Raw genomic sequence first — 222,947 nt, 5'->3', positions numbered from 1 at the left:
AGGGTAGCAGCGGGAGCAAGAGCGACACAGGCCGTCGAGGCCACGGCCCAACGCCCCGCGGTCGGCCGTATCCTTCCACCCGTGGCAGGGTGCTGCCACCCTGCAGTGGGAGTTGAACGATGGATGACACCGAGTTCTCCACAGAGCGGCTGCTCGAGCAGGCATCGGGCAACCAGAGTGCAATCTTCCTCATGGGCGTGCGGTGGGCGCGCGAGCGGGATGGGTCCGTAGACGCCTGGGCCAACTTCGTCGGGAGCCAGTTCGCAGAGGGCTGGTCGAGCCTCCGTGACGGCGGTGCTCTGAAGGTCGCTCGGATGGCAGGGCTCAACTTCGCCAGCTCCGCTGATTCGAAGTTCATCGGCCTCGAAGGCGATGCATCGCGTGCGGAAGCGGTCATCGAGGGGCCGGACGCCGAATGGCTCAAGGAGTCCGGCGTTTCGCTCGAGGACAACGATCGGGCGAACGAGCTGATATTCGCCCGCATCGCCGAATACCTTGGGCTGTTGTTCGAGTCGCATCGAGATGAGGCGGGTCTTCACCTCGTCTTCTCCGAGGCGTTGGCCAGCCTCGCAGGGCATCGCGAACTCTGACGAAGCTGGGCTGGCTGTTGTCATTGTGATCTCGCCGCAATCGCGGCCTCGCCTCGTCTTGCGATGCGATCAGGTCGCCTCGGCCGATGGACCCCAGTGCCAGGTGTCCTCGAAGGCCAGCAGCTGGGCATCGGTGGCATTGCCCGACTCGTCGCGGAAGATGACGTTGTCGTCGCGATTCGAGTTGAAGGGCGGGTCGAGGTAGACCAGGTCGACGGCGGCATCGGGCAGGTAGCGACGCAGGATGTCGAGGTTGTCGCCGTAGTAGAGGACGTCGGTCTGCATCGAGCTCTGGCCCCTCCGTCGGGAAGCGTAACAGGCGGAAATTCGTTGACATCTGGGTGAGCCGCCGGTAGGGTCACCCAAAGCGCTTTGTACGCTTCGCTGGAGGGCAGGAGTCGTGATGGAGTCAACGGGTCGGGGCGTCAGTCTCTACACGCGCCAGGCGACTGGCCTGGTCCGCGAGATCGGCATGAGCAGCAATCTCGCGCTCAACATCTCGTTCATCTCGCTGCCGCTGGCGGTGCTGGTGGCGACCCAGGCTCCCTACGCGTTTCCCGGGTCGAATTTGATCGGGATCGTGATCATCACGGCGCTGCTGTGCATCATCCCGACCCTGCTCTACGGCTCGCTGTCGCAGGCGATGCCGCGCTCGGGTGGCGACTACGTGTTCGTTAGTCGGATCATTCATCCGATCATCGGCTTCGTCGCGAACTTCAGCGTGACCATGTGGTTCCAGCTCGTGATCGCCTACTTCGGCGCGCTGCTGGCTCCATTCGGCCTGTCGGCCGCGCTGTCGACGATGGGTGCCGCAACGGGGAATGCGACCCTCACGGAATGGGCCACGACCGTCACTGCGAAGGAGTGGCAGTTCGCAACGGGCGCGATCGTGCTGATTTTCACCGCGGCGCTCATGAGCCTCGACCTGCGCCGTTCGATGAGGGTCTTCCAATGGATCTTCTGGCTCTCGCTGGTGGGCGTGGCGATCGCCGCGCTGCTGACCCTGATCAACGGCCGTGATGCCTTCGAGGCCGCGGTGACGAAGTTCGGTGGGGACTACAACCAGATGATCGCCGACGCCAAGGCAGCCGGGTTCACGGGCGCGGTGTCCGGAATCGACTGGAACGCCACGATTGCGGCCACGCCGCTGGCGTTCGCCAGCTTCGGCTACGCAATCGTCACCACGTATGCCGGTGGCGAGGTGCGCTCAGCGCGGACCGTCATGCTCAAGGGGCTGCTCTGGGCGCTGGGCATCAGCGCGGTCATCGTGCTGATCATGCTGGCCCTCTCGGCCCGCACATTCGGGCAGGAGTGGCTCGGGTCGGCGACGTTCCTGGCGAACGAGGTGCCGGACAAGTACCTGCTGCCGTCGTACCCCTTCTACTTCTTCTTCGCCGCGATGCTGACCGACAACAGCATCCTGATCGCAATCATGTCGGTGAGCTTCGTGCTTGCCTTCTTCGCGGCGCTGCCGCCCACCTTCCTGATCGCCACCCGCAGCCTGTTCGCGTGGTCCTTCGACCGGATCCTGCCGGACAAGGTCAGTGAGGTGAACGACCGCACCCATTCGCCGGTCTGGGCGAACATGATCGTGCTGGTCATCACGCTCGTCTTCCTGGCGCTGATCGTCTACGGCCCGGGCGAGTTCCTGACGCTGCTGTTCACGGCGGGTGCCGCGGAGATCATGACCTTCATCATCGTGGCGATCGCGGCAGCGGTCTTCCCGTACCGGCGACGTGACCTGTGGGAGTCCTCGCCCATCAACCAGCGCTTCATGGGCGTGCCGCGCATCACGCTGATCGGCGTGGCGGCGGTGATCGTTTACTTCATCTTCCTGATCCCGCTGCTCACCAACGACACGCTGGGTGCCAACGCTCCAGTCGGGCTGTGGGCCACGGCGATCCTCTTCGCCCTGCCGTTCGTGATCTATGCGGTCAGCTACATGTTGAACAAGAGCCGAGGCGTGGACCTCGGCCTGGCCTTCGAGTCGCTGCCACCCGAGTAGTCGGACCGTGGAGACCGTCGAGCGCAGGATCCTGTGGGTCAATCCTGTCGGCACGCCTGCGTTCGACGCGGACACGCTTGAGCTGATCGAGGAGGTGCGGCGTCCGGGCTTTACACCCGACGTCCGCAGCCTGGAGCACGGGCCGCCGCACCTCGAGTACCACACCTACGAGCACGAGGCCGCTGGGCCGATGCTCGCGCTGATGCGCGAGGCGGACGAGGCCGGCTACGACGCGGCCGTCATCGGCTGCTTCTATGACGGCGGGCTGCGCGAGGCGCGCGAGCTGTGTCGCATGCCGATCGTCGGCATGGAGGAGGCGGCCCTGGCGTACGCGGCGACCATGGGGCACAAGTTCAGCATCATCGTGGGACGGCGAAAATGGATCCCGAAGATGGCCGACAACCTCATCCTCTATGGGCACGAACGCCGGCTTGCCTCGCTTCGCTCGGTCGAGATGGGGATCCCGGAGGTCCTGGCCGATCCCGAAGGCTTCTTCGACGCGTGCATCCGCGAGGCGCGGCTGGCCGTGGCAGAGGACGGTGCCGAGGTGGTCGTCCTGTCGGAGATGGCCACGCCGGCCTTCTGGCGACGCGTTCGCGACGAGGTGCCATTCCCGATCGTCGATCCCGCGGTGGCCTGTTGGAAGTTCGCAGAAATGGCCGCCGACCTGTACCGGACGGTCGGGTACAGCCACTCCAAGGTGGGGGGCCACGAGGCGCCGCCGCCGCCGATCACCCTCGGTCGATGACGGTGGCGGGCGGCTCGGCGCTGGATGCGGCGGTGGCGGCTCGCAATTGGCAGCTGCTGGACGAGGCACTTCGCATCATTGACCGCTGCCGGGGAATGGGGGTCGAGGCGCGCCTGATCGGCGGCCTCGCGATCCTTCACCATGACGCCAAGCTGCGCGAACGCGGCGGCTCGCGGGCGATCAACGATATCGACCTGATGGTGCCCACGGGGACGCATCGGCTTCTGTCGCTGCTCCTGATCCAGGCCGGCTACACGCCGGAAGAGCGCTTCAACGCGCTCAACGGCCATCGGCGCATGGTCTTTCACGGCTCGGACTGGGACATTGACGTGCTGGTCGGCATCTTTGAGATGTGCCACCGGATCGACATGTCGAGCCGATTCGCGCTCGACTACCCGACCCTGCCAGCCACCGACCTGCTCCTGACCAAGCTCCAGATCGTGAAGCTGAATGCGAAGGACGCTGGTGACACGGTCGACCTGCTGCGCGCTCATGGGATGGGGGAGGGGCCTGGTGACCACATCGACCTGGCGCGATTGCGGGCGCTGGTGCGCGACGACTGGGGGCTGTGGCGAACCATCACCGGAACCGTCGACACCATCATCGCCACCGATCCATCCGCCGATGTGACCGAGCGCCTGCGCGTGCTCCTTGCTGCGCTGCGTGACGCGCCCAAGTCCGCCCGCTGGAAGCTGCGGGCGCGGGTCGGTGACCGGGTGCAGTGGTACGTGCTGCCTGACGAGGTGAACCAGTGACCTATTCGATTGTGGCCGCCGGTCCCGCCGCCGGTGAGGTGGGTGTGGCCGTCCAGTCCAAGTTCCTGGCGGTGGGGTCGATCGTGCCGTGGGCGGCGGCGGATGCCGGGGCTGTGGCCACCCAAGCGCTCGCCAACGTGACGATTGGGCCGCGGGGGCTTGCCCTGATGCGCGGCGGCACGGCACCGGCCGACTGCGTCGAGGCGCTCCTCGCCGGCGACGGCCTGCGCGAGCAGCGGCAATTCGGATTGGTGGCTCCCGACGGGCGCGCAGCCTCGTTCACCGGCAGCGAGTGCTTCGACCATGCCTCATCGATCGTTGGTGATGGATTCGCGGCGCAGGGCAACATCCTCGCCGCGCGCGCCGTGGTGGAGGGGCTCGTCGCCGGCTTCGGGGAGACCGCAGGGCAGCCCCTGGCCGATCGGCTGCTGCGGGCGCTCGAGCGCGCCCAGGAGGCCGGTGGCGACCGCCGCGGTCAGGAGTCGGCCGCCCTGTTGGTGGTTCGAGCCGGCGGCGGCTACGGGGGGAACCACGACCGGATGCTGGACCTGCGCGCCGACGACCACGCCACCCCCATCGCCGAGCTGCAGCGCCTGCTGGCGCTCCACCGGCTCTACTTCGACCGACCCGATCCTGCCCAGGCGCTGCCCATCGACGGAGCGCTGCGAGACGAGCTGCGCTCGGTGCTAGTGCGACGAGGCTTCGACCCCGACGCCGATTGGCGCAACGCGCTGTTCGGCTACTTCGGCTGGGAGAACCTCGAGGAGCGCTGGCTCGACGAACATCGGCTCGATCCTGCCGTCCTGGCCTACATCCGTGAGCACGAAGGGGACCGATCATGACGACGATCCGCAGCGAGATCGAGCTCGACGACTTCCTGCGCGGGACAAACTTCTTCTCTGCCAGCGGCGGTGGGGTGCCGGATGTCCAGCGGGAGCTGCTGCTTGATGACATGGCGCGCGGCGTGGAGCTGTCATGGACCCCGCTCGACGAGATGGATCCCGATGCGCTGATCTGCACCGCCTGCTTCTCAGGCTCGATCGCGCCGGAGACGTTCGAGGCCAGCGAGGAGGCTGACCTGATCGCCGGGTCGGACCGCATCCGCCGCCCGATGGTTGAGTCGGTGCGGGCGCTCGAAGCAGAGCTCGGCCGGAAGATCGGTGGGATCTGCTCGATCGAAATCGGCGGGATCAACACCTCAGCAGTGCTCGACGCGGCTGCCAACCTGGGGATCGGCATGGTCGACGGCGACTATGCCGGGAGGGCGATCCCTGAGCTGCACGCCACGACGCCACACCTGTTCGGCGTCCCGGTCCTGCCCTGGGCATCGGTCGACGAGTACGGCAACTCGATCGTGATTCGCAAGGCAGCCTCGAATGCGTTCGCCGAGCGCATCGGCAAGCACCTGGCGCTGGCCTCGTTCGGCTTGATCGGCTGCGCGCTGGTGGCCCTGCCGGTCAGCGAGGTGCGACGCATCTACGTGCCGGGCACCATCACCGAAAGCCTGGCCGTGGGCCGCGCGATCCGGGAGGCCCGGGAGGCGGGGAGCGACCCGGTCGTGGCCGCGGCCCGCACGCTGGATGGCTGGGTCCTGTTTCGCGGGACCATCGTCGAGCGCGAGTGGCGCAACACCGGGTACCTCGAGGGGACCCACGTGGTCGAGGGTGAGGGCACGTTTGGCGGGCATCGCCTCAAGATCTGGTTCAAGAACGAGAACCACCTCACCTGGCTCGACGGGGCGGACTACATAGCCAGCCCGGACCTGATCGAGGTCTGCGACGCGACCACCGCCGAGCCCCTTGTCAACACCTACGTCAAGGAAGGGGACCGGATCGCGGTCGTCGCTGCACGACGCCGAGAGGTATGGAACAGCGAGGCGGGCCTGGCGACGCTGGGGCCGGCGCACTTCGGCTGGCGCGAGTTCACCTTCCGGCCGATCGAGTCGATGGCGGGAGAACGAGCATGAGCGTCGCAGCCTTCGACCCCGAGCACGCCATCTCGCCGGGCGAGTTTCGCGAACGCCAGGATCGAGCGCGCGCCGCGGCGGCGGAGCAGGGCTTCGACGGGATCGTGGTCTGGTCGCGCGGCGGTGGGCCGGTCGACATGTCGGCCGACGTTGTGTACCTGGCCAACCACTACAGCCAGCAGCCGTACATGGCCGATCACGCGGGAATCGGTCGCGCCCGCTCCCACGGTGTGCTGGTGCTGCCGGTGCATGGTCCGAGCATCCTGGTGATCGACGTCCCGTGGTGGCGGTCCGATCTGGCAGTCGCGGATGAGGTGCGGACCGGGAACGATGTGGTCGCCAAGGCGGCCGACGCGATGCGGTCTGCGGGTCTCGATGGGCGCCGCGTCGGGCTCGTGGGCGCCAGCCACATGACCGCGGCCGCGTACCTCGGCTTCGCCGCGGCCCTTCCGGCGGTTGACCTCGTCCGCGCCGATGACCTGGTCGAGCGCCTCCGGATCTACAAGACCCAGGCTGAGGTGGTGGCCATGCGCGCCGCGATCGCGCTGGGCGACGAGGCGGTCAAGGCCGCAATGGAGGCCGCCGTGGTGGGTGCCACGGAGGCGGACTGTGCGGCCGAGGCGGCAGCGGTGGTGGCCCGGGGCGGCGGCGTCCTGTACGACGCTGCCTGCGCCTCCGGCGTCCAGGCCCACAACTTCACCTGGGCCCGGATGCCTTCCTCCTCGCTGCGTCCGCTGGAGCGCGGCGACATGTTCCACATGGACTGCTACGGCGCGCTGGCCGGCTACTTCTGGGATTTCGGTCGCACACGCGTGGCCGGCGATGACCCGACCCCGCAGCAGCGGGACCTGGTCGAGGCCTCCATCGGCCTGGTTGACGCGGTCTGTGCGGCGATCCGCCCCGGCGTCACCGCGGCCCAGGTCTATGCGGTGGGGGAGCGCTTCATGGCCGAATCCGCCGTGATCGCCGGCATCCCGGTCGAGGCGGCCGACACGGAGGGCTTTCCGGCGGTCGGCCACGGCATCGGCCTGGGTTGGGAGGCACCCTGGCTGACGCCCAACGACCACACCGTCTTGGTGCCGGGGATGACGATCGCGGTGGAGACGCTGATCGGCCATTCCTCCATGGGCGGCGGCTTCTTCGAGGAGAACGGGGTGGTCACCGAGACCGGCTTCGAGGTGCTGACCACCGCTCGGCGGACGTGGTGGTGAGCGACGAGGATGCCGTCCTCGCGGTCCTGGATCAGTTCCGCCGCGGCTGGGAGGCCCTCGACGCCGACGCCGTGCTGGCCTGCTTCGCGAGGGATCCCCAGATCGTCGTGATCGGCACCGATGAGGGGGAGTACTGGCGCGGCTTCGACGCACTGGTCGCGCCGTTCCGAAGCATGGTCGGCGCCTTCACCGATCCGGTGTATGACTGGGACAGTCCGCCCCAGATCCACGTGGACGGAGACATCGCCTGGGCCGATGGCCGACTCGACACGAGCTTGACCGCGGACGGCGAGCGGCTCGCCGTCAGCATGCGGACCAGCTGGGTCCTGCGCCGAGGCGCACGCTGGGAGATCGTCCAGGCGCACTTCTCGGTTGCCCCTGCCGCTCCGGTTGCGGCTTACTAGGGCCGATGTTCTCGCGAACCCCCGCGGGCGAGACCCGCATCTTCTTCTGCGCCGACATCCACGGCTCGGAGCGGTGCTTCCGGAAGTGGCTGAACGCGGCCCGCAGCTACCGCTGCGACTCGCTGGTCTTCGGCGGCGACCTGGCGGGCAAGATCCTGCAGCCGATCGTCGACACCGGCGCCGGGCACTACCAGACCGAGATGTACGGCCAGCAGCTGGTTGCCGATGCGCCGGCCGAGCTCCAGGCGATCACCGACCGCATCCGCAACGCGGGACGCTACGAGGTGATCGTCACGCGGGACGAGAAGGAGTCGCTGGACGCCTCACCGGAGCTGGTGCGGGAGACATTCGTGCGGGTGGCCCGCGAGAGTGCGACTCGCTGGCTGGAGCTCGCCGACGAGCGGCTGCGGGAGGTCGGCATCCCGGCGTTCATGATGTTGGGTAACGACGACTTCGTCGAGATGCAGGACGTCTTCGCCGGGTCGGAGCGCGTCACCAATCCGGAGGACCGCGTCGTAGAGCTGCCCGGCGGCTACGAGATGATCTCACTGGGTTACTCCAACCCCACGCCATGGAGCTCGCCGCGCGAGCTGAGCGAACCTGACCTCGCGACCCGATTGGAGGCGATGGCGTCCCGCTTGCAGGATCCGGGAAAGAGCATCTTCAACCTCCACGTGCCGCCGCAGGGGACCCACCTGGACCAGGCGGCGCTGCTGGATGAGACCTTCACCCCAATCGTCAGCGGCGGGCGCGTGCAGATGGGAAACGTGGGCAGCTCGTCGGTCCGCAGCCTGATCGAGCACTACCAGCCGATGCTCAGCCTCCACGGGCATATCCACGAGTCCCATGGCATGTCGAAGATCGGGCGGACGATGTCCATCAATCCCGGCAGCGAATACGTCGACGGCATCCTCAAGGGCGCGATCGTGACCCTCGACCCGCAGAAAGGGGTCAAGGGCTGGCAGCTGGTCCAGGGTTGATCCGCGTCGTCGATTCGCGGACGATGAGCCGGGTCTCGACGACGACGTTGAGCGGTCGCGCCGGCGTTGCACTGTCGGCCAGGATGCGCTGCACCACGCCGATCGCCTGGGCACCAAGTTCGGCCGCCCGGGGGTCGATGGTCGTCAACGGGGGATGCGCATTGCGCGACAGGACCGTGTCGCCCTCACCCACGATCCCCAGCTCGTCTGGCACCGAGATGCCGAGCTCCTCTGCCGCTCCAAGCACGCCGATCGCCTGCCGGTCCACGGCGGCGATGATCGCGTCGGGCCGGCCGGATCGGGTGAGCAGCGTCACCGCCGCGTCGTAGCCAGCCCGCTCACTGAGGTCCTCGGCGCGGGCCACAAGCTGCTCAAGGCCGGCCTCCTCCATCCGCGCCCGGTAGCCCGCTTCCAGGTCGGCGATGTAGGAGTAGCGCTCGTGGCCGAGGGAGAGCAGGGCGGGACGGCGATAGTCCTGCGCAGCCAGGTGGTCGAGGACGCGCCCGATCGCAACGCCCGTGTCATTGTCGACCCAGTGGGTTCGGGTGCGGCCGAGGTAGCGTCCCACCGTGACGACGGGCACGTTGTATCGGCGCAGCAACGGGAGCACGTCATTGCTGCTGCTCGGATCGACCAGGATCGCCGCGTCCAGCCTCTGCGTATCGAGGAGCGACTCGAGCGGGAAGTCGCTTGACCGATGGGCCGGGAGCAGCACGAACGAGTAGCCGTCGTGTGTCGCAGCCGCGGACAGCGAGCCGAGCAGCTCGGGGAAGTAGGGGTTCAGGAGCAGGTGCTCGCCCTCCATCGGAAATTGGAGGCCGAGCGCCATCGTCCGCCCGGTGGCCAAGCCGCGCGCGGCCACCGTGGGTCGGTACGCCAGGCGTCTGGCGGCGTCGAGCACCGCTTGCCGCGTCTTGGCGGCCACTGGTCGCTTGCCCGACAGCACGTGCGAGACGGTCGTGATGCTGACCCGTGCCTCGCGGGCCACATCGGCGATGCGCGCGGGTCGCGGTCCGGACGAGCTGCGCACCCTACCTCCGATTCCCATGGATCAGCCCCGAGACAATAGCCCTCGCCTCAGGTCGTGGTGTCCCAGGTGATGGTGCGGTCGGGGATGAACCGCAGCAACACGTGGCTGCCGAGCTGCATCGCGCGGCCGGCGTCCGAGGCTCGCTCCTCCGGCGAGAGGTATCGGTCATGGATGCGGCGAACCGTGATCATCACATTGTCGAGGGGCTCATCCACGATCTCGACCCGCCCACGCATCACGACTGCACGCATCGCGAGGCCACTCACCGCCTCATCGATCGTGAGCGCCGCGTGCGGGTTGCGCCGGAGAACGCGGTAGTTCGCGAAGGTGGGGCTGGTCTCCATCCAGACGTCACTGCCATCCCACCAGAACCACATCGGCAGGACGCGGGGACGATCGCCGTCGCTCGTCCCCAGGCGGGCGATAAGGGGGCGCTCCAGGAAGCGATCCATCGCCTCTTTGCTCATGGGCGGTCCATCGGCCGTGCTTGGATCCTTCGCGGAATGTCGTGTCACGCTCGCGTCACTCGTGCCAGGTGTCCTCGAAGGCCAGCAGCCGGGCGTTGGTGGCGAGGTCGGTCATCGGTCCAGGAGGCTGAAGATCTGATCGGCCACGGCCTGCGGTTGGCTGTTGAAGATCTCGTGCTCGCCACTCAATTCGATCTGGCTGGCGACCGGGCTCGTAGTAGAGGACGTTGGTCTCCATCTCGGGTCGATAGGCATCGAGCCGGAGGGCTCCTATCCTTCGCCTCCGGGTGGACGGTAGGTGATCGACGAGGCCTTTTGGAGGGCTGCGAGCGTCTCCTCAACCGTCAGCAGGACCGTCGTCTGGAGGGAGCTCAGGGCCCCGCCACCACTGATAGCAATCGCCGTGGCTGCCATCGAGACGTTATCTGGAGCCTCCCACAGGTTGTAGCCATCGTGATCCCCGAAGGCGTACCAGAAGCCGTGCAGCTTGCCGCCGACCGATTCGATGTACTTCGTGGCTGCCGCCCGGCGGTCCTCCGGGTTCTTCATGAGCTTCGCCCAGGTAACTGGCGTGTAGCTGAACCGTGTCAGGTAAAACGGCATCGGTCTTCCTCCATAGCTTTCATCTCACTGATTGTCGAAGGTGGCATGGGGCAGGTAGCGACGCAGGATGTCGAGGTGTCGCCGTAGAGGACGTTGGTCTGCATCGAACCCCCCGCGAGTAAATGGTCAGGGTGGGGAGAGGGTAGCAGTGGGGGCAATTGCCGAGGGCTTTCGCTACCAGTGCCGGCGTACGATGGCCTTTGCGATGGTCCCGCTCCGTATTCGCGCCGCGGCTTTGCTCCTTGGCCTGTTCGGCATCGGCCTCTTCATTTACACGGTGATGCTGACCATCCCGCTCATCAGTGATCCCGATCCGATGCTTGGCCTGGAGCTGATCGTCTCGGCGATCTTGGTTCTCGGCGCCTTTGGTGCGATCGTGGGGGCTATTGGGCTATTCCGCTCATCCAGCTGGGCACGATCTCTCGCGATCGGCGTAGCGCTCCTGCTGATCCTCGTTGCGGCCGTCGTCATCGTGCCAAGCCTCGGCACCGTTGGGTCCTTCGGCCCTCCGATCATCGACCCACTGTTCTGGGTATTGGGAGCCGTCGGCCTGGTGCTGCTGGCCCTGGTGGCGAAGCCCTATCGGCCAGGCTAAGGAGGACCGGTCACTCGCCCCGCCGGGGCGCCCCGCCTGCCCAGCGTCGAATCCAATGATCGTCTGGGATGTACCGGAAAAGAATGGATCCCGTCTCGCCATCGGCCTCGGATGACATCAACTGGAGCGCAAGCGTCTCCACGGACGACAGGGTGAATGCAAGCACCGCCATCAGGAACAGTGGCTGGCTATATCGGCCGACCAGGAATGCTTGGATGAGGAAAAGGTACAGGAACAGGCCGCCCACCTTCGAGAGGTAGAGGTGGAGGTTGCCCAGTCTCCTGTACTTGACCAGGCCCACCGTCAAGGACGCGAGGTACGTCCCGAGCGCAAGCGCGGAGGCGACGAGGTTGTCCGTGATGATCTCCGGCATCAGCAGGAGCACCCACCCGATGGACGAGAGCTGAACCGCTTGATCCGCAATCGAGTCGAACTTGCTCCCGAAGTCCGATGTCAGGCCCAGTCTTCGCGCCGCCATTCCGTCGAAGGCGTCCGTGATCAGCGCGGCCATAAGACCGGCGCCGACGTAGACCCGTGCCTCAAGCAAGGCAAAGACCCATATCAGGGGCACGACGAGCAACCGAATCGCAGTCAGTTGATTCGGCAGCGTCCGTAGGTGACCGATAACACTGGACTTCTCGCCGGACTGTCGGTCAACTCCAAGGGGCGGCATTGCCCGGCTCATCGCGGAAGATGACGTTGGAGTCGCGATTGGAGTCGAAGGGCGCATTGAGGTAGACCAGGTCGACGGCGGCATCGGGCAGGTAGCGACGCAGGATGTCGAGGTTGTCGCCGTAGTAGAGGACGTTGGTCTGCATCGGCTCAGCCATCTTTCGCCTCCTCCGCCGTCATCCCCAGAAGCCGTCGTGAACCGCGCGTGCTTCGTCCAGCAGCGCCGGCCCTTCCACCCGCACTGAGCGCTGGCCTCGGGCGAACACCTCGCGGCTCGGCAATGCGAGCGTCGGGCTAGCCGCGTTGCTGCCAGTCATGCGGCGCAACTCGTCCTCGCCCAGCGCAAACACCACCCGACCGATCCCGGCCCAGTAGATGGCGCCCGCACACATCGCGCAGGGCTCGGTGCTGGAGAAGAGCGTGCACTCCGAGAGGTAGTCGGGGTCAAAGCGGCGTCCGGCTGTACGTACGAGGTTGATCTCTGCGTGCGCAGTCGGATCGCCATCGCTGGTAACTGTGTTCTCCGCCTCCGCGACCAGCTCGCCCGCGGCGTCGACGAGCAGGGCGCCAAACGGATGATTGCCGTTGGCGCGCGCACGATGGGCAATCGCGATCGCACGTCTCAGATGGTCCGTATCGATGCTCGTCATGGCCAGCCGCGTCCCCTTCACTGCGCGAGGGAGATCGCAGCCGCAGCCCAGGCGTGCGTCGCCTCGGCCGATGGACCCCAGTGCCAGGTGTCCTCGAAGGCCAGCAGCTGGGCATCGGTGGCATTGCCCGACTCGTCGCGGAAGATGACGTTGTCGTCGCGATTCGAGTTGAAGGGCGGGTCGAGGTAGACCAGGTCGACGGCGGCATCGGGCAGGTAGCGACGCAGGATGTCCAGGTTGTCGCCGTAGTAGCGGACGTTGGTGGCAAGGTCAGGCACTGAGGTCTATTTGTTGCTGAATATCCCACAACCGTTCGGCTGTCACGGTGTGCGGCGCGCGTCATCGCCCCTCGTCGCGGTGCGGACGACCGGCGGGACCCAATCGTCGACGTGGACGAAGCGGTCGAACGATCCGCGCTGGCGCTCGACCACCGCGCGGAGCGAGGACCGGTGGAACTTCACGTGGGTGAAGTCCTCGAACAGGATGTAGTACGGCTCGTTGTCTTCACTCTGGAACTGCTGGCCGGTGAGGGCCGCCCGATGGGTCCGGGCGAACTCGTCGACGGCATCGCCGAGCACGACCCCGACGTGCTCGAGCCCCATCTTGTAGACGCGCTGGTGGACCGGCGGGATCAGCTCGATCAGCTCGACGGTCACGTGCGGCTCCACGTGCAGGGGCTCGCGCAGCAGGATCATCGAGATCGGCCGCCCGTTCCAGACGCCCTCCAGGTTCGCCGCGGCGTGGCGCTCGAGCAGGCCGCGGACGTGGAGGTACTGGTCGTACTCGGGGACGCGGTAGGCCAGGTGGCTCAGCGAATACGGCGAGATGTCGATTCCGCGCGCGCGCAGCCGGTCCTTCTGGCCGGCGAAGAATGCCTGGTAGTCGCCGAGGACGTCCGCGATCGGGTCGGTCACCTGCTCTCCAGCGTTCGGCGCAGCCTTTCGGTCCTTGGGAATTGGCCATCGTTCCGGTAGCGACGCAGGATGTCGAGGTTGTCGGCGTAGTAGAGGACGTTGGTGGCGAGGTCGGGCATGAGTCCAAGGCTAGCATTGAGGCCCGCAGACGGACAGGGGAGGTGAGGTTGTGGCGAAGTTCGAGTCCGTGGACGCGTACATCGCGTCGTTCCCGCCGGACGTCCGGCTGAAGATCGAGTCCGTACGCCAGGCGATTCGCAGGGCGGTGCCGGGCTCAGAGGAGGCGATTAGCTACGACATCGCGGCGTTCAGGCTCCACGGCCGCGGCTACTTGGGCTTGGCCGGCTGGAAGCGCCACATCAGCATCTATCCGATACCCCGCGCCGACGAGGAGCTCGATCGCGAGCTGACGGCCCACAAGTCCGGAAAGGGAACCCTCCAGTTCCCGCTGAGCAAGCCTATCCCCCTGGGGCTCGTGGGCAAGGTCGCGGCACTGCTTGCCGCCCAGCGCGCCGGCTCATCGCGGGCCGACGCCGACAGGTCGGCGCCAATCGGCTGACGGGGCCGTATACGCGGCGTAGGTGATGACCGTTCGGAAGCCAAGGCGCTCGTAGATCGGACGCCCCATCTCGCTCGCCTGGAGCGCCGCAACGTCGCAGCCCGCGAGCGTACCGTCGGCGACGATGCGAGCGGTCATGGCCGCGGCGTACCCGCGTCGGCGGGCCGAGGCGATGGCGGCGATGCTGTAGACACCGATGGTCCTTCCGGAGCGCCAGCCCAGCCCGGAGACGACGGGGTCCCCGTCCGCGTAGCCCACGTAGACGACGCAGCCGGGCCGGTCGAGGAGGTTCGCGCACACGGTTCCCTGGGCGACCGCAGAATCTGCGCCGAAGCCGGCTGTCGCTGTCTGGCGGTGGGCGTCGATGCCCGCCGCGTCGGTTACCCGTTGAATCCCGAGCTCCGGGACGGCTTGCTTCGCGATGGCGTCGCGGTCGATCGGGAACGCGACCATGCCGGGAGTCGCCGTCTGGGGCGGCTCAGGCTCGAGTCCCGCCTGGATCAGCGTCGGGATGAACCGATCATCAATGCCGTGTCGCAGGCGAACGACGAAGTCGATGCCCTCCGCGCGCGCCTGGATCACGGCGTCCAGCATGGCGGCCGCTGTCGCGTGCTCGTCTTCGATCAGGATCTGGTTGAACCAGTTCATCGGCAGGCCGGTCATGAGCGTGAGCACCCCGCCGGTGCGGGCCACCGTGGTTCGAGCGCCACAACTCGCAACGCCGGTCAGGTACGCGATCCAGTTCTCGTGCTCCAGGGTGGCGAGCTCCCGGTGGGTCAACTGCCGCATCCTGGTTCATCGGTCCCTTGCCATCTCGTACGGCCTGCCGAAGAACCACACCTCCATGAAGGGAAGCGTCAGGTGCCAGGTGATGACGGCGCCCTTGGGGAGCGAAGCCATGTCGCCGACACGCAGTTCCAGGGTCGGCCCACCCTGGATTTCGATACGTGCGCTGCCCTCGAGGATCAGCACTGTCACTCGTTCCGGCAGGCTGTAGGGCTCAAGATCCGCCTTGTCCCGGAAGCGCGACATGCCCACATAGGCTGTCTCGTCCTCGACCAAGACGTGCATCTCACCACCGACCTCCGGGTCGGGTTGCCACTCGTTGGTCGTGACGTTCGACACGAAGACCCCGGGATGGAGCTCCATCGGACGCCCTCCTTCTGCGGGGACCCTACAACTTGTCGTCGCGCCTCGAGTTGAAACGCGGGTCGAGGTAGACCAGGTCGACGGCGGCATCGGGCAGGTAGCGACGCAGGATGTCGAGGTTGTCGCCGTAGTAGAGGAGGTTGGTGGCGAGGTCGGTCATCGGTCCTCCGCGAGGTTTGGCTCAGGTGGGCGCCGGAGCCTGATGAGAGGGTAGCAGCGCGGGCAAGAACAGGGCGGTGTCAGCGCGTGTGCGCTAGGCTCTTGTCATGGCACCCGCAATTGATCCGAAGTCCGTGAGCCGTGCCGCGTTGGTCGCCTTCGCGCGCCGGCATGGGGTGCTATTCCTTGCCGTCTTCGGGTCCGCGGCGCGCGGCGAGCTGAAGGCGACAAGTGATGTCGACGTGATGATGGACCTGACCGCGGACTCACACGCGGGCCTCTTCGAGCAGGTCCGCATGGCATTCGAGCTCGAAGCCCTGTTCGGACGGCGGGTGGATCTGGTGACGCGAGCAAGCCTGAAACCCCGAGTGCGCGCAACCGTCGATCGCGAGGCCGTGGTCCTCTATGAGGCGTGACGACGAGCGCCTGATCGACGTCCGCGACGCCGCCCGCGCGGCCCGTCGGTTCATCAAGAACCGCACTGCTGATGACGTGGCCACCGACGAACTACTTGCCGCGGCCCTGATTCAGAAGATCACCGTCATCGGCGAGGCCGCAGGCAGAGTGTCGGAAGCGCGCCAGATAGAACTGGCACAACTTCCGTGGCGCGAGATGATCGGGATGAGGAACCTTGTCACGCACGACTACTGGCAAGTTGATCCCGCGATCCTGTGGCGAACGGTCACCCGCGACCTGCCCAAACTTCTCAAGCAGCTGAACGCGATCGGTCTACCCGAAGCCTAGTCAGTACGGACAGTCAGGTCACGAGTGCCAGGTGTCCTCGAAGGCCAGCAGCTGGGCATCGGTGGCATTGCCCGACTCGTCGCGGAAGATGACGTTGTCGTCGCGGTTCGAGTTGAAGGGCGGGTCGAGGTAGACCAGGTCGACGGCGGCATCAGGCAGGTAGCGACGCAGGATGTCCAGGTTGTCGCCGTAGGAGAGGACGTTGGTGGCGAGGTTGCCCCTGGCATTACCGAGGCCATGGAAGAAGGGACATCGCAGATCGCCGCCGGGAAGGCAACTCGCCTTAGCGCCATGCGGGCCAAGAAAGACCGTGGCCGCGGCTGAGGTCATCCTCAGCGAGAACGCGCGGCGTGTATTCGCCAGGTCAAGAGGAAAGACCCGATAGGCGTTAGAAGCTGCGCTCAAGCGCCTTGAGGACGACCCTGCCTGGGACGGTCAGCTGCGGTTCATCGCGCCGGCTGGGTCGCGATGGCACGGGTACATCTGTGACGTCTCGGCTCGGCCGTACCTGATCGTGTATCGCGTCGTCGATGGTGGCGCAGCCGTCGAGGTGCCCGTCGCGCTGTCTAATCGTCGCGGATGGCCCAGGACCAGGACTGCTTGTAAATGCGGACGATGAGGTTCGTCTCCGAGTCCAAGACACCATCCATGGAGCCCAGTTCGTTCATGAGGAAATCCGCCAGGTCCTGGTTGGTGCGGACGACGACCTCGACGACGAGGTCGACACGTCCCGTGCTTGCGCCCACGTACCTGACCTGGGGGAGGTCGCTCAGGCGGCGCGCGACCGTGTCGAGCTTGGCCCGCTTGACCTTCAGGCCAATGATGACCGGGGTCTCGTAGCCGACGTCGAAGGGATCGACAGTCGCGACCACCTGGATGATCCTGTCGCCCAGCAGGCGACGAAGCTTGCGTCGCGCGGTCTGCTCGGTCACCCGCACAGCCCGGGCGAGAGCGGTGACCGTCAGCCGCCCGTCTTCCTGCAGGAGCTCGACCATGCGTCGCTCCGTGGCGTCGAGGTGGTGCCGCGCGGGCCGGGTCTGTTGGGTCACGGAAGTGGCTTCCTCGCTGTTGACTGATTCCCATAGAATGTGTCCTGCCGATTATCCGATATCGTCAATATCGGCCCGGCGGAGAGAGGGATTCAGGAGATGACCACTGCTGCGCAGGGGCAGCCTGCCCCGGGCGTCATCGAGTATCACCACATCGACTACATCCCCAAGACGGAACGGCACGGCAAGGTCCGCGACCAGTTCACCCTGTGGTTCCTCGCCAACGCCGAGTTGGCGACCCTGGCCGTGGGATTCATCGGTATCAGCCTGGGCCTGAACCTGTTCTGGACCCTGGTGGCCATCATCCTGGGCGAGGTCTTTGGCACATTCTTCATGGCCTTCCACGCCGTCCAGGGACCCCGGATGGGGATTCCGCAGATGCTGCAGTCACGTCCCCAATTCGGATTCCTCGGGGCGCTGATCCCGCAGGCCATCGCCGTGTTTCTCTTCGTTGGGTTCAACATCTTCAACACCATCATCGGCGGCACCGCTCTGGCGACCGTGTCCGGGCTGCCACTCGAGGCATCGGTCGTCATCATGGCCGTCGTGGCGTTCGGCCTGACCATGGTCGGCTACGACTGGATCCACTTCGCCCAGAAGTGGGGGACGTACATCTTCCTCGTCGTGTTCGGCATCTTCACCGTCACCGTCCTGTTCCAGGGGCGGTTGCCCGCCGAGCACACGGTCATGGGCGAGTTCCAGCTCACGCCGTTCCTCGTCGTCCTCGGAGCCGTGGCGTCCTACCAGGTCTCGCAGGCTCCGTACGTGTCGGACTTCTCCCGTTACCTGGAGCCGGGTTCGACGTCGCGGGCCACGTTCCTGTGGACCTACTTCGGCTCGGCGCTCGGGTCGTTCTGGATGATCGCCCTGGGCGCGCTGCTGCTGGCCCTCTTCCCCGATGCCGCGACGGTGGGCTCCATCGTTCTCGGCGGCGACCTGCTGTTCGAGGGCTTCGGCACGTTCGCCCTGGCCATCGCTCTGATCGGGATGGTGACGGTCATTGCCCTGAACATGTACTCCGGCCACCTGTCAGGGCTGTCGGTCGTGGACGCGGTGGTCCGGGTCAAGGCCGGGCGCGGCGTGCGGTTGGTGGCGGTGGCGGTCATCGGCGTCCTCGGCACCGGCGGCAGTCTTCTGCTGCCCGAGGACTTCCTGACGAGCTACGGAAACTTCCTGTTCCTGATCCTGTACTTCCTCACGCCGTGGACCGCGGTCAACCTGGTCGACTTCTACGTCGTCCGGAAAGGGAACTACGCGATCCTGGAGATCTTCAAGCCGAACGGCATCTACGGCTCGTGGAACGCCCGCGGCCTGATCGCCTACTTCGTCGGCTTTGTGGCAATGGTCCCGTTCTTCAGCACCGCGCTCTACACGGGGCCGGTGGCCGATGCCATCGGCGGCGCCGACATATCGGTCTTCGTCGGCTTGCCGGTAGCCGGGATCCTGTACTGGATCCTCACCCGCAACATCGACCTGACCGAGGAGCAGCGGCTGACCGAGGCCGAGGCGTCCGAGCTCGAGGCGAGCGGCGAGGCGGCCATGCACGAGGCCGAGACGTACTGAGGGGGCAGGTGCGACGGCTCGGCACCTTCTCGATCGTCGGCCGCTGTGAGCGAACCGGCCAGTTGGGCGTGGCCGTCTCCACCGCGGACGTCGGGGCCGGGCGCCTGGTGACGTGGGCGCGCTCGGGAGTCGGCGCGGTGGCCACCCAGTCGTGGCCGAGCCTCTACCTCGCCATCGACGCCCTCCGCCTGATGGAAGGCGGGGCGTCCGCGTCGGAGGCGCTGGCTGCGGTGCTTCGCGACGACCCGGGGCGCAGCGTCCGCCAGCTGGGGGTCGTGGATGCCCACGGCGGAAGCGCGTCATTCTCCGGCGACGAGTGTACGACCTGGTACGGCGAGATCAGCGGGCCGAACTTCGCAGCCCAGGGCAACATGTTGCTCCGCGGCGACACGGTAACGGCCCTGGCCGACTCGTTCCGCTCCACCGAGGGAACCGATCTCGACCTCGCCGAGCGACTGATGCGTGCTCTCGAGGCGGGACAGGCGGGTGGCGGGGACAAGCGGGGCCGGCAGTGCGCGGCACTGCTGGTCGTGGACCGCGAGGAGTACCCGCTGTGGGACCTGCGCGTCGACGAGCACCCCCAGCCGGTGGCCGAGTTGCGCCGGGTCGCCGAAGTGGCTCGCCTGGACCTGTTGCCGTTCGTCGAGGGCCTCCCGAACCGGGCCAACCCGCTGGGCAGCCTGAGCGATGAGTTCATCGAAATGAACCTGCTGCCCCCGCCGCAGCGCCCGGGCGGCGGGGGATCGGGGCCACCCGATGGCTGAGTCTTCGGGTCCGATGTACACAGCGCCGCGCCCGCCACGGGACATCCCGCATCTGCTGGTGCCCGAGAAGCGGAAGATCTCCCATTGGAACGACCGCAACGAGATCCGGGTCAACAACTGGATCGAGGTCTGGGATTGGGCCTCGCCGCTCGACGTTGGGATGATCACGGTTCCGTTCAGCAAGACCTCGATCCTCCCCAACGGGGCCTACGCGGCGCCGAACGCCCTGCGTGAGGCGTGGGCCATCTTCACGACATTCACGCCCGACTACGACGTGGACATCTCGACGCTGCGTGTGCGCGAGCTGGGCGACGTGTCGACGCCGATCATCGACCTGGTGGCGGGACTCGAGAACATTCAGGAGTGCCTTCAGGCGCTCATGAGCCAGCCCGAGGCGTTCTTCCCGCTGATCATCGGCGGCGATCACGCCATCACCACGCCAGCCGTCCGGGCGTACTGCGGCGCCCACCCCGACCAGCAGGTGGGCCTCATTCACTTCGATGCCCACAACGACGTGCGCGTCATGGACCACGGGCCGACCAACGGCACGCCGATACGGGGCATTCTCGAGTCGGGGGTCAAGGTCCGCGGCGAGAACCTCGTCCAGTTCGGGATCCACGGGTTCATGAACGCCAGCTACTACAAGCGCTGGGTCGAGGGACAGGGCGGGACGATCTACACCGCCCGGGCCATCCGCAAGGCCGGCATCGAGGCCATGGTCGCCTCCGCCCTCGAGGTTGCCGGCAAGGGGACCGATGCGATCTACGCCACCGTCGATATCGACGTCCTCGAGCTGGGGTACGCGCCCGGCACCGCGGCCGCCACCGCCGACGGGCTCCATCCGGTCGACCTCCTGGAGGCCCTGTTCATGCTGGGCCGCGATCCGCGGGTGGCGGCCATTGACTTCGTCGAGCTGGACCCGAATCGGGACGTCGCCGAGATCACCACCCGCACCTTCGGCTCGGCCATCCTGACCTTCCTGGCCGGGCTGTTCATGCGACTTCACGACGGCTGGCGAGGATATGACCCAACCCCCATCGTCGACTGACGCGCGGCTCACGCGAGAGGGGACCGTCCCGGTTCCGGGTGGATCGGTCCGCTACTGGGTCTACGGGGAAGGCGGGATCCCGCTCCTGTGCCTGCATGGCGGTCCGGGCATGGCCCACGACTACCTCGACACTCTGGCCGACCTGTCGGACCAGCGCGCGGTCGTCTTCTACGATCAGCTGGGCTGCGGCGCGTCCGATCGGCCAGATGACCCTTCGCTGTGGACGATGGATAGGTTCGTGGCCGAGGTGGCCGCGGTCTGCGACGCGCTCGAATTGGGCCAGATCCACCTGTTCGGGAACTCCTGGGGCGGGTGGCTGGCGATGCAGTACACCCTCGATCGCCGGCCGGACCTCGCCAGCCTGACAATCAGCAGTTCCCCACCGTCCGTGCCTCGTGTCGTTGCTGAAATGGGTGAACTCCGCCTCCGGCTACCGGCGGACGTCGAGCGGGTCATCGCCGACCACGAAGCGCGGAGGGTCTTCGACTGTCCGGAGTACACCGCCGCAATCATGGTCTTCTACAAGCGGCACCTCTGTCGGCTCGACCCATGGCCGCCTTCGGTAGAGCGGTCCATGGGCCCGGCCTTCGGTGCCGGCCCTTACCTCACGATGTGGGGGCCGAGCGAGTTCGGTCCGGTGACTGGGAACCTGAACGGCTGGGACATCACCAGCCGGCTGGACGAGCTCGACATGCCGGTCCTGCTGACCGTCGGGCGCCACGACGAGATGTGGCCCGCCCACATGGAGGACATGCGAGGAAGAATCCCGCATGCGGAGCTAGCCGTGTTTGAGCACAGTTCACACATGGCGTTCGTGGAGGAGCGGGACGCCTACATTGCGGCCATGCGTCGGTTCTTTGATCGGGTGGAGGGGGCTCACGGATGACGTCGCCGGCGCCCACCATCCACGTGGACCGCGCCCATGCTCGATGCCTCGTGCGGGCGGATCACGTCGGCCTCCACAGCCGATGACCCGTTGGTCAGGTAGGCGTAGGTCGCCTCGGCCGATGGATCCCAGTGCCACGTGTCCTCGAAGGCCAGCAGCTGGGCGTCGGTCCCCCGCGCGTGGGCGGACGGGTATCAGTTTCGGAAGCCTACCACCAGCTGAGACGATGACCGGCTAGAGGCGCTCTTCGACCGCGGTCAGGTCGCCTCCGGCGTTGCCGGTGTTGACGGTCCCGGCAGGCTCGATCAGGAGAACTTCCAGGCCGTCGCTAGCACGCGGGCGATGCGCGATTCCCTTCGGCACGACGAACAGCTCACCGGGGCCGAGCTCAACGTCGCCGTCCCTCATCTGGATGACCAGCCGGCCCCTGAGGACCAGGAAGAACTCGTCGGTCTCAGCGTGCTCGTGCCACACGAACTCACCGTCGGCCTTGGCGACCTGGATGTCGTAGTCATTGAGGCGGGCGACGATCTTGGGGCTCCAGAGGTCATCGAATAGCGAGAGCTTCTCGTCGAGGTTGACCTTGTTCATGGAATCTCCTGAATAGGGTCAGAGCTTCCAGTAGTCGCCGGTAAGGCCCATCGCCGCCCAATGGGCGAGCAGGACCTCCTTCGACGGCCTGGCATAGTCGAGGGCGAACTTCGTGGCGTAGATCGGCCCGCTGAGCGAGTGGATCTGGTCGGCTGTCAGCGAGGCGGCCTGATCGGGCCCTGCGCACAGGTCGGAGGCGTCGCGATGCTCGGGGGAGGCGAAGAAGACCATCGTGTTCGAGCAAGTGGTGACGATGTCCCCCCACCACTCCGTCGGGCGGAGGGCGAGGTAGACGAGCGATTCCACCGGATCGACGCGGGTCGCGCGCCCGCCCTGCAGCTCGATGCGGATCGGCACGGCGCAGTGATGGCAGAACGAGTCGACCCGCACGCCCTCATCGAGCATGGCGTGGAAGGCGATCGCGTCCCAGGCGCAGTTGGCGAAGTAGGAACGGCCGCCTACCGTCACCCGGAACGGCGTCGCGATGGCGGAGAACGGAAAGGCCATCAGGATGCGGTCGGTCCCCGGGACGAGCGCGATGTGGCGGGCAGCCGCGAGGTCGCGGAGCGCGTCCTTCGCGTCGGCCCGTGAGAGCGAGAAGCGGGCCATGACCTGCTCCACGACAGGAGGGGCGGCGTGCTCGAGGAAGTGCTCGAAGATGAAGAGCCGCACATTTGGCTGAAGCATCTCAGCCTTCAACGCCGACCGTCCTCGAAGGCCAGCAGCTGGGCATCGGGCAGGTAGCGACGCAGGATGTCGAGGTTGTCGCCGTAGTAGAGGACGTTGGTGGCAAGCTCGGTCATCGGTCTCCCGCAAGTGGTGGCTCAGGTGGGCGCCCGAGTCTGGGAGAGGGTAGCAGCGCGGGTTAGCGAGGCATAGGATGCCGAGCGTGACGGATGCAGCCACTCCCGCTCGCCCGAACGCTGACCTGATTCGGATGTACTGGGCGGACTGCTGGAACGAGCGGCGAGTCGAGCGGCTGAGGGAGGTCTTCCACGACGAGTACCTCCATGGCCGCACGAGCCTTACGCCGGCGGATCACGCCGAGATCGTCCGCGAGACGGTGGCCTCGTTCCCGGATCTTCATGTTCGAATCGACGATCTGGAAGATCTGGGCGAGACCGTGATCACCCGCACGCGATTCATCGGGACGCACCTGGGCGTGATCTTCGGGCTGCCAGCCACCGGCCGGGCCATCGATGCGCCGTCGCTCGACGTGTTCTTCTTCCGTGGCGGTCGTGTGGCTCGCCTCTGGCACCTATTCGACCACTTGCCGATCGTAAGAGGCATTGGCGCCGAGGTCCGTATCGGCGACGCGGTGGCCGAGTTCGGCTGACGCGTGGTCGCGCTTGAAGACGGTCGGCCCTACGCCGGAGCCCCAGAGAAGCCGAGCTGAGTCAGCATCCCCAGCTGATCGACGACGCCCCAGTGCTCGACCACCTTGCCGTCGGCGAAGCGGATGATGTGGATCTCCGACCAGGTCGCCTCCTTGCCTGATGCGGGCATACCCTGAAAATCGCCGCGCATGGTTCCGTGTGCCGTGAATCGCTGGGCCACACGATCTCCATCGGCGACCTCGTCTTCGAGCGTGTAGTGAAGGTCCGGAAAGGCCCCCCGAAACATGGTCCAGAAACCCTTGGCCGCCTCTGTCGTCCCCGGCACGCCCGGCGGGACGGAGTGATCGACGAAGTTCGGGCCGTAGAGTTCGTTCAATACAGCGACGTTTCCGCCATTCGCGACCTCATCCAGGAACCGACGGGTGATGGCCTTGTTCTCTTCCATTGTCATGACGCGCGCTCCTAAGGCTGCTATCTCCGTATCGGGACTTCCATGTACTCCGTTGTGGACCGCAGCGCAATGGAGTTATCCACAAGTCGCGCGCCAAGCGGCGACCGCTGCGCAAGATCCCACCGCTGTAGGATCATCGGCGAGATGCTGCGAATCACGGGTGTCACAACCCTCGAGGACTACTGGCTCCGGCCGGCCGGCACCAGGCCTGTGGTCGCCTAGGCGAGGTTCCATATCCCGGTACGATCTGGTCGTGCCCCGGTCAGTTTCTCAATGAGCCCCAGACCAGAGAGCCGCACGCGCCCGTGCAATGTCCTGGTCATCGGGACCGGCGGGGCCGGCCTCAGAGCTGCAATTGCGGCCCGCCAGGCCGGTGTCGACGTGGTGGTCATCGGCAAGCGGAGCCGCCTTGATGCCCATACCGTGCTCGCCGCCGGCGGGATCAACGCGGCGCTTGGCACCGTCGACCCCGAGGACTCATGGCAGCAGCATTTCGCCGACACCGTGCGCGAGGGCTATTCCCTCAGCGATCCACGCGTTGTCGAGATCATGGCCAGCGAGGCGCCGGCGGCCATCAATGAGCTGGCGGCCTGGGGCTGCCCCTTCGCGCGGACCGCCGACGGCCAGCTTGACCAGCGCTACTTCGGCGCCCACACGTATCGGCGCACCTGCTACGCCGGGGACTACACCGGGCGAGCCGTTCTGTCCACCCTGGCCGACCAGGTACAAAGGCTGGATATCCCGGTGATCGAAGACCAGTACGTCTCACGGCTGCTGATTGCGGAAGGCGAGTGTTTCGGCGCGCTGGCATTCGATCTGCACACCGGGGATCGCACCGTCTTTGAGGCCGACGCGGTCGTCCTGTGCGGGGGCGGGCATACGCGCATCTGGCGTCGCAGCTCTTCGCGGCGCGACGAGAACTACGGCGAGGGCATGTGGCTTGCCTCCCAGGCCGGGGCACGCCTGATGGACATGGAGCTCGTCCAGTTCCACCCCACCGGAATGCTGGTGCCGGAGGAGGTCGCCGGCACCCTGGTCACCGAGGCCGTGCGCGGCGAGGGCGGCCGGCTGTACAACGCCCAGGGCGAGCGCTTCATGGAACGCTACGACCCCGAGCGGATGGAGCTGAGCAGCCGCGACCGCATCGCCCTGGCCAACTACACCGAGATCAAGGAGCGGCGGGGCGGCCCCAACGGCGGCGTCTTCCTGGACGTGACCCACCTCGGCAAGGACGTGATCCTGGAAAAGCTGCCACGCATGTACCGCCAGTTCGTGGAATATCAGATGCTCGACATCGCTAAAGAGCCGATGGAGGTCGCTCCCACGGCGCACTACTCGATGGGCGGCATCGTTGTCGATCCGCCGAGCCATGCCACGGACGTGACTGGACTCTATGCCGCGGGCGAGTGCACCGCGGGACTGCACGGCGCCAACCGGCTGGGTGGCAACTCGCTGGTGGAGACACTCGTGTTCGGCCGTCGCGCCGGTGAGGCAGCGGCACGATTTTCACGGGAGCGCGAATCGCAGATTCGGTCCAAACCAGTCGTCGACGAGGCACACGCCGACCTTGACAGCCTGGTCCACCACGGCGCCGAGCTCAGCCGGGCGCTGCAGCGGGCAGTCCGCAACGTCATGTGGGAGCGCTGCGGCGTGGTGCGCAATGCCAGCGACATGCAGCAGGCGCTCAGGATGCTGGACGAGGTCCGCTCGGCGCTCCCGAGCGTCGACGTGCGCCCCAGCGAGGAGGGGTGGAGCGACCTCGCCCAGGTCCTGGACGTCCAGGCGATGCTGGGCACTGCCGAAGCCACCCTGCGCGGGGCGATTGCCCGCGAGGAGAGCCGTGGTGCGCACAACCGCTCGGACTTCCCGGAGCTGGATCCGGCGATGGAGGTCAATTTCATCGTCGGGCGTGACGGCGACGCCCGGATGACACTGCAACCCGTACCCGTTCCGGCGGTTCCCTTGGAGCTTGCTCCGTGGCTCGCCAGGGCTGGTGATATCGACCCGGCGGGGAAGCTTCTCGAATAACGCAGGTCGGGTACTTCATCGAGCCGTAGCGGCACCGCACTACGCGAGCGGCTTCACCACCATGATGAAGACCAGCGCGGCAATGAGAACCATGAGCGTCCAAGTGCCGGCTCGTGCGATGGGATCACCGATAACCGTGCGGAGGCCTTCCGACGCGGCATTATCCGGGCTGTTCGCGGCGGCGGCGGCGAGCCGCCCGACCCATGGATCGGTGATGAGGATGCCGACCAGCATCGCGCCGACGAAGGCGACGTAGGCGAGGATCAGCCACGGCGCCAGCAGGTCAAGGTGCCCCGTCAGCGCAGCGACAATCCCGAAGGCAACCCCCGCCAGAAAGAGAATGGTGGAGACGTTCCCGAGGGGGCGTACTCGGCTCACGGTGACGCGGATAGCGCCAACGTCGTGAGTTACGGCCACGCGCCGCAAGACGATCTCCCCGCTGACCGCGAGCGCGACGGCGAAGAACATGGAGGCGATATGGAGGAATTTGAACGCGACGAAGGGATCCATCAGTGGACTCGCTCTCTGCTGTCCGTGGTTGAGGGCGGGACGTCGCTACGCCCTTCAATGAAACGCGCGACCTGCCCGGCGGCCCGGGTCGCGTCCATACCAGCGTCCCGCAGGGAACGCCATGCATCGGTTGTCGTGATCGCCGCGAGCAATGCGACAGTCGCGGGATTCGGATCGGGACCGAGCGCGGCGGCCGCCAGCTGGCGGTGATGCAGGGCGACATCGGTCAGCCATGCATCGACCTGCGGCATCCGGCGGCGGTCGATCTCGAGGTGGTCCCAGCCGGGACCGAGGAGCTCCCACCATTCGAACATTGCCCGGGCCATCGCGCGGATGCGCTCTGCCCGATCCCCGGCACCGACAAGGACGGCCTCGCTCGGCATGGGGGCAAGCTGGTCACTGAGCTCACCACATGCCCCGATGAGCTCATCCATCCGCGGAAAGTGGTGGAGCACGGTTGCTGGCGCTACGCTCGCGCGACCGGCGATGTCGCGTACGCTCGTGCCGGTGATGCCCTGCTCGTCGTGGAGTGACAGGGTCGCCTTTACGATCCGGTTTCGGGTCGCCTCAGCTGTCTCCGCCCGCTTGCCGAGGCGATAACTCCGTCGCCTCGCTTTTTCATTAAACATATCGTTCGCCGAATATTACACGGTCCGGACAGAGACGGGTGGAGAACATTGGCCCATCGGCCTGGTCATCGGTCCGACTTGGTCTCCGACCTAGAAGCCAGCCCCGCCAGAATCGTCAGAAACATAGGAAAACCTATGTTTCTGTTTGACGCCCGGCACGAGCGCACCTAGCGTTGCGCCGTCTGCTCCCCAATCTGCCGGACAATGAGGATACCTTCGCTTGCCTCCTGTCCTTCCCGGCCCGGGCGAAAGGCCTGCACGCCGCGGCACGCAGCTCGACCGCCTGGTCGTTGCCAGTGCCACGGTCCGCGACGTCGACACCGGAGCCCGAGAACTGTTGGCAGCCGTCCTCGAGGAGCGCAGCGGTGGGTCCGTCGAGCAGGTGCTCCTCCACACGTGCCATCGGGTGGAGCTGATCGCACTCGCCGGGGCTGACGCGGAGATGGCTGATCTCCCGCACGCGATGCGGCAGTACGCTGGCTTGGCTGCCGTCGAGCGGGTGATGCTTGTCGCGGGAGGGCTCGACTCCGCAGTCATCGCCGAGGAGCAGATCCTCGGACAGGTGCGAGACGCATATGCGTCCGCGCTCGAACGCGGCCAGACCGGACCGGTCGTGAATGAGCTGCTGCGCCGAGCGATTCGCTTCGGAAGGCGGGTGCGGTCCTTCGCGCAACCGATCGGCGACCGCTCGCTGGCGGACCGGGCGGCGCGCTGGGTCGAGGCACGCGTGGCGCCACCGTCCGGGCGTCCACTCCAGGCGCTTGTCGTCGGCACCGGCGAGATGGCGCGTACCCTCGCGACGCATTTCGCCGCCGGTGGCGCGTGCGTCACGGTGGCATCCCGAAGCGCAGAGCGGGCCGATCGTGTCATCGCCGCACTGGCCCATGCCGAGCGCCATGATGCGGCACTCATCTCGGACGCCCTCGCCGGTCCGCTGCTGCACGACATCGTGGTGATCGCGGTGCGCGGTGGAGTGACGCGCCTCGAGGGCCGCCACCTGGATGGTCGCGCTCCCCTGGTGGTGGATCTCTCGTCGCCGGCCAGCGTGGCCCCGGAGGCAGCTGCCCGACTCGGAGACCTCCTGCTCGATCTCGACCGACTGGGTGTTGCAGACGAGGCCCGGCGGCTCTCGCCGAAGGTGGAACGTCGTCTGCGGATCGAGGCGCAGGCCGAGGCGCGCGCATTCGCGGCTTGGCTCGAGGTGCGTGGCAGCGGCGACGGCATCGCCATGTTGCGGGCCCTCGCCGACAATGTCAGGCGGCGGCACCTCGCGCGTCTGCGCCTGAGGAGCAGCCTGGACGATGAGCAGGCGGCCGCTGTCGAGGCGATGACTGCCGCGATGTTGGGCGAGCTGCTCCACGCGCCCACGCTCCGCCTGCGAAACGATCCCGAGGCTGCCGCACGGGTCAGACAGGTGTTCGGGATCGAGTGATGACCACCACAACGACCCTTCGAGTCGGCACCCGCGGCAGCCGCCTGGCTCTCGCCCAGGCACGAGTCGCCGCAACCGCCCTGGTGAACGCACCGGGTATCGGCTGGGTGGAGCTTGTCGAGATCCGCACCAAGGGTGACGCCATCAGCGAGCGGCGACCCGCCGGGCACCTTGTCGTCGGCGATGGGCAATTCACTGGAGAGCTGGAAGAGGCGCTGCTCGAGGACAGGATCGATGTCGCGGTGCATTCGCTGAAGGATCTGCCGACGGCCCCCAATCCGGCCCTCAGGCTCGGCGCGATCCTGGAACGCGGCGATCCCCGGGACTGCCTGTTGAGCCGCCACACGGGAGGTCTCGACGGCCTCCCGTTCGGGGCGAGAATCGGGACCAGCAGCGTGCGCCGCGCGGCACAGCTGGCGGCGGCCAGGGCCGACGTCGTGGCGCGTCCGATCCGTGGGAACGTGGATACCCGCCTGCAGCGCCTCGAGGCCGGCGAGTACGACGCGCTGCTCCTCGCCGCGGCGGGGCTCGACCGGCTGGGAATCCCCGTCAGCGATGACGATCGGCTGCCGCTGGATCTCATGCTTCCGGCGCCCGGTCAGGGGGCACTGGCCCTCCAGGTGCGAGCCGGTGACGTGCCGGTGGTGGTTTCCCTTGATCATGAACCGACCCGCGTTGCGGTCCAGGTTGAGCGCGCCCTGCTGCGGGCGCTCGGCGGCGGCTGTCTGGCCCCGCTCGGTGCGCTCGCCGAGGCGGTGGACGGCCAGCTCCGACTGCGCGCGGCGTACGAGGGTCGGCGTGGCTTTACTCGCGTAGACCTGAGTGGCCCGGCAGGCCGCCCCGCCGAGGTGGTCGCGGCGGCAGCGGCACGCATCAGGGAGGCAACCGCTTGACCACCCTGCTCGTGACGCGACCCGCCGGGCAGGCTGCCGAGCTTGTCTCGTTGCTGGCGGAGCGCGGCATCAACTCCATCAGCGTGCCCACGGTTGAGATTGACCCCGCTGCACCTGGTGGCGCGCTCGACGACGCGATCCAATCCCTGGACGGCGCCGCCTGGCTGGTCATCACCAGCGTCAATGGAGCCGCCGCACTGCTTGAGCGCCTGGCGGCGCTTCGCCGCTCGCTGCCGGCTGGCGTACGCGTGGCCGCGGTGGGTGCTGCGACAGCATCGGCATTGGAGGCCGGCGGCGTCCCGGTCGATCATGTGCCGTCCCGCTACCGAACCGTGGCCATCGCGGAGGGGCTTGGGGATGTGACGGGCAGGCGCGTGGTCCTGGCTCGCGCTGATGCGGCGACGCGCGACCTGCGTGACGCTCTGCTCGAGCGCGGGGCACTCGTCGAGGACGTTGTCGCCTATCGGACGGTGGAGGGACCGGCCGCGTCGCGGGACAGCGTTCGCGCGGCACTGGCGCAAGAGCTCGACGGGGTGATCTTCACCAGCGGCTCGACCGTGCGCGGTCTGCATGCTCTCCTCTCGCCGCCTGAGGCGCTGCGCGCCACCGCCCTGCCGGCCTACTGCATCGGTCCAGTGACCGCCGCAGTTGCGCGCCGGGCGGGTTATGCGGTCCCGGTGGTCGCCGGCCGGCACATGGTCGCCGACCTGGCGGAGGCCATTCAGACCCACCTCAGTAAGGAGATCCCGTGAGCCTCAGCCTCGAGACCGGCGACGCGCTGCAGATTGCAATGCGCGGCCGGCGGCTGCGCCGCACGCCGGCGTTGCGTGGCCTGGTCCGAGAGACCCGCCTGCATCCGCAGGTGCTCGTTCAGCCGCTCTTCATCCAGGCCGGCGCCTCGGGTCGTGAGCCGATCAATGCTATGCCCGGGCAGGACCGCCTGGGGCTTGCCGCCCTGCCTGAGGAGGCGGCGCGCCTGCGAGCCGCCAGCGTCAGATCGGTGCTGCTGTTCGGCCTGCCGTCGAGCAAGGATGCCACTGGCTCGGGCGCCTGGGCGCCTGACGGGATCGTCCAGGAGGGAATCCGCGTGCTGAAGGCAGCGGACCGCGAACTGGTGATCATCGCCGACGTGTGCCTGTGCGAGTACACCAGCCATGGCCACTGCGGAGTCCTGGCAGGGAGCGGCGAGGACGCAACCGTCGACAACGACGCGTCGCTGGAGATGTTGGCTCGCACCGCCGTGTCGCTGGCCGAGGCAGGGGCCGATATCGTGGCGCCCAGCGCGATGATGGACGGCCAGGTGGCCGCTCTCCGCACGGCGCTCGACGAGGCGGGACACGGTCAGACGGCGATCCTGGCCTACGCGGCCAAGCACGCCTCCGCCTTCTACGGCCCGTTCCGCGAAGCCGCCGACTCGGCTCCCGCGTTCGGCGACCGGCGCAGCTACCAGATGGACCCGGCCAACGGGCGCGAGGCGCTCCGCGAGATCGATGCGGACGTGGCCGAAGGGGCCGACATGGTCATGATCAAGCCGGCGCTGCCGTCGCTGGACCTGGTGGCTGCCGCGCGCGCCCGGACCAATGTCCCGATCGCCGCGTACCAGGTGAGCGGCGAGTACGCCGCCATCTGCGCCGCCGCCGCCAACGGATGGCTCGACCGGCGGGCGGCCGCGCTCGAGAGCCTGGTGGCCATCGCGCGCGCCGGCGCCGACATCATCGTCACCTACTTCGCCGTTGAGGCGGCCGGCTGGCTGCGCGACGAGGCCAGGCGATGAGCGACGAACGCTTCGTGCATGCCTGGCTGCTGCGCCTGGATCCAGCGTGGCGACGTCAGGCGGCGACCGAGCGCGAGGCGGAGATCGCCGCGTTCTGTGCGGCCGCCGAACGCTCACAGGCGCGCGTGATGCAGCACGCCTACTCGACCATCGGCCTGCGGGCGGAGGGCGACCTGCTGCTGTGGCGCATGGCCGACCGGATCGAGGAGATCGAGGAGACGGCGGCGGACCTGCTGGCCAGCGGCATCGGTCGCTGGATGACGCCGGCCATCTCGATGATCGGGCTGACGCGGCCGAGCCAGTACGTGAAGCGGCCGAGCAGCCAGGAGCAGAGCCTCTTCTCCGGGGAGCGGTCGCGGTACCTGGTCGTCTACCCGTTCGTGAAAAGCGTCGATTGGTACCTGACGCCGGCCGAGGAGCGGCAGGAGGTGATGAAGGGCCACATGCGGGTCGGACATCGGTTCCCGCAGGTGCGCCAGCTGCTCGCCTACTCGTTCGGCCTCGACGACCAGGAGTTCATCGTGGCCTACGAGACCGATGAGCTGGTCGCCTTTCAGGACCTGGTCCGCGAGCTGCGCGAGACGGAGAGCCGCCGCTCCACGGTGCGCGACACGCCGATCATCACCGGCATCCACCGGCCGCTTGGCGAGATCCTCCGGCAGCTGTCGGGGAGTGCCACATGAGCGTGGCTGCCTCGACCTCACGATCTGCCGAGCTGATGGCTCGCGCTGAGCGGCTCTTTCCGGGCGGCGTCAATTCGCCGGTGCGCGCCTTCCGCGCGGTTGGCGGCGTTCCGCGAGTGATCGAGCGTGCATCCGGCGCACGCCTGTGGGACGTGGACGGCAACGAGCTGATCGACTACATCGGCTCCTGGGGACCCATGATCCTGGGGCACGCGCATCCCGCGGTGATTGCCGCCGTGATGGAGGCCGCCGCTCGGGGCACGTCCTTCGGGGCGCCGAACCCCGGCGAGGTGGCGCTGGCCGACGAGATCGTGGCGGCCATGCCGTCGATCGAGCAGCTGCGCTTCGTGAACAGCGGCACCGAGGCGGCCATGTCGGCCGTGCGGCTGGCGCGGGCGTTCACCGGCCGGGACCGGATCATCAAGATGGCTGGCGGGTACCACGGGCATGCCGACGCCCTGCTGGTGCGTGCCGGGTCCGGTGCCACCGGGCTGCCCGCCAGCGCTGGGGTGACCGCGGGCGCTGCGGCGGACACCCTGGTGGTCGATTACAACGACCTCGAGGCGGCCGCCGCACTGCTCAGGCGCGGGGACGTGGCGGCGGTGATCGTGGAGCCCGTCGCGGCCAACATGGGCGTGGTCTTGCCCGACCCGGGCTATCTCGAGGGGCTTCGCCGCCTGACCGCCCGGCACGGGACGCTGCTCATCTTCGACGAGGTGATCACCGGCTTCCGGGTGGCTCGTGGCGGTGCCCAGGATCTGTACCGGGTTCGGCCGGACCTCACCATCCTGGGCAAGATAATCGGAGGTGGGCTGCCGGTGGGCGCTTACGGTGGATCAACCGAGATCATGGGACTGGTAGCTCCTCTCGGGCCTCTCTACCAGGCGGGCACCCTGTCGGGCAATCCGTTGGCCATGGCCGCCGGGTTGGCGACGCTGCGGGAGCTCACGCCATCGGTCTATGAGCAGTTGGAGGAGGCTGGCGCCGTGCTGGAGGCAGGCCTGGCGGAGGCTGCGGCCGACGCCGGCGTGGCGGCGCGTCTGGAGCGCGCCGGCTCGCTGCTCACCCTCTTCTTCGACGACGACGCACGCTTTGCGCGCTTCTTCCATGCCATGCTCGAGGCGGGGGTGATGCTGCCGCCCTCCCAGCACGAGGCCTGGTTCCTCTCCGCCGCGCACGGACGCGGCGAGCTCGATGCGACGCTGGACGCGGCCGGTCGCGCACTCGCAGGGCTCGGAGCATCGGATGCTTGACGTGCCCACCAAGCGCATGACCGGCGAGGCCCGGTTCCTGGCGGCCCTGCGCCACGAGCAGCCCGACGCCACGCCGGTCTGGTTCATGCGCCAGGCGGGACGCGCGCTGGCCGACTACCGCAGGCTGCGAGAGCGTTACCCGATCCTGACCCTCGCCAAGACGCCTGAGCTCTGCGCCGAGGTCACCCTGATGCCGGTTCGCACCTTCGGCGTCGATGCGGCGGTTCTGTTCGCGGACATCATGCTGCCCCTGGAGCCGATGGGCGTCTCGCTCGAGATCCAGCCCGACCTGGGCCCGATCATCCACAACCCGGTCCGCTCCGCGGCCGACGTGGACCGGCTGCGGCTGATCGAGCCGGCCGAGGAGGTCGGGTTCGTGATGGAGGCGATCCGACTGGTGCGCGGCGAGCTCGCGGGGAAGCAGGCGGTGATCGGCTTCTCCGGTTCCCCCTTCACGCTGGCCTGCTACCTGATCGAGGGGCGGCCGTCGCGCGACTACGCCATCGCCAAGGCCTTCATGTACCGCGAGCCGGGCGCCTGGCATGCGCTGATGGAGAAGCTCGCCGAGGTGGTCATCCGCTATCTCAACGCGCAGGTGGCCGCCGGGGCGCAGGTGGTGCAGCTCTTCGACTCCTGGGTTGGCGCCCTCTCGCCGGCCGACTACGTGATCTACGTTCAGCCGCACGTGGCGCGCATCTTCGCGGCCGTGCGCGGCGCACCCACCATCCACTTCGGGACCGGGACGGCCGCGCTGCTGGAGCTGATGGCGGAAGCGGGCGGCGACGTGATCGGCGTTGATGCGCGCCAGTCGCTCGACGTTGCCTGGGGCCGGATCGGTCTCGAACGGGGCATCCAGGGCAACCTGGACGCCACCCGGCTGCTGGCCGGGTGGGATGCCACGCGGGATGGGGCGCTGGATGTGCTGCGCCGCGCAGCGAATAGACCGGGGCACATCTTCAACCTGGGCCATGGCGTCCTGCCCGACACCGATCCCGCCCTGCTCACCCGCCTGGTCGAGTTCGTGCACACGGAGAGCGCCCGATGAAGCCGCACGCGCGGCGGTTGGGCGTCCTGTTGATGACCTACGGCTCGCCGGACGACCTCGATGACATGCCGCGCTACCTCACGGCCGTGCGCGGCGGGCGACCCGTCGCGCCGGAGGTGGTCACCGAGTTCCGGCGGCGCTACGACGCGATCGGCGGGTCGCCGCTGATTCCCATCACCCAGGCACAGGCGGCCGCCGTCGAGAAAGGGCTGCGCGGGGACGGCGTTGACGCACGCGCCGTCGCCGGGATGCGCTTCTCCGAGCCAACCATCGCCGCCGGACTTGGCGCGCTGGCGGAGGCCGGCTGCGGCGAGGTGGTGGGCATCATCATGAGCCCGCAGTTCTCCGGCATGCTGATGAGCGGGTACGAGCGCGCTCTCAATGATGCAGCCTCGGCGCTGGGCTCGGATGCGCCCCGGGTTCGCCTGGCGCCGCCGTGGTATCGAAACGAGCGCTTCGTCGAGGCAGTCGCCAGGCGCATTGATCAGGGGCTCGGTCGGCTGCCGGCCGCCGAGCGGGATCGCGCGCCGGTGCTGCTGACCGCCCACTCGCTGCCGCGTCGCGTGGCGGAGATGGAGCCGCGGTACCTGGACCAGCTTCGCGAGACGGCCGAGATGGTCGCCGGGCGGGCGGGGCTACCGCCGGATCGGTGGCACTTCTGCTGGCAGTCGGCTGGGCATGAACCGGGGGAATGGATGAAACCTGATTTCGCTGATCTGCTGCCTCAGCTACGCGATGCCGGTCATCGGTCTGTCCTGGTCGCCCCCATCCAGTTCCTGTCCGATCACCTGGAGGTGCTGTACGACATCGACATCGGCGCACGAGCGCAGGCCGATGAGGCGGGCATGGCCTTTGCCCGCATCGAGTCGCTGAACGTCATGTCGGAGCTAGTGGCGGCGTTGGGTCAGGTCGCCCAAGACGCGATCCTGGCGGAGATCTCTGCGTAGGTCGCCTCGGCCGATGCGTGCCAGGGCGAGTCGGGGTAGACCAGGTCGACGGCGGCATCGGGCAAATTCCGCCACAAAGTGCCCCCCGCCCCGAGCCTCGCTCTCGCCTTCCACCTCGGAAGCATCGCGATGGTCTACCTGCTGGTCGCGGCCTTGGGCGGGCACGCTGACGCAGGCCCCGTCCTCGCATGCATTGCTGTCCCGCGCCTCACGATCCTTCTTCCTCTTTCGCCGAGCGGTCTCGGCTTTCAGGAGGCGGCACTGTCAGTTCTGTTCTTGCAGATTGGCCTCACAGCCGAGATGGCGCTTGCAACAGCCCTCCTGAATCGTCTGGCTCTCGTGGGGACGATGGCGCTTGGCGCGGCGCTCATCGTCTCGGGACGGACCGGTACACGGGGCAGCAACGAAGGGACTCAGCAAGGCTTTCGGGCGAGCGCGTCGAGGTAGCCCGGCGGGATTCCCGGCCGTCACGCTGCGTCCGGGCGCCGCCTCCGGCTCGAGCGTAGTAGGGATTACAACCAAGCGTTGGGTTCGCCACATTTGCAGGCGTAGGATGAGCCTTGCGATGGTTCCCCTCCTGATGCTCTCGCCAGTCGTGAAGCCTGTTGGGCGGGCTGGGTCCCTGTGACAGACAGGAGCCGATGAGGAAGCGGATGTCACGATTTGCCAGCAGCATCCCCATTGCCGCGACGCCGGCCGAGGTCTGGGAGGTCCTGGTCGACGTCGAGGGTTGGCCGGCCTGGGCATCGCAGTTCAAGCGCCTCGAGCGACTCGATGCTGCTCCGCTGGCGCTCGGCAGCCGCGTGCGGGTGCGGCCGAAGGGGATGCTGGCGTCGAACTGGCGGGTAACCGAATACGACGAGGGGCGCTCCTTCACATGGGAGTCGTCGCTTGCCCCCGGCCTGCTCGTTACCGGCGGGCACGTCCTGTCGCCCGATGGCGCTGGCACATGGGGCGGAATTCTGGCTCGAGGCCACTGGCGCCTTGGGCGGGCTCCTGGCCCCTCTATTGCGACGGACGGTCTTCAGGCGCAACACCCGCAGCGCAGCTGAGGGTTCGAAGCGGCACTTGGAAGCCAGCCGAGGGCCCTGACCTCGGCGAGACAGGATCGATTCAGCGAATCTCGTGGGCGACCGGGTTGACAGGTTGGGGCGCGCTGCCGATTGCTTGGAGGAGGTAATCCGATGCGAGTTGGACTGATGGCCGAGAACCCGCTGGAGAGCGCTGTGCTGGCCTCCGGCCTGGTGCCCGTGGCCATGCTCGAGGCCTACAGCCCGGCCTACGCTCGGGCCATCACGACCGCCACGCGGCTCGGGATCTTTGAGGCACTCAGCACCGTCCCGCGCTCAGCGATGGCAGTCGCCGAGGTCTGCGAGACCGATCTGCGGGGCACGGAGAAGCTGCTCAATCTGCTGGTGACGATGAAGTACGTTGCCTATCGCGGTGGCACGTACCGGCTGGCCCGTCATACGAGGCGCTGGTTGCTGGCCGAGGCCCCTGGGTCGATCCGCGACGTGATCCTGATGAAGGAGCTCGAGTGGCGCTGGATCGACCAGCTGGACTCGTTCGTGCGCGACGGCCAACCGCTCGACGTCCACGGGACGATGTCCAAAGAGGACTGGGGTGCTTATCAGCGTGGAATGCGGGCTCAAGCCAATGTGCTTGCGCCGTTCCTCGCGCGGCGGGTCCCGGTGCCGGCGGGCGCGACCGAGATGCTGGACATCGGCGGTTCACACGGCTATTTCTCGGTGGTTCTCTGCAGACGGCACGCCGGGCTCCGAGCGACGGTGCTCGACCTGCCCGCGGCTGTCGAGCACGCCGCGCCGCTCCTGGAAAAGGAGGGGATGGGGGATCGGGTTGTGATGCGAGCCGGCGACGCGCTCAATGACGATCTGGGTGAGGCTGTCTTCGACCTGATTCTGATGTTCAGCCTCGTGCACCACTTTGATGACGCGACCAACCGCCTTCTCGCGCGCCGAGCCGCCCAGGCCCTGCGCCCAGGTGGGTACCTGGTCATCGGTGACGCGCTTCGCCCGAGTTCGCCCGGCAGGGGAGGCCAGCAGGGTGCCTTCTTCGACCTCTACTTCGCGTTGACCAGCGAATCGGGGATCTGGACCTTCGACGAGATGCGGTCGTGGCAGGTCGACGCTGGACTGGTGCCGCGCAAGTCGATATCACTGGTTCCGGGTGGAGGATTTGGCCTGCAGGTCGCCGAGCGCGTTCCGTCCTGATCTCGGCCGGTGGATTATCCGTCCTGGTCCTCGGAGGCCGTCACACGGCGGTCACGAGCCGGTGATATGGTCCCGCCGCCATGGCTGCCGTGCTCGTCGTCGATGACGACCCCAAGATCCGCGAGCTGCTGCGCCTGTACATCGCGCGCGACGGCCACCAGGTGGTGTTCGCCGCCGATGGCGTTGAAGCGCTCGCCGCCGCCAAAGAGCACACTCCCGACCTGATCCTCCTGGACGTCATGTTGCCCAGGATCGACGGGCTGGAGGTCTGCCGCCGGCTGCGGGAGGAGAGCGACGTCCCGATCATGCTCCTCACCGCCCGGAGCGGCGATTCCGACAAGGTCATCGGTCTCGATCTGGGGGCCGATGACTATGTTGTCAAACCGTTCAGCCCTCGCGAGCTGATGGCCCGCATTCGTGCCCACCTGCGCCGGCGGCGCACGCCGGCGGTCGATCAGCCGGTTCTGACCGCGGATGGCTTGGTGGTCGACCCAAATAGCGTGGAGGTGCAACTCGACGGCGCTCCGGTCGACATGACGAACTTCGAATTCCGCCTTCTCCACGCCCTCATGAGCCGGGCGGGCCGCGTCTTTGCGCGAGACGAGCTGATCGAGGCGATCCACGCCGCCGACGATCCGGGAATCCTGGATCGGACGATCGACGTTCACGTGGGGCGCCTCCGACGCAAGCTGGGCGACAGCGCGGCACACCCGCGCTACGTAGCCACAGTTCGCAGCGTCGGCTACAAGTTCGTTTCCGCGGTCGAACGCCAGAACGGCAGCTGATCGATGCGCAGCCTGAGCGCGCGCCTCGTGGTCCTGTTCGTGCTTCTCTCGCTGCTGGTGGCGACGGTGATCGTCGGCGTGGTCATCCAGTTCAGTACCGAACAGGTCATGCACCTGCTGATGGAGGGCGTGTCTACGCCCGCGGAGGCGCAGGCAATGTTCAACCAGTACGTCGTGCAGGTCATGCTGATCGGCGCCGTGGCGGGGATCGTACTGGGCAGCCTGGCCGCCTGGTGGCTGGTCCGTCGCCTGATGCGGCCGCTGGCACAGCTGACCGGCGCCTCGCGGTCGATTGCGCGGGGCGATCTCGGCGCCCGTGTGCCCGAACCGCCCGACCCGGAGCTGCGCCGCCTGGCAGAATCGTTCAACCGCATGGCGGCGACCCTGGAACGGACCGAGGGTCAGAGGCGGGCGCTGGTCGAGGATGTTGCACACGAGCTGCGCACCCCGCTGACCAGCCTTCGCGGCTACACCGAGGCGCTGGCAGACCAGGTCGTGGAGCCGACCCCGGAGATGCTTCGGACCGTGCACGAGGAGATCGAGCGCCTGACGCGACTGGTCGACGGGCTCGATCAGCTGGCGCGCGGCGGGGGTGGTGACCGTCCACCGGGAAACGAGGCGCTGGACCTGGCTGCGATGGTCAGGCGCGCGCTCGAGCTCGCGTCGCCGGAGCTGACGCAGCGCCACATCCGGGTCGCATTCGATGAGCCGGTGGCGGTTCCACGCGTGGATGGCGATGGCGATGGCATCGGCCAGGTGATCACCAACCTCGTGCAGAACGCCGCACGCTACACCGATGACGGCGGCCGGATCACGGTGCGGCTGGGCGCCGAGCGTGAGGCGGTGCGCTGCTCGATCGAGAACACCGGCGTCGGGATCCCGGCCGACGAGCTGCCGCTGATCTGGGAGCGTCTCCATCGGGTGGACCGATCGCGCGCGAGAGCCAGTGGAGGGGCGGGCATCGGGCTCGCGATCGCGCGGCAGATCGTGGAAGCGCACGGTGGGCAGGTTGGTGCGTCGTCGGCAGACGGCCTGTCCCAGATCTGGTTCACCCTGCCGACCGGGAACCATACGACCTGACGACCGCCAATTTCACGTTCCCGATATCCGAGCGTCATCAAGCCGTCACGCGCCCGGCCGACCCTACCCTCGACGGCCGGAGACGCCGGCCCCAATCCGAGGTCCGAGATGCGACGAGTTCTCCTCATGCTTTCCCTCCTTGCGGCGCTCAGCCTGGCGCTGGTTGCGCCCGTCGGCGCCCGCACGTTCGGGACGATCTATGCCGAGGGCGACGCCTTCCGCACCTTCGGCAACCCCGCCCACGTCGAGCCGGGCACGGGCACTGACCCCATCATCCATTTCAGCAACTTCGACCAGCTAGATGTGGCGCAATACGCGCCCGGAAAAGGCTCGCACGGCGGGCGCTGGATGGTCTGGGTGGCGACCTGGGTGGACCCGGGTGAGGCCTTCCTGCTCACCGACTTCGACGATGTGATGGAGCTGGTCGATGCCGATGAGATCACGCTGCAGCGCATGCCCGACGCAGACTTCCGATGCCCGATTCTGCCGAACGCCTGAGCGTCCGGGATCCTGTGTGGCCGGCCCCCGAGGGCCGGCCACTCCGTTAGCGGACGGCCTCCAGGAACTTTCGGGTTCGCTCCTCGCGCGGGTTGCCGAAGAACTCGTCGGGTGGGGCGTCCTCGATGATGCGCCCCTCGTCCATCATCACCACGCGCCCGGCCACGTCCTTTGCGAAGCCGATCTCGTGGGTGACCACGATCATGGTCATCCCCTCGCGGGCCAGCTCCTCCATCACCGTCAGCACCTCGCCGACCAGCTCGGGGTCGAGGGCCGACGTCGGTTCGTCGAAGAGCATCACCTTCGGATGCATGACCAGCGCGCGGGCGATGGCCACGCGCTGCTGCTGTCCGCCCGACAGCTCGGAGGGGTAGAAGCTGGCTCGCTGGCCGAGCCCGACCCGTTCGAGCATGACGTTGGCCGTGGCTCGTGCATCCGTATCTGACTTGCCCAGCACGACAGTCAGGCCGAGCATCACATTGCCCAGCGCCGTGAGGTGGGGGAACAGGTTGAAGCGCTGGAAGACCATGCCGATGTCGGTTCGCTGGCGCGCGAGCATGCGCTCCGGCAGAGTGACGTAGCGGCCACGCGATTCGCGGACCCCCACGCGGGCGCCCTCGAGGTGAACCTCCCCGCGGTCGATCGGCTCCAACAGCCCGAGACAGCGCAGGAATGTGCTCTTGCCGGAGCCGGATGGACCGAGGATCGCCTTCACATCGCCGCGATGCACCCCGAGCGAGACGCCCTGCAGCACCTCATTCGAGCCGTATCGCTTCCAGACGTCGCGCGCCTCGATGACGTATTCGGTCGCGGGCGTGGCGGCGAGCTCCTGGAGGACCGCCTCGTCGAGGATCTGCCCGGTCATCGGCCGATCGCGCGTATGAGCGACCTGGGGGTGCGGGCGCGCGACGTCCACTGGTAGCGACGCTCGAGCCACGACTGGCCGACCATGAAGATGCTGACCAGCACCAGGTAGTAGAGGGCCGCCGCCAGGTACCACTCGGCGAAGCGGAACGAGGAGGAGACGGCAGCCTGCGTGTTCGTCATCAGCTCACGCAGCGAGGTGACGCTGGCAAGGCTTGTGATCTTGAGCAGGGTGATGAAGTCGTTGGCCATGGCGGGGATCGCGACCCGGGTGAGCTGGGGCGCAACCACCTTGCTGAATACCTTGAAGGGCGGCATGCCGAGGGCGCGAGCCGCAAGCCTCTGCCCATCGTCCACCGCCAGCAGGCCGCCGCGAAGGATCTCAGCCGCATACGCCGCTTCGTTGAACGCCAGCGTTATGGTCGCTGCCAGGAACGGTGTGAACCACGGCTCCCTCAGCGCAGGAAATAGCTGCGGCAGCGCCTGCCACACGATGAAGAGCTGGATCAGTGTGGGGATGCCCCGGAAGATCCAGATGTAGGTCCACGACAGCGCCCGCAGGACCCGCAGCCGGCTGTCACGCAGGACGGCCACCACCAGCCCGATGACCAGGCCCAGCGCAAAGGCGACGACGGTCAGGGCGATGGTGATCTGGACGCCCTGAATCAGCGAGTTGGAGGTGAGCGCCTCCAAGAAGATCGGCCCTTGGAAGTCCACGCTTGCCTCACTCGATCTTCAGTTCGCCGCCGGGGGGACGCTTATTCGATCTTGTCGAGGGTGGCCGGATCCAGGTTGTACTTCTCGGCGATCTCCGCCAGCGTGCCGTCATCCTTCAGCGCCCGCAGGGCCGCTGCGATGGCGTCACCGATGTCTTCGTGCTCCTTCTGGCGGTAAATCCCGTAGGTCTTGTCCTGGGACGCGACGAAGGCGACCTCGTACTTGTCCGGGTTCCGGTTCATCCAGTCGGCGACCGCCTCCTGGGTCTCCCAGATCGCGACCGCGCGGCCAAGGACGATCTGCTGGAACTCGTCGGCGACCTTGGCGTATCCCTGGATCTCGATCTTCGGATTCCCCGCATCGGTGCAGGCCTTGCTCGCCTCGGCCGAGACCGTCTCGACCAGGCCGCCGGTCTGGATCGCGACCGTCTTGCCGCACAGGTCGTCCAGCGTCTCGATGCCCTCCGGGTTGCCCTTCACCACCATCACGACGTGACCGGTGGCCATGTACGGGGTGGCGTCCGCAACGGCGAGGCGCTCGTCGGAGATGAAGAGGCCTGACCACACGATGTCGCAGCGCCCAGCGGTGAGGTCCGGGATGAGCGCGTCGAACGCGGTGTTGCGAATGGTGATCTCCAGGCCGAGCTTCTCGGCGACCGCCTTGGCAGCATCGACGTCAAAGCCGATGGCCGCGTTCGGATCGGTCACGTCGGAGGTCTCGAAGTACTCGAGCGGCGGGTATTCGATGTCGACGCAGTCAACCAGCTCCCCGGCGGTGATCAGGCTGGTGGGAGCCGGGATGGTGGAGGCCGATGCCGCGGCGCTTGCGGCCTCGCTGGCCGCCTCGCTCGGGCTTCCCGAGCCGGCCGGCGTGCACGCCGCCACGAGGATCGCTGCGATTGCCACGGCCAGGAACGAACTTCTGCGGACGATCACCTTCTGCCTCCTGAAGCTCCTCGTCTCGTCGAAATGCCGAGTGGGGTTTGTACCACGCTGGGGATGTCGGTACAAGGGACGTACCATGCCGGCGTGAACGCTCCCGACGCGGCAGCGACCGTCTACACCAACGGGCGGATCCTGACCTCCGACCCCGGGCGACCCTCCGCCGCCGCGGTGGGGGTTCGTGAGGGCAGGATCGCGGCGGTCGGTGCGGAGGCGGAGGTTCGGTCGCAGGTGGGGGCCGCTGCGACGACCATCGACCTCGGCGGCCGCACCATGGTTCCCGGCTTCATCGACGCGCACAACCACATGGCCTGCACCGCCGAGACCTTTTTTGCCGTCGACGCCAGTCCTCGATCGGCTGGCTCCATCGCCGACCTGGTCGCCTCGATCAACGTGGCCGCGCAGCGGACGCCGCCCGGCTCATGGATCCGTGGCTTCGGGATGGACTGGACGCGGTTTGCCGACGGCCGGAAGCCCACCCGCCGGGACCTCGACGAGGCTGGCGAGGAGCACCCGGTGGTGATCCTTCACGTCTCCGGGCACTACGTCCTGGTCAACTCTCGAGCGCTGGCGGATGCCGGACTGACCGATGCCGCCGCGGATCCGGAGGGCGGATCGCTGGAGCGCGACGAATCCGGGCGGCTCACCGGGCTGCTGCTCGATTCAGCCACCAACCTGGTGCTGCAGACCTCGGTCGACATCTGCGGGCACGGGCCCAACATCCACACCGCAGTCGAGACCGATGAGCTGGCCCGCATGATCGGCGAGGCATCGCGGCGCTACCTGGCGGCGGGACTGACGACCATCTGCGATCCGCAGGTCACCTCGCGCGAGATGCAGGCATATCAGCTGGCGCGCAGCAGGGGCGACCTGCCCATTCGGACGGTGATGCTGCCGCTGTCCCACCAGCTCGACGAGTACCTGGCCATCGGTCTGGTTGGCCCGATGGGAGACGACCGCCTGCGCATCGGCGCTATGAAGTTCTACACCGATGGCGCCATCACCGGCGGCACCGCCATGTTCAGCCAGCCGATGGGTTCACGCGGCCAGTACCCCGGCTCGCTCTACCACCAGCCGGCGGAGCTGGCTGACCTGCTGAAGCGGGCCGCCGGCGCCGGCTGGCAGCTGGCCATCCACACGATGGGCGACCGCGCCATGGGGATCATGCTCGATGCCGTCGAGGCGGCCATGGCCGCCTCACCGGACAGCGACATTCGGCACCGCATCGAGCACTCGACCTGGCCGACCCCTGATCAGCTCGCCCGCATCGCGCGGCTGGGGATGGTGCCCGTCACGCAGCCCGGCTCGATTGCCGAGCTCGGCGACATCTGGCACGACCACCTGGGCGAGCGCGTTCACCGATCCATGCCACTGCGAGACCAGCTGGAGCTGGGGATCCGTCCCGCGATCAGCAGCGACGCCTTTGTGCAGAGCTACCGGCCGCTCGACACCATCGCGGCCGCGATGCACCGGGTCACGCCCAATGGCGTGCGCATCGGGCCGGACCAGGAGCTGACGGTCGAGGAGGCCCTCGCCGCGCACACCATCAACGCGGCGCGGGCGCTCCACCTGGAGGATCGGATCGGCTCGATCGAGGTGGGCAAGCTGGCCGATTTCGCGGTGCTGGATGGCGACCCGCTCGCTACGCCGGCCGAGGCCATTCGTGGCATCCCGATCTGGATGACGGTCGTCGGCGGAGAGGTCCTGCACTCAGCTGCATGAAACGGTTGACGTCCCCAGGCATGGGTGCCACCATTCAACCGTGAGTGACACCAACGTGCTATCGGTGGGACCCAAGGGCCGGGTCGTGATTCCCGTGGAGATCCGGCGGCGTCTCGGCCTGGAAGAGGGAAGCCAGCTCGTAGCTGTGGTCGAAGGGGACGGCGTGCTCCTGCTCCCGCGAGCGGCCGTCAAGCAGCGGCTGCGGGGAATGTTCGCCGATCTTGGGACGAGCATGGCGGAGGACCTGTTGCGCGATCGGCGCGCTGCCGCCGCTGAGGAGTCGCGGACGCGGTGAGCGCGGTGATCGACGCGTCGGTCGTGCTGGCCTGGTTCCAGGACGAGCATGGCAGCGATATCGCGGAGCGGCACATCATGGAGGGGATCATCGGCGCCGCCAATTGGTCCGAGGTGTTGCAGAAGGCACGACAGCATGGAGCACAGCCCGGGCTCGTCGCTCGCCTGCTCACGTCGTTCGGCCTCGAAGTCGTTGACGTGACCGCGGAGGACGCCGAGCGTGCGGCTGATCTATGGGAGTTCGGGTCGACGTTCTCCCTCGCCGATCGGCTGTGCCTGGCCCTTGGGCTGAGGCTCGACCTCACTGTGGTGACGACCGATTCTGTGTGGCGATCCATTGCACATGGTCCCCGGGTGCTCCTCGTTCGCTGAGCTCCTCAGAGCTTCCAGAAGTCGCCGGTGAGGCCCATCGCCGCCCAGTGGGCGAGCAGCACGTCCTTCGATGGCCTCGTGTAGTCGAGCGAGAACTTCGTGGAATAGCTTGGCACGCTGAGGGTGTTGACCTGGTCGGGCGTCAACGAAGCGGACTGATCGGCTCCTGCGCAGAGGTCGGACGCATCGCGGTGCTCGGGGGAGACGAAGAAGACCATGGTGTTGCCGCAGGTGGTCGTGATGTCGTCCCACCACTCGGTCGGAGGGCGTGCGAAATAGACAAGCGATTCGGGTGGATCGACACGCGACGCGCGGCCGTGCAACAGCTCGATTTCAAACGGTGTCGCGCAGTGGTGGCAGAAGGACTCGACCCGGACCTCGTCGCCCAGCATGGCGTGGAAGGCGATGGCGTCCCAGGCACAGTTGGCGAAGTACGAGCGGCCGCGAACCGTGGTCCTGAATGGCGTCGCGATGGCCGAGAACGGAAAGGCCATCAGGATCCGGGCCGTTCCTTTGACGAGCGCGATGTGATGGGCCGCTTCGAGGTCCTTCAGCATCTCGGTGGCGGCGGCTCGGGAGAGTGAGAACTCGGTCATGACCTGCTCCACCACCGGCGGGGCGGCATGGTCGAGGAAGTGCTCGAAGATGAAGAGCCGCACACGCTGCTGGAGGTCGGGGTCGTTGTCGGTCATCGCGCGGCAATGAGAATAGCCGCCGCGCCTGGTACGGGCTCTAAGCCTCTCGCTTCAGGTGGGGGATGAGGTGGGCCATCGTGGGGAGCACGAGCCTGGCACCGGCGGTCCGTAGCTGGTCCGGACTCATTGCGGAGCCGGCGGTGATGCCGAGGTCGGGGTGAGGCTTCGCCAGCTTGACGGTAGCCCCATCCGCGATGAGAGGCGGCTGGTTGCGATGGAGCGCGGCGACCGACCGGCCGACCTGCTCGCGGCGGCTCGAGGTCGCGATCGCCCAGTGGATCTTCAGCTCGTCCAGCGCATCGAGGAATTCCGTGGCGCCGGGCAGGGGCTGAGGGGCGACGTTGAGCTCGGAGTAGATGGCGCCGGAGCGGGCGTCGATCCGCTCCGCGCGTTCGTCGTCGACCTCCTCACCTGCCGCCGCACCTACGATCCGGGCCAGCTGGCGCCCGTCGGAGCCGATGAGCTCGGCGACGAGGGATCGATCGGCTGGGATGCCCTTTTCCTCGAACGTTTGCAGCCAGGCGTCGATGCGCGTGTGCACCGTGTCGACAAGGGTCCCGTCCAGGTCGAGGACAACCCCCTCAGGCTTGTGAAGGTGCGCAGTCATAGGGCACATGGGCCCGTTGATACCACGCGGCGGGGGAATGCACCGCCGCACGCATGGAGTCGAGCGGGATCCCCGGCTGAATCCAGGTCACCGAGGAGACCTGCCGGCTGTTGGCAGGGCGCTATCCGTTCCAGCGCCGCGAGGGGGTAGAGGTGAAGGGCAGGGGAATGATGTCACCTGGATGCTGGACCCGGCTCGCATGCAGGACGAGGATGTCCGGCGCGCCCGGTCTCGCGCGTTAGCTGGGTGATCCGCACCATCAGGAGCACCGATGGAGGCGATCCCCATTCGAGTCGCGCAGACGGTCGAGCCGGGCCTCGAGACCGATGACGACCGGAGTAAGGTAGGGTCATGTCGTTTGTCCGCACGGACGGTGAGATCAGCGCCGTGTACCGGCAGCTGGCGACGGTGCCGGACCTCGTCGGGCCAACCGCCTCGATGACCTTCCTCGCTCCCGGCTCCCTGACACGTCGCCAGTTCGGGATCTTCCGGCGGGACATGCAGCCGCACGCCGGCGGGCCCGATGCGCACGTCCATCGGACCTTCTCCGAATCGTTCTACATCCTTGAAGGACGCGTCCGGATGTACGACGGTCGCGCCTGGATCGAGGCCAAGTCCGGCGACTTCCTGTACGTGCCCAAGGGAGGGATTCACGCCTTCAAGGCCGATTCGGACGAGCCTGCCTCCATGCTCATCCTGTTCGCGCCCGGCAAGGCTCGCGAGCGTTATTTCAGGGAGACCGAGGAGATCCGCACTTCGGGTCGAAAGCTGACTGACCGGCAGTGGACGGAGCTCTACGCGCGGCACGACCAGTACATGGTCTAGCTGCGACTTGGGCCCACGCCCCGCAGGAATTTGCGGACTTCGGCAATGAATCGGTCCGGCGCCTCGACGTTGCTCATGTGGCCGACGCCCGGCATGACCACCAGGCTGGACTCCGGAATGGACGCGTGCAGGTCACGCGCCACGGTCAGCGGGGCGCGCACATCCCGGTCGCCGTACAGCAGCAACGTCGGCACGTCGATGCGCGGCAGCACATCCCGCAGATCGGCTTCGGCGAGCGCGCGCGCCATGGTCCGGAATCCGGCCGGATGGAGTTGCGACATGATCGATGCCAGGCTGTCGACCGTCTCGGGCGCCGCCGATTCCGACAGCATCGTGGGAATGAGCGTGCGGACGAACTCGTCCGGGGGCAGGTCCGCCATGGGCAAGGTCAGCTGCAGCCGTTGATCGGCAACGTCGCGCGAAAGTGAGCCGGTCCAGCCGGCGTAGGCCGAGGCCAGCACCAACGTCCGCGGGATGGCGGGATGCCGGCGGAACAGTTCGAGAGCGAGGGCGCCGCCAAACGACAGACCGATGAAGTGGGCAGGCCCGAGGTCCAGCACCTCGACGAATCCGGCGAGGCAATCGGCGTAGTCGGCCATGCGGAACGATTCGGGTGGGTCCGCCGACTTCCCACTACCAGGGCCGTCCCAGGCCACGACGGTGAAGTGGTCGGACAAGCCCTCGATCTCGCTGGCCCACTCCCGACTGTCGCCCACGAATCCGTGCAACAGGAGCAGCAGGGGGCCATCGCCCTCTCGCCGATACGCGATGCGCAGCCCGTCAATCTTGAGCTGTTCCATGCTTGATCAGCGCACGAGGATCTTCCAGAAGGAATCCTTCTTGGTGATCTGGCCGTCGCGGAAGGTCCACAGATCGCAGCCTCGGACCTCGATCCGCTCGCCGTCGGTTGTCGTGCCCCGCAAGGTCCACTCCGACGCGCCGCGGTTCCCGACGACGAAGTGCTCGTCGTCGCCGTAGTGCAGCTCGGGCAGACCGGCGAATCGGGCTGCAAGCCCTTCACGTACCCGTTCCTTGCCCTCGAACCTGGTCCCCCAGGGATCCGGGCCGCGGGGCGACTCGAAGACCGCGTCATCGGTGAAGTAGGTCATGACCGCATCGAGGTCGCGCGTGTTGAAGACTGCGGTGAACTCCCTGAGCAGGTCGGCGCTGGGATCACGACTCATCTGCAGCGGCCTCCTTCGCGCTTGGCGTCACCTCGGCGGCGACCTTCAGCACAACGTTTCCCGTCTTCTGCTCAGTCTCGACGTACCGGGTTGCCTCGACCACGTCCTCGAGCGGGTAGGTGCGATCGATGACCGCGCGGTATTTGCCTGCCTCGATGAGCCCCTTGAAGAGGAGTAGGTCGTCCTTCCTGTACCGGGCGATCCCCATCTTCAGCTTCTTGTCAGTCAATCGCGTGGCCAACAGAAGCAGGGGTACGTGCCACAGGAAGCCCAGGTCCGTTTCGATGAAGGTTCCGCCGGCCTTCAGCGATCGCCTGGACCGCCTGAACGAGTGCTTGCCCACGCTGTCGAAGATGACGTCGTATCGCTTGCCGTTCCTGGTGAAGTCATCCTTGGTGTAGTCGATGACCTCATCGGCTCCGAGCGATCGCACGAGCTCGATGTTCTTGGTGGTGCACACGGCGGTGACTCTTGCACCAAAGGCTCTGGCCAGCTGCACGGCTGCGGTCCCTACGGACCCCGAGGCCCCGTAGACGAGGACGCTCCTCCCGGCTAGGGATCCGCCTTTCTCAAGGCAGACCAACGCGAGGCTCGCCCCATCAAAGACCGCCGCGGCCTCTTCGAAGCTCATCGCCGCTGGCTTGTGCGCCAACGGAGCGCTCTCCGCGATGCAGAGGTACTCGGCGTGCGCGCCGGAGCCGTTGCCGCCGAAGACCTGGTCGCCGACCCTGAACTCGGTGACGGCACGGCCGACCGCCTCGACCTCGCCGGCGAACTCCATGCCGAGGATCTTGTTCTTCGGCCGAAGCGGGCCTGTGAAGAAGCGGCTGATGAATACGTCGGCGCTGCGGAGGCCGGCGTCGGTCCGATTGACGGTCGTGGCGTGCACCTTGACGAGAACCTCGTCGTCCTTGGGCACCGGCCGCTCGACCTCCTCGAGTCGGAGGACCTCCGGAGGCCCGTATCGGTCGTGGACGACCGCCCTCATCGGTTCACGTCCTCTGCGTACCGTCCTCGAACGTGGAGACTGCCCGTGGATTCTGGTGGATGGCCGTCTGCCGCAGGAAATCGCTGCCGGTGTTCACGAAGGAGTGCCAGGCATCGGGCAGGACGATGACCATGTCGCCGGCCTGGGCGTCGATGTTGGTGCCCTCGACCTCGTACCTGCCCTGGCCGTCATGAAGGACGAAGATCTCGGCATGCGGATGCCGATGTCGCCTGGGGCCGCTGCCCGGGGCGACCTGGGCGTGCATGACCGAGGTGACGAGGCCGTAATCGGAGCCTGAGAGAAGGCGCAGCTCGCCACCTTCGTGCGTCACCTTCTCGCCGAGCAGTTCAAGCTCGAGGTGGGGCACATGCCGGGCTCGGATGGGATCGGTCAAGGTCACTCCAGCTTGCCTCACGGATATTATGCTTCGCGTCCCAGCGGTCCAGACAGAGGCGCGCCCCTAGACTGAACGACCGATGGAGCAGTTCGAGGCGGTGATCGTCGGCGGCGGACAGGCTGGGCTCGCGGTGAGTCACCAGCTCAGGCAGCTTGGCGTGGAGCACGTCGTGCTGGAGCGGGGGCGCATCGGGCAGACGTGGCGCGATCGATGGGACAGCTTCTGCCTCGTCTCGCCGAACTGGTGCATCCAGCTCCCGGGTCGACCGTACGCCGGCGACGATCCCGACGGGTACCTGCCACGCGACGAGATCGTCTCCCACCTGGAGGGATACCGAGGGGCGTTCGCGCTTCCCGTCCGGGAAGGCGTGGCCGCCTTCTCGGTTGAGCTGGGCGCCGGTGGATTTCGCCTTCGAACCACGACGGGAGATCTCCAGGCTCGATCGCTCGTGCTTGCCACCGGTGCCTACCAGCGTCCCTACCGGCCGCCGGCGGCCGAGACCTTGCCGACCGATCTGCTGCAGATCGACGTGGACGACTACCGCAATGAGGCCTCACTCCCGCCCGGGCGCATCCTGGTGATCGGCGGTGGCCAGTCGGGGTGCCAGATCGCCGAGGAGCTGCACGACGCGGGCCGCGACGGGTTGACGGCCGCGACATCTTCCACTGGTTCGTCGACACCGGCTTCATGGCGCACACGGTTGATTCGCTGCCGACTCCCGCGGCGCGGCTGGCCGCGAACCCCCTGGCCACCGGCCATGGCGGTGGCCACGACCTCGACCTGCGAATTCTCCGCGGCAAGGGCGTCACCCTGGTCGGCCACTTCCTGGGCACGTCGAACCACGAGGCGCGCTTCGCCGCCGACCTTGGGGAGAGCATCGCCTGGGGAGACGAGCGCCACGGACAGATCATGGATGGCATCCGGAAGGCGGCGGCCGATCTTGGCTATCCCGACCCGGAGATCGACGAGCCGGAGCCGTTCGACCCGGAGTCACCCGAGCGCGTGTCGCTTGAGGGCTTCGGCGCCGCCATCTTCGCCGGGGGATTCCGTCCCGCCTATCAGTCGTGGCTGCCGTGGCCGGAGGCGTTCGACGAGATGGGATTCCCGATCCAGCAGGACGGGGCGAGCACTGTCGTCAACGGCCTGTACTTCGTTGGCGTCCACTGGATGCGACAGCGCCAGTCGGCGCTGCTGCTCGGCGTGGGCGAGGACGCGGCGATCGTCGCGCGAGCAATCAGCGAGAGAGGTTAGGCAATGGAGTGAGTAGATGGCCTTTGACATGAGCCTGGTCCAGCGCGGGGCCCGCCTGCGCCAGACGCCGTTCTACGAGGCCGAGCAGGCCTACGGCCCACGCGGCTACACCGTCTACAACCATATGCTCTTCCCGATCAACTTCGACGACTTCGAGGCCGAGTACTGGCACCTGCTGCGCCACGTCACGCTGTGGGACGTGGCCGTCGAGCGACAGCTCGAGGTGCAGGGCCGCGATGGCTTCCGCTTTGCCCAGCTACTGACCCCGCGCGACCTGTCGAAGTGCAAGGTGGGCCAGGGCAAGTACGTCCTTATCACGGCGCCCGACGGGGGGATCGTCAACGACCCGGTCATGCTGCGGCTGGGGGAGAACCACTTCTGGTTCGCGCTCGCCAGCTCGGACGCGCTGCTGTACGCGATCGGCCTTGCCGCCGATCTTGGGTGGGACGTCCAGCTCTCCGAGCCCGATGTCTCTCCGCTCCAGATCCAGGGCCCGCGCTCCCGAGAGGTCGTCCAGGCGCTCTTCGGCGACGAGATCCGCTCGCTGAAGTACTACTGGTTCCGCGAGCTGGAGCTCGATGGAATCCCCCTGATCGTGACGCGCACCGGGTGGACCGCCGAAGTGGGGTACGAGGTCTACCTGCGTGACGGCAGTCACGGGACTGCGCTCTGGGAACGGATCATGGAGGCGGGCCGCCCGTTCCAGATCAAGCCCACCGGGCCGGTCGACATCCGGCGGGTGGAGGGCGGCATCCTCAACTGGGGTGCCGACATGACGATCGAGAACAACGCCTTCGAGGTGGGCCTCGAGCGGCTCTGCAACCTGGACGGCCCATTCGAGTTCCAGGGCAAGTCAGCCCTGCGCCGGATCCGCGACGAGGGTGTCAGCCGCCGCCTGGTGGGCGTCGAGATCGGCGGGGAGAAGCTGGACATGAACTTCACGAAATGGCCGGTCCATGCCAACGGTGGGCATGTTGGATCAGTGACGACGGCCCTCTGGTCACCGCGGCTGGAGAAGAACATCGGGTACGCCTGGCTGCCGGTCGAGCTGGCGGGGGTCGGTTCCTCGGTCACGGTGGACTGCCCGAATGGCAATCGCGAGGCGACGGTCGTCGCCATGCCGTTCATCGACCCGATGAAGGAGATCCCCAAGGCCTGACGCGTCTATGCCGCGAAGAATGCGGCGAGGACGGGGGCCAGCACGGGCGGCTTCACGATGTGGGTCTGCCCCGCGAGCGTTTCATGTTGCGCGTGCGGGAGCAGCTCGACGAGCGCCTTGACCCCGTTTCGCATCGAGGCCGGGCTCTTGCCGACCAAGGACGTGACGATCCTGATCCTCACCGGCCAGGACCTGTCGGCCGCCGACCGCGAGCGGTTGAACGGGAAGGTGGCCGAGGTCGTGCGCAAGGGGGTCGATCCTCGTCCCGCCTTCGCGCAATGGCTGCGGCGCGCATCAGCCGCCGCGCGGAGGCGAAGCCTCGGAGCGCTGACGCCCTAGGAACCGGGGAGACTGGCCAGGAGCGCCTCGAGCCGGGCGTAGGTTTCGGTGGCGCCGCGCTCTGCGCCGGAGGTCACGATGTTGTCGCGCTGCTCGGTGGTGTCGAAGAGCGAGGTGACGGTCAGCCGCGTGCGCTCGCCGAGATCCTCGAAGGTGATCGTCTCGACGTGAGTCGAGCCCATTCCCTCGATCTCGAAGGTCTGCACGATCCTCTCCGGTGGGGTGACTTGGCGGTACGTGCCCCTGAAAGCTGCGTCGTACCCGTTCGGGTAATGGGCCACGAATCGCCAGCTGCCGCCGGTCCGCACGTCCATCTCCTCGACAACAGTCTCCGCGCCCCACCACTGCGGGATGAGGGCCGGCTCGGTGTATGCGGCGAAGACCCGGTCTCGCGGGGCGTTGAAGACCCGCTCGATGCGGAGCTCGCGATCCGACGGCAGGGTGAGCGTCACGGGCTGCGCCTGCGGCTGTGCGCTGGTCATGAGGTCGTTCCTTTCTTGCGTTCGACGAGTTCACCGAATCGGTCGAGGCGCTGGCCCAGCGCGCGCCGATAGGTCTCGATCCAGGTCTGCAGGTCATCGAGCCGGCGCGGACCGATGGTGCAGCGCCGGCTGCGCCCCACCTTCTCGGTCGTCACCAGCCCCGCGCCCTCGAGGATCCGCACGTGCTTCTTCATCCCGGTGAGCGAGATGCCGAACGGCTCGGCCAGGCCGGAGATCGTGGCGCTCTCGCGCCCGAGGCGCTCAAGGACCGCGCGGCGGGTGGGGTCGGCGAGCGCGGCGATGGTCTGGTCGAGGTGCGGATACTGAACCATGAAGTTCAGTATTGCACGGCCACCTGGCGGCGCGCAAGCCTAGAATCGGGTCACACACCTCAGAGGTTCCATCATGTCCAAGATCGCCCCTTGCCTTTGGTTCGACGGACAAGCAGAGGAGGCCGCTCAGTTCTACACGTCGATCCTGCCCGACAGCCGGATCGAGAAGGTTCAGCGCGCGCCCGCCGACAACCCGAGCACCGATGAGGGGGCGGTGCTGACCGTCGACTTCACGCTCGCCGGTCAGCAGTTCATCGGCCTCAACGGTGGGCCCGAATTTGCCTTTAACGAGGCCATCTCGTTCAGCATCGATTGTGCCGACCAGGCCGAGGTCGACCGGCTGTGGGACGCGCTGGTCGAGGGTGGCGGCGAACACAGCGTCTGCGGCTGGCTGAAGGACCGCTACGGCGTGTCGTGGCAGGTCATCCCGCGCCAGCTCCCGGAGCTCCTCGGTGGCCCCGATCGCGGGGGAGCGGCGCGCGCCATGAAGGCCATGCTGGAGATGACCAAGATCGACGTCGCCAAGCTGCGCGAGGCGTACGAGGGCGTCCCAGTCGAGGCCTGACCGATGCCGCGAGCGCTGATCTTCGACCTGGACGGAACGCTGATCGACACCGTCTACGCGCACGTCTTCGCCTGGCAGCGGGCGCTGGCGGAGGCGGGACTGCCGATCGAGGGCTGGCGCATCCATCGGCGCATCGGGATGAGCGGCGGCCTGTTCACGCGCGCCGTGGCCCGCGAGCTGGGCCGTCCCCTGAGCGACGCGGAGGTCGAAGAGATCCAGCGCCGCCACGGCGAGCTCTTCCGCGAGCTCGTCCCGGAGCGCCGTCCGCTGCCCGGCGCGGTGGACCTGCTGGCGCACCTGCGCGAGGTCGGCGTGCCGTTCGGGATCGCGACCTCGGGACGCCGCCCGGAGATCGACGCGTCGCTCGAGATTCTCGGCGTAGGGGCCGATGTGGTCGTGGTGGAGCGCGGCGACGTCCTGCGCGCCAAGCCGGAGCCTGACCTGTTCCTGGCCTGCCAGGAGCGCATGGGGGTCGAGATCCGCGACGTGACGGTCGTCGGTGACGCGGTCTGGGACTTGCTCGCCGCCCGCCGCGCCGGGATGCTGTCGGTGGGGCTGTTGACCGGTGGCTACGGCGAGGACGAGCTGGGGCGCGCGGGTGCGTTCCGCGTCTACCGCGATCCGGCGGAGCTGAACGCCTCGCTCGACGAGCTGGGGATCGTCCCATAGGCGAGCTGGAGGTCACGCTTCGTCCGTGGGGGCCTGGTGACCGCGCGCTCGTCGACCGAGTGATGGGCGATCCGCGCATGACCGAGCACCTCGGCGGCCCGGAGTCGCCGGAGAAGCTCGCTGAGCGCCAGGCACGCTACGAGCGCATCCATGAAACTGGCACGGGCGGGATGTTCGTGATCTGCGCCGGTACCGAGGATGGGGGGGTGGGGTCGGTCGGCTATTGGGAGCACGCCTGGCGCGGCGACACGGTATGGGAGATCGGCTGGAGCGTGGTCCCCGAGTGGCAGCGGCGCGGGATCGCGACCCGCGCGGTGGGCCTCCTGCTGGAGCGGATTGCCGACGCCGGACTGGATCGGGCGATCCTGGCCTACCCGGCGGTCGACAACGGGGCCTCCAACGCCGTCTGCCGCAAGGCTGGCATGACGCTCATCGGCGAGGCCGTGGTCGAGTTCCCTCCCGGCAATCCGTTCCGGGCCAACGAGTGGGCGCTTCAGCCAGCGTCCACCAGCAGCTGATTGACCGCAGCTCCCAGGTGGGCGGTGGCTTCCTCCAGGGTCTCGGGGGGATGCATGCTGAAGGCAAGCCGGAGCGCACCTGGCACCGCCCCATCGTCCAGGAAGAAGCGATGGCCGGGCAGGAACGCCATCCCGCGGGCCGCCGCGACGGGCAGCAGCCTGTCGGCCGTGACTCCCGCCGGCAGCTCGACCCAGACGAAGTAGCCACCCCCCGGGCGTGACCACGCGGCAGTATCGGGAAGGTGGGCGCTGAGGCCGGCCAGCAGCCGATCCCGCTGCGCCCGATATGCGGAGCGGAAGCGCTCGACCTGCCGAACGTAGTCGCCGCTGGCGGCGTATTCGGCGAGCACGGTGGCTGCGAAATGGTTCATCCCGCCTCCCGAATCGAGCAGGCCGCCGGTCGCCATGCGGGTTGCGATCTCGGCGGAGGCGGTCACGTAGCCGAGGCGCAGGCCCGGGGCCACCGACTTCGCAAAGCTGCCGATGCGCACCACCGATCCGGCGCCGTCCAGCGCCCAGAGCGACGGCGGTGACGGGCCGTCGTAGGAGAGCTCGCGATAGGTGTCGTCCTCGGCGATGAGGAGGCCCTCCTGTGCGGCGAAGGCCACGAGCGCGTTCCGTCGCTCGAGCGAGACCTTGCGGCCTGTCGGGTTATGGAAGGTCGGGATCGTGTACAGGAGTCGCGGGTGCTCGCCGGCGCGGCGCAGGCGCGCGACTACCTCGGCCAGCTCATCGAGCACAACGCCGTCGGCGTCGGAGGGCACGGCCTGGAGCCGAACCGGGTGATCGGCCAGGATGCTGATCGCCAGGTGGTAGGTCGGGACGTCGAGCAGCACGGTGTCGCCGGCAGACAGCAGCAGTGTGGCCACCAGGTCGAGCCCCTGGGAGGCACCGCTGGTGATCACCACCTCGGCCGGGCTGGGGGCACGCGCATCGGTCTCGGCCAGGCGGTCGCAGATGAAGTCGATCAACGGCGGGGAGCCCGCCGTGGCGCCGTACTCGAGGATATCCGACCCGTGGCGATCCATCGCGCGTCGTGTCGCGGCCGCGAGCTCCTGAACCGGCAGCAGCGTTGGGTCAGGATGTCCCCAGGCGAGGTCGATGACGCCCGGCGTCGCCTCGTACTGGGTCAGAGAAACGCTGCGGCGTTCCATCACCTCGGCGCGGGTCCAACGTGGAGGCTCACCACCTCGGTGAGCTCCTGCTTCCCCTTGAGCTCGAGCCGCTTTTGCTCCAGACCGGTCTCCAGACCTGCGGCTGCGGCAGCCTCGGTGGTCACCAGCACCTCGCCGGCACGTGCGGCCGTGGCCAGGCGCGCGGTGATGTTCACGTTGTCGCCCAGGACGGTCAGCTCCGTGCGCGGGCCTTCGCCGACCGAGCCAAACCCAGGCCGGGCCAGTGTGGACACCGGCGCCGATCGGCACCCATGGACCGTCCGCGTACTCGTGACCGGTGGCTTTCAATAGCGCCATGGCCGCCTCGACGGCCCGGGCCGCGTGCCGCTCGCCGGTCAGCAGGGGATAGAACATGGCGACCAGCTCATCGCCGGCGAACTTGTCGACGCTGCCGTCGTGATCGAAGACGACCTTCGATGCCGTGGAATAGAAGCGGTTCATCAGGTCGCGAAACTGCGCTGAGGTCATCCTCTCGGCCAGGGCCGTGGAGCCACTTACGTCCGCGAATAGGAGGCTGACCTCGATCTCGGCGCCGCCGTGATGCTTGGCCACGAAGGAGAAGCAGGAGTCGCACATATTCGGGCTCTGCCGGGATGGCCGCTTGCCGAGGACCCGCATCAGCGGGGCGCCGAAGCCGGCGAACGGAGCCGCGCAGATCGAGCAGCGCGGCTCGTGCGGGATCCGCTTGAATACGCGCCGGGCCTGTCGCTCAAATGGTGAACCGTGGGTAAGGTAGTCGCGCCAGAACTCGCTGTCCATCCGATCCGGCGGCGGCGTGCTCGCACTCATTGCGGGCAAGATTGACCATCGATGATGACCAGGTCAACCGCGCTCGTCGCGAGTACCATGCCCGCCGACGTGGATACGACCCATACTCCCCTCCAGGCCGACCTGGTCGCCATGCTCCATGCCCTGCGGGACGCGGAGCAGGATCTCTTCGCTATGGTCCCGCCTGGTGCGCGCGAGACCGCGGGCACGTTCGGCGACTGGTCGCCGAAGGACGTGCTGGCCCACCTTGGTGCATGGCGTGCCATCGAGGCGCGGCGGCTGGAGGCGCGGGCGGTGGGCGATGGGACCCTCCCGACCGACGACCCGGCACTGGATGAGCCGATCGACGAGTCGAATGCCAGGCTCCAAGAGCGCCATCGAGATCTGAGCTGGGAGGCGGTCGCCGCCGAGGCGGGTGTGAGCTTCGACGCCCTCATCGCGGCCGTCGAGCGCAGCTCAACCGACGTGCTGTGCGAGTGCGACGACGGTTCGGTCGCCGGGATCGGCGCGAACGGAGTCAACCACGCCGTCGGCCACTTGCCGGAGATCGCGGACCTGGTCGGCGGCCGCGCCCAGTTTGACGCGTTCGCCCGCGAGGTCGAGACGGTCCTTCGCGCCGGCCACGTCCCGCCGCACGACTCCGGCGTGATCCTCTACAACATCGCCTGCGCCCGCGCGCTCTCCGGCGAGCTGGATGACGCACGCCGCCTGCTGACAGCGGCCTTCGCCCGTCGTCACGACCTGGCTGACCTGGCCAGGGACGATCCGGACCTGGCCGCCCTCAGCGGCGAGCTGCCCACCATCGGCAGCCGCGGCGAGCCAACCTCCTAGCGCGCCACCTTCTCGGTCACATCCACCTCGTCGTAGATGTGGAGCTGGTTGGTGAAGATCCAGTTGCGATCCGGCAGGAGCGGCAAGTCGAGGCCGAAGTACGCGTGGAAGATGGCGCGGAACTGGTTCACCGGCGTGATGGACTCGTAGAGTCCGGCCTCCTGCGGGGTCTTCCCCGGCAGGTAGAAGGCGCTCAGGATCCCGAACTTCTCCTCGAGCTCGTCCGGCGTGGCGGTGGTCCAGTCGAACGCCCCCTCGTTGCGTGCGTAGCGAATGGGGAATGGCCCCTCGTCAGCCTGGATGATCACGATCGGCCGGTCCTCGGCCGGAACAGATAGGAGCGAGTCGAGCCACTCCAGCACCTTTGCGTTAACAAACCGCATCTGGTCGACGTAGTTCACTTCACGCGGGCGTTCCTTCTCCTCCTCGGCCGACACGAAGCTGCCATCGGCGTGAAAGACGAATGGATCGTGCGGCAGCGCGAAATGGGCGTGCACGAATTTCGGACCACCGAGCGAGGAGGCGCGGTTCAGCGAATCCCACTGGTAGCGGGACTGGTTCCATCGGTTCCGGCGCCAATCGAATGGTGACTCCGGCCCGAGGTCCTGGAGAGCGCTGAGCATCGTCCAGCCGGTGAGCACATCGAGGAATTCCGAGGAAAGCTCGTCGTACACGTAGTTGATCTCAGCTGACGGGTGCTGCTTGGTCGGGCCCCAGTACGTGCCCAGGTGGATGAACCGGTACCCGGCACTGCCCAGGTAGTGCTGCACCTGGAAGGGCCTCTTCAGGTCCCTGTAGAGCGGTCCCCAGTCACGATCGTCCTTTGCCCGTTCGCGTAGCTCCGCGAAATCCAGGTACTCCAGGTTGCGCGACGAGTCGAGGCTGAGGGCCGTCTTGAGGTAGTTCGCTGTGGCGTGCTCAGCGATGTAGAAGCCACGCGCCCGCAGCTCATCCAGGAACGGCGAGTTGTCGTAGTCGAAGAACTTGTCGATGACGTTGCCGGACCCGTATCGGTCCAGGATGACCCAGTAGACGTCCGGAAGGCGCTCGCCCGGAGCCGGCGCGGGGCTCATGGTCAGGCCAGGACCTGTCACGGCGGCGGCTGAGCGCACATTCATGAAGAAGGCGCCGATGAGCACGAGGTTGAAGCCGAGCACAACGACGCCGATGGCATTCAACGGCAGGGTCAAGTGTTGCACCCATTCGCCGAGGCGCCAGACGAACGAGACCCCGATGACGGCCAGCAGGACCCACGCGCCCACGAGGACCCACGGTCCGAGAAGCATCTCCTGGAGCCATTGCCACGCCATGCCGTAGGTGAAGAAGAGAGCCACGCACAGCGTTCCGATCAGGGCGGCCGCCGCCCAGCTGCGGGTCAAGGCGCGAAAGGCGAGAACCACCAGCAAGGTGATGCCCAGCGACAGGCCGAGCGGCAGCAGGATCTCGAACGGTGAGATCGCCTCCTGCACGTTCTGCGCATAGAGATAGACGACCGGAAAAGCGGCCGCCAGATACGGGTACAGGGGAAGCGTCGCGATGCGACGCGGCCAGGTGGGGAAGCTCACGTACGGTCAGCGTAACAGGGGCCGGGGCTCAATCAGATCGGCAGCGCAAAGACCTCGAGACCCTCCACCCAGGTGGCGAGCACCTTCGCCTCGCCGATGGGACCCGCGCCGAAATCGCGCAGGTTCCGGTCGAGGAGCGCAAGGTCGGCGAGCTTGCCGACCTCGAGCGAGCCGGTCTCGGCATCCAGGTGGTTGACGTACGCCGAGCCGATGGTGAAGGCGGCCAACGCCTGGTCCAGGCTGAGGCGCTCATCGGGGAGGAACGGACTTCCGTCACGCGCGCCGAAGTCGACCCGCGTCATGGCCACTTCGATCTCTTGCATCGGGTTGGCGCTCGTGACGGGCCAGTCGCTGCCTGCCGCCAGGCGCGCGCCGTGCTTCATGAGGTTTGCGAAGGGGTATTGCCAGGTCGTGCGCTCGGGTCCCAGGAACGGGATCGTGCGCTGGTCCATGGTTGGCTCGTGGCAGGCCCAGATGGGCTGCATGTTGGCGGTCGCGCCCAGGGCCGCAAAACGGGGAAGGTCAGTCGGGTGAATGAGCTGGATGTGCGCGATGTGATGCCGCTGATCCGACGGCCCGTTGGCCTGGCGCGCCGCTTCGATGGCGTCGAGTGCGCTGCGCACCGCCGCGTCGCCGATGGCGTGCAGATGCACCTGCAGCCCCGCGCGGTCCAGGGCGATCACGGCCTCGCGCAGGGCCTCCGGCGGAACGAGCGCCATGCCCCGGTTATCGGTCGCCTGGCCGCGTTCGTCCAGGTATGGGTCGAGCATCGCGGCGGTGAGCCCCTCGATCACGCCGTCGACCCAGATCTTCACGGTTGCGGCGCGAAGCCGGCCATTGCCAGCCGACACGGACTGCTCCACAAACCCCTCGACCTGCTCCAGGCCACGACGCGGATCCCAGAAGAGGGCCGCCACCACGCGTGCCTGGAGGCTGCCCGCCCCGGCCGCCGCGCGATACGCCTCCAGCTGTCGCGCACAGGCGCCGGAGTCATAGACCGATGCGTCCTGCCAGGCGGTGATCCCCAGGGCGTGGAGGCGTCGCTGAACCGACGCCAGCGCGGTCGCATGCTCCTCCGCGCTCAGCGGTGGCACCAGCTCCTCCACCAGTGATTCCGCCCCCTCGCGCAGTGTCCCGCTTGGCGAGCCGTCAGGATCCCTGACGATTGCCCCTCCCACGGGGTCCGGCGTCGCCACCGAGATCCCCGCCAGGTCGAGCGCCCGTGAGTTGACCCAGGCCGAGTGGCCGTCGCGGCTCCACAGGAATGCCGGACGGTCGGGGACAAGCGCATCCAGGTCTGTTCGTCGAGGCGCCGCATCGGGGAAGTCGGTGACGGACCAGCCTGCCCCGACGATCCACGCGCGTTCGGGGTGCCGCGCCGCATAAGCGCGGATGGCATCGTCGAACTGGTCCGCACTGAGCTCGCTGAGGTCGCACTGCATGACGGTCAGCTCGCCCTGAAGGGGGTGGATGTGAGCATCCTGGAAGCCGGGGAGGAGTGTCTCGCCGTCCAGGCGAATGACCCGCGTGGCGGCGCCGATGAGCTGCTCGACGTCGGCCCTCCCGCCCACCGCGCTGATCCGCCCGTCGGTGACGGCCAGCGCATCGGGCGCCCGACCTGCAACAGGCGTCATCGGCTCGACGGTCGCACCCAGCAGGACGAGGTCGGCGGCCGGCATATCCTCAGCGGCTCATCTCGACGATCAGCACCGAGCGCGAATCGTCCTCGTGCTCGACCAGGATCGAGATCCTGATGACCGAGGGATCAGCCTCCGTGGGCGGAGCCCCGATCGGGTCGGCCCCCTCCGGCGGCGCCTGGAGCGCCTGGTACTCGCGCAGGATCTCCAGGACCTGGCGGCCGGTCACTCCATGCAGGGGATCCCGATCCTTGAACACGAATCCCCACACGTTGGCGATGGCGCCGGTGAGGCCGATGGCGGTCAGCAGCACGCGCACGGCATCCGAGGCAAGGACGTCGCGAACGAAGCCAAAGACCTCGAACAGGATGTCGGCCGATCCCGGAGCCGCGTCCACGAAGGCGAGACCGCCCTCCTGCGGCGGTCGCACCCTGGCGCTCCCGTCCGTCTGGAGGTCGACGGCGGCGCGACGCACCTCGCGGTCCAGCTCGGCGATCCGCCAGCCGATCTGGGACGCGGAGACATACTCCGTGTGCCACGCGACGTGCACGCTGCGAACGCCACGTTCTCGGGCGATCTGATGGAAATCGGCCTGGGTCTGCTCCTCGGTCATCGGTGCAGAAACTCTAGCATCGGGCTCGGACAGCTCGGCCGTCCCGTACTCTTCAGGGTGATGGCGGACCGGTGATGTGCGCTCAGCGTAAATCTGGGGCAAGAGCCCAGCGTGTTGGACCCAGGTTGGCTCTTGCGTACGCCGGGCGTAAGCGCACGCGCCGCCAAGCCATTCGCGGGGAGCATAGAAACGCACCGATGACCGGCTTCCGGTGCCGTGTCATTCGTCGTCGGAATGAGGCGTCACGGGAAGGAAGCTTCCGGCGCGATTTCATGCGCGGAGCGAATATTTGTGCTGCGAGCGTCGCGTGGGTTGAGGCGCGCAGCTATCCGAAGATCGAGAGCGGGCAGTGGGCGGTCACGATCCAGTTCGGCGCGTCGACGATCTCGCTGATCTTCAGGTCGCAGCCCACGCTGCAGAGCAGGTAGGCGTCGATCGAATCGAGACCGTGCTCGCGGCCGAGGTAGTCGATCATGCGCCGCACCGCGTCCCGCGCCGCGGTCATCAGGTCGGGGCCCACGCCATCGGTGGCGTAGTACGCACCGGTGTTGGTCCCTCGTGCCAGCGGACCCGGGGTCAGGAACTCTGGGGCGGTGACATGCAGGTCCTTGCGCACCGACAGGCGCACGCGCGCCCGCATCGGAGTCTCGATGGCCGTGCCGCACACCTCGCCGTCGCCCTGGGCCGCATGCCCGTCGCCCAGCGAGAAGCGGCCGCCGGGCGCAAAGACGGGGAGGTAGAGCTTCGTCCCCGCCGTCAGGTGACGGGTGTCCATGTTGCCGCCGAACACGTCCGGTGGGATCGTCGAATGGGCTCCATCCGTCGGCGGCGCGACCCCCAGCTCCCCGCAGAATGGGGCGAGCGGGATGTGCACGCCGGGCAGGAACTCCGCCATCCCCTCGGCCAGGCGGGTGATGCGCAGGGCGGGCTCGGTGAAGTCTTCCGCCAGCAGCCCGAAGCCGGGGATGTTCGCCGTCCAGCCCCAGTCCGCGGGCACGAACTCGAGCAGCTCGATCTCCAGCGTATCGCCCGGCTCGGCGCCCTCGACGGCGATCGGTCCATTGACCTGGTCGACCCGGGAGAAGTCGAGATTGGCGAGGTCGGCGACGGTCGAATCCCTGGTGATCTGGCCGCCGGACGCATCCAGGGCGTCGATCTCCACGACATCGCCACTGGCGACGGTCGCGATCGGCTCGATCGAGCGGTCCCAGGCCAGGTGGAACTGGTCACGACGGATGTGCACGGACGGCTGGGGTATGTCCATCGCCGCGATGTTAATCCCGAACCGCGCGATCCAGGCGGTAGGATCAGGCCGAACCACGGGGACTGGCGCACAGGAGCCACCCATGTACACCGTCGATGACGAGACCTTCGTGCAGGCGAGGGCGATCCTCTCCGCGCTGGCCCGGGAGGTGGAGGCCCAGCAGGCGTCGGGGTCGAGGCAACCGGTCGATCTCCAGGACCTGGTCAGGCGGTCGACCACCGACGATCTCCCGCCGCATGGTGAGGCGGACTATCTCCACTCCATCGCCGACCGGCTCGAGCGGAGCTTCCCGATCAGCGATCTGTTCCCGCGCAGACGCCGTGCCCGCAGCTCGTAGCCGAGGTCCCGGTTGCGCACATGGAAGCTGACGAGGCGGAGCGCATCTTCGACGAGTTCGCCGAGGCGTATCGAGACTGGTGGGGCCCGATCATCGCTCCGGCAGCGCTCCAGGTCCTCGACGACGTCGAGGTGCCGCGGGGAGACCCCTCACCCTTCGATCTGCTGGACCTCGGCACCGGGACGGGCGTCCTCGCGGTGGCTGCCCTCGAGCGCTGGCCGGGCGTTCGGGTCGTCGGCATCGATCCGTCGGGTCACATGCTCGAGCTGGCGGTCGAGGCCGCCAGGCGGCGCTCGCCAATGCTCGCGCCCCGCCTCAGAACGGTCGTCGCGAGCGCCGACCGGATGCCCCTGGCGGACGGCAGCGTCGACGTCACAACCTCGTCCTTCGTGATCCAGCTCGTACCGAATCGAGCGCAAGCGCTGCGCGAGGTGCTCCGTGTCCTGCGCCCGGGCGGCAGGTTCGCGTGCCTGACCTGGCGGGAGGACGACCTCCGATTCGTCCCGGACGAGGCCTTCTCCGATGCGCTCGACGAGCTGCAGATCATCCCGCCACCCGACGATCGAGATGTCCACCCTTACACGTCCGCCTCGGCCTCGGCCGCGGAGTTCCGCCGCGCAGGGTTCCGCGAGGTGCACGCCCGGGATGTCTGGCTGGAGCATCGGTTCACCCCCGAGAGCTACCTGGACCTGCTCGAACACTGGATTGATCGGGAGGTCTTTGCGGGCCTGGATGGCGCGTCACGGGGTCAGCTGCGGGCGGTCGCGCTGCGGATGATGGGCGAGCTGCGGCCGGATGCCTTCGTCTGGCGACGGCCGCTGGTGCGGGTAGTGGGCCGGCGACCGTCCAGCGGAGGGCCGATTCGGTAGCGCGGACTATCATCCTGCTGTGGGCGACAGGGTGAGCGACAAGCAGGCGAGATCGCGGGATCTTGAGGGGGAGGCGGAGGCCTGGCAGCGACTCCATGCGCTGATGTACCGGATCACGCCGGAGATGGCGGAGGTGCCGGGCTACTTCCGTGAGGGCTGGACCGCCAAGGACGCGGTGGCGCACCTCGGGACCTGGATGGCAGAGGGCGCGCAGATGCTGCGCCGGATCGCGGCCGGCACGTACCGTGAGGGTGAGCTGGACGTGGACGCCGAGAACGAGCGGTTCCTTGCCGCCATGCGCGACATCCCGCTCGACGTGGTCCACCTCCAGGCCGCCTCGGCCCGGGCCGAGCTGCGCCGTGCTTGGTCGGAGCTGCCCGAGATCACTCCCGCGGCGGAGTTCTGGCTGCGAAAGGCCGGACCTGACCACCTGGCCGAGCACCTGCCGCGCCTCGAAGCGTGGGTCGACGAGCTGGAGGCGCAGGGCTAGCCACCCTAGCTCCGGGGGCGGTGCCTCGCCGCACAGGCCCCAAGGTCCGGGGGGGCCCAAGGTCCGGGGGGGTCAGGGATTGCCCTCATCCGAGCCCTGCCGTTACGGTCGGAACACCACACCCGAGCACCCGTACGCAGGAGTCTCCGTATGCACAACATTCGCCGATTCATGGTCGCCATCGTCATCCCGGCCATCATCGTCACGATCTTCGCGGTGAGCTCGGTGGCCGCCGGTGGCAACGCAGGCAAGGTGGCGATCTGCCATTGGGCAAATCACAAGTTCGTGAAGATCACCGTCTCGTTGAACGCCATGCCGGCGCACGAGCGCCATGGCGACGTAGTGGCCGACGAATACGGCGACTGCCCCAGCGTCGAGTTGTCCGCGGGGAAGAAGCCCAAGAAGGACTGATGGTCTCGAAGCCCTGACCGATGGCGCCCGGTGACGGGCGCCATCGCCATCTCTGCCCACCTGCGTCCCATCCACAGGAGCCCGATGAACGGAGCAACGCTGGCTGCCGCCCAGGCCGCGGCCACACCTGCAGATCCCTACGTCTCGATCGTCATGCCGTGTCTCAACGAGGAGCAGACCGTCGCGGTCTGCGTCCGCAAGGCGATCAGCTGGCTGGAGCGCGCCGGCCTGTCGGGCGAGGTGATCGTGGTCGACAACGGCTCCAGCGACCGCAGTGTGGAGCTCGCCGAGGAGGCGGGCGCGCGCGTGGTGCACGAGCGCCGTCGCGGGTACGGCCAGACCTACCTGCGCGGCTTCACCGAGGCGCGCGGCGAGTTCATCGTGATGGGCGACTCGGACGACACCTACGACTTCAGCGATCTATCGGCGCTGATCGAACCGCTCAAGCATGGGGCCGATATGGTCGTCGGCAACCGCTTCTCCGGCGGGATCTCACGCGGCGCCATGCCCTGGGCGCACCGATACATCGGCAGCCCGATCATCAACTTCGTCATCCGGCTCTTCTTCGGGACTCGGATCGGCGACAGCCAGAGCGGTCTGCGCGCCTTCCGGCGCAGCGTACCGGAGCGTCTGCAGCTGCGCTCGGGCGGGATGGAGCTCGCCTCCGAGATGATCGTCAGCGCGGCGCGTGCCGGGATGACCATCACCGAGGTCCCGGCTCCCTACGCCGTGCGCCAGGGCGAGAGCAAGCTGAACACGGTCCGCGATGGCTGGCGCCACATCCGCTACCTGCTCCTGGCGGCGCCCGACTTCCTGTTCACGCTGCCGGGCCTGGCCATGATCGGACTGGGAGCGGTCACGTCCGTCCTCTCGTTCGTGGCGCCCGCCGGCGTGGAGATCGGCTCGATCAGCTGGCAGCCGGTCTTTGCCGGGACGATCCTGCTGGCGATCGGCGTCAATTCGGTCCTGGTGGGGGTCGTTGCCAAGCTGTACGGCGCGACCCACGGGCTGCGAACGGAGGACCGCTGGGTCCATCTCTACCGCCGCTGGTTTCACCTGGAGTGGATCCTCGCGCTGGCGGCGCTGCTCTTCTTCAGCGGCCTGCTGATCGACGGGCTGCTCTTCGTCGTGTGGGCGTCGAGCTCGCACCTTGCGATGGGCGGGCAGCTGGCGGCGCTGGCCCAGACGCTCCTGATCGTCGGGGCTGAGCTGGGCATGGCGGGCTTCCTGATCGTCACCATCGAGTCGCCATGAGCCGATCGGGCCTGCGCATCGGCCTCGTGTATGACGCGCTCTACCCGTACGTCACCGGCGGCGCCGAGAAGCGGTACCGCGAGCTCGCTTCGCGCCTGGCGGAGCGGCACGAGGTGCATTACCTGACCTGGCAGTTCTGGGATGGGCCGAGACAGGTGGTCGAGGACGGGATCACGCTGCATGGCGTGGGCCGTGCCCCGTCCCTGTACGGAGCCGACGGCAAGCGCACCGTGCGCGAGGCGGCCGCCTTCAGCGCCCGACTGCTCCCGGTCCTGCTGCGCCAGCGACTGGACGTGGTCGATTGCTCGGCGACTCCGTACCTGCCCCTGTACGCGGCCTGGCTGGCGACCCGTACCACGCGCACCCCGCTGATCGCCACCTGGCACGAGTTCTGGGGCGATCACTGGCTCGACTACCTGCCGCACCGCCCGGTCGTGGCGCGCGTCGCTCGCGCCATCGAGGCGGGATCACGCCGGCTCGGCGACGTGCGTGTCCCCGTCTCCCCGTTCACGGCGCAGCGCATGGGCCTGCCCGACGTCGACGGCCGGGACACGATCGTGGGCAATGGCGTCGACCTCGCGGCGATCCGCAGAGCGCGCCGGGCCCCTGCCGGGACCGATCTTGTCTTCGTAGGACGCCTGATCGACGAGAAGCGGGTCGACCTCCTGCTCGAGGCGATCCACAGCCTCGCCGGCGACCATCCCGACCTGCGCTGCACGGTGATCGGCGATGGGCCAGAGCGGGCCGCCCTCGAGGGGCGAGCGATCCGGCTCGGTCTGCAGCAGCGAGTCACGTTCACCGGTCGCGTCGATGGCTCACGCCTGTACGGCCTGATGAAGGCGGCTCGCATCCTGGTCATGCCGTCGGCGCGCGAGGGATTCGGCATCAGCGTGGCCGAGGCACAGGCCTGCGGCACCGTCCCCATCGTGGTGCGCAGCCCCATGAGCGCCGCTCCGGCCCTGGTGGAAGACGGCGTCGACGGGCTCCTATGCGATCCGACGCCGGCCTCGCTTGCCGGTGCCATAACGGCGCTCCTCTCCGACCCGACGCGCCTGGCGGCGATGTCGCGCCGTGCACGTCGCGTGGCGCAGCGCTATGACTGGGACCTGCTCGCCGATCGCATCGAACATGTCTACCTGCAGATCGCGCGCCGATCGGTGTCGCTGGCGGCCGCAACGTGAGGACGACGGCCTGGGAGCGACGGCCCGTGCGGGTCGCGTTGGCGATCCGATGGCCATCGATGGATCTGTGGCCCGTGCTGCTGCTCGGGTCGGTGCTGGTGGGCGTCGCCCTGGTGCTCGCCACCACCGAGATCGGCAGCGGCGACTACGGCCAATGGCTGATGACCGCGCGGCCGTACCTCGGTGAGGCCGTGCCCGAGTATCGTGCCGCGTCGGCGGTGCCGCCGGTGATGCCATTCCTGCTCGGCCTGACGGTGCGGGCCACGGGCGATCCGGTGCTCGGTGTCCACCTGTTCGCCGTGCTGCTCCTCGTCGCGTTGGGACTCAGCGCCTACGCGGCGGGCGCGACCTTCTTCGGGACAAGATGGGCAGGGCTGATGGCGCTGGTCGGCACGCTCCTGCTATCGGACCGCTTCATGGAGCTGTTCGCGTTCGGCGGACTGCTCCAGGCTGGAGCGATCGTGCTGCTGTGGCTGGGCTCCGCGGCACTGCTGCGAGCGGGGAGGCCGGGTCGCTGGGAGCGGGCATGGTGGTGGGCCGGCAGCCTGTGCATCGGCCTGGCGGCGGTGACGCACGTCGGGACCGCCACCATCATCGTTCCGGCTGGGCTCGTGATCGGCATGCTCATCGCGATGCGTGCTGCGCCTACCTCGCAGCAGCGACTCATCCGGCTCGCGCCGCTGGGGGTGGCACTCGTCATCGCCGGCGCCTACTGGCTCCTCTTCCTGCTGCCGGGGGGGACCGAATTCGCGCGAAACCCTGCGAGCCTCACCTACCGCGGCCCCTCCCGCCTGCTCGATGCGCTGACCGCGTACTGGCCTGGCGTTCTGATGGCCGGCCTGGGCCTCGTGGGAATGATCGTGGGGCTTGTCGCCGAGCTGCGGCGGCGTGCCATCGGACGTTGGACGGTCCTGGCGGCCTGGATGGCCGTGACCGGGCTGGTGGTCATGGCGGCCGTCCGAACCGGTGCGGCGACCGACTATCCGCGCTTCGCCACCCCGTTGCTGGCGCCATTGGTGATTGCGGCGGCAGGCGCCGCGGTGCTCGTGATCCACGAGGCGGGCGGCTGGCTCGCCACCGTGCTGCGGCGTGGGACGACGGCCGGCTGGTCGGTCTCGCTGGCGGTGGCGCTGGTCGTGGCGAGCGTGCCGCCGGCCGTGATCGCGTTCGGAACCCAGGCGAACGGCTATCGACTGGTCGATCCGGGCAGCCTCGTCCAGGCGGTCGCGTGGATCGACGGCAACGTGCCGAATGGGGCCACCGTGGTGGCGCCGGTGCGAGAAGGGAAATGGATCGAGGGTCTGAGCGGGCATCCGGCCCTCTTCAGCTCCGCGGTGCGCTACAGCTTCCGACCGGAGGAGTGGCGGCGGAGCCTGGCCGCCGATGCCGTGCTGCGCAGCGGCGGGGCACTGGCCAACGAGTTCTTCTTCGCCAGGTTCACTGATGGCGTCGCTGCCACCGGCGTGCCGCGCACCGTCGTCGTCGGTGTGAACCACGGCGGCGAGTACCTGGACCTGCTCAAGATCGCCGGCGAGGGGACGCGCCTGCTGGAGGCCGATGGGCTGACCACGCTGGCCACGCTACCGAACCTCGCGGGTGAGGGGCGGAGCGTGAGCGCTGACGCGGTCTCGGCCAGCGTGACCTCGAGCTGGACCGCCGAGCGACATGGCGTGCCGGTGACGTTCCACCAGATCGTCGCGGTGCGCAACGGCTCGTCGACCCTCGAGATCCGTGCCTCGGCCGCAACATCGACCCCGACCGGGTTCGAGCTCGAGCTGACCCCGGGGCAGCTGGCGCTCACTGGACTCGGGATGATCGACCGGGCTGCGGAGCTCACCTTCGCCGTTGCCGGGTCGAGCGCGCCGCGCGTCCGGGTGGTGGTGTCGGGCCTGTCGGCAACGCTCGAGCCACTGCCCGATGGCGGGCTTCGCGTTCGCTCGGCGGGTGGACCGATCCGGCTCCTGATCACCGACCTCTCCGGCGCGGACTCGCCGACGATCGGCGCCCAGTTTCTGGACCCGGCGCAGCTCATCTCCGCCTACGGAGTGGGTGCCGTCCTGCTGGTCAGGGATCCGGCCTTCGAGGATCGGCGCATCCGCCTCGAGGCGCTCGGCTTCCACGTCGTGCAGACCTTTGGGCCGTACATCGTCATGGCGCCGTCGTGATGTCGCCAGAGCCGATCCTGGTGGTGGGTGCTTACGGCTACCGCAACGCCGGCGACGAGGCAATCCTGGCCGGGCTGCTGCGGACCCTGGCCGGGCGACGGGTCACTGTCGTGTCGCGCTCCCCGGCAGAGACCGCTGCGCTGCATGGCGTCTGCGCCATCGGCCTGTCAGGGTCCGTCGGAGCGCTGCGCCGGCACCGCAGTGTGCTGATCGGCGGGGGAGGGCTGTTCGGGCGCGACATGGGCCGCATCGGGCGGCTGCTGCCGCTCTACGGGCTGCTCGCCGCGGCGCTGGGCCGAACCGTTCGGATCGAGGGGGTCGGGATCGACCCGGATCTGACCGGGATCCATCGGCTTCTCGTCAGGCGCCTGCTGCAGGCAGCCGCGCAGGTCAGCGTCCGCGACGGGGTCTCAGCGGCGGTCGTGCGTGAGTGGGGATTCGACGTCGTCGCCTCAGACGACCTGTCGGCCCACATGCCGGCTGCACCGGCGGCCATCGGGCGCGGGCTCCTGCGGACGGCCGGCGTCGGCGAGGGGCGCAAGGTCGTCGGCCTGTGCCTGACGGCGGTGAACGACGCGATCACCGATCGCGTGAGCGCCGCCGTGCTGGCCGCCATGCGACGCCACCCCGAGATGGAGTTCTGCTTCATCCCGATGAGCCAGCACCCGTACCTGGAGGGCCACAACGACCTCGTCCTGGCCCGCCGGCTGCAGGCGAGCTGGCCAGGGCTGAGGATCGTGGAGGGGGCGCACCACCCGTCCGCACTCCTGTCGCTCTTCGGCTCGCTCGACGCGGTGGTCGGCATGCGCTACCACAGCCTCCTCTTCGCGGAGCGGGCCGGCGTCCCGCTCGTGCCGCTCTCGTATGCCGCCAAGAGTGACGCGTGGCTTGCCGAGCGCCGCCTGCGCGCCGTGCCCGCGACCGTGGCAGGACTCTCGCGAGCCCTGGCCCGCATCCTGCCGGCTCGGAGCCGAGCGTCGTGAACGCCGAACGACCGCACCTCACCCGCCGGCGAGCTTGGAACGCCGCGCGCTGGGCGCTCGGCATCGGCGTCGTGGCGCTGATGGTCGTGGGACTCGATGCTGCAGAGGTCATGGCACGCATCACCGCGGCCAATGGCCTCCTGGTCGTGGTGGCGGTCCTGGGGCTGACCGCGGTGCACGTCCTGGGCGCGACCACCTGGGCGATCCTGTGCCGGCAGCTCGCCGGGCTGCGACTCGGGTGGGCATCCGCGCTCCGCGTCTATTACGCCGGACAGGCGCTGGGAGGCGTCACCCCAGCCAACCTCGGCGGAGACGCGTACCGGGTCGTGGCGGTGCGCAACGCCGGCTCGGGCTGGGGCGCTGCAGTGGCGCCGGTGCTCGTCCAGCGCGCGACCAGCTACCTGGCCGTCGCCCTGCTGGCGCTGCCGGCGATCGGACTGCTGGCCTTCGGCTCCCACCTGTCAAGCGCGATCCTCCCCGCGGCCACCCTGCTCTGCGGGTTGGCCGGCGGGGTCGGGATCGTCATGCTCGCCGCCCCATCGGGCCTGACCAGGCTCCTATCCCGCCTCTCCCGGACCGCGGAGGACGCCGATGGAGCGGCGATGGGCACCTGGGCGCGCCCCCCGGTCCGGAGCATGGTCACCGGTACGGGGCTGGGATTGGCATTCCACGGGGTCAGCGTCCTGCTTACGGCGGTGCTCATCGCAGCGGTCGACCCCTCGGCGGTCGGGGCCCCGGTCGTGGCGGCGATCGTGGTCGCCCGACTGAGCCTTGCCGTCCCCATCCTGCCGAGCGGGCTGGGAGCCAACGAGGCGATCCTGGCCCTGCTCTTCACCGGCCTTGGCCTCGCCCCGCAGACCGCCCTTGCCGGCCTCCTCCTGGGGCGGGTGGCGCTGGTGCTCACCACGCTCATTGGCGCGAGCATCCTGTTCTTCGGTCGTCCGCAGATCCCGGGGTCGTCCGAGCATCGGGTGGCGCGTGGCGCCGGGGTGGTCACCCCGCGCTAGCCACTCGGCCGCTGCTTGCGCAACGACGCAACTCCTGAGACAGTTGCACCGGCAACTAGGCGTTCGTCCACCGAGGATCTCAGGCATGCGTTCCAGCCACTTCGCCGCACGAACGTGCGCCCTGCTGGTCGGTGTCATGGCCATGGGGTGCTCGACAGCACCGTCGCCGAGCGCGAGCACGCCCTCCTCCGCGCGCGACTCCACCTCGCCGCTGGCGTCCGCCAGCGCCGACTCCTCGCCATCGTCCTCAGGTGAGCTGGCCTTCGAGGTCGAGACGTTCCCCGTACCGGCAGGCACCCATCCCCACGACGTGGCGCCCGCGGCGGATGGTGGGGTGTGGTACTCGGCACAGCACACAGGACGCCTGGGATGGCTCGACCCGGAGACCGGTGAGATCCGCGAGGTCGCGCTGGGGGCGGGCTCGGCCCCCCATGGCGTCATCGTCGGTCCGGATGACGCGCCGTGGATCACCGACAGCGGCCTGAACGCCATCCTGCGCGTGGATCCCGAGACCGAGGAGGTGACGACGTTTCCCCTTCCGTCCCAGGCATCGGGCGCGAACCTCAACACAGCGGCCTTCGATCGCCACGGCATGCTCTGGTTTACCGGCCAGGCTGGCTGGTACGGGCGCGTCGACCCCGCCTCGGGCACGGTGGATGTTCTGGGAGGCTCCACGTGGCGTCGGCCCGTACGGGATCACCGCCACGCCAGCCGGCGAGATCTACTTCGCGTCGTTGGCCGGCTCGTACCTTGGGGAGGTTGCCATCGAGGACGGGTCCGTCACGGTCCTCGAGCCGCCGACCGCCCCAGCCGGCGTCCGTCGCGCGTGGTCGGACTCATCTGGCCGGATCTGGGTCGCCGAGTGGGACGCCGGCCAAGTCGGCGTCTACGACCCCTCTGACGGCTCGTGGCAGGAGTGGCCACTCCCCGGGGAGTCGCCGCAGGCCTATGCCGTGTACGTGGACGAGCTCGACGCCGTCTGGCTGACCGACTTCACCGCCGATGCCATCGTCCGTTTCGACCCGGTGACCGCCACCTTCCGCTCCTTCCCGCCGCAGAGCTCTCCTTCGGCCGTGCGCCAGCTCCTTGGCCGAGCAGGTGAGGTCTGGGGCGCTGAATCCGCGGCCGACCGGCTGGTCGTGGTGAGGTATGCCTTCGCCGGCGAATGACGAGACGACGGCGCCGCTTCGGTACCAGGCGTGACTTGCGCCGAGACGCAAGCCCTGCGATAGTTGCGTCAGCAACTGCTTCCCATGAGGATCGAGACAATGTCCATGCGCGCTTTCGCCGTCGACGAGTTCGGAGCCCCCGGCTCCATCCATGAGCTGTCGATCCCTGACTCAGGCCCGGGCGAGATCCTCGTGGCTGTTCACGCTGCCGGCGTGAATGTCATGGATCCCCTCTACGTCGCGGGCGTGGTGAAGGACTACATGGAGCACCGCTTTCCGCTGGTGCCCGGGATCGACTTCGCGGGAGTGGTGGAGGGCGTAGGCGCTGCCGTCGAACGCTTTGCCACAGGAGACGATGTCTACGGCATCAACTCGAAGCCGTGGATCGGCGCCGGCACCTTCGCCGAATCCCTCGTGGTCGGGGCCGATGGCGCGGCCCCAAAGCCGGAATCGATCGATTACGCCCAGGCGGCCTCGGTCCCGCACGTGGGGCTCACCGCCCTGGCGGCCATCGAGGAGGCCGATCTGCAGCCCGGCCAGACGATCGTGGTGGTTGGTGCCACCGGCGGGGTTGGCAGCTTCGTCACCCAGCTGGCCTCCGCGCGGGGAGCGACCGTCGTCGCCCTGACGACCGCCGCGGGAGCGACACAGGCCCGCGAATACGGCGCGGCCGAGACGATCGACTACCAGGCCGCTGACGTCGCCGCGGTCCTCCGCGATCGGTACCCCGACGGGATTGACACGATCATTTCCACCTACGGCGACGTGGAGGTCGTGGCCGGCATCGCCGCCTCCCTGCGCAAGGGCGGGCTGGTCGTCTCCCCGGCGATGCGTGCTGACATCGCCAAGGCGGCCCTGGAGCCGCTCGGCGTCGCCTTCAAGAGCGCGAACCGGCTGCCTCCGGAGCGACTGCCGGAGCTGACGGCCCTGATCGACGGTGGCCAGCTCCGCGTGCCGCCGATCACCGCATTCCCGCTCGAGGCCACCCCGGATGCGTTGCAGGCGATGGCGGCCGGGCACGTGCGCGGCAAGCTGGTGATCACGATCCGTTGACCTTGGCGTAGTAGTCTTCGCCTCCGCCGGCCTGGCGGCGGTCCCCTAGAGAGGTATTCATGCGCCTGCTGCGCCAGCTGTCACGCCGCAAGCTGCGAACCACGCTCACGATCATGGGCATCACGATCGGGATCTGGGCGCTCGTCGTCTTCAGCTCCATGGCGAACAAGATCAACTCACTGGTCGCCGGCGGCAGCGAGTACTTCGCCGGCAAGATCCTGGTGACAGATGCCTCCAACCTGGCGGTCGGCGCCGGCTTCACGCCGATGCGGGCCGACGTCACGGACCAGATTCGCGACCTGGACGGCGTGGCGGCAGCAGCCGGAGAGGTCCAGCTCATCTTCGACCCCGAAGCCAACGCGTTCGGGGGTGCCCAGACGATCGTCGGACTCGTCGCCGGCTCCGATGAGGGCCACGAGACGTACGAGCTCCGTGCGGCACAGGGCGAGCTGTTGTCAGCGGCGGACGAGGATTCCCTGGTGGTCGTGCTCGGCAGCGACATGGCTCGCCAGCAGTCGGCCGGAGTCGGCGACATGATCGACATGCGCGGTGAGCAGTTCGAGGTGGTCGGCATCCTCGAGCCGACCCTGACCGCGCCGGACAGCTCGGTCTTCGTCCCGCTGAGCGCCGCCCAGCTTCTCTTCCACAAGACCCTGCCGGTGGCGGTGCAGGACGCGATCCCGGCCGACCTGCTGATCAGCCAGGTCGTCGTCTATCCCGAGCCGGGGACCGATCCAGCCGCGCTCGCGACGCTCATCAAGGAACGGGTCGACAACGTCAGGACGTTGACCGGCGCCGAGTTCGACGAGCAGGTCGGATCGGCCACGGCGATCTTCAACGCGATCATCATCGGGGTCGCGGTCATCAGCCTGGTGGTCGGCGGCCTGTCGGTCATCAACACCATGGCCATGTCGGTCGCGGAGCGCACACGAGAGATCGGGATCAAGCGTGCGATCGGCGGCTCGCGGCGGCGGATCATTCGCGAGCTGGTGACCGAGGCGGCCTTTATCGGGTTCATCGGCGGCCTCATCGGCCTGGTGCTGGGTGCCATCGTGGTGGTCCTTGCCAACGAGGCCGGCCGCTCGTCGGGCACGATCCTGTTCGACCTCACGCCGGGCACGGCGATATTCGCCGTGGCCTTTTCGACCATCCTCGGGATGCTGGCGGGCGTCATCCCCGCCTGGAGCGCGGCGCGCCTCGACCCGGTCGAAGCGCTGCGCTACGAATGATGGAGGCGGCGACGTCGCTCCTTGAGGGGCGTAACCTGCGCAAGACATATCGGCTCAGCCGCCGCAACCAGGTCAAGGCCCTGCGCGGGGTGGAGATCCGGATCGAGCCCGGCGAGATGGTCGCGCTGATGGGTCCCTCCGGCTCGGGCAAGAGCACCCTCATGCACATCCTGGGCCTGCTCCATTCGCCCGATGATGAGGACGGGCCGCGGGCGGAGCTGAGCATCGCCGGGGTCGACGTGACCTCGATGTCGGAGCGCACCCGCACGCGCATGCGGGCGGACACGATGGGCTTCGTCTTCCAGTCCTACAACATGGTGCCGACGCTGACCGCGGCGGAAAACGTGGCCCTGGCAGGCGAATATGCCGGAACCGGTCGTCGCGAGGCCATGGCCGCGGCGACTGAGGCCCTCGGCTGGGTGGGGCTGGCAGAGCGTGCGGGCCATCGGCCGATGGAGCTCTCCGGCGGCGAGCAGCAGCGCGTCGCGATCGCGCGCTCGCTGGTGAACAAGCCGAAGCTCCTGCTCGCCGACGAGCCGACCGGCAACCTGGACAGCGGTCACAGCCAGGAGGTGCTCGCATTGCTGCGGCGGTTCAACAAGGAGCGGGGCCAGACCCTGCTGCTCGTCACCCATGACGCCGAGGTCGGCGCCTTCTGCGACCGCATCATCCACATGCGCGACGGGCTGATCCAGGGGAACGCGTAGGGAAGGATCGGCCGCGTATCCTGCCGCCATGGAGCTGACTGCGCCGATCATCGCGGAGCTCGGCGGCCTGCTGCTCGCGGCTGCCGGCGCCGGTTGGCTCGCACGTCGCGCGGGGCTCCCGGCGGTGATCGGCTACCTGGTGGTGGGAGTGGCCGTCTCGCCCTTCACACCGGGCTACATCGCACATCGCGAGCAGCTGCGGGTGCTGGCCGATATCGGCGTCATCCTGCTCCTCTTCGAGGTCGGCATCGAGATCGACGTGATGCGCCTGCGGCGAGAACAACGCGGCCTGTTCGTGGCTGCGCCATTGCAGACGCTGCTCACGACAGCCATCGGAGCTGGGGCGGCCTTCGCAGCGGGACTGACGCTGGTGGGGGCGCTGCTGATCGGCCTCTGCCTGGCACTCTCGTCCAGCGTGGTGATCGTCAACATCACCAAGAGCAGTCGCCGCCGGACGGACCGGGCCACCGAGCACGGGCTCATCGGCTGGAGCGTGCTGCAGGACCTGACCGGCGTGCTGGTGGCGGCAGGCGTGATCGCGGCCATGGGCGCCTCCTCTCGTTCTCCGCTGGTGGCGCTGGCCGGCATTGGCGCATTCGTTGCGGTCGCGGTAGCCACCGCCTGGATCCTGCCCCGGGTGCTGCATCTGCTGGCGTCGGATCACGACCTGTTTCTGATCGTGTCGGTGGCCAGCGGACTGACCATCGCCGGAATCGGCGCGGTGGCGTTTGGGGTGCCGATGGCGCTTGCCGCGTTCGTCGCGGGGCTGACCATCACCCAGAGCCACGCCGCCGACGAGGCTCGGCGCCGTCTCCTTCCCTTCAGGGACCTGTTCGCGGTCCTCTTCTTCGTCTCCGTCGGATCACTCATCGATCCCGACGAGCTCGGGCGCGGTCTCGGCTGGCTTGCGCTTCTGCTCGGCGTGCTCGTGGTCGGCAAGGTCCTGGTTGCCTACCTCCTTGCGAGGCTCACGCGACTGACGGCGCGGCCGCTGCAGCTGGCGGTAGGGCTCAGCCAGGTTGGGGAGTTCAGCTTCGTGCTGGCTTCAGTCGGCCTCGCGGCGGGGGTGATCGAACGGCCCTTGTACGCGGCCATGCTGAGCGCCGTGGCGATCACGATCGCGGTCTCCACGATTGCGGTGCGCTATGTCGGGGCGCGCACGAGTGTGGCGGCGACCAGCAGCTAGTCGGCGCGGTAGCCGAGGCCCTTTCCTCCCACGCTCAGGGTCAGGGTCAGGCGGTCTCCGTCGATGCTGACTACAAAGCCGTTGGAGAGGACATCCAGGACATGCGTGTCCTGGGCCTCGAGCGGCGCAGCGCATCCGATCGTGTCATAGGGGTCCAGCGTGACCTGAACCTGCCCCTCGGATAGCGTGTACCTCCCGGTGACGTCCCGACAGCCCGTCGAGGCGGAGATCTTCCCGTCGCCGCTCAGCAGGAGGGTTGCCTCGCCCACGGTCGAGGAGACGGAGTCGCCGCTGATCAGGGAATCCAGGATCCAGGTCGTGCCCGCGAGGTCCACGTCCGCCAGTTCCGCGACGCGAGCGAAGCGCACCTCCACCTGTGGGCCGCTCAAGACCAGGCTGTTTCCATCGCGAGCCGCGTCGGTGACCCGTGGCAGAGCAGCCAGGTAGGCCGCCTCGGAGGCCATCAAATTCTCCTGGCATGCCATCTCGGTCATCGACAGGGCGCTGATCACGATCGATCCGCCATTGATCTGGATCGTGCCGCCGTAGCTGTTGCAGGCGGCGCTGCCGCCGACCTGCGTTCCATCCACATTCAGGGTGAGCCGGCTGCCCGCCACGATCGGAATCGGCTGGCCCTGGTTCGTACCGGCTTGAAGCTGCCATTCCCCGTCGAGCGAGGCCGACGCCCCGCTCGTCAGGAGGGAACAGCCGGACAGCACCACCATCAGGATCAATGCTTTCATGCCGCAAGGACGCCGATGGAGCCGCTTCGGTTGCCCGCGGCCATGTCAGAAATCGCGACGGCCTTCGAAATGCTCGCCGGCCTCGGGTCGAACGAGCTGGTAGATCGCGATGCGATGTCCCCCAGTCGCACGGAAATGAGCAGACGGGTCCGTGTGGAATCTCGAACGTGGGCTCCTGGTGCCAGCCCCGCGCCGCGAGCTCTAGCTTGGCGTTCTCGAAGTTGTCGACTCGATAGACGAGCACCGGCTGGTCCCCCTCGAGATGGCCGGCCAGCAGGATTCTGGGCGGCGCCTCCGTGAGCTCGACCATTGCGACCCTGGTTCCCATCCCCTCGACCGCGAATACCAGCCGCCCGCCGAGGACATCGGTGAAGTACGCCATGTCCGTTGCCACGTCGCGGCTGGGCATGTAGACGAAGTCCAGGCTCTGGAACGTCATCCTGCGAAGCGTATCAGCGCCACCCACGGGGCTTAGACTGCCGACTCCAATATTGAGCCGTTGAGGAGACCCGATGCCCGAGCTGATCCCATGGTTTCTCTTCCTGCACGTGCTGGGCGCGATCATCGCCTTCGGGCCGAGCTTCTCGTTCTCGATCATCGGGGCGATGGGGGCCGCGGACCGGACGCATGGCAACTTCGCCACCCGCGTCTCGCACGCCATCTCGACCAAGCGAGTGGTCCCCGTCGCACTGACCCTGCCGGTGACCGGGATCGGCCTGATCTGGGCGGCCGGGATCGATCCCGTCAGCCGCGATACGCGCTGGCTGGCGCTCGGCATCGTGCTGTACGTGGTGCTGCTCACGTTCGCCCTGACCGTTCAGATCCCGATCACGCAGCGGATCATCGACATGACCTCCGGTCCCCCGCCAGAGACGCCGGCCGGCTCTGCGCCGAGCGGTCCGCCGCCGGCCCTGATGGCTCAGGTCCACAAGGTGCAGCGAGGCGGCCTCTTCCTGACCGCGATGGTGGCGGTGATCGTCTTCCTGATGGTGGTGAAGCCGAACCTCGGCTTCTGAAAAAACGAAGAGGCCCGGCGATCTCTCGCCGGGCCTCGTCTCGCTGGGCGGGTTAGCGCCGCGTGCTGAAGCAGTTGCTGCAGTAGACGGGCTTGGAGCCGGTCGGGCGGAACGGAACGCGCGCCTCGCCGCCGCATCCGTCACAAGTCGCGGTGAACATCTCGCGCTGACCGCCGCCGTAGCTGGAGCCTCCGCCGTAGCCGGAGCCTCCGCCGTAGCTGGATCCGCTGCTGTAGCCACCGCTCTCGCCGCGTGCTGCCTTGCGGGCTGCGCGGCATGACGGACAGCGGCGCGGCTCGCTGAATTCCTTCTCCGCGTAGAACTGCTGGTCAGTCGCGGCGAAGACGAATTCCTGGTTGCAATCGACGCAGCTCAGGATCTTGTCTGAATAGGTGGATGGGGTATACAAAGAGAAAACTCCTTCTCGTGCGGCCTCAGCGATCCTGTCTCGCCGTTAAAGCCGTGAGGAGGAGTGAACGTCGATGCCGCGGTCTTATGTGCCCCGCATTCGGGGCGATGTCCCCGTACCGTACCACATCTTGCCGCCTGGACGACAACGGGACCTTTGGCTACAGCCCGTCACCTGCCTTGGTGATGCGACGCCGGGTCTGAATGTCGACCTTCGACTCGCGTCCCTCGTGGGCAGGATGTTCGACCAGGGCGATCAGCCGGCTCGACATGAAGCGTCCGGTTCGGACCGGCGTCCCGCCGCGGGTCACCTCGCTGACCTCGACCACCCCTCGGCTGGTCGTCACCTCGATCCGACGCCCGGCGCGGGTCGCCTCGATCGCGAAGGTCTGAGTGCCCTGGCCGGTGTCCACCACCGCCTCGACTCGATCGCCCTTCATGGGTTCTCCTGTGCTGAGCACGGTCCGTCCGTTTGGATGCTACCCGGATATGCTGCCCGAAGCCATAATTCGTTCCTCGCATGGGAAGGTCATGACCGACCGATTCGTCTCGCGCGGCTTTGTGGGGCGTGCTCGGGATCCTGGCGACAGCGCTGGCCGCATTCCGCCTGGCCAGTACCTGACCGAGGGGTTTCCCGTCCTCTCCGCCGGGCCGACGCCCCAGGTGCCCCTCGACACGTGGGAGTTCACGCTCACCGGGCTGGTGAAGGCACCGGTCCGATGGAGCTGGCAGGAGTTCACCGCGCTCCCTTCGCGGGATTGGACGGTCGACATCAGCTGCGTAACCAAGTGGACGAAGCTGGACACGCCCTGGCATGGAGTCAGCGTCGACGACATCCTGGCCGCCGTCGAGATCGAGCCGCGAGCCCGGTTCGTCACGGCCCACTGCTATGGCGGCTACACCACCAACCTGCCGCTGACCGACCTGCTCAACAACCAGGCATTCGTCGCGTGGCAGTACGACGGGGCGCCGCTCGAGCCTGCACACGGCGGGCCGGCCCGCCTGGTGGTCCCGCACCTCTACTTCTGGAAGAGCGCGAAATGGGTCCACGGCCTGCAGCTGCGCGAGGACGATGAGCCGGGATTCTGGGAGTCGCTCGGCTACCACAACCGCGGCGATCCCTGGCGCGAAGAGCGCTATTCCGGCGACTGAGACGGCCAGGAGACCGATGCCTGAGCCCCTCGCCTGGCAGATCGCAACGGTCACCGCCATCCGCGCCGAAACGCCGGAGGTCAGCTCCTTCACGCTCAGGCTGCCGAACTGGCGGGTTCACCGCGCCGGGCAGCATTACGACGTTCGCCTCACCGCGTCCGATGGCTACCAGGCTCAGCGCTCGTACTCGATCGCCTCCCCTCCTTCCCGCACGGGCGAGGTAGATCTCACGATCGAGAAGATCGCCGACGGGGAGGTACCACCGTATTTCCATGACATCCTGACGGTGGGGGATCAGGTCGAGGTGCGCGGGCCGATCGGCGGCTATTTCGTCTGGGAGCCTGCCATCGGCGGACCGCTGGTCCTGGTCGCCGGCGGCTCTGGCATCGTCCCGCTGATGGCGATGCTGCGGGAGCGTGCATCGGCCGAGCCGAAGCCGGCGGCGGTCCTCCTCTATTCCTCGCGCACCTACGACGACGTCATCTACCGCGACGAGCTCGCCTCGCTGGACTCCGGCGACGCCGGGCTGCGGGTCATTCAGACCCTGACGCGCTCTCATCCCGCAGGCTGGGCCGGATATGACCGCCGCATCGATCGGCCCATGCTGACCGAGGCGATCGATGCCGCCGGTCCTGATCCGCTGGTCTACATCTGCGGCCCGACCCTGCTGGTCGAGGCAGCCGCCAATGGACTGGTGGAGCACGGCGTGCCGCCGGCGCAGGTGCGCACCGAGCGCTTCGGACCCACGAGCTGAAAGGAGACCGTCAGATGCAGGACACGCTGATGCTGGACGCGAACGCGATTGCGGGAGACCTGGCGGAACTGTTCGGCTTCGAGATGACGGCTGCGATCCACCGCTGCAACCATTGCGGCAATGTTGGCGCGATGGGCACGCTGCTGGCCTGGACGCAGGGCCCCGGCGTGACGCTGCGCTGCTGCATCTGCCGCGACGTGGTGGTGCGGATCGTTCGGACCCCGTCGCGCACGCTCATCGACGTGAGCGGCGCTGCCTACCTCGAGATCCGCGCCGTCTGACGCCGGTCAGCGCCCGCGTCGCCGCAGCACTACCACCAGGTAGATGGCGGCCAGGATCCCCGCCAGCGGGATCAACAGGGTGAACGGACTGATATCCATTTGCGCCATGAGGTTGTCACCAGGTCATCGCGGCGCAGCCTCGCAAGCAGGGGATAGATCGTTCCTTCACTCGTCACCAGGCCTCCGGCCTGGGCCAGCACGCGCACGATGTCGAACGCGTACGACTCGGCATCGCGCAGGACGGCGAGCACGCAGTACTCGGCAACGCCGCGCCGAAGCTCGGTGAAGGGTGGGAACGACCTCGCCGCGGCGCGAAGTTCTGCGCGAACTGCGGAACCGCGACCGTAGCGTCTGCCTAGAATCGGCCTGTCGATCTCCTTTCCACAGGGAGCCGAGCAATGAGCCACCACGACAAGCCGGCCGCCAAGAAGGCAGCGGCCAAGCCGGCCGCCAAGAAGGCAGCGGCCAAGCCGGCCGCCAAGAAGGCAGCGCCGAAGAAGAAGTAGGCGACGTTGCCGGATTGCCGCGGCGAAAAGCGACAGCGCCAAGGGGCTCGATGGTCCCTAATCCGCAAGTGCCGGCCGTGAAAACCGCTAGATCTGCCGCATGGCTCCGGGACGCTGTGCCGGTCAGTCGGCTCCGCCCACCGACACGCGGAAGGCATACGCCGCGTCACCCTGCGGCCCTTGGCCCTGGAGGGTCACATCCCAGACACCGGCCTTGGGCATGGTGATGAGAAGGTCGTTCTCCTCTCTCACCACCAGCTCCGCCGGGCTGTTGGCTGGGCCGTCCACCTCCGTGGCCGATGCGGTGAAGGACCAGCCCGTGAGGTTTATCCAGCTAAGGGCGACGTCACCCGGTGCGGGCAGGCTGACCGGCATCTCATCGAAGTCGGGCTCCGCCTCAACGCAGGTTTCCACTCCACGACCATCGAGCGGGCCCCAGCAGTAGGCAAAGGCTGGAATGTCGACGGCGATCTCGGAATCCACGAGGGGAGGAAAGATAGAGAGCGCCGGCGGACGCTCCGGATCAAGGAACGCCTCCGGGGGATCGTGGACCTCCCACGGCAACGAACACCCCGAGGTCGCGAGAAGGACGGCGACCGCAAGCGCCTTGCGCACGCCGTCCCGACGCAGGCATCCGCTGTTTGGTTCCGCCGGTGCGGCGCGACCGCTCATCCGCGGGCCCAGGGTCCGCGGGCTAGACCTGCTGCATCTGCTGGATCGGTCCGGCGAACCTAACACCGGTGGCGTGGATGGGGCAGTAACCAGCCGGGTTCCTGGCCAGGTATTGCTGGTGGTAGTCCTCGGCGAAGTAGAACTCCGGGGCATCCACGATCTCGGTGGTGATGGCACCGTAGCCGGCCTTCGAAAGCTCGGCCTGGTACATCGCCCGCGACGCGTTGGCGGCGTCCCGCTGGGCATCGGTGTGGGTGAAGATAGCTGACCGATACTGGGTCCCCATGTCGTTCCCCTGGCGGTAGCCCTGGGTCGGGTCATGGTGCTCCCAGAAGACCCGCAGCAGCTCTTCGACGCTGACCCGTTGCGGGTCGTAGACCACGCGCACGCTTTCGGCATGGCCGGTGCGTCCCGAGCAGACCTCGTTGTAGTTGGCGTTGGGCGTGAAGCCACCCTGGTAGCCGACGGCGGTGACGATGACGCCTGGCACCTGCCAGAAGTCCTTCTCGGCGCCCCAGAAGCAGCCAAGGGCGAAGTCGATGACCTGGGCACCATCGGGATACGGGCCCGTCAGCGGCTGTCCATTGACAAGGTGGCGCTCTGCGGTGGGGAGGGGCTCGGTGCGGCCGCGGTGCGCGTCGGCCGGATCGGGCATGCTGGACTTGTGACCGAAGCTGAACATGGAGCGAAGTCTACGTGAGGCGAGACAGGGTCGGGTGAAGGCTCGATGAAGGTTCGTTGTCAGATCGAGTGACGACCGGTTGCAAACGACTCGCCATGGCCTGGAACGACGATGTCCGCCTCTGCCAATATTCGGGCGCGGCTCGTCTCCAGCGCCCATTGGTCATCGGCCAGCGGATCGACCTCCGGCGTTCGGTCGGTCCGCCACCAGGCATGAGTGCAGGCCACGACGCCCGCATCGGTCTCAACCAACAGGGTCGCATCCTGGTTGGTGTGACCGGGCGTCAGGATCAGCCGCGCATGGTCGCTGACCTGGTATCCGTCTCCTTCATGGTCGAGCCACTGGTCGCCCCGATAGCGCGCCCAGAAGTCGACCACCTCGGCGTTTTCGAAAAGACCGATGTTGATGGTGTGATCGGGATGGTGGTGGGTGACGACCACGTGGGTGACGTCACCGGGCCTCATGCCCAGCCGGCGGAGAGGAGCAAGGATCAGCTCCGGATCCGCCACCATCCCCGGGTCCACCACGATCACCGCCGCACCGTCGAGCACGAGGCTGACGCTGCTCGCCACGCCGTCGTCCCGGACGTAGCCCGCGTGGAGAAGGTGATGCGCCGCGGCCACCTGGCGGTGGCCTAGAGGGCCCGCATCCGGTTGTTCTTGGGGTTGTGCTCGACCTCGGCGAGCCCCAACGCTTCGAGCAGGGGTGGCATGTACATCCCGAATCGGCCGCGCAGGCCCTTCTTCAGGCCGTACCAGCCCCCAACCGGGTTGTCCGGGGAGCGGCCCCACGATTCGACCGTTCCCTCGGCCGCCTCTTTCTGCTCGTCCGCACTGCCGAGCGGCATCCAGTCGCCGTGGGCTTTCAGCCTCGCGTGCAGATCCTCGATCGCGCGAAGGTCGTAGCGCAGCTGGGTGGACCCCACCTGGCACACGATCGCGGGCGGATCGAGCGTCTCGTCGCGATACATCTCGTACTCCGAGGTTCCGGTCGGAGTCCGCAGCTCCCAGGGGTCGGCCTTCGTGCCCGATCCCGTTGCTCGGCTCGCCGTCATCGAAACGTCTCCAGTGGTGTGGAGACACGATTCTACGCGCGGCGAGACCGGCACTGGACCGGGTTGGGGAAGGCCTGTGGAAAAGGACGAATCGGTCCAAGAAACTCGGGGATAAATGGGGTTGCCGCTCCCAGGCAGAGCGGGCTATTCTGCGGTCGTCCCGAAGGGGCAGCGATACCGGATCACGAGATTGCATCAAGCGTTCCGGTACCGGTGTGGCAGTCTCGCACTGCGGCGCCGGGCGCAGTTCCTTCGGGGCATTTCATTGCCCGCCTCCTTGAAGGATCCCGCCAGTGAGCGACCCACGGTGGGCTGTGGTTTACGAGCGGGACGTGGCGGTCGCCACCACCACCGAGGTCTAGCGGTCGCCGTGCTCGACGCTCATCGCCTCCACCTCATCGATCGTCGTGAGCACCGCGATCGGATCGAACCCCTCGGCGGCGAGTCCGTCCAGGGACGCCCGCATGAACGCGTGCTGGCGCTTGATCGACGCGGGCGGAAGCCGTCGATCGGTGCGCGCCGCATTCCGCTCCAGGCATGTGGCAAGCGGCAGGTTGAAGACGATCGCCGCAGCGGGGCGGCCGAGCCGCCTCGCCACCGCCAGCAGGCGCTCTCGGGCCCAGCTCTCGACGCTCGTCGCATCGACCACCGTGAGCTTGCGACGGGCGAGGCGCATGGCCAGCGCCGTATGGAGCAGCTCGAACGCCGCATTCGTCGCCGTCTGGTCGTTTGCATCGTCCGCGACCATGGCGCGCAGTGCATCGGACGAGAGCACCCGGGTGGGCATGAAGTGGCGTGTCGCGAAGGTGCTCTTTCCCGATCCGCTCGGGCCGACCAGGACGACCATGGCATCGCCGGGGATGCGAATGGTCACACGCCGTCGCTCCAACGCGAGAGGGGAGCCAGCAGCTCGGGTCCCTCATTCCGCACGTTGTTGACCGCCGGTGAGACGGCGTATGCATCCAGGGACTCTGCTGGCGCAGGGCGCAGCAGCGACCGAACCTCTATGGCCGACGTCGTCTCGTTCAGCCAGGCGTCCCAGGCCGTCGGGTCGAGGACGACCGGCATCCGGTCGTGGAGGCGAGCCACGAGCTCGTTCGGATCGGTGGTCAGGATCGAGCACGTATAGAGGCGAGCCGCCGTATCGGGGTCGCGCCAGCTCGACCAGAGCCCGGCGAGGGCGAGTGGTTCCCCATCGGATCGGCGCACCGCGAAGGGCTCCGATCGGACGACGCGGCCCGTACCTGGATCGCGACGGCGTCGCCATTCGTAGAAGGCATCGGCCGGGATGATGCAGCGGTGGTCCGCAAATGCCGAGCGGAAGGCCGGCGATGTCTCAGCCGTTTCCGCGCGGGCATTGATCAGGCCCGCGCCACCCCTGGCTGTCTTGGCGAAGAAGGGGACCAGGCCCCAGCGGAAGGCGTCGACGGTGCGCTCACCGTGGTGCTCGACGACCGCCGCCACCTCGTCGGTCGGGGCGACGTTGAATCGGTCGCCGGCAATGTCCGCGGCCGGCCGCGCGTGGAAGATGAGGGCCAGCTCCTCGGCCGAGCGCGGCTGCGCGAATCGACCGCACATCTTCCCGGGGAGGACGGGAGGCTCAGGCCTCCGAGGCCGCGCACTCCTGGCACATGGCCGCGTCGGGGATCGGTGGCTGCGGCGAGCCGGTGGCGCGTGGCAGGGTCCGGCCGCAGATCGTCTGCTCCGGATCGCGCTGCAGATGCACCTTCGAGAACTGCCGGTCTGGCAGGCGCCAGGTCACGTAGCGTCGTTCGTTCGTCGTGGTTGTCGTTGTCATCTCGATCCTTGGCGCAGGGGGACCGCGGGCGTCGCGGCGGGGACGCATATTGTGCCCGAGAACGGGCTCCGGCACAAGCGGGCCCAGGCGCGTGGAGGCGATGACGAGCCGTCGCCCGGCGCGGCATGATGGTGGCGTGACACGCATCGGCATCCTGACCGGCGGCGGCGACGTGCCGGGGCTCAATTCCATCATCAAGAGCGTCGTCTATCGAGGCTGGGAGATCGGCTGGGAGACGATCGGCATTCGGCGAGGATGGAAAGGCCTGACCCACCTGGGTCCTGCGGCCGCTTCGGATGGCGAGTTCGTGGTCGCGCTCAGTCGCGAGAGCACGCGGACCATCGACCGGAGCGGGGGCACCATCCTGCATACCTCACGCACCAACCCGGCCCGCATGAAGCAGGATCGCCTGCCCGAGCAGCTCGACCCCGGGCGCCTGGCCGGGCTCGAGGTGGCCGAGGGTCGTTATGACCTGACGCCAGTGGTGCTGGAGAACATCGAACGCCTGGGGCTCACCCACCTGGTCGCCATCGGCGGGGACGACACCCTGGGATACGCCGACCGGCTCGCGCGCGAGGGGGTTCCGCTGGTCGCCATTCCCAAGACGATGGACAACGACGTGCAGGGGACCGAGTATTGCGTCGGCTTCTCGACCGCCGTCACGCGGGCCAAAGAGCTCATCAACCGGCAGCGGACCACGCTGGGCAGCCACGAACGGATCGGCGTCTTTCGCATCTTCGGGCGCAACAGCGGCTACTCGGCCTGGTACGCCGCCTACGTGACGAGCACCCGCTGCGTCATCCCCGAGGCCCCTTTCGACCTGGACAAGCTCGCCAAGCTGCTGGCCGAGGATCGCGCCGCCAACCCGAGTCGCTATGCGCTGGTGATCGCATCTGAGGGAGCCTCTTGGGCCGGAGGGACGCTGGAGGAGTACGGAGAACCCGACGCCTACGGCCACCGTCGACCGGTCGATGTCGGCTCGATGCTGGCCGATGAACTGCACAGGCGCACCGGCGTGGAGGCCGTCCATTCCGACCTCACCTATGACCTGCGCAGCGGCGATCCCGATGCCCTCGACCAGATGGTGGCGACCACCTTCGCGAACGTGGCGGTCGACCTGCTTGCCGCTGGTGTGCACGGGCGAATGGTCGCGATTCGCGATGGCAAGTACTCGCACGCCGCCCTGCCGGACCCGGCCCTGGGTCCACGGCACGTGGCCGTGGCGACCATGTACAGCACCGAGCGGTTCCGGCCGATGTACGACCATCGGCTCGGGATGCCGCTCCTGCTGGGACCCTCGATCGGGGCGTAGGCCGCGTTGGCGCTGGCCGGTGGACTATCCCCTACCGCCCAGCCCGGTCCATACACGCCGCCACGAACGATGCCCACAGGCGCTCGAGGACCGGGGGTGACGACTCGGTCCTCTCCGGGTGGCACTGGACCCCAATCAGCCAGCGGTCAGGATCCGTTGACTCCACTCCCTCCACCAGTTCGCCCGCGTCCGCGTGCTCGGCAACGGCCGATATCCGCAGTCCAGGCGCCACGCGATCGGCAGTGATCGCCTGGTGGTGGTAGCTGTTGACCACCAGGTCGTTCGAGTCGCCGAGGATCGCTGCCAACCGCGACCCCCCGCTGAGCTCGAGCCGATGCCGCGTCACGTCCGGCGACGGGTACGGGCTGCTCTCGTGGTCGTCGAGGTGCTGGACCAGCGAGCCACCGGCGAAGACGTTGATCGCCTGGAGTCCGCGGCAGACCCCGAGGATCGGCACCCCGGCCTCCATAGCCGCATGGAACGCCTCGTCCTCCAGGGCATCGCGTCCCGGCTCGGCGGCCCTGGCCCCGGCGGGCGCCTCCCCGTAGCGAGCCGGGTCGATATCGGCGCCACCGGAGAGGAGCAGCCCGTCCATCGCGGCAAAGGCCGCCGCCCGTTCGGCCGCTGATGTCCGCTCGTCGAGCGGCACCGGAGCTGCACCCGCCCTTTCCAGTGCCTCGACGTATCGGCGGTTCTTGAGCTCAGCCACCGAGGGATCGGGGGAGCTGGCGGGATTGGCGAGGGTCGTGACGATGCGAGGCCGATCCATGCGGTCATCCTACCTGCCCGCCGGGTGACCCTTGACGCCCGCGAGGCTGGCGCGCATAGTACGCGCGACGATATAGCGGGTAGCGCTATATCGGTTCACGACCGATGGGAGGCGCATCTTGGGAACTGACCGATCCACCAGCGACCTGGGCCGATTTGCCGAGCCGGCGCTCCTCATCCTGCTGAGCCTTGCCGACGCTCCGAAGCACGGCTACGCGATCATGACCGACGTCAACGTCTTCGCGGCGAGCCCGATCGGCCCCGGCACGCTGTACGCCGCCCTCGCGCGACTGGAGCGGCGCGGGCTGATCGAGCCGATGGGGCCCGAGGACCGCCGGCGGCCCTATCGACTGACGGGCGCCGGCTCGGAGGCGCTGAGCAGCCACCTGGCCGAGATGCGGCGGCTGGTCCAGGTCGGCCGCGCTCGCCTGGGCGCAGCGAACGGCTGACGATGCCCGCTCCCGCCCGGGCGGTCGGCCTCGTCCTGCGCGCATACCCGCGCCGCTGGCGCGAACGCTACGGCGCGGAGATGGCAGCGCTGCTCGCCGAGCGCGAGCCCGGCTGGCGAGACCTGCTCGACCTAGCGCGCGGTGGCCTTGACGCGCGGCTGCACCGGCTGGTCAGGCCACCGACTCAGTTGGTCGCGGCCATGCCGCGCAGGGAGGTCGTCATGGCAGTGCCCGTTCCCCGACCGTATGGCGTGGTCGAAAAGCAGCCGATCGGCGAGCTCAGCCGGCGCGCGTTCATGGGTCGCATGCTGGGGGTGGGGGCGGGCATCCTGGCGCTGGAATTCATCGGCGGAAGCATCGCCTTCCTCTGGCCGCAGATCCGCTCCGGGCTGGGGGCGAAGTTCCCGGTCGGAACGCTGGCCGACATCCTGGCCGAACAGCCCTCATTCGCCAATGGCTGGCCGTACCCGGTGGGGACCGCCCGGTCCTTCCTGATCAACGTGCCTGCCGCGAAGGAACTGGCCCTCGGACACGAGGCCTTGATCCCGGACCCGAGTGCCGATCAGCTGCTGGCCCTGTATCGGAAGTGCCCGCACCTTGGCTGCCAGGTGCCGGGGCTGTGCGACGAGCTCAAGCGATTCACCTGCCGCTGCCATGGCAGCACCTACAACATCATCGGCGAGAAGCTCAAGGAGGGGCCGGCACAGCGCGGCATGGATCGCTTCGCGGTGCAGATCAACGCGAAAGGGGTCGTCGTCATCGACACCTCGCAGTACACGTTGGGGACCCTCGACCGGCAGGACGTCAACTCCCTCACCTTCGTCGACGCGGCGCCCTACGAACGCAAATGCCAGTAAGCCGATGACCGCCAGGCGCGGCTGGATGGCGGCACTGGTCCTGCTGGCGGCATGCGCGTCGCCAACGTCGAGCCCGCTTCCCTCGCGCCCACCCGTCCCGGAAGGCTGGATCCGCTTCACGACGGCACAGCGCGACCTGGCGGTGACGGTTCCGGGGGAGTTCAGGCTGGACGACAACCAGAGCGGCATCGTGTCGGGGTTTCACGACCCAGCCGCAAACCCGTCGTCCGTGGGTGTCGCGGCCATCGGGCCGACCGTCGTGTCACAGCCGACGCCTCCGTTCACGGAATCGAGCCTGGCGGTGTGGCTGTTGTCGATCATCTCGAGCCGGCGGCCGGAGTCGTACGAGAGCTCATCGGTCCTCCTGCCGATCGGTCCTGCCGTGGAGGTCCGGCTCACGTTCGACAGTGGGACGCCCGACGAGGTAGCCGTGGTGGCGTATGCCATCCCCAGCCGCGGAGGCGTGGCCTATCTGATGGCCAACTGCCAGGCGGAACCGCTGAGCGAATGCGACGAGTTCCTGCGCCTCGTGCCGCAGCTCTACGAGCTGAACTTGCCGGCCGATTAGATGACGTTGAGCTCCCGGTAGGGCTGGTTGGCGGCGATCCGCTCGTAGCCGAGCGGCCTCACGTCGATCGTCTCGTAATCGCCGGTGGCGATCCACTCGGACAGCGCTCGTCCGGCCGCGGGGGCCTGCTGCAGGCCGTGCCCGGAGAAGCCGTTCGCGAACAGGAAGTTGGGCAGGTCAGGGTGCGGACCGATCACGGCGTTGTGATCGAGCGTGTTCACCTCGTAGTGGCCGGCCCAGGCGTCGAGCAGGCGGATCGCCTCGAAGGCCGGAACACGGTGGGCGATCGCCGGCCAGATCACCTGCTCGAACCAGGACCGATCCACCTCCAGGTCAAGGGTGTCGGGATCCGGCTGCTCGCCGTGCGGGGAGGAGCCGGCGATGTAATTCGGCCCCTCCGGCCGGAAATAGACCCCGGAGGTGTCAATCGTCAGCGGGCTCTCCACCCGCGTGCGGCAGTCGAAGTGGAAGACCATTCGCTTGCGCGGACTGACCGGCAGCTGGAGGCCGGCCATGGCGGCAACGCCGCCCGCTCGCGGCCCGGCGGCATTGACGACCCAGTCCGCCGTGATGCGACGTCCATCGGCCAATCGGACCCCGGTTGCGCGGCCACCGTCACGCTCGATCTCGACCACCTCGCCGGCGAGCTCCTCGACGCCACGCGAGCGGGCCTTGCGGCGGAATGCCTGCAGCAGGGCGTAGGCGTCGAACCATCCCTCATCGGCCAGGCCGAGCGAGCCACCCGCCACGTCGTCGACGTTGAGCCACGGGAATCGGGTCCGCAGCTCCATCGGCGTCATGAGCGCCACCTGGACGCCGTGCTCGCGCTGCACCGCGTGGTTGCTCTCGAGGATCGCCAACCCGGCAGGGCTGGCCAGGAAGAGATAGCCGCCCTCCACGAAGTCGATCTCGGGAGCCGCCTCGCCCTCGACCGAAAGCCAGCGTCCCGGGTTCCGGATCACGTCGACCCCGAACCGGCTGATCTCGATGTTCAGTGGGGTGCTGAACTGGAGCCGGATCGAGGCCGCAGAGAGCGTGGTGGACGAAGTCCGGAAGGTGAGATCACGCTCGACCACCACGATCCGCCGATGCCAGTCGGGCCGGCCAGCCAGGAAGGTGGCGACGCAGCTGCCCACGATCGCGCCACCGACGATGACGACATCGGCGTGCTCGGACTTGGTCACAGGCCGATGCTAGCGCGTGCCAAGTAGACTCGACGCTCCATGGCCACCAAGCCGGTCATCCTGGCCGTCGATGACGATCTGCCTGTCCTGCGCGCCGTCGAGCGCGACCTTCGCGCTCGCTACGGGGATCAATACCGGATCGTGGCCGCCAACTCCGGCCAGGACGCCCTGGAGGCCGTTCGGCAGCTGACCCTGCGCGGCAGCGCGGTCGCGCTCTTCATGGTCGACCAGCGGATGCCCCAGATGACCGGGATCGAGTTCCTGGCGCAGGCGGTCGAGCTGCAGGCCGATGCCCGCCGCGTGCTGCTGACGGCGTACGCGGACACGGACGTCGCGATCAAGGCGATCAACGACATCCGCCTCGACCATTACATCCTCAAGCCCTGGGATCCGCCCGACGAGAAGCTGTACCCGATCCTCGACGACCTGCTCTCGGACTGGATCGCAACCTTCCGACCCGCCTTCGAGGGGGTGCGCCTGCTGGCCGGGCGCTGGGCGCCGGGCGGGCACCTCATCCGCGACTTTCTGACCCGCAACCAGGTCCCGTACGCGTGGCTCGATCCGACCGAAGACGCCGAGGGACGGAAGCTCGCCGCTTCCCTGGCCGGAGAGGATCCGCTCGACCCGGCAATCCCCTTGATCCTGTTCGCGGACGGCTCGACCCTGCGCGACCCCTCGACCCGGCAGATCGCCGAGAAGGTCGGGCTGCAGACGCGTGCCGCGCTGCCCTTCTATGACCTGGTCATCGTGGGAGGCGGGCCCGCGGGCCTGGCGGCGGCGGTCTACGCCTCCAGCGAGGGGCTCAAGACGATCCTGGTCGAGCAGGAGGCCCCGGGCGGGCAGGCCGGGACCACCAGCCGCATCGAGAACTACCTGGGCTTCCCGGCGGGGCTGTCGGGTGGGGACCTGGCGCGCCGCGGCCTCGCCCAGGCGCGCCGGCTGGGGGCGGAGATCCTGTCGCCGGACGAGGTGACCGCGATCCGGCGCGAGGATCCGTACCGGGTCGTCACGCTCGCCGCGGCGGGGGACGTGTCCTGCCAGACGGTGGTGGTGGCGACCGGGGTCAGCTACCGGCAGCTCGACGTGCCGGGCGCCGCCGAGCTGGCCGGGGCCGGCATCTACTACGGAGCCGCGACTACCGAGGCCGTTCTGTACCGCGACCAGGAGGTGGGGGTCGCGGGTGGCGGCAACTCCGCCGGACAGGCCGCCGTGTACCTGTCCCGCTTTGCGAAGCGCGTGGTGCTGATGGTCCGCACGCCGGCGTTGTCGGGCATGAGCCAATACCTGGTCGACCAGATCGGCGCCTGCTCGAATATCGAGGTGCGCTTCGAGACGTCGATCACCGTAGCGCACGGCGAGGGGCACCTGGCCTCCGTGAGCATCACCGGTCCGAACGGCGAGGAGGAGCTGCCGCTGGCCGCCATCTTCGTCTTCATCGGCCAGCAGCCCCGCACCGAGTGGCTGGAGGGAACGGTCATTCGCGATCCCGGCGGCTTCGTGCTGACCGGCGCGCAGCTGACCGAGGACGGCAAGCGGCCCGCTGGATGGGGCCTGGATCGGGACCCATTCCTGCTCGAGTCGAGCCTCCCCGGGATCTTCGTGGCGGGCGACGTGCGTCATCGGTCCGTCAAACGGATTGCCAGCGCGGTCGGCGAGGGCGCCATGGCGGTGCAGTTCGTGCACCAGTACCTGTCCGGGCTTTAGGCCGATGGTGCTCGACGCCCTGCGGGCGACGCCGATCTTTGCCGAGGTGCCCGACGAGAACCTCCAGCGCTTGGCGGACCAGGCCATCCCGATGTCGCTGCGCGAGGGCGACTTCCTGATCAACGAGGGCGACCAGGCCGACGACCTGTTCGTGGTCGTCTCTGGCGAGTTCGACGTGACAAAGCGCTCCGGGACGAGCGAGATTCCACTTGCGCGAGTTGGCCCAGGGGCGATCCAGGGCGAGCTTGCGGCGCTCGAGCGTGGCAAGCGGATGGCATCCGTGCAGGCGGTCTCGGACGCCGAGGTGCTGCGCATCCCGTACCTGGCCATGCGCGACCTGCTCTCCGGGGGTCCGGATGCCGCCCTCAGCATCATTCGCACCGTCATCGGGCGGCTGCGCGGGATGGAGGCGACCCTGCGCCAGCGCGAGAAGCTGGCGGGTCTCGGGACGCTGGCCGCCGGCCTGGCGCACGAGCTGAACAACCCCGCCGCGGCCATTCGCCGCTCGGTGGATGCGCTCGACCAGGCGATCGCGACACGCAACGCCCTCCATCCGCCGCATTCGCTCACGCTGTTGCGCCCCGCCGGCCGTGCCGCGCTCGACGCCCTCGACCGGGCCGATGCCGTCGACGAGATCGAGACCCTGATCGGCGACGCCGAGATGGCGGCCGCCCTGGTGGACGCCGGCTGGACGACCCATGAGCTGCGGGGCGCCTTCGCCGGCATGGATGCTTCCGCCGTGCGCGAGGCGGCGGCCTGGCTGGCGGCCACCGCCACGGTCGAGACGCTGATCGGCGAGGTGCGCATGGCCGGCGACCGGATCAGCGAGATCGTCGGCGCCGTGAAGTCGTACGCGTACCTCGACCAGGCTCCCGTGCAGCGCATCGACGTGCGAAAGGGCCTGGACGACACCCTCGTGATCCTGCGCCACAAGCTCAAGGCCGGGATCGAGGTGACCGGCGACTACGACCCGGACCTGCCCGAGATCGAGGCCTGGGGCTCGGAGCTCAACCAGGTCTGGACCAACCTGATCGACAACGCCGCCGATGCGATGGACGGGCGCGGCGCGATCTCCATCCGCGCCGAGCGCGACGGTGCCGACGAGGTCACCGTCACGATCTGTGACACCGGGCCGGGCATCCCGCCCGAGGTGGCCGCGAAGATCTTCGAGCCTTTCTTTACAACCAAACCGCCAGGGATCGGCAGCGGGCTGGGGTTGCACATCAGCCACCAGGTCGTCGTGCGCCACGGCGGCCGGATCGACCTCGAGTCCGAGCCGGGACGAACCTGCTTCATCGTCACCCTTCCTGTGACCCTACCGGCGCGAGCGGCAGAGGCAGGTTCGCCGACACCTTGACCGCCCGCCGTCGCGCGGCGTACGGTCGGCGGCGCATGTACGGGTGGATCGTCTTCGTTCACGTGGCGTCGGTTTTGGCGTTCATGCTGGCGCACGGCGTCCACATGACGGCGATGTGGGCGACGCGCCGCGAGGCCGATCCCGAGCGGATGCTGACCTTCTTCAACGACCTTCCGACCGCGACCGGACTCCGGATTCTGCTCGCTGTCGTCGTGGCCAGTGGGGCGGCCGCGGGCTTCATGGGTTCGTGGTGGGGCAGCGGCTGGATCTGGACCTCATTGGTGCTCTTGGCATTCATCGCCGTCGCGATGTGGCGCTTCGGTGGAGGGTTCTTTGGCCTCGTGCAGGAGGCCGCAGAGGCTGCCGTCGCGGCGCGCACCGCTGATCCGTCGAATCGAGGTCCCCAAGCTGCCTACGACGCCGCCCGACACAGTTGGCACACCATCGGCATGTCAGTCCTCGGGATTGGCGGCGTCGCGGTCATCCTGTGGCTGATGATGTTCAAGCCATTTTGAGTTCTTGACATCGGCCGGGCAGAACGCGTACCGTCCGCGGCACATCTGAATACGGCGACGATCGGGACGAGTACCCGGTCAGGCGAGCCCACAGGGAGCCGGGAGCAGTGGGACCCCGGCGGCGGCGCGACCGGCGAATGGACCCGGGAGCTCCGGACGAGAACGCGTCGGACATCGGTCCAGCGCCAGTAGCGACCGGCGGAGAGGCACCGTTATCGAGGCCGAGACCATCGCCAGCCGGCAACGGCGGGCCGCGGTCGAAGGAGCCCGGGTGAGAGCACCGGGGAACAAAGGTGGCACCACGAGAAGACCCCCTCGTCCTTTCAAGACGAAGGGGTTTGTTGTTCTCAGGAGGTCACCGATGTCCCAGCCACAGCAGCGCCGGTTCATGCTCCCCGAGAGTGAGCTGCCGACGCACTTCTACAACATCGCGGCGGATCTGCCGGAGCCGGCACCGCCCGTGCTGCACCCCGGCACACGCGAGCCGATCGGCCCTGCCGACCTGGCGCCGCTCTTTCCGATGGAGCTCATCAAGCAGGAGGTGAGCACCGAGCGCTTCATCGAGATTCCGGAGCCGGTGCGCGAGGCGTACCGCATCTACCGGCCGTCACCGCTCATCCGCGCATTGGGCCTGGAGCGCGCGCTCGATACGCCGGCGCACATCTACTACAAGTACGAGGGGGTCAGCCCGGCCGGCTCCCACAAGCCCAACACGGCGATCGCGCAGGCTTTCTACAACAAGGCGGAGGGCATCAACCGCCTGGTGACGGAGACCGGCGCGGGGCAGTGGGGGAGCGCGCTCGCCTTTGCCGGCAGCCTGTTCGGGATCGAGACCAAGGTCTTCATGGTCAGGGTCAGCTACGAGCAGAAGCCATATCGGCGCAGCTTCATCGAGACGTTCGGCGGCACCGTCGTGCCGTCGCCGTCGACGGAGACGAATGCCGGACGCACCATCCTGGCGGCCGATCCCGACTCGACCGGCAGCCTGGGGATCGCGATCAGCGAGGCGGTCGAGGTGGCGGCCACCAACGAGGACACGAAGTACTCGCTGGGGAGCGTCCTGAACCACGTCCTGCTGCACCAGACGGTGATCGGGCAGGAGGCCATCCAGCAGATGGCGATGGCCGGCGAGGAGCCGGACGTGGTGATCGGCTGCGCGGGCGGCGGCTCGAACTTCTCGGGAATCGCCTTCCCGTTCCTGCGCGACAAGCTGGCCGGTGACTCCAGGACCCGATTCCTGGCGGTCGAGCCGGCGTCGTGCCCCTCCCTGACCAAGGGGGAGTATCGGTATGACTTCGGCGATGCGGTGGGGATGACGCCCCTGGTGAAGATGCACACGCTCGGGAACGGCTTCAAGCCGGCCCCGATCCATGCCGGTGGGCTGCGCTATCACGGCATGGCGCCAATGGTCTCTCATCTCTACGAGCTGGGCTTCATCGAGGCGCGGGCCTATGCCCAGAACACGTCGTTTGAAGCCGGCCTGCAGTTTGCGCGGACCGAGGGGATCATCCCCGCGCCGGAGTCGAGCCACGCCATCCGGGCGGCGATCGACGAGGCGCTCAAGGCTCGCGAGGCCGGGGAGAGCCGCGTGATCCTGTTCAACCTCTCCGGGCACGGCTACTTCGACATGGCCGCCTACGACGCGTACCTCGCCGGCGACCTCGTTGACGTCGAGTACGAGCCGCAGCGAGAGGCGGTGGCGGTCTAGAGGCCTTGCCCGGATCAGGGGCAGCGACGGCCGGCGAGCCATGGTGATGTGGGCGCGGACGGATCCGCGCCCACATCGGCTCTAGGAGGTGCGATCCGCCTGACGGTGCGCCCGCGCGATGACGGCATACCCGCCGTCATTGGGATGGAAGTCACCCTCTGCGATGTGGGTATAGATCAGCGCGTTGTCACCGATAGCTGGGTAGAGGTCCACGACAACAGCGCCGAGGACCGTCCCGATACAAGCGAGCAGATCGTTCAGCCCGACCTTGGTTGCATCCACCTGGTTGGCGGCGCAGTCAATAGTCAGGTCGCTGCCCAGCAGCGCGAAGTCAATCGGCACCTCAAACGGACTTCCGGTTCCGCCGAATGCGTTCCAATAGGTGATGACGAAGAGCTTCTCCTCGCCGGGATCGGCGGCCAGCGCAGCTTGCAGGCTGCCGACGATCACCGGGAAGTTGTTACTGACGCCGACCATGGCGGTGTAGACCGCGAGCTGGCAATCCGTGCTGCCGGGGTCAGCACTGCAGGGCGGCACCGACAAGAGGTCACCAAGGTCGTTGCCGCCGATGCTCAAGGTCACGACACCGGTATCGGTCGATGGATCGGCGATGCTCGCGAGCGCGGCGCTGAGCTGCGCGGCGATGAAAGAACTGGTGTTCTCTCCGCGGACCGCGATATTGAGAAGGTCGGTCGTGCCCGCATTCCCACGGAAATACCCGCCCAGGCGCGGTACATAGGCCGTACGAGTCGGGAGTGATGCCCCGTCGCCCCAGGCCAATGAGTCGCCGAGGGCAAGGTACGTGCTTGGCGTTCTCGCGGTTGCTGTGCCTGTGGTCATGAGGAGCCCAAGGCTCACGGTGAGAAGAATGCCGACAGTACGTCGCATGATCGAGTCCCTCCAGGGGTTCCGTTAGCCGTAAGCCGGCGCGGTGTCGATGCACCATACGATGGCTGGCCTGCGGTTCAACTACGGTGGTGCGGCGAACCGCCGTCGATGAGGGCAAGAATCTTGCACGGTAGCATGCCGCCATGCACGCGCAATCTGGAACGGCGCCGTCATCGCCGAGAGCGACAAGTTCGAGATGGTGGAGGGAACGTCTACTTCCCGCCGGAGAGCGTGAAGTCCGAGTTCCTGCGCCCGTCCGACACCCACACCACCTGCTGGTGGAAGGGCGAGGCGAGCTACTACACCCTCGAGGTCGACGGCAAGCAGAACGCGGACGCCGCCTGGTTCTACCCCGATGCCTCCGAGAAGGCGAAGCCGATCGAGGGCTACGTCGCCTTCTGGAACGGGGTCAAGGTGGAGCGCTAGCGAACCCTTAGCAGCGTCAGCCCGTCGGCGATCGGCACCATCGCGATGTCGACACGCTCGTCGGTCGCAAGGTCCGCGTTCAGATCGCGGATGGCCTGGGTGGCCTCGTCGGTCACCTCCGGATCGATGACGCGGCCGCTCCACAGCACGTTGTCGATCGCGATCAGGCCACCTGGGCGCACGAGCAGCAGCGCGCCTTCCACGTAGCCGCGATAGTTGGCCTTGTCGGCATCGATGAAGGCCAGGTCGAAGGTCCCCGCCCCGTCCGCTGCCAGCAGCGCGTCGAGCGTCTCGAGCGCCGGGGCCAGGCGCAGGTCGACCCGATCCTCAACTCCCGCGGCGGCCCAGGTGCGTCGCGCGACGTCGGTGAACTCTCGGGACAGGTCGCAGCACACGATCCGACCGTCGGGAGGCAGGGCGAGCGCCATGGCGGTCGACGAATAGCCGGTGAAGGTGCCGATCTCGAGCAATCGCCGCGCGCCGAGGAGCTTGACCAGCATCGAGAGGAGGGCTCCCTGCTCGACGGCGATCTGCATCCGGGCCTCTGGCAGCACGGCCGTCTCTTCACGCAGGCGAGCCAGCACGTCGGGCTCCCGGACCCCGACCGCGACGAGGTAGGCGTTCAGCTCGTTGCTGAGCCCGATCGATCCCTTGGGCATCGTCGCATCGTAGCCGAGCAACGAGTGATGGGAAGGTCACGGGAGGGCCAAACGGACCACTCGCCGCAGGGATTCGCCCTGCGCACTCGTCGCTAAGCTCGGGGTAATGTGTGCCAATGGGTCTCACGCGAGGATGAAGTTCGGCCTGCAGATCAACAGCTTCACATGGCCAGGCGGCGCAGCCGCCATCGGTCCAACCCTGGGACGGGTCACGCGGACAGCCGATGACGTCGGATTCGACTCGATCTGGGTGATGGACCACTTCTTCCAGATCCGGGGCCTCGGACCGCCTGAGGCGCCGATGCTCGAGGGGCTGACCGCGCTCGGCTTCATGGCCGCCAACTCGGATCGGGCGCGGTTGGGGCTGATGGTCGGTGGCATCCACTACCGGCTGCCTGGCCTCTGGATCAAGGCAGTGACAACACTCGACGTGCTCTCCAACGGCCGAGCGTGGTTCGGGATCGGCGCGGCGTGGAACGAGGAGGAGTCAACCGCTCTCGGCTTCCCGTTCCCGCCCCTTCGCGACCGGTTCGAGATGCTCGAAGAGACATTGCAGATGGCGCAGGCCATGTGGTCGGGTGGCAGCGGAAGCGGGGAGGCCTTCCACGGGAATCACTTCACAGCGACCCGCCTCCTCAACTCGCCGCAGGCCATCTCGCGGCCGCGAGTGCCGATCATGATCGGGGGTGGTGGGGAGCGAAAGACGCTCCGGCTGGTGGCGCAGTACGCGGATGCCTGCAACGTGTTCGGCGGCCCCGAGCGCATTGCGCACAAGTACGAGGTCCTGCGAGAGCACTGCGACCGACTCGGGCGTCCCTGCGACGAGATCGAGAGGAGCACGCTGCAGTCGGTCGATCCCGACCGCGAGTCGGCGTCCGAGATCGTCGAGCGCTTCAGCGCCCTCGGCGAGGCAGGCGCGCAGCACATCCTGTTCAGCGTGCGCGGCGTCAGCGACACGGCGAAGCTGGAGCGCCTCGCGGCCGAGGTCTTCCCCCAGTTGCGCTGACGACGGCCGGGTCGCTCAGTCGTCGGGCATCGCCCGCCTCTTCCCGACGGGCCGACCGGCCGCGGGGAACGACATGGAGTCCGCGGCCACCCACCACTCCATCACGTCGTAGGCGAGCCGTCCAGCCTTGACCGAGGGATCGCCTTCGGTCCTCGCGCCGCAGCTGGGTGCGGTAGGCGAGGTGCTGTGCCTGGAGCGCATCAAGCTCGGCGTCGGACATCTGTGGCGCGTCGGCCGGGCGACGGAGCAGCACGAGCGTGTAGACGTCGAAGGCGTCCGGAATGTTCGGGTCGCGAGGCTGGGCCGGCACTATAACGCTGTCACGCCGCCCCGATAAGTGTCCGTTCGACCTCGGAAATCGGCCGGACCGACCGCTCACCGCTGGCCCGCTGCGTCACCTCGGCGCCGCCCGCGGCAAGCGACCGTGGCGAGATGGTGACGATGAGCGGCATGCCGAGCAGCTCGGCGTCGGTCAGCTTCACGCCGGGTGACTCGTCGCGGTCGTCGTAGAGGATCTCTACGCCGCCATCGGTGAGTCGCTGGTAGAGCCCTTCCGCGGCCTCGCCGACGGCAGGATCACGTGACGCGCTCAGCGTCACTAGGTGGGCTGCATAGGGGGCCACCGAATCGGGCCAGATGATCCCCTTGTCATCGTGATGTGCCTCGACGATGCAGGCCATCGCCCTCCCGAGGCCGATCCCGTAGCTGCCCATCACGATCAGCCGCCGGCTGCCGTCCTCGGCCAGGTAGGTCGCCCCGAGCTTCTCGGTGAAGTCCGTCCCCAGCTTGAAGATGTTGCCGACCTCGATCCCCTGGCGCAGGACCAGCGGTGCACCGCAGTTCGGGCATGGGTCTCCGGCACGCGCGTTGGTGATGTCGATCACCAGGTCCGGCGTGAAGTCGCGGCCAACGTTTACGTTGAGCAGGTGATACCCGTGGCGATTGGCGCCTGCCACCAGGTTCGGCGAGTTGGCCACCAGGTCGTCGACCACCACGGTGCTTCCCTTGGCGCCGATCGGCGAGGCATAGCCGGGCACCATGCCCGCCGCGGCGATCTCCTCGGCCTGGGCGGGACGGAGGCCGCCGATCGCCTTGACAGCGTTGCTCAGCTTCGTCTCGTTGACCTCGAAGTCGCCACGCACGATGGCGGTCAGCAGCCGCCCGTCGCCGGTGACGAAGAAGGTCGCTTTGGCGGTCTGATCCTGGCCGACCCCAAGGAACTCAGCCAGCGCGGCGATGGTCGGCGTGTCCGGCGTCGCCACCTCCTCGGTCGGGCGAGCCACCTCCGCCGGTGGCTCCGGCTTGGTTACGGTGGCGATCTGCTCGTTGGCGGCGTAGTCGCCCGTCTCGCAGATCACCAGCGTGTCCTCGCCCGCGTCGTTGAGGACCATGAACTCGTGCGCGAGGCTGCCGCCCATGATCCCGACATCGGCTCCCACCACCACCGTCTCGAGCCCCAGGCGCCCGAAGATCGTCTCGTATGCGCCGTAGTGGGCCTGGTAGGAGACGTCGAGCGCGGCCTCGTCCGGATCGAGCGTGTAGGAGTCCTTCATCACGAACTCGCGGACGCGGATCAGTCCGCCGCGGGCGCGCGGCTCGTCCCGGAACTTGGTCTGGAAGTGGTACACGATCGCCGGCAGCTGCCGATAGCTCTTGACCACGTCGCGCAGCAGGTCGGCGACCACCTCTTCGTGGGTCATGGCCAGCACCATGTCGCGCCCACCGCGGTCTTTGAAGCGGACCATCTCCGGGCCGATCTTGGCGTAGCGCCCGCTCTCCTTCCACAGCTCGGCGGGATGGACCACGGGCATCTCCATCTCCTGCCCGCCGATGGCGTCCATCTCCTCGCGGATGACCTGCTCGATGCGCTGGCTGACCCGGAAGCCAAGCGGCAGCAGCGAATAGATGCCCGCCCCCAGCTGTCGGACGTATCCAGCGCGCACCAGGAGCCGATGCGAGGCCATCTCGGCGTCGGCGGGGTTGTCGCGCAGCGAGGTGAAGAAGAGCCTGGAGACGCGCATGGAGCGCGAAGAATAGCGGACTGCTGCCTCGCTGGCGGTCGGGCCACGCGGCCTGCACCGGGCCCGTTCGTCGCCAGATCGCAACCTGACTGCTATTAGGGAGCTTCGACGGCCTTCATAAGCCGATCCAGGTACGGATCCACGCTCGGCTTAGTCTGGCGCCAACGCCTGCCCTGCCGTTCAGCGCGCCTAAGGCCAACCCCATTGCGATGCGGCAACTTCACCATCGAGAGATTGCCACCTGCTGTCGCAAACGACGATCGGCTCAGTTGGGCTCAGGATCCCGGACTGCCGTCCCGTCGTCGTCGTGAGCCAGTCCGACCAGGTGCTCGCTCTCGCGCAGCGCGCGGACTGGCAGCAGGGCAAGCACGAGCAGGCCGAGCGAGGCGGCCAGCAGGCCGTCGACGCCCTGCCACTGTGCCGCGCCGCCACCCAGCAGGGCGCCGGTGATCTGGCCAAGCGCCAAGAAGACCGAATACAGGCCCATGATCGCCCCGCGGTCGGCGGGGTGCGCCTCGCTGATATCAGCCAGCAGTCCAAGCGCAGCCGGGGTCGCGCCTGCCAGCACAAAGAGGCCCCCCAGGGCGATGAGGCCCAGCGGTGCCTGCAGGAGAAGGCCGAAATCGGCCGAGTGGTTGAGGCCGAATGCGGCGCCAACCATCGCCAGTCCTCCCACGAGCCCGATCACGATGATCGTGGTGCGCCGATAGGCCTTGAAGCGCCCACCCCAGAAGAGGAGCCCCGCGAAGAAGACGAGGAGCGCACCGCCCAGGCCGATGCTGATCTGGGTCGGCCCGAAGCCACCCATCAGCAGCTGATCAGCGAACCGGGGCGAGGGCGCACGCACCAGCTGGAAGATCGACTGCGAGGTCCATGTGCCGATGACCGCGTTGAGCGCGATCCAGGTCGGCGCCAGGAGCCACACCCGCGGGCTGCCGATCACCCGTCGATACCTGGCGAAATCGAACCTGGCGGGGCGCAGTTCGGCGGAGTGCACGGGCTGGACATCGGGCGGGTGGCCGTGCGTCGCCACGTCGGCGACCCCCCAGCGGTAGATGGCGAAGGAGACGCCGTACAGCGCGGCGTTGAGCAGGAACGCAACGCGCGCGAAGACTTCCCACATCGGACCGGCCGCCACGATCCCCACCCCCAGCCCCGCGATTGTGGCGGCCTCGAAGCGGGCCACCGTCCGGCCGCGGAGCTGCACGTCGCGGCTGGTGGCGATGGCGATGTATCCGAGGATCGACGGAATGCTGGCGCCGGCCGCCGCTCCCTCGATGAAGCGCGTCACGCCGAGCAGGAAGAGGTCGGTGGTGGCGAAGGTGAGGACCACCGCGATGGCGCCGAAGACCGGCCCCCATTGCATGACGCGGTGCGCTCCGAGGTGATCGGAGAGGACGCCGAAGCCGGGCGAGAGGATCAGCTCTGCGATGAAGTACGTGGCCATCATCAGGCCCAGCAGGAAGGCGCTCATCTCCACGCCGCCGTGCTGCGGGAGCTGCGCGGCGTAGTAGGCGAAGAGTCCACCGGTCAGGCCGGTGCTGAAACGCAGCGTGAAGGTGCCGAACAGGACGGCCTGGATCGAACGATTCGCCGCGGGGTTCACGCCGGGCGGTCCAATGGCTCGTCCTCAAGCTCCCCGGGCTGCGCGGGTTCAGTCGGGGCCGAGACAGCGCTCGCAATCGCTCGCCGCCGGCCGCGCCTGAACCGGACGCCGGCGATCGTCACGCCGGTCAGCAGGACGACCCCACCGCCGGCGACCAGGACACGGGTCTGGCCGGCCTCGGCCGCCCCGCTGCGCTCGGCCAGCGACCGCTCCGCATCACGGCCCGCGTCGTCAAGCTCATCGGCCTCAAACGCGTCGCGTGCCGCCTCGAGGTCGGCCGCCGGGTCCGCCCCCAGCAGGCCGATCGACTCGAGAATGGTCTCCTTCTCCGCCATTCGTTCGGTTGCAACGGAGATGTCCGCCAGCACCTCGAGCTGCAGGTCGGCCTCAGCCTCGGCGGCCTTCAGGCCTCCCTCTCGTTCGAAGAGCTCCTCCAGCTCAGCCGGGGGCGTGAGATCCAGGTCGCCGGCGTCTGACACGATCTCGTCGCGCGCGTCGAGCACGACACCGGCCAGGGCCAGGGCCGCCTCGGCATCCTCGAACTTCCATGACCCCATCGAATTTCGCAGGTCCTTCGGCAGGTCCCAGGTGCCGGCGTCCTCGACGACGGTGGCGTAATGATCGCGCGCGTCGGCGCGCACCTCCAGCAGCCGCTCCTCCTGGTCGTTGACCACCCAGTCGATCCACAGGTCGTCGAAGGTCGCACCCGCACGCTCGTCAAGCAGGTCCAGCAGCTGTTGCCAGCCCTCGAGATTGACGTCGCCAGCGATCTCGGGATCGCCGTCCGCGTTCGCGGGCTGGTACGCCATTTCGCTGTCACTGGCGCCGCGCCACACCGCCCGCAGTGCCGCGAGGTCGGTTCGGTCGAAGATCAGCACGGCGAGGTGGTAGCTCGCGGCATAGGCGTATCCCTCCACCCCGATCTCGACCCCTCCGATCTCTCCCCAGTCGTTCAGCGGAATCCTGTTCGCCAGGAGGTCCTCTGTCAGGTCGAACGCATCGCCCGTTGCGCCGATTGCCAGCGCCGCCTGCACCCCGTAGAACTCCGCGTATGCCTCACCGATCCAGCGATCCCGGAAGAGGTCGCCGTTGAACCAGACGTGCGCGGCCTCGTGCAGCCCGACGTAGGCATCGGCGTCGTATCGGACCCGAATGATGCCGCTCAGCTTGTTGTAGATGCCCGCGTAGTCTCCCAGGCGGCTGGTGGCAGCCTCCTCGACGACCAGCGTACCCGGGGCGTCATACGGCAGCCCGATGAGGCTCTGCAGAGCGGGCAGCCCATCGGTCATCAGGTCGGTCATGGCCGTTCCCCACTCGGGGTCGTCCTGCCAGGCGCGGATTCTCAGGGGAGCCGGCTGACCACCGACCTGGACGGTCAGCAGCGTGTCGCTGAAAGCTCCCGGTCGATCCGCCGAGAGGTAGGCAAAGAAGTCGAAGGGGTCTGGCAACGAGGTGGTCGCCAGGACGATCTCGCCTCCGGCCCCGATCGAGGAAGCCAGATCGTCGCCCTGCAGGCTCGGGCGAAATCCCCGGGGCAGGATGACGGTGACGCTTCCGCCCGGCTCGCCTGAGCTACCGAAGGCCCAGATCGGGAAGGCAACGATGGTCGAGCTGATGCGCAGGTTGCGATCCTGGGCACCGCCCGGGTCAGGCAGGTCATAGGTCACGCGGTACGGGTAGCTCTGCTCGAAGGTGACTCCTTCGGCGAACGTGACCGTCACGCTCACGAAGTCCGGATCCGAGGCGTCCACCGCGACCGCAAGCCGCTGCCCGCCCGAGGACGCAGCCACGTTCGTGGCGCCCGCCTGCATCACGAAGGTGGCATTGACGTAGTAGGCGGTCGCGTCAACCGGATTCGGCGTGTACGAGGTCGCCACCGCGTCAATCGTGACGTGGACGCGACGCTCCGCCGGCAGTGCCTGGTAGCGGGTCTGCGCGACCACGACCAGCCCGCGGTCCGCGGCCATGGCCACGCGCCCGGGGAGCGCTGCTGGGACAACGCCCAGCAGCGCGAGTGCCGCAGCCGCGGCGAGGGGGATGATGCGGTTTGTCGTTCGGCGCATGACCCCCGCAGGATAGGCGGAGAGCGCCGTCAGGCGCTTTTGGCGAACGCCTCGAGCCCGAATGCGGTCTCCAGCTGCTCGGCCGGTCGGAAGCCGACGGCGGCCTTGGGCGGCTCGCCCGGCGCGAAGAAGGCGACGGTGGGGATGCTCATCACCCCGTAGTGCATGGCCGTGTGCGGATTCGCGTCGACGTCGAGCTTGAGCACCTCGACCGAGCCGGCGTACTTCTCGGCCAGCTTCTCGATCTCTGGTGCCACCAGTCGACAGGGTCCGCACCAGGCGGCCCAGAAATCGACGATGACGGGCTTATTGTTCTGGAGCACGAGCTGCTCCCAGTTGGCGTCGGTCGCCTCTTGGACGTTCGACATCGGTTGGGTTGGTCCTTTCTGCGTCGTCAGCTGGCGACTTGTCGAAGGATGCGATAGATCTCGAGCACCTGCGGGTGCGCGAGCCGATAGAAGACGGTGCTCCCCTCGCGTCGCGAGGCGACGATTCCCGCAGCGCGCAGGACAGAGAGGTGCTGACTCATGTTCGGCACCTGGCAGCCCACGTCGCGCGAGAGATCGCTCACCGATCGCTCCCCGTCGGCCAGCCGTTCGACCACGCACAGCCGCTTGGCGTCCGAGAGCGCTCGGGCAATCGCGGCGGCGCGATCGCGGAGAAGGTCGGGATTGAGCGTGGCTTCCATCTCCACGATTGTGTCACTGCTTGCGCAAGGACGCAAGTGTCCCCTGCCCGAAACCGTTGGCTGGCCGCGACAGGCAAGGTGTCACGCAGCGTGGACAGGATGCCGACATGACCATTCAACTTTCGTGTCCCTGGTGCTCCGATGAGGTCACCTTCACCATCGACGAAGCCGATGAGGAGCTCGTGTGCGGTAGCTGCTCCACGCGCATGGACTTCGCGCCCGACCCCGGCGTCACCTACGAGCTGCTGTACGCGTCTGTCGCGTAATTCAGCTTTCGTCGATCTCGATCGTTTCGATCCGGTCTCCGGGCTGCGGGTCTCGCTGAGGATCGCGCTCTCGGAGGCTGTTCACGACGTCCATTCCGGACGTCACGCGACCGAAGACCGTGTGTCGCCCATCCAGGTGTGGCGTGGCGGCAAGGGTGATGAAGAATTGCGACCCGTTCGTGTTCGGACCTGCGTTGGCCATCGAGAGCACCCCAGGCCCCTCGTGGCGCCGCTTCAATGACAGCTCATCTCGGAACGAGTAGCCGGGGCCGCCTGTCCCGGTGCCGGTTGGGTCGCCACCCTGGGCCATGAAGCCGGGGATCACGCGGTGAAAGGTCGTGCCGTCATAGAAGCCGGCGCGTGCCAGGTTGACGAAGTTCTCGACCGTCATCGGTGCGTCCGCGGCGAACAGCTCACAGGCGAACTCGCCGCGTTCAGTCTTGAAGTGCGCCGCATACGACTTGGTGAGGTCCAGCGCGCCGGTGGGCGCCATCAATTGGTCAGCCATGCGTACTCCGAGGGTGCGGAATGGGACGGACCGATGCTAGCCCAGGCCGGCCGGACGCGTCCGTCCCTGCCACATTCAGTGCTCGATGTCGATCACCAGGCGGCTCGGGGCGGCGAGGGTCAGGACCCGATAGCATCCTGCGCCGTCGAGGCCCAGGTACCAGGTGCTGACCGCCTCGAAGTCACCGCCCTCGATGAGCTGAGCAAGTCGGTCGAAGCCCGGCTCGAAGTTGGTCGATCCGTCGTACGTCATGCCACCTTCAGGCGAGACCCTGCTGGCGTCGTGCATGGTGACCTTCAGGAACGCGCTCCCGGCAACATCCATCTCGAGGCCGCTGCCATCTTCGTACAGGGGAGGCAGGACGCCTCCGATCACCGCGTCCGGGATTCCCGAGGCGAACTCGAACACGACCCGGTCGTACCCGTCGTGGGTGCCGACCCTGACATCGGTGATCTGCGCGCGATCCGTCGTGGACGGGATGGTGACCGATGGCGTGCATTCGAACGCAGGCAAGCCGTCCGTCGGCTCGCTGGCGGCGGCCGACGGCTCGACACTGGCGGGCTGCGACGCCGGGATGGAAGGCTCGACGGCTACTGAGGCGATCGCCGAGGCGCTCGAGCCAGCCGAGCTGGGTGACGGGCTTTCGGCGGCGCAGCCCGCCAGTGCGATGCTGGCGATCAGGGCGAGCGCGCCGAGCCCGCGGCGCGAAGGTTGCATGCGAATCATCGTGCGTTGCTCCATTCGTGTGGCTCCGGTGCTGGCTGCTCCAGCCTTCTCTCCGACGCTCGCCATAGGCGATTCGTTACCGCGTCATCAGCCGTCGTGGGGCCCGAGCCTCGCCTGGAGGAGTCGCCGTTCGGCCGGATTGTCGGTCAGGGACAGCGCGCGGCGATCGGCTGACCGCGCTTCGTCGAGGCGCCAAAGCCTGCGCAAGAGTTCGCCGCGCGCCGCGTGGAAGAGGTGATAGCCGTCAAGGCGGGCGGCCAGCGGTTCGATCTCGATGAGCGCGACCTCGGGACCCGCCACCTCCGCCAGCGCGAGGGCTCGATTCAGGGCGACCACCGGCGTCGGCTGCAGGCTGAGCAGGCGGTCGTACAGGGCCACGATCTCGGCCCAGTCGGTCTCGCCATACGAGGGCGCGTTGGCGTGCACCGCCACGATCGCCGCCTGGAGCAGGTGCGGCCCCGGGCGTCCCATGCGCAGTCCGCGCTCGACTAGGTCCCCGGCGTCCGCGATCGCGCCCGCGTCCCAACGCGAGCGGTCCTGGTCGGGGAGGAGGATCAGTGATCCGTCGGGTGCGAAGCGCGCCTCCACCCTGGCCAGATGGAGTCGCATGAGCGCCAGCAGGCCGAGTGGTTCGGGCTCGTCCGGCATCAGGCGCACGAGCAGCGAGGTGAGCCACTCGGCATCGCGGGCCAGGTCGCGCCGCTCGGTTGCTGCGCCGTCCGACGCGAGGTAGCCCTCGTTGAACACGAGGTAGAGGACCGCGAGGACCTGCTCGAGACGTTGTGGCAGCTCGCCCTCGTCGGGAACCCCGTACGGGATGCCCGCATCGCGGATCTTGCGCCTGGCACGGACCAATCGCTGGGCAACCGTCGCCTCGGGCACGAGGAAGGCTCGTGCCACCTGCGCCGAGTCGAGGCCGCCAACGGTTCGCAGGGTGAGCGCCACCTGCGCCTCGCGCGACAGGGCCGGGTGGCAGCAGGTGAAGAGGAGGCGCAGCCGATCGTCCACCGCGAGTGGCCCGCCGGTCGGGATCGGTCGTTCCATCTCATCAGCCTCCTCTCCGAGCTGCTCGAGCCGCTGCCGGAATCGCGCGTCGCGCCGCAGCCGGTCGATGGCGCGGCGACGCGCCGTCGTCATCAGCCAGGCGCCAGGGTTTCGCGGCAGGCCATCGGTCGGCCAGTGCTCGAGCGCCGCCACGGCCGCCTCCTGGACCAGCTCCTCGGCCAGGTCCCAGTCTCCCAGGATGCGGACCAGCGAGGCGATCAGGCGGGTTCGCTCCTCGCGCAGGACACGCTCAAGCGAGCTGTCGACGGTCCGGCGCGGAGTCAAGCCAGCCGCTACCCCATCTCCCCCGTGACGAGCGGCCGAATCTCGAGGGTGTCGGGCGCGGGCCACGAAGAGGCGAGCCGGATCGCGGCATCGAGGTCGGGGACGTCGATGACCCCGTAGCCGCCGATCATCTCCTTGCCCTCCACGAACGGACCATCGGTGACGGTGACGTCGCCGTCGATGCTGCGTCGAACCGTGGTGGCGGTGGTCGAGGGCTGGAGCTGAGCACCCTCCACTAGCTCGCCCGCCGCCTTCCGCTCGTCCCACCAGGTCTCGATGCGGGAGTAGAGCGCTCGCTGCCCGACTTCGTCCAGATGGTCCCAGCCGTCTTCGGCACCGCCGATCAGGAGCATGTACTTCATCGCGCCACCTCCGATGCATCGGTCACGGCAGGCGTGACCCTCTCATGATGACGACGAACGAGCAGTCCCGTTCTCGACTTCGACCTCACGAATGGTGCACGACACCGTTATACGCCTCATGGCCGGTTACTTCACAATGCACCCATGACTCCCGCTTCAGGTCGCCCGTCCACTCTGGCGGTGGCCGCGGCGCTCGGCACCGTCTACCTCGTCTGGGGCTCGACCTACCTGGCCATCGCCTTCGTGGTCGACAGCATGCCGCCGTTGCTGTCGGCCGGCACCCGCTTCGGGGTGGCCGGGCTCTCGCTCGTTGCCTTCCTGGTCGCACATGATCGATGGCGACGGCGGCGTGGCATCGTCGGCGAGGGTCTGGCACGGCCAAAGGTCGTGGAGTGGCGAACCGCCTTCATCGTCGGCGCACTGCTCCTGCTCGGTGGCAACGGGGGAGTCTCGATCGCCGAACAGACGATCCCGTCCGGCATCGCGGCGGTCATCGTCGCCACGACACCCATCTGGCTCAGCATCTTCGACGCCCTGCTGACGCGCCGCATGCCGAGCCTGCTCGCGATCGGCGGGCTGGTGGTCGGACTGCTGGGGGTGGCGATCCTGCTGCTCCCGTCCAGCGGGCTCGACTCGTTCAACCCGGTCGGGATCGGCATCCTGGTGCTGGCCACCGTATGCTGGGCAGCCGGCTCCCTGTATGCGCGCCGCGGTCCGCTGCCGCGCAACCAGCTGCTGGGGACCGGGATGGAGCAGCTCGCCGGTGGCCTCCTCCTGCTGACGGTTGGCGTGGCCATCGGCGAGATCGGTCGCTTCGATCCTGCCGCGGTGACGACCTCGTCCCTGCTCGCGCTGGCATTCCTGATCGTCTTCGGCTCGCTGCTGGCCTTCACGGCGTACGTCTGGCTGCTGAACCACGTGGCGGTGACGACGGTCGCCACCTACGCGTACGTCAACCCGGTGGTGGCGGTGGCGCTTGGCGTCGCCTTCCGTGGCGAGACGCTCACCCCACGCTCGCTGCTGGCCATGGGCCTGATCATCGGCGCCGTGGTCGCGATGGTCAGCGGGCGCCCACGCGACGCGGAGGAGGCCGGTCCCTCGCCGGACACCGCGACCCTCGAGTCGGAGGCCAAGGCTCAGTAACTCGTGTCGCTGTAGTCGAAGATTCGCTGCAGCGTTTGGTGTCCATCGGCTTCTGGATCCGTCAGGTTGATCTGCGCCTGGTCGAGCATGGCGTAGGGGTCCACGCAGATCGACGGCAGCTAGCGCCGTAAGAAGCCGCGCCAGGCGGCGAATCCGATCGACGCCAGCACGATGAACAAGAAGCCCGCGAGCACCACGGGCGGTTCGACCCAGGTGCCGACAGGCTGCGTCCCGGCGCTCGGCGCCGCCGACGGCGTGGTCGTGGCCGCCGGAGTGGGCGATGGGGTGGGCGTCGGGGTGGGGGTGGGCGATGGGGTCGGCGTCGCGGTCGGAAGGGGTTCACCGGTAATCGGGTCGACCGTCGTGAAGTTGGTCCAGAGGTACTCCCGGATGGTCAGCCCGGATTCGTGGACCTTCGCGGCCACCTCCCGCCCGAGGTAGCGGTAATGCCACGGCTCGTAATGGAGGCAGGTGACGTCCGAAAAGAGAGCGCCTCCCTCGCCCTTCGGGTAGCTCATGAGCCACCCGTATCTCCAGGCGTTCTCCGCCATCCACCCTCCTGCCGGGGTCGTCGCCCAGTCGCCCTCCAGCGCGCTGCCGCCCCCTTCCGTCATGAAGTCGATCGTGAGGCCGAGTTGGTGCTCCGAGTGGCCCGGTCGCTGCGAGTAGGTGATCGCGTCGTCGTAGCCGTCCACAGCGACCCACCCGTTGAAGCTGGCGACCTGGTCCTGGTAGCTGCGGTAGGGGCTGTTGACGGCGATCGGTGTGCCGGCCTCGGCCGCAGCCTGGGCCATGGCACGGAGATCCTCGATCGCCACCTGGCGGATGAGCCCGGGGCCAGCAATGCCCGCCTCGCTCACCGGCACGAGATCGGGTGGCTCGTAGTCCTCCCCGACGGTCAGGAGCCAGTCGACGAGTGTGGTGCTCCAGCTGTCGTAGTCGCGCGGGACCGTCAGGATGTCGGCGATGCGGCATTCCGGGAGCGGCCCGACAGCGGTGACGCGCGGCGGAGCAGTCGCCGGGGTGGCGACAAGAGCAGCGCCGAGGACCAGCCCGATAGCTAGCGCGCGCAGCGCAGGCGAGGCCCGGCGTTCGTCCGAGCGCGGACGCCGAACGGGTTTGCGCCCCACGACGGCGCGAGGAGAGGAAGCGTCGTCGAGTTTCTTCATGGCTGCTTGGCGTTGGCTACGATAGCGCCATGAGGCCCCTGGCGACGCTCCGAGAAGTCACCTCCGTCACCGTCGTGACGCTGCTCGTCGGATGCGTGAGTCCCAGCCCCAGCCTCGTGCCGTTCCCCAGCGCCACCCCGTCGCCCCAGCCAACTCCGACGGCCACGCCCATCCCCCCTGTATCCTTCCCGCTCGCCGTCGTTACCGGCATCACGAATCTCAAGGCGACGATCACCCTCGACGAGCTCGGGACGCTCGCCAGCAGCGGCCAGCTCATGGTGCCCTGTGGTGCCACGTTCGATCAGCCGAACCTCACGGCGACCGCGCCCTGTATCGCGGCCGACCAGATCGCGGGTGAACTCCAAGCTGACCAGGAGCTCGTGGCACTCCTGCCGCCAGGCCTCGTCGAGCCGGCAACAAAGGTCCTCTCGATCGAGGGCGAGGGGCCGTTCGGGCTCTTCGGGCCTGACCTCTTCGGTGACCCGGAGGCCCGGGCGCTGCCCTATCCGGTCATGGCTTCCGCGCCGGCGGAGGGTCCTGGCGCACTCGACCCGGCCTGGACCGCATACGACGCCTCACAAACCTGGACCCTGACCGCCATTGGGAGCCTCTGCGCGGATCGTGTGGCCGCCTATCACGCCGTCACATTGGGCAAGGGCTGGGACTGGCCCTTCAATGGCGGGACCGCGACGCTTACGGGTGAGCCATTCATCAACCCCAACCCGCCGGCTGGCATCTCTGCTTACCCAATCGTCAAGGCGGTCGAAGCTGGCAACGACGGCGTCACCGCGAGCATCAGCAGGCGATCCGACGTCGCCCTCGCGGATCACAAATGCCCGGTCCTCACGAACGAGCAGTGGGCGCCGACCCAGACTGGCCCGCCGAGCTTGGCCGTGCCGGAGGCGGTCCTGACACGGTGGAAGGACTTCCTCGGCATTGACGCCGTGTATCTCGCGGCCGACCACCAGAGCGATCGGGGCGTCGCCGGCATCAGCACGACGCTCCAGCTCCTTGAGGAGTACGGGTTCCCGGGTACCGGCCTTGGCATGAACCTCGACGAGGCCCTCGAGCCGGCCTACGTCGAGGTTGCCGGGCTGAAGGTGGCGTTCGTGTCCTGGAACGAGGTCCTGGGCCCAACCCACGCCGGCCCAACCACGCCAGGCGTCGCGTGGCTGACGGAGGAGAACGTCAGCGCGGCCGTGGCCAAGGCCCGTGCCGCCAGTGCCGACCTCGTCATCTGCGACCCGCAGTGGTGGGGCGGTGACGAGTACCACTCGGACCTGTGGGAGACGCAGCTGGAGGCTGTGGGCTGGATGGACCAGGCCGGGTGCGACCAGATCATCGGCGGCGGCCTGCACGTGGCGGGCGGAATGTTCCTGCGCGAGCGTCCGAATGGCGTCAGCCTCATTCATGCCGGCCCCGGCAACTACATGTACGGCCAGCCCTGGTGGCAGGAGACACAGGAGGGCGTCATCCTCTACCTGACGTTCCGCGGCAAGACCCTCGCGAACGTCAGGCTCCACCCATACGTCATGGTCCTCTCCGCCCGCGCGAGCCTCACCGACCCGGAGGGCGACGGCCACTACGTCCTCGAGCGCAGCTGGAGCAGGGGGGAGGTCGATTACTAGCGCGCGGGAGCTCCGTCTCAGACGCGCACACCCCCGACCCGCGTAGAATCGCCGTCCCATGACTCGCGAAGGCGCCTCGGACCCAATCGGCTTCGGCTCCGGGATCTCCGACGACCACAAGGACGGGATCCGCTGGGTCGACTACTCGAACATCAGCTGGAACCCGGTCTTCTGCAAGCGCTGCGACATCTGCGTCGAGATCTGCCCCAAGAACACGCTCGTCCTGCGCAACGACGCCATCATCGAGGAGCAGGATTGCATCCTGTGCGGGCTCTGCGAGCGCTACTGCCCCGACCTCGCCATCGAGATGCTGCCTGAGGCGGTTGCCGCTCACGCGGCGCGCGGCGGCTCGACCGCGGACTCTTCCTAGGCCGATGCGGAAGCTGACCCAGGGCAACGAGGCCGTCTTCCGCGGAGCGCTCGCCGCGGGGGCGTCGTACTACGCCGGCTACCCGATCTCCCCGTCGACGGAGATCCTCAACGTCGCCTCCGGCTGGGCAGCCGAACATGCGGAGTTCCACTTCCTGCAGGCGGAGGATGAGATCGCCAGCGCCAACGCCATCATCGGCGCAAGCCTGGCCGGCGCGAAGGCGTTCACCGCCACCAGCGGGCCGGGCTTCAGCCTGATGCAGGAGGCGGTCGGCTACGCCCAGAAGGTCGGCGTGCCATGCGTCTTCGTCGACGTCCAGCGAGTCGGCCCCGCGACGGGGATGCCGACGATGCCCGGCCAGGGCGACATCATGCAGGTCCGCTACGGGAGCACCGGCGACTACACCCCGCTCGCCTTCTATCCCAATGGGGTCGAGGAGGCATTCCGCGTCACCGTGCAGGCCTTCAACGCCGCCGAGGAGTCGCTCTCGCCGGTCGTCATCCTGTCGGACACGTTCGTGGCGCACCTCAACGAGGTGGTCGACCTGGACGAGGTGGCGGCCAGCATCGAGATCGTGCCGCGCAGCCTCGTGCCGTTGGGGGAGCACGAGCCGGGCAAGCCGCGCTTCTTCGCGGGTGTGGTCATGTACGAGCAGGGGCCGAACGCCGGCGAGCCCGCCACCGCCGACGCCGATGAGTACCTGCGCCAGTACTACGACGCCAAGCATCGGCACACCGAGGTGGCTGAGCGATACGCGCTCTACGAGCACGGCTGGAATCGCGACGCCAAGGTACTCATCGTCTGCTACGGGATCGTCAGCCGGGTCGCATCGCCGCTCTCGACCGAGCACGCCCTCTTCCGCCCGATCCGGATCCACCCGATGCTGACCGATGAGCTGCGCGCCATCGCGGAGCGCTACGAGCAGATCGTGTGCATCGAGGCCAACGACGGCCAATACGCCGACATGGTCGAGCTGGCCTTGCGTCGCGAGGTGAAGCGCGTCCCGCTGCTGGGCGGGCGGATCAGCCTGGAGGCGGTGTGCGACGGGCTCGACCGCGTGCTCGGCGGCGGTCCCTCGGAGCCACCCATCCCGGCCGCTCCCATGGAGGCGGTCGAGCGCTCGCCGCTGGGGATCGGCTGATGCCGGAGGCACCCTTCGCCGAGCTCGACTTCAAGCGGCACCTGAAGGTCGACCTGTTCCCGACCATCTGGTGCCCAGGCTGCGGGATCGGCACCATCATGATCGAGCTAGCCATGGTCCTCGACGAGATGGGGATGGACGAGACGAACACGATCCTGGTCACCGGGATCGGCTGCACCGGCAGGATGGGCAGCTACATGAAGTTCGAGAGCGTCTACACGCTCCACGGCCGCACCCTGCCGGTGGCCGAGGCGATCAAGGCCGTTCGCCCCGAGATGCACGTCGTGGTGGTGGCGGGGGACGGCGACACAGCCAGCATCGGCGGCAATCACCTGATCCACGCCATTCGCCGCAATGCGCCGTTGACGGTGCTCTGCAACAACAACGAGATCTATGGCCTGACCGGGGGGCAGACCGGGCCGACCACCCCGACCGGCACCAAGACCCTCTCCTCCCCCGCCGGCAACCCGAATACGCCGATCAACCTGCAGGGCCTGGTCCGCTCCTCGCCGCAGGCGTTGTACGCCAAGACGACCGTCTACCACCAGCTCCACATGCGGAATGTCATCCGCGAGGCGATCGAGCACCCCGGCTTCAGCTTCGTGGACATCACCAGCCAGTGCATCGAGAACAACGGGCGACGCATCGGCTTTGCCAGCGCCAATGACATGCTCAACTTCTACCGCAAGACCTACAAGCGCGCGGCCAAGGACGCTGAGCACCTCAATCCATTCGAGATCGGGATCCTCTCCCCGCGGCCGGCCGATGCGGGCAGCACGAATGGGAACGGCGCGGGAACCACCAGCACGCCGGAGCGACCGGCAGCTCTGCCGCAACAGCCGGCGGGACCGATGGCGTCCGCCACCGAGTCGCCCGGTGCGACGGGGGCCACCGGGGCCGCGACGCCCGCGACGGACGACGAGAAGGCCCGGCGCAGGGCGGAATCCCAGGAGCGGGCGGCGGTCATGGCTCAGCTCTCGGCCGAGGTCAAGCTCGCCGTGGCGAAGAAGGAGCTGACCCTGACCGATGCGCTGACGCAGGCGGGGATCCCGATCCCCGAGTGGCTGCGGACCGGCGCCAGCGCCCCGTCCGGTGCTCCGGTGGCACCCGGCGAAGTGCAGATCAGCGCCACCGGCCAGGACCCGCACACGGAAGAGCAGCCAACTGAGCTCGATGCCCAGAAGGCGGAGGCGGCGGTCGAAGAGCGCAACCTGATCGGCGGGACGGTTGGTAGCGACACGCAGCCAGCCGCGCCGCACACTGCGCACGATGCCGCGCCTCCCTCCATGCCCGCCGATCCGAAGGAGTCCAAGCGGGCGGTGGCCCAGCGCAAGCTGGCGCTGATGCAGCGCCTCCCCTCTGACGTGAAGCTGCGGGTGGCCAAGGGGGAGATGACCCTTGCCGATGCGCTGCGCGCGGCCGGCATCGACCCCGACGCGATCACGTGACGACGCGGATCGCGCTTGACGGGGTCGGTGGCCAGGGGGTGCGACTGATTGCCGGCGTCCTCGGCGCGCTGCTGGCGCGGATGGGCAAACAGGTCACCGTCCTCTTCGATTACGACTCGAGCGTGCGCGGCAGCATGTCCGACGCATTCGTCATCTTCGACGACGAGCCGATCGCCAACCCCGTGGTCGAAGAGGCCGACATCCTGCTGAAGCTCGCCGATAGAGGGCATCTGCGCATCAGCGGGCGCAAGGTCGTGACCGATCTCGGCCTCGGCCGCCCGGGCGACGAGCAGATCCCCTTCGCGACCCTGGGCAGCGAGCATTTCGGCAGGGAGCTGTTCGGCAACATGATCGCGCTGGGCCGCCTGCTGCGACTGGCCGCAATCGAGTTCGACGAGCCCTCGATCCGCGAGTCGCTGCCACATCGCTTTGTCGAGGAGAACGTGGCCGCGATCCGCTTCGGGTACGAGCTGACGGCCGAGGAGATCGCACGGCTGGCCGCTGCGGCCCCGCCGAGCCGGTTCGAGATGAACGACGCGGCCACCGCGCCGCACCACCGTCGAACGGGGGTGGGAACCGGAGGCGCGATGGATATCGGCGGAGTGGGGGAGTCGGGCTAGCCCTCGTCGAGCGGGAAATCTGGGTCCAGCTCGCCGAGCACCGAGTCCAGGGCGGCGCCCTCGGCCGCGGTCAGCGCGCGCAGCGGCGCTCGCAGGTCCGGGTGGATGGGGACCCCTCGACGTCGGAGAACGTGTTTCACCGAGGCGATGAAGGGGTGCGTCTCCATGGCGGAGCGCAGGGTGCGCAGGCGTGACTCGGCGATCGTGTCGGGCGCGTCAAGCGCGTCACGAACGACCTCGGGGAACGCCGCGGCCAGGCCTGACACCGCGCCCAGCGCGCCACGAGCCATGGCGGCCGGGATGAGCGGCTCGGAGCCGATGTAGACCGGCAATCCGAGGTCGAGATACGGCTCGACCTTCAGGAAGGGGGACTCGCTGACCTTGAGGCCTGCCAGGTTCCTGGCACCGTCGCGGACGCGGGCCACCACCTCGAGCGGGACCGGATACCCGCTGCGAGCGGCGAAGGCATAGATGTAGAAGGGGAGCGGGGCGCAGGCCTCGGCGGCAGCCAGCAGATGCGCCGTCAGCGCATCGTCATCGAGCGGGAAGTACGGAGGCGGGATCACCGCGACCGCATCGGCCGCGATCTCGCCCGCGTGGGCGGCCAGCAAGACCGTCTCCGCGGTCGTCTGCGCTCCGCAGTGCACGATCAGTCGCCCACGAACCGCCGCGCGGAATACGCCCGCCGCCCGCCTGCGTTCCTCGGTGCTGAGCAGGATCCCCTCGCCGGTGGTGCCGCAGGCAAAGACCCCGTCGGCGCCGCGATCCTCCAGGAAGCGCACCATCGGCCAGATCGCGGCCTCGTCGAGCGCATCGCCACCGGGGCCCAGCGGCGTCGCGGCAGCGACGATGAGCGGCGGGCGTTCGGGCATGGCCGGAAGGGTAGCGGCTTTCGGCTTGTGGCCGCGCAGGAGGCGGGCTAGGCTGCCCGACACCATGGCACCCATCGCCCTCGACCATGCGACCATCCGCCGCGCTCCCAAGGTTCTGCTGCACGAGCACCTGGACGGGGGCCTTCGGCCGTCCACCCTGATCGAGCTGGCAGACGAACTCGGGTACACCGCGCTGCCGACACACGATGCCGTTGAGCTGGCCGGCTGGTTCAAGCCGGCCGCAGGCGAGGGAGGGCGGTCGCTGGTGCGCTACCTGGAGGCGTTCGACCATACCGTCGCCGTCATGCAGACCGCGGCCGCCATCGAACGCGTGGCGGCCGAGGAGGTCGAGGATCTCGCGGCCGACGGGGTCGTGTATGCCGAGGTTCGGTTCGCGCCGGAGCAGCACCTCCGTGAGGGCCTGTCGCTCGACGAGGTGGTGGAGGCGGCGGCCGCGGGCGTGCGGCGCGCGTCCACCGGGCGGCCGATCGTGGTGGGTCTGCTGCTGAGCGCGATGCGCCAGGCAGCGCGCTCGGTCGAGATTGCGGAGCTTGCGGTTCGTCATCGGGACCGCGGGGTCCTGGGCTTCGACGTGGCCGGGCCGGAGGCGGGCTACCCGCCCACCCGCTACCTCGACGCCTTTCAGCTGATCGCCCACGAGAACTTCCACTTCACCATCCATGCCGGGGAGGCCTTCGGGCTGCCATCGATCTGGGAGGCGCTCCAGTTCTGCGGCGCCGAGCGCCTGGGGCACGGGGTACGGATCGTCGACGACATCGCGACGCAACCCGACGGCCGGGTCGCCATCGGGCGCCTGGCCGCCTATGTCCGCGATCGGCGCATCCCGCTCGAGATGTGCCCGACCTCGAACGTCGATACCGGGGCCGTCGCCCGGCTCGAGGACCACCCGATCGACCTGCTCAAGCGCCTCCGCTTCCGCGTCACCCTGAACACGGACAATCGGCTGATGAGCCAGATCAGCCTGTCGGACGAGTTCGCCAGCATGGTCGCCACCTTCGGCTGGGACCTGGCCGACATGGAGTGGGTTACGCTCAACGCCATCAAGAGCGCCTTCCTGCCGTTCGACGGGCGGCTGAGAATCATCAACGAACAGGTGAAGCCCGGCTATGCCCGCCTGCGGGCCGAGGCGTCGTCAGCGGAGATCGGGGTGGCCTAGGTCAGCCGCCCGCTCGGTGTATCCTCACCGCGCCGAATGAGAAGCCCCGATCGAGGGAGTTCGACAGCATGACGTACGTGATCGCGGAGCCGTGCATCGGCGTCAAGGACGCCTCCTGCGTGGACGTCTGCCCGGTCGACTGCATCCATACCAGCGACGAGGCGCCGCTCTTCTACATCGATCCCGATGAGTGCATCGACTGCGGTGCGTGCGAGCCTGAATGCCCGGTGACCGCGATCTTCGCCGAGGACGCGGTGCCGGAGCAGTGGACCAACTTTACCCAGATCAACGCTGACTTCTTCAAGAAGTAGCGGATCGTGGTCCGCCTGATCGCCCTCTACAGCCAGCCTGAAGACTCGGCCGCATTCGACGTGCACTACCGCGAGGTGCACGCCCCGATCGTGCGCCGGTACCCCAACCTGGTCGGCATGCGACTGACCAGGGCCGATGGGATCGGCGGCCGCCCGGCCGCCTTCTACCTTATGGCTGAGATGAACTTCGCGTCGCGTGCGGATCTCGACGAGGCGCTCGCCTCCGATGCCGGGCGCGAGAGCGGTCGCGACCTGCGCAACTTCGCTGGAGCCGGGGTCACGCTCTTCGTGGCGGATGACGCGGATGCGACCGATGGCTGAGCCGAGCGCCCCGCTGGCGGTCGACCCGGAGTCGCTCGGCTTCGAGCGGGTCCGCTACGTCAAGGACGCGGGAACCGCCGTGGCGACGGTGACGATCGAGCGACCCCAGGTCCTCAACGCCTTCGACTTCCAGACGCTGCGCGAGCTGGGGCGCGCCTTCGAGGACGCGTCCTGGGACGACGGCATCGCGGTTGTGGTGGTGACCGGGGCGGGGGATCATGCCTTCTGCACCGGCGCGGACCTCGACGAGCAGGCGGCCATGGGCGCTACCAGCGGCCAGTACTGGCGCTGGATGGGCGCCTTCATCGAGATGCACGATCGCCTGCGCAACATCGGCAAGCCGACAATCGCGCGCATCAATGGGATCTGCGTCGGCGGCGGCAACGAGCTGCAGATGGCGTGCGACCTGTCCGTTCTGGTCGATGATGCCTACATCCGGCACGTCGGGCCGGAGCACGGCTCCGTTCCGGCCGGCGGAGCGACGCAGTGGCTGCCGATCCTGGTGGGCGACCGTCGCGCGCGCGAGATCCTGATGTTGTGTGAGCCGATCCATCCCATCCAGGCGCTCGACTGGGGCCTCGTCAACCGTGTCGTGCCGCGCGCCGACCTGGACGAGACGGTCGCCACGATGGCGGCGAATCTCCGCGCCAAGCTGCCGGAGGCGCTGCGCTACACGAAGACCCAGCTGAACTGGTGGCGCGACCTCGTCTGGTCGCAGACGGTGACGCACGCGCGGGACTGGCTGGCCATCCACTCGATGGCCGATGAGACACGGGAGGCGGTGGCCGCCTTCCACGAGAAGCGGGCCCCGCGATACGAGGAGGTGCGACGCCTCCAAGCCGGCGCCGGGCGCGCCTGCGCCTCCTGCGGAGAGACCGGCATCTCGGTCTACGCCGCGTACTGCCCGGGCTGCGGAGCGCAGCTTTCCGATGCGTTCGAGGCGATCCCGTGACTGACGAGCCGCTGATCCTGATCGAGCGCCACGAGGAGCGGCGCGTGGCACTGCTTCGCTTCAACCGCCCCAAGCAGCTGAACGCGCTGAACGGGGAGGTGATGGACGAGCTGTGCTCCACGCTCGAGGCACTCGATCGGGACGATACCATTCGCGTTCTCGTCGTGACCGGCAACGACCGGGCGTTCGCGGCGGGCGCCGATATCGGCGAGATGGCAGGCGCCAGCCCGATCGACATGCTGCGCACCAATCGCATCGCCCAGTGGGATCGCGTGCGTCGGATCGGCAAGCCGGTCATCGCCGCGGTCTCCGGCTGGTGCCTTGGCGGCGGCTGCGAGCTGGCGATGGCCCTGGACCTGATCGTGGCCGCCGAGAGCGCGCGCTTCGGCCAGCCGGAGATCAACCTGGGCGTCATCCCGGGAGCCGGCGGCACCCAGCGCCTGACACGGGCCGTCGGCAAGAGCGTCGCCATGGAGATGATACTCACCGGGGAGCCAATCGACGCGCGTGAGGCGCATCGGCTCGGACTGGTCGCCCGCGTCGTTCCGAACGAGCTGCTCGTGGAGGATGCGCTGGAGCTCGCGGCCAAGATCGCCACCAAGTCACCGCTGGCGCTGCGGCTGGCCAAGGAAGCGGTCAATGCGGCGTACGAGATGAGCCTGACCGATGCACTCGCGCACGAGCGCCGCCTCTTCTACCTGCTCTTCGCCTCCGATGACCAGAAGGAGGGGATGGCCGCCTTCCTCGAGAAGCGCGATCCCGACTTCACGGGCCGCTAGTCCTTCCGCTCGGGGAGCTGGACCCACCATTCGGCGAAGGAGCGGGCGCGTCCCTCCGGCGCTAGGCGAACCACCCAGATGTTGCTGTAGACCTCCTCCGGCTCATTGTCGTGGGCGGCGTACGTGGTCAGGCCGCGGACCACGCCGGTATCGCCATCCACAGCAACGATCTCGGACTCGAACTGCCAGGCATTCTTCGAATCGCCCAGCTCGATCCAGTTCGCGACGATCGCATCCCGGCCCTCCCATGGCTTGCCGAAGGGCCGTGGCGCGTAGGTCGCGTCCTCGGTGAAGAGGGCGGCGATGGCCTGCGGGTCATCGGTCTCCCAGGCACGGCGGTAGGCGGCCAGCGATCGTTCAACGTCGGTCCGATCCATTCGATCAACCTCATAGCGCGCCATTCTTCGGCAGTCTCCATTCTGAGGATAGAATCCGCGACATGCCGGACGCCAGCTACGACACGATCCTGGTCGAGGTGGCCGATGGCGTCGCGACCATCACGCTCAACCGCCCGGACTCCCTCAATGCGCTGAACGGCGCGATGCGGCGCGAGCTGTTGGCCGCCTTCAAGGCGGCGGGGCGCGATGAGGCGATCCGGGCGGTCGTTCTGACCGGCGCGGGCCGTGGATTCTGCAGCGGAGCCGACCTTCGGGGCGGCGCCGAGGAGCGCGCCTTCCGCCGCGTCCTGACCGATGAGTACAACCCGCTGATCGTGGCGATCCGCGAGCTGCCGAAGCCGGTGATCGCCGCGGTGAACGGCGTCGCCGCCGGGGCGGGCGTGTCGCTGGCGCTGGCTTGCGACCTCGTCTACGCGAGCGAGGACGCGCGGTTCATCCAGGCGTTCGTGCGGATCGGGCTGGTGCCCGATTCGGGCTCGACCCGAACCCTCGTCCGCGCACTGGGACGCCACCGGGCGGCGGCCCTGATCTTCAGCGGCGAGCCACTGGGAGCCGCCGAGGCCCACGCGGTCGGACTGGTCAACGACGTCATGCCGGCGGACCAGCTGGCCGTCAGCGTGAAGGCCGCAGCGGCGAAGCTGGCGGCGGCGCCGACGCGGGCAATCGGGCTGGTCAAGCGGGCCATCAACCACGCCGAGGATGCGATGCTGGCTGAGAGCCTGGCCATGGAGGCCTCGCTCCAGGAGCTGGCGGGCCGCACCGAGGACCACGCCGAAGGGGCGGCCGCGTTCGGCGAGAAGCGGGAGCCGCGCTTCGTTGGACGCTAAGCCCCCGGCCGTCGAGCGAATCGGAGTCCTGGGTGCCGGCACGATGGGGGCGGGCATCGCCCAGCTGGCCGCCGAAGCGGGGATCGCCGTTGTGATGCACGACCCGGTTGCGGGGGCCTACGAGCGCGCGCTCGAGCGCACGGCAGCCTTCCTGGCCCGCAAGGTCGAGAAGGGGCAGCTGAGCGAGGCGTTGCGCGCGGCGGCCTTGACGCGCATCGCGCCGGCCGCCACCCTCCAGGCACTGGCGGCCGCAGACCTCGTCATCGAGGCGATCCCCGAGGAGCTCGAGCTCAAGCGCGACGCCTTCCGTCGCCTGGACGCCGCTGCCGGTGCCGCCACCATCCTGGCGAGCAACACGAGCAGCCTGTCGATCAGCGCCATCGCGGCGGCCACCAGCCGCCCGGAGCGCGTGATCGGGATGCACTTCTTCAACCCGGTCCCGCTGATGGCGCTGGTCGAGGTGATCGCCGGGAAGCGAACCGCTCCGGAGGTCGCGGAGGCGACCATAAGGGCTGCGCGCCGGCTCGGCAAGACGCCGGTGCTCGCGGCCGACACCCCCGGTTTCATCGTCAACCGGGTGGCGCGCCCCTTCTACCTCGAAGCGATGCGGATCGCCGGCGAAGGATTGGCTCGGATCGAGGAGATCGATGCGTCGGCGCGCGGGATCGGCTTTCGGATGGGGCCGTTCGAGCTCGTCGACACCATCGGCGCCGACGTCAACCTGGCGGTGAGCGAGAGCGTGTACGAGGCGTTCGGACGCGATCCGCGGTATCGACCGCACGAATTGCAGCGCGCGCTGGTCGATGCGGGGCGCCTGGGCCGCAAGGCGGGAGGCGGCTTCTACGATTTCTCGCCCGATGGTGTACGCGGCGCAACCTGGTCCGGACTGGCGTCCGCGCCAACCGGGGAGCGCCTGACCGAGTCGCAGATCGCTGAACGGCTGCTGGCCACCATCGTCAACGAGGCGGCGTCTGCGGTGGGGGACGGCGTTGCGCCGCCGGAGTCGATCGACGCCGCGATGCGGCTGGGTGCCAACTACCCCTCCGGCCCGCTGGAGTGGGGCGAGCGGATCGGCCTGATCGAGGTCGTGCGCACCCTGGATTCCCTGCACGGCGTGGAGCCAGACGGACGCTATCGGGTCGTGCCGCTCCTGCGTTCCCTCGTCGAGGGCGGCGGATCCTTCTTCGCGCCGCGCGCGTGAGCGAGCCGCTGCATCGGTTCAAGGCGGTCGTCTTCGACATGGACGGCCTGCTGCTGGATACCGAGGTGCTCTGGCAGCGCGCCGAGGGTCGCCTCTTCGAGCGGCACGGCGCCGAATTCACGTTCGAGGACAAGCTGACGGTGATGGGCACCAGCGCGGCGTTCACCGGCGAGTTCTTCGCACGCCGCCTGGGGTACGGGAACGACCAGGCGGCGGCGCTCATTCGCGAGGTGAGCGAGCTGATGCACGAGGAGCTGCAGGCCCAGGTCGAGGCTCGCCCGGGCGCGATCGAGCTCGTCGAGCGGCTGCGTGGCCGCGTGCCACTGGGTCTCGCCTCGAACTCTCCTCGCTTCCTCGTCGACGTCGCCCTCCAGAGCGCAGCGTTCACCGAAGCATTCGACGCGGTGGTCAGCTCCGACGACGTTGCGCGGCACAAGCCCGCACCCGATCTCTATCTCCTCGTCTGCGAGCGGCTGGGCGTCGATCCGGCGGAGACGCTGGCCCTCGAGGACACCGCATCGGGGATCGCGGCCGCCAAGGCGGCCGGGCTGACCTGTATCGCCGTCCCACAGTTCGCCGAGACCGATGTCTCGGAGGCGGACCGCGTCATCGACTCGCTCGAGCGACTGCTGCCCGAGGCGTGACAACCGGCGGCGGGGTACCCTCTGCAGCATGTGTCGAAGCATCAAGACCCTCCGAACCCTTGACGAGCCTGCCCCCGATGAAGAGGTCCGCGCGGCCGCTCTGCAGTACGTGCGCAAGGTGAGTGGCTACCGCAAGCCGTCGCCGGCCAACGAGCACGCCTTCAATCACGCCGTCGAAGAGATCGCCATTGCCTCGAGCCGCCTGCTGGAGGCAGTGACCGCCACCCATCCGGCCCGCCGCGCAAGCTAACTGCCTCTCAGATCGGGCTTGGTCATTGGTTTCGGGTCCGGAGCCGGTTGGCGATCAAGGTCAGGATGATGGTGGCGGTCATCAGCAGCACCGCCATGGCGATCAGCACCGGTATCCGCCCCGCGAATCGCAGCTGCCCGTACAGGAAGACCGGGAAGGTGGGGTCCCCGCCGGCCAGGAAGTTGGCGAGCGCGACCTCGTCAAACGAGACGATGAATGCCGTCAGCCAGGCGGAGATCAGGGTTGGCCCCACCAGCGGCAGGATCACCCGCCGCAGAGTGGTCGGGTAGGACGCCCCCAGGTCCATGGCGGCATCTTCGAGCGCCGGATCGAGACCCACGATGCGCGACAGCAGGATCAGCGTCGCATACGGCAGCGCAATCACACTGTGCCCCAGGGCGACGGTCAGCAGCGAACGCGGCACCCCAAGAAGGTTGAAGAGCAGGAAGAGGGCAACGCCCAGCACGACGAATGGCACGACCAGCGGGGCGGCCGCCAGGGCGAGGAGGAGGCGCCGTCCGGCGAAGCGGAAGCGCAGCACAGCCAGGCTGACGGCAAAGCCGAGGGCGGTCGCTGCGGTCGCGGCCACGGTGGCCACCACCAGGCTGTTGCGGGCCGCTGCGAGCAAAGCGGGGTCATCGAAGACCTTGGCGTACCAGTCGAACGTGAGTCCCTTCAGCGGGAAGCTGAGCGAGGTGTTGGCGCTGAACGAGAAGACGGCGAGCAGCACGATCGGCAGGTAGAGGAAGGCGAGCAGGAGCGCGTACGTCGGCCCCAGCGGCAGGCGAGTCTTTCCCACACCGATCGCGCCGCTCCGGACGGGCCGCCTGACGGTTGTCATGCCACCGCCCTGCGCAGGTCGACGATGCGGAGGGCGATCGCCACGAGCGCCAGGGTCACCACCAGCATGATCACCGCCAGTGCCGACCCCAGGGGCCAGTTGCCGGCCCGCGTGAAGAAGTCCTGGATCAGGTTGCCGTACATGATCCCCTCGGTGCCGCCCACGAGGAACGGCGTCACGTATTCACCGATGGTCGGGATGAAGACCATGAAGAAGGTCGCCAGCACCCCCGGCAGGCTGAGGGGGACGGTCACCCGCCAGAACCGCGACCAGGGGCCGGAGCCGAGGTCGGCGGCAGCCTCCAGGTGGCTGCGATCCACCCGTTGCAGCGCGGCGTAGATCGGCAGCGCGGCGAACGGGATCCAGACGTAGACAAGCGTGATCACCACCGCCGCCTGCGAGTAGAGAAGCAGGCCGATCGGCTCATGGATGACACCGATCCAGACCAGGAACGAGTTGATGGCGCCGCTGCTGCCGAGGAGCAGCTTCCAGGCCAAAACCCGCATCAGGAAGCTCGTCGCGGCCGGCACGAGAAGGAGCACCAGGAAGATCGGCGCCCGATGGCGCGCCCGAAAAGCCAGGAAATAGGCGATCGGGAAGGCGAGCACGGTCGCCATCGCGGCGACGATCAGGGCCATGACGGCCGAAATGCCCAGCAGCCGCACCCACGACGGCGAGTCGACGACCTTCTCGTACTGGAGCGTCGAGAGCTGCAGAAGGCTGCCGAAGTCGATCGGGCCGCGTTCGCCCCGGAAGCTGATGAGTATTGCGAGCAGGAGGGGCGCGACGAAGAAAAGGATCAGCCAGGCGAACGGAGGGACGGCGAGGAACCGAAGGCTTCCTCGCCGTCCGAGCATCGGTCTAGACGCGCGCTGCTAGTCGGCCTTGACGTTCGCCCACATCTCGGTCCACGCCTCCCGCTGTGCGTCGGTGACGGGCGGCGTGAAGTTGGTGCTCTCCAGGATCGACGGGTCGTCGATGCCGAAGGCCTCGATCAGGACCGGGTCCTCGATCGCGTCCATGACCTCCTGGTTGGCGCAGCCGTAGTAGAAGAGGGTCACCGCGTTGCTGCAGGTCAGCGTCGCCAGCTTCATGTCCAGGAACTCGAGCGCCAGGTCGTAGTTGGCGGTGTCGGCGCTGATGCCGTACAGGCCCACCCACGAGTTGCGCCCCTCCTTGGGGGTCGCGTAGGCAACCGGCTGGCTCTCGTTGTAGAGGGTCTGCGCGTAGCAGCCCTGCCACGCGTAGGCCACCCAGATGTCGCCCCCTTCAACATCGGGGCAGAGGTCCGCGTACTCGTCGGCCCAGTACTTGAAGTTCAGGGCCTTCTGGTCCTTCCACTCCTGCTCTGCCTCCGCCAGCTGCTCGTCGGTGATCGCCTCCTCGTCCCAGCCATGGATATAGGAGGACACGGTCACCGCCGCGGGCCCGTCATCCCACATCGAGATGTGGCCGGCATAGGTTTCATCGAAGAGGATGTCCCAGCTCTCGACGCTGGCAACCTGATCGGTGTTGTAGAGGATCGAGGTGAAGCCCCAGTCCCACGGAACGAAGTACTGCTTGCCGTCGACCTTGCCCAGGTCCTGGAAGCTCTGCGGCACCTTGTCCCAGTTGGTCAGCTTGCTGGTGTCGATCTCCTTTGCCAGCCCCGCATCGACAAAGAGCTGCTGCCAGCCGGTGTAGAAGTGGAAGATGTCGGCCTGGCTGCCCTGCTCCATCTTGCCGAGGACGTCCGCATCCGAGCTGCCGGGCTCGAAGGTCACCGCAGCGTCGGGATTGGCCTCCTTGAAATCGGTCCAGAAGTCTTCCTCTTCGTACCCGCTCCACTCCAGGACGAGGAGCTTGTTGGGTGCGGCACAGGCGGCCAGGATCAGCATGCTGCCGACGAAGATCGCGAGAATTGTGCGGACAGGGGCGAATCGTGCGGGCACGGGCGGTCTCCTCAAGGGTTGGATTGCGCGATCCTACGCCGCGGCCATCGGCGCGGTCAACGCTTACACCCTAATGCTTGAACCGATATCCGAGGAGACTCGGCACGCGCGCCACCACCTGGGTGAGCAGTCCCGGTCGACGCCCGGCATCCAGCGCGTCGTCCTGTCGGATCAGCGCCTCGCGGATGGCGCGTGCCCCGACGAAGCGGAACGGCTCGGGAGGCAGGAATCGCTGGCGCCGGCCGAAGAGCGGGAGGAGGGCGATCGGGTCGCCACCGCCGGCGATGCGAGCGGCGAGGATGCGTCCCGCCAGGCGGGCGGGCCCCACCCCGTTGCCGGCGAAGCCATGCGCGTACAGCACGCGACCGCCATCGGTTGAGCCGATCTCGGGGAAGCGATCAGCGGTGATGTCGATCGGCCCGCCCCAGGCATCCTCCATCCGAACGTCTCCGAGCATCGGGAAAAGGTGGCGAAAGTTGGCGACCACCCGCGCGATCGCCTGGCGGTCGTGCGTGAAGATGGGACCGATGCGCCCGTCGAAGCCGGCCGCGCCGACGCCGGCACCAAATGCGATGCGACCGTCGCGCGTGGTTCGGAAGTAGCTGATCGTGAAGCGCGAATCGGCGATCGCCTCGCCACCGGTCCAGCCGAGTTCGGCAAGCCGGTCGGGGATCGGCTCGGTCACCACCATGTAGCTGCCCCACGCGAGGACCCGGGTCCAGAAGCCCGGCCAGCCGGCGGCCCAGGCGTTCACCGCGAGCACGACGCGATCCGCTCGCACAGTGCCGCGGGGTGTCTTCAGGTGCATGCCGCTCGCCCGCGGATCCATCCGCTCGACCGTGGTTCCCTCGTGGATCTGGACCCCGCGCTCCAGCAGGACGCGCCTCAAGCCCCGAGCCAGGAGCGCCGGCTGGACCGTCGCGGCGCTGGGCATGAAGACGCCCTCACCGAATGCCGGGGAAGCGCATATCTGCTGGACCGCCTCCCGGTCCATGTGCCGGAGCACACCCGGCGCCCCCAGTCGATCGAGATCTGCGATTGACTCGCCCCAGTCGTTGGCGACCTTCGGGAATGCATTGACGCGCAGGTATCCATCGGGCGCGAAGTGGGCATCGACCCCATGACGCTTGCACCAATCGCCGATGCCGGTCACGACCTCGTCCGCGGCCTCGGCGATGCGCAGGCCCTCGGCCGCCCCGTAGCGCTTGGCCAGGAATGGGAGGTACTCCCACCAGCCGTGTAGGAACCCTCCGTTGCGACCGCTCGGGCCGCCGCCGCAGATGTCCGCCTCGAGCAGGACGATCCGCATCTCGGGCGCAATCTCGCCCAGGAAATAGGCGGTCCACATCCCGGTGTAGCCGCCGCCGACGATCGCCACGTCCGCGCTCACCTCCCCGAAGAGCGAGGGAGCGAGCAGGCTCGGATGTTCCGCGGCCAGCGCCTCGCGCAGCCACCAGGCGCGGCGTTGGCCGGGGATCGGCAGCTCATGTGGCGCTAGGGCGGTCACGTCGCGCGATCCTAACCCGGTGCTAGCATCCACGCCTGATGCGCCAGCACGAACCAGCCCGCACCCCCGTGGTCGTCGACGGGCTGCGCACGCCGTTCGGCCGCTACGGCGGCGCCCTGCGCGAGGTCAGGCCGGACGACATGGCCGCGCACGTTATCCGTGCGCTCCTCGAGCGCACCGGCGTGGAACCCGCTGCCGTCGACGACGTGATCCTGGGGGCTGCCAACCAGGCCGGCGAGGACAATCGCAATGTCGGTCGAATGGCTGCACTGCTTGCCGGGATGCCGATCGAGGTGGCCGGCCAGACCGTCAACCGGCTGTGCGGATCGGGGATGCAGGCGGTCATCGGCGCCGCTCATGCCATTACCTCGGGCGACGGTGACCTGTTCGTGGCCGGGGGCGTGGAGTCGATGACCCGGGCCCCGTTCGTGATGGCCAAGGCATCCGCCGCCTTCCCGCGAGGCGAGCAGACCCTGTACGACACGACCCTGGGCTGGCGCTTCACCAACCCGCGCCTGGCGGATGCCTACTACCCCTATTCGATGGGCGAGACCGCCGAGAACGTTGTTGAGCGCTGTGGCGTCACCCGCGAGGACCAGGACCGATTCGCGTTCGAATCGCACCAGCGCTGGGCCGCGGCGCGCGCGGCAGGTCGCTTCGGCGACGAGGTGGTGCCGATCGAGGCGCCCGGTGCCAGAGGCGCCACCACGACGGTGGACCGTGACGAGCACCCCCGGCCGGACACCACTCTCGAGCAACTCGCTGCGCTGAAGCCTGCCTTCAAGCGTGATGCGTCTGGATCGGTAACCGCGGGCAACAGCAGCGGGATCAATGACGGCGCCGCCGCTCTCCTCGTCACCTCCGAGGCGCGCGCAGCCGAGCTGGGCCTGCGGCCGATGGCTCGGCTCCTCTCCAGTGCGGTGGCCGGTGTCGATCCCGCCACGATGGGCCTCGGACCGATCCCCGCCTCGCGAAAGGCGCTCGATCGGGCCGGCCTCTCCGTCGCGGACCTCGACCTGGTGGAGCTGAATGAGGCCTTCGCTGCGCAGGCGCTGCCAGTCATGCGCGAGCTGGAGCTCGACCCCGAGAAGGTCAACGTCAACGGCGGGGCGATCGCCATCGGCCATCCCCTCGGCGCTTCAGGCGCTCGCCTGGTGGCGACGCTCCTCCACGAGATGCGGCGACGCGGCGCGCGGCACGGGCTGGCCACCATGTGCATCGGCGTCGGGCAGGGGATCGCCTCCGTCTGGGAGGCGGTGGACTAGCGCGCTATGCGGCTCATCCCCGGGGCGAGGGATTCAACGATGTATCGGACGATCCGCGCCGCGTCGGTCCCGCGCGGATCGAGGTCCGGGTTATAGATGGTGACGTCCCAGCCGATCGCAACCCGGCTCTTGAGCGCCCGTCGAGTCAGAGAGGTCAGGGCCTCCCAGCCTATGCCGCCGGCCTGCGGGTAGTCGATGGCGCCGAGGCTCTCCGTCGAGAGCACGTCGAGATCGACGTGGAGCCACCACGCCCCCATTCGCCCCAGCCGGTCGACCGACGAGGCAGCAACCGCTATGGGATCCGCGGACGCCTCCTCTGCACGCACGATCTCGACAAGGTCGCCGATCGTCGGGACCCCGGCGGCGGCAAGCTCGCCCTGGTCGCGCGGACCCACGACGACCACGTCGTCCGGGTCGAGGCGTGGCAACGCAGCTCTGAGGTCCTGGGGCAGGCTGCTCAGCGTCAGACCAAGGGCGAACCCAAGCTCCATGTCGGCTGCCTCGCCTGTCGTCGACGCAGCCGGCGGCCAGGCATCCTCATGGCCGTCGATGAAGAAGAGCCCGGGCACCTGGCGCCTGTCTCCGCCATTGAGGCAGCCAAGGAGGACGGGGCAGTCCCCGCCGAGCACCAGAGGGAACCCGCCGGTTTGCAGCGCGGCCTCAACCTCCGCGCCGACGGCGCGGATCATCGTGGCGAGCGCCCCGGGCGCGATCACGCCTGAGATCGGCTCGCGCTCCCGGGAGGTTGCGCCGAAGTTCAGGTCGCCCCGGTCCGTGACCTCCAAACCCGCCGCGCGAAGCCTTTCCACCAGCCCTGCGCGCCGGAGTGCCGTGGGCGCCCGCGCGACGCCGTCCGTGGTCCCCGACGAGTTGAACGGGGCTCCGACGATTCGGATTACGCGCGGAGCCACGCTCCGTCAGCCGAGGCGGAGGTGCGGCAGGACCTCCTCCCCGAACGCGGCAATGAATTCGGCCTGGTTGCGCCCGACGTTGTGAAGGTGGATCTCGTCGAAGCCCATGTCCACGAACTTCTGGATGTGCGCCGCGTGCTCGTCGAGGTCGGCCGAGATCAGGACCCGATTCGTGAAGTGCTCGGGGCGGATCAGCTTGGCGAGGTTGGCGAAGTCCTCCGGGTGGCGGATGTCCTGCTTCGGAAAGGGCATGCCGCCGTTGGGCCACTCGCGCATTGCGTTCGCCTCAGCCACAGCGTGGGTCTTCGCCCACGAGACGTGGATCTGCAGCAACTTCGGCATTGAGTGCGGATCCCGGCCCGCCTGGAGCGCCCCCTCTCCGAACTTGGCCCACAACATCTGGATCTTCACATCTGCCGCTCCGACCGTGATCATCCCGTCGGCGTGGCGACCGGTGCGCTTGGCGTTCATCGGTCCGGCGGTGGCGACGTAGATCGGGACCGCCTGTTCCGGGCGGGTGTAGAGCTTGGCCGACTCCAGGGTGAAATAGGTGCCGGTGTGCCGCACCACGTCGCCCGTGAAGAGCTTGTTGATGATTTCGATCGCCTCGAACAGCATCGCGCTGCGAATGCCGATCTCTGGCCACTTGCCGCCGATGACGTGCTCATTGAGCGCCTCACCTGCACCCAGTCCGAGCCAGAAGCGGCCCGGATACATCGCGCCCATCGTGGCGGCGGCATGCGCGATGACCGCGGGGTGGTAGCGGAACCCCGGGGCTGTGACGGCGAGGCCGATCGGCAAGGTCGTGCGCTGCCCCAAGGCGCCCAAGAAAGTCCAGGCGAACGCAGCGTTTCCCTGTTGCGGCGTCCAGGGGTGGAAGTGCTCGCTGACCATGAATCCCGCGGAGAATCCGGCGGCCTCAGCCTGTGGGCACCATTCGAGCAGGTCGGTCGGATGGAACTGCTCGAGCATGGCCGCGTAGCCGATCTTCGTCACCGTCACAGCGTACCCGAGTCAATGGGACCCGAGACAGGAAGAGGCCGCCCCGCGGGTGCGGGACGGCCTCAGTCGAAGAGCGAACGCTCGGGTCAGGTCGATGGCGCCTCAGATTCCGACGCATCGGCCTCATCATCGTCCAACCCGTGGAATCCAACGTGGCCACGGCCGGGGTGGAGCAGGGAGAGATCGCCGGAGGCCAGCGCCTCGTCGAGCTTCGAGAGGATCTCGTCGGCGCGGGCCTGGTCCAGCCCCTCCGCCACCGCCGCATCCAGCCTGGTCTTGGCAGCATCGAGAATCGCCTGGCTGACGGTGTCGTAGTCCTTGCCCTGCGCGGTGGCGACGTCCTGGAGCGAGTCACCGCTTCGCAGCGCTTGCTTGAGCTCGCCCGGCTCGATGCCGAGTGCCTCGGCCGCCACGCTCAGGAGAGGACCGCCGAAGTGAGCCTTGGGCCCATGCCCGCCCCGCGCGAACGGATGACCGAAGAACCGGCAGGCGTTGCTGCCATCTGCCGCCGCGATCTTGTCCTTCAGCGCGGTGGCGCGCTCCTCGGTCAGGTCGCCGGCCGCGACCGCCGCGTCGATGGCGGCGATGCTCGCGGCCTTGGCGGCGGGGAGAAGGTCGTCGACAGAAACGCCCAACTGGTCGGCAAACGCCGCCTGCCAGGCCTCGCAGTACTCGCCGTTGGCGAGATTGGCAGCCGATGCGCTCGCCCCCGGTGCTGAGGGTGCCGCCAGCGCGGCGCTGATCAGGGTGCCACCCACGAGCGCTGCCGCGACCAGCCCGCCGGCGATGCCCAGGGTCTTGGTGTTCTTCACGTGCTCGTCCTCGTTGGATCGTCGCTTGCCGTGATCTCAGTCCAGCAGAGCATCGGCTCCGGCGATCAAGAACGCATCAAGATCGCGCCCTGCTGTCTTGACATCCTCTGAATCGGCCTGCCTCTAGGATGGGCCAATGGCGCGTCACAGGATCCTGATCGTCGAGGACGAGCCGCAGCTGCGCGGGCTGCTGCGACTGTACCTGGAGCGGGCAGGCTACGTGGTGACCGATGCCGGGGACGGCGCGGCAGCGTTGGCAGCCTTCGCAACCGATGGGGCTGACCTGGTGGTCCTGGACCTGATGCTGCCCGGGATGCAGGGCGAGGCGGTGCTCGAGGGCCTGCGCGAAAAGGCGGACGTCCCGATCCTGATCACCAGCGCCAAGCGCTCCGACGCCGAGCGCATCGCCGGGCTGCGGCTGGGCGCGGATGACTACCTTGCCAAGCCCTTCAACCCGCATGAGCTCACGGCTCGGGTGGCGGCGATCCTGCGACGCGTTCGCCCCGAGGCGGCGGACCTGGGCGAAGCGATCATCTCGCTTGCGGCCGGTCGCCTTGTCCTTGATCCCGCCTCCAGGCGCTACACGCTTGCGGGCGGGGAGGGTGGCCGGCTGACACCCGGCGAGGCCTCCCTGTTGGTGGCGCTGGCGCGCCGTCCCGGCGCGGTCCTGGCGCGTGAGCAGCTGCTCGAAACGGTGGCGCGCCGTCCGGACGAGGTCTATGAGCGCGTGGTGGACGTCCACGTGGCCAACCTGCGAAAGAAGCTGGGCGACGACGCCGCCGACCCGTGGCTGATCGAGACGATCCCGTCGACCGGCTATCGCCTGGTGGCCGCGAGGGATCCGGCGTGACGGTCAGCCGTGAGGAGGTCCGGGGCCAGCCGCTGGGCCTGCGGCTGGCCCTGATGCTCTCCGCCGCCGTCCTTGCGGTCCTGCTGATTGCCGGCCTCGCGGTGAACCGCATCGTCAGCGGCTCGCTGGAACAGGAGCTGAGCGCGGCCGAGCGAGACAGAATCACGGTTGTCGCCGGAGCGATCGGCGGGGTCGACCTGGGGGCGCCCAAAGCGAAGCATGGGGTCGAGGTTGTGCTCCGCCGCATCGCAAACTCGATGCGTGGACACGTGCAGCTGATCGGTCCCGATGGAGCCCTGCTGGTCGACGTCGGCCGGTTGCCACCAGGGGTCTCGACCGAGACCATCTCGGAGGCGGTTCCGGGCTCGGACGCAACGTTGCGGATCGAAGTGCCACGCTCGGATCGCGCCTTCCTGCGGATCTTCAACCTGAGCCTGCTCGTCGCCGGCCTGCTGGCGATCGTGGCGGTCGTAGTGGTCGCCCTCCTCCTCTCCTCGCGCCTGACGCGCCCGCTCCAGGGCGTGGCGGCCGCCGCACAGCGGCTTGGCCATGGCGACCTCGGCGCCCGCGCAACGGGCGGGCCTGACCGCGAGTCGAATGAGCTGGCCGGTGCCTTCAACGCCATGGCAGAGCGAGTCCAGCGCTCGGAGATGCTGCGCCGTCGCGCCGCCAGTGACATGGCGCACGACCTGGCGACCCCGGCCACCGTGCTCGAGTCGCAGCTGCAGGCGATGGTCGACGGGGTGGTGCCCGCGGATCGCCAGCAGCTTGATCGCGCACGTGCCGCGGCCGGCGCGCTGTCGCGAGTGATCGCGCAGCTCGGCGAGTTGGTCGACGCCGAGTCCGCGGTCCTCCAGCGCCGCCCCCAGGTCATGTCGCTGGGGGAGCTGCTGGCCGAGGTCGAGCGCGCCATCGAGCCGCTCTTCCGGCAGCGAGGGGTCGGAATCGTTGTTGCGCAGGGTCCTGCCTCGTTGCAGGTCGAGGTCGACCCGACCCAGGTCGGCCGCGCGCTGCGCAACGTGCTGGCCAACGCGGCGCAGCACTCACCCGAGGGAGCGACGGTGCACGTCGCGGCGGAAGCGGCGGCCACTGAGGCGGTGGTGCGCGTCACCGACGCCGGGCCGGGGATCGCCGCCCAGGATCTGTCACACGTCTTCGAACGCTTCTATCGAGCGGACCGGGCGCGTGGTGCCGGGGAGCCACGCACGGGCAGCGGGATCGGGCTGACCATCGCCCGTGAGCTCCTGGTCGCCAACGGCGGCCGCATCGCGATCGAGCGTACTGGCCCCGACGGGACGACCTTCGCGATCGCGCTGCCGCGCGTCGGCTAGGGGCCGGCCAGCTCCCAGCTGCGCTTGCGGGGGATCGCCAGCCAGTCGTCGCGGAGGATGGACATGATGTGCACGTCGTGGTGCGCGCCGCGATGGAAGCGTGCACGTCGCTGGATGGCATCGGTCTGGAAGCCGGCCTTCTGGTACGAGCGGACGGCGCGCTCGTTGAAGTCGAAAACCTCGAGCTCGATCCGCTCCAGGCGCAGCTCCCCGAAGCCGAGATCAACCAGAGCATTGAGCGCATCGGTTCCGTATCCCTGGCCGAGGTAGCGCCGGTCCCCGATGAAGATTCCGACGATGCCGCTGCCGTTGACCTTGTCGACGTCGCGCAGGAGGACAGTACCGATGCTCTCCTCGGTCCCCAGCAGGCAGATGGCAAAGCCATAGGCGGTCGGATTCATCGGGTTCTGCGAGAAGATCTCGGTGCTGAAGCGCTCGGCAGCGGCCTTCGACATCGGCGTCTTCGCCCCCAGGAAGTGGCCGACCTCGGCATCGCCGGCGTAGGTGGAGTCGTGGATGACGTCGGATGGTTCGCTGGGGCGCAGCCAGACCCGCTCGCCGCGGATCATGGGACGCGGCGCGGGTGCCTCGGCATCGGTCATTGCCCGCATGATACCGGCCCCCTTGCACGGGCTATGCCTCGAAGGGAAGACCTCGCTCGACCGTCGACCAGCCCGCGATCAGCAATCGCCTGGCCACGTCGGGGTCACGCGCCGGCGGATGGTCCGGCGCGATCAGGGCGCCGGCAAGACCGGGGAGCAGCGGGGACAGGCCAAACGAGGCAGCGATCAGCGCGTCGCCCTCGAACGGGCCGGATTCGATGCGGTACAGGACCTCCTGGTCCATGGCGTCGTAGTGAATCCAATATGGATCGGTCGACGTGACCCGCGCCAGTCGCACGCCCGCTCGCAGCTGCTGTCCCTCCGGCGTTTCGGGCAGCATCGGGGAGCCCGCGTACCACACCCGCCCCGTCCGCAGGTCCCGCTGCAGGGTGTCGTTCCAGCCGTCCCACCAGGATGGCTGTCGCGGCTCGGCCGGATCGAGCGCCAGGTTTGCCAGGACGACGAATCCATGAGCGTCGTGCGGCGTGGTGAGGCAGCGCTCGTCGCAGCGGGGCAGGAGCACGCGCCGCAGCTCGCTGATTGCCAGTCGGGCGCTCAGCCACGCGCTGGAAGCCGCCCCCGACCGTCGCGCCCCCGGGTTGATGAGTGCAACCACCTCGTCACCCTTCCGCATCTGATCGATGGCAATCGAGAAGGCGCGGAGGGCATCGCCATTGTGCTCGCGGGGACCCGCGTTGGGTCTGGATCGGATCATCCACCCATGGACCTATACCGACGGGGACTTTGCAACTACAAGTAACCGCACTACACGCCACCGCTGACGCCACGCGGTGCGCCCTGTCCACGGTCACGCCCAGACAGAAGCGGTACGACAGTTAGACGGGCGACCGGCGTGCAGGGCGCCCGACCGCGCCCGCGACGGCCCCCGACTGCCCGGTTGCGCCCCGGGTTCCCCACGCGTACCGTGGCCGCCACCATGGAGCCCTCCCCCGACGTCAGCCTGGAAGCGTGGTACGGCCGCTTCCCGGAGGGCTGGTGGGGCTATCACTGGAGCCCGCCGCGGCCGATGAGCGCGGTCGAGATCGTCGGCAGCGGCAGCCTCGACGCTCGCCTGATGGCGACCCTCTGGGCGGTGACCAGCCGCAGGCGCAGCGTGATGCTCGCCTCGGAGGCACCGATGGCCGGCAAGACGACGACCCTCTCCGCGCTGGTCGACTTCCTTGCTCCCGGCACGGTGGGGGTCTTCCTGCGTGGCTGGCGGGGCGACTTTGAATGGACCGATGAGATCGGTCCCGAGCGCGGCTACCTGCTGGTCAACGAGATGAGCGACCACCTGCCGGTCTACGTCTGGGGCCGCAACGCTCTCGGAGCACTGCAGCTGGCGGGGCGCGGCTACGGCATGGGCGCCACCATGCACGCCGACTCGCTGGATGAGGCGATCGCCCTCCTAGGTGATCAGCTCGGCGCGGCCGATGCCGACCTTGCCGGCCTGACGCTCTACCTCCAGTACTCCGCCTACCGCACACCGGCCGGCATGTACCGTCGGGTCGAGGAGGCCTGGCACCTGCGGCTGGACGATGGCGGGACGCTGGCCCCCCTCCGCCTGGCGGCGCTCGACGGCGGCCGGTCACCGAGCCTGACCGGCGCGCAGCGTGATCCGGAGCCGCCGTGGCTGGCCGGCGACGGGGGGCGCTCCGGCCGCCTTCTGGTGCATGACCCTGCGGCGTACGCTGTGCTGGCCGCGAGCCTCGGCCTCGCACCGGACGACCTGGAGGCGGAGCTGGCGGAACGTTCCGAATATCTCACCGCGCTGGCGGATCGCGGGGTCTGCGATCCGGCCTCGGTCGCGTCCGCCCTACTGGATTATCCGTCCCTGCCCGAAGGAGCCACCGCATGACCGACCGACCGACCATCGGCACCCTCGCAGAGCTGCGTGCCGGCGGGTACCGGTCCCGGAGCGTCAAGGAGGAGATGCGCGCCAACCTGGTGGATCGTCTGCGGCGCGGGGAGTCGCTGCTGCCGGGGATCATCGGCTACGACGAGACGGTGCTGCCACAGGTGGAGAACGCCATCCTGGCGGGGCAGGACATCATCCTGCTCGGGGAGCGCGGCCAGGCCAAGAGCCGGATCGCCCGCTCGCTGGTGGGGCTGCTCGACGAATGGATGCCGGTCGTGGCCGGCGCGGAGCTGCACGACGACCCGCTGCGGCCGGCCAGCCCGTTTGCGCGCGCGCTGGTGGCGGAACAAGGGGATGCCACCCCGATCGCCTGGGTGGCGGCCGCGGATCGCTACGGGGAGAAGCTGGCCACGCCGGACATCACCATCGCCGACCTGGTGGGGGAGGTCGACCCGGTCAAGGTTGCCGAGGGCCGCTACCTCTCCGACGAGCTGACGATCCATTACGGCCTGCTGCCGCGCACCAACCGCGGGATCTTCGCGCTCAACGAGCTGCCGGACCTTGCCGAGCGGATCCAGGTGGGGCTCCTGAACTTGATGGAGGAGCGCGACGTCCAGATCCGGGGCTACAAGGTGCGGCTCAGCCTGGACCTGTTCGTGGTCGCATCCGCCAACCCGGAGGACTACACCAGCCGGGGGCGCATCATCACGCCCCTCAAGGACCGATTCGGCGCGCAGATCCGCACTCACTACCCCGAGGACCCGGAGACCGAGATCGCCATCATGGAGGCCGAGTGGCTGGCCTTCGATGACGAGACGGCGGCATCGGTCCCGGTGCAGGTGCCCTCGTTCATGAAGGAGATCGTCGCCGAGCTGTCGCAGCTGGCGCGACGGTCGTCAGAGGTGAGCCAGCGCTCCGGGGTCAGCGTTCGCGTAACGATCGCCAACCACGAGACGCTGGTGGCCGCCGCCCTGAAGCGGGCCGTGCGCCTGGGCGAGCCGATCGGGGCGCCACGCGTCAGCGACCTCGGCGCGATCGTGGCATCGACCGCCGGCAAGATCGAGCTCGAGACGCTCGGCGACGAGACGCGCGAGGACAAGGTGATCGAGAAGCTCGTGCAGCGCGCCGTGGTCAACGTCTTCAATCGGCACTTCTCGCTCTCCGAGCTGGTCGGCCTGGTCGAGCGCTTCGAGGCGGGGACGGAGATCGAGGTGGGCGACGCGGTGGCCTCGGACCTGCTGCAGCGGACCGTCGCGGAGCTGCCGGAGCTGAGCCGCGCCGTGGGGCGGCTCGACCTTGGCGAATCGCCGGCCGGCGTCGCCAGCGGCGTGGAGTTCGTGCTGGAGGGGCTGCACCTCAACCGGCGGCTGAACAAGGAGCGGCGTGGCGGCGGCGTGCGCTACGCGAGGTAAGGCGGTGGCTGCTGCAGGCTTGGCCGCGGCGTTACGAGCGGCTTCGACTCCGCCATCCAGTCTGCGGTCGTGACCAGCTACCGCTACTCGCACTGGGATGGCAGCCAGAGCCTGCCTCCCTTTGACGCCGACGATGTGCTGGAGGCGCTCTCGGAGGACATCCTTGCCGAGGGCGATATCCGGCGCGCCCTGCAACGCTTGATGCAGCGGGGCATGCGCGGCACGCGCGGTGGCGACGTACCGGGGTTGCGGCGGATCGTGGAGCAGCTACGCGCTCGTCGCGCGGAGGAGCTGTCAAAGGCGAACCTGGACGGCATGCTCGACGATGTCGCGGCACGGCTGGAGCAGATCGTCGAGCAGGAGCGGGCGGGGATAGAGCGGCGTGTCCACGAGGCCGAGCAACGATCCCTTGACGCGGCGCCGGGACCGGCGCAGGACCAGGCACGGATGGCGGAGCAGGTCCTGAGTCGCACCGCACAACAGCGGCGCGACCGCCTCGACGCCCTGCCGGACGACCTGGCAGGGCGGCTGACGAGCCTGCGCGACTACGAGTTCATGGATGCCGATGCACGCGACGCATTCAACGCCCTCACCGACGAGCTTCGCCAGCAGCTCCTGCAGACCTACTTCCATGGGCTGAAGGAGGGGGTCGCCGGCATCTCGCCCGAGGATCTCGACGGCGTGCGGGCGATGGTCCGCGACCTCAACAAGCTGCTCGAGAAGCATGCGGCGGGCTCCGACACGAGCGCCGACTTCGCCTCCTTCATGGTCCGACACGGGCACTACTTCCCGCCCGGGATCGAGACGGTCGACCAGCTGATCGATCACCTGCACCGCCAGGCCTCACAGATGGCATCCCTCATGGCATCACTGAGTCCCGAGATGCGGGCCGAGCTCCAGGAGATGATGGACGAGCTGCTGCGCGACGATCGCCTGCGGTGGGACATGGCGCGCCTGGCCGGCGCCCTCCAGGCCCTCCGCCCCGATACCCCCTTCGGGGAGCCGTATCCGTTCAGCGGCGACGAGCCGCTGGGGCTGCCCGAGGCGCTCGACGCCATCGATCGGCAGCAGCGCTTCGACGCCATGGAGGAGGAGCTGCTGGCAGCCCGCGACCCCGACTCACTGGAGCAGATCGATGCCGAGGCACTCCGGGCACTCGGTGGCGACGAGGCTACCGGGGACCTCGAGCAGCTGCGCGCGCTGACCCGGGCGCTGGAGGAGGCGGGCTACCTGGAGCGCGGGGACGATCGGCTGGAGCTGACGCCGCGTGCAGCCCGCAAGCTGGGGATGCGCGCGCTGACGGATATCTTCAGCCGGTTGCGGCGTGAGTCCCTCGGCGGCCACGCACTGCCGTCTTCGGGGAGTGGCGGCGAGCAGACGGATGAAACCAAGCCGTTCGAGCATGGGGACCCGTTCGCTGTCGACCTCAATCGGACCCTCTTCAATGCGATGGCCCGCAACGGACCGGGAACCCCCGTCCGCATCGCGCCGGGCGATTTCGAGGTGCATCGGTCCGAGGAGACCACGGTCAGCTCAACGGTGCTGCTGCTTGATATGAGCCGATCGATGCTGCTTCGAGGCTGCTCAACCGCCGCCAAACGGGTGGCGATGGCGCTCCATACCCTGATTCACACGAAGTACCCGCGCGACCGGCTGTACGTGGTCGGCTTCGCGTACTTCGCGCGCCAGATCAAGCCGGAGGCGATCGCCACCCTATCACCGTACGAGTTCGAGTACGGGACCAACCTCCAGCACGCGCTGATCATCGCCCGCCAGCTGCTCGGCCGTCGCAGCGGCGGCAACAAGGAGATCGTGGTGATTACCGATGGCGAGCCGACCGCGCATATCGCCAACGGCCAGGTCGAGTTCGCCTACCCGCCGACCATGCGGACCATGCAGTCGACTCTGCGGGAGGTGGGGCGCGCGACCCGGGAGGGGATCGTGATCAACACCTTCATGCTGGAGCGGTCGCGGTACCTTTCCGAGTTCGTCGACCTGATGAGCCGGATCAATCGCGGTCGTGCCTTCTACGTGGAGCCCGAGCACCTCGGCGAGTACGTCCTGGTCGACTACGTCAGCAAGAAGCGCAAGCGCGTCGCCTGATCCTGGCAACAGGGCGTGAGCAGCGCGCGGCGGGGGATTCGGGCCGCTTTTCGGCTCATCGAGCCCCCTCGTCACCCGGGTGACGAGGGCGTCCCCGTGCTCCCGATGGCTTACCCGCCCCACCGGTTCGGCGCAGCCGCATACGCGGACTGATCAGATGATCTGAACACTAGCCCGGCCCGCTTACGGCGCGCTTACCGGAGTGGACCCGGCACAATGGCCCCCATGACCGAGCGCATGAAGGTGGGAGTCCAACTGCCGGAGGTCGAATGGGTGGCCCGGTGGCCGCATCTGCGCGAGATGGCTCGCACGGCCGATGAGATCGGCCTCGACTCGATCTGGGTGGGCGATCACCTGCTGTATCGGGGTGACGGGCTGCCGCCGCGGGGACCGTGGGAGGCCTGGACCACCCTCGCCGGCATCGCCGCGGTGACGGAACGGGTGCAGATCGGGCCGTTGGTGGCGGCGGCCAGCTTCCATAACCCTGCCATGCTCGCCAAGCATGCCGCCACCGTGGACGAGATCTCCGGCGGAAGGCTGATCCTCGGCCTCGGCGCCGGCTGGAACGAGACTGAATACCTGGCCTATGGCTTCCCGTTCGACCATCGGGTCAGCCGCTTCGAGGAGGCTTTCACGATCATTCGCACGCTCCTCGTAGACGGGCGCTGCGACTTCCACGGCACCTACTACGACCTGCAGGACTGCGAGCTGCTGCCGCGCGGGCCGCGCCACGCGCATGGTGAGGGGCCGCCGCTCCTGGTCGGCTCGATGGGCGAGCGGATGCTGGCCATCACGCTCCCCTGGGCCCAGGCCTGGAACGCCTGGTTCACCTGGTTCGGCAACAGCGTGGAGGGCTACCGGCCGCTGCGCGAGAAGATCGACGCGGCATGCCGGGCGGCCGGCCGCGAGCCCGCTGAGGTTGAGCGCACGCTGGCGCTGCTGGTGGGCTTCCCGGGTGCGAAAGGCAGGTCGCTGGGCGACCTGAAGGAGCCCGATGTCAGGCCGATCCCGAGCGATCCAGCCACCCTGGCGGCGACCCTGCGCGAATTCGAGGCCGAGGGCGTTGCGCATGTCCAGCTGGTTCTCGACCCCATCAACGCGGAGACGATCGCCGGGCTCGCACCGATGCTGAAGGAGCTCCGCGCCTAGATCTGCCACGGGGCGGTATGCTCGGTGCATGGAGGGTACGCAGGCCCCGTTTCCCCTCGGCCCGAACGGGCGTCTCGAGGCTGAGCCCTTGACCAATGCGGTCGGCAACCACGCCGTGCTGGTCCGCGAAGGCGAGCAGCCACGAGCGCTGGTCACCGTGGAAGCGGGGAGTCCCGAGCGAGAGCGGGTGATCATCGTGCCGCTCGACAGCGACGTCGAGATGCGGGTCGACGGCGATGCGCTGGCCATCTGGCTGTCGCAGGGCTCGATCGGCTCCGCACCCTCGAACGTGCCCGCGTGGGCCAACGCCATCGGCTTTGGGCTGGTGATCGCCGCGCTCGGCTTCGCCCTGCTCGGCAGCGTCACGTTCTTCGGCTGGCTGCTTCGGACGCTGGGATGGCTCTGACCCCTCCCACCTCCGGCCTGATCGCCATGCGCATCGGCCAGGAGTTCGGCCCGCCCGAGGAGTTCGCGAGTTCGCTCGAGCTGGCCATCGAGCGTGGAGGCGAGCGGGGAGCGACGATCGTGGCGGTCCTGGATCGAGGCGACCTGGCGACCCACATCCCGCAGGTCGACGGTCCCTCGTGGAACACGGTTCCGCTGGTCCACCTGCACCGTGGCCAGCAGCCGACCGAGGAGGACTGGGCGGTCGCCAATGCCATCGTCGAGCGGCTGGAGCGCTACCGCTGAGCCGATGGACGACGATCGCGGCCTCTGGCTGCGGGCGATGATGGGCCGCTTCGCAACCGGCGTGACGGTGGTCGCCGCGCGGCATGGGCCATTGCTGGCCGGGATGACGGCGAATGCGATCGCCTCGATCAGCCTCGACCCGCCGCTGCTGATGGTCAGCATCAACCGGGGAAGCGAGACGCACGTCGCCATGGTGGGCAGCCACTCGTTCGCGGTCAGCGTCCTCGGAGAGGATCAGCGCTCGATCGCGGATTGCTTCGCCCTGCCCACCACGGCCGGAAAGCTGCAGCGCTTCTGTGACGCGCCGTGGCATGAGGCGGAGACCGGCTCACCGATCCTGGACGGCGCCATCGCCTTCTTCGATTGCCGGCTGCACGAATCGCATGCCGCCGGCACGCACACCATCTTCATCGGCGAGATCGTGGCCGCCGGCTACGAGGAGAGCGGCGAGCCGCTTCTCTGGTTCGGCTCGCGCTACCGCCGATTGGCGCCGGAACCGGTCGAGGGCTAGGCGCGGACCGCTGCCAGCGCCTCGGAGATTACGCCGATCGCGGTCTCGACCTCGTCATCGGTCGTGACCAGCGGCGGGATGACGCGCACCACCTGGCCGTGGGTGCCGCAGCTGAGCAGGAGCAGTTTGCGATCGAAGGCCTCGTGCAGGATGCCCTTGGCCAGGTCCGGGCGAGGTGTCAGCTGCGGGCCCTGCGCAAGCTCGATCCCGATCATCAGCCCTCGCCCTCGCACCTCGGCGACGCAGCTGTGTCCTTCGGCCACCTCGCGGAGCCCGGCCAGCAGACGCTCTCCCTGTCGCGCCGCGTTGGCGAGCAGCCCCTCCGACTCGATCACGTCGAGCGTGGCCACGGCCGCGGCGCAGGCGACCGCGTTGCCGCCGTAGGTTCCGCCGTGGGAGCCGGGCCCCAGCCGGTCGAGCAGCTCGCGGCGGGCCATGATGCCGGAGAGCGGCATCCCCGAGGCGATTCCCTTGGCGATCACTACGATATCCGGGCGTGCATCGTACCAATCGGTCGCCCACATCCTGCCGCTGCGTCCCATGCCGGACTGCACCTCGTCGGCGATCAGCAGGATGCCGTGCCGATCGGCGACCTCACGCAGCGCGGGCAGGAAGCCATCCGGCGGGAGCACGTAGCCGCCCTCGCCCAGGATCGGCTCGACCAGGAAGGCGGCCACGTCATCGGGGTAGACGACGGTCGCGAAGAGCTCCTCGATGCCGGCCAGGCTGAATGCCACCGCTGCGTCGGCGTCGCGACCGGTCGGGTTGCGCAGCACGTACGGGTAGGGCGCGAAGTGCACGCCGCCGAGCAGCGGCTCGAAGTGGCCGCGGTACTTGACCCCGGAGCTGGTCAGCGCCATCGCGCCGTGGGTGCGGCCGTGGAACCCACCTCGGAAAGCGATGATGGCGGGCCGCCGCGTGGAGTACTTGGCCAGCTTGACGGACGCCTCTATCGCCTCGGCCCCCGAGTTCGAGAGGAAGAGCCCTGCCTCCTCCCCGTCACGGAGCCCGGGGAAGGTGCGCGGCAGGCGCGCATGAAGCTCGAGGCCGGGCTTGTGATACAGGATGTTCTGCTGGGCGTGGATGATCCTGCCGGCCTGCTCGGCGATCGCTGCGGCAACCCGTGGGTGCGCGTGGCCGGTGTTGGTGACCCCGATCCCGCAGGTGTAGTCGAGGTACCGCTCGCCGTCGATCGTCTCGATCCACGAGCCGATGCCGCGCTCGACCACCAGGTCGGTGTAACGGGCCCAGACCGGCGGCACGCCGGCGCGGCGAGCTAGCCAAACGGCGCTGTCGTCAACCCGCTCGTCGATGGTCCGTCCGCCGGTCGGTTGCGTCATCGCATCGCGATCGTGACCGGCGTCGCCGGTTCTGTCGAGCGGCCGGCGCTACGCTGACTCCAGACCTGGACGGCGATGAACACCAGCGCGATAAGGAGGATGAGCGTGCCGAGCACGTTGACCTCCGGAGGGATCCCGAACCGGCTTGCGCCGTAGACCCATAGCGGGAAGGTCACGGTGCGGCCGGATGAGAAGACGGTGATCACGTAGTCGTCGATCGACAGCGCGAAGGCGAGCAGCGCAGCCGAGAGGATGCCTGGGAAGATGAGCGGGAATGTGACCTTCCAGAACGTCGTCCAGCTGTCGGCGTAGAGGTCCATCCCAGCCTCCTCGAGGGATTGGTTCATGCCGGCCAGGCGTGCCCGCACGGTGACGACCACGAAGCTGATGTTGAACATGACGTGGGCGGCGAGGATGGTCCAAAAACCGCGCTCGGTGCCCAGGCTGACCCAGAGTGTCAGCAGCGAGGCTCCAAGGATGATCTCCGGTGCAGTCATCGGGATGAAGATGAGCAGATTCAACAGCCACTTGCCACGAAATGCATGGCGCGTCAGCGCCAGGCCGATCATGGTGCCGAAGGTGGTCGCAACGAGGGTCGAGATGGCGGCCACTGCGAGGCTGACAGTTATGGCGCTGGTGATGACCGAACGGCCCCACAGGTCGACGTAGTTCCGGAGGGTGAAACCCTGCCAGGTGATGTTCTGGCGTCCACCCGGATCGTTGAAGCTGAAGACGATCATCACCGCGATCGGGGCGAAGAGGAAGAGGAACAGCAGCCCGGTGAAGGCGGGAAGCGCCAGGTTCCCCAGGCGAGAACGCACGGATGGAGTGCTGTGCGAGCGAACGTCGGACGTCATGTGCCTGTCATCCGGTCAGGCGGTCGCTGCCGAGCAGCCTCGTGTACACCGTCACCAGTCCCATCACCGCCACCACCAGCACGAAGGCCAGCGCCGCCGCAGCGGGGTAGTCGAGGCTGTCGAGGAACTTGCGCTGGATGATGTTGCCGACCATGAAGACCTGGGGGTTGCCGGACCCGATCACTTCGGCCGTGATGAAGTCACCCACCGTGGGGATGAAGGTCAGCAACGATCCCGCCACCACTCCTGGCAGCGACAGGACGAACGTGACCCGCCAGAAGGCCTGGGCGCGGCTGGCGTACAGGTCGGTGGCAGCTTCGATCAGGCGCCGGTCAATCTTCTCGAGGGCAACGTACAGAGGCAGAATCATGAACGGCAGGAAGTTGTAGGTCAGGCCCAGGATCACCGCCTCCGGCGTCGCAAGGAAGTGGTACTCGGGCGGGAGCAGGCCCAGGTCCTTGAGGAAGCCGAGCACCAGGCCGTTATCGGACAGGATCATTCGCCAATTCAGGGTGCGGATCACGAAACTCACGAAGAAAGGCAGCACCACCAGCAGCAGGAGGGCGTTCTTGAAGCGTCCTCCCCGGAATGCGATGGTGTACGCCACCGGGTAGCCGATGGCCAGGGTCAGCGCGGTAGTGATCAGGGCGAAGGTTGCCGAGCGGAAGTAGAGCTCCCAGTACTGGGCAATGACCTCAGGATAGATCCCGAAGTTCCAGGTCAGCTTGTAGCCAGTGTCGAATGTCCCGGTCTGCAGCGAGACGGCCAGCATGAGCGCCATCGGCACGGCGAAGAAAACGACCAGCCAGCCTCCGCCGGGGAGGAGCAGGAAGAGTGGCGCGAGCCCGCGGCGCACCGAACGCCCCGGCGTTATCAGCGATGGACTACGCGGGGGCCAGGTTCGTGAGCACAACCTCAAAGAGGTCGTTCCACTCGGTCTCTTCTTCCTCGGTCAGCTGCTTGTCGACGTAGGTCCCCGCGATCTGGTCCTCAGTCGGGACCAGGGTGGGTGCGATCGCCGTCAGCGTGTCGGCCCACTCCGGGTCGTCCGCCCTGGCGGCCTCGGCGTCTTCCAGGACCCGCTCCTCGATTCCCGCCACCGGAGAGAAGTAGCCGACCCACTCCGACAACATGGCCGCAGCATCCATGCCGTAGTAGTAGTCGATCAGCTTGTGTGCACCCTCGATGTTGGCGGCACCCTTGGGGATCACGAGGTTGTCGTTCCAGCGCATCCCGCCGCTGTCGGGAACGATGAACTTCACCTTGTCGTTGTCGTAGAAGTTCATCTGGCTGATGTCGCCCGACCAGGCGACGCTGATGGCCAGATCCCCGGCGGCCAGTGGTTCGTAATACTCGTTGCCATACCAGCCTCGGAAGTGGCCCTTCTCCACTGAGAGGAGCCTCTCCTGGGCCTTCTTCACGTCATCGACGGTCGCATTGGCCGGCTCGATGCCCAGCGAGAGGAGCGCCAGACCGAACATGTCGCGCATGTCACTGAAGCCGCCGACTCGCCCCGAGAACGCCGGATCCAGCAGGTCGTCGAAGGTGGTGATCTCGCGCTCGGTCAGCTCCGGGTCGTAGGCGATGCCGGTGATCCCGCCCTGCCACCAGACGCTGTACTTGTTTTCCGGGTCGGCCCACAGGCCCTTGGCGTAGTCCGCGCAGTTCTCCGTCCAGTTGGGCAGCTTGGAGTGATCGAGCTCCTCCAGCCACCCATTGCGGGCCATGCGCTCCACGACCCAGCTGCCGGGCGACATGATGTCCCACCCGGTGGCGTTGCCCGCGCGCAGGTCTGGCGAATACTTGGCCAGGAAATCGGCGTTGTCGAGCAGACCAACGTCGTACTCGACCTCAATCCCCGTTTCCGTGGTGAATGCGTCGAGGCTCGGGTGGCTTGAGCCATCCTCGGTCTCGTCGATATAGAACTCCCAGTTGAGCCAGGCGAGCTTGTTCGAGACGGACGAGCCCGGCGTGGCGCAGGCAGCCAGAAGGGATGGCAGCGTGAGCGCGGCGCCGAACGCCAAACCACCTCGCCCGGCGCGGCGCATGAAGGTCCGACGGCTGATCAGGTCCCTCCGCATCAGGTTGTCGATCGTCAGCTCGATCTGACTCCGGGGCTCCTGGTCACTCATCGGTCTCTCCTTCTTCGGACGTGTGCGGATCGCCGGCGACATGCTCAGCCGGGCCGCTGATCACGAACGTGTGCTGTGGCTTCCAGGTCATTTGGACCCGCTGGCCGCCGGCCAGCAGTTCGCCGGCCCCCGCGGTGTCGAGGTTCTGGGCATACACCGTCAGCCGATGCCCCTCGGCCGTCTGCACGAGATACTGGGTGCTCACCCCGATGTAGCTGGCATCGAGGACGGTCCCGCTCAGCACGTTCAGGCCGTTGCTGGCACCGGCGTCGGCGCGAGCATCGACGCGCAGCTTCTCCGGTCTGACGCCGAGCCGTACCGGTCCGCTGGTCGGCACGCCTTCGCCGGGGGCCCTCAGCAGCGTCCCGTCGCGAAGCTTGATGGTCACGAGCGAGCCGTCGGCGCCGGCGACGTCGCCCTCGAGGAGGTTCGAGACGCCCAGGAAGCCGGCCACGAAGGCGGTGCGCGGCCGCTCGTACAGCTGCTCGGGGTTGCCGAGCTGCTCGATCCGGCCGACGCGCATGACCGCGATCCGGTCGGACATGGTCATCGCCTCTTCCTGGTCATGGGTGACGTAGATGAAGGTGATCCCGACCTCGGTCTGGATCCGCTTCAGCTCGAGCTGCATCTGCTTGCGCAGCTTCAGGTCGAGCGCGCCGAGCGGCTCATCGAGGAGCAGGACGCGCGGGCGGTTGATGAGCGCGCGCGCGAGCGCGACCCGCTGCTGCTGCCCGCCCGAGAGCTGGGATGGCTTGCGAGCCTCGTAGCCGGGCAGCTCGACCAGCTCCAGCATCGCGCCGACCTGGTTTGCGATCTCGCTGGCGGCCACCTTCCGCCGGCGGAGTCCGAACGCGACGTTCTCGAAGACGGACAGATGCGGGAAGAGCGCGTAGTTCTGGAAGACCGTGTTCACGTCGCGCTTGAATGGCGGCAGGCCCGTGACATCGGCGTCGCCGAGGTAGATGGTGCCGGAGGTCGCCTCCTCGAAGCCGCCGATCATGCGCAGGGTGGTCGTCTTGCCGCAGCCGGATGGGCCGAGCAGCGAGAAGAACTCGCCCCGAACGACCTCCAGCGACAGGTCGTCCACCGCCACGACCTCGTGGAAGCGCTTCGTGATGTGGTCGAGCCGAACGTCGACGCTCTGCGGCAACCGGGGTCCCTCGTGTGAATATCGGGATCCTGATCGGGGAAGGTGGCCCTGCGGGCAAGACCGGAGTATAGGACCGTGCCGCGCGGCGGTGTCAACGAGCCGGGCTGCTAGACTCGCCCGACCGATGGACTTTGCCCTCTCAGCGCCGCATGTCGAGATTCGGCGCACCGTTCGCGACTTCGCCGAGCGCGAGATCGCTCCCGTGGCCGATGAGATGGAGCGCGCGGGCGAGTTCCCCAGCGAGATCATCCGCAAGGCAGCGGGACTCGGGCTGCTCGGCGTGCCCTACCCCGAGGAGGTCGGCGGCACGGGGCTCGACTCGCTGGCCTACGCGATCACCATCGAGGAGCTGTCGCGCGTGTCCGGCAGTGTGGGGATCATCGTCAGCGCGCACACCAGCCTCGGCTGCGCACCAATATTCACCGCCGGCACGCCGGAGCAGAAGGAGCACTTTTTGCGCCCGCTGGCAAGTGGCGCCAAGCTGGGCGCCTACGGGCTGACCGAGGCGGGAGCCGGCTCGGACTCGCGCGGGACGCGGACGCGGGCACATCGCGATGGCGACAGCTGGGTGCTGACCGGAAGCAAGCGCTTCATCACCAATGCCGGAGTGGCGGAGATCTACATCGTCACCGCTGTCACGGATCGGAATGCGGACTCCGGCAAGATCAGCGCCTTCATCGTCGAGGCGGGCACGCCGGGCTTCTCGATCGGTCGCATGGAGGAGAAGATGGGCCTCCATGCGAGCAACACCGGCGAGCTGCTGTTCGACGAGTGCCGGATCCCCGCCGAGAACCTGCTGGGAGAGGAGGGCGACGGGGATCGGCTCTTCCTGAAGACCCTCGATGGGGGCCGAATCGGGATCGCCGCCATGGCCCTTGGCCTCGCCCAGGCCGCGTACGAGGCCGCCTCCGCGTACGCCAGGGAACGGCAGCAGTTCGGCCGGCCGATCGCCTCGTTCCAGGGGATCGCCTTCAAGATCGCCGACATGGCGACCCAGATCGACGCGGCGCGCCTGATGGTCTACCGCGCCGCCTGGCTGAAGGACAGCGGCGAGCCCTACTCGACCGAGGCCGCCATGGCCAAGCTCTTCGCCAGCGAGGTGGCGCGCCAGGTGACCAACGACGCCGTGCAGGTGCACGGCGGCTACGGCTACATCACCGAGTATCGGGTCGAGCGCTATCTGCGCGACGCGAAGCTGACCGAGATCGGCGAAGGAACCAGCGAGATCCAGCGCATGGTCATCGCCCGCAACCTGCTCGGCGTGCGCGCGATGTGACAGAAAGGTGGCCGGACCCGGAGGTCCGACCACCTTCGACGTGAACGCGTCAGATGGGCTCTCGCCCGCTACCACTCACACTCGTTGGGTGGATCTTCGGGCGTGCACTCCGCCGTAACAGCGATCTGCTCGATGATCTCGAGCGCACGCTCGGCATCGAGGATCACGGGCGTGCCGGCTGTTCCGTCCGTATTGAACGGGGTGTACGCCTGGACGACGTGGTTCACGCCGCCATCGGTGTACGTGCCGGTGCCGGTGATGCCCTCGTAGTCGATGTCCTCGCCGTCGCGGATGAGGGCCAGGCAATCGGCGTACGTGTAGCACACCTCTCCCGGTGCCTCGCCGACCTCGTGCATCGCCGGCGCCCAGTCACTTGCCAGGTACGAGCCCCCGTACTCGACGGCGAGTGCCGTCTGGATGAGGAGGTCGTACGTCGAGAAGTGGTACAGGCCCGTCGGGTCCGCGTCCTCTGGCGCGGTGTGGGCCGTGCTCTCCCACAGCTCGGAGAAGAACTCCCAGGCCGGGGTGGTGTCGTTGTACGAGAAGGCCGCGAAGCCGATCGCCTCCTGCGAGGCGATCGCGGCGGCGCCCAGCGTATTCATGAACTCCGTCTGGATCCAGCCGGTCTCACCGATCCAGTTAAGCGACAGGCCGGCCTCGGCCGCCTGCTTGATGAGCGAAGCAGACTCTACTGATCCGGCCTGGACGATAACGGCGTCCGGTGCCAGGGCGGCGATGCGCTGGGCCTCGGCCCCGTAGGAGGGCTGCTCGGCAGGGACGTCGATGCGCGCGAGCACCTCGATGCCCACCGCCTCTGCGGCGTTCTCGGCGGCGTTCGCCGCCAATTGGAAGCCCTCGACCTGGGTGGCGAAGACCACGACCGACTCGGCCCCGATCTCCTCCGCGTACAGGATGCCGGACATGCCCAGCGCCTCGTCGAGGCCCTGTGCCCGGAAGATCGGCTCTGCGGCCTTGCCTCCGAGGTTACCGGGGACAGCGCCGCCGTGGACCGACGGCACAAGTGGCGAGTCATTCTCCTCCCACCACTCCATCATGAAGTCGCGGTAGGTCCTGTAGCCGTGGGCCATGCTCACAACGATCTCGGCACCGTGCTGCTCGAGGCAGGTACGTGCCGCCTGGGCCTCCCCGACCGTCCCGAGGTCTTCGTGGAAGAGCTCCCACGAGCGGCCCAGGGGCGGGTCGAGGTTGATCACCTCTTCGACCGGGAAGACCACGTCCTCCGTGAGCGACGTGCCGAAGGCCCCGAACTCGCCCGTGTAGTAGGCCAGCTCGCAGACCGCAACCGGCTCGTCCGACACCGACGGCGCCGGCGCGGTCGAGCCATCGGCCGACGCCCCGGGCGAGGTGCCGGTGCCGCACGCGGCGGCGAGGAGGGCGAGCGCCATGAGGACGGCCACTATTCGCCCCTGCCTGATGCTACGGATAATCACTGTTCCTCCTCCTGTGTCCTGCGCCAATGGGTGGGTCATCAGATGCGGTATGCCTCCTTGAGCTGCTCCGTGGTCAGGTCTGCGGCGTCCATCACTGCGTACGCCTTGCCAAGGGTCAGCACCATCACCCGGTCCGCGACCTCAAGCGCCTTCGTGGCGTTCTGCTCGGCCAGGATGATGGCGACCCCGCGGGTCTGGTGGATCTCCCTGATTTTCTCGAAGAACATGTCGACGTAGAGTGGGGACAGTCCCGCGGTGGGCTCGTCGAGGAGCAGGAGCCGCGGATCCTGCATGAGGGCCCGCCCGCAGGCCACCATACGCGACTCGCCGCCGCTGAGGGTCCCGGCCGTCTGCGCCTGCTTGGTCCGGAGGTCGGGGAACAGCTCGAACACCTCGGCCATCCGGTCGTCGCGCGAGCGTTCGCCGATCATGCCGCCCACGCTCAGGTTCTCGAGGACGGTGAGGTCCGGGAAGGTGCCATTCTCCTGCGGCACGTAGCCCATGCCGCGGCTGGCCGTCTCGTAGGGCGGCAGCGTGGACACATCCTCGCCCAGGAAGCGGATCGTGCCCGCCATGAGCGGGATGAGGCGGGCCAGGGTCGCCAGCAGCGTGGTCTTCCCTGCGCCGTTGGCCCCGAGCACGGCGAAGATCTCGTTCCGGACGGTGAGATCGAGGCTCTTCAGAACAGTGACCGCGTCATAGCCGCTGCGCAGGCCCTCTGCCTCGAGAGCCATCGGTCCGGTCGTCTCAGACATGGCCCTCTCCGAGGTACTTCTCGACGACGGTGCGGTGCTCGCGAATGGTCTGCGGGTCGCCCTTCAAGATGACGCTGCCCTCGGCCATGAAGGCGACCTCGTCGCAGAGGTTCCAGATGACGTTGAGGTCGTGCTCCACGATGATCACCGCGGTTCCGCCGGCGGCAAGCTCCCTGATGATGGTCATCACCTTCTCCGTGAGCTCCTCGGGAAGGCCGGCCGTCGGCTCGTCGAGCAGCAGGAACGTGGGCCTGAGGAGCAGGCAGCGGACGATGTCCAGCAGCTTCTTCTGGCCTGCCGACCTCGCGAAGCTCGTGGCGTCGGTGAACCCGAAGTAGTCCAGGAGCCTGCGCATATCCTCCTCGTGGCGGGCGAATGCGACCCGCTCGCTGAAGATGCGATGCGGCCGCTCGTACGACTCCTCGGTGACTGCCAGCAGGAGTGAATCCCAGATGGTCAGCTTGTCGAAGTCCATGATGACCTGGTTGCTTTTGACCACGCCGTGGTGCGCCATCCGATAGGCCGGCAGTTCCGAGAGCACCACCTCCGCGCCTCCGCTCGTGACGAGAGATACCGTGCCGCGGTCGAGCGGGATCGAGTGCATGACCATGCGCATCAGGGTCGTCTTGCCGGCGCCGTTCGGACCGATGAGCCCCTCGATGGGCTGGTCGCCCAGGACGAGATCGTCGACGTCGACCACGACCCGACCGGAGAAGCTCTTGACGGCGCCCCGGATCCGGATCTGGGGACGGGTGACCGCGCCGGCCGAAACCACGTCAGCGACCATGGATCTTCCTCATCAACCTGTCGCGCCGCATGTCGCCGAGCACGCCCAGCGGCCGGAACAGCAGGACGCCGATCAGGGTGGCTCCAAATACGGCCTCCCTAAGAACGGGGATGGCCTGCGTGTACCACTCGCGGGGGAAGGGGATGTACGACTGGATCACGATGTCGAACAGGCCCACGCTGAGAACCACCCCGACGACTGCCCCCCAAACCCGCAGTGTGCCTCCCAGCACCAGCCCCACCATGGCGGCGAGGGTGATATCCACGCCGAGGTTGGAGATCTCCAGGAAGCGCACATTTACCCCGTACATGGCGCCGAGCAGCCCCATCCCGGCCGACGCGATGGCGAACAGCCAGACCTTTGCGCGGTAGGTCGGCTTCCCCAGGCTGCGCGCCAGCGGCTCGTTGCTGCCGACCGCGATTAGCAGGCGCCCGTACGGCGAGCGGTGCACCCGCCACACGAAGACGAGGATCGCGACGACCACGACGGCGGTGATGACCAGCCACAGCAGCTCGTTGGCCTTGACGCTGCCGATGTCGTAGGGGAACCGAAGACCGCCCATTCCCAGCGCGCCGCCGGTGAGGTCCTGCTGCGTGGTCGCCAGGATGAGCACGGCTGCGGCGAACCCGAGCGTCCCGACCAGCACCCCGTCGGTGTCGAGGTCGGCGATCAGCCATCCGACCAGGAGGCCGCAGAGCCCCGCGACGATCGTCGCGATGGCCGCGCAGACCAGGAACTGCAGCGGATCGCCGAATGGCCAGTCCACCTGCACGTAGAGCACGCCGAAGGCGTACATCCCCACGCCCCAGAAGCCGACGACACCGAAGTTGGCGATCCGCGCCAATCCGAGCTCGAGATGGAGCAGCAGCCCGAGACCGATCACCATCACGACCTCGAACAGGCCAGAGATGAGGAACGCGTCGAGCCAGTCGAGGGTCATGTCATTACACCTTCGCCGTCTCGGTGAGCCGGCGCCCGCGCCACTTCAGGATCACCAGGAAGGCGACGATCAGGGCCAGCTGGGCGTACAGCACCTGGCCGAACTGCAGCGACATGGCGGCCAGCGCCACGCCGGTTGCCACGCCCACGGCAATGACCCCGCGCAGCCCCCAGGTGCCGCCGACCAGGACGACGAGCAGGACGAAGAGGAACTGCCGCCAGCCGAGGAGTGGCGCGACGGACGACGCGACGCCGTAGAACGCGCCCGCCAGCCCGCCGGCGAAGCCGGCGATGAACCAGATGAGGGTGGTGACGGCGAGCGGCCGAATCCCGCTCACCTGCGCCAGCTCTTCGTCGCTGGCAAGCGCGCGGATCTGGAGGCCGTAGCGGGATCGCTGGATGAACCAGTAGATCGCCAGTGCCAGCACGACGAGGCTGGCGAAGGCGAGGAGGCGGAACGATGACACCCCCACGCCGAGGATCCGGATGGTCTCGGGTGGCGGTACGTCGAAGAAGCGCACCGGGTAGCCGAAGACGAATTGCAGCCCATGCCGCAGGAAGATCGACAGCCCGAAGGAGATGATGATCATCTCCAGCACGCCCACTTTGCGCTGCTTCGCCACCCGGAAGATGAGCAGGTATGTCGCGACGCTGACGAGGCCGGCCATCAGTCCCGCGGGCACCAGGACGGTGAAGAAGTCGAGGCCGAAGGTCGTGTTGGCCCACACGCCGAAGTACGCGCCAAGCGTGATCGTCTCGGAATACGCCACGTTGATAAGGCCGGTGAGGCGGTAGAGCAGCGCGAAGCCGATCGCCGCCAGCACGAGCGGTGCGTGCTCGGTGACGCCGATGATCAGGGCCTGGATCACGAAGTCCATCAGCCGTCACCCTTGCCTGGGGCGGGGTGGCGTCACGCCATTAGGTGTGCACACGTACGGACGTTTCGTCGTCGTTCGTCCAGCGTCCTGCTCTCTCCCCATCCCGATGGGTGTCGGCCTCGGCACAGGACATCTCTCCACGCTGCGGGCTATCGACCCGACTGGCTCGGGACGGGGGCAGCTCGGGTCCTCGATAATCGATTGTCGATCGACGATAGGCGCTCCTGTTAGGCCAGTCAAGACTCCGAAATCCCGTGCTCTTCGTCACCGGCACGGGGGCTGAACGGCCCGTCGACCAGGGGACGGATTCGAGTTGACTGGATAAAGGACAATCCCTATCCTCGATAATCGATGATAAGCCATGGGCCCGCCGCTCTGGCCCCTGCAGCGCCGTGACCCAGAGGCTGTGAACCCGCTGGACGCCTTTCGCCTCGACGGGCGGGTAGCCCTCATTCCGGGGGGCGGGGGAGCCATCGGCTCAGCCATCGCAGCGGCCCTCGCTGCCGCCGGGGCGCAGGTCGCCGTGGTCGGCCGCTCGCGCGAGCGGCTGGAGGAGGCAGCGGCGCCGATTCGGGCGCAGGGTGGGACCTGCCTCGCGCTTGCGGCCGACGTGACCAACGCGGGCGAGTCGAATCGGATGGTGGCTCATGTGCTGGACCAGCTTGGCCGCGTGGACATCGTCGTGAACGCCGTGGGCGGCGGCGCCGGCAAGGTGCTCTTCGACGCAGAGCAGTACCCGGCCGAGGCGTGGGACTGGATCTACGACCTGAACGTCCGCAGCACCCTGGTGCCAACGCAGGCCGCGGTCAGGGCCATGATCGCGGCCGGGCACGGCGGTCGGGTGTTGAACATCAGCTCGGTGCGTGCCGCGCTGGGCATCAACGCCGGCTACTCCGCGTACGTCGCGGCCAAGGGCGCCATCAGCTCTCTCACGCGGCAATGGGCGACCGAATGGGCGAAGCACGGGATCACCGTGAACGCCATCTCGCCGACCTTCGTCGACACCCCCCAGGTCGCCATGCTGCTCGGCGATCCGGAGTTCAAGGCCAACATCGTGAAGCGCATTCCGCTCGGCCGCGTTGGCGGCACGGATGATCTGGTAGGGGCGGCGATCTTCTTCTGCTCGGATGCCTCGGCCTTCGTGACGGGGCAGATCCTGGGCATCGATGGCGGGCTGACCGCCACGCAGTAACAACGAGGAGCTGGCACATGGAGCGCGTGACGGACAACGTCTGCACCGACACGACCCAGCGCGGCTGCAATCCGAGCTACGTGACCACCACCGATGGCGTCGTCGTCATCGACACGCCGCAGCTGCCCACCCGGGCGGTGGCGATGCGCCGGGAGGCGGAGTCAAAGGGGCCGATCCGGTATCTGATCAACACCGAGCACCACGTCGACCACATCTTCGGCAACTACTTCTTCAAGGGCGCCGGCACGGTCGTCAACCACCAGGGCCTGTACGACAACTTCATGGTTCCCGGTCGGGACCTGGACCCGTTCGAGTACGCCAGGGAGGCCATCCCAACCGATGACCCCGATGGCGCCACCCTGTTCCCGGAGCGGGACGCCTACTATGCCGATCCGAACAAGGGCACGATCGTGTTCACCGGCGACGTGACCCTGCGGGTCGGCGACCACACCTTCCGGCTGCTCCACACGCCGGGTCACACGCCCGGCCAGCTCGCCGTCCACGTGCCGGAGGAGCGCGTCGTCTTCACCGGTGACACCGTCTTCAACGAGTGCCAGACCTGGCTCATGACCTCGAACGTGGAGCAATGGCTCGAGGCGCTGGATCGGATCAAGGCGCTGGACGTGGACCACCTCGTGCCAGGGCACGGCCCGGTCACCACCACCCGCTACCTCGACACGCAGCGCTCGGTGCTGCTCGAATGGAAGGCGGCCGTCGCCGCCGCCGTTGCCAAGGGCTGGACACGCGAGGAGACGATCGCACGGGTGAACTTCGCCGATCGCTACCCGGTCGACGTCGGCCAGGGCTACATGATGGAGCACATCCAGACGCTGAACGCCGGATCGCTCTACGACAAGCTGACCGCCGTCCCGGCAGGCCGCTGAGGAGCTGCCGAGGCGTGACCTCGGCCCACCGGAAGGAGACCGTCGTGGCATCCACCATGGAAGCGCTCGTCGTGCTCGCGCCCGAGCGCTTCGAGATCCAGGAGGTGCCGGTCCCCGAGCCCGGACCCAATGAGGTCCTGGCGCGTGTTCGGGCGGTCTCCATCTGCGGGACCGATGCGCACCTGATCCACGGCGACTATCCGGGTTTCTGGCCGCCTGCCTTTCCCTTCATCCCGGGCCATGAGTGGGCGGGGGAGGTCGCGGCGCTGGGGTCGGACGCCGACCGGCTGGGCTGGAAGGTCGGCGATCGCGTGGCCGGCACCTCGCACGACGCCTGTGGTGTCTGCCAGAAGTGCGTCGAGGGCCACTACAACCTGTGCGAGAACTACGGCAAGCAGGGGCTGCACCGCCAGTACGGGCACAACTACCAGGGGGCCGACGCGACCTACGTGGTCCACGGCGTGAAGTGCGTCTTCCGCCTGCCCGACGCGCTGACCTTCGAGCAGGGGGCGCTGATCGATCCCGCCTCCATCGCGCTGCACGTGGCGAATCGCGGCCTGGTGAGCCCGGGCGACACAGTCGCCATCACCGGTGCCGGCGCCATCGGCCTGCTGGCGGGCGATGCGGCGCTCATTCGCGGCGCCGCGCGGGTGATCGTGGTAGGTCGCGGCCAGCGGCTGGCGAAGGCGGCGGGCCTTGGCTTCGAGACCATCGACTCCGACGCCGGCGTTCCGGTGCCGGCCGTGCGCGACATGACCGGTGGCCTGGGCGCGGACGTCGTGCTCGAATGCGCCGGCGTGCCGCAGACCATGGCGTGGGCGATGGCCATGCTGCGCCGCGGCGGCCGTTGTGCCGCCGTGGGCATCCCGACCGCGTCGGCCGAGATCGACGTGCAGAAGCTCGTGCTCGATGAACTGGAGCTGGTCGGCTCCCGCGCCTCGGCGGGAGAGATGCGCCGCGTGATGCCCCACGTGGAGCAGGGGCGGATGCGCGTCAGCGAGATGATCACGCATCGCTTCCCCCTGAGCCGCTACGGGGAGGCGATTGCGACCTTCAACGACCGATCCAGCGGGGCCATCAAGATCATCGTCGCTCCCTGAGGGGGGAGTCCGCCGGCTAGGCCCGTCCCGCCGCCACTTCGTCAGTTCGCGTCCGGCCGGCGAGCCGGATGAGGTCCTCGTGAAGCTCGAACCAGACGCTGTGGTAGCTGTCCACGCGGGGTGATGCGATGTAGGCGGTATCGCCGTCGCGCGCGCAGTCCGCGGCGCGCTGAAGGCGGGCTTCATACGCGGCCAGCCGGTCGAGGCGCGTGGTGAGCGGGTGGAGCCATGCGACGACGTCGGTATGCAACGCGGCAAGCCGATCGAGCACGCTGCGGTCGTACGCGGCGTCACTGTGGTCATTCAACGTCTGCGCGCCGTCCACGTCGCGCATCTGCCAAGCGGTCACCGCCTCCTTCACCCGGCCGTCGAGCCTCAGGAAGGCATCGAGCGCCGCGACAGCCTCGTCGGCTCCCCAGCGCTCGCCGTCGTCGGCCACCAGCTCCGCGGCCGCGGCCTTGCCGTCGGCGGTCAGCCGAAAGGCGCCAGCCGAGATTTCGAGCAGGCCATCGGCCACCAGGCGATCGAGCAAGTCGGCCGCCTGCTCGGGCGTCGAGAACATGCAGGCGGCAAGCACCTCCGGAGTGGCGTAGGCCTTGATGAGCAGCGTTCGCAACACGTCCTCACGCACGAGGGATCCGCTTACCGCCGGCGCCGAAGCTCCTCCCTCCGCGAGCTGGATCCCAAGGCCCAGCTCACGCGCCCAGGCCTGCAGGATCGCGGCCTCCGCAACCACCTCCTGCGCGCCGGCCACCTCGCCGGCGAACACCTCGCCGCTGCTGCCGTCGATGGTGATCGTGTCGCCGACCGCGAACGCGCGATCGCCGATGCGGACCTCGCCGGCCGTGATGCGCACCGCCTCAGCCCCGACCACGGCCGGAAGGCCCCAGCCACGCGCGACGACCGCCGCGTGGCTGGCCAGGCCCCCGCTGGCGGTAAGGATGCCCGCCGACTTGGCCATGCCGTGCACGTCATCGGGAGACGTTTCGGCCCGAACCAAGATGACGCGGCGCCCAGCCTCAGCGGCCGCAACCGCATCGTCGGCCGAGATAACGATCTCGCCGCACGCGATCCCCGGAGATGCGCCCAACCCGGCAGCCACCGCCTCGACCCCGCTTGGGTGCTCGACCTGCAGGCGGGGTGGGTCGCCCAGCAGGGGCAGCACGCGCTGCACCGCCTCGGCTCGCGTGACCGGGAAATTCGGATCCTCGGCCATGTCGACCGCGATGCGCAGCGCGGCCTGCGGGCTGCGCTTGCCGACCCGCACCTGCAGCATCCACAACCGGCCGCGTTCGATCGTGAACTCGATGTCGCACAGGTCGGCGAAATGGCGCTCCAACGCGATGGCGTGTCCGCGCAGCTGGCGGGCGACGTCGGGCATGCGATCGTCGAGCACGCTGATCGGCTCGGTGCGATGGTCGCCGGCAACCACGTCTTCGCCCTGCGCGTTAAACATGACGTCGCCGTAGAAGGTCGCCTCGCCGGTGGCGGGGTTGCGGGTGAACAGCACGCCGGTGCCGGAATCGGCCCCCAGGTTGCCGAAGACCATCGCCTGCACGGTGACCGCAGTACCGAGATGGTCAGGGATTCCCTCGTGCCGCCGGTAGCTGCTCGCACGTTCGCTGTTCCACGAGGCGAAGACGGCAGCGATGGCGGCGCGCAGCTGGTCCCATGGATCAACCGGCACCTCGTTCTCCCCAACGATTGCGCGATACATCGTCGTGAAGCGGGCAAGGCAGCCGGCGGCGAACGCTGGGTCGCCCGCCGCGCGCGCCAGTCCGGCCATCGTGACCTGGTTGAGGCCCAGGTTGAGGATGGTGTCCATCATGCCCGGCATCGACGCCGGGGCACCAGAGCGCACGCTCACGAGCAGCGGATCGTCGGCCGCGCCGAACCGCCGGTCCACGGCCTGCTCGACGCGCCGCATCTGCGCCCGTACCTCCTCCTCCAGGCCGTCGGGCCAGCCGCCGGCCAGGAAGTCGGTGCAGGCGGTGGTAGCGATGGTGAATCCCGGCGGGACCGGCAGCCTCAGCGCGGTGACCATCGTGCTCAGGCCGGCCGCCTTGCTGCCGATCAGCCTGTTCAGGTCCGGCAACGGCAGGGCATGCGGATGGTCGAACGGGTAGAGGTAAGTCACGCCAGCATCCTTTCGGGCAAGGGCCTAGACGACGGCCACGGGGTCCACCATTGATCCGGTGGCGCCTCGGATCTTCAGCGGCAGGGCGACGAACAGGAACTCGTACATGTGCTCGCGTGCCAGCGCCTCGAGATCGAGGCTCTCCATCAGGTAGATGCCGTTCTCGATGAGGAGCAGCGTGTGGACCGGCTGCGGATTGCCGGTCGGCCCGGGGTCGGGCGCCGGCTGGACCTCGTAGGTCTCGGTATCGGTCCCGGTGGCGATCACGCCGCGTTCGAGCAGCCATTGCGCGGCCGACAGATCGGGCCCCGGGGTCTTGTGTTCGGCCATGGCATCGGCGTCCGGCCAAAGGCTCATGTACCCGGTGCGAATGACGACCACGTCCCACCGCTCGACCGATACCCGCTGGGCCGAGGCAATCGCCTCCAGCTCAGTCGCGTCGATCGCTGATCCCTTGGGCAGGCAGGCGACCCCGCGATGCGCGGCCGCATCCAACAGGACGCCACGGGTGAAGAATGGCGGCAGGCTCGACGCGTCGTTCAATGTTGGGCCGGAGTCACCCAGGTGCGCGTCGGCGCTGCCACCATACCAGTGCATATCGTCGCCGACCGTCATGTGGGCCAGCGCGTCGATGTGCGCCCCCGAGTGGCTGGTGGCCATGACGTACTCGGCCATGTACCCCAACCCCGCATCGTTCACAGGCCCCCAGGGCTGGGCCCCGGCGACCCGAATGCCGCGCGGCGTGCGGTAGTTGAGGACCTGGAAGGGCGGGTGTCCCGGGAAGAGCGGCATGCCCGGATAGCGCACAGCGGCCAGCGAGAGCATGCGGCCGCTCCGCACCAGGCGGGCGGCGCGGACAAGCTGATCGGCTGGCAGCCTGGCCACCGGACCGATGTCGGCTGCGGTCATGACGCGACCTCCCTCTCCGGCGCCCCTCGCCGCTCCTCGAGTGCTTCCCAGACCCGTTGCGGCGTGAGCGGCAGGTCGCGAATGACGACGCCGGTTGCGCCGTGGACCGCCGCTGCGACCGCTGCGGCGACGCACAGCAGCGCGCCCTCGCTCATGCCCTTCGCGCCGTACGGTCCCGGCCCGTCCTCGTTCTCCACCATGTCGCTCACCATCTCGAGCGGCAGATCCTTGCTGGTGGGGATGCGGTAGTCGATGGCGCCCAGGTTTCTGACCCGCCCGGCATCGTCGAAGATGTAGTGCTCCATGAGCGTGTGACCGAGCCCCATGATCGCGGCGCCCTCGTCCTGCATCCGGACCTGGAGCGGGTTGAGGGCCTTGCCGACGTCCGACACGGTCACATGGCGATGCAGCAGGATCTCGCCGGTCTCGGGGTCGACCTCGGCCTCGATCGCCGTGCAGTTGAATTCGTAGAAGGCAGCCGATCCACCCAGCGGATGGCCCGGCTCGCCCTCCTTGCGCGCCATGCCGTTGCCGATGAGCTCGCCGCCGAGCCGGCCAAGGCCCTCGATGAGGATCTCGACCAGCGGAATCTCCCGTCCCGACACGCTGGCCGTCCCGCTCGCGACGAGGACCGCCGCCGGGTCGACGTCGTGCAGGCGGGCCGCCATGGTCGCCAGCTGGCGCTGGATCTGGTGGCAGGCGTCCAGGACGGCATTGCCCATCAGCACGCTGGATCGGCTGGCGGACGTCTGCTGGTCGTATGGCACCGCGAAGGTGTCGCCGGTGATGACGTTGATCCGCTCCATTGGGACGCCCAACTCCTGGGCGGCGATCTGCGCGAAGATCGTGCGCGCCCCCTGCCCCATGTCCGAGGTGCCGGTATAGACCAGCAGGCTCCCGTCGCCCAGGAACCGGACGGTGGCATACGACAGCCCGGTCGTAGGTCCCAGCTTGATGCCGACCGCGATGCCGCGGCCACGGCCCGCCGCGACGGGATCCGCCCAGCCGATGAGCTCGGCGGCGCGGCGGACTGCCTGCTGCCAATCCCCGTCGGCGGGCAGGTCAGTGGGGATGAACCGCTCGCCCTGGCGGGCGAGGTTGCGCAGCCGGATCTCCAGCCCGTCGATACCGAGCTGCCGCGCAGCTTCGTCAAGGTTGGACTCCACCGCCCAGTTGACCTGCGGTGCGCCGAAGCCGCGGAACGCGGTGGATGGCGGGGTGTGCGACAGGATGGAGCGCGCCACGATCTGCGAGGCCGGCACGCGATACGGGCCGTTGCCCGGGTATGCACCCTTGCCCACCACGCGATCGGAGATATCCGCGTAGGCCCCCAGCAGGTAGTTGGCCTCGATCTCGCGGAAGGTCACGGTGCCGTCGGTGCGGAAGCCCGTGCGCACGCGGATCTCGGACGAGTTGCGCCGCACCGCCTGGAACGTCTCCTCCAGGCTGAGGATGAGGCGCACCGGGCGCCCGGTGCGGAGGGCCATGAACGCGACCAGCGGCTCGAACTTGGCGTGCTGCTTGCCCCCGAACGCCCCGCCCGGATCGGGCGCCAGCACGCGCACCTTGGAGAGCGGCAGCCCCAGGATCTTGGCGATTGTCCGCTGCAGCCAGAACGGATGCTGAATCGAGCTCCAGATGGCGATGCCGTCGCCGTCGGGGGCCGCGATGAAGCCATGCGGCTCGATCGCGAAGTGGGTGACCATCGGGAAGGTGTAGGTGTCCTCTACGACGAGGTCAGCCTGCGCGGTGTTCACGTCACCCCATGCATACCGGTGCTCACGCAGCAGGTTGGTGCCCGCCAGCGGATCGTTGGGGCGCAGCGACGGATCCTGGACGAGCGGGGCGTCCGGCGCCAGGGCGGCGGCGATGGTGAACACCGCTGGCAGCTCCTCGACCTCGACCCGCACCAGCCGTGCCGCCTCCTCGGCCGCATCCTTGCTCTCGGCGGCGATCGCCGCCACCGGCTCGCCGTGGTACTTCACCTCGTCGACCGCGATCACCGGCCGGTCGGCGAATTGCGGACCGAAGCGGGGCACTGGCTGTGGCAGATCGGCGGCGGTGAGCACCAGGTGGACGCCGGGCACGCGTCGCGACTCCGCCGGATCGATCGAGACGATGCGCGCGTGGGCCGTGTCGAGGGTGACCAACCGGGCGTGGAGCATGTCCGGCAGATGGATGTCCGCGACGTATTGCTGCAGCCCGGTCACCCGTCCATGCCCACCTCCGCGCCGCGGCGACTGGCCGACGATTCCGGTCATCGGTGTCGTGCCTCGGCGGCGGCCAGGACGGCATCGGTGATCTGCTCGTATGCGGCGCAGCGGCACAGGTTGCCGGCCAGCGCCTCGTGGATCTCGTCCACGGTCGGGTCCGCGTTGCGCTCCAGCAGCGCCTCGGCCGACATCAGCTGACCCGGGATGCAGAAACCGCATTGGGTGGCGCCCCGGTCGAGGAACGCCTGCTGCAGCTCGCTCAGCTCTGGCCCGCGCGCGAGGCCCTCGACGGTGCGGATGTCGTGTCCATCCGCCTCGACGGCGAGCATGAGGCAGGAGTTCACGGTGCGCCCATCGACGATGACCGTGCAGGCGCCGCACTCGCCGACCACGCAGCACTCCTTCGACCCGGTGAGTCCCAGCTGATCGCGCAGGACCTCCAGCAGCGTGTGGTGCGCGGCAACGTCGAGGTGCTGGGGGCGCCCGTTGATGCCGACGTCGATCGGAAGCCGCTCGCTCACCGCACCTGCCCTCCGCCGAGCCGGCCCAGAGCGGTGTGCAACGCCCGCATGGCGAGCACGGGCAGCATGGCCAGGCGATACTCCGGGCTGGCGCGGACCGACCCGGCGGATGGAGATGCCTCGGCCAGCATTGTCTCCAGGATGGGCGCCTTGGCTTCGTCCGGCGCGGCCGGGTCGGCCAGCACGCCGCTCTCGTCGGCGAAGACGAGCGGCTTGGGCCCCACGCTGCCGTAGGCCAGGCGCGTCGAGCCCGATGCGTCCACGGCGCAGCACATCGTGATCGAGGCCAGGTCGGTGCCCCGTCGGCGCGTCAGACGCACGTAGCTGTCGCCCGTCCGTCGGTCCGGGAGCGGCAGCTCCACCGCGGTCACCAGCTCGCCGCGCTGCAGGGTCGTCTGGCGCGAGCGGACGAAGAATTCGCGGATCGGGATGCGGCGCGCGCCACGGGGGCCGAACGCCACCACCTCGGCCCGGTGGACGAGCAGGGGCGGCGCGGTATCCGCGGCCGGTGACGCGTTGCAGATGTTGCCGGCCAGGGTGGCCCGGTTGCGGATCTGCACCGAACCGACCACGGCCGCCGACTCGGCCAGGGCCGTGAACAGCTCGGCGATCGTCGCGTCCGACTCGATGTCGCTCATCACCGTCCCGGCGCTGATGACCAGGCGACCGTCGACGAGACGGATGCGCGGCTCGAGGTCGGGGATGCGCTTGAGGTCGATCACGACGTCCGGCTCGAGGGTGCGGTCCCGCAGCCCGATGACCAGGTCCGTGCCGCCGGCGATGATCTGGGCCTGGGGACCGTGCTCGTCAAGCAGCGCGACAGCCTCTGCCAGGCTGCTCGGGCGTGCGTAGCGGAACGGGTGCATGGTGGGGCGCGCGCCTTCCTACAGAACCCGGTCCACCTCGTCCATCAGCACCTGCGGGTTCGCAGCGCGGACGAAGTAGTACGGACGCTCGGCGAAGCGTGCGACGAAGGCGGCACGAGCGAGGCGCAGCGCCTCGTTGTCGATGATCGGCATCGGCCAGCCCGGAGCCAGCAGCTCGTTGAGCAAGAGGTAGTTCTGCAGCGAGTGGAGCGTCTGGAACTGGCGTTCAAACGGGATCATCTCGACCAGGCTGGGGTCGAAGTTGCCGTCGATGGCGGGCACGATCACCACGTCGACGTTCGTTGGCGATTCGTATGCCTCCCAGCTGGGCATGTCGCCGAAGAAGATCTCCACGCCGCGGTTCGGAGCGGCCTTGTCGGCCCGTTCGGTTCCCTCCGCTCGCTTCTTGATGAAGACGTCCTTCGAGCCCATCACCGCCATCCCGTCCTCATCCACGACCGTCGTCTCGGTGGAGACCAGCAGGCCGCCGCGGCGGCACGCCTCGATCTGTCCCATGCTCTTGCCGTGGTTCGACTCGCCACCCAGGAACATGATCGTGCGGTCGCGGTAGCGGACTGCGGACGCATGGAACGGGTGCAGACCTCCCGCCTCCATGCGCAGCGCGAGCATGGCAACCACGACCTTCTGCAGAGGTCCGGCCGGCCAGCTGCCGGTGAACGTCATCTGCCTGTCGTCGTAGGCGATCGCCCTGTCGCCGTCCACCCGCCAGATGACATCGGCTTCGGGCAGGGAGACCTGTGCGGCGTAGTGGACGTCCGCCAGGCGGTAATTGAGGAAGTTCATGTCCTCCAGGATATGGTCGCGCGGCTCATCGCCGACGATGTCGATGCGAAGGCGGGCCGTCCCGCAGGTGAGCTCCTCCGAGAGATGGAGAGAGGCGTCGGTCGGCACTACGTTCATCGTGTCCTTTCGGTCAGGAGTGGGTCGTGCGTCGTGGGAGCGGCCGTCCACAGCTCGGTCAGCATGGCACCCAGGAACAGGTAGTGCCGGTCGAGCGCGTCCGTGGCGCCCGCGGCGTCGCGATGGCGGAGCGCGTCCAGGACCGGTTGGTGGACATCCGCGATCAGATGTCGATCGGCTCCCGGAATGACCAGCGTGATGTAGGTGTGCGACACCGGCTCAAGCTGGCGCCACACGCGCTGCAGCGTGGCGTTGCCGGACAGCTCTATGAGGCGGCCGTGGAACATCGCGTCGGCCATCGCCTCGGCGCGAGCATCATCTGCACGGGCGGCACGGCGCATCTCGCCGAGGTACCCGGTCAGCTGGTCGACGTCGCGGTCGGTGATGGTCGTGACTGCCAGTCGTGCGGCGAGCGACTCGAGCTGCGATCGGACCACGAACGCCTCCAGCAGCTCCTCAGCGCTGGGCCGTCGAACACGGGCGCCCCGGAAGGCCGACGCCTCGACCAGCCCGAGCGCCTGAAGGTCGCGCAGAGCCTCCCGCACCGGCGCCTGGCTGATGCCGAGCTCGCGCGCGACGCGCGTCTCGACGATCCGGGCGCCGGGCGGGAAGCGTCCGTCAAGGATCGCCTGGAGGAGGCGATCCTTGACCTGTTCGCTCAGCACCAAGCGCGAGACCGAGGCCTCTCGGGACATCGAGGCGTGCCGGTCAGGCCACGAACTCGGCTTCTGGCGCGGGAGCCTTGGGGCCCGTCGTCTCGAGGATCTCGACCACGCCCCGCGTTCCGTCGACCCGGATCCGGTCGCCCGACTTGATCTGCTGTGTCGCAACCGACGAGCCGATCACGGCCGGGATGCCGAACTCACGCGACAGGACCGCCGGATGCGAAACCGTGCCACCGGCATCGGTCACCAGACCCACGATCTTCGTGAACAGGACGACCCACGCCGGGTTCGTCATCTGGCAGACCAGGATGTCGCCGGCGCGGACCTCGTCGAACTGGTCCTCGGTGAGCACCACGCGCGCGATCCCCTCGACCACGCCCGGCGAGCCGCCGATGCCGGTGACCTCCCCTGCCACGGTCGACTCCTTGCGGTAGAACTTGTCCGGGAAGCCCCACAGGTTCAGGTACGGGAAGTCGAGCTGGGACTGCGTGACGGTGCCGATCCAGTCCTTCGGCCGCTTCAGGTACGACGCCTCCCGCTCCGCGCGACGCTGCGCCACGATGGGGCGACCGTCCAGCACCGATGCGTCGCCCAGGAGCACGCGCAGCTCGTTGTAGCGAAGCATGATCACGTCGTCTGGCTGGTCGAGGACGCCGTCGGCGACCAGCTTCTTGCCGATGGCGACCAGGACCAGGCGCACGTGCGCATTGGCTCCCTGGTCGATGTAGAAGTGGTGATCCGGCGTGAGCGGCGCCATCCGCAGGTTGATGTCGTTGGCGGCGCGCATCTCCTCGAGCGCCTCGCCCTCGAGGCCCTGCAGGATCTCCTTCGCCGCGGCATCGATGTCGTCCGCGACCGCCTTGATCGTCTTTGGGTAGTCGTAGTCGGTCTCCATGTAGCCGCGGATCAGCTCCAGGACGGGCTCCATCTGCTCCCGGACAGTCGGGAAGATGAACTCGTGGCTCCACACCGCATGCCAGCCGAACTCCTTCTGGTAGCGCTCGACGCGTTCGGCGATGAAGCGGCGGCCATGGTTCGAGGCCTCGAGGGCCGTCCGGATGTCACCGGCCGTCTCGTGCCGGAAGGCAGCTGCCAGCTCCGAATCCGCCCTGGCCTCCTCCTTCATCCTCCACAGCGCCTCGATCGAGTCCCAGTTGCGGTCCTTGGCCGAGTTCTGCAGCCGGCCGAGCAGCGCCTCGTCGATCTTGCCGTGCGTCCTCTCCATCACCGCCCGCAGGTTGAGCGTGGCCGACAGCTGGGCGAAGTTCAGCATCCAGTGGATCTTCCAGTGCCGATCGTGGATGTCGATCGCGTCCTCGAGCAGGCAGGCCAGCTCGGCGAGCGACATGTTGTCGGCCTCGTCCAGCCGGCTCTCGAGATAGGCGAAGTTGCGGTCCATCTCCGGCACCAGCCGATCGCGCCACCAATCGGCGAATTGAAGCCCGTAGACGGGCAGCACCTTGTTCAGGTAGACACCGATCTTCTCCGGGTAGCCGGCCATGTGGGGCGTTCGTGCGACGTAGCGCGCCTGGTATTCCATGGCGTCGATGGCGTACTCGGGATCGGCCGGAATGGCAGCGGTGTACAGGTAGCCGTTGACGTTCTTGGCCAGCCAGTCGCAGGCGAACGGCGTCCCGAAGCGGCGGAACATGTGGTCACAGGTGAGCCACCACCCGCCGATGTCGAAGTACATCGGGCTCAATGGATGGGGGCAGTGAAGGTCGTCGTAGACCCAGAAGAGCTCGCTCTCCGTCTCGGATTCCCAGGTCACCGGGAACTCTTCGTTCCCGAGGAACTGGCCGAGGACTTCTTCCTTGATCGCCACCGAGGTCACCTCCAGGTGTGGTCTGCTCTCGGCTCCGACCGGCCGGGACCCGCCGAGGTCAGGGTTGCGTGACGTTGCGACGTTGAGCCGGCCCGTGGCGGTGAGCCCGTCCTGGCTCGGCCGAAGGCGTATGGCGTGGCGCGCGGCTGATTCGTGAGCGCCGGCATGGGGCGGACGGCCGGATGCGTGCCGGTCGATCGTTTACCTGTATCTCCTTCGCCACTGCCGGGGGGCGCCTCGCCCTGGTCCTTTGCGTGCAGCGCGTCGTGGGCGCGCCCATTGGAACTGGGCGGCCCGGCTATCTCGCGATCGGCAATGCTCCACCTCTCATAGCGGATTGCCGCCGGTGCGCACCGCGCCGCCGGGTGCTCCTCGATAATCGATTGTCGATGGAATGACGATATGGAACCAGCGTAAGCGCGTCAAGCGGCGTCGCCTGTGCTCTTCGTCACCGGGAAGCGGGCCGGATGGCCCTGTTGCCAGTTGGGCATCGATAATCGATGATTAGCGGCGCACCGGAACATGGCATTCGCTCGCAGGTGAAACAGATCCGGAGGGACGTCTATGACGCTGGCGGCCACCGAAAGCCCTCTTCTCCGCATGGTCCAGGACACGCCGACTGACTACTGGAACGACTCGTGCGCCGTTGACGAGCTTGCCTACGCCGTGGAGCGCGGAGCGACCGGTGCGACATCGAACCCGACCATCGTACACGAGGTCCTCAGGAAGGAGGCGTCGCACTGGGTACCCCGCGTCCACGAGCTCGCCGCGACCCATTCGACGTGGAGCGAAGTGGACCTGACGTGGGCCCTGGTCGAGGAGATGGTTGCCCGCGGGGCCGCTGTGCTGCAGCCCGTTTTCGAGCGCGAGGGGGGCCGCAAGGGGCGGCTTTCCGTGCAGCTCAACCCGGCCAACTATCGCGATCCGGAGCGGATGCTGGAGCAGGCGCTCCGCTTCGACGGGCTGGCGCCGAACCTCCTGGTGAAGTTTCCCGCCACCGCGGCGGGGATGGTCGGCATCGAGGAGGCGACCTTCCACGGCATCAACATCAACGCCACCGTCAACTTCACGCTCCCGCAGGCGATCGCGGTCGCCGAGGCGGTCGGGCGCGGACTGGAGCGGCGCGAGCGGGCCGGCCACGACACGAGCTCTCTGACCCCGATCTGCACGCTCATGATCGGCCGCCTGGACGACTGGGTGAAGGTCCTCGTCGAGCGCGACGACATCGCACTCGATCCAGGGGCTCCGAACTGGGCCGGCATCGCCGTCTTCAAGCGAGCGTATGCGCTCTTCCAGGAGCGCGGCTATCGCCCCCGCCTGCTGGCCGCCGCCTACCGCCACCGACTGCACTGGACGGAGCTGGTGGGCGGCGATGTTGCCATGACCATGCCCCACGCCTGGCAGGTTCGCTTCAATCGCAGCGGGATCCGCCCCGAGCCGCGCATGCAGGTCCCCGTCGACCCGGCGATCGTCGACGAGCTGGCCGCGCGGGTCCCCGACTTCCGGCGGGCCTACGAGCCGGACGGCATGACGCCCGACGAGTTCGAGGCCTTCGGCGCGTCGGCACGGACCCTGCGCGCATTCATCAAGTCGTACCACGACCTCATGGGCGCGGTCCGTGACCTCGTCCTGCCGGACCCTGATCCGCGCGCATCCTGACGTCGGCAGGGGAAGCACGCCGAGGAGAACCGTTACGTGACCACCGAAACGCGCACGACCACCACCGCACCAGGGCCGCGGATCCTCATGGTGCCCGCGTGATCAAGCGCGTCACCCGCGGAGAGGCTCAGCACCTCCCGCTCCCCGGACGGGACTGGTACACGTACATCGCGCCGCATAACAGCCCCGCGCGCAACGTGTCGGTGGGCGTGGCGATCTTCCCTCCCGGCTCGAAGCCGGAGGGACACGTTCACGCTGCCGAAGAGGAGACGATCTACGTTATCGCCGGTCGGGGCCGGTTGGTGACGCCAGAGGCGACCGCGGAGCTCGAGCCGGGCGTATCGGTCTTCATCCCGGTCGGCACCTTCCACGCCACCGAGTCGGACGGACCCGAGCCCCTGGAGCTCGTCTGCCTCTTCTCGCCGCCGGTGGTGCCCGGCTCGTACGAGCGCGGAGGGGGTGGGTGACGACCGCCCGGGGCGTCGGAACCACGGACAGCCCGGTGATCGCGCAGCTGAGCGAGATGGCGCGGCGGATCCGCGTCGAGATCATCCGCACCGTCAACCACGCGCAGGTGGGCCACATTGGAGGACCGCTGTCGGCCGCCGACATCCTGGCCGCCCTCTATTTCCGGGTGCTGCGCATTCGACCAGACGAGCCGGACTGGCCCGATCGCGATCGGTTCATCCTGTCCAAGGGCCACTCCTCGCTGGTCCAGTACGCGGCCATGGCCCTGCGCGGCTACCTCCCGGTGGACGAGCTGCGCACCTTCGACTCGCTCGGATCGCGGCTGCAGGGTCACCCCGACATGCGGCTGCTGCCCGGCATCGACATGTCCACCGGTTCGCTGGGCATGGGCCTCTCCGCGGGGTTGGGCATGGCCCTGGGCGCACGCTTCGCGCAGCGCGACGTGCGTACCTTTGTGCTCCTCGGAGACGGGGAATGCCAGGAGGGCCAGGTCTGGGAGGCCGCGTTCGTGGCGGCGCGCTACGGAGTGGACAACCTGATCGCCATCGTGGACCACAACAAGCTGCAGCAGTACGGCTGGCCCGGCGAGACGTCCGATGTCCGGCTGCCGCCCGAGGAGCCGGGAGAGCTGGTTGCCAAGTGGCGGGCCTTCGGCTGGCGCGTGCTCGAGACGGATGGGCACGACATGGCCGCCGTGGTGGCCAGCCTGGAAGCGGCCGTGGATCGAACGACCCGGCCGACGGTGGTGGTTGCCCACACCGTCAAGGGACGCGGCGTGTCGTTCATGGAGGGCGACTACCGCTGGCATAGCAAGCCAATCAAGCCCGAGGAGTTCGCGGCGGCGATGGGCGAGCTGGGCGAGGCAGGGGCATGAGCCTGCCGATGGGCCGCGCCATGCGTGAGGTGTTCGGCGAGACGGTTGCGCAGCTCGCCGACGACGACCCGCGCATCGTCATGCTCGACGGCGACCTGGGAAGCTCCACCAAGGCCGACATCTTCGAGCACGCCCATCGCGACCGCTTTCTGCAGATGGGAATCGCCGAGCAGAACATGATCGGCGTGGCCGCGGGCCTGGCGACCATGGGCCTCATCCCGTTCATCAGCACGTTCGTCTCGTTCGCCGTGGTGCGGCCGCTCGACCAGGTCCGGGTGCTGATCGCGCAGACGGGGCTCAACGTGAAGCTGACGGCCGGCTATGCCGGCCTGTTCACGGGCATGGCCGGCAAGACGCACCAAATCGTGGACGACATCTCGATCATGCGAGCCATGCCGGGCATGGTCACCGTCTCCCCGGCCGATGACGTGGAGGCGGCGCAGGTCATCCGCTGGGCGGCGGGCTATGACGGCCCGGTCTACGTGCGGATCGTTCGCGACGCTACCCAGCGCCTGTTCGATGACGCCTACGCCTTCCGAGTGGGAGCGGCCGTCGAGGTGCGTCGTGGAGGCGACCTGACGCTCATCGGCACGGGAGCCCAGACCCCGCGCCTGGTAGATGCCGCCGATCTCCTCGCCGCGGACGGCATCGACGCGGCAGTGCTCCACCTCCCCACCCTCAAGCCGCTCGACGCTGCTGCGATCGTGGCGGCCGCCGATCGCACCGGGCGGCTGGTGTCCGTCGAGGAGCACACCGTCATCGGCGGCCTGGGGGGCGCGGTGGCCGAAGTGCTGGCCGAGCAACGTCCGACGCCACTGCGGCGGATCGGTCTCCAGGACACGTACACCGTGTCGGCGCCCAACGACGTCCTGCTGGACCTCTACGGCCTGTCGGCCGCGAAGGTGGCGGACCAGGTTCGCGCCATGCAATGGGCCGACAGCTGACGCGCATGAATGACCGGCGTCAGGCGCGTGCGGGACCGGCCTCCGCATTCCCGTCGGTCGACTCCGGCAGCGCGCTCGGCCAGCCGGCATTGATCTTCGACCCCGCCTTGTCGAAGTGCTGACGCAGGGCATCCGCCACCAGCTCCGGGTCGCGCAGGCGCAGCGCGTCCAGGATCGGCCAGTGGAGAGCGGCCGTCCAATGCACGTCCACGCCCGGAATGGCGGCCGTGATGTACGTGCGCGAGAACGGCTCGAGTGACTGCCAGACACGGCGCAAGGTGGCATTGCCACTCAGGGCGATGATGTGGCCATGGAACCCGGCGTCCGCCAGCGCAAGGGCGTGCGCATCGCCGGACGCGGCGGCCCGTCGCAGCTCCTCGCCGTGAGCCAGCAGCTCGGCAAGGTCCGATTCGCTCATGCGCGGCACGGCGAGCCGGGCACCAAGCGTCTCGAGCTCGGCGCGGACGTTGATCGCCTCGAGCAGCTCGGCCGTCGTGGGCCTGCGGACGCGGGCACCGCGGAACGGCAGGATCTCGACGATCCCCGTCGCCTCCAGCCCGCGGAGCGCCTCGCGGACCGGCGCCTGGCTGATGCCGAGCTCCTTGGCGACCGTCGTCTCCACGATGCGCGCGTGGGGCGGGTATCGGCCGGAGAGGATGTCCTGCAGGAGCCGATCCTTCACTTCGTCCGCGAGCACGCTGCGCGACAGGGCGCCCTGCTCTGCCATCGGCCGACCTCCGAATTCGACCCTTGCGGGCAAACGCCGGCGGGTCGCCGGCGAATTGTATCGCGGCACCCACCGCCGGCCGTCCACGGCGACCGCACGCAGCGCCTGTCCATCGGTCGCGACTGGCCCCGCCTCCCCTCATCGATGACCGGCGAGCGGATCTCCCACGTGCCGGACGACTGGACGGTCTGGACCTTCTCGGATCCGCACGGCGTCGCGACCGGGCTGGAGGCTGCGCTCATCGAGGCTGGGCTGCTTGACCGTTCGCTGCGTTGGGTGGCGCCGCCGCGCACCGCTCTGCTCGGCTGCGGCGACTACCTCGACCGCGGCGCCGACAGCCAGCGCGTCCTCGCCCTGCTGCGGCGCCTCGAGCCCGAGGCCGCGGCCGCCGCCGGTCGCGCGATCTTCATCCGTGGCAACCACGAGGAGATGGTGCTGCACCTCTCCCGCGGGCGCCACCAGTGGCTGCCGGTCTGGCTCGCCTACGGCGGACACGCCACCCTGCAGTCGTTCGGCTGCGCCCCGCCGGACCCGCTCCAGGACGACGCCGCGCTGGCGGGCGTCGAGGCGCTGGCACCCGGCCTCTTCGCATGGCTCGCCACCCTGCCGCAGGCGGTGCGCTGGCACGACGTGGTGTTCGTGCATGGCGGGCTGCCGCCCGGCGCCGCGCTGGACGAGCTGGGACTGACGACCGATGCGCACCTGTGGGTGCGCGCCGAGTTCTACGAGACGCCGTGGGGCTCGGGAGCCTTCGAACGCTTCCGCGCCACGGGGATCGAGCGCGTCGTCTTTGGACACAGCCCGGGACCGTACGGCATTCGCGTCATGCAGGGAGGCCGTCTGCTGGCGGTCGACTCCAACGCCTGCGGGAATCCGCGCATGCCGGAGGACGCGCGGCTAAGGATGACGCTGGTCCAGCTCGACGAGGAACCGTTCGATCGCGCGCGCAGCGTGGTGATTCCCACCGACCACGCGCCCGACCGCGCGTTGAACCCCGATCCTGCCGACCCTATGCTCGATTATCGAGGGACTGACCTGGAGGCTGCAGCATGGTGACCCCGCTCCGCGAGCCAACCTATCGCAGTGACACGCGCCCCGACCTCGACGCGTTCGAGGAGCCGTGCGGCACGGTCATCGGGTTCGGCTATGGCGGTGACGTGGCGAGCGAGCTCGCCTCGGGAACCCTGGCCGCGCCGGCAGCCCTCGCGCTGCTGGACGACATGCTGGCCATCCGTGAGTTGGAGGAGATGATCGTCCGCCTCCGCTCAGGCGGCTACGACCCGCTGCCCGGCTACGACTACCGCGGTCCGACGCACGTCTCGATCGGGCAGGAGGCGACCGCGGTCGGCGCGGCCGCAGCCCTCCGCCCAGCCGACGCCATCACCAGCTCGCACCGCGGGCACGGCGACGCCATCGCCAAGGGCTTCGCCGCCATCCGCCGCATGGACGCGCCACAACTGCGCGCCCGCGTGCCGGACGGCACGGCCGTGGCCGATGACGCCCTTCTGGGCACGGCGCTGGAGGAGCACGTCTACCGGGTCATCGCCGAGCTGTTCGGCAAGGAGGAGGGCTACTGCCGAGGGCGCGGCGGGGGCATGCACATCGGCGACTTCGCTACCGGTCACCTGGGCGCCAACGCGATCGTGGGCGGCAGCGTGCCGATCGCCACCGGCGCGGCCATGGCCTTCCGCTACCAGCGCTCGGACCGCGTGGTGTGCTGTATGGCGGGTGACGGGGCATATGCCAACGGCGTGGTGCTCGAGTCGCTGAACTGGGCGACGCAGCACCAGTGGACCAACCACCTGGCCGGCGACCATCGGTACGGACTGCCCATCGTGTACCTGATCCAGAACAACCACTACGGCATGACCCATAGGACCGATGAGGAGGTGATGGGCATCCGCCACCTGGCGCGGCGCGGGGCCGGCTTCGCCGAGAACAACATGCACGCCGAGGTGGTGAACGGCATGGACGTGCTGGCTGTCTGGGACGCGATGCGCCGTGCCGCCGAGCGCTGCCGCGCCGGCGAGGGGCCCGTCCTGGTCGAGGCGAGCACCTACCGGTACTACGGGCACTCCCTCTCCGACCCGCGCAACGAGTACCGGACGCGAGACGAGGAGTCGGCCTGGCGCGCCATCGATCCGATCGAGCGCCTCAGGCGGCAGATCGTCGAGGCCGGCGTCGCGGACGACGCGGCGCTGGAACGCCTGGAAGGGGAGGCGCGCGAGCGCAACGCGCGCGCCGCTCGCCGCGCCGCCGAGGCGACCGATCCCGATCCGGCTGATCTGCTGCGTTACTTGTACACCGACACCGCCGCCGACGTCGTGCCGGTCGATCAGCAGGAGGTGCCGCTGTACGCGGAACCGCCCGCGGCGCCCCGGGATGAGGCCGGGACGATCAGCTACCGGGACGCCATCCGTGAGGCGCTGGTCGAGGAGATGCTGCGCGATCGCCGGGTCATCGTCTACGGCGAGGACATCGCCGACTATGGCGGTGCGTTCAAGCTCACCAAGGGGTTGCTGGAGACGTTCGGGCGCGAGCGGGTGTTCAACACGCCAATCTCCGAGGCGTGCATCTGCGGCACCGCGGTGGGGGCGGCGATCGTGGGCACCCGGCCAGTGGTCGAGCTGATGTACATGGACTTCGCCCTGATGGCGTCCGACCAGATTGCCAACCAGGCCGGCAAGTGGCACTACATGAGCGGGGCGCAGATCGAGGTGCCGCTCGTCATCCGCGCCTCGGTGGGAGCCGGCAAGGGATACGGCGGCCAGCACTCCCAGTCGCTGGAGAGCATCTTCACCCACATCCCCGGCCTGTACGTCCTCTACCCGGCCACGCCGGCCGACGCCAAGGGCCTGCTCAAGGCTGCGATCCGCACGAACAACCCCGTCCTTTTCGTCGAGAGCCAGGGCCTGTATCCGACGAAGGGCCCGGCGCCGGAGGCGGACGACCACCTGGTCGAGATCGGCCGTGCCCGCGTGGCGCGGGAGGGGACCGATGCCTCCGTGGTTGCCTGGGGCCCCGCCGTCCTCGATGCGCTGGCGGCGGCCGAGGTGCTGCACGCCGAGCACGGCCTGTCGGCCGAGGTGATCGACCTGCGCAGCCTGGTGCCGCTCGACATGGACAGCGTCCTGACGTCGGTCCGCAAGACCGGCCGCTGCGTGGTGGCCAGCCAGGCTGTGCTGATGGGCAGCTTCGTCAACGAGATCGTGGCCCGCGTGCAGGCCGAGGCGTTCGACGACCTCGACGGCCCGGTGGGTCGCATCGGTGCGGCCAACGGCATCTCGCCGCAGGCGCACGGGCTCGAGGAGGCCTTCCTGCCTCGGGCCGGTGACATCGTGCGCGCCGTCCTGGACATCGTGTAGCAGGTATCCCGTCACATGGTCCACCCGATCCTCATGCCGCGCCCCGGTCAGATGACCGAGGAATGCACCCTGCTCGTCTGGCACAAGAACGAGGGCGACCTCGTCGCCAGGGGCGACGTCCTGTTCGAGATCGAGACCGACAAGGCGGTCATGGAGGTCGAGGCCTTCGACGACGGCGTCCTGCTGCGACGCCTGGTTGAGGAGGGCGAGACGGTGCCCGTCAACAGCGTGTGTGCCTACGTCGGTCAGCCCGGGGAGGAGATCCCCGAGCCCGCCTCGGCACCTGCGGGGCCCCATGCGCCCGAGACGGCCACGGCATCGGCACCCAAGCCGGCGCCCGAGGCGGACGTGGCCGCACCAGCTGCGCCGCGGATCAGCCCTCGCGCCAGCCGGCTCGCCGCTGAGCTCGGCGTCCATGTGGGGACGCTGGTCGGCAGCGGCCCGGACGGCCGCATTGTCGAGCGCGACATTCGCGCCGCGGCCACCGCGCCTGGCGTGCCGATCGCGACCGCTCGACAGCCGCCCGACGTGGCGCCACCGTCGGCCGACGACGAGGGTGAGCGGCAGCCACTGTCACGCATGCGGCAGGTCATCGCCCAGCGGATGAGCGACAGCGCGAGGACCGCGCCGCAGTTCGCGGTGACGGTGGCGGTCGACGTGACGCGCCTGGTCGAGATGCGGGACGAGCTGAAAGCGGCCGGGACGCCGCTGACCGTCACCGACTTCGTGATGGTCGCTGCCGCGCGCAGCCTGGTCGAGATGCCGGTGGTCAACTCGCGCACCGACGGGCAATCGATGTGGTTGCGGCGGCGCGTGCACCTGGGCCTGGCCGTTTCGGTGCCGAATGGGCTGGTTGTCGTGGTTGTGCGCGACGCGGACCACCTGAGCCTCGATGAGATCCACCAGCGCGCGGCCTCGCTGGCCGGGGCGGCTCGCGAGGGAAGGCTGCCGCTGGACCAGATGAGCGGCAGCACGCTCACGATCTCGAATCTCGGGATGCACGGCGTGGAGCACTTCGCCGCCATCATCAACCCGGGCGAGTCCGCGATCCTTGCTGTTGGGAGCGCGGCTCGCGAGCCGGTTGTCATCGGAGACGGCCTGGGCATTGGCTGGATCATGCGGCTGACGCTGACCGCGGACCATCGGCTGGTCGACGGTGAGCTGGCCGCACGATTCCTGGACGATCTCCGGCGCCGTCTCCAGGACCCGGCGGGGCTACGCCGCGCGACCCCAGAGCTCGAGGCACGCGGTTGACGTCGGGGGGCGACCGCCGTCCCGTTACGGACGTCTTCGGGCCAGGTCGGCGAATGCGTCCAGGGCCTCGGGATTGGACAGCGAGCCCCGTGAGACAGCGGCCTCGGGCGGCGTCCCGCTCAGGATGCGCTTGATCGGGACCTCGAGCTTCTTGCCCGACAACGTGCGCGGCACTCCCGGTACGGCCACGATGCGGTCCGGCACGTGGCGGGGGGACAGGTTGTCGCGCAGTTCCTCGCGGAGGCGGCGCGCAAGGGGTCCGTCCAGGACGGCCCCCGCCCGCAGCGCGACGAACAGCAGGAGCTCATCGGTCTCCTCCAGGTGGACGACCACCGAGTCCGCCACCTCGGGAATGGCCTCCACCACGGCGTAGAACTCGGCGGTCCCGATCCGCACCCCGCCGCGGTTGAGCGTGGCGTCGGAACGGCCGCTGATGACGCATGAGCCGCGCTCGGTGATCGTGATCCAGTCCCCGTGGCGCCACACGCCGGGGAACACCTCGAAATAGGCGGACCGATAGCGCGACCCGTCCGGGTCGTTCCAGAAGCTCACCGGCATGGACGGCATGGGGCCGGTGATCACCAGCTCACCCTGCTCACCAACCAGGGGGCGACCATCCGGGGCGTAGGCCTCGATCGGTGAGCCCAGATGGCGGCAGCTGATCTCGCCCTCCCAGACCGGGACGAGCGGGCTGGCGCCGACGAACGCGGTGCACAGGTCGGTCCCGCCCGACACGGACTCCAGGTGGACCGATGGCCCGAACGCCTCGTACACCCAGCGGAAGCCGTCGGCCGGCAGGGGAGCGCCGGTGGAGCCGATGGCCCGCACCCGCGACAGGTCGTGGTCGCGCGCCGGCTGCAGCCCTTCTCGACGGCAGCCCATGAGGTACGGCGCGCTGGCGCCGAAGTACGTGACCTTCTCCTCGGCGGCCAGCCGCCACAGGGCGGACATGTCGGGGTGGCCAGGCGAGCCGTCGTACAGGACGATGGTGGCGCCCGCCAGCAGGCCGGATACCAGGTAGGGCCACATCATCCAGCCGGTGGTCGTGAACCAGAAGAAGCGGTCGTCCGGCCCCAGGTCGTGCTGCAGCGCGTGGATCTTCAGGTGCTCCAGGAGGATCCCGCCGTGGCCGTGGACGATCGGCTTGGGCAGCCCGGTCGTGCCCGAGCTGTAGAGGACGAACAGGGGGTGGTCGAACGGGACCTGGGCGAAGTCGAGCCCACCCGCATCCGCGATCAGCTCGTGCCAGGCCACCGCACCCCGGATGCGCGGCACCGTGTCGAGGTAGGGAAGCTCCACGGTGGCGCGCAGGGAGGGCAGCGCGGCGCGAATGGCGGCGACCTCATCGGTCTTGTCGACCTCCCGATCGCCGTACCGATAGCCGTTGATACTGAGCAGCACCGCCGGCTCGATCTGTCCGAAGCGATCGATCACGCTGCGGGTACCGAACTCCGGCGCGCACGACGACCAGATGGCACCCAGGCTGGCGGTGGCCAGCAGCGCCGCCACCGCCTCGGGGACGTTCGGCAGAAAAGCCGCCACGCGGTCTCCCGGACCCACGCCCAGCCGCTGCAGGCCCGCTCGCAGGCGCGCCACGAGATCGCGCAGCTCGTCGCCTGTCAGCGTGATCTGCTCCCGGCTCTGCGAGCGCGCTACGAGGATCACGTCCTCCGGCCGGCGGCCGTTGAGGCGGAGCGCGTGCTCCGCCCAGTTCAGGCGGGCCCCGGGGAACCAGCGCGCGCCGGGCATCGCGGCGCGCGCCAGCGCCGGCCCCATGGGCGTCGAGGAGGTCACTCCGAGATGCTCGACCACGGCCGACCAGAACCCGTCGAGATCGTCCACGGACCAGCGCCACAGGGCGTCGTAGTCGGCGAACCGCAGGCCGCGCTCACGCTCGAGCCAGTCCAGGAAGCGGCCGATCCGCGACGTGGCGCGCGCGTCGGCCGGGGGCGTCCAGAGCACGGGCGGGGCGTCGGGCATGGGCGGCAATCATGCCAGAGGGGAACTGGCGGGGTATCCTCGGCGGACGACGCGTGCGCCCAGCCTGGGCCGCTCCTAACCTCCGCGGCGCCTGCGGGCGAGCCGCTCGGCGAGCGTCTCGGCGGCCGGACCGGCATCCGGCTCGCCCGGCTCCGCTGGCGTGGCCGGTGTGGCCGGCGTCGCGGCAGATGCAGCCTCGCCGGGTGCCTGCGCCGGCGGAGGTTCGGCCTTGCGGCGCACGGATCGGTCGGCGCGCCGCTGGCTTCTCCCCCTGGCCGCGCGCAGCTCGGCCAGCCCCGGCACCACCTCCGGCGCCGGCTTGGCCAGGCCCACGCCGCGAGCGACCCAGGTCCGGGCGCGGACGAAGTCGCCACGCGTCAGGGCGACCCGGCGCACGCCGACGTCGATCGGCACCAGGATCATGGCCAGCAGCAGGAGCCACGGCCAGATCGGGGTCGGGAAGGCCGCCGCCGCGATGTCATGTGTCCAGACCTGCCGGACGATCTCGGGATCCGACGGGTCGAGCTGGATCTGCCGCCCCTGCCCGGCGCCGGCATAGCGGCCCAATGCCTCGCTGTCCACGCCAAGGCGCCGGAACTCCTCCGCCGCGGGTGAGACGACGCCAAGGGTGCGGTTGGCCGAGTCCGCCCCGTCGCGGGTCTGGGCCACCCGCACGAGGTAGGCGCCGGGCTGATCGGCGCGCACCGTGCCGGCGTAGCGGCCGGGGCCAACCTGGGTCAGCGTGCTCTGCAGCGGTGCCAGGTCAGGCGCCACCATGCGCAGCACGGTGCGATAGAAGTTGCGCGGAGCCCCATCGTCGTCGAGGGAGGTGACCTCGACGTTCAGCTCGCCGTCGCGTCCGGGCGAGAACTGCACGTCGATCCCCTGCTCGTCCCGCGGGGGAAGGGTCCAGGCCACGAGCTGCGCGGTCATCGTTCCGAACGCCTCCGTGCCGATCCACTGCGTTGCCCACTGCTGCCGCACGTCGCTGGTCCATGCCACCGAGCGCCCCAGGCCGTACTGCCATTGCGCAAGCAGCGGATCGTCGCGGCCTGTGAGCAACGCCACCGTGGCGGTCCCCTTGGCGGTGGTCGCGTTGTAGCCGAGGAGCGACGGGAGACGTCCCGGGTCGAGGCCGCGCAGGATCTCGGACGGCGAGGAGGGGACCGGCTGGAACGGCTCCTCGACGATCTGCTCTCCGGCGGTCCGGATCGTCTCCTTCAGGAAGATGTCGGGGATGCGGGTCGCGTCATCGGCCTCGTAGTAGCGCCCGCCGGACTGCTCGGCCAATCGGCGCAGGATGGCCGCCGAGCCGCCGCCGGTGCCGATCGTGGAGAGGGTGATCCCCGCCTTCTTCATGTCGGCCAGCAGGGCGTCATAGGCGCCGGACTGGCTCCAGCCATCGGTGATCAGGATGATGTGGCGCAGCTTGGCCGGGTTCCGGATCAGGTCGTCGTAGGCCGCCTTGAGGCCGGCGTAGATGTTGGTCTGCCCGTCTGCCTTGAAGCCGAGCGAGTTCTGGAGGCCGATGTGGTCGATCGGGCCGGTACGCACGGCCCAGTGCGCGCCCTCGTCAAAGGCCACCACCCCCAGCTGGTCGGTGGGAGAGAGCGCATCCGCGGCGCGCAGGATCGCCTCTTTGGCGATGTCCACCTTCTCGAAGCCGCGCGTCCCGCTGGTGGCCGTGCCGCGGTTGTCGCTGGTGCAGTGGCAGTCGGCCATGCTGCCGCTCTTGTCGATCACCGCCACCAGTGCCACATCCGGTGAACGCTGCCGATCGCGGACGGTCATGTACACCGGCAGCACGTCCTCGAGGACGGAGTTGAGATAGCCGCCTGCTCCGTAGCTGCTCCGGCCGCCGAGCATCACCAGCCCCTTGCCCAGGTCGCGCACGTAGACCTGCAGGCTGGCCATGGCGGTGGCCCCCAGCTGGGCTGCCGAGACGTTGTCGAGCACGACCGCGTCGTAGCCGGCAAGTGTCGCGATCGACGATGGGACGCCGCCGGCGGGCACAACCGTCACCTGCTGGCGTGCAGTGGTCAGGGCGTCGACCAGGTCGGTGGCGCGAACCGGGTCGTCGGTGGCGACCAGCACCTGCGGCTCGCCGGTGACCAGCACGTAGGCATCGGCCGCGTTGTTCTCGGTGAAATGGTCCGAGCGCGGCTCGATCACCGCCCGGAAGACGTGGAAGCCGGGCTCCTCCGCCTTCACGATGAACGAGAGGCTGATGGTGCCGGGCTTGAGTGAGAGCTGGCGAGTGGCGACGGTTGCCCCGTCGGCGAGCAGGCGCAGCGTCACGGCAGTTGCGACCGTGGAGCGCACACGCACGCTCAACTCGATGGTCTCTCCGACGCGCGCCCCGGAAGGAGCATCCACGCCATCCACCAGCGCTTCGGGGTACGTCTCGCCACCCGGCAGCACCACGTCGAGGCGCACGCCGTGCTGTGCGGCCGAGAGGATCGCCTCCTCCGCCTGGCCGCTCGTGTCATTTCCATCGGAGAGGAGGACCAGCCGCTGCTGCGTGCCGGCGGGGAAGATGGCGGTCCCGAGCCGGACCGCTGCGGCGATATCGGTCGCGCTGACAACCGGCACCGACCCCGGCGCTTGCAGCTCGTCGAGGTTCGACGGCAGCCGATCAACAAGGGCGTTGGCCCCGAAGACCACGACCCCTGCCGTGTCGCCCTCGGGGATCTGGGTCACGCCTTTCTTGGCAAACGCCAGCAGCTCCTCGCGGCTGGCGTCCAGCATCGAGGCCGATGCGTCGACCAGGAAGACAACCGACAGCCGGTCGGACGGCAGCGCAAGGCGCGCTCCGGCCAGGGACGCCACGACACAGCCGACCAGGGTCAGGCGGATGATGAGCGAGGCGACCCTGCGGGCGCGCGGCAGCGTGCGCGACGCGGCCCACCAGCCGCCGATCACCAGCGCTGCGGCCGGCAGCAGCAGCCACAGCCAGATTGGGTCGGTGAACGCGACCGGGATCATCGCGGGCTGCCTGCCATGCTCGAGCTGCTCGATCGTGCCGCGGCCGGCGGCCGACCGCGGCGCAGGATCCGCGCCACGGCGCGGCGGGTCGGGCGATGGAAGAGGAGCCACTCGACCAGCAGCAGGACGAGCCCCGCCAGGGCAAGCGGCCACCACCACTCGGATCGTGCGGTCAGCCCATCGTCGCCCGGGGAGGGGCCGACCTGGCCGAGATCGCGAATCCGAGCCGGGTCACCGGGGGTCACGCGCGACTCACCCGGATTGAAGAGGTTCGCGGCCGTCCTGCCCAGCGAAACGCCACCGGTGCCGCTTCCGTCGTCGACCACCTGCAGGTCGACCAGGCCGGTCACCCGCGGCCCCGGCACGGTCACCCGCCCCCCGACGACCTCCAGCTCCAGCTGTTCCCCGCTCGCAACGGTCACGGCGGCAACCCGCCGGATGGCGGGATCGATGCTGACGGCGATCGGCTGGCCGAGCTCGACCGACGGAGGCAAGATGCCGTCGGTCGACGGCAACAGCGCGTCCACCAGGTTGCTCATGAGGAGCGGGAACGCGACCTGGAGCGGCAGGTCACTGTCGCCGAGGGCGAATGACAGAAGCCCGACACCCAGTCCGTTCACGCGACCGATCGCGACCAGCGGCTCGCCGCGGACGCTCTCCACCACCGGGCGCATCCCGTCAGCCAGGGTGACGGCACGCGCGCGACCGATGTGCAGCGTCGAGAGGTCGACGAATCGCAGCAGGGGATCGGCGGGGTCGGTGCGGTCGAGGGCTGGGCCGTCGAGCACGCGGCCAACGGTGCCGAAGGCGCTCCCGGCGGCCGGCCCCACGTACAACGCCGGGACGGTGGGCGGTTGGGCCGGCACGGTGCGGTCGAAGATGACGATGCCATAGGGCTTGCCCGCCTCGGCGGCGGCGTCCAGCGCATCCACGTAGCCGCCGGCGCCGACGGCATAGAGCTCGAGGCGCGGGAGCAGGGCGAGCGCATTCTCGAGGTATGTGTTGCCGGGGCCGACCAGGAGCGCACGCACGGCGGCCGCGGAGGGGACGAGCGCAAAGGCCCGATCGTCGACCGCCAACGCGTCATCGCCGGCGAGCCGCGCCTCGACCACCCTGGCGCCCTGGGGGACGCTGCTGATCAGGGCCTCGGAGCGCTGCTCGGCGGGGATGGCGAGGTCGCGCGCGTCCACGAGGACGTCGTCCGCGTAGATCTCCAGGCGCCGCGTCACGTCCGAGGCCGATGGGTTGCTGACCGCCACGAACAGGTCGAGCTGCGCCCCGCCCGAGCGGCGAAGGAGCGACAGGGCCGCCACGGCCTGGTTGCCGTCGGTCGTGCCGACGCGCTTCACCTGCACCGGTGCGCCGATCCCGACGCGCGGAAGGCGGTCGGCATTCGCATCGGTCACCACCACCACGGTGGAGTCGGAGTCGCGAGCGGCGAGCGCCGAGGCGAGCGCGAAGGCATCGGTCAGGTCGCCCGGCACCTGGGTGGCGACGATCCCGTCGACGGCCGCGAGCGCCGCGGCTCGGTCGTCCGTGTCGCTCACCAGGACGTGGGCCGAGTCATCGGCCGTCACCACCGTCACGTGGCCACCCTCCGACAGCTGCCCGATCACGCGTCGCGCCGCGACTTGCGCTGCGGCGATGCGCGAGGTGCCGTCCTCGACGGTGCCCATCGAGGCCGAGGTATCCACGATCAGCACCACGTTGGCGGCAAGGTCCGAGCTGACTGTAAGGAACGGACGTGCAGCGGCGATCACCATCAGCAGCGCGATCAGCAGCTGGACGATCAGCAGCCAGCTGAAGCGCAGCCGCTGCCACGGCGCGTTGGCCTCCACGTCGCGCACCAGCTGCTGCCACAGAAAGGTGCTGCCGACCGGCACGTCCCGGCGTCGCAGCCGCAGCATGTAGTACGCGACGATGATGGGCAGGCTGACCAGGCCGATGAGGGCCAGCGGGGCGATCACAGCGAAGTTGTGGTCATTCGATCACTCTCCGGCGTCGAAGGACGTCGAACAGGAGGTCGGCCAGGTCCAGGTCGGAGGGGACGCTGACGTAGGCGCCGCCACGCCGCGCGCAGAAGGCTGCGATCTCCTCCTGCCACTCGCCCAGCCGAGTGCGGTAGCGGTCGACGAGGTCGTCGTCGCCGGTCACCTCGATCCCGTGGCCGGTCTCGTTGTCGACCAGCCGCGCATCCGGCGGGACGTCGGGATCGAGCTCCTCCGGCGCCAGCACGTGCAGCACGGACAGCTGGCAGCGTGTCCCGGCCAGGTCGCGCAGCGCGTCGAGGTAGCCCGGGTCGAGCAGGTCGCTGACCAGGATCAGCGGCCCACGGCCCCGGATCCGGCTGGCGTAGTCGCGGGCCGCGGCGGCGAGGCCGGTGAGCCGCTCGGGGCGCGGCTCCGAGAGGAAGCGAAAGACCTCGAACACCCGCGCCTTGCCGCGCAGCGGACGCAGGCTGACCGCACGTCCCTCGCCCAGGAAGGCGATGCTGACCCGGTCGAGGTGGGCCAGCCCCAGATACGCGAGCGCTCCCGCCGCGCGACGAGCGAAGGTCAGCTTGTTCGGCTCACCGAAGTCCATGCTGCGGCTGGCGTCGACCAGGACGTGGACGGTGACGTCCTCCTCCTCGACGAAAAGCTTGATGAAGAGCCGCTCGAGGCGCGCGTACACGTTCCAGTCGAGCTGCCGCAGGTCGTCGCCGGCGCTGTAGTTGCGATAGTCGGCGAACTCGACGCTCTGGCCGCGGCGCACCGAGCGTCGCTCGCCCTTCATGCGGCCCGCGGTCAGGCGCCGCGATGCAAGCTCGAGCTGCCCGAGGCGGCGCAGAAATGCCTCGTCGAAGAGGAGATCGGCGCCTGCACCGGCCTCCGCGGCGTGCGCGACCGGCGCGGTCATGCCCGGCTACTCGACCGATTCGGTGGGCGTCTCGGCGATGATGGCGCGGACCACGCTGTCGCTGTTGATCCCCTCGGCCTCACCCTCGAAGTTGAGGATGATCCGATGGCGTAGGGCCGGCGCCGCAACAGCCTGCACGTCGCTGAAGGCCACGTTGAAGCGGCCATCCAGCAGGGCATGGATCTTGGCCCCCAGCACCATGGCCTGCGCGCCGCGGGGCGAGCCTCCGTAGCGCACGTATCTGCGCACCAGGTCCGGCGGGGTCTCGCTGTCGGGATGGGTGGCGCGCAGGATGCGCACCGCGTAGGCCATCACGTGGCTGGCGATCGGGACGTCGCGCGCCAGCGCCTGCATGGCGAGGATGTCGGCCCCCGACGCGGCCTGGTGAACGGTGATCCGCTCCGCCCCGGTCGTGCGCGCCAGGATCTCCATCAGCTCCGCCTCGGTCGGGAAGGGGACGTCGACCTTGAAGAAGAAGCGATCGAGCTGGGCCTCCGGCAGGGGATAGGTCCCTTCCATCTCGAGCGGGTTCTGGGTGGCCAGCACGAAGAACGGCTCCGACAGCGTGTACTGCTGCTTGGCGACGGTGACCCGATGCTCCTGCATCGCCTCCAGCAGCGCGCTCTGGGTCTTGGGGGTGGCCCGATTGATCTCATCGGCCAGCACCAGGTTGCTGAAGATCGGTCCCTGCTGGAAGCGGAAGCGACGCTCGCCTCCCTCCTCCACGATGATGTTGGTGCCCACGATGTCGGCGGGCATCAGGTCCGGGGTGAACTGGATCCGCGAGAAGCCCAGGTCGAGCGCCTCGGAGATCGTCCGCACCAGCATCGTCTTGCCCAGTCCTGGCACACCTTCCAGCAGGGCGTGGCTGGCGGCGAGCAGGCTGATCAGCGTCTGCCGCACCAGCTGGTTCTGCCCGACGATGAAGCGGCCGACCTCGGTTTCGATGGCCGTTGCCAGCTCGCTGAAGCGCTCCGGCGTGATCGGCTCAGGGGGCGAGACGGTGGTCTGCTCGGTCATCGGTCCATTCACTCCGTGGGTTCGAGGCGGGAAAAGTAGTCGCGCACCAGATCCTTCAGGGTGATCGGGACTTGCTGGCGATCGAGCTGGAAGTTGGCGAAGTTGCGGAACAGGTCGAGCACGGACCGGTAGGGGACCACCGAGTCATTGTCGAAGCCGACCCCGCTGCCGCTGCCCGTCTGGTCCTGCCCGCCGTCCCCGCCCTGCCCGGCGATGTAGCTCGGGTCACCTGGCAGGCCGATCCGGTCGAACGGCACGAACAGGCCGTCGAGCCCCGACACCGTGTAGTCCTTGTTGCCCTGGCTCGGTCCATCGAAGCCGCCGATGCGCACGCCGCCGCCCGGGATACGGCGCACGGTCGTGCCACCACCGCTGCCGAGCTGGCCCCCCGTTCCCGGCTGGCTGCCCGGCTGACCACCCGGTTGCCCGCCCGGCTGACCACCCGGTTGCCCGCCTGGCTGGCCGGACGCGCCGGGTTGCCCACCTGGCTGCCCTGAAGCGCCCGGCTGTCCGCTGCCACCCGGTTGGCCGCCTGGCTGGCCGGACGCGCCCGGCTGGCCCGATCCGCCCGGCTGGCCCGATGCGCCAGGCTGGCCCGATGCGCCAGGCTGAGGCTGGCCTGCACGGGCAACCTGCCGCGCGCCGTCCTGGAGGGCGGACTGGGCGCGCGCCACACTGCGCTGCAGCTGTCGGTCCTGCTCAGATTGGCGCAAGGCATCCGCGGCGCGCTGCAGCGCATCCTCTGCGGCCTGCTGATCCTGTGGACTGCCGGTGCGCGCCGCCTTGTCGAGTGCATCCGCCGCCTCGGCCAGGCGCTTGGCGACCTCCGGCTGGGTTCCGGCGGCTCCCTGCGCGGCTCGCTGAAGGGCTTCAGCGCGCGCGGCGGCCTGTGCGCTGCTCATCTGCTTGACCTGGTCCGTGAGAGCCTCGAGGTCCTTCGCCGCCTGCTCCGGATCGCCCTCCTCGTTGGCGTCCTCCTTGCCGGTCGCCGCCTTCGAGATCTGCTGGGCCAGCTGAGTGAGGCCCGCATCCTTGAGCGCTGCCTGCGGATCCGTCAGACGTGCCAGCTGCTCCTGGACGGCGCCGATCTTGGCAAGCACGTCCTGCCGGTCATCGCCTCCATCGCGAAGCTGGCGCGCCAGCCGGCGCAGCTGCTCCACCAGGGCATCCCGGCGTGGGTCCGGCGTGTCGGCGCCCTGCTCCTCGGCCTCCCGCGCGACCTCCTCGATGCGCTGCGCCACGTCGCGGCTCGCGTCGCGAGCCGCCTGCCGATCACGCAGCAGCGCGTCCTGCGGATTGGGCCAGGCGATGAGCACCACCAGCAGGGCCAGTGCGACCCCGCTGCCTGCGGACGGGCGGCGGGCGATCCGGGGTCGAAAAGCAGCGCGGAGGTCGGCACTCGCGAGCCGGGTGCGAGCGTCGGCGATCTGGCGAGCCGCGAGCTCGGCGGCGAGCGGGTCCTCGGGATCCGGTTCGGAGATCAGCTCCAGGGCGGTCCCCAGGCGCTCGCGGAGGGCAAGCTCCGCGTCCGCGCCACGAGCCGCGTCGGTCAGCGACGGCCGCAATCGCCACGAGACGACGGCCCAGGCGACGAGTGCCACGGCCGCAACCGCGGCCATCAGCCACGGCGCGATCTCCAGGGCGACGGTGCGGGCGACGAGCTGTACCAGGGCGATACCGCCAAGCGCTGCAGCCAGGGCGATCCCCGCGACCCGCACGCTGCGGCGCAGCCAGAGGCGTCGCCGGAGCGAGCGGAGGCGCCGCAGCGCATCGGAGCCGAGTCGGTCGGCGATCCTGGCGGCCAGCGATCGATCGGTCACAGGTCACGCTCCGGGGCCGCGCGGAGCCGGCGACGAGGCAGCCGGAAACCCAGGCCCGCGGGAACGACGAGACGCATGGAGGCGAGGGTCAGCAGCAGCGAAAGGCCGGCAAAGGTGAGTGCGAAGCGCGGCCAGAAGTGGCCGGTCTCGGCGGGTTGCGGGTCGAAGACGGCCTGGACGCCGGGCTGTGCGCAGCGCTCGTTCGCCGCACAGTCGCCGTTGACGCCAGCGCCATCGAAGCCGGGCTTGACGTCCGTCGGCACTCCATCGGTGATCGTGAAGCAGAGGCCCTCCTCGCACTGGATGCCGGCGGTGCCGCGGATCTCGGCCATGATCTTGCCCATGTCGCCCGTCGTGATCTCGGTGTCCGCCACGATCTCGACCATGGCGACGGCGGGGTTCAGATAGAGGAGCTGTTCGGGTGCCCGGTTGGGGAGGCCGAATGCGCCGTCGGTCATTCCGGTCAGGGTCGCGGTCCACAGGCGCCAGATGAAGAAGGTTCCCACGGTGAGGAAGAGGACGGTCGAATAGGCGATCACGGTGGCGCTCTGCGTGCGCTTGAAGAGTGCGCTGCAGAAGAGGCCGATGACGCCGAAGCCGATCGCCGACACGAACAGCACGACCTGCGCGCGGACGATGTCCTCCACCAACACCCCGCCGTACATCAGCACCAGCGCCGAGACCGGGATCCCCGCCAGGATCATGAGGACCACGAAGGCGAGGGCCGACAGGAGCTTGCCGACGACGATGGCCCCGGGGCGCAGCGGGGTCGTGATCAGCAGGTCGAGGGTTGCCTTCTCGCGCTCCAGGCTGATCGCCCCAGTCGTGAAGGCCGGTGCCAGGAAGGCGACCAGCATGAGCTGGAAAACCGAGAGCATGGCGAAGATCGCCTGCCCCACGATGGCCGACCCGTTGGCGACGCTGACGCTCGACCCATCCGGCGCGAAGAGCTCCTCCGGCACCTTGGCGTCGGCCACCGAGCTGATGTAGGCGCCGTACGCGATCAGCGCCAGCACGGCGAGGTAGATGGTGAGGACGACGAACGCCCGTCGACCGCGAAATCGGGAGCGCAGCTCCTTCGACATGATGGTCGAGACCGATGAGCTGAACTCGCGCAGGCTGGAGAGGCGTCGTCGAGGGAGAGTCGTCGCCGTCATGCCGCCGTCTCCTCGTCGTTGCCGGTGACCTTGAGGAAGATCTCCTCCAGGTCGCTGGTCGCCTGACCGAAGCCGCTCACCGTGTGTCCGGCTGCGATCATGCCCTGCAGCAGCCCCGCCTGCTCATCGGCCGGCCCGTCGAACGGGACCTCCAGACGCGTCTTGCCTGCCTCGCTGCTCACCGCAAGGACGTCGCCGACCCGTGGATCGGTTCCAAGCCAGGCCGCTGCCGCTTCGCCGTCCGACAGGACGTCGATGCGCAGCAGGGCGGTGGCACGCAGCGAACGCTCGATCTCGGCGATCTGCCCGGAGCGCACCAGCCTGCCTTGATCGATGATGCCCACCGTGGTGCACAGCTCCGCCACCTCGCTGAGGATGTGGCTGCTGACGAGGATCGTCTTGCCCATCCCGCGCAGCTCGCGCAGGATCTCGCGCATCTCGACCCGTGCCCGCGGATCGAGCCCCGAGGCCGGCTCGTCGAGGATCAGGAGCTGGGGATCGTGGACCAGCGTGTGGGCCAGGCACAGGCGCTGGCGCATGCCGCGTGACAGGGCTTCGACGTACGACTCGCGCTTGTCACTCAGGCCGACGATCTCGAGCAACTCCCCGATCATGCCGGCCCGCCGCCCTGCCGGCACCGAGTAGCAGCGCGCGAAGAAGTCGAGGTATTCCCACACCCGCAGGTCGTCGTAGACGCCGTAGAAGTCGGGCATGTAGCCGATCCGGCGGCGGACCTCGACCGGGTCAGCGGTCACGTCGATGCCGCACACCAGCGCCTCCCCGGCGGTGGGCGCCAGCAGGGTGGCCAGCACCCGCATCGTCGTCGTCTTGCCGGCCCCGTTGGGACCGACCAGTCCGTAGATCTCGCCCGGGCCAACCACCAGGTCGATGCCGGCCACCGCCAGCTCACCGTCGTAGCGCTTGACCAGGCCGCGGGTCTCGATGATCGGGGTCATGGGGCAGGGACTCCCGTCACCCGCGCGCCCGCGAAGATCGAGAACTGTCCCATCTCGGCCGGCACGCCGGTTCCGCTGATCTTGATCAGGAGCCGACCGGAGGAGTCGAGCACGCGAGTCGGATCGGCGACGTCGAATCGGCTCCGCTCGGAGAGGTCGCCGAGGTCGAGCCATTCGGCAGCGATCGCGTCGTACACCGCCACGCGGAATCCGCTCGGCAGAAAGGCACCCACATTCTCCTGGTCATAGAAGATCGTCCCGGGCTCGCTGGCCACGATGACCGTCACCTTGCTCGGCACCAGTCCGGTCGCCTCGAGCGGCATGCCCATGCGGAAGGTGACCTCACCGTTCGCCAGCGTCACGGAGCCCGGAGCGGTCTGTGATGCCTCTCCATCGGTCGCCAGGACCTCGGTGCTCATCGCCGATGGGCCGATCGTCACCGGGCCTGGTCCGAGGGTTGGCTGGCCGGAGACCACCTCCACCGCCTGGGCATAGCGCTGGACCTCCTGGCCATCGAGCTCGACCTCGAGTGGAGAGGCGTCGGCCTGCCACCCGATCAGGAACGGCCCGCGATCGATCCCGCCCGAGGCGCCTTCCATCTTGCCCGGGAAGCCGCGGTACGAGCCAACCAGTGCATCGATCACCAGGCTGCGGACGGAGATCTGGCGCTGGGCGGCCGAGCTGGTGTCGAACGCGGAGATGCCGTACACCTGCTGGGAGGCCGACGAGCCGTTGAGGTTGCGAAGCGGCATGCGGAAGGTCTTCGACTCTCCGGCTGCGAGGGTCCCGACCATGACGCCGCCGCTCTGGCTGACGACCGCCACGTCCTCCATCGGCTGGGTCCCTTCGTTGGTGGCACGACCCTCGAGATCGGTGGCGGTCAGGGACCAGGTCACGCGCAGCGCTGGCGTGTACGGGACCAGTGCCTCGGCCCGCACCGCCTGCTGGCCGCTGACCGGGACCGCCAGGCCGCGCAGGTGGGCCGGATCCCCCTGCTCAGTGGCGTAATTCAGTACGGCTCCACCGATGGTCGGATCGAAGTTGTTGGCGGCCAGTGCCGAGAGAAGGGCGTCGCCACGCACCGTCAGGTCGTAGCTCGCGCGGGCCGGGCTCGAGATGCCGGCGAAGGTGGAGACCGAGGCCGCCGTGCCGTCCGTCGAGGTGCGCACCACCGAGATCTCGTTGACGATGATCTGGCTGCCCTTCATCGACAGGCCGATGCTGTACGACACGCCCGAGAAGGCGAGTGCCAGGACCGGAGCGACGATCCAGGCCAGCTCTCGACGATCCAGGCAGCGCAGCACCAGGTAGCTCAATGGCCCGATGAGCAGGATGTAGCCCACGATCACGGCCAGCAGCAGCTCTGCCGGCGGCACCGCCAGTGACGGAATCCGGGAGAGCACCACCGTCATCGAGTTGGCGACTTCATCGTCAACCGGACCGGCCCCGCCCCACTGCTCGAAGATCCGGTCGTCGGGAATGAGCCGCGTCCAGAGGGCGGGCGCGCCGGCCCAGGTGCGGAACGGCTGGGTGGCCAGGTCGATCCCAACGAAGCTGACGCGTCCCGCTCCACGACTCATTGACGCAAAGAGGGTCTGGCCGCCGGCGTCGCGCACCAGGGCAATGGCGCCCGGCCGCAGGTCGCCCGCCGCCACGGTGAGCGGGTCGCTGCCATCCGGCTGGCCGGCGCCGGCCCAGGCGGCCAGCGTGGCGGCGCTGCTGCCGTCGTGCGACGCGAGGCGCTCAACGGGGAGCATTGAACCGAAAGCGGCGGTGCGTGCCTGCCAATCGGGTCCGCCCACTACGACCAGCTGTCCGCCCGCTGCCACCCAGCGCTCAAGTGAGCGCCGCTGGGCCTCGGTCAGGCCGCTCGAATCGGCGGCCCACACGATCGTCTCGATGCCGCGCAGGGGCTCGGGGCGCTCCGGCAGATCCGCCGGCGTGAGGGGGATCGGCTCGGGAAAGCCACCGCCGCGCGCGATCAGCTGCGGCCGCACGTTGCCGCCTCCGTCGCCGACGATCGCCACGTGGCCACTGGTCCGCTCCAGGACGCGGGCATCGGCGCTGGACGTTGCCAGGGATTTGCCCTCGGCCGATTCGAAGCGCAGCGCGATCGCGCGCACGAATGGCGCCGGCCTGACGTAGATGGCGACGACCTTGTGCGCGCCGGCCGGCAGCTCGACGAAGCGACGCACGGTCCCGTCGATGCCATCCGCGGCCAGGTAGCCGGTGACGGGCGAGCCGCCGTTGGAGAGGGTGGCCGCGATGCCGATCCAGCCGTTCGACTCGAAGCGGCCACCGACCAGGGCGCGCGCCTCGAGCGTGATCGCTTCGGCAGCACCGACGGGAGCTGCCATCGAGGGCAGCATCATCGCGGCCAGGGACGCTGCGGCGGCCAGGCGAGCCAGGCGGCCGGTTCGGTGCGGCATCGGACCTCGCGAGCGGTGCGGTTGAATGGTCTGGACCGTAGACGCAGCGCGGAGCCCGGCAGTTTCAGCCGCGGGCTGGCAGGGAGTGTAGCCGCGGCATCGGTACACTCCCCAGATGCCCACTCTCCGCCCGTTCCGCGGGCTCGGCTACGCGCTGGACCGCTATGCCGTGCCATCGGCGCCGGGGATGCGGATCGCCGACCTGACGGAGGTGGTCTGCCCGCCATATGACGTCATCACGCCGGCGCAGCAGGCCGAGCTGCTGGAGCGCAGCGAGCGCAACGCGGTGCGGCTGGAGCTGTCCGCGGAGCAAGACCCACACGCCGCTGCGGCTGCTGCCCTGAGGGCGTGGCAAGCGGACGGCACGCTCGAGCGGCGTGCCCAGCCATCGGCCTATTACTACCGCTACGCTCGGCCGGCGGCCCCGGACGAGCCGGTGGTCCAGGGGGTGGTGGCCAGGCTCCTGCTCGAGTCCTTCGGAGCCGGGGTGCGGGCGCACGAGCACACGCTTGCCGGCCCCAAGGCGGATCGCCTGGCGCTGCTGCACGCCACCCGCACCCAGCTCTCGCCGATTCTGGCCATCTACTTCGACGGCTCGGTCCACCACGACCATCTCATGGGCCTGCCCTGGACCGATGAATGGCTTGCGCGGGACGGCGACGGGCTGCTGCATACGCTGGCGGCGGTCGAGCCGGACGAGCGCCTGCTGGAGCACCTGTCGCGCCAGCAGCTCTTCATTGCTGATGGGCACCATCGCTACGAGACGGCGCTGGCATACCAGGCGGCGGTCCGGCACGACCCAAACTGGGCCGATGCCGGGCCCGGCTCGCTGGCCGCGGACTGGATCATGCTGGTGCTCGTCAACGCGCAGCGCGAGGAGCTGGAGATCCAGGCCACCCATCGGCTCATCCGTCAGGCAGATGACGAGGCGCTGCGCTCGCTGGTCCGCGATCCGGGGCCGATCTGGCAGGCGACTCCGGTAGCTCCCGATGAGCTCGTGGGGCGGCTCGCATTGCTGGAGAGCGCCGAGCAGCCAGCCTTCGGGCTGGTGCTGCCCGGCGACGAGGGATTCCTGCTCGTCGGGGACGCCGAGGCGGCCGCCGTGCGGATGCGCCGCGAGCCGATGGGTGCGGAGGTTCGCCGGCTGGACCTCGCCATCCTGCAGGCGACGATCTTCGACGACTGGCTGGGGATCGATGCGGTCTCTGTCGCCACCGGCGACGCGCTGGCCTACACTAGGAGCGCGGCTGACGCGATCCGCGCCGTGGCGAGCGGCGAGGCGAAGGCCGCGATCCTGGTTCGTCCCACTCGACTCGAGCAGCTTGCCGCGGTGGCCAGCGCCGGCGACGTGATGCCCCAGAAATCGACGTACTTCTATCCCAAGCTTCTGACCGGCTTGGTCTTCTACCCACTGGAGGGCGAGTAGCAGCGTGGTCCAGGCCATCAAGCGCGACGAGGTCTACATCGACCCGGAGGGGATCTACGTCGAGACCCAGCAGCCCGAGCGGCGCAGCCGCAAGCCGCCGCTGCTCCTCGTGCACGGCGCCCTGACCGGCTCGTGGCTGTGGTCGAGCTTCGGCGCGTACTTCGCCGAGCGCGGATGGGAGGCCCACGCCATGAACCTGCGCGGCCATTACACCTCCGACCTGGCCGATCTCGCCGAGACGCGCATGCGCGACTACGCGACCGATATCGGCGTGGCGGTCCGGCAGCTCGGTCGGCCGCCGATCGTGATCGGCTGGGGGATCGGCGCCCTGGCGGCCATGCTGTACGCAGAGCACAACCGCGTCCTGGGACTCGTCCTGCTGGCCCCGTCGCCGCCGGCGGCGGCGCTGCCGCGACGCCCGGTCGAGCACGAGCTGAAGCTGGTCCCCGATGTCTACGACGCAACCTGGTGGGGCTGGATCCAGCCCTGGGACAAGCTGCGTGACGCGATGCCGGACATGAACGACGATGAGCTGGAGAAGATGCAGGAGATGCTGGCCGGCGCCCGTGAGTCGGGCAGCGCACGACGGGAGCGGATGCTGGGCGTCCCGGTCGAGACGGAACGGATCACGGCCCCCACCCTGGTGATCGGAGCCGGCATGGACGACGTCATCCACCCCTCGGAGGCTCGGCGCACCGCCGACCTGCTGAGCGCCACCTACGAGTACTTTCCGAGCGCCTCGCACTTCGGGTTGGTGATGGGCTCGGGGAGCTGGCCGCAGGTGGCGGGCTCGGTCCTCGGCTGGCTCGAGGAGAGGCGGCACGTGATGGTCGCCGCGTTGGCCGAGGCCGCGGCCAGCTCACGCTGATCGCTTCGGGGCATGCGGACTTCAGCGTGATTTGAGCCGGACAATAGCAATCCCCGCGGCGTGACTAGCCAGCGGTCACTACGACCAATCAAGCGTCGCATTGCCGTGCTGCGTGGTCAGCAGGGCTGGCGAGTGGCGCCTACGGCTCGTCAGGCAGTCGCTCCGATGGGCCAGGTGTCGCCCATGACCACCCGGTGATCGGGATCCCATGCCGCCGCACGGGCGCCGATTGGGCCCGGTCAGGGCCGCTTGCTATACTCCGGCCCGTCCCGCCGCAGACCCGTGCCGCATTCGTCTAGAGGCCTAGGACACCGCCCTCTCAAGGCGGAGATCACCGGTTCGAATCCGGTATGCGGTACCAAACTCCCTGTTTCGCCCCCGTTTCGGCTTGGTTCACGCTCAGAGCCGTAGAACACTCGTTCTAAATGGACTCAGATGAGGCTCTGAAGCACCCTTATAAGCACCCTTATGAATTTGACGATCCGCCGACGGCGGCCGACACGGGTCGAGTTCACGATCGGTTCGGGCGTGAACGGGTGTTCTAATCGTCGATCGGAGATACGGAGCAATGGCCCATTTTTGGACGCAGATGCGGCTCAGGCCCCACGACGGGACGACCAGCCGGTGCCATAAGAGCGGGCGTCCGACCTGAGGAGAGCGACGTCTAGCCTGAGCTCCTCCCCAGGAGTGCATCGAGCCGCTCGGCGGCCTCGCGTTGCATCGCAGGCTGGCTGTGGGAGTATCGATCAAGAGTGATGCCCACATCCTTGTGACCCAGCACCTCGGCCACCAGCTTGGGGTTCGTGCCGACGGCGAGATGCAAGGTGGCGTACGTGTGGCGGAGGTCATGGAACCGGATCTCCGGCAGGCCAGCCTTCCGCAGGAGGGGCCTGAGATGGCGTTCGGCTAGATGGCGGCCGTGGAGCGGCATGCCGACATCGTCGGTGAAGATGAGATCGTCGGCGGTCAGCCGATGGCCGAGGCGCAGAAAGTGCTTGGCCCGACGTCGACGATGAGCTCGCAGCATCGTCACGGTCGGATCGGTCAGCTCGATCGTTCGCCGCGACTGCGCCGTCTTCGGGTCGCCCAGCCACCACCCTCCGTTCATGCGGACCAAGGTGTGCCGAACGTGTAGGCGGCTCCGGTCCAGATCCCTCCACTGCAGGCCCAGCATCTCGCCCTGCCGCATGCCGGTGGCGATGGCCAGGGTGAACAGGGCCGCCAGCGGATGATCGCGGATCGCCTCGAGGAAAGTGGGGACCTGATCCGGCGCCAGAGGCGTCATCACCGCGCCTGTCTTGGCGGGCAGTCGGATGCGATCGGCCGGGTTGCTGGCGATGATGCGCCACTCCACCGCTTGCGACAGCGCTCCGTGCAGGACCGCGTGCAGGTAGCGTAGTGAGGCCGCACTCATCGCCCGCTCCACCGTGCGGACTGACCGGGCGTGGGTGATAGTTACCGCCCTCGGCAGACGCATCGACGCGTACAGATCGGCGATGTGTCGAGTGCGCAGCCGGCCGAGCTTGACGGCGCCGAGTTCTGGCACGAGATAGCGGCGCACGATGCCCTCGTAGCGCTCGAAGCTGCGGGGTCGCAGGTGGGGGCGCACGACCGTCTCCAACCAGCGTTCTAAGAACTGAGCCAAGGTCTGCGCCGCCTGCTCGGCGTCAAGCGCGTCGTCAACGACGGCCAGGGCCGCGTCGCGCCGCTCGGCGCACTGCCGGGCTCCGGCCCGTCCCTTGAGGAAGGAGTACACCGCCACCCGCTTCCCGGTGTCGGGATGGGTGAAGCGGGCACGCCAGCGGTCCTGCGACGCAATCCAGCGCGGCTGATCTCCCGATCCCTTGTCGCGCCGCAAGCTGGCCATGCTGGCGATGATAACTCCAGTCACCCGGCATGCCTCGAGCGTGCGTATCTGGCCTCGGCCTCATCGTGCAGCCGCTCGACGTACGCCTCGAAATCGCGGCGTAGGACGCGCCAGGTGCTGCCGACGCGGACGCTTGGCAGCTCGCCTGAGTGGATCATTCGGTTGACCGACGACTTGCTGATGCCCAGCAGAGCGGCCACCTCGCTCAGGCGCAGGGCGATCGGCTTCACCTCGCTAGGCATCTCGGCCACTCGCGTTCATCGCCTGCGTCTAGCTGCTTGCCGTCGCGGCCGTTGGCCGGAAATCACAGGGCCTGTGATCTTTGTGATTTCGTGATGGCGGCGAAGGTATCTGCCGAACAGCGGCAGCGCGAACTTGTAGCTGCCGCGCGTTGGCCGATAGAGGAGGCCCCGGGTGACCAATCGGCGCAGCAATTCGTTGACGTTGGGGAGGTCCCGCGCGCGGTCGCGCAGCTCCATCGCGGACACCCGATCGCCGGAACGGCCGGCCATCCTGACCAGAAGCTCCTGCTCGGCGCTCGAGGCGGTCAGGAAGCGGTCCTCGAAGAACGCCAGATCCAGCTCGTGGAGAAGCGCCGACTCGACGCGCTGGAAGTCCGCGAGTTCGATGTGCTCCACGCCGAGCCGGCTGCAGACGAAGGCGCCGAAGAACTGCAGGAAGTAGGGGTAGCCGGCGGTCTGCTCGCAGATCTCACCGATCAGGGACAGGCCGAAGCTGCGCCCCGTGTCGGCCAGCGGGATGGCCAGTGCCTCCTCGGCCGCATCGAGCTCGAGGTTGCCGACCGACACGTGGCGGAACATGCGCTCGGCATAGGTCCGCGCCCGCTTGAGATTGAGGCTCAGGGTTGGGAGCCCGCACACGATGATCCGCACCCGCTGATGCGCTCGTTGGACGGCGCCGAGCGCCGCGAGGAGCGTCGACAACGGGTACCGCTCGCGGCCGCGGTCGTCGGCAAGCAGATGGGCTTCGTCGTACAGCAGGATGGCGCCGGGTCGTTCGGTGTGACTCAGCAGAGAGTCGAGCTGCGCGAAGGAGCTGCCCATGACGTCGGCCGCCGCGGGCACGTCGTCGGTGTACGACGGGTCGATGCTCACCCCGCCTACGCCGATCCGCTTGGGTCGCAGCCAACGCGCGCCACGCTCCACCGCCTGCCCGACGGCGGCGAGGGCGTCGGCACGTCCGATCAGCACATCGCAGTCCTCTGCGATGGCTTCAGCAAGTCGGATGTCGTCGCGGTGGCGGTCTCCGAGCTCGCGCTGGAGGGTCAGCCAGCCAGCGCGCTCGGCCCGGGTCGCGAACTCGCCTAGGAGCACCGTCTTGCCGGTGCCGCGCAGTCCGGTCAGTGCCCAGTTGGCATATAGCGGCGGCTGCTCGATGAGCCAGTCCTCGAAAGCAGCCAGCAGCTGATCGCGTCCGGCTAGGTAGGGCGGCGGCACGCCATTACCCGGTCGGAACGGATTCGCCAAGGGGTTCGGCTGGCGAGCCAGCGTTGTCGTGTTCATTGCGCCGCCCGTGGCCGACCGCGTCGGGCCGCATGCAGCCTCGCGACGGCTATCGCCAGATACTCCGGCTCCATCTCGATGGCGAGGCACCGCATGCCCTCGAGCTGTGCTGCGATCGCGGTGGTGCCGCTCCCGACGAACGGGTCGAGTACGATTCCGTCCGGCGGCATAACCAAACGGACGAGGTGGCGCAGAAGCGCGACGGGCTTGACGGTCGGATGGTGGTTTCGGCGCCCATGCGCGCGTAGGGATCGGCGCTCATGCACCGAATGAAGGCCTGCCTCGCGCTCGCTGCGGCTGGCCTTGGGGATCAGGAAGAAGCGCGAGAAGCCGCCCGAATCACCGTACGTGTCGCGAGTGGTGCGGTACCCGCCGAAGACGCCGTAGCAGACCTTGGCGGCCTCGACCGACCCGCGTCGGCGCCCGGCGCGTAGCAGGCCGCTGGTCGCGTGGCGACCACCGACCACTCCCGGCGTGCCGCCATCGAAGATCGGGTCACCCAGGATCAGGTTGGCGGGCCAGCGACCCTGTGCGGTCGTCGCGTCCGCGCGGCTGCCGCCATCGAATCCGGTGCCCACGGCGCGACGCCCGGCGTAGACGGCGCCGTTCGTCTCCGGCTTAGGATCGGTGACGCGATGCGGTCGTCCTCCCGCTTCGGTCGGTATCCGGCAGGCGTCGATGTTCAGCGCCCCAGTGCCGTGCTCGCTGACGTTGCGCACCACGCTGCCGACCAACGGCTTGCGGGCCATGACGATCGGCTCCCAGGCCGGCTTGAGGGCAGTACCCCAGCCGGTCCATTCGGCCCCGAGGTTGCGTGACTTCGGGAAGCCCGAGGCGTAGGCCCAGACCAGGCAGTCGCGGATCTCCCAGCCTGCGTCCTCAATGGCGGTGGCGAGACGGTGGGAGGTGCGGGTGCCGCCGAAGGCGAGCAGATGGGCTCCCGGCTTCGCCACCCGTAGAACCTCGGCCCATAGGTCAGGTTCGAAAGCGACGGCGCCGCCGTCCCAGCGCTGGCCCATGAAGCCACGCGGCCCGGCACCCGAGCGGAACGGATGCTGCGGATTGCGAGCGCGGAGGCTGCTGTGCCGCGATGCGTTGAGCAGGTGATAGGGCGGATCGGTGACCACCGCATCGACGCTCTCGGCAGGCAGCGATGGCAGCAGCTCACGGCAGTCGGCACTGAAGAGCTGCAGGCGGGCATCGCGGTAGTACAGCCGCTCCTCGAGGGATGCGGCCGCCGATCGCGACCCGGAAGTTGCTCGACTGACGGACACGGTGTGAAACGTTCCTCGTCTGGTTTGTGTTGAGTTGGATCGGCCGGGGAGCGCCGTATAGCGCCTCCCCGGCCAGGTCCTCACCTGTGTGAGGTAACCGCCCTACGCCGCCGGTGTTGCCTGGCGCAGCCACGAGCGCGATCTCATCGCGTTGGTGACCACGTCGAGGTACACCTCGGAGTAGGACACGCTGCCGCGCTCGAGCACCGCCCACAGGCAGTTGAGCATCGCGGACGCGACCATCAGGTTGGTGACCACCAGCTGGGGTCGCTCCTCGACCTGTCGCTCGCAGCCGTTGCGGGCTGCGAACTCCTCGGGCGTAGCCCGGCCGATCTCGACGTGGATCTCGGCCAGGCTGCCGTCGACGAACTCACCGTTGCGGCGCCGGACGAGCTGAACGTTGCCGTCCGTCTCGTCATTGCCACCGCTGATGAGCGTCACCTCGTCCAACGTGGCGAGGTGACGGTCGACCACGAAGCGGGTCCAGTGGTTGTCGACCGCCAGCAGGACGGCGTCGCCATCGCGGATGATGTCCGCGACGTTGGCCTCCGTCAGGTAGTCGGCGATCCCCTGCACCGTCAGGCCCCGATACACCTCGGCCAAGGCCTCGGCCTTGTTTGCGCCGATGGCGCTGTCGGGGAAGACCTGCCGTGTCCGGTTGGCTGGCTCGTAGGCGTCGCCGTCGACGAGCACCAGCATCGGGCGCGGTTCGGGCCGGAAGGCCACGTAGCGGACCAGGCTCGGCAGCAACTGACTGCCGATGCCGCCCAGTCCGACGAGGACGATGCGCTCAGGCATCATCACGTTCCTCCTTTCGCAGCCGGCGCCGCGATCGGCGTCAGGCTGTAGACCAGGCTTTCGCCCAGTTCCGTCGCCAGCCCGACGGCCTCGCTCAGGAGGCCGTCGAGCGTGTGGCGGTCGCGCCAGGTCCAGGTCGGCGCCTCGGCCCACGAGGGCGTCGAATGTCGATCGGACTTGGCGTGGCCGTTGGCCTTGGCCTTCTTCGGCGCGGTCACGATCGGCTTCACGCGCTCCAGCCACTGGGCCGGAGGTTCGGTGAAGCGGCGTGGCCGCTCGAAGACGAGGCTGGTGCGACAGCCGAAGCGTCGGCCGTCGACCACGATCGCGGCCGAGTAGCTCGGCCGCCGCTGGTCGATGTCGCCAACCACGACGTGGATGCCGTCGAAGTCGGCCTCATCGGCCTCGTCGGTCAGGCTGGCCCCGGCGCTCAGCGCGCCGTGGGAGTGGATCGAGCCGACCAGGTGTGCCCCACTGGGCACGTCGCTCGCCTCGAGCCGGTGCTTGACCGATGCCGATCCGGCGCGCTGTTCGGGGACAATCAGCCCGAAGGCTTCACCGTCCCAGGTCAGCAGCGCCAGCGCCTCCGAGCGCTGCCGCGACCAGATGGCGCGGAAGAAGCCGACCACGGTGGCCATCAGCGACGCGGGCACCTTGGGTAACGCGTACTCGAGGTACTCGCGTGCCGGTGGCAGGTGGGCCACCTCGTCGACCTGCACCTGGCTCAGCCCAAGCAGGCTGCGCTTGCGCAGGTAGAGTCCGTCGCGGGCCACCACGAAGGCGGGGAGACTGACCTCTTCGACCGTGGACTCGTCCGCGGCGATGATCGGAAAGAGGCTCATGACCCCACCTCCGGCTCGGGCAGCCAGTAGACGATGCGCTCGAGCTGAGCGAAGCGTCTGGGCTCGGCCAGGCGCTCGTCGCGGAGGGGGAAGCCTCCGTCGCGAAGCAGCTTGGCCGCCACGGCGAAGGCCGCGTTGGCCAGTTCGCCGGGGATTGAGCCGTCGGTGGCGTACACCGCTCGGCGCGGGCTGAGCAGTGCCGTCGTGCGGGTCGACTCGACGGTCCGGCAGCGGACCATCGTCTCAAGCAGCCGCCGCATCAGGCTCACCTCCTTCAGGGAGGGGCGCCTGGCTGGGCGTCGGTGTCTCCACCGTCGCCTGTGGCTGATCGCCGATCGGTGCGCCGGGCAGGTCCTCGGGGGACATGCCGGCCCCCGCGGCCACCACCTGGCGCAGGCTGCGCCAGTAGCGGTCGTATTGGGCCGACAGGCCCGCCATCGGATCCCGTCGCGAGCGAGACGCCCACGCCCGGAAGCCACCGCTGAACGGCAGCGGATGGCGCCGGATGTCGGCGTTGAAGCGGCTTCCCCAGAAGCCCCCGATCAGCCCCTCGATGCGCTCGGCCAGGCTGTCACCGCCCACGTGCACCGATCCGAGACAGACGATGCCGTCGTCGGAGGTGTTGGGCAGGCAGCTGTGCTCGAGCGCATCGTCGAGGCTGCGCAAAGGGCTGGTGCGGAAGAAGGTGGCGAGGCCCTCGATGCGGTCGCCCACGGTCGAGACCACGAACACCACGTACGGCAGGCCGAGCCGGTGAGTCACCGGCTCACTGCCGTAGCGATTGGAGGCGTGGTACTCGATCTGGCGGCGCATCGGGAGCTGCTCGATCACGAACACCTCCCGCCCCTCGGGAGAGCGCACCCAGAAGCGGCAGCCGGCGGGCAGCATGCCGCTGATCGCCGACCGCTGCTCGGCCAGCCGCGACAGAAGATCGTCGAGCGCGACTTCGCGTTCGGTCACCTCGGTCACCAGCGTGGCCAGGTCGCCCTCGATGCGCAGGTACTTGCGCGAATGCATGGACATCTTCGAGCTCCTCCTCTTTGGATGAGGTGGGGCGGCCCGAACGCACCGACTGGTGCCGCTCGGACTGCCCCGCACTCTTGGCCGGGTCTCAGGCCGCGAGGCCCTTGACGCCGGCCGGCTTGAGGAACTCGATCTCGTCGCCGGCGCGCACGATGTGGTCGTCGGCCACGATCTGGCCGTTGACCCGCACCGTCGTCTCGCGCGGCAGGTTGAGCACCTGCTCCAGCATCTTCCAGATGCCGCGGATGCTCTTGCCGCCCAGGTCGAGACTGAGCTCGTTGACGCCGTACACGACCTTGACGGCCGTGTCCTCGTAGGTCTGCACGATGGTTCTCCTTGTGCTTTGCTTACTTCGCGAACACGAAGAAAGGACCGGGCAGCTGAAACGAGGTGCGTTCGCACAGATGCCACCTCGTTCGCTTGACACCGCACGCATTGCGGCCGAGCCCGGTCCCCGGAGCGCGTCCTTGAGGAACGATCAACCGGCGGGCGCTCACCGCCGGTTCGATCGAGACAGCTGAGGGGCATCCCTCCTTTCTGGGCGCGGAGACTTCCGCCGCCGAAGGTCAGAGCGAGCCCGCTGTCGCCGATCGCACCTGCGAGAAAGACATCCCGATGTCCGAGACGGCCCGACGCACCCGCCCTCTGCCGAGAGCGAGCCGGTCGAGCCGAAGCGAGACATCGAAAGGAGCGTTCCTCACAGATGGACCGATCGGTCAGCCGGCCCGTCCCGAAACCGAGGCGGAGGCGCCGTGATGTGCGTGCGGATCGCGCGTTCGAGGCGAAGCGCGAATGGCAGCGTGTATGCGGTTGTTAAGGTGAGTTGTCGCCGAAAGCCTGTGATGAGGCTCCTGGCGCCGGCACTGGTGGGATCGCGGCGGTGAGCCGCGGGAGTCCGTGGCGGGAGACTCCGCCAGCCTCGACATGAGGCGTTGGCGGCGGCTGTCGTCGTCGACGGTTCCCTAACCTTGATCGGCGACAGCCGCCTGTCCTGACTCTACCTCCGTTCCCGCAGAAGTCAATAACTTTGGTGTACGGTGATGTGGACAGTTGATCCCGGGCCCAGGAACAGAGCGAGCATCGGAGGCACCGCTCGAGCGCGGCTCTTAGCAGGCGGACAGCGATCGGTCGATGGCTCGTGCGCTGCTGCGGCTGCCGGCAATCGTGCAGCCGACCGTCAGAGTGGCTCGGGAGTAGCGACGCTTTCGGCTTGTGGCTGAGCCCGCAGGGCGTGGTCGAGATCCTCGCCGCCTCCTGTCCCGAGGAGGTGGAGCCAGTGCGGGCTGCCGACCGGCGTCGGACAGGCTCGCGACGCTGGATCTGTCAGCAGACTGGCCACCGATTGCGGGTCATCGATACCGATGAGCGGGTGAACGGGGGCTGCCAGGCCGAGGCGTAGGAGGTCGGCGAGTTCGACCGCCCAGCCGGGCTCCCAGCCGCGCAACTCGGCCATCGCGCGCGCCTGTCGCCGCAGCCATGCGACGCGAGCCTGCGAGGGCGCCACGAACAGCACCTGCCAGCCCAGCCGCTGGCTCAGCGCCCCTCGGTAGGCGAGCAGCTTGTGCCGGATGGTGGGCAGGTGCTGCGTTGCTTCGTCGACCTCCAGGCACAGGACCGCCGAGCCAGCGGGGTGTTGCAGGACGACGACGCTGTCGGGCTGCACGCCATGGCTCAGCTCGCGGCGGGCCATCGACTCGGTGAGCCAGGCCTGCATCGGGTAGAGGCTGGCCTGGTAGGGACGTGCCAGAGCGCTGACGGCCGCGGTGGTGTCGAGGCGGTGCTGCAGTTCGTTGGTGCCCGCCGTGCGCCGGTCGCGGTATCCGAGGCGCAGGCGGGCGGCGGTGCTGAGTCGGTATGCCAGCGGACTTCCGCCGCGATGTGCTGGCGGCAGGGTGGTGCGCTCGAGGTAGCCTGCTCGCCACAGCAGCAGCGCGCGTTCCTGCATTTTGCGGGGGTGGGCGCGCAGCAGCTCGCTCAGGTGGCGGGAGGTGGCGGCCTTGCTGCGGTTGACGATGCGCAGGATCGCACGGTCGCGGACTCGGAGCAGGCGTGGATCCGGCAGCGACGCACGCGGGTGCGCGCGGAAGCGCATGCTCATGGCTCACGTCCCGCCTGCAGAGCCCCGGATCTGAGCACGCCAGCCGTTCGTCGGATCGTCGCCGGAACGAACGGCAATCCGAACGGCAATCCGAACGGTGCGACGCACCAGCCGATGTCTGCCATCACTCAGCGTCGCCCGGCTGTGGCGCATCACGATGCGCGGCTGGAGGCTGCCGGCCTTGGTGCTTGGCCGGACCGGTTCGTCGCAGGATCTCGGCGCGCACGTCATCGAGCGGTCGGGCGTCGCGGGCGTCACTGGCGGCGCTCAGCGCCGCGCCCTGCTGCGCATCGCCGGCCTGCGGCAGGCGGACCCGTCCGCCGTAGACCGCCGGTCGGCCGTCGGGGCTTGGCATGCGCAGCACCAGCTCGTGGCGTGGCAGGCCGAGCAGGTCCTCCTCGCGCAGCGGCGCGAAGAGCCTGGCCAGGCCGCGCACGTCGTCGGCGCCCGGCGATAGCAGCGCCAGGGTGGCGGCATTCGTGAGCAGCGTGTTGCGCAGGTGCTCGTTGAGAGCGCCGAACGACTGCGTGGCCAGCGCCAGGGCCAGGCCAAATTTGCGCCCTTCGACGCTAATCTTGTCGACCGCCCGCGTGCCGAAGCGCTGCGCCTCGTCGATGATCAGCAGGTGCCCGCGGCGCGCCGCGAGCGGCGTGTCCTGGCGACCGACGGCGTCGATGTAGTAGCGGCTGATGAGCATCGCGCCGAACAGCGAGGCGTTGTCGCCGCCGACGCCCGACAGGTCGACCAGCAGCAGGTCGCCAGCATCCATGATGCGGCGTGGGCGCAGCGTGCTGGCGCCCTGCCCCACCACGTGCCGGATCGAGTGATAGGCCACGAACGCGCCCAGCTTGTTGAGCACCGCCTTGATCGAGCTGTCGCGCTCCCGCGCGGCGGGCGAGGGCCACTCGGTCCTCCAGAAGTTGGCCAACATCGGGTCGCGCACGCGGTCCGAGTACTGCCGCCGAAAGTCGTCGTCGGTCAGCAGCCGCACCAGCTCGAGCACGGTCTGCGGCTCGCGATGTGAGAGCAGGGTCAGCAGCGCGTTGCGCAGGTAGTGCTGCATCTTGGGTCCGCAGAAGCGCGGCCACAGGTCCTCGAACAGCGCCACGAATTCGCTGGTGACCAGCTGCGCCTCGTCGGGATCGCGGCGCTCCAGGAAGTTGAAGGCGCGCGGGTGGGCCTGGTCGGCCAGCCGCAGGACGTGCACGCGGTTGGCATGGCGCGCTGGGATCCGGCTCAGGATGTCGGCCGACAGGTCGCCGTGCGGGTCGATGACGGTGGCGCCGATGGGTGTGTCCAGGGCGCCCAGCGCCAGGTTGAGCAGCAGCGTGCTCTTGCCCGATCCCGTCGCGCCGAAGATGGCCAGGTGACGGGCCAGCTGGGCGACCGGCAGGCGCAAGGCCCCCTGCCGCGTGTCGCCGATGGTGATGGCGCTGCCGTGGTTGAGGACCTGGGCCGGAGGCGGCGCGGCCATCGGCCGCTGTCGCGGCAGGCTGGCCTCGTCGAACCTCGCGTCCGGCAGCTGCCACAGCTTGGCCAGCTCCCAATCGCCGAGGCTGAGGCGGGACGGCGCAGCCAGCGCACCCCGGCGGATCGCCCAGACGATGGCCTGTCGGCCGTCCCCGATCGCGTCGGCGAAGCCGATGACGCGCCAGAGGAGTGCTTTGGCGCTCGCCAGGTCGGTGCCCGCCACCTCGAGCAGCAGGCCGACCTCGAAGCCGACCTGAGCCGCGCGCTTGCGCGTCTGCGCCTCGCGCTCGGCCACCGACAGGACGATCGGCGCCTGGCTGCCGAGGCTGCTGGGCCGGTTGAAGATGGTGTCGAGCACCGCCTCGCCGACGATGCTGCCCAACGAGCGGCCACCCTGATCCTCGGGGTACAGGCTGCGCTGCCAGCGCTGGGGAGGAATGGGTCGGGCCAGCAGCCGCAGGCGCACCTCGCAGCCGTCGGCCGCGTCAGCGTCGAGCAGGCTGGCCAGCTGCAGAAGGGCATGGCCGGGCTGGGCAGGATCGCCCAGCGGCCAATGCGCGGCAGCCAGCAGGCTGCCCGCCGCGCTCGCCACCGGCGGCTGGTCGCGGCGCGCCACAACCTCGACCTCGCTGCCCTGGTACAGCGCGCGCAGGGCGGCCTGCAGGTGGTGGGCGAGCTGGCGCGGCGCCTCGACCTGCCACACCATCTGGCCCGCGCGCCACAGCGCCCGCAGCTCGAACGGCGGCCAGCCGACGCGCCAGCCATCGACGGCGCGACGCTGGCGCGGGTGCAGGACGCGCATCAATGCGACTGCCGCGTGCGGGTCTGTGCGACGGTTGGTCGGCACGGCGACCTCGAGCCGAAGCAGTTCGGAGCCGATGACCCGCTCGTAGGCGGCCTGTCGACGTGCGGTCACGATGCGCGGCGCGAAGCGGACAGCCAGCAGCGCGGCGCCGAACAGCGCCGGGCCGATCAGGAGCAGCTCAAACGGAAAGGGAAACTCAATGGCCACGGCGAACTCCTCACGAACTGTGGGTTGGGCGAAAGGCAGGCAAGGCAGAACAGCGCGAATTCAACGGCCACGGCCAAGCGCCTCGCTACGGGCTGGAAGCACGGACAGCGGATCGATCGGCTCGCCGCTGGCGGCGATGGCCAGGTGCAGGTGGGCGCCGGTGGTCATGCCGGTCAGGCCCACCAAGCCGACGACCTGACCGGCCAGCACCCAAGCGCCGACCGCCAGCGGCGGGTCGGGCTGCAGGTGGGCGTAGGCGGAGGTGACGCCGGGGGCGTGCTCGATCTCGACCACCACGGCACCGTCGGCGATCTGGCCGGCGAAGGTCACCACCCCGGCGGCGATGGCGCGGATCGGCGTGCCTGCGGGCGCGGCGAGGTCGAGCCCGGCATGGAAGTGCGCGTGCCAGGAGCCGCGGTACCACAGCGCCGGCTCCAGCTCGAAGTCGGTTGGGCCGAAGCGCTGCGTGATCGGACCGTCGAGCGGCCAGAGCAGCGTCGCGGCGTACCCATAGCGCTGGGCCCAGGCCAGGACCAGCTCGACGTCGGCGGCGGAGGGGTGGTAGGCGGACAGCGCGCGGCGCCAGTCGTCGGGCGCGCCCCAGCGGCGCAGGTAGGCGGCAGCCGCCGGGATGGCATCGGCCGGCGCGCAGATGTCGGCGTCGGACAGGGCCGCCCAGTTCGCGGCCTGGGCGAAGGTGACGGGCAGGAACTGCATGGGCCCGAGCGCGCCGGCCCCGTTCGGCGTGCAGTCGGGCGTGCTGCGGCCATGGTCGCTCGCGACGCGGCCGACGGCGGCCAGCAGCGGCCAGTCGAGGCCGAACTGCCGTCCGGCGTCCTGGTAGAGCGTCAGGTAGTCGGAGGGAATGTCGGCCACCGCCGCAGCCGGTTCCGGCAGGCTCGGCCGGGCCAGGCCGCCCCAATCGCCGGCCAGCACGCCGACCGAGCCGGTCAGGATGGCGAAGGCGACGAACAGCAGGACGCCGCAGCCCAGGCAGCCACAGCCCGCGCGGCGCCTCACGGACTAGGCGAGGTGGGAACCGTCCTATTGGATGAGGTGAGGTCGGCTGGGCGCGTGGTGAGCATTGCGTACTCGCGGTGGCTGACCGTCGCCTCGAAGGCGGCGTGCGAACGACCGACGAACAGGAGGCCCTGGCCGGGCCGGGCGTGGAGCAGGGCGCGGCGCTCGGCGGGGGTCAGATCGAAGTAGCGGGTCAGCGCATCGGCGGCCTCCGGCGTCTGGCCCAGCAGCACGCGGAGGTCGCACTGCTTGACGATCGACTCGCCGTACTCGGAGCGCAGGAACTCGACGATGTCCTGGGTGGCCAGGTGCAGCCCGGCATGGTAGTGACGCGCCGAGCGCGCCAGCTCCTCGATGAAGTCGGCGCCCGACGGCTGGCGCATCACCTTCCAGGCCTCGTCCACCACCACCAGCTTGGGCGCCAGGTCGCGGCGCACCGCATCCCACAGCACCGACAGCGCCGCGAACTGAGCCACGGCTCGGACCTCGGGGTCGCCGATCGAGGACAGCCCGATGATCAGCAGCCGTCGATCGAGTGGCACTTCGGCCTCGGACCCGAGCACATCGGCCAGCGAGCCAGTCGCCCAGCGCTCGAGGCGATGCGCCAGCGCGGCTCCGCCGGCCTGCTCGCCGAGGCGCGCGACCAGGTCAGCCAGCCGTGGCGCTTGGCGCTCGAAGGTGGCGGGGTCGGGACCGATGCGTGCCACCTCGTAGCTGGTGCGCAGGGCGCGGTCCAGGGCGGGACGCTCGTCGCGGCTCAGGCCGCCGACCATGGCGGCCACCAGGCGCGAGAGCATGGCCAGCTTGGCGCTGAAGGCGCCGGGGTCGCCGGCGCCCGTCAGCGCGAACGGGTTGAGCCCGACGCCGGGAGCGCCGAGCTCAAGGTAGGTGCCGCCCAGCTCGTCGGCCAGGCGCCGGTAGTCGCCCAGGGGGTCGACCCCCAGGACGCGGATGCCGCGCAGGAAGCAGCGGCTCATCTCGGCGCCGGTGAACATCGTCTTGCCGGTGCCGGTCTGGCCCAGCACGATCGCGTTGTGGCTGGGCCGCGCGAAACGGTCGAGCACGATCGGCGCCCCTGAGCTGCGCTGGCGGCCGTACAGGTGCCCGGTCGCCTCGTACAGGTCGGAGCTGGTGTGCAGCAGGCTGGCGGCGAGGCTGGGCGTGTCCAGGTTGCGCTCGGCCAGCGGGCGGCGATGGGTACCCGGCAGCGCGCGCTGCCAGGCCTGGCCGACCCGGAAGCTGGCCAGCTCAACCTCGAGCCTCTGGCTGCGGGCCTCGAGGCGGATCGCCTCGATCCGCTCTTGGAGGGTGGTGGAGTCCGGAGCCTCGAGCAGCAGGATCGTGTCGGCCAAGTAGACCCGCCCCTGGCCGGCCTGCGTCGCGCGCCGCGCCGCGCTGGCAGTGGCGCCGATCCGCTCGCGCTGCGGGTCCTCCACCTCGCCGCGCTCGGCGGCCAGCCGTTCTGCGGCGCGCACGTGGCGCAGGCGTGCGGTCATGAAGCTCATCGCCTCGCCGCGCGACAGCGCCCGCACGCGCATCGAGAGGGCGGCCAGCCCGGGGCTGGCCAGCAGCCCAGCCAGCCAGCCGGGCGGCACCTGCGACGGCCAGCGGCCACCGAAATGGAGCCCTGCCACGAGTCCGTCGCCGCTCGCTGCGTGGACGCCCAGCCGATGCTCGCTCCCGACGCGCGCGGTCGCCGACCACAGCTCGGTCAGCTGTGCCACCGATTGCGGCCGCAGCTCCACGCCGCGTTCCTCGCCGACGCGGCGCACGAGCTCGGCGATGCGCCGCAGCTCGGCCTCGGAGGTGGCCTCCACGATGAGGTAGGTCGCGCGCAGCGGTCGCCGCGGCGCAGCCGCCAGCTCGCGATACAGCGCCGCGTACGAGGCGAAGGCCGTCTTGGCGCGTCGGCCGGCGATGGCCGCCTGCAGGTGCGCCAGATGCTCGTTCGGGTCGCGTTCGGCAGGAACCGACAGCAGTTGGAAGGGGCGGGGGATAGCGTCGTACAGGGCGGCCAGGGCCTCGAGCGAGGCCTCGCGCTCGGCCTCGGCCAGCAGCTCCAGGTTGAGCGGCGCGAGCCCGAATCCGGCGAGCAGCTGGCCATCGGCTCGCACCTGCTCGCCATCGCAGGCAAGGGTTGGCCAGCCCGTCCGGGCTGCCGCGTCGGCGTGCGCCCGGGTCCGGCGACGAAGGAGTGCCGTCACGGCGAGGCTGGCTGGCGGTCCCCAGCCGCATGTAGCGCCAGGTACAGGGTGGAGGTCAGTGCGGCGCTGGCGAAACGTGTCAGCTCGTCGGCCGGCACGGCGAGCACCACGCTGCCCAGCCGAGGTGGCAGGGCTGTGGCGCTCCGCGCCAGGTCGGAGGGATCGATGAACGGCCGACCCTCGACGGTGCGCAGCGCCAAGACGATCAGACCCTCGCCCAGCACCGTCGCCTGGGGTGCCGACCCGACGTCGGCGTTGCCAAGCGTCTTGAGCGCGTTCGGCACCGCGATGACGTCGACGACCGCCCCGGGAGTGAGTGCGCCGCCCACCGCCTGCCCCGGCTCGACGGTGATCGCGAAGGCGACGTAGCCGGGCGGCAGGGGGGCGCCGAAGCCAAAGGCCTGCGCTCCGGGCGTGGACTCCAGTGCACGCCGGTCGACGAACTGGCCGGCCAAGATGGGCATCGCCGCGTACTGGCCGATGACGTCGTCGACCGAGGTGGCGGCGTCGGCCGGGCGGTCCCCGGGGCTGACCCGCACCAGCTCGACCATGTCGCTGGTGATCGGCGACAAGACGGCAATGTCCAGCCGCGCGCGGACCACGTCGGCGCGCGGCTGGGCCAGGTAGTAGACCCCTGCCGCGACGAGGCTGGCCACCACGAAGATGGCGACGTACGCCCCTCGGTTGGTTCTCATGTCGTGGCTCCCTTCGATATTGCGGCTGCGCGGCTGTCTGGGGATGCAATGCCTTGTTCGGTCAGCAGATCGACGAGCGCGTCGACCACGGCGGACGGATCGACGAGCTGGTGAAAGTGGCCTGCCGGCAGGTGGCGCGTGGGCCAGCCGGCTCGTCGCGCGCGCGCAGCCGCGGTCCGGTACGGAGGGCTGAACTGAAGGTAGCCGCACGGCGCGTTGGGCCAGCGGCTGACGGTGGGCAGCTCCTCGGTCCAGTAGTCGGCGCCCCGCGGGCGGAGCTCGTCCAGCAGGGCACGCCGCCGATGGGGATCGGGCACGAGCTCGCGCAGATCCCCGTCGGTCCAGGCCGGGAAGCGCTGGTCCGCATCCAGGGCGGCCCGCAGTTCGGCAGCGAACGTCGCATCCTCGGCCGCGATGGCGTCCAGCCGGCTTACACCGCCGCGCGGCAGCCCAGCATCGACGAAGAGGTAGGCGGTGAGCGGCTGGCGCGCGGCCGTGGCCACTGCCGCCAGAATCGGACCCGCGCCGCTGTGGGCGACCAGGGCGATCGATCGCTCGGCCGGGACGTCTCGTAGGCTGGCCTCCACGCCGCCGACCGTGCGCTGCCAGCACGGCTGCCGACCGACAGGGTCGTGCAGGTCGACCGAGACGAGCGCCTCCCAGCCGCGCGCCCTCAACTCCTGGGCAACGAGCGACCACGAGTACGGGCCCAGGAGCGGGCTGGGGATGAGCACGATCAGCGGATCGGCGCGCGTGCGGGCGGCGAGTCTGCTCATGGCCCGCTCACTGCGCTGTAGACGACGGTGACGTCCACAGAGCCGGCCGCTTGGTAGGTGCGGACCGTGCCGTCGTCGTAGGTCGTCTCCAGCTCGAGGACGAGGCGGACCGGATAGCTGCCCTGGCCGGGCAGCGGCGCATTCCACTGGATACCGATCGGCTCGTCGGCTGGATAGTCGCCGGGAGCCGTTGGCGCCGAGGCGTCGTTGACGCTGGCCTCGTAGCGGTAGGCGACGAGGCGGGTCGTCGCGGCGCCGATCGTCACGCCGCCAGAGCGCATGAAGCCTTCGGTGACGACGATGGCGCGCGGGTAGAGCTGGCACAGTAGGCCGCGTGGCCACCACAGCCGCGTATGCCCGTCGGCGTCGGGTGAGACGACTGTGCCGTCGGTCAGCGTGCCCGACGGAGCGGCGCCGACATCGACCACAGGCGCGACGTACTCGATTGGGAGAGCGCTGATGCCGGTGGCGCTGTTCGTGATGTCGAGCTCCCAGGGGATCACCCGCTCCACGGGGACGCCGCCCGGAGTGAAGAAGGCGCCATACGCCTCGCCGCTGACATGGGCGGTGACGACCGCGTCGAAGCTGCCTGCTTCGACATAGCGATGCTGGACCGCGAGCCGCTCCTGGTTCCCGGGTTGGCGCGGTAAGGTCTCGATCGAGCCGTCGCCGAAGTCGACCGTCCATTCCTCGACCGTCACCGAGTCATGGATGACGTAGGCGCTGATCACGCCGCCGACGGCGTCGAGCCAGCCGGCGGTCAGCTCGGCGCTGACCGTCCGCGCGGAGCGAGCCGGCCCGCTGACGGGCTGGACGGCGACGTCGAGGTACAGGCTCAGGTCGCCCTGTGCCTCGGGCCGGATACCGATACCCGGCTCGCGGTCATCGGTGAAGAGGCTGATCGGCGAAGTGACGTTGACCCGGCTGTCGTCCGCGGTCCGGTACACCCAGACCCAGTACAACCGATGCCACGGCTGGGTGATGCCCATCAGCTCCCAGCGTGAGTAGTAGGTCGTGTCGACGTCAGTGGTTGACGTGGCGGGGACTGCCCACTCGGCCGCCGCCTGGACCCCGACGTAAGCTCGACCGTCTTCCGTTGCCCAGGTCTCAACCTTCAGTTCGATGGGATCAAGGGCGCGTGCAGGCGTGGCGACCGCGAACAGGGCACCGAGGGCAAGACAGATGGCAGCCGATGCCGTCACGAGTCAACGACCTCAAAGCTGTCCACGAGCCAGTTGTCGCCGACTCGTACGACGGTTGTGTGAGTGCGCCGGGCGGGCAGTTCAGTTGGGCTTTCGAGCGGCTCTCCGGTTTCGAGGTCAATGTCGTAGCCGCCCAAGCGGTGATCGAACTCCACAGTGGCTGAGGTCCCATCCTGTTCGAGAACCTGGAAGTTCGTGATCTCGTTCAACGTGATCACCGACGCTTTGCCGATCTCCTTCTGGCCCAAGAGGAATCCGGACGCCGTCCGGTACGCCGACGAGTCGGTTCCGTTCACGAACGGCTCGACAATGGATGGATCATCGGTCTCTCGCGCCTTGGCCAATGCCTCGTAGAAGGCTCGGACCGCGGACTCCGGTGTTGATCCGGGCACCGCAGAACTGCTCGGCGAGGACGCACCTGGGCGCGGCGACGGCGAGCCATCGAGGGCGCCTGGTGCGCGTCCCAGCAGCAGGATGGCGATGACGACGCCGAGGGCGACCAGGATCGACAGTGCGGCGAGGACCGGTAGGCGCCAGCGACCGAGGCGATCGAGCGTCATGTCCTCACCGCCGCCGAGCCGGAAATCGTCAGGTTCACGACCGGACCGAGCCCGATCAGGTTGAGGAGCGGGACGCGGGTCGGCACGACGGCCCGGATCGAGACCGTGGGCACCTCGACCACGGCGCCGCTGATCGGATCGCGCTCGCCAGCGGCGACCACAGCCACCTCCGCAGCGGAGGCGATAGCGGCGGCGGACACCGGCAGGTTGCCAATGGTCGCCAGATTGCGAGCCAGGTACTCGCGAGCGAGGCGGTCCGCCTCGGCCATGACGAGCTGGGGCGGCTCACCGCGCGCGAGCGCCTCGAAGTCGAGGGCCTGCGTGGCGGTCAGTGCCGCCAGGTCGAGCTGGGCCCGGAGACGGCTTCGCGCGCCCTCCAGGGTGCCGACCGCCAGCACGAGCGCGAGCACCAGCATCAGGATTGGGAAGAGCAGCACGGCGTACAGGGCCACCTGACCGCGCTCACTGCCACGGCGCCCGCTCGTCACGGTGTCACCTCGCTGCGGGTCACGAATTCGCCGCCGAGGGGCACCGCCCAGTTGCCGGCGAAGGGGATCCCCGCCTGCTCGGCGATCTCGACCCGCACCCGGATCGGCTCACCCCAACCAGCCACGGACGGCTCGACCACGACCACCGCCCGGCTCGGATCGATTCCGCCGTCGGACAGTTCGGTCGCGATTCGCTCGCGCACCGATGGCCCGTCGCCGCCGATCACCGCAGCCTGCCGCGCACCGGCCGCCGCCGCGGCGTCGACCACCAGCCGCGTGTGCTCCAGGCGACCGAAGACGACGACTGCCAGCAGGATCGGCACGAGCACCAGCGGCACGACCAGGACCGCCTCGACGGTGGCCAGCCCGCGCTGCGACGCGTGGAACAGGTGGCGGCACATCAGTTCGACAGCAGCTCGGTTACCAGCTCGCCGATCTTCTGCACCAGGCCCTGATTCCAGGCCAAGATGCCGGCGGCCAGGACGACTAGGATGATCCCGGCGCCGATGACGTACTCGAGGGTCGTCAGCCCGCGCTCGCTCGAACGGAGGCGGGCCATCATGCCGGCCGACAGGCGGCCCACTAGACGCCGCACTCTTTCTCCCATTGCTTGCCTCCTCCTCACAGTCGACCAAGGGTTGCGATGAACATGGGTAACACCACGAGCAACATGAACTCGGGCAGATAGATGCCGGCCAGGATGGCGGCCAGCTTAGGCTGGACCGTGGAGGCCGCTCCCAGCAGGCGATTACGCTCGTTCTCGCGAAGGCTGCGCTCGGTTGCCTTCAGCGTCTGCACAACGCCCTTGCGACTGATGTGGCGCGACTGCCCAAGCGCGGAGGCAAGCTCATCGAGCTCCTCCAGATCGTTCGTCAGGGCCACGTCGCGCAGACCCTCGTACAGGTCGGCGCCCGCGCCATACGCCCCCACCGCGCGACGCAGCTGGCTGGCCAGCAGATTGCTGCCGCCCGAGCATTCTTCGAGCGTCTCGGTCGCCTCGGTCAGGGCGTATTCGAGGGGGTGCCTCTCGGCCAGCGGGCGAGCCAGGGCCAGGAAATCGGGCAGTTCGCGCAGCAGCTGTTGCTTGCGACGCCGGGCACGCCAGCCGAGGTACTCGGTCGGAAAGAGGTAGGCCAGGTAGGCGAGGACGAGGCCCAGGAGCAGCGCGCCACCGAACAGCGGGGTGAACGCCAGCGCGAGAACCAGCACACCGGTCGCGGCGACCAGCTTGGCGGCGTACACCTCGGCGGGCGAGAAGAGGGCTGGGTCCAGACCAGCGCGCACGATGAGGCGCTCGTCGACCTGCCGCTGCAACCCCGGCAGGCGTTCCGCCATGCGGCTGGCCACGGGCGCCAGCACGCGCTCCCACACCGGTCGTTCGGCGACCACCAGCCGCTGGTAGCGGTGGCGCGGCAGCGCGACCGCACGGATCGCCTCCGCACGCTGCGGCGATCCCAGCGCGGGGCCGAAGAGCGCCATGAGCAGGCTGAAGCTGGCGACGAAGGTAGCGACCGCGCCCAGCAGTTCCATCGGTCATGCCTCCAGGCGTGCCACGCGCAGCGAGAGCCAGATGCCGGCGACCTCGAGCAGCGCCGCGGCGGGCAACAGCACGAAGCGACCCAGCGCGGTGTCGGTGACGGGGGCCACCAGCTCCGGATTGACCAGCAGCAAGTAGACGAACAGGAGCGGGATGACGATGGCCAGGATCAGGGCCTGGATCCGCAGGCCGCGACTCTCAGCGGCCGCCTGCCGCGCGATGGCCTGATTGGTGCTCGCCGCCTCGCCGATCTGGGCCAGCAATTCGGCCGCGGCCGAGACCGGCTGGTGGGTCCGCGTCAACACGAACAGCGCGTCAAACACGAGCGCCAGGTTGCGGCCGGCCTGGCGCCGCCGGATGGCGGAGATCGCCTCGGGCGGCGGCTCGGCCGCGAAGTAGCGGCTCAGCAGCTCCTCGAAGTCGGCGCGCACCCAGCGGTGACGCGCCGCCTCGCCGGGCGGCGGCGAACAGGTCCGGATAGGTGCCTCCGGCCTGGGCGCGGTGGACCATGGCGCGCAACACCCGCGGCGCATCATCGTCGGCCGCGCGCGCCTCGGTGCCGACCAACCAACGCAGGTACCAGCGCGGGACGAGCAGTCCGAGCAGCGCGCCGATGAGGCCCATGGCCGGCGAGAGCACCAGACCGACGAGGGCCAGCACGAGCGGCGCGATCACCGACAGCAGCAGGTAACCGCGCGGCGAGAGCTCGAGCCGCGCCTGAGCGAGCTGCTCGCCGGCGGCCGCCAGCCGAGCCCGGTACCAGGTGCGCAGCCGTGCGCGTAGCTCGAACGATGGCCGCTGCGCGTCGGGCAGCAGTGCCATGAGCCCGCTGAAGACGGCCACGCCGGTGGCGAACGCGCCGATCAGCCTCAGGTCCACCGCTCGCCCTCCAGCTCCAGGCGCGTCCCCAGGCGCTCCGGCGGTCGCCAGTCCGGGTCGCGCCGCCAGCGCAGCTGACCGCCATCGGGCTCGGCGCGGAAGACGTCGGTCAGCGCGTAGCGGGCCTCGCTGCTCAGCCCGTCGAGGGCGCCGACCTGGTGCACGATGCGGAGCCCGCTGCGCAGGCGGCGCAGCACCACGATCAGATCGAACACGCGGGCGATATAGGCGCGCAGGTCGGCGCTGGTCAGGTCGCGCATCGACTGCCGGGCCAGCAGCTCGAGGCGGAACAGGGCATCCTCCGCGCTGGAGGCGTGGATCGTGGTGGCCGAGCCGTCGTGGCCGGTGTGCAGCGCCTGCAGGGTATAGAAGGCCTCCTTGGGCAGGCGGATCTCGCCGATGATCAGGCGGTCGGGGCGCATGCGCAGGGCATTGGCCACCAGGTCACCCACGTCGAGTAGGCGCGCGTCGGCCTCGCCACTGGCCAGGTCGGTGGGATGCAGCGTCTCGAGGTTGAAGCGGTTGGCGTTCTCGAGCGCCAACTCGGCGGTGTCCTCCACCACCCCGACCCGCTCGTCGGGGGCGAAGGCATCGGTCAGGCTACGCAGCAGCGTGGTCTTGCCGGCGCCCGTCTCACCGGCCACCAGGAAGTTGGCGCGCGCGCGGACCATGCCGATCAGGAAGTCGGCCAGCTCGGCGCTCACGCCGCCCGCCTCGACCCAGTTGCGGCGGTGCGGCCCGCCGGGGACGAGATCGAGGCGCAGGCGGTTGAACTTGCGGATCGACAGGTACGGCCCGCCCACCGGCGGGATGACCGCGTTCACCCGCGAGCCATCCGGCATGCGGGCGTCGACCACGGGATGGGCCACCGACAGCTCGCGACCGGCGAGCGCCGCGATGCGCTCGGCGAGCTCGACCAGCTCGCGCGGACCGTCCAGCCTGACCTCGGTCGGCTCCAGCCGACCGGCGCGCTCGACGAAGACCGCGTCGGGCGCGTTGACCAAGATGTCGGCCACCTCTGGATCGTCGACCAGCGGTTGCAGCGGGCCGAGGCCGCAGATCGCCGCTTCGATCTCGGCCAGCAGGGTCGGACTGGCAGCGAGGTCCAGTTCGGGCTCGGCGCAGATGGCCGCCAGCGTGTCGCGCAGCAGCGCGTCGTGCTCCGGCGTCCTGGCGAACGGGTTGAGCACCTCGGGCGCCAGTCGCGCGACGAGCAAGCGCCGAACCTTGCCCAGCAGCGCCTTGCTGACCGTGGCGCCGCGTGCGTTGAGCTCGGGCATCATGGTCGCGGGCTCCGGGACTTGCCGCGGACGCGAGCCAGCAGGCGACGCAGGCTGAGCGCGCCGTCGTGGTCGCGCTGGTCGAGGCTGTCGAGCGGCCAGACTGCGCGGGCAACTGGCAGCAGGGCGTCACGCAGCCGCAGGTCGGCAGCCCACGCCGGCTGATGGCGGTCGGCGGCAGTCATGAATGCGGGCGCGGGCGGGATGGCGCCGATCAGCGGCACGTCGGCGTCGCGAGCGAAGCTGCGCAGCTCGGTGTCGTCCGTGCACTGATTGGCGACGAGCAGCAGCTTGCGCCCCCAGCCGGCGTCGCGCAGATGCTCGCCCAAGCGCAACACGTCGGGGATCGATTCGAGCGTCGGACGCACGACGCCGATCACGACGTCGGCCCGATCGAGCAGGTGCTGATGTCCCTCCTCGAGCATGTTCCCGAGGTCGACGACCACCAGCTGGTAGCCGGCTCGGTGCGCGGTGGTGAGGACGGCCTCGGCGGCCGGCGGCCCGAATTGGAGCGGAGCGCCACCATCGGCGCCGGCACGACCGACCAGGCTCGGGTGCGGCGGCAACGAGATCAGGTCAAGGCGCTGCGAGCTCGCCACGATCGTGTGCGCGACCGACTCCGCGGAGGTCCAGTCGCGGTGCGTCCGAGCTTTCGACAGCGCGTCGGGGTCGATGCCCAGCCGGAGACCCACCGACGAGCTGAGTCGAGCCGCGTCGACGACCAGCACCCGCAGCCGGTGCGCCTCGCCGTCGGCGCTGCGATAGCGAGCGTGGGTTGCGATCAGCGTCGACGTCTCGACCGTCAACGTCGTCTTGCCGACGCCGCCGGCGAACGACAGGAAGCAGGCGAGGCGCGGTCCCGGCAGGACATAGGGGATCGAGGGCGGTCGCTCGGGCGCCTCCCGCGGCACCGGTACCTCCGCACTGCCCTCGGTCTGCGACGGCCTGATCAGCCGCAGCCGGGGCGACGAGCCGTCCATGACCCCCTCCTCGACAGTCGAGGGCCGGGTCGCCGTTAGGCCCGACGGCGGGTCGTCGCGAGCCCGCCGCGCGGCGCCATGCTCCAGGACCTCACCGCTGTCTACCACATCGTCGCTTACTGACCGCTTATCGTCCGCTTCCGCGGGTGAATTAGCGGTGACCGCGGTCACCACTGTTGGCCGCCAAACCTTCGGCGAGCGCCAGTAGCGCAGCGCCCGCAGCAGCCAGCGGTAGGCGGGCTCGCCGCGGATGGGCAGCACCGCGGCCACCGCGACCGGGCCAGCGATGAGCAGGATCAGCAGCACCTTGAGCGGCGCCCACAGCGGCATCAGGTTGAGCGCGGCGCCGAACAGCAGCGCGCCGGTGAGGATGGCCAGCTGCGGCGCGGCCAGGCCGAACGCGATCCGTTCCTCGACCAGCGCGTTCTCGGGCACCTCCACTAGGCCCTGGCGGCTCATCGCTCGACCCGCAGCGGACCGGGCGAGTTGAGGACCAGGTTGACCAGGATCGGCGGCAGGACCAGCATCAGCGCCGCGGCGCCCAGCGCCAGCCCGATCAGCGCGTTGGTGTCGGCGGCGGTCAGTGGCACCGAGGCGTCATTGAGGTGCGCCGGCACCTGCAGGCTGAACAGGATGAACACGATCGCCCAGCCGAAGCGCACCGCCAGCACCGCTGCCAGCAGCTTGAGCCACAGGTTGGCCAGTCGCTGGGTGGCGGGCAGGGCGTAGGCGGCCAGGCAGATCGGGCCGAGCAGCACCAGCAGGCGCTCCACCGCGCCGAGCACCGCGTTCATCATCTGCAGGAACGTCATCAGCACCGCCGCCAGCAGACCGGAGCTGAGCCAGGCGCCCGAGTTCCAGTTGGTCGCCCCTTCGCCGATGCGCGGGTCGAAGCCGCCGCGCTGCAGCACCAGGAACACCCCGCCGCCGGCCGGCCACTGCTCGGCAGCGCCGACCGACTCGGGCGGCAGCGAGACGCCGACCATGGCGACGTCGGTGGCGATCACGAACTGGGCCAGCACGCTGACCAGGAAGATGCCGCAGATCGACAGCACGGCACCGACCACGAAGCGCGGCGTGACCGAGCGCACGGCGTACGCCGATTCGCCGCTGGTGCGCGCGACCATGATCAGGTAGCCCAGGATCAGCCCGCCGAGGGTCAGCAGCGGGATGGTGATAACCAGCATCTTGGCGTACAGGTCCATGGTGGCCGCATCGCCCAGCGGGTCGAGCGGGGTCAGGAAGCTGCCTTGCAGGTTCTCGACCGCAGCGCGGTTGGCGTCGCTGACGCGCTGCGCGTACCAGATCGTCAGGTCACGGATCGGGTCGCCGATGATCGGCAGCTCACCGCGGGGTGAGTGGGCGGCCTCGGGCTCGATGCGCGCCGGCAGCGGCCGCTCCGGCGGAGTGGGCGTCCGGCCCACGACGGCGAGTCCGAGGCCGCCCAGCGCCAGCACCAGGAGGAGCATTGCGACCGGCGAGACGTGCACAACCGGCCTGCCCTCGTCCGTCGGCAGCGGGAGCGCGGAGCGGAGTCGAGCGGCGAGGGCGGCCATGGCATGGGTGGGCTCTAGAACGGCGGATCGATGAGGCCGTAGGCCACGGCGATGGCGGTCAGCGTGCCGACGATGACACTGGCGCCGATCATCCATAACAGGCCGCTGATGCCGTTGGCGATGCGGCGCTGGGCACGGTGCTCGGCCTCGGCGTTGGCGCCGGCCGTCGTCTTCTCGATGCCGCCCCACACGATGACTGCACCGCAGAGGGCGATGCCGAGGCCGATGGCGATGGCGACCAGGGTGGCGATCATGCGCGTCACCGGAGCGAGGGCGTCCCGCGCTGCGGCCGGTACCTCGGCCGCCAGGACCGGGGTTCCAAGCGCGAGCAGGGCGGCAGCGGCAAGGGCCGACGCGAGAACCAGCCGAGGGGCTGGCCGCCAGTGGGGTGAGGTAGTGCGATCCATGCGCTCGATCCTCAGGCTCCCGCCGCCTCGGACGTCTGCGCCGTCATGGCGCGTCCGCGGTAGGCCCGGATGAAGTCGGCGATCTCGCCCTCATCGGCGCTGTGCAGGTCGAGGCCCGCGACGCGGAACCAGGTGACCGTGCGCGACAGGTCGCGCAGACGGTCGTACTCGGCGGGTGGGATGACGGTCACGGCGAAGCGGCCGTTGCTGACGATCGTCATCGTGCGCCCCTGCTTGACCAGATCCAGGATCGAGGCGAAGCGCTGGCGCGCGTCGGTGACGCCCACGCTGCGCAGCGGAGCAAGGATGGCCCGTGGCCTGTCGGCCAGGCCGCGCACCGCGGCGGGGTCGGGTTGGACCTGGCCGCCTACCAGCGGCGCCAACTCCACGGTGTCGCGCGCCAGCTCCGGATAGATGCCCAGACCGTGCAGCGCGGAGAGGCTGCGCTCGATGCGCTCCCAGCGCTGGCCCTCGTCGAAGCGCAGCATGATGGCGGACGGTTGACCCTCGCGCACCACCGCCAGCGGGGCTCCCTCCTCGACCCGCGCCACGACGGCGCGGATGTTCTCGCGGATCTCACGCATGCCCAGAGCCTGCAGATCGCGACCGATGGTCATGACGCCACCCCAGTTGGCTTCATAGCCGCTCCAGGACCGCCACTGGGTCCCCGTACAGGGTCAGGAGCTGTGGACGGCGACGAGCGCGCCGAATGGTGGCGCGCACCGTGTGGCGGAACTCGGTGAGCGGCGTCTCCCGGCCTCGGTCTTCCGGCAGCGCCGCTCGGAGGAGCGCTAGGCGCTGGCTGCGGCGGCGCACGACCAGGCGATTGCCGTGTGCAATCCAGGCCAGGTTGAGGTGGAGCTCCTCCCGCAATTGGCGGACGCCGATGCTGTCTTGCATGCGAGCGACGCTAGCACTGCCCAGCACGCTCGTCAATAACTTTTGTGTACAGTAGTTCGACGTGCATGTCCCCGCGGGTCAATGGAGCAGTTCGGCGTAGTCCGGGCGTTCTTGCGCGGGGCGGTAGTCGTCGACACGCTCGCGGAAGAGGCGAGCGAACTCCTCGCGCTCATCTGGCGAGAGTTGGGCGGCGATCAGAAGCTTTCGGAGATTCCGGTTGAGATCGGAGGCATCGCCGATGAAGTCTGAGTCGGTCGACCGACATCCACCTGATCTCGGGCTCGGTCCAGTGTTCGCCCAGCACGTACGCCACGATCGCCGTCATCTTCGGACTCATCGCGGTGAACCGATCGGGGTGCAGCTTCTCGGCGATGGACATGAACCAATCATAGGCTCCGCCGCGCCGAAGGCGACCTGATCGTGGGTCAGATGCTGTCAGTCGACGCGCGTACGATGCGCTACCGCTTCCACGGCTCCCGCGCGAGGGTGATGCCGCACACGCGGTCCGCGCCGCCGTCTTCGACAAGCGCGCGCGCTACTTCGTTGAGGACCAGACCGTTGGTGAAGAGGTCGTCGTACACGAGGATCGCCTTCCCGCTCGTCCGGCGTGGATCCGGGATGCTGAGAGCATCGCGTAGTTCCGTCTGAGCCTTCTCCTTTCGCTCCTGGTATGTCGGAATGCGAGCCATCTTTGCTGTGGCGGCTGTCTGGACAATGGCCGGCCGGCCTTCGATGTCGAACGGCCAGCGGCCGGGCGTCTCGATGTCCGCCGCGGCGAGGACATCCCGTGTATGGTCGAAGCTCCGGCCTCCCGGACCAAGGTAGGTCGGGCTCGCGACGATGAGGTCGAACTCAGAGAAGAGGCTGTCGTGCTCCTCGAGGAAGCCCGCCACGATGCGGCCGAAGATTGCAGCCCACCGCCGCTGCCCGCCGTACTTGTACAGCCCGATCACGTTCGTTAGCACCGTGGTCCGCATCGCGATCGCATAGTTCCACTCGAACATGCGCCAGCCCGCGTTGCAGAGCGGGTTGCCGCACTTTTCCTCCCCCGACTGAAACGGTTGATCGCAGATCCCACAGCGTTGGTCCTGTGGTGCGAGCGGCTCGAGCGTGAGGGCCGCGCAGCGCGAGCACAGGGCGGCCGACCCGGTCTCGACGTACATGCAGCTGCGGCAGGCGGGGAAGCCGGCGGCCGTCGCGAGTAACGAATCGAGGTACTTGCCGGCCATCACCGAGCGTCGGTCGGTCAGGTCAGCGCTAGCGTGAGCTGCCGGCGCTGCTCCGACTGCTGGTCGATCGCCTCCACCGATCGGAGGCGCTGCATGATGCCCTCGAGGCCGTCAACGCGGATTGCGCCGCGGTCGAGATAGCGCCGGGCCCAGGCCTGCTGGTCGGCGAGGGAGGCGAGCAGGAACGCCCGCTTCCCATGCTCGAGCGCCATCCTAGCCTGCATCTTCGCGCCAGACGTCGCGCTCGCCTCCACGACGACGGTACCCTGACCGAGCCCAGACATCGTGATATTCCGCCGCGGGAACGTGTCGGTCCGTGGCGGAGAGTCGGGCCAGAACTGCGAGACGACCGCACCGGTGGCCGCGATGCGCTCGGTAAGCTCCGCGTTCTCCGGTGGGTAGGTCCTGCGGATGCCGGTGCCAGCTACGGCGATGGTGCGTCCCCCTGCCTCAAGGCAGGCCTCGTGTGCCGCCGTATCGATTCCGCGTGCCAGACCGGACACGACGGTGACCTTCTCAGCGGCGAGGCCGGCCGCCAGCTGCCGGGCGCGGCGCAGCCCTTCCGGGCTTGGATTGCGTGTTCCGACGACAGCGACGGCACGAGCATCGTCGTGCTGTAGCTCGCCACGGTAGAAGAGGAACGGCGGCAGGTTGAAGATGAGGCGAAGGTTCGCCGGGTAGTCATCGTCGAGCACCGTGGTGAGCCGGATGCCGTCGGCGGCAGTAGCTTCGAGGGCCGCTCTTACCCACTCCCGGTGGGATGGCATCTCGTCATGCGCATCGGCCAGAAGCTGCAGCGTCTGCTCGGCATCGGCGTTGCGCTCGGAGGTCTTCCCGGCGACGAGGTTGGCCAAGCCGCCCGGGCGCTGAGCCTCCCGCGCGATGAAGTACCAGGAGACGCTCGGGATTCGACACATCGCCAGAAGATCGACCGCGCTCACCGTGCCACCCTACTCACCCAAATCGAACATATGTTCGGGTTGACACCAGCATATTGACGGTCGTACTCGCCCGTCGTCAAGTGATTCTAGGGGACTCTGTGGCTGGGACGCCGGCAGATCTGGTGAGCCCGAGGTTCTGATTGCCTGCCAGGACGCCGCGCGCTCACCGGTGGGGGTGGAGCGAACGCCGGCACGCTCGCTCT

At 68.7% G+C, this 222,947-nt stretch carries 245 protein-coding genes, 1 tRNA gene and 1 pseudogene; 113 read left to right on the top strand and 134 right to left on the bottom strand.

Annotated elements, in window-relative coordinates:
• Positions 1–119: 119 nt before the first annotated feature.
• The gene (locus WEB29_01280) at positions 120–590 is read left to right on the top strand and encodes a hypothetical protein (GenBank protein MEX2135578.1); all 471 of its coding nucleotides are present in this window, start codon (positions 120–122) and stop codon (positions 588–590) included.
• Positions 591–659: 69 nt separating this feature from the next.
• Here WEB29_01280 and WEB29_01275 read toward each other — a convergent pair whose 3' ends face one another.
• The gene (locus WEB29_01275) at positions 660–875 is read right to left on the bottom strand and encodes a hypothetical protein (protein MEX2135577.1); all 216 of its coding nucleotides are present in this window, start codon (positions 873–875) and stop codon (positions 660–662) included.
• 118 nt (positions 876–993) lie between these two features.
• Here WEB29_01275 and WEB29_01270 point away from each other — a divergent pair, with 118 nt between their 5' ends.
• The 8 genes from WEB29_01270 to WEB29_01235 are packed head-to-tail and all read left to right on the top strand — an operon-like array spanning position 994 to position 8,659.
• Positions 994–2,595, top strand: a complete 1,602-nt coding sequence (locus WEB29_01270; GenBank protein MEX2135576.1) for an APC family permease — start codon at positions 994–996, stop codon at positions 2,593–2,595.
• A 7-nt stretch (positions 2,596–2,602) separates the two neighbouring features.
• Positions 2,603–3,343: an aspartate/glutamate racemase family protein gene (locus WEB29_01265; GenBank protein MEX2135575.1), complete on the top strand. Its 741-nt coding sequence runs from the start codon at positions 2,603–2,605 to the stop codon at positions 3,341–3,343.
• A complete protein-coding gene (locus tag WEB29_01260; GenBank protein MEX2135574.1) occupies positions 3,340–4,098 on the top strand; it encodes a hypothetical protein in 759 nt (252 codons plus the stop codon). Before WEB29_01265 ends, WEB29_01260 begins: the two co-directional genes overlap by 4 nt.
• Complete coding sequence (locus tag WEB29_01255) at positions 4,095–4,940, top strand: DUF1028 domain-containing protein (GenBank protein MEX2135573.1); 846 nt, start codon at positions 4,095–4,097, stop codon at positions 4,938–4,940. The genes WEB29_01260 and WEB29_01255 overlap by 4 nt, the downstream gene beginning before the upstream one ends.
• Positions 4,937–6,064, top strand: a complete 1,128-nt coding sequence (locus tag WEB29_01250) for a DUF917 domain-containing protein (GenBank protein MEX2135572.1) — start codon at positions 4,937–4,939, stop codon at positions 6,062–6,064. The genes WEB29_01255 and WEB29_01250 overlap by 4 nt, the downstream gene beginning before the upstream one ends.
• Positions 6,061–7,275 (top strand): M24 family metallopeptidase, encoded by a 1,215-nt coding sequence (locus WEB29_01245; GenBank protein ID MEX2135571.1) that lies wholly within the window; start codon positions 6,061–6,063, stop codon positions 7,273–7,275. Before WEB29_01250 ends, WEB29_01245 begins: the two co-directional genes overlap by 4 nt.
• Positions 7,272–7,679 carry a nuclear transport factor 2 family protein gene (locus tag WEB29_01240; GenBank protein ID MEX2135570.1) on the top strand — a complete coding sequence of 136 codons (408 nt, stop codon included), beginning with the start codon at positions 7,272–7,274 and terminating at the stop codon, positions 7,677–7,679. Before WEB29_01245 ends, WEB29_01240 begins: the two co-directional genes overlap by 4 nt.
• A gap of 5 nt (positions 7,680–7,684) precedes the next feature.
• Positions 7,685–8,659, top strand: a complete 975-nt coding sequence (locus WEB29_01235) for a metallophosphoesterase (GenBank protein MEX2135569.1) — start codon at positions 7,685–7,687, stop codon at positions 8,657–8,659.
• On the opposite strand, the gene WEB29_01230 is transcribed toward WEB29_01235, so the two are convergent.
• From WEB29_01230 to WEB29_01215, 4 genes are all read right to left on the bottom strand, one after another.
• Positions 8,631–9,689, bottom strand: a complete 1,059-nt coding sequence (locus WEB29_01230) for a LacI family DNA-binding transcriptional regulator (protein MEX2135568.1) — start codon at positions 9,687–9,689, stop codon at positions 8,631–8,633. The genes WEB29_01235 and WEB29_01230 overlap by 29 nt on opposite strands.
• 47 nt (positions 9,690–9,736) lie before the next feature.
• Positions 9,737–10,141 (bottom strand): pyridoxamine 5'-phosphate oxidase family protein, encoded by a 405-nt coding sequence (locus WEB29_01225; protein ID MEX2135567.1) that lies wholly within the window; start codon positions 10,139–10,141, stop codon positions 9,737–9,739.
• Between the two features lie 70 nt (positions 10,142–10,211).
• Positions 10,212–10,394 carry a hypothetical protein gene (locus WEB29_01220; protein MEX2135566.1) on the bottom strand — a complete coding sequence of 61 codons (183 nt, stop codon included), beginning with the start codon at positions 10,392–10,394 and terminating at the stop codon, positions 10,212–10,214.
• A gap of 32 nt (positions 10,395–10,426) precedes the next feature.
• Entirely contained in the window at positions 10,427–10,759 is a 333-nt protein-coding gene (locus WEB29_01215; GenBank protein MEX2135565.1) for a GYD domain-containing protein, read from the bottom strand.
• A gap of 205 nt (positions 10,760–10,964) precedes the next feature.
• Here WEB29_01215 and WEB29_01210 point away from each other — a divergent pair, with 205 nt between their 5' ends.
• Positions 10,965–11,354 (top strand): hypothetical protein, encoded by a 390-nt coding sequence (locus WEB29_01210; GenBank protein MEX2135564.1) that lies wholly within the window; start codon positions 10,965–10,967, stop codon positions 11,352–11,354.
• 10 nt (positions 11,355–11,364) lie between these two features.
• Here WEB29_01210 and WEB29_01205 read toward each other — a convergent pair whose 3' ends face one another.
• Genes WEB29_01205 through WEB29_01180 form a run of 6 tightly spaced genes read right to left on the bottom strand, consistent with a single transcriptional unit; the run spans position 11,365 to position 13,709 of the window.
• Positions 11,365–12,027, bottom strand: coding sequence for a CDP-alcohol phosphatidyltransferase family protein (locus tag WEB29_01205; GenBank protein ID MEX2135563.1), 663 nt, complete (start codon positions 12,025–12,027; stop codon positions 11,365–11,367).
• On the bottom strand, positions 12,008–12,184 hold the full coding sequence (locus WEB29_01200; protein MEX2135562.1) for a hypothetical protein: 177 nt from the start codon (positions 12,182–12,184) through the stop codon (positions 12,008–12,010). Before WEB29_01200 ends, WEB29_01205 begins: the two co-directional genes overlap by 20 nt.
• A gap of 18 nt (positions 12,185–12,202) precedes the next feature.
• The gene (locus WEB29_01195) at positions 12,203–12,676 is read right to left on the bottom strand and encodes a nucleoside deaminase (GenBank protein MEX2135561.1); all 474 of its coding nucleotides are present in this window, start codon (positions 12,674–12,676) and stop codon (positions 12,203–12,205) included.
• A 17-nt stretch (positions 12,677–12,693) separates the two neighbouring features.
• Positions 12,694–12,954, bottom strand: coding sequence for a hypothetical protein (locus WEB29_01190; GenBank protein MEX2135560.1), 261 nt, complete (start codon positions 12,952–12,954; stop codon positions 12,694–12,696).
• Between the two features lie 42 nt (positions 12,955–12,996).
• Complete coding sequence (locus WEB29_01185) at positions 12,997–13,590, bottom strand: VOC family protein (GenBank protein ID MEX2135559.1); 594 nt, start codon at positions 13,588–13,590, stop codon at positions 12,997–12,999.
• The gene (locus WEB29_01180) at positions 13,587–13,709 is read right to left on the bottom strand and encodes a hypothetical protein (protein MEX2135558.1); all 123 of its coding nucleotides are present in this window, start codon (positions 13,707–13,709) and stop codon (positions 13,587–13,589) included. Before WEB29_01180 ends, WEB29_01185 begins: the two co-directional genes overlap by 4 nt.
• A gap of 50 nt (positions 13,710–13,759) precedes the next feature.
• Between WEB29_01180 and WEB29_01175 the strand changes: the two genes are divergently transcribed.
• Positions 13,760–14,149 (top strand): DUF1801 domain-containing protein, encoded by a 390-nt coding sequence (locus WEB29_01175; GenBank protein MEX2135557.1) that lies wholly within the window; start codon positions 13,760–13,762, stop codon positions 14,147–14,149.
• On the opposite strand, the gene WEB29_01170 is transcribed toward WEB29_01175, so the two are convergent.
• The 3 genes from WEB29_01170 to WEB29_01160 are packed head-to-tail and all read right to left on the bottom strand — an operon-like array spanning position 14,108 to position 15,458.
• Entirely contained in the window at positions 14,108–14,938 is an 831-nt protein-coding gene (locus WEB29_01170; GenBank protein MEX2135556.1) for a GNAT family N-acetyltransferase, read from the bottom strand. The genes WEB29_01175 and WEB29_01170 overlap by 42 nt on opposite strands.
• 6 nt (positions 14,939–14,944) lie before the next feature.
• Positions 14,945–15,298, bottom strand: coding sequence for a cupin domain-containing protein (locus tag WEB29_01165; GenBank protein MEX2135555.1), 354 nt, complete (start codon positions 15,296–15,298; stop codon positions 14,945–14,947).
• Between the two features lie 25 nt (positions 15,299–15,323).
• Positions 15,324–15,458 carry a hypothetical protein gene (locus WEB29_01160; GenBank protein ID MEX2135554.1) on the bottom strand — a complete coding sequence of 45 codons (135 nt, stop codon included), beginning with the start codon at positions 15,456–15,458 and terminating at the stop codon, positions 15,324–15,326.
• 106 nt (positions 15,459–15,564) lie between these two features.
• Between WEB29_01160 and WEB29_01155 the strand changes: the two genes are divergently transcribed.
• Positions 15,565–15,873 (top strand): nucleotidyltransferase family protein, encoded by a 309-nt coding sequence (locus WEB29_01155; protein MEX2135553.1) that lies wholly within the window; start codon positions 15,565–15,567, stop codon positions 15,871–15,873.
• Positions 15,863–16,201 carry a HepT-like ribonuclease domain-containing protein gene (locus WEB29_01150; protein ID MEX2135552.1) on the top strand — a complete coding sequence of 113 codons (339 nt, stop codon included), beginning with the start codon at positions 15,863–15,865 and terminating at the stop codon, positions 16,199–16,201. Before WEB29_01155 ends, WEB29_01150 begins: the two co-directional genes overlap by 11 nt.
• Positions 16,202–16,219: 18 nt before the next feature.
• Here the strand turns inward: WEB29_01150 and WEB29_01145 are convergent, their stop codons facing one another.
• Positions 16,220–16,531 carry a hypothetical protein gene (locus WEB29_01145; protein ID MEX2135551.1) on the bottom strand — a complete coding sequence of 104 codons (312 nt, stop codon included), beginning with the start codon at positions 16,529–16,531 and terminating at the stop codon, positions 16,220–16,222.
• Positions 16,532–16,767: 236 nt separating this feature from the next.
• A complete protein-coding gene (locus tag WEB29_01140; protein ID MEX2135550.1) occupies positions 16,768–17,250 on the bottom strand; it encodes an Lrp/AsnC family transcriptional regulator in 483 nt (160 codons plus the stop codon).
• 99 nt (positions 17,251–17,349) lie between these two features.
• Here WEB29_01140 and WEB29_01135 point away from each other — a divergent pair, with 99 nt between their 5' ends.
• The 4 genes from WEB29_01135 to WEB29_01120 are packed head-to-tail and all read left to right on the top strand — an operon-like array spanning position 17,350 to position 21,511.
• Positions 17,350–18,813: a cytosine permease gene (locus WEB29_01135; GenBank protein MEX2135549.1), complete on the top strand. Its 1,464-nt coding sequence runs from the start codon at positions 17,350–17,352 to the stop codon at positions 18,811–18,813.
• An 8-nt stretch (positions 18,814–18,821) separates the two neighbouring features.
• Complete coding sequence (locus tag WEB29_01130; GenBank protein MEX2135548.1) at positions 18,822–19,577, top strand: DUF1028 domain-containing protein; 756 nt, start codon at positions 18,822–18,824, stop codon at positions 19,575–19,577.
• A 13-nt stretch (positions 19,578–19,590) separates the two neighbouring features.
• The gene (locus WEB29_01125; GenBank protein MEX2135547.1) at positions 19,591–20,625 is read left to right on the top strand and encodes an agmatinase family protein; all 1,035 of its coding nucleotides are present in this window, start codon (positions 19,591–19,593) and stop codon (positions 20,623–20,625) included.
• Entirely contained in the window at positions 20,600–21,511 is a 912-nt protein-coding gene (locus tag WEB29_01120) for a proline iminopeptidase-family hydrolase (GenBank protein ID MEX2135546.1), read from the top strand. The genes WEB29_01125 and WEB29_01120 overlap by 26 nt, the downstream gene beginning before the upstream one ends.
• Before the next feature lie 234 nt (positions 21,512–21,745).
• On the opposite strand, the gene WEB29_01115 is transcribed toward WEB29_01120, so the two are convergent.
• Together WEB29_01115 and merB (WEB29_01110) are read right to left on the bottom strand one after the other, a co-directional pair.
• Positions 21,746–22,102 carry a cupin domain-containing protein gene (locus WEB29_01115; protein ID MEX2135545.1) on the bottom strand — a complete coding sequence of 119 codons (357 nt, stop codon included), beginning with the start codon at positions 22,100–22,102 and terminating at the stop codon, positions 21,746–21,748.
• Between the two features lie 18 nt (positions 22,103–22,120).
• Positions 22,121–22,801: an organomercurial lyase gene (gene merB, locus WEB29_01110; GenBank protein ID MEX2135544.1), complete on the bottom strand. Its 681-nt coding sequence runs from the start codon at positions 22,799–22,801 to the stop codon at positions 22,121–22,123.
• Between the two features lie 190 nt (positions 22,802–22,991).
• Between merB (WEB29_01110) and WEB29_01105 the strand changes: the two genes are divergently transcribed.
• Complete coding sequence (locus WEB29_01105) at positions 22,992–23,438, top strand: ester cyclase (protein MEX2135543.1); 447 nt, start codon at positions 22,992–22,994, stop codon at positions 23,436–23,438.
• 29 nt (positions 23,439–23,467) lie between these two features.
• On the opposite strand, the gene WEB29_01100 is transcribed toward WEB29_01105, so the two are convergent.
• Complete coding sequence (locus tag WEB29_01100) at positions 23,468–23,890, bottom strand: ester cyclase (protein MEX2135542.1); 423 nt, start codon at positions 23,888–23,890, stop codon at positions 23,468–23,470.
• A 273-nt stretch (positions 23,891–24,163) separates the two neighbouring features.
• Here WEB29_01100 and WEB29_01095 point away from each other — a divergent pair, with 273 nt between their 5' ends.
• The gene (locus WEB29_01095; GenBank protein MEX2135541.1) at positions 24,164–25,918 is read left to right on the top strand and encodes an FAD-binding protein; all 1,755 of its coding nucleotides are present in this window, start codon (positions 24,164–24,166) and stop codon (positions 25,916–25,918) included.
• Positions 25,919–25,957: 39 nt separating this feature from the next.
• Here the strand turns inward: WEB29_01095 and WEB29_01090 are convergent, their stop codons facing one another.
• Together WEB29_01090 and WEB29_01085 are read right to left on the bottom strand one after the other, a co-directional pair.
• Positions 25,958–26,428 (bottom strand): hypothetical protein, encoded by a 471-nt coding sequence (locus WEB29_01090; GenBank protein MEX2135540.1) that lies wholly within the window; start codon positions 26,426–26,428, stop codon positions 25,958–25,960.
• The gene (locus WEB29_01085; GenBank protein ID MEX2135539.1) at positions 26,428–27,057 is read right to left on the bottom strand and encodes a helix-turn-helix domain-containing protein; all 630 of its coding nucleotides are present in this window, start codon (positions 27,055–27,057) and stop codon (positions 26,428–26,430) included. Before WEB29_01085 ends, WEB29_01090 begins: the two co-directional genes overlap by 1 nt.
• 220 nt (positions 27,058–27,277) lie before the next feature.
• On the opposite strand from WEB29_01085, the gene WEB29_01080 reads away from it, so the two are divergent.
• The 14 genes from WEB29_01080 to WEB29_01015 all read left to right on the top strand — a co-directional run bounded on the left by WEB29_01080 (position 27,278) and on the right by WEB29_01015 (position 39,678).
• Entirely contained in the window at positions 27,278–28,489 is a 1,212-nt protein-coding gene (locus WEB29_01080; protein ID MEX2135538.1) for a hypothetical protein, read from the top strand.
• Complete coding sequence (hemC, locus tag WEB29_01075; protein ID MEX2135537.1) at positions 28,489–29,382, top strand: hydroxymethylbilane synthase; 894 nt, start codon at positions 28,489–28,491, stop codon at positions 29,380–29,382. Before WEB29_01080 ends, hemC begins: the two co-directional genes overlap by 1 nt.
• On the top strand, positions 29,379–30,134 hold the full coding sequence (locus WEB29_01070) for a uroporphyrinogen-III synthase (protein ID MEX2135536.1): 756 nt from the start codon (positions 29,379–29,381) through the stop codon (positions 30,132–30,134). Before hemC ends, WEB29_01070 begins: the two co-directional genes overlap by 4 nt.
• A gap of 38 nt (positions 30,135–30,172) precedes the next feature.
• A complete protein-coding gene (gene hemB, locus WEB29_01065) occupies positions 30,173–31,156 on the top strand; it encodes a porphobilinogen synthase (protein MEX2135535.1) in 984 nt (327 codons plus the stop codon).
• Positions 31,153–31,839, top strand: a complete 687-nt coding sequence (locus WEB29_01060) for a chlorite dismutase family protein (GenBank protein MEX2135534.1) — start codon at positions 31,153–31,155, stop codon at positions 31,837–31,839. Before hemB ends, WEB29_01060 begins: the two co-directional genes overlap by 4 nt.
• A gap of 35 nt (positions 31,840–31,874) precedes the next feature.
• A complete protein-coding gene (gene hemL / locus WEB29_01055) occupies positions 31,875–33,092 on the top strand; it encodes a glutamate-1-semialdehyde 2,1-aminomutase (protein MEX2135533.1) in 1,218 nt (405 codons plus the stop codon).
• Positions 33,085–34,137, top strand: a complete 1,053-nt coding sequence (gene hemE, locus WEB29_01050) for a uroporphyrinogen decarboxylase (protein ID MEX2135532.1) — start codon at positions 33,085–33,087, stop codon at positions 34,135–34,137. The genes hemL and hemE overlap by 8 nt, the downstream gene beginning before the upstream one ends.
• Positions 34,134–35,084 (top strand): ferrochelatase, encoded by a 951-nt coding sequence (hemH, locus tag WEB29_01045; GenBank protein MEX2135531.1) that lies wholly within the window; start codon positions 34,134–34,136, stop codon positions 35,082–35,084. Before hemE ends, hemH begins: the two co-directional genes overlap by 4 nt.
• A gap of 78 nt (positions 35,085–35,162) precedes the next feature.
• On the top strand, positions 35,163–35,531 hold the full coding sequence (locus WEB29_01040; protein MEX2135530.1) for a lysylphosphatidylglycerol synthase domain-containing protein: 369 nt from the start codon (positions 35,163–35,165) through the stop codon (positions 35,529–35,531).
• A 206-nt stretch (positions 35,532–35,737) separates the two neighbouring features.
• Entirely contained in the window at positions 35,738–36,136 is a 399-nt protein-coding gene (locus WEB29_01035; GenBank protein MEX2135529.1) for an SRPBCC family protein, read from the top strand.
• A gap of 132 nt (positions 36,137–36,268) precedes the next feature.
• On the top strand, positions 36,269–37,315 hold the full coding sequence (locus tag WEB29_01030) for a class I SAM-dependent methyltransferase (protein ID MEX2135528.1): 1,047 nt from the start codon (positions 36,269–36,271) through the stop codon (positions 37,313–37,315).
• Between the two features lie 80 nt (positions 37,316–37,395).
• Positions 37,396–38,100 (top strand): response regulator transcription factor, encoded by a 705-nt coding sequence (locus WEB29_01025; GenBank protein ID MEX2135527.1) that lies wholly within the window; start codon positions 37,396–37,398, stop codon positions 38,098–38,100.
• A 3-nt stretch (positions 38,101–38,103) separates the two neighbouring features.
• On the top strand, positions 38,104–39,180 hold the full coding sequence (locus WEB29_01020) for an ATP-binding protein (GenBank protein ID MEX2135526.1): 1,077 nt from the start codon (positions 38,104–38,106) through the stop codon (positions 39,178–39,180).
• Between the two features lie 126 nt (positions 39,181–39,306).
• A complete protein-coding gene (locus WEB29_01015; protein MEX2135525.1) occupies positions 39,307–39,678 on the top strand; it encodes a hypothetical protein in 372 nt (123 codons plus the stop codon).
• A 46-nt stretch (positions 39,679–39,724) separates the two neighbouring features.
• On the opposite strand, the gene WEB29_01010 is transcribed toward WEB29_01015, so the two are convergent.
• From WEB29_01010 to WEB29_01000, 3 genes are read right to left on the bottom strand one after another with little or no spacing between them, the layout of a single operon-like run.
• On the bottom strand, positions 39,725–40,543 hold the full coding sequence (locus WEB29_01010) for an amino acid ABC transporter ATP-binding protein (GenBank protein ID MEX2135524.1): 819 nt from the start codon (positions 40,541–40,543) through the stop codon (positions 39,725–39,727).
• Positions 40,540–41,259, bottom strand: coding sequence for an amino acid ABC transporter permease (locus WEB29_01005; GenBank protein MEX2135523.1), 720 nt, complete (start codon positions 41,257–41,259; stop codon positions 40,540–40,542). The genes WEB29_01010 and WEB29_01005 overlap by 4 nt, the downstream gene beginning before the upstream one ends.
• Positions 41,260–41,300: 41 nt before the next feature.
• Positions 41,301–42,194 carry an ABC transporter substrate-binding protein gene (locus WEB29_01000; protein MEX2135522.1) on the bottom strand — a complete coding sequence of 298 codons (894 nt, stop codon included), beginning with the start codon at positions 42,192–42,194 and terminating at the stop codon, positions 41,301–41,303.
• A gap of 93 nt (positions 42,195–42,287) precedes the next feature.
• On the opposite strand from WEB29_01000, the gene WEB29_00995 reads away from it, so the two are divergent.
• Genes WEB29_00995 through WEB29_00985 form a run of 3 tightly spaced genes read left to right on the top strand, consistent with a single transcriptional unit; the run spans position 42,288 to position 44,588 of the window.
• Positions 42,288–43,922, top strand: coding sequence for an amidohydrolase (locus WEB29_00995; GenBank protein MEX2135521.1), 1,635 nt, complete (start codon positions 42,288–42,290; stop codon positions 43,920–43,922).
• A 40-nt stretch (positions 43,923–43,962) separates the two neighbouring features.
• Complete coding sequence (locus tag WEB29_00990) at positions 43,963–44,217, top strand: AbrB/MazE/SpoVT family DNA-binding domain-containing protein (protein ID MEX2135520.1); 255 nt, start codon at positions 43,963–43,965, stop codon at positions 44,215–44,217.
• Positions 44,214–44,588 (top strand): type II toxin-antitoxin system VapC family toxin, encoded by a 375-nt coding sequence (locus WEB29_00985; GenBank protein ID MEX2135519.1) that lies wholly within the window; start codon positions 44,214–44,216, stop codon positions 44,586–44,588. Before WEB29_00990 ends, WEB29_00985 begins: the two co-directional genes overlap by 4 nt.
• A gap of 5 nt (positions 44,589–44,593) precedes the next feature.
• Here WEB29_00985 and merB (WEB29_00980) read toward each other — a convergent pair whose 3' ends face one another.
• Positions 44,594–45,280, bottom strand: a complete 687-nt coding sequence (gene merB / locus WEB29_00980; GenBank protein ID MEX2135518.1) for an organomercurial lyase — start codon at positions 45,278–45,280, stop codon at positions 44,594–44,596.
• Positions 45,281–45,320: 40 nt separating this feature from the next.
• Positions 45,321–45,890 carry an HAD family phosphatase gene (locus tag WEB29_00975; protein ID MEX2135517.1) on the bottom strand — a complete coding sequence of 190 codons (570 nt, stop codon included), beginning with the start codon at positions 45,888–45,890 and terminating at the stop codon, positions 45,321–45,323.
• A gap of 351 nt (positions 45,891–46,241) precedes the next feature.
• Here WEB29_00975 and WEB29_00970 point away from each other — a divergent pair, with 351 nt between their 5' ends.
• A complete protein-coding gene (locus WEB29_00970) occupies positions 46,242–46,715 on the top strand; it encodes a cupin domain-containing protein (protein MEX2135516.1) in 474 nt (157 codons plus the stop codon).
• On the opposite strand, the gene WEB29_00965 is transcribed toward WEB29_00970, so the two are convergent.
• The 4 genes from WEB29_00965 to WEB29_00950 are packed head-to-tail and all read right to left on the bottom strand — an operon-like array spanning position 46,712 to position 49,281.
• A complete protein-coding gene (locus WEB29_00965) occupies positions 46,712–47,515 on the bottom strand; it encodes an alpha/beta hydrolase (GenBank protein ID MEX2135515.1) in 804 nt (267 codons plus the stop codon). The genes WEB29_00970 and WEB29_00965 overlap by 4 nt on opposite strands.
• Before the next feature lie 6 nt (positions 47,516–47,521).
• Entirely contained in the window at positions 47,522–47,899 is a 378-nt protein-coding gene (locus tag WEB29_00960) for a nuclear transport factor 2 family protein (GenBank protein ID MEX2135514.1), read from the bottom strand.
• The gene (locus WEB29_00955) at positions 47,889–48,887 is read right to left on the bottom strand and encodes an NAD(P)-dependent alcohol dehydrogenase (GenBank protein MEX2135513.1); all 999 of its coding nucleotides are present in this window, start codon (positions 48,885–48,887) and stop codon (positions 47,889–47,891) included. Before WEB29_00955 ends, WEB29_00960 begins: the two co-directional genes overlap by 11 nt.
• A gap of 4 nt (positions 48,888–48,891) precedes the next feature.
• Positions 48,892–49,281 (bottom strand): cupin domain-containing protein, encoded by a 390-nt coding sequence (locus WEB29_00950; GenBank protein ID MEX2135512.1) that lies wholly within the window; start codon positions 49,279–49,281, stop codon positions 48,892–48,894.
• Between the two features lie 603 nt (positions 49,282–49,884).
• Between WEB29_00950 and WEB29_00945 the strand changes: the two genes are divergently transcribed.
• Together WEB29_00945 and WEB29_00940 are read left to right on the top strand one after the other, a co-directional pair.
• The gene (locus WEB29_00945; protein ID MEX2135511.1) at positions 49,885–50,535 is read left to right on the top strand and encodes a hypothetical protein; all 651 of its coding nucleotides are present in this window, start codon (positions 49,885–49,887) and stop codon (positions 50,533–50,535) included.
• Positions 50,536–50,551: 16 nt separating this feature from the next.
• The gene (locus tag WEB29_00940; GenBank protein ID MEX2135510.1) at positions 50,552–51,694 is read left to right on the top strand and encodes a glycine cleavage T C-terminal barrel domain-containing protein; all 1,143 of its coding nucleotides are present in this window, start codon (positions 50,552–50,554) and stop codon (positions 51,692–51,694) included.
• Between the two features lie 5 nt (positions 51,695–51,699).
• Here the strand turns inward: WEB29_00940 and WEB29_00935 are convergent, their stop codons facing one another.
• Positions 51,700–51,828 (bottom strand): hypothetical protein, encoded by a 129-nt coding sequence (locus WEB29_00935; GenBank protein ID MEX2135509.1) that lies wholly within the window; start codon positions 51,826–51,828, stop codon positions 51,700–51,702.
• 13 nt (positions 51,829–51,841) lie between these two features.
• On the opposite strand from WEB29_00935, the gene WEB29_00930 reads away from it, so the two are divergent.
• Positions 51,842–52,033 carry a hypothetical protein gene (locus WEB29_00930; GenBank protein ID MEX2135508.1) on the top strand — a complete coding sequence of 64 codons (192 nt, stop codon included), beginning with the start codon at positions 51,842–51,844 and terminating at the stop codon, positions 52,031–52,033.
• Here WEB29_00930 and WEB29_00925 read toward each other — a convergent pair.
• Positions 52,030–52,515, bottom strand: coding sequence for an SRPBCC family protein (locus tag WEB29_00925; protein ID MEX2135507.1), 486 nt, complete (start codon positions 52,513–52,515; stop codon positions 52,030–52,032). The two genes, WEB29_00930 and WEB29_00925, sit on opposite strands and share 4 nt — an antisense overlap.
• Positions 52,512–52,847, bottom strand: a complete 336-nt coding sequence (locus WEB29_00920; protein ID MEX2135506.1) for a metalloregulator ArsR/SmtB family transcription factor — start codon at positions 52,845–52,847, stop codon at positions 52,512–52,514. Before WEB29_00920 ends, WEB29_00925 begins: the two co-directional genes overlap by 4 nt.
• 73 nt (positions 52,848–52,920) lie before the next feature.
• Between WEB29_00920 and WEB29_00915 the strand changes: the two genes are divergently transcribed.
• The 3 genes from WEB29_00915 to WEB29_00905 are packed head-to-tail and all read left to right on the top strand — an operon-like array spanning position 52,921 to position 54,599.
• Positions 52,921–53,412, top strand: a complete 492-nt coding sequence (locus WEB29_00915) for a VOC family protein (protein MEX2135505.1) — start codon at positions 52,921–52,923, stop codon at positions 53,410–53,412.
• A 3-nt stretch (positions 53,413–53,415) separates the two neighbouring features.
• The gene (locus WEB29_00910) at positions 53,416–54,081 is read left to right on the top strand and encodes an HAD family hydrolase (protein ID MEX2135504.1); all 666 of its coding nucleotides are present in this window, start codon (positions 53,416–53,418) and stop codon (positions 54,079–54,081) included.
• On the top strand, positions 54,078–54,599 hold the full coding sequence (locus WEB29_00905) for a GNAT family N-acetyltransferase (protein ID MEX2135503.1): 522 nt from the start codon (positions 54,078–54,080) through the stop codon (positions 54,597–54,599). Before WEB29_00910 ends, WEB29_00905 begins: the two co-directional genes overlap by 4 nt.
• On the opposite strand, the gene WEB29_00900 is transcribed toward WEB29_00905, so the two are convergent.
• Both WEB29_00900 and WEB29_00895 read right to left on the bottom strand, forming a co-directional pair.
• Entirely contained in the window at positions 54,575–55,753 is a 1,179-nt protein-coding gene (locus tag WEB29_00900) for a PLP-dependent aminotransferase family protein (GenBank protein ID MEX2135502.1), read from the bottom strand. The two genes, WEB29_00905 and WEB29_00900, sit on opposite strands and share 25 nt — an antisense overlap.
• Positions 55,753–56,007: a hypothetical protein gene (locus WEB29_00895; GenBank protein MEX2135501.1), complete on the bottom strand. Its 255-nt coding sequence runs from the start codon at positions 56,005–56,007 to the stop codon at positions 55,753–55,755. Before WEB29_00895 ends, WEB29_00900 begins: the two co-directional genes overlap by 1 nt.
• Before the next feature lie 625 nt (positions 56,008–56,632).
• On the opposite strand from WEB29_00895, the gene WEB29_00890 reads away from it, so the two are divergent.
• Positions 56,633–57,373 (top strand): hypothetical protein, encoded by a 741-nt coding sequence (locus tag WEB29_00890; protein ID MEX2135500.1) that lies wholly within the window; start codon positions 56,633–56,635, stop codon positions 57,371–57,373.
• Here WEB29_00890 and WEB29_00885 read toward each other — a convergent pair.
• The 4 genes from WEB29_00885 to WEB29_00870 all read right to left on the bottom strand — a co-directional run bounded on the left by WEB29_00885 (position 57,370) and on the right by WEB29_00870 (position 62,452).
• Positions 57,370–58,938 carry a hypothetical protein gene (locus WEB29_00885; GenBank protein MEX2135499.1) on the bottom strand — a complete coding sequence of 523 codons (1,569 nt, stop codon included), beginning with the start codon at positions 58,936–58,938 and terminating at the stop codon, positions 57,370–57,372. The genes WEB29_00890 and WEB29_00885 overlap by 4 nt on opposite strands.
• 32 nt (positions 58,939–58,970) lie before the next feature.
• On the bottom strand, positions 58,971–60,617 hold the full coding sequence (locus WEB29_00880) for an amidohydrolase (GenBank protein ID MEX2135498.1): 1,647 nt from the start codon (positions 60,615–60,617) through the stop codon (positions 58,971–58,973).
• Positions 60,618–60,621: 4 nt separating this feature from the next.
• The gene (locus tag WEB29_00875) at positions 60,622–61,188 is read right to left on the bottom strand and encodes a hypothetical protein (GenBank protein MEX2135497.1); all 567 of its coding nucleotides are present in this window, start codon (positions 61,186–61,188) and stop codon (positions 60,622–60,624) included.
• A gap of 325 nt (positions 61,189–61,513) precedes the next feature.
• Positions 61,514–62,452 carry an acetamidase/formamidase family protein gene (locus WEB29_00870; GenBank protein ID MEX2135496.1) on the bottom strand — a complete coding sequence of 313 codons (939 nt, stop codon included), beginning with the start codon at positions 62,450–62,452 and terminating at the stop codon, positions 61,514–61,516.
• An 82-nt stretch (positions 62,453–62,534) separates the two neighbouring features.
• Here WEB29_00870 and WEB29_00865 point away from each other — a divergent pair, with 82 nt between their 5' ends.
• The 14 genes from WEB29_00865 (at position 62,535) to WEB29_00800 (ending at position 76,493) form a co-directional block, all read left to right on the top strand.
• Positions 62,535–62,789, top strand: a complete 255-nt coding sequence (locus tag WEB29_00865) for a hypothetical protein (GenBank protein MEX2135495.1) — start codon at positions 62,535–62,537, stop codon at positions 62,787–62,789.
• A gap of 20 nt (positions 62,790–62,809) precedes the next feature.
• Entirely contained in the window at positions 62,810–63,658 is an 849-nt protein-coding gene (locus WEB29_00860; GenBank protein MEX2135494.1) for a class I SAM-dependent methyltransferase, read from the top strand.
• Positions 63,659–63,677: 19 nt separating this feature from the next.
• Entirely contained in the window at positions 63,678–64,148 is a 471-nt protein-coding gene (locus WEB29_00855) for a maleylpyruvate isomerase N-terminal domain-containing protein (GenBank protein ID MEX2135493.1), read from the top strand.
• A gap of 150 nt (positions 64,149–64,298) precedes the next feature.
• Positions 64,299–64,559, top strand: coding sequence for a hypothetical protein (locus WEB29_00850; GenBank protein ID MEX2135492.1), 261 nt, complete (start codon positions 64,299–64,301; stop codon positions 64,557–64,559).
• Positions 64,560–64,643: 84 nt separating this feature from the next.
• Positions 64,644–65,813 (top strand): glycosyltransferase, encoded by a 1,170-nt coding sequence (locus tag WEB29_00845; GenBank protein MEX2135491.1) that lies wholly within the window; start codon positions 64,644–64,646, stop codon positions 65,811–65,813.
• Entirely contained in the window at positions 65,810–66,994 is a 1,185-nt protein-coding gene (locus WEB29_00840; protein ID MEX2135490.1) for a glycosyltransferase family 4 protein, read from the top strand. The genes WEB29_00845 and WEB29_00840 overlap by 4 nt, the downstream gene beginning before the upstream one ends.
• A gap of 59 nt (positions 66,995–67,053) precedes the next feature.
• Positions 67,054–69,159: a hypothetical protein gene (locus tag WEB29_00835; protein ID MEX2135489.1), complete on the top strand. Its 2,106-nt coding sequence runs from the start codon at positions 67,054–67,056 to the stop codon at positions 69,157–69,159.
• On the top strand, positions 69,159–70,142 hold the full coding sequence (locus tag WEB29_00830) for a polysaccharide pyruvyl transferase family protein (protein MEX2135488.1): 984 nt from the start codon (positions 69,159–69,161) through the stop codon (positions 70,140–70,142). Before WEB29_00835 ends, WEB29_00830 begins: the two co-directional genes overlap by 1 nt.
• A complete protein-coding gene (locus WEB29_00825) occupies positions 70,139–71,149 on the top strand; it encodes a lysylphosphatidylglycerol synthase transmembrane domain-containing protein (GenBank protein ID MEX2135487.1) in 1,011 nt (336 codons plus the stop codon). The genes WEB29_00830 and WEB29_00825 overlap by 4 nt, the downstream gene beginning before the upstream one ends.
• Before the next feature lie 656 nt (positions 71,150–71,805).
• Positions 71,806–72,318: a hypothetical protein gene (locus tag WEB29_00820; GenBank protein MEX2135486.1), complete on the top strand. Its 513-nt coding sequence runs from the start codon at positions 71,806–71,808 to the stop codon at positions 72,316–72,318.
• A 99-nt stretch (positions 72,319–72,417) separates the two neighbouring features.
• Positions 72,418–73,371 carry an NADP-dependent oxidoreductase gene (locus WEB29_00815; protein ID MEX2135485.1) on the top strand — a complete coding sequence of 318 codons (954 nt, stop codon included), beginning with the start codon at positions 72,418–72,420 and terminating at the stop codon, positions 73,369–73,371.
• Positions 73,372–73,430: 59 nt separating this feature from the next.
• Complete coding sequence (locus WEB29_00810) at positions 73,431–74,600, top strand: ABC transporter permease (protein MEX2135484.1); 1,170 nt, start codon at positions 73,431–73,433, stop codon at positions 74,598–74,600.
• Positions 74,600–75,307 (top strand): ABC transporter ATP-binding protein, encoded by a 708-nt coding sequence (locus tag WEB29_00805; protein ID MEX2135483.1) that lies wholly within the window; start codon positions 74,600–74,602, stop codon positions 75,305–75,307. Before WEB29_00810 ends, WEB29_00805 begins: the two co-directional genes overlap by 1 nt.
• Before the next feature lie 28 nt (positions 75,308–75,335).
• Positions 75,336–76,493, top strand: coding sequence for a cation:proton antiporter (locus tag WEB29_00800; protein ID MEX2135482.1), 1,158 nt, complete (start codon positions 75,336–75,338; stop codon positions 76,491–76,493).
• Here WEB29_00800 and WEB29_00795 read toward each other — a convergent pair.
• Complete coding sequence (locus WEB29_00795; protein ID MEX2135481.1) at positions 76,490–77,236, bottom strand: META domain-containing protein; 747 nt, start codon at positions 77,234–77,236, stop codon at positions 76,490–76,492. The genes WEB29_00800 and WEB29_00795 overlap by 4 nt on opposite strands.
• Positions 77,237–77,748: 512 nt before the next feature.
• On the opposite strand from WEB29_00795, the gene WEB29_00790 reads away from it, so the two are divergent.
• Entirely contained in the window at positions 77,749–78,252 is a 504-nt protein-coding gene (locus WEB29_00790) for a DUF2269 family protein (GenBank protein ID MEX2135480.1), read from the top strand.
• 52 nt (positions 78,253–78,304) lie between these two features.
• Here the strand turns inward: WEB29_00790 and WEB29_00785 are convergent, their stop codons facing one another.
• Both WEB29_00785 and WEB29_00780 read right to left on the bottom strand, forming a co-directional pair.
• Positions 78,305–78,661 carry a zinc-ribbon domain containing protein gene (locus tag WEB29_00785; GenBank protein ID MEX2135479.1) on the bottom strand — a complete coding sequence of 119 codons (357 nt, stop codon included), beginning with the start codon at positions 78,659–78,661 and terminating at the stop codon, positions 78,305–78,307.
• A 160-nt stretch (positions 78,662–78,821) separates the two neighbouring features.
• Entirely contained in the window at positions 78,822–79,100 is a 279-nt protein-coding gene (locus WEB29_00780; GenBank protein ID MEX2135478.1) for a hypothetical protein, read from the bottom strand.
• A gap of 91 nt (positions 79,101–79,191) precedes the next feature.
• Between WEB29_00780 and WEB29_00775 the strand changes: the two genes are divergently transcribed.
• From WEB29_00775 to WEB29_00765, 3 genes are read left to right on the top strand one after another with little or no spacing between them, the layout of a single operon-like run.
• Positions 79,192–79,812 carry a sulfite oxidase-like oxidoreductase gene (locus tag WEB29_00775; GenBank protein ID MEX2135477.1) on the top strand — a complete coding sequence of 207 codons (621 nt, stop codon included), beginning with the start codon at positions 79,192–79,194 and terminating at the stop codon, positions 79,810–79,812.
• 16 nt (positions 79,813–79,828) lie between these two features.
• Entirely contained in the window at positions 79,829–80,566 is a 738-nt protein-coding gene (locus WEB29_00770) for a ferredoxin reductase (protein ID MEX2135476.1), read from the top strand.
• A gap of 14 nt (positions 80,567–80,580) precedes the next feature.
• Positions 80,581–80,847, top strand: coding sequence for a DUF6510 family protein (locus WEB29_00765; GenBank protein MEX2135475.1), 267 nt, complete (start codon positions 80,581–80,583; stop codon positions 80,845–80,847).
• A gap of 71 nt (positions 80,848–80,918) precedes the next feature.
• On the opposite strand, the gene WEB29_00760 is transcribed toward WEB29_00765, so the two are convergent.
• From WEB29_00760 to WEB29_00725, 8 genes are all read right to left on the bottom strand, one after another.
• Complete coding sequence (locus tag WEB29_00760) at positions 80,919–81,047, bottom strand: helix-turn-helix transcriptional regulator (protein ID MEX2135474.1); 129 nt, start codon at positions 81,045–81,047, stop codon at positions 80,919–80,921.
• 429 nt (positions 81,048–81,476) lie between these two features.
• Positions 81,477–81,836, bottom strand: coding sequence for a hypothetical protein (locus WEB29_00755; GenBank protein ID MEX2135473.1), 360 nt, complete (start codon positions 81,834–81,836; stop codon positions 81,477–81,479).
• A gap of 211 nt (positions 81,837–82,047) precedes the next feature.
• Positions 82,048–82,707, bottom strand: a complete 660-nt coding sequence (gene msrA / locus WEB29_00750; GenBank protein ID MEX2135472.1) for a peptide-methionine (S)-S-oxide reductase MsrA — start codon at positions 82,705–82,707, stop codon at positions 82,048–82,050.
• Between the two features lie 59 nt (positions 82,708–82,766).
• Positions 82,767–83,330, bottom strand: a complete 564-nt coding sequence (locus WEB29_00745; GenBank protein MEX2135471.1) for an MBL fold metallo-hydrolase — start codon at positions 83,328–83,330, stop codon at positions 82,767–82,769.
• An 11-nt stretch (positions 83,331–83,341) separates the two neighbouring features.
• Positions 83,342–83,761 carry a DUF6855 family protein gene (locus WEB29_00740; GenBank protein ID MEX2135470.1) on the bottom strand — a complete coding sequence of 140 codons (420 nt, stop codon included), beginning with the start codon at positions 83,759–83,761 and terminating at the stop codon, positions 83,342–83,344.
• 358 nt (positions 83,762–84,119) lie between these two features.
• On the bottom strand, positions 84,120–84,635 hold the full coding sequence (locus tag WEB29_00735; protein ID MEX2135469.1) for an AAA family ATPase: 516 nt from the start codon (positions 84,633–84,635) through the stop codon (positions 84,120–84,122).
• Positions 84,632–85,339 (bottom strand): SOS response-associated peptidase, encoded by a 708-nt coding sequence (locus WEB29_00730; GenBank protein MEX2135468.1) that lies wholly within the window; start codon positions 85,337–85,339, stop codon positions 84,632–84,634. The genes WEB29_00735 and WEB29_00730 overlap by 4 nt, the downstream gene beginning before the upstream one ends.
• 22 nt (positions 85,340–85,361) lie before the next feature.
• On the bottom strand, positions 85,362–85,559 hold the full coding sequence (locus WEB29_00725; GenBank protein MEX2135467.1) for a hypothetical protein: 198 nt from the start codon (positions 85,557–85,559) through the stop codon (positions 85,362–85,364).
• A gap of 136 nt (positions 85,560–85,695) precedes the next feature.
• Here WEB29_00725 and WEB29_00720 point away from each other — a divergent pair, with 136 nt between their 5' ends.
• Positions 85,696–86,871, top strand: a complete 1,176-nt coding sequence (locus tag WEB29_00720) for a 6-phosphofructokinase (protein ID MEX2135466.1) — start codon at positions 85,696–85,698, stop codon at positions 86,869–86,871.
• 31 nt (positions 86,872–86,902) lie between these two features.
• On the opposite strand, the gene WEB29_00715 is transcribed toward WEB29_00720, so the two are convergent.
• Positions 86,903–87,640 carry a gamma-glutamyl-gamma-aminobutyrate hydrolase family protein gene (locus tag WEB29_00715; protein MEX2135465.1) on the bottom strand — a complete coding sequence of 246 codons (738 nt, stop codon included), beginning with the start codon at positions 87,638–87,640 and terminating at the stop codon, positions 86,903–86,905.
• 118 nt (positions 87,641–87,758) lie between these two features.
• Here WEB29_00715 and WEB29_00710 point away from each other — a divergent pair, with 118 nt between their 5' ends.
• From WEB29_00710 to WEB29_00700, 3 genes are read left to right on the top strand one after another with little or no spacing between them, the layout of a single operon-like run.
• Complete coding sequence (locus WEB29_00710; protein ID MEX2135464.1) at positions 87,759–88,088, top strand: PadR family transcriptional regulator; 330 nt, start codon at positions 87,759–87,761, stop codon at positions 88,086–88,088.
• A gap of 2 nt (positions 88,089–88,090) precedes the next feature.
• Positions 88,091–88,945 (top strand): Rieske 2Fe-2S domain-containing protein, encoded by an 855-nt coding sequence (locus WEB29_00705; protein ID MEX2135463.1) that lies wholly within the window; start codon positions 88,091–88,093, stop codon positions 88,943–88,945.
• Between the two features lie 4 nt (positions 88,946–88,949).
• Positions 88,950–89,513 carry a hypothetical protein gene (locus WEB29_00700; GenBank protein ID MEX2135462.1) on the top strand — a complete coding sequence of 188 codons (564 nt, stop codon included), beginning with the start codon at positions 88,950–88,952 and terminating at the stop codon, positions 89,511–89,513.
• Here the strand turns inward: WEB29_00700 and WEB29_00695 are convergent.
• Positions 89,510–90,697: an FAD-binding oxidoreductase gene (locus tag WEB29_00695; protein ID MEX2135461.1), complete on the bottom strand. Its 1,188-nt coding sequence runs from the start codon at positions 90,695–90,697 to the stop codon at positions 89,510–89,512. The genes WEB29_00700 and WEB29_00695 overlap by 4 nt on opposite strands.
• A 39-nt stretch (positions 90,698–90,736) precedes the next feature.
• Between WEB29_00695 and WEB29_00690 the strand changes: the two genes are divergently transcribed.
• The 4 genes from WEB29_00690 to WEB29_00675 all read left to right on the top strand — a co-directional run bounded on the left by WEB29_00690 (position 90,737) and on the right by WEB29_00675 (position 95,981).
• The gene (locus tag WEB29_00690; GenBank protein ID MEX2135460.1) at positions 90,737–92,401 is read left to right on the top strand and encodes an FAD-dependent oxidoreductase; all 1,665 of its coding nucleotides are present in this window, start codon (positions 90,737–90,739) and stop codon (positions 92,399–92,401) included.
• 4 nt (positions 92,402–92,405) lie between these two features.
• Positions 92,406–93,758: an ATP-binding protein gene (locus WEB29_00685; protein MEX2135459.1), complete on the top strand. Its 1,353-nt coding sequence runs from the start codon at positions 92,406–92,408 to the stop codon at positions 93,756–93,758.
• A gap of 35 nt (positions 93,759–93,793) precedes the next feature.
• Positions 93,794–94,273, top strand: a complete 480-nt coding sequence (locus WEB29_00680; GenBank protein MEX2135458.1) for a hypothetical protein — start codon at positions 93,794–93,796, stop codon at positions 94,271–94,273.
• A 361-nt stretch (positions 94,274–94,634) separates the two neighbouring features.
• Positions 94,635–95,981 (top strand): TrpB-like pyridoxal phosphate-dependent enzyme, encoded by a 1,347-nt coding sequence (locus WEB29_00675; GenBank protein MEX2135457.1) that lies wholly within the window; start codon positions 94,635–94,637, stop codon positions 95,979–95,981.
• A gap of 81 nt (positions 95,982–96,062) precedes the next feature.
• On the opposite strand, the gene WEB29_00670 is transcribed toward WEB29_00675, so the two are convergent.
• Complete coding sequence (locus WEB29_00670) at positions 96,063–96,821, bottom strand: SGNH/GDSL hydrolase family protein (protein MEX2135456.1); 759 nt, start codon at positions 96,819–96,821, stop codon at positions 96,063–96,065.
• 244 nt (positions 96,822–97,065) lie between these two features.
• On the opposite strand from WEB29_00670, the pseudogene WEB29_00665 reads away from it, so the two are divergent.
• Positions 97,066–97,295, top strand: a pseudogene (locus tag WEB29_00665) (DUF427 domain-containing protein).
• Here the strand turns inward: WEB29_00665 and WEB29_00660 are convergent.
• Positions 97,292–97,954, bottom strand: a complete 663-nt coding sequence (locus WEB29_00660) for a class I SAM-dependent methyltransferase (protein MEX2135455.1) — start codon at positions 97,952–97,954, stop codon at positions 97,292–97,294. The pseudogene WEB29_00665 and the gene WEB29_00660 overlap by 4 nt on opposite strands.
• A 133-nt stretch (positions 97,955–98,087) precedes the next feature.
• Between WEB29_00660 and WEB29_00655 the strand changes: the two genes are divergently transcribed.
• The gene (locus WEB29_00655) at positions 98,088–98,960 is read left to right on the top strand and encodes an LLM class F420-dependent oxidoreductase (protein ID MEX2135454.1); all 873 of its coding nucleotides are present in this window, start codon (positions 98,088–98,090) and stop codon (positions 98,958–98,960) included.
• A gap of 320 nt (positions 98,961–99,280) precedes the next feature.
• Here the strand turns inward: WEB29_00655 and WEB29_00650 are convergent, their stop codons facing one another.
• From WEB29_00650 to WEB29_00630, 5 genes are all read right to left on the bottom strand, one after another.
• Positions 99,281–100,981 carry a proline--tRNA ligase gene (locus tag WEB29_00650; GenBank protein ID MEX2135453.1) on the bottom strand — a complete coding sequence of 567 codons (1,701 nt, stop codon included), beginning with the start codon at positions 100,979–100,981 and terminating at the stop codon, positions 99,281–99,283.
• Positions 100,982–101,246: 265 nt separating this feature from the next.
• Positions 101,247–102,587, bottom strand: a complete 1,341-nt coding sequence (locus WEB29_00645) for an MFS transporter (GenBank protein ID MEX2135452.1) — start codon at positions 102,585–102,587, stop codon at positions 101,247–101,249.
• Positions 102,584–104,650, bottom strand: a complete 2,067-nt coding sequence (locus WEB29_00640) for a hypothetical protein (GenBank protein ID MEX2135451.1) — start codon at positions 104,648–104,650, stop codon at positions 102,584–102,586. The genes WEB29_00645 and WEB29_00640 overlap by 4 nt, the downstream gene beginning before the upstream one ends.
• 29 nt (positions 104,651–104,679) lie before the next feature.
• Positions 104,680–105,018, bottom strand: coding sequence for a thioredoxin (gene trxA / locus WEB29_00635; GenBank protein ID MEX2135450.1), 339 nt, complete (start codon positions 105,016–105,018; stop codon positions 104,680–104,682).
• 26 nt (positions 105,019–105,044) lie between these two features.
• Positions 105,045–105,338, bottom strand: coding sequence for a metalloregulator ArsR/SmtB family transcription factor (locus WEB29_00630; protein MEX2135449.1), 294 nt, complete (start codon positions 105,336–105,338; stop codon positions 105,045–105,047).
• Between the two features lie 8 nt (positions 105,339–105,346).
• Between WEB29_00630 and WEB29_00625 the strand changes: the two genes are divergently transcribed.
• Positions 105,347–105,604, top strand: a complete 258-nt coding sequence (locus WEB29_00625; GenBank protein ID MEX2135448.1) for a YbjN domain-containing protein — start codon at positions 105,347–105,349, stop codon at positions 105,602–105,604.
• A gap of 1 nt (position 105,605) precedes the next feature.
• Here WEB29_00625 and WEB29_00620 read toward each other — a convergent pair whose 3' ends face one another.
• From WEB29_00620 to WEB29_00605, 4 genes are all read right to left on the bottom strand, one after another.
• Positions 105,606–106,097, bottom strand: a complete 492-nt coding sequence (locus WEB29_00620; GenBank protein ID MEX2135447.1) for a peptidylprolyl isomerase — start codon at positions 106,095–106,097, stop codon at positions 105,606–105,608.
• A gap of 90 nt (positions 106,098–106,187) precedes the next feature.
• On the bottom strand, positions 106,188–106,829 hold the full coding sequence (locus tag WEB29_00615) for a hypothetical protein (protein ID MEX2135446.1): 642 nt from the start codon (positions 106,827–106,829) through the stop codon (positions 106,188–106,190).
• Positions 106,830–106,925: 96 nt separating this feature from the next.
• On the bottom strand, positions 106,926–108,167 hold the full coding sequence (locus WEB29_00610) for an RNA polymerase sigma factor (protein ID MEX2135445.1): 1,242 nt from the start codon (positions 108,165–108,167) through the stop codon (positions 106,926–106,928).
• An 8-nt stretch (positions 108,168–108,175) separates the two neighbouring features.
• Positions 108,176–108,529 carry a YciI family protein gene (locus tag WEB29_00605; protein ID MEX2135444.1) on the bottom strand — a complete coding sequence of 118 codons (354 nt, stop codon included), beginning with the start codon at positions 108,527–108,529 and terminating at the stop codon, positions 108,176–108,178.
• A gap of 144 nt (positions 108,530–108,673) precedes the next feature.
• On the opposite strand from WEB29_00605, the gene WEB29_00600 reads away from it, so the two are divergent.
• The gene (locus WEB29_00600; protein ID MEX2135443.1) at positions 108,674–109,672 is read left to right on the top strand and encodes an EamA family transporter; all 999 of its coding nucleotides are present in this window, start codon (positions 108,674–108,676) and stop codon (positions 109,670–109,672) included.
• Between the two features lie 119 nt (positions 109,673–109,791).
• Here WEB29_00600 and WEB29_00595 read toward each other — a convergent pair whose 3' ends face one another.
• The gene (locus WEB29_00595) at positions 109,792–110,841 is read right to left on the bottom strand and encodes a M15 family metallopeptidase (protein ID MEX2135442.1); all 1,050 of its coding nucleotides are present in this window, start codon (positions 110,839–110,841) and stop codon (positions 109,792–109,794) included.
• A 29-nt stretch (positions 110,842–110,870) separates the two neighbouring features.
• On the opposite strand from WEB29_00595, the gene WEB29_00590 reads away from it, so the two are divergent.
• Genes WEB29_00590 through WEB29_00570 form a run of 5 tightly spaced genes read left to right on the top strand, consistent with a single transcriptional unit; the run spans position 110,871 to position 116,048 of the window.
• The gene (locus WEB29_00590; protein ID MEX2135441.1) at positions 110,871–112,469 is read left to right on the top strand and encodes a CapA family protein; all 1,599 of its coding nucleotides are present in this window, start codon (positions 110,871–110,873) and stop codon (positions 112,467–112,469) included.
• A gap of 58 nt (positions 112,470–112,527) precedes the next feature.
• Entirely contained in the window at positions 112,528–112,839 is a 312-nt protein-coding gene (locus WEB29_00585) for a 4Fe-4S binding protein (protein MEX2135440.1), read from the top strand.
• Between the two features lie 4 nt (positions 112,840–112,843).
• Positions 112,844–113,980 (top strand): 2-oxoacid:acceptor oxidoreductase subunit alpha, encoded by a 1,137-nt coding sequence (locus tag WEB29_00580; GenBank protein MEX2135439.1) that lies wholly within the window; start codon positions 112,844–112,846, stop codon positions 113,978–113,980.
• Complete coding sequence (locus WEB29_00575; GenBank protein MEX2135438.1) at positions 113,980–115,428, top strand: thiamine pyrophosphate-dependent enzyme; 1,449 nt, start codon at positions 113,980–113,982, stop codon at positions 115,426–115,428. The genes WEB29_00580 and WEB29_00575 overlap by 1 nt, the downstream gene beginning before the upstream one ends.
• Positions 115,425–116,048 (top strand): 2-oxoacid:acceptor oxidoreductase family protein, encoded by a 624-nt coding sequence (locus WEB29_00570; protein ID MEX2135437.1) that lies wholly within the window; start codon positions 115,425–115,427, stop codon positions 116,046–116,048. Before WEB29_00575 ends, WEB29_00570 begins: the two co-directional genes overlap by 4 nt.
• Here WEB29_00570 and WEB29_00565 read toward each other — a convergent pair.
• Entirely contained in the window at positions 116,045–116,920 is an 876-nt protein-coding gene (locus tag WEB29_00565) for a dihydrodipicolinate synthase family protein (protein ID MEX2135436.1), read from the bottom strand. The genes WEB29_00570 and WEB29_00565 overlap by 4 nt on opposite strands.
• Before the next feature lie 64 nt (positions 116,921–116,984).
• On the opposite strand from WEB29_00565, the gene WEB29_00560 reads away from it, so the two are divergent.
• The 5 genes from WEB29_00560 (at position 116,985) to WEB29_00540 (ending at position 120,460) form a co-directional block, all read left to right on the top strand.
• Positions 116,985–118,097, top strand: a complete 1,113-nt coding sequence (locus WEB29_00560; GenBank protein ID MEX2135435.1) for an adenosine deaminase — start codon at positions 116,985–116,987, stop codon at positions 118,095–118,097.
• Between the two features lie 68 nt (positions 118,098–118,165).
• Complete coding sequence (locus WEB29_00555; GenBank protein ID MEX2135434.1) at positions 118,166–118,408, top strand: ferredoxin family protein; 243 nt, start codon at positions 118,166–118,168, stop codon at positions 118,406–118,408.
• 6 nt (positions 118,409–118,414) lie between these two features.
• The gene (locus tag WEB29_00550; GenBank protein ID MEX2135433.1) at positions 118,415–118,729 is read left to right on the top strand and encodes an EthD family reductase; all 315 of its coding nucleotides are present in this window, start codon (positions 118,415–118,417) and stop codon (positions 118,727–118,729) included.
• Complete coding sequence (locus WEB29_00545) at positions 118,722–119,681, top strand: enoyl-CoA hydratase/isomerase family protein (GenBank protein MEX2135432.1); 960 nt, start codon at positions 118,722–118,724, stop codon at positions 119,679–119,681. The genes WEB29_00550 and WEB29_00545 overlap by 8 nt, the downstream gene beginning before the upstream one ends.
• The gene (locus tag WEB29_00540; GenBank protein ID MEX2135431.1) at positions 119,678–120,460 is read left to right on the top strand and encodes an enoyl-CoA hydratase-related protein; all 783 of its coding nucleotides are present in this window, start codon (positions 119,678–119,680) and stop codon (positions 120,458–120,460) included. Before WEB29_00545 ends, WEB29_00540 begins: the two co-directional genes overlap by 4 nt.
• Here the strand turns inward: WEB29_00540 and WEB29_00535 are convergent.
• Positions 120,457–120,837, bottom strand: a complete 381-nt coding sequence (locus WEB29_00535; GenBank protein ID MEX2135430.1) for a nuclear transport factor 2 family protein — start codon at positions 120,835–120,837, stop codon at positions 120,457–120,459. The genes WEB29_00540 and WEB29_00535 overlap by 4 nt on opposite strands.
• 62 nt (positions 120,838–120,899) lie before the next feature.
• Between WEB29_00535 and WEB29_00530 the strand changes: the two genes are divergently transcribed.
• Genes WEB29_00530 through WEB29_00515 form a run of 4 tightly spaced genes read left to right on the top strand, consistent with a single transcriptional unit; the run spans position 120,900 to position 123,780 of the window.
• Positions 120,900–121,685 carry an enoyl-CoA hydratase-related protein gene (locus tag WEB29_00530; GenBank protein MEX2135429.1) on the top strand — a complete coding sequence of 262 codons (786 nt, stop codon included), beginning with the start codon at positions 120,900–120,902 and terminating at the stop codon, positions 121,683–121,685.
• Positions 121,675–122,886 (top strand): 3-hydroxyacyl-CoA dehydrogenase NAD-binding domain-containing protein, encoded by a 1,212-nt coding sequence (locus WEB29_00525; GenBank protein MEX2135428.1) that lies wholly within the window; start codon positions 121,675–121,677, stop codon positions 122,884–122,886. Before WEB29_00530 ends, WEB29_00525 begins: the two co-directional genes overlap by 11 nt.
• Entirely contained in the window at positions 122,883–123,530 is a 648-nt protein-coding gene (locus WEB29_00520) for an HAD family phosphatase (protein ID MEX2135427.1), read from the top strand. Before WEB29_00525 ends, WEB29_00520 begins: the two co-directional genes overlap by 4 nt.
• 28 nt (positions 123,531–123,558) lie before the next feature.
• Positions 123,559–123,780, top strand: coding sequence for a DUF2277 domain-containing protein (locus tag WEB29_00515; protein MEX2135426.1), 222 nt, complete (start codon positions 123,559–123,561; stop codon positions 123,778–123,780).
• Between the two features lie 22 nt (positions 123,781–123,802).
• On the opposite strand, the gene WEB29_00510 is transcribed toward WEB29_00515, so the two are convergent.
• From WEB29_00510 to WEB29_00495, 4 genes are all read right to left on the bottom strand, one after another.
• Positions 123,803–124,621, bottom strand: coding sequence for an ABC transporter permease (locus tag WEB29_00510; protein MEX2135425.1), 819 nt, complete (start codon positions 124,619–124,621; stop codon positions 123,803–123,805).
• Positions 124,618–125,478: an ABC transporter permease gene (locus tag WEB29_00505; GenBank protein MEX2135424.1), complete on the bottom strand. Its 861-nt coding sequence runs from the start codon at positions 125,476–125,478 to the stop codon at positions 124,618–124,620. Before WEB29_00505 ends, WEB29_00510 begins: the two co-directional genes overlap by 4 nt.
• 18 nt (positions 125,479–125,496) lie before the next feature.
• Positions 125,497–126,552, bottom strand: a complete 1,056-nt coding sequence (locus WEB29_00500) for an ABC transporter substrate-binding protein (GenBank protein ID MEX2135423.1) — start codon at positions 126,550–126,552, stop codon at positions 125,497–125,499.
• Between the two features lie 70 nt (positions 126,553–126,622).
• Positions 126,623–128,059 carry an FAD-binding oxidoreductase gene (locus WEB29_00495; GenBank protein ID MEX2135422.1) on the bottom strand — a complete coding sequence of 479 codons (1,437 nt, stop codon included), beginning with the start codon at positions 128,057–128,059 and terminating at the stop codon, positions 126,623–126,625.
• Positions 128,060–128,097: 38 nt separating this feature from the next.
• Here WEB29_00495 and WEB29_00490 point away from each other — a divergent pair, with 38 nt between their 5' ends.
• Entirely contained in the window at positions 128,098–129,324 is a 1,227-nt protein-coding gene (locus WEB29_00490; GenBank protein MEX2135421.1) for a thiolase family protein, read from the top strand.
• Here WEB29_00490 and WEB29_00485 read toward each other — a convergent pair.
• The 3 genes from WEB29_00485 to WEB29_00475 form a co-directional block, all read right to left on the bottom strand.
• Positions 129,321–130,235 (bottom strand): arginase family protein, encoded by a 915-nt coding sequence (locus WEB29_00485; protein MEX2135420.1) that lies wholly within the window; start codon positions 130,233–130,235, stop codon positions 129,321–129,323. The genes WEB29_00490 and WEB29_00485 overlap by 4 nt on opposite strands.
• 6 nt (positions 130,236–130,241) lie before the next feature.
• Positions 130,242–131,231: a TIGR03557 family F420-dependent LLM class oxidoreductase gene (locus WEB29_00480; protein MEX2135419.1), complete on the bottom strand. Its 990-nt coding sequence runs from the start codon at positions 131,229–131,231 to the stop codon at positions 130,242–130,244.
• Positions 131,232–131,323: 92 nt separating this feature from the next.
• Positions 131,324–132,049 (bottom strand): hypothetical protein, encoded by a 726-nt coding sequence (locus WEB29_00475; protein ID MEX2135418.1) that lies wholly within the window; start codon positions 132,047–132,049, stop codon positions 131,324–131,326.
• Positions 132,050–132,185: 136 nt separating this feature from the next.
• Between WEB29_00475 and WEB29_00470 the strand changes: the two genes are divergently transcribed.
• Positions 132,186–132,899: a response regulator transcription factor gene (locus tag WEB29_00470; protein ID MEX2135417.1), complete on the top strand. Its 714-nt coding sequence runs from the start codon at positions 132,186–132,188 to the stop codon at positions 132,897–132,899.
• A complete protein-coding gene (locus tag WEB29_00465; GenBank protein ID MEX2135416.1) occupies positions 132,896–134,230 on the top strand; it encodes a HAMP domain-containing sensor histidine kinase in 1,335 nt (444 codons plus the stop codon). Before WEB29_00470 ends, WEB29_00465 begins: the two co-directional genes overlap by 4 nt.
• Here the strand turns inward: WEB29_00465 and WEB29_00460 are convergent.
• Both WEB29_00460 and WEB29_00455 read right to left on the bottom strand, forming a co-directional pair.
• Positions 134,227–134,832: a GNAT family protein gene (locus WEB29_00460; protein ID MEX2135415.1), complete on the bottom strand. Its 606-nt coding sequence runs from the start codon at positions 134,830–134,832 to the stop codon at positions 134,227–134,229. The genes WEB29_00465 and WEB29_00460 overlap by 4 nt on opposite strands.
• Positions 134,833–134,863: 31 nt before the next feature.
• Complete coding sequence (locus WEB29_00455) at positions 134,864–135,547, bottom strand: hypothetical protein (protein ID MEX2135414.1); 684 nt, start codon at positions 135,545–135,547, stop codon at positions 134,864–134,866.
• A gap of 222 nt (positions 135,548–135,769) precedes the next feature.
• Between WEB29_00455 and WEB29_00450 the strand changes: the two genes are divergently transcribed.
• From WEB29_00450 to WEB29_00420, 7 genes are all read left to right on the top strand, one after another.
• On the top strand, positions 135,770–136,690 hold the full coding sequence (locus WEB29_00450; protein ID MEX2135413.1) for a hypothetical protein: 921 nt from the start codon (positions 135,770–135,772) through the stop codon (positions 136,688–136,690).
• On the top strand, positions 136,687–138,102 hold the full coding sequence (locus WEB29_00445) for a magnesium chelatase (protein MEX2135412.1): 1,416 nt from the start codon (positions 136,687–136,689) through the stop codon (positions 138,100–138,102). The genes WEB29_00450 and WEB29_00445 overlap by 4 nt, the downstream gene beginning before the upstream one ends.
• A 69-nt stretch (positions 138,103–138,171) precedes the next feature.
• The gene (locus tag WEB29_00440) at positions 138,172–140,205 is read left to right on the top strand and encodes a VWA domain-containing protein (GenBank protein ID MEX2135411.1); all 2,034 of its coding nucleotides are present in this window, start codon (positions 138,172–138,174) and stop codon (positions 140,203–140,205) included.
• Between the two features lie 225 nt (positions 140,206–140,430).
• Positions 140,431–141,354 carry an LLM class flavin-dependent oxidoreductase gene (locus WEB29_00435; protein ID MEX2135410.1) on the top strand — a complete coding sequence of 308 codons (924 nt, stop codon included), beginning with the start codon at positions 140,431–140,433 and terminating at the stop codon, positions 141,352–141,354.
• Between the two features lie 28 nt (positions 141,355–141,382).
• Positions 141,383–141,760 carry a hypothetical protein gene (locus tag WEB29_00430; protein ID MEX2135409.1) on the top strand — a complete coding sequence of 126 codons (378 nt, stop codon included), beginning with the start codon at positions 141,383–141,385 and terminating at the stop codon, positions 141,758–141,760.
• Complete coding sequence (locus WEB29_00425; GenBank protein MEX2135408.1) at positions 141,751–142,044, top strand: hypothetical protein; 294 nt, start codon at positions 141,751–141,753, stop codon at positions 142,042–142,044. The genes WEB29_00430 and WEB29_00425 overlap by 10 nt, the downstream gene beginning before the upstream one ends.
• A 4-nt stretch (positions 142,045–142,048) precedes the next feature.
• Positions 142,049–142,555: a flavin reductase family protein gene (locus WEB29_00420; protein MEX2135407.1), complete on the top strand. Its 507-nt coding sequence runs from the start codon at positions 142,049–142,051 to the stop codon at positions 142,553–142,555.
• Here the strand turns inward: WEB29_00420 and WEB29_00415 are convergent.
• The 5 genes from WEB29_00415 to WEB29_00395 are packed head-to-tail and all read right to left on the bottom strand — an operon-like array spanning position 142,552 to position 148,034.
• Positions 142,552–143,895 (bottom strand): aminotransferase class III-fold pyridoxal phosphate-dependent enzyme, encoded by a 1,344-nt coding sequence (locus tag WEB29_00415; protein ID MEX2135406.1) that lies wholly within the window; start codon positions 143,893–143,895, stop codon positions 142,552–142,554. The two genes, WEB29_00420 and WEB29_00415, sit on opposite strands and share 4 nt — an antisense overlap.
• Entirely contained in the window at positions 143,892–144,752 is an 861-nt protein-coding gene (locus tag WEB29_00410) for an ABC transporter permease (protein MEX2135405.1), read from the bottom strand. Before WEB29_00410 ends, WEB29_00415 begins: the two co-directional genes overlap by 4 nt.
• Positions 144,753–144,759: 7 nt before the next feature.
• Positions 144,760–145,608 carry an ABC transporter permease gene (locus WEB29_00405; GenBank protein ID MEX2135404.1) on the bottom strand — a complete coding sequence of 283 codons (849 nt, stop codon included), beginning with the start codon at positions 145,606–145,608 and terminating at the stop codon, positions 144,760–144,762.
• 28 nt (positions 145,609–145,636) lie between these two features.
• Entirely contained in the window at positions 145,637–146,884 is a 1,248-nt protein-coding gene (locus WEB29_00400) for a spermidine/putrescine ABC transporter substrate-binding protein (protein ID MEX2135403.1), read from the bottom strand.
• Positions 146,877–148,034, bottom strand: a complete 1,158-nt coding sequence (locus WEB29_00395; GenBank protein MEX2135402.1) for an ABC transporter ATP-binding protein — start codon at positions 148,032–148,034, stop codon at positions 146,877–146,879. The genes WEB29_00400 and WEB29_00395 overlap by 8 nt, the downstream gene beginning before the upstream one ends.
• Positions 148,035–148,158: 124 nt before the next feature.
• Between WEB29_00395 and WEB29_00390 the strand changes: the two genes are divergently transcribed.
• A complete protein-coding gene (locus tag WEB29_00390; GenBank protein ID MEX2135401.1) occupies positions 148,159–149,310 on the top strand; it encodes an acyl-CoA dehydrogenase family protein in 1,152 nt (383 codons plus the stop codon).
• Positions 149,311–149,378: 68 nt separating this feature from the next.
• Here WEB29_00390 and WEB29_00385 read toward each other — a convergent pair whose 3' ends face one another.
• The 5 genes from WEB29_00385 to WEB29_00365 form a co-directional block, all read right to left on the bottom strand.
• Positions 149,379–150,716 (bottom strand): ABC transporter substrate-binding protein, encoded by a 1,338-nt coding sequence (locus WEB29_00385; protein ID MEX2135400.1) that lies wholly within the window; start codon positions 150,714–150,716, stop codon positions 149,379–149,381.
• An 83-nt stretch (positions 150,717–150,799) separates the two neighbouring features.
• Positions 150,800–151,516, bottom strand: a complete 717-nt coding sequence (locus WEB29_00380) for an ABC transporter ATP-binding protein (GenBank protein ID MEX2135399.1) — start codon at positions 151,514–151,516, stop codon at positions 150,800–150,802.
• Entirely contained in the window at positions 151,509–152,303 is a 795-nt protein-coding gene (locus WEB29_00375) for an ATP-binding cassette domain-containing protein (protein ID MEX2135398.1), read from the bottom strand. The genes WEB29_00380 and WEB29_00375 overlap by 8 nt, the downstream gene beginning before the upstream one ends.
• Positions 152,293–153,243, bottom strand: coding sequence for a branched-chain amino acid ABC transporter permease (locus WEB29_00370; GenBank protein ID MEX2135397.1), 951 nt, complete (start codon positions 153,241–153,243; stop codon positions 152,293–152,295). The genes WEB29_00375 and WEB29_00370 overlap by 11 nt, the downstream gene beginning before the upstream one ends.
• 4 nt (positions 153,244–153,247) lie before the next feature.
• Positions 153,248–154,120 (bottom strand): branched-chain amino acid ABC transporter permease, encoded by an 873-nt coding sequence (locus WEB29_00365; protein MEX2135396.1) that lies wholly within the window; start codon positions 154,118–154,120, stop codon positions 153,248–153,250.
• A 361-nt stretch (positions 154,121–154,481) separates the two neighbouring features.
• Between WEB29_00365 and WEB29_00360 the strand changes: the two genes are divergently transcribed.
• The 3 genes from WEB29_00360 to WEB29_00350 are packed head-to-tail and all read left to right on the top strand — an operon-like array spanning position 154,482 to position 157,296.
• Entirely contained in the window at positions 154,482–155,312 is an 831-nt protein-coding gene (locus WEB29_00360) for an SDR family oxidoreductase (protein ID MEX2135395.1), read from the top strand.
• Positions 155,313–155,329: 17 nt separating this feature from the next.
• Entirely contained in the window at positions 155,330–156,196 is an 867-nt protein-coding gene (locus WEB29_00355; GenBank protein ID MEX2135394.1) for an MBL fold metallo-hydrolase, read from the top strand.
• Between the two features lie 44 nt (positions 156,197–156,240).
• Positions 156,241–157,296, top strand: a complete 1,056-nt coding sequence (locus WEB29_00350) for an alcohol dehydrogenase catalytic domain-containing protein (protein ID MEX2135393.1) — start codon at positions 156,241–156,243, stop codon at positions 157,294–157,296.
• A 16-nt stretch (positions 157,297–157,312) separates the two neighbouring features.
• Here WEB29_00350 and WEB29_00345 read toward each other — a convergent pair whose 3' ends face one another.
• Genes WEB29_00345 through WEB29_00310 form a run of 8 tightly spaced genes read right to left on the bottom strand, consistent with a single transcriptional unit; the run spans position 157,313 to position 167,353 of the window.
• Positions 157,313–159,433 carry a pyruvate, phosphate dikinase gene (locus WEB29_00345; GenBank protein MEX2135392.1) on the bottom strand — a complete coding sequence of 707 codons (2,121 nt, stop codon included), beginning with the start codon at positions 159,431–159,433 and terminating at the stop codon, positions 157,313–157,315.
• Between the two features lie 24 nt (positions 159,434–159,457).
• On the bottom strand, positions 159,458–160,342 hold the full coding sequence (locus tag WEB29_00340; GenBank protein ID MEX2135391.1) for a cyclase family protein: 885 nt from the start codon (positions 160,340–160,342) through the stop codon (positions 159,458–159,460).
• Entirely contained in the window at positions 160,339–162,603 is a 2,265-nt protein-coding gene (locus WEB29_00335) for a xanthine dehydrogenase family protein molybdopterin-binding subunit (protein MEX2135390.1), read from the bottom strand. Before WEB29_00335 ends, WEB29_00340 begins: the two co-directional genes overlap by 4 nt.
• A complete protein-coding gene (locus tag WEB29_00330; GenBank protein MEX2135389.1) occupies positions 162,600–163,076 on the bottom strand; it encodes a (2Fe-2S)-binding protein in 477 nt (158 codons plus the stop codon). The genes WEB29_00335 and WEB29_00330 overlap by 4 nt, the downstream gene beginning before the upstream one ends.
• The gene (locus WEB29_00325) at positions 163,073–163,942 is read right to left on the bottom strand and encodes a xanthine dehydrogenase family protein subunit M (GenBank protein MEX2135388.1); all 870 of its coding nucleotides are present in this window, start codon (positions 163,940–163,942) and stop codon (positions 163,073–163,075) included. The genes WEB29_00330 and WEB29_00325 overlap by 4 nt, the downstream gene beginning before the upstream one ends.
• An 18-nt stretch (positions 163,943–163,960) precedes the next feature.
• Positions 163,961–164,863 carry a hypothetical protein gene (locus WEB29_00320; GenBank protein MEX2135387.1) on the bottom strand — a complete coding sequence of 301 codons (903 nt, stop codon included), beginning with the start codon at positions 164,861–164,863 and terminating at the stop codon, positions 163,961–163,963.
• Positions 164,860–165,558 (bottom strand): GntR family transcriptional regulator, encoded by a 699-nt coding sequence (locus WEB29_00315; protein ID MEX2135386.1) that lies wholly within the window; start codon positions 165,556–165,558, stop codon positions 164,860–164,862. Before WEB29_00315 ends, WEB29_00320 begins: the two co-directional genes overlap by 4 nt.
• 13 nt (positions 165,559–165,571) lie before the next feature.
• Positions 165,572–167,353, bottom strand: coding sequence for a PEP-utilizing enzyme (locus WEB29_00310; protein ID MEX2135385.1), 1,782 nt, complete (start codon positions 167,351–167,353; stop codon positions 165,572–165,574).
• Between the two features lie 564 nt (positions 167,354–167,917).
• Here WEB29_00310 and WEB29_00305 point away from each other — a divergent pair.
• From WEB29_00305 to WEB29_00290, 4 genes are all read left to right on the top strand, one after another.
• Entirely contained in the window at positions 167,918–169,012 is a 1,095-nt protein-coding gene (locus WEB29_00305) for a transaldolase family protein (protein ID MEX2135384.1), read from the top strand.
• A gap of 98 nt (positions 169,013–169,110) precedes the next feature.
• Complete coding sequence (locus tag WEB29_00300; protein ID MEX2135383.1) at positions 169,111–169,479, top strand: cupin domain-containing protein; 369 nt, start codon at positions 169,111–169,113, stop codon at positions 169,477–169,479.
• Positions 169,476–170,354 carry a transketolase gene (locus WEB29_00295; GenBank protein ID MEX2135382.1) on the top strand — a complete coding sequence of 293 codons (879 nt, stop codon included), beginning with the start codon at positions 169,476–169,478 and terminating at the stop codon, positions 170,352–170,354. Before WEB29_00300 ends, WEB29_00295 begins: the two co-directional genes overlap by 4 nt.
• Positions 170,351–171,298 carry a transketolase C-terminal domain-containing protein gene (locus tag WEB29_00290; GenBank protein MEX2135381.1) on the top strand — a complete coding sequence of 316 codons (948 nt, stop codon included), beginning with the start codon at positions 170,351–170,353 and terminating at the stop codon, positions 171,296–171,298. The genes WEB29_00295 and WEB29_00290 overlap by 4 nt, the downstream gene beginning before the upstream one ends.
• Before the next feature lie 19 nt (positions 171,299–171,317).
• Here WEB29_00290 and WEB29_00285 read toward each other — a convergent pair whose 3' ends face one another.
• Complete coding sequence (locus tag WEB29_00285; protein MEX2135380.1) at positions 171,318–172,025, bottom strand: GntR family transcriptional regulator; 708 nt, start codon at positions 172,023–172,025, stop codon at positions 171,318–171,320.
• A gap of 144 nt (positions 172,026–172,169) precedes the next feature.
• Here WEB29_00285 and WEB29_00280 point away from each other — a divergent pair, with 144 nt between their 5' ends.
• The 3 genes from WEB29_00280 to WEB29_00270 are packed head-to-tail and all read left to right on the top strand — an operon-like array spanning position 172,170 to position 176,644.
• Positions 172,170–173,081: a metallophosphoesterase gene (locus WEB29_00280; GenBank protein ID MEX2135379.1), complete on the top strand. Its 912-nt coding sequence runs from the start codon at positions 172,170–172,172 to the stop codon at positions 173,079–173,081.
• Positions 173,075–175,390, top strand: a complete 2,316-nt coding sequence (locus WEB29_00275; protein ID MEX2135378.1) for a dehydrogenase E1 component subunit alpha/beta — start codon at positions 173,075–173,077, stop codon at positions 175,388–175,390. Before WEB29_00280 ends, WEB29_00275 begins: the two co-directional genes overlap by 7 nt.
• A gap of 15 nt (positions 175,391–175,405) precedes the next feature.
• Positions 175,406–176,644: a dihydrolipoamide acetyltransferase family protein gene (locus tag WEB29_00270; protein ID MEX2135377.1), complete on the top strand. Its 1,239-nt coding sequence runs from the start codon at positions 175,406–175,408 to the stop codon at positions 176,642–176,644.
• 24 nt (positions 176,645–176,668) lie between these two features.
• Here the strand turns inward: WEB29_00270 and WEB29_00265 are convergent, their stop codons facing one another.
• From WEB29_00265 to WEB29_00225, 9 genes are all read right to left on the bottom strand, one after another.
• Positions 176,669–178,624 carry an acetoacetate--CoA ligase gene (locus WEB29_00265; protein ID MEX2135376.1) on the bottom strand — a complete coding sequence of 652 codons (1,956 nt, stop codon included), beginning with the start codon at positions 178,622–178,624 and terminating at the stop codon, positions 176,669–176,671.
• 75 nt (positions 178,625–178,699) lie between these two features.
• Entirely contained in the window at positions 178,700–181,609 is a 2,910-nt protein-coding gene (locus WEB29_00260; GenBank protein MEX2135375.1) for a VWA domain-containing protein, read from the bottom strand.
• Positions 181,606–183,576, bottom strand: a complete 1,971-nt coding sequence (locus WEB29_00255; protein MEX2135374.1) for a BatA and WFA domain-containing protein — start codon at positions 183,574–183,576, stop codon at positions 181,606–181,608. Before WEB29_00255 ends, WEB29_00260 begins: the two co-directional genes overlap by 4 nt.
• Before the next feature lie 13 nt (positions 183,577–183,589).
• Complete coding sequence (locus WEB29_00250) at positions 183,590–184,507, bottom strand: DUF58 domain-containing protein (GenBank protein ID MEX2135373.1); 918 nt, start codon at positions 184,505–184,507, stop codon at positions 183,590–183,592.
• Between the two features lie 6 nt (positions 184,508–184,513).
• Entirely contained in the window at positions 184,514–185,527 is a 1,014-nt protein-coding gene (locus WEB29_00245; GenBank protein MEX2135372.1) for a MoxR family ATPase, read from the bottom strand.
• Positions 185,528–185,535: 8 nt separating this feature from the next.
• A complete protein-coding gene (locus tag WEB29_00240; GenBank protein MEX2135371.1) occupies positions 185,536–187,347 on the bottom strand; it encodes a hypothetical protein in 1,812 nt (603 codons plus the stop codon).
• On the bottom strand, positions 187,344–188,504 hold the full coding sequence (locus WEB29_00235; GenBank protein ID MEX2135370.1) for an ABC transporter permease subunit: 1,161 nt from the start codon (positions 188,502–188,504) through the stop codon (positions 187,344–187,346). Before WEB29_00235 ends, WEB29_00240 begins: the two co-directional genes overlap by 4 nt.
• The gene (locus tag WEB29_00230) at positions 188,501–189,460 is read right to left on the bottom strand and encodes an ABC transporter ATP-binding protein (GenBank protein MEX2135369.1); all 960 of its coding nucleotides are present in this window, start codon (positions 189,458–189,460) and stop codon (positions 188,501–188,503) included. The genes WEB29_00235 and WEB29_00230 overlap by 4 nt, the downstream gene beginning before the upstream one ends.
• Complete coding sequence (locus tag WEB29_00225) at positions 189,457–191,889, bottom strand: hypothetical protein (GenBank protein MEX2135368.1); 2,433 nt, start codon at positions 191,887–191,889, stop codon at positions 189,457–189,459. The genes WEB29_00230 and WEB29_00225 overlap by 4 nt, the downstream gene beginning before the upstream one ends.
• A 115-nt stretch (positions 191,890–192,004) precedes the next feature.
• Here WEB29_00225 and WEB29_00220 point away from each other — a divergent pair, with 115 nt between their 5' ends.
• From WEB29_00220 to WEB29_00210, 3 genes are all read left to right on the top strand, one after another.
• The gene (locus WEB29_00220) at positions 192,005–193,315 is read left to right on the top strand and encodes a DUF1015 domain-containing protein (GenBank protein MEX2135367.1); all 1,311 of its coding nucleotides are present in this window, start codon (positions 192,005–192,007) and stop codon (positions 193,313–193,315) included.
• Between the two features lie 4 nt (positions 193,316–193,319).
• Positions 193,320–194,183, top strand: a complete 864-nt coding sequence (locus WEB29_00215; protein ID MEX2135366.1) for an alpha/beta fold hydrolase — start codon at positions 193,320–193,322, stop codon at positions 194,181–194,183.
• A 284-nt stretch (positions 194,184–194,467) separates the two neighbouring features.
• Positions 194,468–194,544 (top strand) — tRNA-Glu (locus WEB29_00210).
• Between the two features lie 303 nt (positions 194,545–194,847).
• Here WEB29_00210 and WEB29_00205 read toward each other — a convergent pair.
• The 29 genes from WEB29_00205 to WEB29_00065 form a co-directional block, all read right to left on the bottom strand.
• The gene (locus WEB29_00205; protein ID MEX2135365.1) at positions 194,848–196,050 is read right to left on the bottom strand and encodes a site-specific integrase; all 1,203 of its coding nucleotides are present in this window, start codon (positions 196,048–196,050) and stop codon (positions 194,848–194,850) included.
• Between the two features lie 20 nt (positions 196,051–196,070).
• Entirely contained in the window at positions 196,071–196,292 is a 222-nt protein-coding gene (locus WEB29_00200; protein MEX2135364.1) for a helix-turn-helix domain-containing protein, read from the bottom strand.
• A gap of 15 nt (positions 196,293–196,307) precedes the next feature.
• Complete coding sequence (locus tag WEB29_00195; protein MEX2135363.1) at positions 196,308–197,573, bottom strand: AAA family ATPase; 1,266 nt, start codon at positions 197,571–197,573, stop codon at positions 196,308–196,310.
• The gene (locus WEB29_00190; GenBank protein ID MEX2135362.1) at positions 197,570–198,847 is read right to left on the bottom strand and encodes a site-specific DNA-methyltransferase; all 1,278 of its coding nucleotides are present in this window, start codon (positions 198,845–198,847) and stop codon (positions 197,570–197,572) included. Before WEB29_00190 ends, WEB29_00195 begins: the two co-directional genes overlap by 4 nt.
• 102 nt (positions 198,848–198,949) lie before the next feature.
• Complete coding sequence (locus tag WEB29_00185) at positions 198,950–199,645, bottom strand: ThiF family adenylyltransferase (protein ID MEX2135361.1); 696 nt, start codon at positions 199,643–199,645, stop codon at positions 198,950–198,952.
• A gap of 2 nt (positions 199,646–199,647) precedes the next feature.
• Entirely contained in the window at positions 199,648–200,487 is an 840-nt protein-coding gene (locus WEB29_00180) for a hypothetical protein (protein MEX2135360.1), read from the bottom strand.
• On the bottom strand, positions 200,484–200,747 hold the full coding sequence (locus tag WEB29_00175; protein ID MEX2135359.1) for a hypothetical protein: 264 nt from the start codon (positions 200,745–200,747) through the stop codon (positions 200,484–200,486). The genes WEB29_00180 and WEB29_00175 overlap by 4 nt, the downstream gene beginning before the upstream one ends.
• Positions 200,731–201,510 carry a hypothetical protein gene (locus WEB29_00170; GenBank protein ID MEX2135358.1) on the bottom strand — a complete coding sequence of 260 codons (780 nt, stop codon included), beginning with the start codon at positions 201,508–201,510 and terminating at the stop codon, positions 200,731–200,733. The genes WEB29_00175 and WEB29_00170 overlap by 17 nt, the downstream gene beginning before the upstream one ends.
• A gap of 88 nt (positions 201,511–201,598) precedes the next feature.
• Positions 201,599–201,835, bottom strand: coding sequence for a MoaD/ThiS family protein (locus tag WEB29_00165; protein ID MEX2135357.1), 237 nt, complete (start codon positions 201,833–201,835; stop codon positions 201,599–201,601).
• An 852-nt stretch (positions 201,836–202,687) separates the two neighbouring features.
• Entirely contained in the window at positions 202,688–203,608 is a 921-nt protein-coding gene (locus tag WEB29_00160) for a replication-relaxation family protein (GenBank protein ID MEX2135356.1), read from the bottom strand.
• Between the two features lie 124 nt (positions 203,609–203,732).
• On the bottom strand, positions 203,733–206,090 hold the full coding sequence (locus WEB29_00155) for a DUF87 domain-containing protein (GenBank protein MEX2135355.1): 2,358 nt from the start codon (positions 206,088–206,090) through the stop codon (positions 203,733–203,735).
• Positions 206,091–206,150: 60 nt separating this feature from the next.
• A complete protein-coding gene (locus tag WEB29_00150) occupies positions 206,151–207,110 on the bottom strand; it encodes a M23 family metallopeptidase (protein ID MEX2135354.1) in 960 nt (319 codons plus the stop codon).
• A complete protein-coding gene (locus tag WEB29_00145) occupies positions 207,107–209,314 on the bottom strand; it encodes a hypothetical protein (protein MEX2135353.1) in 2,208 nt (735 codons plus the stop codon). Before WEB29_00145 ends, WEB29_00150 begins: the two co-directional genes overlap by 4 nt.
• Positions 209,311–210,009 (bottom strand): Flp pilus assembly protein CpaB, encoded by a 699-nt coding sequence (gene cpaB, locus WEB29_00140; protein MEX2135352.1) that lies wholly within the window; start codon positions 210,007–210,009, stop codon positions 209,311–209,313. Before cpaB ends, WEB29_00145 begins: the two co-directional genes overlap by 4 nt.
• Positions 210,006–210,785, bottom strand: coding sequence for an alpha/beta fold hydrolase (locus WEB29_00135; protein ID MEX2135351.1), 780 nt, complete (start codon positions 210,783–210,785; stop codon positions 210,006–210,008). The genes cpaB and WEB29_00135 overlap by 4 nt, the downstream gene beginning before the upstream one ends.
• Complete coding sequence (locus tag WEB29_00130; protein MEX2135350.1) at positions 210,782–211,987, bottom strand: hypothetical protein; 1,206 nt, start codon at positions 211,985–211,987, stop codon at positions 210,782–210,784. Before WEB29_00130 ends, WEB29_00135 begins: the two co-directional genes overlap by 4 nt.
• Positions 211,984–212,547 carry a hypothetical protein gene (locus WEB29_00125; protein MEX2135349.1) on the bottom strand — a complete coding sequence of 188 codons (564 nt, stop codon included), beginning with the start codon at positions 212,545–212,547 and terminating at the stop codon, positions 211,984–211,986. Before WEB29_00125 ends, WEB29_00130 begins: the two co-directional genes overlap by 4 nt.
• The gene (locus WEB29_00120) at positions 212,544–213,035 is read right to left on the bottom strand and encodes a pilus assembly protein TadG-related protein (GenBank protein MEX2135348.1); all 492 of its coding nucleotides are present in this window, start codon (positions 213,033–213,035) and stop codon (positions 212,544–212,546) included. Before WEB29_00120 ends, WEB29_00125 begins: the two co-directional genes overlap by 4 nt.
• The gene (locus WEB29_00115; protein MEX2135347.1) at positions 213,032–213,436 is read right to left on the bottom strand and encodes a TadE/TadG family type IV pilus assembly protein; all 405 of its coding nucleotides are present in this window, start codon (positions 213,434–213,436) and stop codon (positions 213,032–213,034) included. The genes WEB29_00120 and WEB29_00115 overlap by 4 nt, the downstream gene beginning before the upstream one ends.
• Positions 213,436–213,642 (bottom strand): hypothetical protein, encoded by a 207-nt coding sequence (locus WEB29_00110; GenBank protein ID MEX2135346.1) that lies wholly within the window; start codon positions 213,640–213,642, stop codon positions 213,436–213,438. The genes WEB29_00115 and WEB29_00110 overlap by 1 nt, the downstream gene beginning before the upstream one ends.
• 14 nt (positions 213,643–213,656) lie before the next feature.
• Positions 213,657–214,565: a hypothetical protein gene (locus WEB29_00105; GenBank protein MEX2135345.1), complete on the bottom strand. Its 909-nt coding sequence runs from the start codon at positions 214,563–214,565 to the stop codon at positions 213,657–213,659.
• A 3-nt stretch (positions 214,566–214,568) separates the two neighbouring features.
• On the bottom strand, positions 214,569–214,895 hold the full coding sequence (locus tag WEB29_00100; GenBank protein MEX2135344.1) for a hypothetical protein: 327 nt from the start codon (positions 214,893–214,895) through the stop codon (positions 214,569–214,571).
• Positions 214,888–215,451, bottom strand: a complete 564-nt coding sequence (locus tag WEB29_00095) for a hypothetical protein (protein ID MEX2135343.1) — start codon at positions 215,449–215,451, stop codon at positions 214,888–214,890. Before WEB29_00095 ends, WEB29_00100 begins: the two co-directional genes overlap by 8 nt.
• Complete coding sequence (locus tag WEB29_00090; protein ID MEX2135342.1) at positions 215,442–216,734, bottom strand: ATPase, T2SS/T4P/T4SS family; 1,293 nt, start codon at positions 216,732–216,734, stop codon at positions 215,442–215,444. The genes WEB29_00095 and WEB29_00090 overlap by 10 nt, the downstream gene beginning before the upstream one ends.
• On the bottom strand, positions 216,731–218,170 hold the full coding sequence (locus WEB29_00085) for a hypothetical protein (GenBank protein ID MEX2135341.1): 1,440 nt from the start codon (positions 218,168–218,170) through the stop codon (positions 216,731–216,733). Before WEB29_00085 ends, WEB29_00090 begins: the two co-directional genes overlap by 4 nt.
• On the bottom strand, positions 218,167–219,267 hold the full coding sequence (locus tag WEB29_00080; GenBank protein ID MEX2135340.1) for a hypothetical protein: 1,101 nt from the start codon (positions 219,265–219,267) through the stop codon (positions 218,167–218,169). The genes WEB29_00085 and WEB29_00080 overlap by 4 nt, the downstream gene beginning before the upstream one ends.
• Positions 219,268–219,281: 14 nt before the next feature.
• Positions 219,282–219,674, bottom strand: a complete 393-nt coding sequence (locus WEB29_00075; GenBank protein ID MEX2135339.1) for a hypothetical protein — start codon at positions 219,672–219,674, stop codon at positions 219,282–219,284.
• Between the two features lie 11 nt (positions 219,675–219,685).
• Positions 219,686–220,258, bottom strand: coding sequence for a type II toxin-antitoxin system prevent-host-death family antitoxin (locus WEB29_00070; GenBank protein ID MEX2135338.1), 573 nt, complete (start codon positions 220,256–220,258; stop codon positions 219,686–219,688).
• A gap of 52 nt (positions 220,259–220,310) precedes the next feature.
• Positions 220,311–220,574 carry a hypothetical protein gene (locus WEB29_00065; protein MEX2135337.1) on the bottom strand — a complete coding sequence of 88 codons (264 nt, stop codon included), beginning with the start codon at positions 220,572–220,574 and terminating at the stop codon, positions 220,311–220,313.
• A gap of 81 nt (positions 220,575–220,655) precedes the next feature.
• On the opposite strand from WEB29_00065, the gene WEB29_00060 reads away from it, so the two are divergent.
• Complete coding sequence (locus WEB29_00060) at positions 220,656–220,823, top strand: hypothetical protein (GenBank protein ID MEX2135336.1); 168 nt, start codon at positions 220,656–220,658, stop codon at positions 220,821–220,823.
• Between the two features lie 209 nt (positions 220,824–221,032).
• Here the strand turns inward: WEB29_00060 and WEB29_00055 are convergent, their stop codons facing one another.
• Together WEB29_00055 and WEB29_00050 are read right to left on the bottom strand one after the other, a co-directional pair.
• Positions 221,033–221,803, bottom strand: coding sequence for a hypothetical protein (locus WEB29_00055; GenBank protein ID MEX2135335.1), 771 nt, complete (start codon positions 221,801–221,803; stop codon positions 221,033–221,035).
• Between the two features lie 17 nt (positions 221,804–221,820).
• Positions 221,821–222,744, bottom strand: coding sequence for a DNA-processing protein DprA (locus WEB29_00050; GenBank protein ID MEX2135334.1), 924 nt, complete (start codon positions 222,742–222,744; stop codon positions 221,821–221,823).
• Positions 222,745–222,947: the final 203 nt, after the last annotated feature.

It is taken from the genome of Chloroflexota bacterium, from assembly GCA_040902225.1.
Lineage (GTDB): Bacteria > Chloroflexota > Limnocylindria > QHBO01 > QHBO01 > CF-167.
This window is presented reverse-complemented; position numbering and strand designations above follow the sequence as displayed.

Coding starts and splice junctions, on each gene's coding strand:
- WEB29_01280 (MEX2135578.1), top strand. CDS start 120: ATGGATGACACCGAGTTCTCCACAGAGCGGCTGCTCGAGCAGGCATCG.
- WEB29_01275 (MEX2135577.1), bottom strand. CDS start 875: ATGCAGACCGACGTCCTCTACTACGGCGACAACCTCGACATCCTGCGT.
- WEB29_01270 (MEX2135576.1), top strand. CDS start 994: ATGGAGTCAACGGGTCGGGGCGTCAGTCTCTACACGCGCCAGGCGACT.
- WEB29_01260 (MEX2135574.1), top strand. CDS start 3,340: ATGACGGTGGCGGGCGGCTCGGCGCTGGATGCGGCGGTGGCGGCTCGC.
- WEB29_01250 (MEX2135572.1), top strand. CDS start 4,937: ATGACGACGATCCGCAGCGAGATCGAGCTCGACGACTTCCTGCGCGGG.
- WEB29_01245 (MEX2135571.1), top strand. CDS start 6,061: ATGAGCGTCGCAGCCTTCGACCCCGAGCACGCCATCTCGCCGGGCGAG.
- WEB29_01235 (MEX2135569.1), top strand. CDS start 7,685: ATGTTCTCGCGAACCCCCGCGGGCGAGACCCGCATCTTCTTCTGCGCC.
- WEB29_01225 (MEX2135567.1), bottom strand. CDS start 10,141: ATGGATCGCTTCCTGGAGCGCCCCCTTATCGCCCGCCTGGGGACGAGC.
- WEB29_01220 (MEX2135566.1), bottom strand. CDS start 10,394: ATGGAGACCAACGTCCTCTACTACGAGCCCGGTCGCCAGCCAGATCGA.
- WEB29_01215 (MEX2135565.1), bottom strand. CDS start 10,759: ATGCCGTTTTACCTGACACGGTTCAGCTACACGCCAGTTACCTGGGCG.
- WEB29_01210 (MEX2135564.1), top strand. CDS start 10,965: ATGGTCCCGCTCCGTATTCGCGCCGCGGCTTTGCTCCTTGGCCTGTTC.
- WEB29_01205 (MEX2135563.1), bottom strand. CDS start 12,027: ATGCCGCCCCTTGGAGTTGACCGACAGTCCGGCGAGAAGTCCAGTGTT.
- WEB29_01200 (MEX2135562.1), bottom strand. CDS start 12,184: ATGGCTGAGCCGATGCAGACCAACGTCCTCTACTACGGCGACAACCTC.
- WEB29_01195 (MEX2135561.1), bottom strand. CDS start 12,676: ATGACGAGCATCGATACGGACCATCTGAGACGTGCGATCGCGATTGCC.
- WEB29_01180 (MEX2135558.1), bottom strand. CDS start 13,709: ATGCCCGACCTCGCCACCAACGTCCTCTACTACGCCGACAACCTCGAC.
- WEB29_01170 (MEX2135556.1), bottom strand. CDS start 14,938: ATGCGGCAGTTGACCCACCGGGAGCTCGCCACCCTGGAGCACGAGAAC.
- WEB29_01165 (MEX2135555.1), bottom strand. CDS start 15,298: ATGGAGCTCCATCCCGGGGTCTTCGTGTCGAACGTCACGACCAACGAG.
- WEB29_01160 (MEX2135554.1), bottom strand. CDS start 15,458: ATGACCGACCTCGCCACCAACCTCCTCTACTACGGCGACAACCTCGAC.
- WEB29_01155 (MEX2135553.1), top strand. CDS start 15,565: ATGGCACCCGCAATTGATCCGAAGTCCGTGAGCCGTGCCGCGTTGGTC.
- WEB29_01150 (MEX2135552.1), top strand. CDS start 15,863: ATGAGGCGTGACGACGAGCGCCTGATCGACGTCCGCGACGCCGCCCGC.
- WEB29_01145 (MEX2135551.1), bottom strand. CDS start 16,531: ATGACCTCAGCCGCGGCCACGGTCTTTCTTGGCCCGCATGGCGCTAAG.
- WEB29_01135 (MEX2135549.1), top strand. CDS start 17,350: ATGACCACTGCTGCGCAGGGGCAGCCTGCCCCGGGCGTCATCGAGTAT.
- WEB29_01125 (MEX2135547.1), top strand. CDS start 19,591: ATGTACACAGCGCCGCGCCCGCCACGGGACATCCCGCATCTGCTGGTG.
- WEB29_01120 (MEX2135546.1), top strand. CDS start 20,600: ATGACCCAACCCCCATCGTCGACTGACGCGCGGCTCACGCGAGAGGGG.
- WEB29_01115 (MEX2135545.1), bottom strand. CDS start 22,102: ATGAACAAGGTCAACCTCGACGAGAAGCTCTCGCTATTCGATGACCTC.
- WEB29_01100 (MEX2135542.1), bottom strand. CDS start 23,890: ATGACAATGGAAGAGAACAAGGCCATCACCCGTCGGTTCCTGGATGAG.
- WEB29_01095 (MEX2135541.1), top strand. CDS start 24,164: ATGAGCCCCAGACCAGAGAGCCGCACGCGCCCGTGCAATGTCCTGGTC.
- WEB29_01090 (MEX2135540.1), bottom strand. CDS start 26,428: ATGGATCCCTTCGTCGCGTTCAAATTCCTCCATATCGCCTCCATGTTC.
- WEB29_01085 (MEX2135539.1), bottom strand. CDS start 27,057: ATGTTTAATGAAAAAGCGAGGCGACGGAGTTATCGCCTCGGCAAGCGG.
- hemC (MEX2135537.1), top strand. CDS start 28,489: ATGACCACCACAACGACCCTTCGAGTCGGCACCCGCGGCAGCCGCCTG.
- hemB (MEX2135535.1), top strand. CDS start 30,173: ATGCGCGGCCGGCGGCTGCGCCGCACGCCGGCGTTGCGTGGCCTGGTC.
- WEB29_01060 (MEX2135534.1), top strand. CDS start 31,153: ATGAGCGACGAACGCTTCGTGCATGCCTGGCTGCTGCGCCTGGATCCA.
- hemL (MEX2135533.1), top strand. CDS start 31,875: ATGGCTCGCGCTGAGCGGCTCTTTCCGGGCGGCGTCAATTCGCCGGTG.
- hemE (MEX2135532.1), top strand. CDS start 33,085: ATGCTTGACGTGCCCACCAAGCGCATGACCGGCGAGGCCCGGTTCCTG.
- hemH (MEX2135531.1), top strand. CDS start 34,134: ATGAAGCCGCACGCGCGGCGGTTGGGCGTCCTGTTGATGACCTACGGC.
- WEB29_01035 (MEX2135529.1), top strand. CDS start 35,738: ATGTCACGATTTGCCAGCAGCATCCCCATTGCCGCGACGCCGGCCGAG.
- WEB29_01030 (MEX2135528.1), top strand. CDS start 36,269: ATGCGAGTTGGACTGATGGCCGAGAACCCGCTGGAGAGCGCTGTGCTG.
- WEB29_01025 (MEX2135527.1), top strand. CDS start 37,396: ATGGCTGCCGTGCTCGTCGTCGATGACGACCCCAAGATCCGCGAGCTG.
- WEB29_01020 (MEX2135526.1), top strand. CDS start 38,104: ATGCGCAGCCTGAGCGCGCGCCTCGTGGTCCTGTTCGTGCTTCTCTCG.
- WEB29_01015 (MEX2135525.1), top strand. CDS start 39,307: ATGCTTTCCCTCCTTGCGGCGCTCAGCCTGGCGCTGGTTGCGCCCGTC.
- WEB29_01010 (MEX2135524.1), bottom strand. CDS start 40,543: ATGACCGGGCAGATCCTCGACGAGGCGGTCCTCCAGGAGCTCGCCGCC.
- merB (MEX2135518.1), bottom strand. CDS start 45,280: ATGACCGACAACGACCCCGACCTCCAGCAGCGTGTGCGGCTCTTCATC.
- WEB29_00975 (MEX2135517.1), bottom strand. CDS start 45,890: ATGACTGCGCACCTTCACAAGCCTGAGGGGGTTGTCCTCGACCTGGAC.
- WEB29_00970 (MEX2135516.1), top strand. CDS start 46,242: ATGTCGTTTGTCCGCACGGACGGTGAGATCAGCGCCGTGTACCGGCAG.
- WEB29_00965 (MEX2135515.1), bottom strand. CDS start 47,515: ATGGAACAGCTCAAGATTGACGGGCTGCGCATCGCGTATCGGCGAGAG.
- WEB29_00960 (MEX2135514.1), bottom strand. CDS start 47,899: ATGAGTCGTGATCCCAGCGCCGACCTGCTCAGGGAGTTCACCGCAGTC.
- WEB29_00955 (MEX2135513.1), bottom strand. CDS start 48,887: ATGAGGGCGGTCGTCCACGACCGATACGGGCCTCCGGAGGTCCTCCGA.
- WEB29_00940 (MEX2135510.1), top strand. CDS start 50,552: ATGGCCTTTGACATGAGCCTGGTCCAGCGCGGGGCCCGCCTGCGCCAG.
- WEB29_00935 (MEX2135509.1), bottom strand. CDS start 51,828: ATGCGAAACGGGGTCAAGGCGCTCGTCGAGCTGCTCCCGCACGCGCAA.
- WEB29_00925 (MEX2135507.1), bottom strand. CDS start 52,515: ATGACCAGCGCACAGCCGCAGGCGCAGCCCGTGACGCTCACCCTGCCG.
- WEB29_00920 (MEX2135506.1), bottom strand. CDS start 52,847: ATGGTTCAGTATCCGCACCTCGACCAGACCATCGCCGCGCTCGCCGAC.
- WEB29_00915 (MEX2135505.1), top strand. CDS start 52,921: ATGTCCAAGATCGCCCCTTGCCTTTGGTTCGACGGACAAGCAGAGGAG.
- WEB29_00910 (MEX2135504.1), top strand. CDS start 53,416: ATGCCGCGAGCGCTGATCTTCGACCTGGACGGAACGCTGATCGACACC.
- WEB29_00900 (MEX2135502.1), bottom strand. CDS start 55,753: ATGGAACGCCGCAGCGTTTCTCTGACCCAGTACGAGGCGACGCCGGGC.
- WEB29_00880 (MEX2135498.1), bottom strand. CDS start 60,617: ATGCCGGCCGCCGACCTCGTCCTGCTGGGTGCGACCGTCGAGCCGATG.
- WEB29_00875 (MEX2135497.1), bottom strand. CDS start 61,188: ATGACCGAGGAGCAGACCCAGGCCGATTTCCATCAGATCGCCCGAGAA.
- WEB29_00870 (MEX2135496.1), bottom strand. CDS start 62,452: ATGGACATACCCCAGCCGTCCGTGCACATCCGTCGTGACCAGTTCCAC.
- WEB29_00865 (MEX2135495.1), top strand. CDS start 62,535: ATGTACACCGTCGATGACGAGACCTTCGTGCAGGCGAGGGCGATCCTC.
- WEB29_00860 (MEX2135494.1), top strand. CDS start 62,810: ATGGAAGCTGACGAGGCGGAGCGCATCTTCGACGAGTTCGCCGAGGCG.
- WEB29_00850 (MEX2135492.1), top strand. CDS start 64,299: ATGCACAACATTCGCCGATTCATGGTCGCCATCGTCATCCCGGCCATC.
- WEB29_00845 (MEX2135491.1), top strand. CDS start 64,644: ATGAACGGAGCAACGCTGGCTGCCGCCCAGGCCGCGGCCACACCTGCA.
- WEB29_00840 (MEX2135490.1), top strand. CDS start 65,810: ATGAGCCGATCGGGCCTGCGCATCGGCCTCGTGTATGACGCGCTCTAC.
- WEB29_00835 (MEX2135489.1), top strand. CDS start 67,054: ATGGATCTGTGGCCCGTGCTGCTGCTCGGGTCGGTGCTGGTGGGCGTC.
- WEB29_00830 (MEX2135488.1), top strand. CDS start 69,159: ATGTCGCCAGAGCCGATCCTGGTGGTGGGTGCTTACGGCTACCGCAAC.
- WEB29_00820 (MEX2135486.1), top strand. CDS start 71,806: ATGTTCTGGGAGGCTCCACGTGGCGTCGGCCCGTACGGGATCACCGCC.
- WEB29_00815 (MEX2135485.1), top strand. CDS start 72,418: ATGTCCATGCGCGCTTTCGCCGTCGACGAGTTCGGAGCCCCCGGCTCC.
- WEB29_00810 (MEX2135484.1), top strand. CDS start 73,431: ATGCGCCTGCTGCGCCAGCTGTCACGCCGCAAGCTGCGAACCACGCTC.
- WEB29_00805 (MEX2135483.1), top strand. CDS start 74,600: ATGGAGGCGGCGACGTCGCTCCTTGAGGGGCGTAACCTGCGCAAGACA.
- WEB29_00800 (MEX2135482.1), top strand. CDS start 75,336: ATGGAGCTGACTGCGCCGATCATCGCGGAGCTCGGCGGCCTGCTGCTC.
- WEB29_00795 (MEX2135481.1), bottom strand. CDS start 77,236: ATGAAAGCATTGATCCTGATGGTGGTGCTGTCCGGCTGTTCCCTCCTG.
- WEB29_00790 (MEX2135480.1), top strand. CDS start 77,749: ATGCCCGAGCTGATCCCATGGTTTCTCTTCCTGCACGTGCTGGGCGCG.
- WEB29_00780 (MEX2135478.1), bottom strand. CDS start 79,100: ATGAAGGGCGATCGAGTCGAGGCGGTGGTGGACACCGGCCAGGGCACT.
- WEB29_00775 (MEX2135477.1), top strand. CDS start 79,192: ATGACCGACCGATTCGTCTCGCGCGGCTTTGTGGGGCGTGCTCGGGAT.
- WEB29_00770 (MEX2135476.1), top strand. CDS start 79,829: ATGCCTGAGCCCCTCGCCTGGCAGATCGCAACGGTCACCGCCATCCGC.
- WEB29_00765 (MEX2135475.1), top strand. CDS start 80,581: ATGCAGGACACGCTGATGCTGGACGCGAACGCGATTGCGGGAGACCTG.
- msrA (MEX2135472.1), bottom strand. CDS start 82,707: ATGTTCAGCTTCGGTCACAAGTCCAGCATGCCCGATCCGGCCGACGCG.
- WEB29_00740 (MEX2135470.1), bottom strand. CDS start 83,761: ATGACGGCGAGCCGAGCAACGGGATCGGGCACGAAGGCCGACCCCTGG.
- WEB29_00730 (MEX2135468.1), bottom strand. CDS start 85,339: ATGTGCGGTCGATTCGCGCAGCCGCGCTCGGCCGAGGAGCTGGCCCTC.
- WEB29_00725 (MEX2135467.1), bottom strand. CDS start 85,559: ATGACAACGACAACCACGACGAACGAACGACGCTACGTGACCTGGCGC.
- WEB29_00715 (MEX2135465.1), bottom strand. CDS start 87,640: ATGGATCGGCCTCGCATCGTCACGACCCTCGCCAATCCCGCCAGCTCC.
- WEB29_00705 (MEX2135463.1), top strand. CDS start 88,091: ATGCCCGCTCCCGCCCGGGCGGTCGGCCTCGTCCTGCGCGCATACCCG.
- WEB29_00700 (MEX2135462.1), top strand. CDS start 88,950: ATGACCGCCAGGCGCGGCTGGATGGCGGCACTGGTCCTGCTGGCGGCA.
- WEB29_00690 (MEX2135460.1), top strand. CDS start 90,737: ATGGCCACCAAGCCGGTCATCCTGGCCGTCGATGACGATCTGCCTGTC.
- WEB29_00685 (MEX2135459.1), top strand. CDS start 92,406: ATGGTGCTCGACGCCCTGCGGGCGACGCCGATCTTTGCCGAGGTGCCC.
- WEB29_00680 (MEX2135458.1), top strand. CDS start 93,794: ATGTACGGGTGGATCGTCTTCGTTCACGTGGCGTCGGTTTTGGCGTTC.
- WEB29_00675 (MEX2135457.1), top strand. CDS start 94,635: ATGTCCCAGCCACAGCAGCGCCGGTTCATGCTCCCCGAGAGTGAGCTG.
- WEB29_00670 (MEX2135456.1), bottom strand. CDS start 96,821: ATGACCACAGGCACAGCAACCGCGAGAACGCCAAGCACGTACCTTGCC.
- WEB29_00660 (MEX2135455.1), bottom strand. CDS start 97,954: ATGCCCAAGGGATCGATCGGGCTCAGCAACGAGCTGAACGCCTACCTC.
- WEB29_00655 (MEX2135454.1), top strand. CDS start 98,088: ATGAAGTTCGGCCTGCAGATCAACAGCTTCACATGGCCAGGCGGCGCA.
- WEB29_00650 (MEX2135453.1), bottom strand. CDS start 100,981: ATGCGCGTCTCCAGGCTCTTCTTCACCTCGCTGCGCGACAACCCCGCC.
- WEB29_00640 (MEX2135451.1), bottom strand. CDS start 104,650: ATGCGCCGAACGACAAACCGCATCATCCCCCTCGCCGCGGCTGCGGCA.
- trxA (MEX2135450.1), bottom strand. CDS start 105,018: ATGTCGAACGTCCAAGAGGCGACCGACGCCAACTGGGAGCAGCTCGTG.
- WEB29_00630 (MEX2135449.1), bottom strand. CDS start 105,338: ATGGAAGCCACGCTCAATCCCGACCTTCTCCGCGATCGCGCCGCCGCG.
- WEB29_00620 (MEX2135447.1), bottom strand. CDS start 106,097: ATGGCGCCCACCGGCGCGCTGGACCTCACCAAGTCGTATGCGGCGCAC.
- WEB29_00615 (MEX2135446.1), bottom strand. CDS start 106,829: ATGCAACCTTCGCGCCGCGGGCTCGGCGCGCTCGCCCTGATCGCCAGC.
- WEB29_00605 (MEX2135444.1), bottom strand. CDS start 108,529: ATGAAGTACATGCTCCTGATCGGCGGTGCCGAAGACGGCTGGGACCAT.
- WEB29_00600 (MEX2135443.1), top strand. CDS start 108,674: ATGACTCCCGCTTCAGGTCGCCCGTCCACTCTGGCGGTGGCCGCGGCG.
- WEB29_00595 (MEX2135442.1), bottom strand. CDS start 110,841: ATGAAGAAACTCGACGACGCTTCCTCTCCTCGCGCCGTCGTGGGGCGC.
- WEB29_00590 (MEX2135441.1), top strand. CDS start 110,871: ATGAGGCCCCTGGCGACGCTCCGAGAAGTCACCTCCGTCACCGTCGTG.
- WEB29_00585 (MEX2135440.1), top strand. CDS start 112,528: ATGACTCGCGAAGGCGCCTCGGACCCAATCGGCTTCGGCTCCGGGATC.
- WEB29_00580 (MEX2135439.1), top strand. CDS start 112,844: ATGCGGAAGCTGACCCAGGGCAACGAGGCCGTCTTCCGCGGAGCGCTC.
- WEB29_00575 (MEX2135438.1), top strand. CDS start 113,980: ATGCCGGAGGCACCCTTCGCCGAGCTCGACTTCAAGCGGCACCTGAAG.
- WEB29_00565 (MEX2135436.1), bottom strand. CDS start 116,920: ATGCCCGAACGCCCGCCGCTCATCGTCGCTGCCGCGACGCCGCTGGGC.
- WEB29_00560 (MEX2135435.1), top strand. CDS start 116,985: ATGGCACCCATCGCCCTCGACCATGCGACCATCCGCCGCGCTCCCAAG.
- WEB29_00555 (MEX2135434.1), top strand. CDS start 118,166: ATGACGTACGTGATCGCGGAGCCGTGCATCGGCGTCAAGGACGCCTCC.
- WEB29_00545 (MEX2135432.1), top strand. CDS start 118,722: ATGGCTGAGCCGAGCGCCCCGCTGGCGGTCGACCCGGAGTCGCTCGGC.
- WEB29_00535 (MEX2135430.1), bottom strand. CDS start 120,837: ATGGATCGGACCGACGTTGAACGATCGCTGGCCGCCTACCGCCGTGCC.
- WEB29_00530 (MEX2135429.1), top strand. CDS start 120,900: ATGCCGGACGCCAGCTACGACACGATCCTGGTCGAGGTGGCCGATGGC.
- WEB29_00515 (MEX2135426.1), top strand. CDS start 123,559: ATGTGTCGAAGCATCAAGACCCTCCGAACCCTTGACGAGCCTGCCCCC.
- WEB29_00510 (MEX2135425.1), bottom strand. CDS start 124,621: ATGACAACCGTCAGGCGGCCCGTCCGGAGCGGCGCGATCGGTGTGGGA.
- WEB29_00505 (MEX2135424.1), bottom strand. CDS start 125,478: ATGCTCGGACGGCGAGGAAGCCTTCGGTTCCTCGCCGTCCCTCCGTTC.
- WEB29_00490 (MEX2135421.1), top strand. CDS start 128,098: ATGCGCCAGCACGAACCAGCCCGCACCCCCGTGGTCGTCGACGGGCTG.
- WEB29_00470 (MEX2135417.1), top strand. CDS start 132,186: ATGGCGCGTCACAGGATCCTGATCGTCGAGGACGAGCCGCAGCTGCGC.
- WEB29_00460 (MEX2135415.1), bottom strand. CDS start 134,832: ATGACCGATGCCGAGGCACCCGCGCCGCGTCCCATGATCCGCGGCGAG.
- WEB29_00455 (MEX2135414.1), bottom strand. CDS start 135,547: ATGATCCGATCCAGACCCAACGCGGGTCCCCGCGAGCACAATGGCGAT.
- WEB29_00450 (MEX2135413.1), top strand. CDS start 135,770: ATGGAGCCCTCCCCCGACGTCAGCCTGGAAGCGTGGTACGGCCGCTTC.
- WEB29_00445 (MEX2135412.1), top strand. CDS start 136,687: ATGACCGACCGACCGACCATCGGCACCCTCGCAGAGCTGCGTGCCGGC.
- WEB29_00435 (MEX2135410.1), top strand. CDS start 140,431: ATGACCGAGCGCATGAAGGTGGGAGTCCAACTGCCGGAGGTCGAATGG.
- WEB29_00430 (MEX2135409.1), top strand. CDS start 141,383: ATGGAGGGTACGCAGGCCCCGTTTCCCCTCGGCCCGAACGGGCGTCTC.
- WEB29_00425 (MEX2135408.1), top strand. CDS start 141,751: ATGGCTCTGACCCCTCCCACCTCCGGCCTGATCGCCATGCGCATCGGC.
- WEB29_00420 (MEX2135407.1), top strand. CDS start 142,049: ATGGACGACGATCGCGGCCTCTGGCTGCGGGCGATGATGGGCCGCTTC.
- WEB29_00415 (MEX2135406.1), bottom strand. CDS start 143,895: ATGACGCAACCGACCGGCGGACGGACCATCGACGAGCGGGTTGACGAC.
- WEB29_00410 (MEX2135405.1), bottom strand. CDS start 144,752: ATGACGTCCGACGTTCGCTCGCACAGCACTCCATCCGTGCGTTCTCGC.
- WEB29_00400 (MEX2135403.1), bottom strand. CDS start 146,884: ATGAGTGACCAGGAGCCCCGGAGTCAGATCGAGCTGACGATCGACAAC.
- WEB29_00390 (MEX2135401.1), top strand. CDS start 148,159: ATGGACTTTGCCCTCTCAGCGCCGCATGTCGAGATTCGGCGCACCGTT.
- WEB29_00385 (MEX2135400.1), bottom strand. CDS start 150,716: ATGGCGCTCGCCCTCCTCGCCGCCGCGTGCGGCACCGGCACCTCGCCC.
- WEB29_00380 (MEX2135399.1), bottom strand. CDS start 151,516: ATGTCTGAGACGACCGGACCGATGGCTCTCGAGGCAGAGGGCCTGCGC.
- WEB29_00375 (MEX2135398.1), bottom strand. CDS start 152,303: ATGGTCGCTGACGTGGTTTCGGCCGGCGCGGTCACCCGTCCCCAGATC.
- WEB29_00370 (MEX2135397.1), bottom strand. CDS start 153,243: ATGACCCTCGACTGGCTCGACGCGTTCCTCATCTCTGGCCTGTTCGAG.
- WEB29_00365 (MEX2135396.1), bottom strand. CDS start 154,120: ATGGACTTCGTGATCCAGGCCCTGATCATCGGCGTCACCGAGCACGCA.
- WEB29_00360 (MEX2135395.1), top strand. CDS start 154,482: ATGGGCCCGCCGCTCTGGCCCCTGCAGCGCCGTGACCCAGAGGCTGTG.
- WEB29_00355 (MEX2135394.1), top strand. CDS start 155,330: ATGGAGCGCGTGACGGACAACGTCTGCACCGACACGACCCAGCGCGGC.
- WEB29_00340 (MEX2135391.1), bottom strand. CDS start 160,342: ATGACCGCAGCCGACATCGGTCCGGTGGCCAGGCTGCCAGCCGATCAG.
- WEB29_00335 (MEX2135390.1), bottom strand. CDS start 162,603: ATGACCGGAATCGTCGGCCAGTCGCCGCGGCGCGGAGGTGGGCATGGA.
- WEB29_00325 (MEX2135388.1), bottom strand. CDS start 163,942: ATGCACCCGTTCCGCTACGCACGCCCGAGCAGCCTGGCAGAGGCTGTC.
- WEB29_00320 (MEX2135387.1), bottom strand. CDS start 164,863: ATGAACGTAGTGCCGACCGACGCCTCTCTCCATCTCTCGGAGGAGCTC.
- WEB29_00315 (MEX2135386.1), bottom strand. CDS start 165,558: ATGTCCCGAGAGGCCTCGGTCTCGCGCTTGGTGCTGAGCGAACAGGTC.
- WEB29_00305 (MEX2135384.1), top strand. CDS start 167,918: ATGACGCTGGCGGCCACCGAAAGCCCTCTTCTCCGCATGGTCCAGGAC.
- WEB29_00290 (MEX2135381.1), top strand. CDS start 170,351: ATGAGCCTGCCGATGGGCCGCGCCATGCGTGAGGTGTTCGGCGAGACG.
- WEB29_00285 (MEX2135380.1), bottom strand. CDS start 172,025: ATGGCAGAGCAGGGCGCCCTGTCGCGCAGCGTGCTCGCGGACGAAGTG.
- WEB29_00280 (MEX2135379.1), top strand. CDS start 172,170: ATGACCGGCGAGCGGATCTCCCACGTGCCGGACGACTGGACGGTCTGG.
- WEB29_00275 (MEX2135378.1), top strand. CDS start 173,075: ATGGTGACCCCGCTCCGCGAGCCAACCTATCGCAGTGACACGCGCCCC.
- WEB29_00270 (MEX2135377.1), top strand. CDS start 175,406: ATGGTCCACCCGATCCTCATGCCGCGCCCCGGTCAGATGACCGAGGAA.
- WEB29_00265 (MEX2135376.1), bottom strand. CDS start 178,624: ATGCCCGACGCCCCGCCCGTGCTCTGGACGCCCCCGGCCGACGCGCGC.
- WEB29_00260 (MEX2135375.1), bottom strand. CDS start 181,609: ATGATCCCGGTCGCGTTCACCGACCCAATCTGGCTGTGGCTGCTGCTG.
- WEB29_00250 (MEX2135373.1), bottom strand. CDS start 184,507: ATGACCGCGCCGGTCGCGCACGCCGCGGAGGCCGGTGCAGGCGCCGAT.
- WEB29_00245 (MEX2135372.1), bottom strand. CDS start 185,527: ATGACCGAGCAGACCACCGTCTCGCCCCCTGAGCCGATCACGCCGGAG.
- WEB29_00235 (MEX2135370.1), bottom strand. CDS start 188,504: ATGACGGCGACGACTCTCCCTCGACGACGCCTCTCCAGCCTGCGCGAG.
- WEB29_00230 (MEX2135369.1), bottom strand. CDS start 189,460: ATGACCCCGATCATCGAGACCCGCGGCCTGGTCAAGCGCTACGACGGT.
- WEB29_00225 (MEX2135368.1), bottom strand. CDS start 191,889: ATGCCGCACCGAACCGGCCGCCTGGCTCGCCTGGCCGCCGCAGCGTCC.
- WEB29_00220 (MEX2135367.1), top strand. CDS start 192,005: ATGCCCACTCTCCGCCCGTTCCGCGGGCTCGGCTACGCGCTGGACCGC.
- WEB29_00205 (MEX2135365.1), bottom strand. CDS start 196,050: ATGGCCAGCTTGCGGCGCGACAAGGGATCGGGAGATCAGCCGCGCTGG.
- WEB29_00200 (MEX2135364.1), bottom strand. CDS start 196,292: ATGCCTAGCGAGGTGAAGCCGATCGCCCTGCGCCTGAGCGAGGTGGCC.
- WEB29_00195 (MEX2135363.1), bottom strand. CDS start 197,573: ATGAACACGACAACGCTGGCTCGCCAGCCGAACCCCTTGGCGAATCCG.
- WEB29_00185 (MEX2135361.1), bottom strand. CDS start 199,645: ATGCCTGAGCGCATCGTCCTCGTCGGACTGGGCGGCATCGGCAGTCAG.
- WEB29_00180 (MEX2135360.1), bottom strand. CDS start 200,487: ATGAGCCTCTTTCCGATCATCGCCGCGGACGAGTCCACGGTCGAAGAG.
- WEB29_00175 (MEX2135359.1), bottom strand. CDS start 200,747: ATGCGGCGGCTGCTTGAGACGATGGTCCGCTGCCGGACCGTCGAGTCG.
- WEB29_00170 (MEX2135358.1), bottom strand. CDS start 201,510: ATGTCCATGCATTCGCGCAAGTACCTGCGCATCGAGGGCGACCTGGCC.
- WEB29_00160 (MEX2135356.1), bottom strand. CDS start 203,608: ATGAGCATGCGCTTCCGCGCGCACCCGCGTGCGTCGCTGCCGGATCCA.
- cpaB (MEX2135352.1), bottom strand. CDS start 210,009: ATGAGAACCAACCGAGGGGCGTACGTCGCCATCTTCGTGGTGGCCAGC.
- WEB29_00135 (MEX2135351.1), bottom strand. CDS start 210,785: ATGAGCAGACTCGCCGCCCGCACGCGCGCCGATCCGCTGATCGTGCTC.
- WEB29_00125 (MEX2135349.1), bottom strand. CDS start 212,547: ATGACGCTCGATCGCCTCGGTCGCTGGCGCCTACCGGTCCTCGCCGCA.
- WEB29_00115 (MEX2135347.1), bottom strand. CDS start 213,436: ATGTGCCGCCACCTGTTCCACGCGTCGCAGCGCGGGCTGGCCACCGTC.
- WEB29_00110 (MEX2135346.1), bottom strand. CDS start 213,642: ATGGGAGAAAGAGTGCGGCGTCTAGTGGGCCGCCTGTCGGCCGGCATG.
- WEB29_00105 (MEX2135345.1), bottom strand. CDS start 214,565: ATGGAACTGCTGGGCGCGGTCGCTACCTTCGTCGCCAGCTTCAGCCTG.
- WEB29_00090 (MEX2135342.1), bottom strand. CDS start 216,734: ATGATGCCCGAGCTCAACGCACGCGGCGCCACGGTCAGCAAGGCGCTG.
- WEB29_00085 (MEX2135341.1), bottom strand. CDS start 218,170: ATGAGCCGCCAGGGCCTAGTGGAGGTGCCCGAGAACGCGCTGGTCGAG.
- WEB29_00080 (MEX2135340.1), bottom strand. CDS start 219,267: ATGGCCGCCCTCGCCGCTCGACTCCGCTCCGCGCTCCCGCTGCCGACG.
- WEB29_00075 (MEX2135339.1), bottom strand. CDS start 219,674: ATGGATCGCACTACCTCACCCCACTGGCGGCCAGCCCCTCGGCTGGTT.
- WEB29_00070 (MEX2135338.1), bottom strand. CDS start 220,258: ATGCGTGAGATCCGCGAGAACATCCGCGCCGTCGTGGCGCGGGTCGAG.
- WEB29_00065 (MEX2135337.1), bottom strand. CDS start 220,574: ATGCAAGACAGCATCGGCGTCCGCCAATTGCGGGAGGAGCTCCACCTC.
- WEB29_00060 (MEX2135336.1), top strand. CDS start 220,656: ATGGAGCAGTTCGGCGTAGTCCGGGCGTTCTTGCGCGGGGCGGTAGTC.
- WEB29_00055 (MEX2135335.1), bottom strand. CDS start 221,803: ATGGCCGGCAAGTACCTCGATTCGTTACTCGCGACGGCCGCCGGCTTC.